The 230,686-nt window shown below is 63.7% G+C and carries 211 protein-coding genes, 3 tRNA genes and 1 pseudogene (2 of these 215 only partly in view); 87 read left to right on the plus strand and 128 right to left on the minus strand.

Annotated elements, in window-relative coordinates; translation table 11 throughout:
- Positions 1–452, plus strand: partial view of a transporter gene (locus IE071_RS07420; RefSeq protein ID WP_229792787.1) — the 3' portion only. The gene continues 298 nt to the left of window position 1, outside the view; 452 of the gene's 750 nt are visible here — the last part of the coding sequence; its start codon lies beyond the left edge, outside the window; the stop codon is at positions 450–452.
- A gap of 60 nt (positions 453–512) precedes the next feature.
- Here IE071_RS07420 and IE071_RS07425 read toward each other — a convergent pair whose 3' ends face one another.
- Both IE071_RS07425 and IE071_RS07430 read right to left on the minus strand, forming a co-directional pair.
- A complete protein-coding gene (locus IE071_RS07425) occupies positions 513–839 on the minus strand; it encodes a hypothetical protein (protein WP_189440453.1) in 327 nt (108 codons plus the stop codon).
- 40 nt (positions 840–879) lie between these two features.
- The gene (locus IE071_RS07430) at positions 880–1,314 is read right to left on the minus strand and encodes a DUF4399 domain-containing protein (protein ID WP_189440454.1); all 435 of its coding nucleotides are present in this window, start codon (positions 1,312–1,314) and stop codon (positions 880–882) included.
- 145 nt (positions 1,315–1,459) lie between these two features.
- On the opposite strand from IE071_RS07430, the gene IE071_RS07435 reads away from it, so the two are divergent.
- Together IE071_RS07435 and IE071_RS07440 are read left to right on the plus strand one after the other, a co-directional pair.
- Positions 1,460–2,620 (plus strand): glycosyltransferase family 4 protein, encoded by a 1,161-nt coding sequence (locus IE071_RS07435; protein ID WP_189440456.1) that lies wholly within the window; start codon positions 1,460–1,462, stop codon positions 2,618–2,620.
- Positions 2,589–3,164, plus strand: a complete 576-nt coding sequence (locus tag IE071_RS07440; RefSeq protein ID WP_189440458.1) for a phosphatase PAP2 family protein — start codon at positions 2,589–2,591, stop codon at positions 3,162–3,164. The genes IE071_RS07435 and IE071_RS07440 overlap by 32 nt, the downstream gene beginning before the upstream one ends.
- Before the next feature lie 479 nt (positions 3,165–3,643).
- Here the strand turns inward: IE071_RS07440 and accD are convergent, their stop codons facing one another.
- The 12 genes from accD to prmB form a co-directional block, all read right to left on the minus strand.
- Positions 3,644–4,513: an acetyl-CoA carboxylase, carboxyltransferase subunit beta gene (accD, locus tag IE071_RS07445; protein ID WP_189440461.1), complete on the minus strand. Its 870-nt coding sequence runs from the start codon at positions 4,511–4,513 to the stop codon at positions 3,644–3,646.
- A gap of 66 nt (positions 4,514–4,579) precedes the next feature.
- Positions 4,580–5,380 carry a tryptophan synthase subunit alpha gene (trpA, locus tag IE071_RS07450; protein ID WP_189440463.1) on the minus strand — a complete coding sequence of 267 codons (801 nt, stop codon included), beginning with the start codon at positions 5,378–5,380 and terminating at the stop codon, positions 4,580–4,582.
- Positions 5,377–6,588 (minus strand): tryptophan synthase subunit beta, encoded by a 1,212-nt coding sequence (gene trpB, locus IE071_RS07455; RefSeq protein ID WP_189440464.1) that lies wholly within the window; start codon positions 6,586–6,588, stop codon positions 5,377–5,379. The genes trpA and trpB overlap by 4 nt, the downstream gene beginning before the upstream one ends.
- A 121-nt stretch (positions 6,589–6,709) precedes the next feature.
- Positions 6,710–7,333, minus strand: a complete 624-nt coding sequence (locus IE071_RS07460) for a phosphoribosylanthranilate isomerase (RefSeq protein ID WP_189440466.1) — start codon at positions 7,331–7,333, stop codon at positions 6,710–6,712.
- Positions 7,330–8,097: a tRNA pseudouridine(38-40) synthase TruA gene (gene truA, locus IE071_RS07465; protein WP_189440468.1), complete on the minus strand. Its 768-nt coding sequence runs from the start codon at positions 8,095–8,097 to the stop codon at positions 7,330–7,332. Before truA ends, IE071_RS07460 begins: the two co-directional genes overlap by 4 nt.
- A 106-nt stretch (positions 8,098–8,203) precedes the next feature.
- Entirely contained in the window at positions 8,204–10,612 is a 2,409-nt protein-coding gene (locus tag IE071_RS07470) for a motility hub landmark protein FimV (protein ID WP_189440470.1), read from the minus strand.
- A 149-nt stretch (positions 10,613–10,761) separates the two neighbouring features.
- Positions 10,762–11,076, minus strand: coding sequence for a hypothetical protein (locus tag IE071_RS07475; protein WP_189440474.1), 315 nt, complete (start codon positions 11,074–11,076; stop codon positions 10,762–10,764).
- 1 nt (position 11,077) lies between these two features.
- Positions 11,078–12,109: an aspartate-semialdehyde dehydrogenase gene (locus IE071_RS07480; RefSeq protein WP_189440476.1), complete on the minus strand. Its 1,032-nt coding sequence runs from the start codon at positions 12,107–12,109 to the stop codon at positions 11,078–11,080.
- 41 nt (positions 12,110–12,150) lie between these two features.
- Positions 12,151–13,143, minus strand: a complete 993-nt coding sequence (locus IE071_RS07485; protein WP_189440477.1) for a 2-hydroxyacid dehydrogenase — start codon at positions 13,141–13,143, stop codon at positions 12,151–12,153.
- A gap of 27 nt (positions 13,144–13,170) precedes the next feature.
- A complete protein-coding gene (gene aroC / locus IE071_RS07490) occupies positions 13,171–14,259 on the minus strand; it encodes a chorismate synthase (protein WP_189440478.1) in 1,089 nt (362 codons plus the stop codon).
- Positions 14,260–14,317: 58 nt separating this feature from the next.
- On the minus strand, positions 14,318–14,869 hold the full coding sequence (locus IE071_RS07495; protein WP_189440479.1) for a GNAT family N-acetyltransferase: 552 nt from the start codon (positions 14,867–14,869) through the stop codon (positions 14,318–14,320).
- Between the two features lie 14 nt (positions 14,870–14,883).
- Positions 14,884–15,843: a 50S ribosomal protein L3 N(5)-glutamine methyltransferase gene (gene prmB / locus IE071_RS07500; RefSeq protein WP_189440480.1), complete on the minus strand. Its 960-nt coding sequence runs from the start codon at positions 15,841–15,843 to the stop codon at positions 14,884–14,886.
- Positions 15,844–15,882: 39 nt separating this feature from the next.
- Here prmB and asd point away from each other — a divergent pair, with 39 nt between their 5' ends.
- Both asd and IE071_RS07510 read left to right on the plus strand, forming a co-directional pair.
- Positions 15,883–16,722: an archaetidylserine decarboxylase gene (gene asd, locus IE071_RS07505; RefSeq protein WP_189440481.1), complete on the plus strand. Its 840-nt coding sequence runs from the start codon at positions 15,883–15,885 to the stop codon at positions 16,720–16,722.
- Positions 16,723–16,869: 147 nt separating this feature from the next.
- A complete protein-coding gene (locus IE071_RS07510) occupies positions 16,870–17,307 on the plus strand; it encodes a hypothetical protein (RefSeq protein WP_229792789.1) in 438 nt (145 codons plus the stop codon).
- Positions 17,308–17,330: 23 nt separating this feature from the next.
- Here IE071_RS07510 and IE071_RS07515 read toward each other — a convergent pair whose 3' ends face one another.
- Positions 17,331–18,815: a lytic transglycosylase domain-containing protein gene (locus tag IE071_RS07515; RefSeq protein ID WP_189440482.1), complete on the minus strand. Its 1,485-nt coding sequence runs from the start codon at positions 18,813–18,815 to the stop codon at positions 17,331–17,333.
- Positions 18,816–18,943: 128 nt separating this feature from the next.
- On the opposite strand from IE071_RS07515, the gene IE071_RS07520 reads away from it, so the two are divergent.
- The 3 genes from IE071_RS07520 to greB are packed head-to-tail and all read left to right on the plus strand — an operon-like array spanning position 18,944 to position 22,218.
- Positions 18,944–20,458: a helicase HerA-like domain-containing protein gene (locus IE071_RS07520; RefSeq protein WP_189440483.1), complete on the plus strand. Its 1,515-nt coding sequence runs from the start codon at positions 18,944–18,946 to the stop codon at positions 20,456–20,458.
- A 12-nt stretch (positions 20,459–20,470) separates the two neighbouring features.
- Complete coding sequence (locus IE071_RS07525; protein ID WP_189440484.1) at positions 20,471–21,721, plus strand: tetratricopeptide repeat protein; 1,251 nt, start codon at positions 20,471–20,473, stop codon at positions 21,719–21,721.
- A complete protein-coding gene (gene greB, locus IE071_RS07530) occupies positions 21,718–22,218 on the plus strand; it encodes a transcription elongation factor GreB (RefSeq protein ID WP_189440485.1) in 501 nt (166 codons plus the stop codon). The genes IE071_RS07525 and greB overlap by 4 nt, the downstream gene beginning before the upstream one ends.
- 53 nt (positions 22,219–22,271) lie before the next feature.
- On the opposite strand, the gene phnD is transcribed toward greB, so the two are convergent.
- The 3 genes from phnD to rimO form a co-directional block, all read right to left on the minus strand.
- Entirely contained in the window at positions 22,272–23,249 is a 978-nt protein-coding gene (gene phnD / locus IE071_RS07535; protein WP_189440486.1) for a phosphate/phosphite/phosphonate ABC transporter substrate-binding protein, read from the minus strand.
- A gap of 153 nt (positions 23,250–23,402) precedes the next feature.
- The gene (locus tag IE071_RS07540) at positions 23,403–24,218 is read right to left on the minus strand and encodes a DUF3025 domain-containing protein (protein WP_189440487.1); all 816 of its coding nucleotides are present in this window, start codon (positions 24,216–24,218) and stop codon (positions 23,403–23,405) included.
- Between the two features lie 4 nt (positions 24,219–24,222).
- Positions 24,223–25,542 carry a 30S ribosomal protein S12 methylthiotransferase RimO gene (rimO, locus tag IE071_RS07545; RefSeq protein ID WP_189440488.1) on the minus strand — a complete coding sequence of 440 codons (1,320 nt, stop codon included), beginning with the start codon at positions 25,540–25,542 and terminating at the stop codon, positions 24,223–24,225.
- A 108-nt stretch (positions 25,543–25,650) separates the two neighbouring features.
- Between rimO and IE071_RS07550 the strand changes: the two genes are divergently transcribed.
- Positions 25,651–26,319 carry a dienelactone hydrolase family protein gene (locus IE071_RS07550; RefSeq protein ID WP_189440489.1) on the plus strand — a complete coding sequence of 223 codons (669 nt, stop codon included), beginning with the start codon at positions 25,651–25,653 and terminating at the stop codon, positions 26,317–26,319.
- On the plus strand, positions 26,316–26,747 hold the full coding sequence (locus IE071_RS07555) for an HIT domain-containing protein (protein ID WP_189440490.1): 432 nt from the start codon (positions 26,316–26,318) through the stop codon (positions 26,745–26,747). Before IE071_RS07550 ends, IE071_RS07555 begins: the two co-directional genes overlap by 4 nt.
- Before the next feature lie 122 nt (positions 26,748–26,869).
- Here IE071_RS07555 and IE071_RS07560 read toward each other — a convergent pair whose 3' ends face one another.
- The 4 genes from IE071_RS07560 to apbC form a co-directional block, all read right to left on the minus strand.
- Positions 26,870–27,379, minus strand: coding sequence for a hypothetical protein (locus IE071_RS07560; protein WP_189440491.1), 510 nt, complete (start codon positions 27,377–27,379; stop codon positions 26,870–26,872).
- Positions 27,380–27,476: 97 nt separating this feature from the next.
- Positions 27,477–28,043, minus strand: a complete 567-nt coding sequence (gene dcd / locus IE071_RS07565; RefSeq protein ID WP_189440492.1) for a dCTP deaminase — start codon at positions 28,041–28,043, stop codon at positions 27,477–27,479.
- A gap of 93 nt (positions 28,044–28,136) precedes the next feature.
- Positions 28,137–28,679, minus strand: a complete 543-nt coding sequence (locus IE071_RS07570; RefSeq protein ID WP_189440493.1) for an NADPH-dependent FMN reductase — start codon at positions 28,677–28,679, stop codon at positions 28,137–28,139.
- Entirely contained in the window at positions 28,676–29,770 is a 1,095-nt protein-coding gene (gene apbC / locus IE071_RS07575) for an iron-sulfur cluster carrier protein ApbC (RefSeq protein ID WP_189440494.1), read from the minus strand. The genes IE071_RS07570 and apbC overlap by 4 nt, the downstream gene beginning before the upstream one ends.
- A gap of 195 nt (positions 29,771–29,965) precedes the next feature.
- On the opposite strand from apbC, the gene IE071_RS07580 reads away from it, so the two are divergent.
- A complete protein-coding gene (locus IE071_RS07580) occupies positions 29,966–30,430 on the plus strand; it encodes a DUF2147 domain-containing protein (RefSeq protein WP_189440495.1) in 465 nt (154 codons plus the stop codon).
- 96 nt (positions 30,431–30,526) lie between these two features.
- Here IE071_RS07580 and IE071_RS07585 read toward each other — a convergent pair whose 3' ends face one another.
- The 3 genes from IE071_RS07585 to IE071_RS07595 are packed head-to-tail and all read right to left on the minus strand — an operon-like array spanning position 30,527 to position 33,157.
- On the minus strand, positions 30,527–31,321 hold the full coding sequence (locus IE071_RS07585) for a DeoR/GlpR family DNA-binding transcription regulator (RefSeq protein WP_189440496.1): 795 nt from the start codon (positions 31,319–31,321) through the stop codon (positions 30,527–30,529).
- Entirely contained in the window at positions 31,314–31,976 is a 663-nt protein-coding gene (locus IE071_RS07590) for an HAD family hydrolase (RefSeq protein WP_229792790.1), read from the minus strand. Before IE071_RS07590 ends, IE071_RS07585 begins: the two co-directional genes overlap by 8 nt.
- A gap of 26 nt (positions 31,977–32,002) precedes the next feature.
- A complete protein-coding gene (locus IE071_RS07595) occupies positions 32,003–33,157 on the minus strand; it encodes an MFS transporter (protein ID WP_189440944.1) in 1,155 nt (384 codons plus the stop codon).
- 182 nt (positions 33,158–33,339) lie between these two features.
- Here IE071_RS07595 and IE071_RS07600 point away from each other — a divergent pair, with 182 nt between their 5' ends.
- The 5 genes from IE071_RS07600 (at position 33,340) to IE071_RS07620 (ending at position 38,876) form a co-directional block, all read left to right on the plus strand.
- On the plus strand, positions 33,340–33,873 hold the full coding sequence (locus IE071_RS07600; RefSeq protein ID WP_189440945.1) for a metal-dependent hydrolase: 534 nt from the start codon (positions 33,340–33,342) through the stop codon (positions 33,871–33,873).
- Positions 33,874–33,920: 47 nt separating this feature from the next.
- A complete protein-coding gene (metG, locus tag IE071_RS07605; protein ID WP_189440497.1) occupies positions 33,921–36,032 on the plus strand; it encodes a methionine--tRNA ligase in 2,112 nt (703 codons plus the stop codon).
- Between the two features lie 7 nt (positions 36,033–36,039).
- Entirely contained in the window at positions 36,040–36,645 is a 606-nt protein-coding gene (locus IE071_RS07610; RefSeq protein ID WP_189440498.1) for an RnfABCDGE type electron transport complex subunit B, read from the plus strand.
- The gene (gene nth / locus IE071_RS07615; RefSeq protein ID WP_189440499.1) at positions 36,642–37,280 is read left to right on the plus strand and encodes an endonuclease III; all 639 of its coding nucleotides are present in this window, start codon (positions 36,642–36,644) and stop codon (positions 37,278–37,280) included. Before IE071_RS07610 ends, nth begins: the two co-directional genes overlap by 4 nt.
- A 267-nt stretch (positions 37,281–37,547) precedes the next feature.
- Positions 37,548–38,876 (plus strand): carbohydrate porin, encoded by a 1,329-nt coding sequence (locus tag IE071_RS07620; RefSeq protein WP_189440500.1) that lies wholly within the window; start codon positions 37,548–37,550, stop codon positions 38,874–38,876.
- Positions 38,877–38,885: 9 nt separating this feature from the next.
- On the opposite strand, the gene IE071_RS07625 is transcribed toward IE071_RS07620, so the two are convergent.
- On the minus strand, positions 38,886–39,497 hold the full coding sequence (locus IE071_RS07625; protein WP_189440501.1) for a class I SAM-dependent DNA methyltransferase: 612 nt from the start codon (positions 39,495–39,497) through the stop codon (positions 38,886–38,888).
- A 163-nt stretch (positions 39,498–39,660) separates the two neighbouring features.
- Between IE071_RS07625 and IE071_RS07630 the strand changes: the two genes are divergently transcribed.
- Both IE071_RS07630 and IE071_RS07635 read left to right on the plus strand, forming a co-directional pair.
- A complete protein-coding gene (locus tag IE071_RS07630; RefSeq protein WP_189440502.1) occupies positions 39,661–41,268 on the plus strand; it encodes a DUF1800 domain-containing protein in 1,608 nt (535 codons plus the stop codon).
- A 52-nt stretch (positions 41,269–41,320) separates the two neighbouring features.
- Entirely contained in the window at positions 41,321–42,517 is a 1,197-nt protein-coding gene (locus IE071_RS07635; protein WP_189440503.1) for a DUF1501 domain-containing protein, read from the plus strand.
- Between the two features lie 6 nt (positions 42,518–42,523).
- On the opposite strand, the gene IE071_RS07640 is transcribed toward IE071_RS07635, so the two are convergent.
- The 4 genes from IE071_RS07640 to IE071_RS07655 all read right to left on the minus strand — a co-directional run bounded on the left by IE071_RS07640 (position 42,524) and on the right by IE071_RS07655 (position 46,671).
- Entirely contained in the window at positions 42,524–43,447 is a 924-nt protein-coding gene (locus IE071_RS07640; protein WP_189440504.1) for a sensor domain-containing protein, read from the minus strand.
- On the minus strand, positions 43,447–43,809 hold the full coding sequence (locus tag IE071_RS07645) for a PadR family transcriptional regulator (protein ID WP_189440505.1): 363 nt from the start codon (positions 43,807–43,809) through the stop codon (positions 43,447–43,449). The genes IE071_RS07640 and IE071_RS07645 overlap by 1 nt, the downstream gene beginning before the upstream one ends.
- A gap of 269 nt (positions 43,810–44,078) precedes the next feature.
- Positions 44,079–45,332, minus strand: coding sequence for an ABC transporter permease (locus IE071_RS07650; RefSeq protein ID WP_229792792.1), 1,254 nt, complete (start codon positions 45,330–45,332; stop codon positions 44,079–44,081).
- A gap of 10 nt (positions 45,333–45,342) precedes the next feature.
- A complete protein-coding gene (locus IE071_RS07655; protein WP_189440506.1) occupies positions 45,343–46,671 on the minus strand; it encodes an ABC transporter permease in 1,329 nt (442 codons plus the stop codon).
- Between the two features lie 135 nt (positions 46,672–46,806).
- Here IE071_RS07655 and IE071_RS07660 point away from each other — a divergent pair, with 135 nt between their 5' ends.
- The 4 genes from IE071_RS07660 to IE071_RS07675 all read left to right on the plus strand — a co-directional run bounded on the left by IE071_RS07660 (position 46,807) and on the right by IE071_RS07675 (position 51,821).
- Positions 46,807–47,757, plus strand: a complete 951-nt coding sequence (locus IE071_RS07660; protein ID WP_189440507.1) for a peptidylprolyl isomerase — start codon at positions 46,807–46,809, stop codon at positions 47,755–47,757.
- A gap of 82 nt (positions 47,758–47,839) precedes the next feature.
- Entirely contained in the window at positions 47,840–48,433 is a 594-nt protein-coding gene (locus tag IE071_RS07665) for a class I SAM-dependent methyltransferase (protein ID WP_189440508.1), read from the plus strand.
- A gap of 187 nt (positions 48,434–48,620) precedes the next feature.
- Complete coding sequence (locus tag IE071_RS07670; RefSeq protein WP_189440509.1) at positions 48,621–50,804, plus strand: AsmA family protein; 2,184 nt, start codon at positions 48,621–48,623, stop codon at positions 50,802–50,804.
- Between the two features lie 87 nt (positions 50,805–50,891).
- Positions 50,892–51,821, plus strand: coding sequence for a DMT family transporter (locus tag IE071_RS07675; RefSeq protein ID WP_189440510.1), 930 nt, complete (start codon positions 50,892–50,894; stop codon positions 51,819–51,821).
- Between the two features lie 8 nt (positions 51,822–51,829).
- Here the strand turns inward: IE071_RS07675 and IE071_RS07680 are convergent, their stop codons facing one another.
- Positions 51,830–52,726, minus strand: coding sequence for a LysR family transcriptional regulator (locus IE071_RS07680; protein WP_189440511.1), 897 nt, complete (start codon positions 52,724–52,726; stop codon positions 51,830–51,832).
- 134 nt (positions 52,727–52,860) lie between these two features.
- Between IE071_RS07680 and IE071_RS07685 the strand changes: the two genes are divergently transcribed.
- The gene (locus IE071_RS07685; protein ID WP_189440512.1) at positions 52,861–53,502 is read left to right on the plus strand and encodes an NAD(P)-dependent oxidoreductase; all 642 of its coding nucleotides are present in this window, start codon (positions 52,861–52,863) and stop codon (positions 53,500–53,502) included.
- Positions 53,503–53,597: 95 nt separating this feature from the next.
- On the opposite strand, the gene IE071_RS07690 is transcribed toward IE071_RS07685, so the two are convergent.
- The 7 genes and pseudogenes from IE071_RS07690 to IE071_RS07720 form a co-directional block, all read right to left on the minus strand.
- Complete coding sequence (locus tag IE071_RS07690; RefSeq protein WP_189440513.1) at positions 53,598–53,816, minus strand: GDCCVxC domain-containing (seleno)protein; 219 nt, start codon at positions 53,814–53,816, stop codon at positions 53,598–53,600.
- 49 nt (positions 53,817–53,865) lie between these two features.
- Positions 53,866–55,173, minus strand: coding sequence for a hypothetical protein (locus IE071_RS07695; protein WP_229792793.1), 1,308 nt, complete (start codon positions 55,171–55,173; stop codon positions 53,866–53,868).
- Between the two features lie 153 nt (positions 55,174–55,326).
- On the minus strand, positions 55,327–58,236 hold the full coding sequence (locus IE071_RS07700) for a ligand-binding sensor domain-containing diguanylate cyclase (protein ID WP_189440948.1): 2,910 nt from the start codon (positions 58,234–58,236) through the stop codon (positions 55,327–55,329).
- Positions 58,237–58,511: 275 nt separating this feature from the next.
- Positions 58,512–59,042, minus strand: a pseudogene (locus IE071_RS07705) (c-type cytochrome); the annotation flags it as partial.
- A 12-nt stretch (positions 59,043–59,054) separates the two neighbouring features.
- On the minus strand, positions 59,055–60,221 hold the full coding sequence (locus tag IE071_RS07710) for a copper resistance protein B (protein ID WP_189440515.1): 1,167 nt from the start codon (positions 60,219–60,221) through the stop codon (positions 59,055–59,057).
- Positions 60,218–61,945 carry a copper resistance system multicopper oxidase gene (locus IE071_RS07715; RefSeq protein WP_189440516.1) on the minus strand — a complete coding sequence of 576 codons (1,728 nt, stop codon included), beginning with the start codon at positions 61,943–61,945 and terminating at the stop codon, positions 60,218–60,220. The genes IE071_RS07710 and IE071_RS07715 overlap by 4 nt, the downstream gene beginning before the upstream one ends.
- 110 nt (positions 61,946–62,055) lie before the next feature.
- Complete coding sequence (locus IE071_RS07720) at positions 62,056–62,457, minus strand: hypothetical protein (RefSeq protein ID WP_189440517.1); 402 nt, start codon at positions 62,455–62,457, stop codon at positions 62,056–62,058.
- A 140-nt stretch (positions 62,458–62,597) separates the two neighbouring features.
- Between IE071_RS07720 and IE071_RS07725 the strand changes: the two genes are divergently transcribed.
- From IE071_RS07725 to IE071_RS07735, 3 genes are all read left to right on the plus strand, one after another.
- On the plus strand, positions 62,598–63,521 hold the full coding sequence (locus IE071_RS07725) for a 23S rRNA (adenine(2030)-N(6))-methyltransferase RlmJ (RefSeq protein ID WP_189440518.1): 924 nt from the start codon (positions 62,598–62,600) through the stop codon (positions 63,519–63,521).
- A gap of 87 nt (positions 63,522–63,608) precedes the next feature.
- The gene (locus tag IE071_RS07730) at positions 63,609–64,121 is read left to right on the plus strand and encodes a Slp family lipoprotein (RefSeq protein ID WP_189440519.1); all 513 of its coding nucleotides are present in this window, start codon (positions 63,609–63,611) and stop codon (positions 64,119–64,121) included.
- 65 nt (positions 64,122–64,186) lie between these two features.
- Positions 64,187–65,098, plus strand: coding sequence for a cation diffusion facilitator family transporter (locus IE071_RS07735; RefSeq protein ID WP_189440520.1), 912 nt, complete (start codon positions 64,187–64,189; stop codon positions 65,096–65,098).
- 54 nt (positions 65,099–65,152) lie between these two features.
- Here IE071_RS07735 and IE071_RS07740 read toward each other — a convergent pair whose 3' ends face one another.
- The 4 genes from IE071_RS07740 to IE071_RS07755 all read right to left on the minus strand — a co-directional run bounded on the left by IE071_RS07740 (position 65,153) and on the right by IE071_RS07755 (position 67,519).
- Positions 65,153–65,833: an aquaporin gene (locus tag IE071_RS07740; protein ID WP_189440521.1), complete on the minus strand. Its 681-nt coding sequence runs from the start codon at positions 65,831–65,833 to the stop codon at positions 65,153–65,155.
- Positions 65,833–66,216, minus strand: a complete 384-nt coding sequence (locus IE071_RS07745; RefSeq protein ID WP_189440522.1) for an arsenate reductase ArsC — start codon at positions 66,214–66,216, stop codon at positions 65,833–65,835. The genes IE071_RS07740 and IE071_RS07745 overlap by 1 nt, the downstream gene beginning before the upstream one ends.
- Positions 66,213–66,557 carry an ArsR/SmtB family transcription factor gene (locus IE071_RS07750; protein ID WP_189440523.1) on the minus strand — a complete coding sequence of 115 codons (345 nt, stop codon included), beginning with the start codon at positions 66,555–66,557 and terminating at the stop codon, positions 66,213–66,215. The genes IE071_RS07745 and IE071_RS07750 overlap by 4 nt, the downstream gene beginning before the upstream one ends.
- Positions 66,558–66,742: 185 nt before the next feature.
- Positions 66,743–67,519: a hypothetical protein gene (locus tag IE071_RS07755; protein WP_189440524.1), complete on the minus strand. Its 777-nt coding sequence runs from the start codon at positions 67,517–67,519 to the stop codon at positions 66,743–66,745.
- A 220-nt stretch (positions 67,520–67,739) separates the two neighbouring features.
- Here IE071_RS07755 and IE071_RS07760 point away from each other — a divergent pair, with 220 nt between their 5' ends.
- Positions 67,740–68,279 carry a DUF2058 domain-containing protein gene (locus IE071_RS07760; RefSeq protein WP_189440525.1) on the plus strand — a complete coding sequence of 180 codons (540 nt, stop codon included), beginning with the start codon at positions 67,740–67,742 and terminating at the stop codon, positions 68,277–68,279.
- A 4-nt stretch (positions 68,280–68,283) separates the two neighbouring features.
- On the opposite strand, the gene IE071_RS07765 is transcribed toward IE071_RS07760, so the two are convergent.
- Positions 68,284–68,676, minus strand: coding sequence for a VOC family protein (locus IE071_RS07765; protein ID WP_189440526.1), 393 nt, complete (start codon positions 68,674–68,676; stop codon positions 68,284–68,286).
- On the minus strand, positions 68,673–69,074 hold the full coding sequence (locus IE071_RS07770; protein WP_189440527.1) for an MmcQ/YjbR family DNA-binding protein: 402 nt from the start codon (positions 69,072–69,074) through the stop codon (positions 68,673–68,675). The genes IE071_RS07765 and IE071_RS07770 overlap by 4 nt, the downstream gene beginning before the upstream one ends.
- Before the next feature lie 186 nt (positions 69,075–69,260).
- Between IE071_RS07770 and IE071_RS07775 the strand changes: the two genes are divergently transcribed.
- From IE071_RS07775 to IE071_RS07795, 5 genes are all read left to right on the plus strand, one after another.
- Entirely contained in the window at positions 69,261–69,866 is a 606-nt protein-coding gene (locus IE071_RS07775; RefSeq protein WP_189440528.1) for a GNAT family N-acetyltransferase, read from the plus strand.
- A 108-nt stretch (positions 69,867–69,974) separates the two neighbouring features.
- Positions 69,975–73,433: a transcription-repair coupling factor gene (gene mfd, locus IE071_RS07780; RefSeq protein WP_189440529.1), complete on the plus strand. Its 3,459-nt coding sequence runs from the start codon at positions 69,975–69,977 to the stop codon at positions 73,431–73,433.
- 156 nt (positions 73,434–73,589) lie between these two features.
- On the plus strand, positions 73,590–74,042 hold the full coding sequence (locus IE071_RS07785) for a GFA family protein (RefSeq protein WP_229792794.1): 453 nt from the start codon (positions 73,590–73,592) through the stop codon (positions 74,040–74,042).
- Positions 74,043–74,108: 66 nt separating this feature from the next.
- Complete coding sequence (locus IE071_RS07790; RefSeq protein ID WP_189440530.1) at positions 74,109–74,300, plus strand: hypothetical protein; 192 nt, start codon at positions 74,109–74,111, stop codon at positions 74,298–74,300.
- Positions 74,301–74,695: 395 nt separating this feature from the next.
- Positions 74,696–76,450 (plus strand): sensor domain-containing diguanylate cyclase, encoded by a 1,755-nt coding sequence (locus tag IE071_RS07795; RefSeq protein WP_189440531.1) that lies wholly within the window; start codon positions 74,696–74,698, stop codon positions 76,448–76,450.
- A gap of 9 nt (positions 76,451–76,459) precedes the next feature.
- On the opposite strand, the gene IE071_RS07800 is transcribed toward IE071_RS07795, so the two are convergent.
- From IE071_RS07800 to IE071_RS07815, 4 genes are read right to left on the minus strand one after another with little or no spacing between them, the layout of a single operon-like run.
- The gene (locus IE071_RS07800) at positions 76,460–78,730 is read right to left on the minus strand and encodes a thiamine pyrophosphate-dependent enzyme (protein WP_189440532.1); all 2,271 of its coding nucleotides are present in this window, start codon (positions 78,728–78,730) and stop codon (positions 76,460–76,462) included.
- Between the two features lie 43 nt (positions 78,731–78,773).
- A complete protein-coding gene (locus tag IE071_RS07805; protein ID WP_189440533.1) occupies positions 78,774–79,376 on the minus strand; it encodes a glutathione S-transferase family protein in 603 nt (200 codons plus the stop codon).
- 9 nt (positions 79,377–79,385) lie between these two features.
- Positions 79,386–79,928, minus strand: coding sequence for a GNAT family N-acetyltransferase (locus IE071_RS07810; RefSeq protein ID WP_189440534.1), 543 nt, complete (start codon positions 79,926–79,928; stop codon positions 79,386–79,388).
- 17 nt (positions 79,929–79,945) lie between these two features.
- Positions 79,946–81,115 (minus strand): acyl-CoA dehydrogenase family protein, encoded by a 1,170-nt coding sequence (locus IE071_RS07815; RefSeq protein ID WP_189440535.1) that lies wholly within the window; start codon positions 81,113–81,115, stop codon positions 79,946–79,948.
- A 116-nt stretch (positions 81,116–81,231) separates the two neighbouring features.
- On the opposite strand from IE071_RS07815, the gene IE071_RS07820 reads away from it, so the two are divergent.
- Positions 81,232–82,110, plus strand: a complete 879-nt coding sequence (locus IE071_RS07820; protein ID WP_189440536.1) for a DMT family transporter — start codon at positions 81,232–81,234, stop codon at positions 82,108–82,110.
- A 55-nt stretch (positions 82,111–82,165) separates the two neighbouring features.
- Here the strand turns inward: IE071_RS07820 and IE071_RS07825 are convergent, their stop codons facing one another.
- From IE071_RS07825 to IE071_RS07840, 4 genes are all read right to left on the minus strand, one after another.
- Positions 82,166–82,540, minus strand: a complete 375-nt coding sequence (locus IE071_RS07825) for a VOC family protein (protein ID WP_229792795.1) — start codon at positions 82,538–82,540, stop codon at positions 82,166–82,168.
- Between the two features lie 61 nt (positions 82,541–82,601).
- A complete protein-coding gene (locus IE071_RS07830; protein ID WP_229792796.1) occupies positions 82,602–83,537 on the minus strand; it encodes a 5'-nucleotidase in 936 nt (311 codons plus the stop codon).
- A gap of 62 nt (positions 83,538–83,599) precedes the next feature.
- A complete protein-coding gene (locus tag IE071_RS07835) occupies positions 83,600–84,361 on the minus strand; it encodes an NAD kinase (protein ID WP_189440537.1) in 762 nt (253 codons plus the stop codon).
- Positions 84,362–84,466: 105 nt separating this feature from the next.
- Positions 84,467–89,395 carry an NAD-glutamate dehydrogenase gene (locus IE071_RS07840; RefSeq protein ID WP_189440538.1) on the minus strand — a complete coding sequence of 1,643 codons (4,929 nt, stop codon included), beginning with the start codon at positions 89,393–89,395 and terminating at the stop codon, positions 84,467–84,469.
- A 561-nt stretch (positions 89,396–89,956) separates the two neighbouring features.
- Here IE071_RS07840 and IE071_RS07845 point away from each other — a divergent pair.
- Both IE071_RS07845 and IE071_RS07850 read left to right on the plus strand, forming a co-directional pair.
- Entirely contained in the window at positions 89,957–91,141 is a 1,185-nt protein-coding gene (locus tag IE071_RS07845; protein WP_189440539.1) for an efflux RND transporter periplasmic adaptor subunit, read from the plus strand.
- A 13-nt stretch (positions 91,142–91,154) separates the two neighbouring features.
- Positions 91,155–94,331 carry a multidrug efflux RND transporter permease subunit gene (locus tag IE071_RS07850; protein WP_189440540.1) on the plus strand — a complete coding sequence of 1,059 codons (3,177 nt, stop codon included), beginning with the start codon at positions 91,155–91,157 and terminating at the stop codon, positions 94,329–94,331.
- 113 nt (positions 94,332–94,444) lie between these two features.
- Here the strand turns inward: IE071_RS07850 and IE071_RS07855 are convergent, their stop codons facing one another.
- Positions 94,445–95,605, minus strand: coding sequence for an acyl-CoA dehydrogenase family protein (locus IE071_RS07855; RefSeq protein ID WP_189440541.1), 1,161 nt, complete (start codon positions 95,603–95,605; stop codon positions 94,445–94,447).
- A gap of 300 nt (positions 95,606–95,905) precedes the next feature.
- Between IE071_RS07855 and IE071_RS07860 the strand changes: the two genes are divergently transcribed.
- The 3 genes from IE071_RS07860 to metH all read left to right on the plus strand — a co-directional run bounded on the left by IE071_RS07860 (position 95,906) and on the right by metH (position 100,805).
- A complete protein-coding gene (locus tag IE071_RS07860; RefSeq protein WP_189440542.1) occupies positions 95,906–96,835 on the plus strand; it encodes an ArsR/SmtB family transcription factor in 930 nt (309 codons plus the stop codon).
- A gap of 33 nt (positions 96,836–96,868) precedes the next feature.
- Positions 96,869–97,960, plus strand: a complete 1,092-nt coding sequence (locus tag IE071_RS07865; RefSeq protein WP_189440543.1) for a homocysteine S-methyltransferase family protein — start codon at positions 96,869–96,871, stop codon at positions 97,958–97,960.
- A 151-nt stretch (positions 97,961–98,111) separates the two neighbouring features.
- A complete protein-coding gene (metH, locus tag IE071_RS07870) occupies positions 98,112–100,805 on the plus strand; it encodes a methionine synthase (RefSeq protein ID WP_189440544.1) in 2,694 nt (897 codons plus the stop codon).
- Between the two features lie 43 nt (positions 100,806–100,848).
- On the opposite strand, the gene IE071_RS07875 is transcribed toward metH, so the two are convergent.
- Positions 100,849–101,190: a lipid-A-disaccharide synthase N-terminal domain-containing protein gene (locus IE071_RS07875; protein WP_189440545.1), complete on the minus strand. Its 342-nt coding sequence runs from the start codon at positions 101,188–101,190 to the stop codon at positions 100,849–100,851.
- A 161-nt stretch (positions 101,191–101,351) separates the two neighbouring features.
- On the opposite strand from IE071_RS07875, the gene IE071_RS07880 reads away from it, so the two are divergent.
- Positions 101,352–101,426 (plus strand) — tRNA-Val (locus IE071_RS07880).
- A 138-nt stretch (positions 101,427–101,564) separates the two neighbouring features.
- Here the strand turns inward: IE071_RS07880 and IE071_RS07885 are convergent.
- Positions 101,565–103,334, minus strand: coding sequence for a diguanylate cyclase (locus IE071_RS07885; protein ID WP_189440546.1), 1,770 nt, complete (start codon positions 103,332–103,334; stop codon positions 101,565–101,567).
- A gap of 201 nt (positions 103,335–103,535) precedes the next feature.
- Between IE071_RS07885 and IE071_RS07890 the strand changes: the two genes are divergently transcribed.
- Positions 103,536–103,617 (plus strand) — tRNA-Val (locus IE071_RS07890).
- Position 103,618: 1 nt separating this feature from the next.
- Here IE071_RS07890 and IE071_RS07895 read toward each other — a convergent pair.
- From IE071_RS07895 to IE071_RS07905, 3 genes are all read right to left on the minus strand, one after another.
- A complete protein-coding gene (locus IE071_RS07895) occupies positions 103,619–105,373 on the minus strand; it encodes an ABC transporter ATP-binding protein (protein WP_189440547.1) in 1,755 nt (584 codons plus the stop codon).
- 210 nt (positions 105,374–105,583) lie between these two features.
- Positions 105,584–106,195, minus strand: a complete 612-nt coding sequence (locus tag IE071_RS07900) for a peroxiredoxin (protein WP_189440548.1) — start codon at positions 106,193–106,195, stop codon at positions 105,584–105,586.
- 58 nt (positions 106,196–106,253) lie between these two features.
- A complete protein-coding gene (locus IE071_RS07905; protein WP_229792797.1) occupies positions 106,254–107,402 on the minus strand; it encodes a phosphoenolpyruvate carboxykinase (ATP) in 1,149 nt (382 codons plus the stop codon).
- Positions 107,403–107,541: 139 nt separating this feature from the next.
- Here IE071_RS07905 and IE071_RS07910 point away from each other — a divergent pair, with 139 nt between their 5' ends.
- The 6 genes from IE071_RS07910 to IE071_RS07935 all read left to right on the plus strand — a co-directional run bounded on the left by IE071_RS07910 (position 107,542) and on the right by IE071_RS07935 (position 113,865).
- Positions 107,542–109,053, plus strand: coding sequence for a B12-binding domain-containing radical SAM protein (locus tag IE071_RS07910; protein ID WP_189440549.1), 1,512 nt, complete (start codon positions 107,542–107,544; stop codon positions 109,051–109,053).
- On the plus strand, positions 109,028–110,245 hold the full coding sequence (locus IE071_RS07915) for a nucleotidyltransferase family protein (protein WP_189440550.1): 1,218 nt from the start codon (positions 109,028–109,030) through the stop codon (positions 110,243–110,245). Before IE071_RS07910 ends, IE071_RS07915 begins: the two co-directional genes overlap by 26 nt.
- A gap of 44 nt (positions 110,246–110,289) precedes the next feature.
- A complete protein-coding gene (locus IE071_RS07920) occupies positions 110,290–111,240 on the plus strand; it encodes a class I SAM-dependent methyltransferase (protein WP_189440551.1) in 951 nt (316 codons plus the stop codon).
- 73 nt (positions 111,241–111,313) lie between these two features.
- Positions 111,314–111,913, plus strand: a complete 600-nt coding sequence (locus tag IE071_RS07925) for a class I SAM-dependent methyltransferase (RefSeq protein WP_229792798.1) — start codon at positions 111,314–111,316, stop codon at positions 111,911–111,913.
- A gap of 1 nt (position 111,914) precedes the next feature.
- Positions 111,915–112,838 carry a flavin reductase gene (locus IE071_RS07930; protein WP_189440553.1) on the plus strand — a complete coding sequence of 308 codons (924 nt, stop codon included), beginning with the start codon at positions 111,915–111,917 and terminating at the stop codon, positions 112,836–112,838.
- An 85-nt stretch (positions 112,839–112,923) separates the two neighbouring features.
- Positions 112,924–113,865 (plus strand): glycosyltransferase family 2 protein, encoded by a 942-nt coding sequence (locus IE071_RS07935; protein WP_189440554.1) that lies wholly within the window; start codon positions 112,924–112,926, stop codon positions 113,863–113,865.
- 93 nt (positions 113,866–113,958) lie between these two features.
- Here the strand turns inward: IE071_RS07935 and IE071_RS07940 are convergent, their stop codons facing one another.
- The 15 genes from IE071_RS07940 to IE071_RS08010 all read right to left on the minus strand — a co-directional run bounded on the left by IE071_RS07940 (position 113,959) and on the right by IE071_RS08010 (position 129,051).
- Positions 113,959–115,068 (minus strand): glycosyltransferase family 4 protein, encoded by a 1,110-nt coding sequence (locus IE071_RS07940; RefSeq protein ID WP_189440555.1) that lies wholly within the window; start codon positions 115,066–115,068, stop codon positions 113,959–113,961.
- The gene (locus tag IE071_RS07945) at positions 115,065–116,201 is read right to left on the minus strand and encodes a glycosyltransferase family 4 protein (protein ID WP_189440556.1); all 1,137 of its coding nucleotides are present in this window, start codon (positions 116,199–116,201) and stop codon (positions 115,065–115,067) included. The genes IE071_RS07940 and IE071_RS07945 overlap by 4 nt, the downstream gene beginning before the upstream one ends.
- 2 nt (positions 116,202–116,203) lie before the next feature.
- Positions 116,204–117,715 (minus strand): B12-binding domain-containing radical SAM protein, encoded by a 1,512-nt coding sequence (locus tag IE071_RS07950; RefSeq protein ID WP_189440557.1) that lies wholly within the window; start codon positions 117,713–117,715, stop codon positions 116,204–116,206.
- Positions 117,716–117,731: 16 nt separating this feature from the next.
- Entirely contained in the window at positions 117,732–118,436 is a 705-nt protein-coding gene (locus tag IE071_RS07955; protein ID WP_189440558.1) for a class I SAM-dependent methyltransferase, read from the minus strand.
- On the minus strand, positions 118,436–119,668 hold the full coding sequence (locus IE071_RS07960; protein ID WP_189440559.1) for an amidohydrolase family protein: 1,233 nt from the start codon (positions 119,666–119,668) through the stop codon (positions 118,436–118,438). Before IE071_RS07960 ends, IE071_RS07955 begins: the two co-directional genes overlap by 1 nt.
- Positions 119,669–119,672: 4 nt before the next feature.
- Positions 119,673–120,557, minus strand: a complete 885-nt coding sequence (locus tag IE071_RS07965) for a class I SAM-dependent methyltransferase (protein WP_189440560.1) — start codon at positions 120,555–120,557, stop codon at positions 119,673–119,675.
- A gap of 159 nt (positions 120,558–120,716) precedes the next feature.
- Entirely contained in the window at positions 120,717–121,562 is an 846-nt protein-coding gene (locus IE071_RS07970) for a Wzz/FepE/Etk N-terminal domain-containing protein (protein WP_189440561.1), read from the minus strand.
- Positions 121,563–121,572: 10 nt separating this feature from the next.
- Positions 121,573–122,763 carry a hypothetical protein gene (locus IE071_RS07975; RefSeq protein WP_229792799.1) on the minus strand — a complete coding sequence of 397 codons (1,191 nt, stop codon included), beginning with the start codon at positions 122,761–122,763 and terminating at the stop codon, positions 121,573–121,575.
- Positions 122,760–123,707: a glycosyltransferase gene (locus IE071_RS07980; protein WP_189440953.1), complete on the minus strand. Its 948-nt coding sequence runs from the start codon at positions 123,705–123,707 to the stop codon at positions 122,760–122,762. Before IE071_RS07980 ends, IE071_RS07975 begins: the two co-directional genes overlap by 4 nt.
- Positions 123,708–123,709: 2 nt before the next feature.
- The gene (locus IE071_RS07985) at positions 123,710–124,960 is read right to left on the minus strand and encodes an O-antigen translocase (protein WP_189440562.1); all 1,251 of its coding nucleotides are present in this window, start codon (positions 124,958–124,960) and stop codon (positions 123,710–123,712) included.
- Positions 124,957–126,069, minus strand: a complete 1,113-nt coding sequence (locus IE071_RS07990) for a DegT/DnrJ/EryC1/StrS family aminotransferase (protein ID WP_189440954.1) — start codon at positions 126,067–126,069, stop codon at positions 124,957–124,959. The genes IE071_RS07985 and IE071_RS07990 overlap by 4 nt, the downstream gene beginning before the upstream one ends.
- A gap of 14 nt (positions 126,070–126,083) precedes the next feature.
- Positions 126,084–127,016 carry a GNAT family N-acetyltransferase gene (locus IE071_RS07995; protein ID WP_189440955.1) on the minus strand — a complete coding sequence of 311 codons (933 nt, stop codon included), beginning with the start codon at positions 127,014–127,016 and terminating at the stop codon, positions 126,084–126,086.
- Positions 127,003–127,956: a glycoside hydrolase family protein gene (locus tag IE071_RS08000; protein ID WP_189440563.1), complete on the minus strand. Its 954-nt coding sequence runs from the start codon at positions 127,954–127,956 to the stop codon at positions 127,003–127,005. Before IE071_RS08000 ends, IE071_RS07995 begins: the two co-directional genes overlap by 14 nt.
- A gap of 7 nt (positions 127,957–127,963) precedes the next feature.
- Entirely contained in the window at positions 127,964–128,629 is a 666-nt protein-coding gene (locus tag IE071_RS08005; protein ID WP_189440564.1) for an acetyltransferase, read from the minus strand.
- On the minus strand, positions 128,614–129,051 hold the full coding sequence (locus tag IE071_RS08010; RefSeq protein WP_189440565.1) for a sugar 3,4-ketoisomerase: 438 nt from the start codon (positions 129,049–129,051) through the stop codon (positions 128,614–128,616). Before IE071_RS08010 ends, IE071_RS08005 begins: the two co-directional genes overlap by 16 nt.
- A gap of 325 nt (positions 129,052–129,376) precedes the next feature.
- Between IE071_RS08010 and IE071_RS08015 the strand changes: the two genes are divergently transcribed.
- From IE071_RS08015 to IE071_RS08045, 7 genes are all read left to right on the plus strand, one after another.
- On the plus strand, positions 129,377–130,507 hold the full coding sequence (locus tag IE071_RS08015) for a DmsE family decaheme c-type cytochrome (protein ID WP_229792800.1): 1,131 nt from the start codon (positions 129,377–129,379) through the stop codon (positions 130,505–130,507).
- 25 nt (positions 130,508–130,532) lie between these two features.
- On the plus strand, positions 130,533–133,163 hold the full coding sequence (locus IE071_RS08020) for an MtrB/PioB family outer membrane beta-barrel protein (RefSeq protein WP_189440566.1): 2,631 nt from the start codon (positions 130,533–130,535) through the stop codon (positions 133,161–133,163).
- A 13-nt stretch (positions 133,164–133,176) separates the two neighbouring features.
- On the plus strand, positions 133,177–133,884 hold the full coding sequence (locus IE071_RS08025) for a c-type cytochrome (protein WP_189440567.1): 708 nt from the start codon (positions 133,177–133,179) through the stop codon (positions 133,882–133,884).
- Positions 133,885–134,242: 358 nt separating this feature from the next.
- Positions 134,243–135,043 carry a TorF family putative porin gene (locus IE071_RS08030; RefSeq protein WP_229792801.1) on the plus strand — a complete coding sequence of 267 codons (801 nt, stop codon included), beginning with the start codon at positions 134,243–134,245 and terminating at the stop codon, positions 135,041–135,043.
- 76 nt (positions 135,044–135,119) lie between these two features.
- Positions 135,120–135,704 carry an RNA polymerase sigma factor gene (locus IE071_RS08035; RefSeq protein ID WP_189440568.1) on the plus strand — a complete coding sequence of 195 codons (585 nt, stop codon included), beginning with the start codon at positions 135,120–135,122 and terminating at the stop codon, positions 135,702–135,704.
- Positions 135,701–136,333 carry an anti-sigma factor gene (locus tag IE071_RS08040; RefSeq protein ID WP_189440569.1) on the plus strand — a complete coding sequence of 211 codons (633 nt, stop codon included), beginning with the start codon at positions 135,701–135,703 and terminating at the stop codon, positions 136,331–136,333. Before IE071_RS08035 ends, IE071_RS08040 begins: the two co-directional genes overlap by 4 nt.
- Entirely contained in the window at positions 136,330–137,631 is a 1,302-nt protein-coding gene (locus tag IE071_RS08045) for a S8 family serine peptidase (protein WP_189440570.1), read from the plus strand. The genes IE071_RS08040 and IE071_RS08045 overlap by 4 nt, the downstream gene beginning before the upstream one ends.
- Positions 137,632–137,660: 29 nt before the next feature.
- Here the strand turns inward: IE071_RS08045 and IE071_RS08050 are convergent, their stop codons facing one another.
- The 4 genes from IE071_RS08050 to IE071_RS08065 form a co-directional block, all read right to left on the minus strand.
- Entirely contained in the window at positions 137,661–138,947 is a 1,287-nt protein-coding gene (locus IE071_RS08050) for an RNA polymerase sigma factor (RefSeq protein WP_189440571.1), read from the minus strand.
- Positions 138,948–138,992: 45 nt separating this feature from the next.
- Positions 138,993–139,520, minus strand: coding sequence for an SRPBCC family protein (locus IE071_RS08055; RefSeq protein ID WP_189440572.1), 528 nt, complete (start codon positions 139,518–139,520; stop codon positions 138,993–138,995).
- 73 nt (positions 139,521–139,593) lie between these two features.
- On the minus strand, positions 139,594–140,007 hold the full coding sequence (locus IE071_RS08060; protein WP_189440573.1) for a VOC family protein: 414 nt from the start codon (positions 140,005–140,007) through the stop codon (positions 139,594–139,596).
- 46 nt (positions 140,008–140,053) lie between these two features.
- Positions 140,054–140,473, minus strand: coding sequence for a YciI family protein (locus IE071_RS08065; protein WP_189440574.1), 420 nt, complete (start codon positions 140,471–140,473; stop codon positions 140,054–140,056).
- Between the two features lie 199 nt (positions 140,474–140,672).
- Here IE071_RS08065 and recC point away from each other — a divergent pair, with 199 nt between their 5' ends.
- Genes recC through recD form a run of 3 tightly spaced genes read left to right on the plus strand, consistent with a single transcriptional unit; the run spans position 140,673 to position 149,568 of the window.
- Positions 140,673–144,125: an exodeoxyribonuclease V subunit gamma gene (gene recC / locus IE071_RS08070; protein ID WP_189440575.1), complete on the plus strand. Its 3,453-nt coding sequence runs from the start codon at positions 140,673–140,675 to the stop codon at positions 144,123–144,125.
- Positions 144,122–147,727 (plus strand): exodeoxyribonuclease V subunit beta, encoded by a 3,606-nt coding sequence (recB, locus tag IE071_RS08075; protein WP_189440576.1) that lies wholly within the window; start codon positions 144,122–144,124, stop codon positions 147,725–147,727. The genes recC and recB overlap by 4 nt, the downstream gene beginning before the upstream one ends.
- Entirely contained in the window at positions 147,724–149,568 is a 1,845-nt protein-coding gene (recD, locus tag IE071_RS08080) for an exodeoxyribonuclease V subunit alpha (RefSeq protein ID WP_189440577.1), read from the plus strand. Before recB ends, recD begins: the two co-directional genes overlap by 4 nt.
- A 28-nt stretch (positions 149,569–149,596) precedes the next feature.
- On the opposite strand, the gene IE071_RS08085 is transcribed toward recD, so the two are convergent.
- The 12 genes from IE071_RS08085 to murJ form a co-directional block, all read right to left on the minus strand.
- Positions 149,597–150,139, minus strand: a complete 543-nt coding sequence (locus IE071_RS08085) for a type IV pilin protein (RefSeq protein WP_189440578.1) — start codon at positions 150,137–150,139, stop codon at positions 149,597–149,599.
- Positions 150,140–150,150: 11 nt separating this feature from the next.
- On the minus strand, positions 150,151–153,963 hold the full coding sequence (locus IE071_RS08090) for a pilus assembly protein (RefSeq protein ID WP_189440579.1): 3,813 nt from the start codon (positions 153,961–153,963) through the stop codon (positions 150,151–150,153).
- Positions 153,964–154,058: 95 nt separating this feature from the next.
- Positions 154,059–154,718: a pilus assembly PilX family protein gene (locus IE071_RS08095; protein ID WP_189440580.1), complete on the minus strand. Its 660-nt coding sequence runs from the start codon at positions 154,716–154,718 to the stop codon at positions 154,059–154,061.
- A 2-nt stretch (positions 154,719–154,720) separates the two neighbouring features.
- Positions 154,721–155,770: a PilW family protein gene (locus IE071_RS08100; RefSeq protein WP_189440581.1), complete on the minus strand. Its 1,050-nt coding sequence runs from the start codon at positions 155,768–155,770 to the stop codon at positions 154,721–154,723.
- On the minus strand, positions 155,767–156,234 hold the full coding sequence (gene pilV / locus IE071_RS08105) for a type IV pilus modification protein PilV (protein ID WP_189440582.1): 468 nt from the start codon (positions 156,232–156,234) through the stop codon (positions 155,767–155,769). Before pilV ends, IE071_RS08100 begins: the two co-directional genes overlap by 4 nt.
- Positions 156,231–156,917 carry a GspH/FimT family pseudopilin gene (locus IE071_RS08110; protein ID WP_189440583.1) on the minus strand — a complete coding sequence of 229 codons (687 nt, stop codon included), beginning with the start codon at positions 156,915–156,917 and terminating at the stop codon, positions 156,231–156,233. Before IE071_RS08110 ends, pilV begins: the two co-directional genes overlap by 4 nt.
- A gap of 264 nt (positions 156,918–157,181) precedes the next feature.
- Positions 157,182–157,257, minus strand: a tRNA-Thr gene (locus tag IE071_RS08115).
- Positions 157,258–157,311: 54 nt separating this feature from the next.
- Positions 157,312–158,274 (minus strand): 4-hydroxy-3-methylbut-2-enyl diphosphate reductase, encoded by a 963-nt coding sequence (ispH, locus tag IE071_RS08120; protein ID WP_189440584.1) that lies wholly within the window; start codon positions 158,272–158,274, stop codon positions 157,312–157,314.
- Between the two features lie 60 nt (positions 158,275–158,334).
- Complete coding sequence (gene lspA, locus IE071_RS08125; RefSeq protein ID WP_189440585.1) at positions 158,335–158,835, minus strand: signal peptidase II; 501 nt, start codon at positions 158,833–158,835, stop codon at positions 158,335–158,337.
- 155 nt (positions 158,836–158,990) lie between these two features.
- Positions 158,991–161,852, minus strand: coding sequence for an isoleucine--tRNA ligase (ileS, locus tag IE071_RS08130; protein ID WP_189440586.1), 2,862 nt, complete (start codon positions 161,850–161,852; stop codon positions 158,991–158,993).
- Positions 161,853–161,944: 92 nt separating this feature from the next.
- The gene (locus tag IE071_RS08135) at positions 161,945–162,898 is read right to left on the minus strand and encodes a bifunctional riboflavin kinase/FAD synthetase (RefSeq protein WP_189440587.1); all 954 of its coding nucleotides are present in this window, start codon (positions 162,896–162,898) and stop codon (positions 161,945–161,947) included.
- Between the two features lie 61 nt (positions 162,899–162,959).
- Complete coding sequence (gene murJ / locus IE071_RS08140; RefSeq protein ID WP_189440588.1) at positions 162,960–164,567, minus strand: murein biosynthesis integral membrane protein MurJ; 1,608 nt, start codon at positions 164,565–164,567, stop codon at positions 162,960–162,962.
- A 251-nt stretch (positions 164,568–164,818) separates the two neighbouring features.
- Between murJ and rpsT the strand changes: the two genes are divergently transcribed.
- The gene (gene rpsT / locus IE071_RS08145; RefSeq protein WP_140650179.1) at positions 164,819–165,082 is read left to right on the plus strand and encodes a 30S ribosomal protein S20; all 264 of its coding nucleotides are present in this window, start codon (positions 164,819–164,821) and stop codon (positions 165,080–165,082) included.
- A 182-nt stretch (positions 165,083–165,264) separates the two neighbouring features.
- On the opposite strand, the gene IE071_RS08150 is transcribed toward rpsT, so the two are convergent.
- The 3 genes from IE071_RS08150 to IE071_RS08160 are packed head-to-tail and all read right to left on the minus strand — an operon-like array spanning position 165,265 to position 167,641.
- Positions 165,265–165,564: a DUF6587 family protein gene (locus IE071_RS08150; protein ID WP_189440589.1), complete on the minus strand. Its 300-nt coding sequence runs from the start codon at positions 165,562–165,564 to the stop codon at positions 165,265–165,267.
- Positions 165,561–167,399 carry a ferrous iron transporter B gene (gene feoB / locus IE071_RS08155; RefSeq protein ID WP_189440590.1) on the minus strand — a complete coding sequence of 613 codons (1,839 nt, stop codon included), beginning with the start codon at positions 167,397–167,399 and terminating at the stop codon, positions 165,561–165,563. Before feoB ends, IE071_RS08150 begins: the two co-directional genes overlap by 4 nt.
- On the minus strand, positions 167,396–167,641 hold the full coding sequence (locus IE071_RS08160; RefSeq protein WP_077517665.1) for a FeoA family protein: 246 nt from the start codon (positions 167,639–167,641) through the stop codon (positions 167,396–167,398). Before IE071_RS08160 ends, feoB begins: the two co-directional genes overlap by 4 nt.
- 116 nt (positions 167,642–167,757) lie before the next feature.
- On the opposite strand from IE071_RS08160, the gene IE071_RS08165 reads away from it, so the two are divergent.
- The 8 genes from IE071_RS08165 (at position 167,758) to IE071_RS08200 (ending at position 175,263) form a co-directional block, all read left to right on the plus strand.
- Positions 167,758–168,558, plus strand: coding sequence for an enoyl-CoA hydratase/isomerase family protein (locus IE071_RS08165; protein ID WP_189440591.1), 801 nt, complete (start codon positions 167,758–167,760; stop codon positions 168,556–168,558).
- Complete coding sequence (locus IE071_RS08170) at positions 168,555–169,073, plus strand: cupin domain-containing protein (RefSeq protein WP_189440592.1); 519 nt, start codon at positions 168,555–168,557, stop codon at positions 169,071–169,073. Before IE071_RS08165 ends, IE071_RS08170 begins: the two co-directional genes overlap by 4 nt.
- A 101-nt stretch (positions 169,074–169,174) precedes the next feature.
- Positions 169,175–171,166: an acetyl/propionyl/methylcrotonyl-CoA carboxylase subunit alpha gene (locus IE071_RS08175; RefSeq protein WP_189440593.1), complete on the plus strand. Its 1,992-nt coding sequence runs from the start codon at positions 169,175–169,177 to the stop codon at positions 171,164–171,166.
- A 137-nt stretch (positions 171,167–171,303) separates the two neighbouring features.
- Positions 171,304–172,206, plus strand: coding sequence for a hydroxymethylglutaryl-CoA lyase (locus IE071_RS08180; RefSeq protein WP_189440594.1), 903 nt, complete (start codon positions 171,304–171,306; stop codon positions 172,204–172,206).
- Positions 172,207–172,267: 61 nt separating this feature from the next.
- A complete protein-coding gene (locus IE071_RS08185) occupies positions 172,268–173,587 on the plus strand; it encodes a metal-dependent hydrolase family protein (protein WP_189440595.1) in 1,320 nt (439 codons plus the stop codon).
- Entirely contained in the window at positions 173,584–174,072 is a 489-nt protein-coding gene (locus tag IE071_RS08190) for a GNAT family N-acetyltransferase (protein ID WP_189440596.1), read from the plus strand. Before IE071_RS08185 ends, IE071_RS08190 begins: the two co-directional genes overlap by 4 nt.
- A gap of 7 nt (positions 174,073–174,079) precedes the next feature.
- Positions 174,080–174,682 (plus strand): YdeI/OmpD-associated family protein, encoded by a 603-nt coding sequence (locus IE071_RS08195; protein WP_189440597.1) that lies wholly within the window; start codon positions 174,080–174,082, stop codon positions 174,680–174,682.
- Positions 174,683–174,687: 5 nt separating this feature from the next.
- Complete coding sequence (locus IE071_RS08200; RefSeq protein WP_189440598.1) at positions 174,688–175,263, plus strand: GNAT family N-acetyltransferase; 576 nt, start codon at positions 174,688–174,690, stop codon at positions 175,261–175,263.
- Positions 175,264–175,341: 78 nt separating this feature from the next.
- On the opposite strand, the gene IE071_RS08205 is transcribed toward IE071_RS08200, so the two are convergent.
- Together IE071_RS08205 and IE071_RS08210 are read right to left on the minus strand one after the other, a co-directional pair.
- Positions 175,342–175,788 (minus strand): RcnB family protein, encoded by a 447-nt coding sequence (locus IE071_RS08205; RefSeq protein ID WP_189440599.1) that lies wholly within the window; start codon positions 175,786–175,788, stop codon positions 175,342–175,344.
- Positions 175,789–175,965: 177 nt separating this feature from the next.
- On the minus strand, positions 175,966–176,457 hold the full coding sequence (locus IE071_RS08210) for an RcnB family protein (RefSeq protein WP_189440600.1): 492 nt from the start codon (positions 176,455–176,457) through the stop codon (positions 175,966–175,968).
- 220 nt (positions 176,458–176,677) lie between these two features.
- Between IE071_RS08210 and IE071_RS08215 the strand changes: the two genes are divergently transcribed.
- From IE071_RS08215 to kynU, 6 genes are all read left to right on the plus strand, one after another.
- Positions 176,678–177,445: an SDR family NAD(P)-dependent oxidoreductase gene (locus IE071_RS08215; RefSeq protein WP_189440601.1), complete on the plus strand. Its 768-nt coding sequence runs from the start codon at positions 176,678–176,680 to the stop codon at positions 177,443–177,445.
- 39 nt (positions 177,446–177,484) lie between these two features.
- Positions 177,485–178,048, plus strand: coding sequence for an elongation factor P-like protein EfpL (efpL, locus tag IE071_RS08220; RefSeq protein WP_189440602.1), 564 nt, complete (start codon positions 177,485–177,487; stop codon positions 178,046–178,048).
- Between the two features lie 186 nt (positions 178,049–178,234).
- Entirely contained in the window at positions 178,235–180,334 is a 2,100-nt protein-coding gene (locus IE071_RS08225) for an FUSC family protein (protein ID WP_189440603.1), read from the plus strand.
- A 63-nt stretch (positions 180,335–180,397) separates the two neighbouring features.
- Positions 180,398–181,432 carry an amidohydrolase family protein gene (locus IE071_RS08230; protein ID WP_189440604.1) on the plus strand — a complete coding sequence of 345 codons (1,035 nt, stop codon included), beginning with the start codon at positions 180,398–180,400 and terminating at the stop codon, positions 181,430–181,432.
- A complete protein-coding gene (locus tag IE071_RS08235) occupies positions 181,429–181,953 on the plus strand; it encodes a hypothetical protein (RefSeq protein WP_189440605.1) in 525 nt (174 codons plus the stop codon). Before IE071_RS08230 ends, IE071_RS08235 begins: the two co-directional genes overlap by 4 nt.
- A 145-nt stretch (positions 181,954–182,098) precedes the next feature.
- Positions 182,099–183,394, plus strand: coding sequence for a kynureninase (gene kynU, locus IE071_RS08240; RefSeq protein WP_189440606.1), 1,296 nt, complete (start codon positions 182,099–182,101; stop codon positions 183,392–183,394).
- Positions 183,395–183,451: 57 nt separating this feature from the next.
- Here kynU and IE071_RS08245 read toward each other — a convergent pair whose 3' ends face one another.
- The 12 genes from IE071_RS08245 to IE071_RS08300 all read right to left on the minus strand — a co-directional run bounded on the left by IE071_RS08245 (position 183,452) and on the right by IE071_RS08300 (position 195,115).
- The gene (locus tag IE071_RS08245) at positions 183,452–183,661 is read right to left on the minus strand and encodes a hypothetical protein (protein WP_189440607.1); all 210 of its coding nucleotides are present in this window, start codon (positions 183,659–183,661) and stop codon (positions 183,452–183,454) included.
- Positions 183,662–183,798: 137 nt separating this feature from the next.
- Positions 183,799–185,061 (minus strand): glutamate-5-semialdehyde dehydrogenase, encoded by a 1,263-nt coding sequence (locus IE071_RS08250; protein ID WP_189440608.1) that lies wholly within the window; start codon positions 185,059–185,061, stop codon positions 183,799–183,801.
- Positions 185,058–186,212 (minus strand): glutamate 5-kinase, encoded by a 1,155-nt coding sequence (proB, locus tag IE071_RS08255; RefSeq protein WP_189440609.1) that lies wholly within the window; start codon positions 186,210–186,212, stop codon positions 185,058–185,060. Before proB ends, IE071_RS08250 begins: the two co-directional genes overlap by 4 nt.
- 11 nt (positions 186,213–186,223) lie before the next feature.
- On the minus strand, positions 186,224–187,519 hold the full coding sequence (argH, locus tag IE071_RS08260) for an argininosuccinate lyase (protein WP_189440610.1): 1,296 nt from the start codon (positions 187,517–187,519) through the stop codon (positions 186,224–186,226).
- Entirely contained in the window at positions 187,516–188,490 is a 975-nt protein-coding gene (argC, locus tag IE071_RS08265; RefSeq protein WP_189440611.1) for an N-acetyl-gamma-glutamyl-phosphate reductase, read from the minus strand. Before argC ends, argH begins: the two co-directional genes overlap by 4 nt.
- Before the next feature lie 3 nt (positions 188,491–188,493).
- The gene (locus tag IE071_RS08270) at positions 188,494–189,774 is read right to left on the minus strand and encodes an acetylglutamate kinase (protein WP_229792840.1); all 1,281 of its coding nucleotides are present in this window, start codon (positions 189,772–189,774) and stop codon (positions 188,494–188,496) included.
- Between the two features lie 37 nt (positions 189,775–189,811).
- On the minus strand, positions 189,812–190,912 hold the full coding sequence (locus IE071_RS08275; RefSeq protein ID WP_189440613.1) for an acetylornithine deacetylase: 1,101 nt from the start codon (positions 190,910–190,912) through the stop codon (positions 189,812–189,814).
- A complete protein-coding gene (locus tag IE071_RS08280) occupies positions 190,909–192,102 on the minus strand; it encodes an argininosuccinate synthase (protein ID WP_189440614.1) in 1,194 nt (397 codons plus the stop codon). The genes IE071_RS08275 and IE071_RS08280 overlap by 4 nt, the downstream gene beginning before the upstream one ends.
- Before the next feature lie 29 nt (positions 192,103–192,131).
- Positions 192,132–192,611, minus strand: a complete 480-nt coding sequence (locus IE071_RS08285; protein ID WP_189440615.1) for an OsmC family protein — start codon at positions 192,609–192,611, stop codon at positions 192,132–192,134.
- Positions 192,608–193,234, minus strand: coding sequence for an FMN-binding negative transcriptional regulator (locus IE071_RS08290; protein WP_189440616.1), 627 nt, complete (start codon positions 193,232–193,234; stop codon positions 192,608–192,610). Before IE071_RS08290 ends, IE071_RS08285 begins: the two co-directional genes overlap by 4 nt.
- Positions 193,235–193,254: 20 nt before the next feature.
- Positions 193,255–194,262 (minus strand): N-acetylornithine carbamoyltransferase, encoded by a 1,008-nt coding sequence (locus IE071_RS08295; RefSeq protein WP_189440617.1) that lies wholly within the window; start codon positions 194,260–194,262, stop codon positions 193,255–193,257.
- A 304-nt stretch (positions 194,263–194,566) separates the two neighbouring features.
- Complete coding sequence (locus IE071_RS08300; protein WP_189440618.1) at positions 194,567–195,115, minus strand: glycine zipper 2TM domain-containing protein; 549 nt, start codon at positions 195,113–195,115, stop codon at positions 194,567–194,569.
- A gap of 178 nt (positions 195,116–195,293) precedes the next feature.
- Here IE071_RS08300 and cysS point away from each other — a divergent pair, with 178 nt between their 5' ends.
- Together cysS and IE071_RS08310 are read left to right on the plus strand one after the other, a co-directional pair.
- Entirely contained in the window at positions 195,294–196,667 is a 1,374-nt protein-coding gene (gene cysS / locus IE071_RS08305; RefSeq protein ID WP_189440619.1) for a cysteine--tRNA ligase, read from the plus strand.
- Positions 196,668–196,719: 52 nt separating this feature from the next.
- Complete coding sequence (locus IE071_RS08310) at positions 196,720–197,151, plus strand: SufE family protein (protein WP_189440620.1); 432 nt, start codon at positions 196,720–196,722, stop codon at positions 197,149–197,151.
- A 119-nt stretch (positions 197,152–197,270) separates the two neighbouring features.
- Here IE071_RS08310 and dksA read toward each other — a convergent pair whose 3' ends face one another.
- Positions 197,271–197,633, minus strand: a complete 363-nt coding sequence (gene dksA, locus IE071_RS08315; RefSeq protein WP_229792802.1) for an RNA polymerase-binding protein DksA — start codon at positions 197,631–197,633, stop codon at positions 197,271–197,273.
- Positions 197,634–198,585: 952 nt separating this feature from the next.
- On the opposite strand from dksA, the gene yidD reads away from it, so the two are divergent.
- The gene (gene yidD, locus IE071_RS16020; protein ID WP_425503441.1) at positions 198,586–198,837 is read left to right on the plus strand and encodes a membrane protein insertion efficiency factor YidD; all 252 of its coding nucleotides are present in this window, start codon (positions 198,586–198,588) and stop codon (positions 198,835–198,837) included.
- Positions 198,838–198,981: 144 nt separating this feature from the next.
- On the opposite strand, the gene folE2 is transcribed toward yidD, so the two are convergent.
- The 7 genes from folE2 to efp all read right to left on the minus strand — a co-directional run bounded on the left by folE2 (position 198,982) and on the right by efp (position 204,582).
- Complete coding sequence (gene folE2 / locus IE071_RS08325) at positions 198,982–199,929, minus strand: GTP cyclohydrolase FolE2 (RefSeq protein WP_189440622.1); 948 nt, start codon at positions 199,927–199,929, stop codon at positions 198,982–198,984.
- Between the two features lie 108 nt (positions 199,930–200,037).
- Entirely contained in the window at positions 200,038–200,892 is an 855-nt protein-coding gene (locus tag IE071_RS08330; protein WP_189440623.1) for an isoprenoid biosynthesis enzyme family protein, read from the minus strand.
- Positions 200,889–201,569, minus strand: coding sequence for a phosphoglycolate phosphatase (gene gph, locus IE071_RS08335; protein WP_189440624.1), 681 nt, complete (start codon positions 201,567–201,569; stop codon positions 200,889–200,891). The genes IE071_RS08330 and gph overlap by 4 nt, the downstream gene beginning before the upstream one ends.
- Positions 201,566–202,273: a bifunctional 2-polyprenyl-6-hydroxyphenol methylase/3-demethylubiquinol 3-O-methyltransferase UbiG gene (ubiG, locus tag IE071_RS08340; protein ID WP_189440625.1), complete on the minus strand. Its 708-nt coding sequence runs from the start codon at positions 202,271–202,273 to the stop codon at positions 201,566–201,568. The genes gph and ubiG overlap by 4 nt, the downstream gene beginning before the upstream one ends.
- A 28-nt stretch (positions 202,274–202,301) precedes the next feature.
- Positions 202,302–202,556, minus strand: a complete 255-nt coding sequence (locus IE071_RS08345; RefSeq protein ID WP_189440626.1) for a YciI family protein — start codon at positions 202,554–202,556, stop codon at positions 202,302–202,304.
- A 14-nt stretch (positions 202,557–202,570) separates the two neighbouring features.
- Complete coding sequence (locus IE071_RS08350; protein ID WP_189440959.1) at positions 202,571–203,902, minus strand: TRZ/ATZ family hydrolase; 1,332 nt, start codon at positions 203,900–203,902, stop codon at positions 202,571–202,573.
- Positions 203,903–204,003: 101 nt separating this feature from the next.
- A complete protein-coding gene (gene efp, locus IE071_RS08355) occupies positions 204,004–204,582 on the minus strand; it encodes an elongation factor P (protein WP_189440627.1) in 579 nt (192 codons plus the stop codon).
- Positions 204,583–204,672: 90 nt separating this feature from the next.
- On the opposite strand from efp, the gene epmB reads away from it, so the two are divergent.
- Positions 204,673–205,683, plus strand: a complete 1,011-nt coding sequence (gene epmB, locus IE071_RS08360) for an EF-P beta-lysylation protein EpmB (protein ID WP_189440628.1) — start codon at positions 204,673–204,675, stop codon at positions 205,681–205,683.
- Between the two features lie 133 nt (positions 205,684–205,816).
- Complete coding sequence (locus IE071_RS08365; protein WP_189440629.1) at positions 205,817–207,859, plus strand: EAL domain-containing protein; 2,043 nt, start codon at positions 205,817–205,819, stop codon at positions 207,857–207,859.
- Positions 207,860–207,959: 100 nt separating this feature from the next.
- On the opposite strand, the gene rplS is transcribed toward IE071_RS08365, so the two are convergent.
- The 5 genes from rplS to ffh form a co-directional block, all read right to left on the minus strand.
- Positions 207,960–208,370 carry a 50S ribosomal protein L19 gene (gene rplS, locus IE071_RS08370; protein ID WP_189440630.1) on the minus strand — a complete coding sequence of 137 codons (411 nt, stop codon included), beginning with the start codon at positions 208,368–208,370 and terminating at the stop codon, positions 207,960–207,962.
- A 44-nt stretch (positions 208,371–208,414) separates the two neighbouring features.
- Positions 208,415–209,188: a tRNA (guanosine(37)-N1)-methyltransferase TrmD gene (gene trmD / locus IE071_RS08375; protein WP_189440631.1), complete on the minus strand. Its 774-nt coding sequence runs from the start codon at positions 209,186–209,188 to the stop codon at positions 208,415–208,417.
- 35 nt (positions 209,189–209,223) lie between these two features.
- Positions 209,224–209,739, minus strand: coding sequence for a ribosome maturation factor RimM (gene rimM / locus IE071_RS08380; RefSeq protein WP_189440632.1), 516 nt, complete (start codon positions 209,737–209,739; stop codon positions 209,224–209,226).
- A 2-nt stretch (positions 209,740–209,741) separates the two neighbouring features.
- Positions 209,742–209,996 carry a 30S ribosomal protein S16 gene (gene rpsP / locus IE071_RS08385; RefSeq protein ID WP_189440633.1) on the minus strand — a complete coding sequence of 85 codons (255 nt, stop codon included), beginning with the start codon at positions 209,994–209,996 and terminating at the stop codon, positions 209,742–209,744.
- Between the two features lie 199 nt (positions 209,997–210,195).
- Positions 210,196–211,575, minus strand: a complete 1,380-nt coding sequence (gene ffh / locus IE071_RS08390; protein WP_189440634.1) for a signal recognition particle protein — start codon at positions 211,573–211,575, stop codon at positions 210,196–210,198.
- Positions 211,576–211,671: 96 nt separating this feature from the next.
- On the opposite strand from ffh, the gene IE071_RS08395 reads away from it, so the two are divergent.
- Positions 211,672–212,472 carry a cytochrome C assembly family protein gene (locus IE071_RS08395; RefSeq protein ID WP_189440635.1) on the plus strand — a complete coding sequence of 267 codons (801 nt, stop codon included), beginning with the start codon at positions 211,672–211,674 and terminating at the stop codon, positions 212,470–212,472.
- A 14-nt stretch (positions 212,473–212,486) separates the two neighbouring features.
- Here IE071_RS08395 and radA read toward each other — a convergent pair whose 3' ends face one another.
- The 7 genes from radA to IE071_RS08430 all read right to left on the minus strand — a co-directional run bounded on the left by radA (position 212,487) and on the right by IE071_RS08430 (position 218,574).
- Positions 212,487–213,872, minus strand: a complete 1,386-nt coding sequence (radA, locus tag IE071_RS08400; protein WP_189440636.1) for a DNA repair protein RadA — start codon at positions 213,870–213,872, stop codon at positions 212,487–212,489.
- 85 nt (positions 213,873–213,957) lie between these two features.
- A complete protein-coding gene (gene alr / locus IE071_RS08405) occupies positions 213,958–215,046 on the minus strand; it encodes an alanine racemase (RefSeq protein WP_189440637.1) in 1,089 nt (362 codons plus the stop codon).
- A gap of 19 nt (positions 215,047–215,065) precedes the next feature.
- Complete coding sequence (locus IE071_RS08410) at positions 215,066–216,460, minus strand: replicative DNA helicase (RefSeq protein WP_189440638.1); 1,395 nt, start codon at positions 216,458–216,460, stop codon at positions 215,066–215,068.
- A 266-nt stretch (positions 216,461–216,726) separates the two neighbouring features.
- A complete protein-coding gene (gene rplI / locus IE071_RS08415) occupies positions 216,727–217,176 on the minus strand; it encodes a 50S ribosomal protein L9 (RefSeq protein WP_189440639.1) in 450 nt (149 codons plus the stop codon).
- Between the two features lie 220 nt (positions 217,177–217,396).
- Complete coding sequence (gene rpsR / locus IE071_RS08420) at positions 217,397–217,627, minus strand: 30S ribosomal protein S18 (protein ID WP_007081973.1); 231 nt, start codon at positions 217,625–217,627, stop codon at positions 217,397–217,399.
- Positions 217,628–217,641: 14 nt separating this feature from the next.
- Entirely contained in the window at positions 217,642–218,073 is a 432-nt protein-coding gene (gene rpsF, locus IE071_RS08425) for a 30S ribosomal protein S6 (protein ID WP_189440640.1), read from the minus strand.
- 174 nt (positions 218,074–218,247) lie between these two features.
- A complete protein-coding gene (locus IE071_RS08430) occupies positions 218,248–218,574 on the minus strand; it encodes a HesB/IscA family protein (RefSeq protein WP_189440641.1) in 327 nt (108 codons plus the stop codon).
- Between the two features lie 160 nt (positions 218,575–218,734).
- Here IE071_RS08430 and asnS point away from each other — a divergent pair, with 160 nt between their 5' ends.
- The 7 genes from asnS to IE071_RS08465 all read left to right on the plus strand — a co-directional run bounded on the left by asnS (position 218,735) and on the right by IE071_RS08465 (position 224,813).
- Complete coding sequence (gene asnS / locus IE071_RS08435) at positions 218,735–220,135, plus strand: asparagine--tRNA ligase (RefSeq protein WP_189440642.1); 1,401 nt, start codon at positions 218,735–218,737, stop codon at positions 220,133–220,135.
- A gap of 14 nt (positions 220,136–220,149) precedes the next feature.
- Positions 220,150–221,007, plus strand: a complete 858-nt coding sequence (locus tag IE071_RS08440; protein WP_189440643.1) for a MalM family protein — start codon at positions 220,150–220,152, stop codon at positions 221,005–221,007.
- The gene (locus IE071_RS08445; protein WP_189440644.1) at positions 221,004–221,318 is read left to right on the plus strand and encodes a hypothetical protein; all 315 of its coding nucleotides are present in this window, start codon (positions 221,004–221,006) and stop codon (positions 221,316–221,318) included. Before IE071_RS08440 ends, IE071_RS08445 begins: the two co-directional genes overlap by 4 nt.
- A 22-nt stretch (positions 221,319–221,340) precedes the next feature.
- Complete coding sequence (locus IE071_RS08450) at positions 221,341–222,132, plus strand: SDR family oxidoreductase (RefSeq protein WP_189440645.1); 792 nt, start codon at positions 221,341–221,343, stop codon at positions 222,130–222,132.
- A 67-nt stretch (positions 222,133–222,199) separates the two neighbouring features.
- Entirely contained in the window at positions 222,200–223,666 is a 1,467-nt protein-coding gene (locus tag IE071_RS08455) for an aldehyde dehydrogenase (protein ID WP_189440646.1), read from the plus strand.
- 47 nt (positions 223,667–223,713) lie between these two features.
- Positions 223,714–224,388 carry a carbonate dehydratase gene (gene can, locus IE071_RS08460; protein WP_425503442.1) on the plus strand — a complete coding sequence of 225 codons (675 nt, stop codon included), beginning with the start codon at positions 223,714–223,716 and terminating at the stop codon, positions 224,386–224,388.
- Positions 224,385–224,813 carry a RidA family protein gene (locus IE071_RS08465; protein ID WP_189440648.1) on the plus strand — a complete coding sequence of 143 codons (429 nt, stop codon included), beginning with the start codon at positions 224,385–224,387 and terminating at the stop codon, positions 224,811–224,813. Before can ends, IE071_RS08465 begins: the two co-directional genes overlap by 4 nt.
- Before the next feature lie 536 nt (positions 224,814–225,349).
- On the opposite strand, the gene hutG is transcribed toward IE071_RS08465, so the two are convergent.
- Both hutG and gorA read right to left on the minus strand, forming a co-directional pair.
- Complete coding sequence (gene hutG / locus IE071_RS08470) at positions 225,350–226,129, minus strand: N-formylglutamate deformylase (RefSeq protein WP_189440649.1); 780 nt, start codon at positions 226,127–226,129, stop codon at positions 225,350–225,352.
- Between the two features lie 14 nt (positions 226,130–226,143).
- Entirely contained in the window at positions 226,144–227,490 is a 1,347-nt protein-coding gene (gene gorA, locus IE071_RS08475) for a glutathione-disulfide reductase (protein WP_189440650.1), read from the minus strand.
- A 183-nt stretch (positions 227,491–227,673) separates the two neighbouring features.
- On the opposite strand from gorA, the gene IE071_RS08480 reads away from it, so the two are divergent.
- The 3 genes from IE071_RS08480 to IE071_RS08490 all read left to right on the plus strand — a co-directional run.
- Positions 227,674–229,020 (plus strand): hypothetical protein, encoded by a 1,347-nt coding sequence (locus tag IE071_RS08480; protein WP_189440651.1) that lies wholly within the window; start codon positions 227,674–227,676, stop codon positions 229,018–229,020.
- Between the two features lie 113 nt (positions 229,021–229,133).
- Positions 229,134–229,520, plus strand: coding sequence for a BlaI/MecI/CopY family transcriptional regulator (locus tag IE071_RS08485; protein ID WP_189440652.1), 387 nt, complete (start codon positions 229,134–229,136; stop codon positions 229,518–229,520).
- Positions 229,521–229,522: 2 nt separating this feature from the next.
- On the plus strand, positions 229,523–230,686 hold the 5' portion of the coding sequence (locus IE071_RS08490; RefSeq protein WP_189440653.1) for a TonB family protein. 75 nt of this gene lie beyond the right edge of the window; the window shows 1,164 of its 1,239 coding nt (coding positions 1–1,164); its start codon is at positions 229,523–229,525; the stop codon falls past the right edge of the window.

Genomic DNA, 230,686 nt, shown 5'->3' on the forward strand with positions numbered 1-230,686 from the left:
GGCATGGCGACACGATACTCGGCCTGAAACTGGCGCTACCCTCCTCCAACCAGGCCTTCAGCTGGGGCCTGCTGGGCAGCGTGGAATTCACCGATGGTGCGAAGGCATTTCGCAGCGCCCATCGCCAATACCTGCTCGGCGCCCAATTCAACCTGCAGGCCAATGAGCGCAACTCGCTGGGCCTGTATCTCCAGGATGTGCGCAGCGGCGGCGCGGACAGCACCACCGTGGCGGTCAGCGACAACTACGCGCTAAGCAAGACGCTGACGCTGTATGCCGAAACCGCGTGGCTGCATGCGCCGGATCAGGGCAGCGGCACGCTGGCTGGTGGCGGACTGGCGTGGATGATCACGCCGCGTGTGCAGCTCGATGCCGGCTTTGACCGTCGACTGAGCGGAGCCACTCCCCAGTGGCAGGCCAACTTGGGCGCATCGATTTATTTCGGGCGCTGAAGTTTTCAAACATGACAAACACTTCTGTGCTCCGTGTGACGCTCGGGGCGACATCTCGGCTCATAAGGCATCCTTGCATGCCCAGCCACTGCATATGTACACATTGGGATTTACGTAGCCCGGGTTCAGAGACACGGTGTGCGCGCCCGGCAGCCACATAGGTCTGATGACAGAGCGATTTTCGCCTAACTCGATGCTTGGATTCTCATCCTGCTCTGTTGGTGCTCTTCGCAGCACATATTTCACTTCGAGCAGCGGGTGATGGCGCACTTCAGCACTCTGCGCGCCACCGGCTGGCGCCTGCTGCTGGGCTTCCGGCGTAAAAGCTACGGAAGCGAGTGAGGCACACGGCGTACCCAACGCGAGCAGACACAGAAGGTATTTCATGACGCCACTCCCGAGTGAACCGTTTCCGCTACAAACAGGCTTACTTGACGTGGATAGTAATCCTCTTTGACACCAGCGGCGGATCGAACGGCACATGGTTCGCATCGCCAAGTTCCAGTTGCAGCGTATGCGTGCCCGGTTTCAGCTTCAGCGTGGCCTCGGTCTGGCCAGCGCCGAAGTGGAGATGGTTATCGTCCTTCGGAATCGGCTGACCGGTGGGCGGCAGCTCCTTTACGTCGACCAGCAGATGATGGTGGCCGGTGCCCTCCTTGGCGACGCCAGCCGGCGCTACGCCCATGCCCTTGAGGCCGAAGCGCACGGTGAACTCCTGACCGACAGTGGCGCCATCGCTGGGCGAGATGATGTAGACCGCAGCGTCGGCGGGAGCCTTGGTGGCCGTCAGGGCCGGCGCATCGGCAGCCATCGCGGTGCCGAATAGTCCAGCCAGGGCAAGCGCAAGCAGGATCTGTTTCATCGGGCTCTCCAGATGGGCAGGAAGGCCCAGTGTAGACGCGCCAGCATGGACAGGGCATCCCAGCGCGTCACCGCGGCGTCATGCACCCGCCACACCGCCGCAACGCCAGCTGACGAGGATATGCCAAGCCAGCACGGGTATCGTCATGCGCATCGGCATCGTCAGTGAAACCTATCCACCGGAAATCAACGGCGTCGCACTGACCGTGCACAGTCTCGCCGCCGGCCTGGTCGCCCGTGGCCATCAGGTGGATCTGATCCGACCACGCCAGCCACAGCCTCACCGCGACGAACCCGGCATCGACGTACTCAGCGTGCCTGGCGGCGCGCTGCCGCGTTATCCCGGTTTGCGCTTCGGCCTGCCCGCCGGCCGTACGCTGCGCCAGCACTGGCGGCAGCAGCGCCCCGATGCGATCTATGTCGCCACCGAGGGCCCGCTCGGCTGGTCGGCGGTGCGCGCGGCCGCGCGACTGGGCATCCCGGTCAGCAGCGGTTTCCACACCCGCTTCGACAGCTACGCCAATCATTACGGCCTGGGCCTGCTCACGCCGCTGGTGCGCAGCTATCTGCGCCGCTTTCACCGCCGCAGTGCCGCCACCCTGGTACCGACCGACGCTCTCGCACAGGAGTTGCACGCCATGGGTATCTGCAACGCTCGCCTGCTGCGTCGCGCGGTGGACACGCAACTGTTCCACCCGAACCAGCGCGATGACAAGTTGCGCGACAGCTGGGGCGTCGATGCCGCCACCCCAGTGGTGTTGTACGTGGGGCGTATTGCACCGGAAAAGAATCTCGAGCTGGCGGTACAGGCGTTTCGCGCGATCCAGCAACGGATACCGCAGGCGCGCTACGTCTGGGTCGGCGATGGCCCGGCGCGCGCCGCACTGGAAGCCGCGCATCCGGATTTCATCTTTGCCGGTGTGCAGCGCGATGAGGCGCTGGCGCGGCACTACGCCAGCGCGGATGTGTTTCCGTTCCCCAGTCTCAGCGAAACCTTCGGCAACGTGATTCTCGAGGCGCTAGCCGCCGGCCTGCCGGTGGTGGCGTATGCCGAAGGTGCGGCACGCGAACATCTGGTCGACGGCGTCAACGGGTATTGCATCGAGTCGGGCAATGCAGCGGCGTTCGTCGACGCTTCCGCCCGGCTGGCCAGCAACCCGGGTCTGATCCGGCATATGGGTCGTGCCGCACACGTCGGCGTGGCCGGGCTTTCGCCGGATGCTGTGATCCGCGATTTCGAAACCCTGCTGCGCGAAATGGCCGAGGAGAATCACCATGAGCACTTTGCCGCCGCTGCACACGCCTGAGCTGTCGATCGGGCCAACACGTTTCGCACTGGATCGCCGCGTCTGCGTGGCGGCGAACCGCTGGGGTGCACGACGCGCCGTGGGAATGTTCTTTGGCGCGATCAGCCGACTTGGCGATGGCATGTTCTGGTATGCGCTGATGGCGGTGCTGGCCGTGGTCGGCGGTCAACACGGACTCGCCGCCGCCGCGCACATGGCCGTTACCGGACTTGTCGCCCTGCTGCTGTATCGCCTGCTCAAGCGCTGGACCCATCGTCCGCGCCCCTACCGTGTCTGTCCCGGCGTGATCGCCCACGTCCCGGCGCTGGACGAATTCAGCTTTCCGTCGGGGCACACATTGCAGGCGGTGAGCTTCACCATCGTCGCGCTGGCCTGGTATCCGCAACTTGCGCCGCTGCTGCTCAGTTTCACCGTGCTGGTGGCTGCCTCGCGAGTGATCCTCGGGCTGCACTATCCCAGCGATGTACTCGCCGCGATCGTCATCGGCAGCGGGCTGGGTGCGTCGTCGTTGTGGCTGCTCTCGCTGGCAACGAAACTCGCGTGAGCCGACGCACGGCTGAGCAGTCTTTGCGCACGCCGTCACAAGCGCCTTTGCGGTCAGTCAGATAGCGCACTTGTCCACAGGCTTTACCGACTACGCTCCACAATCGCTGTGGATTACTCCACATCGAACCGGCACGCGCTGCGCAAAATGTCAGCACGCCGTGCCAAGTGCCTGTTGGCAAAAGGGCCAAGCAAGGTTGTCCACAGGCTTTCATGGAAGGCGTGCACAGAAGCTGTGGAAAACTGTATCAGCGGATACGACGAGGCTGATCCAGCATGCGTCTTCACCGCATGTCATGCCTGCACAATTCCTGATCAACGCGTAGCAAGTGCCTGATCGACAAGCCGCAGAGTCGGCTTGTCCACAGGCTTTACCGGCAGGCGTCCACATCGATTGTGGAAAACCCGTGCGTCGAATACCCATACGCAGAAACGACGATGCCGCCTGACGGCGGCATCGCTACGCACAACGGTGCACCATCAGGCGGCGCGCGGCGCCTTCACCAGAAGACCGAGCAGATCGGCCAGCTTGTCGCGCATCTCGCGGCGGTCGACGATCAGATCGATCGCACCATGCTCGAGCAGAAACTCCGAACGCTGGAAGCCTTCCGGCAGCGTCTCGCGCACGGTCTGCTCGATCACGCGCGGACCGGCGAAACCGATCAGCGCCTTCGGCTCGCCGATATTGATGTCGCCAAGCATCGCCAGACTGGCGGACACACCGCCGGTGGTCGGGTTGGTCAGCACGCTGATGTACGGCACGCCGGCATCGCGCAGACGCGCCAGCGCCGCCGAGGTCTTGGCCATCTGCATCAGCGAGAACAGCGCCTCCTGCATGCGCGCGCCGCCGGTGGCAGAGAAGCACACCAGCGCGCTCTTGTCGGCCAGCGCGCGTTCGGCGGCACGTGCAAATTTCTCGCCGACCACCGAGCCCATCGAACCGCCCATGTAGGCGAATTCGAACGCCACCGCCATCAGCGGACGGCCCTTGAGCTTGCCGCTCATGGCGACCATCGCATCCTTCTCGCCGAGCTTCTTCTGGGTGCTGACGATGCGGTCGCGATACTTCTTGGTGTCGCGGAATTTCAGCGGATCGGTGGGCTCCAGGCTGGCCCACAGCTCCTGCATGGAACCTTCATCCAGCAAGGTATCCAGCCGCATGCGCGCACTGATGTAGTGATGATGGCTGCACTTCGGGCACACCATCAGGTTGCGCTCGAGCTCCGGCCGGTACAACACGGTGCCGCAACCGCCGCATTTTTCCCACACGCCCTCGGGTACCGAACCCTTGCCGCCGTTCGTACTCTGCGGGCGGGTGCGCGGGTTCATGATTTTCTGCAGCCAATTCATCGCATCACCCTGACTATTCGTGAGCGCGCCCTTCGCTGGCAGCGCCTGCTCTCAATTTCAATGCGCTCAATGTGCATCGAGCGCAGCGCGGATCGGCGCGAGAAACGCCTGGACCCGCACGGTTATTTCTTCGGCGTCCGTCGCCCCGGCCAGTCGTTCGACCAGCGCGCTGCCAATCACCACCGCATCGGCAAAACCAGCGATTGCCTTCGCACTCGCCGCATCGCGAATGCCGAAGCCCACCGCCACCGGCGCCTTCGCACGGCTGCGGATGTCCGCCACGCGCGCAGCAATATCACCGGTACTCAAGTGTGCCGCACCAGTGATGCCGGCAAACGAGACATAGTACAGGAAACCCTCTGCGGAACCGCACAGCTGCGCCATACGCGCGGGTGCGGTGGTCGGCGCGGCGAGCAGGATCTGCTGCAATCCGGCGTCGCGCAGCGGCCGCAGGACCGCCGATTCTTCCAGCGGACAATCGACCAGCAGCACACCATCGACGCCGGCCTGCACGGCTTCCTGCGCGAAGCGCGCATAGCCGTGAATCTCGACCGGATTCAGATAGCCCATCAGCACGATCGGCGTTTCGGCATCACGCTGGCGGAACGCGGCGACCCAGCCCAGCACTTCGTTCAGACCCACGCCCTTTGCGATCGCCCGCTCGCTGGCGTGCTGGATCACCGGGCCATCGGCCATCGGATCGGAAAACGGCACGCCCAGCTCGATCAGGTCGGCCCCGGCATCGACCAGCGCATGCATCAACGCCACCATGTGCTGCGGTGACGGATCGCCGGCGGTGACGAACGGAATCAGGCCGGTGCGATGAGTGGCTTTCAACGCAGCGAAGCGGACGTCGATGCGGCTCATACCTCGACTCCTTCGCGCGCAGCGATCGTGTGCACGTCCTTGTCGCCGCGACCGGAGAGATTGCACAGCACGATGCCGTCCTTCGGCATCTCGCGCGCCAGCTTGATCGCCTGCGCCACCGCATGACTGGATTCCAGCGCCGCCAGAATGCCTTCGGTCCGCGCCAGCAGGTGAAACGCCTCCATCGCCTCATCGTCGGTCACCCCGACGTAGTCGGCGCGACCGACATCCTTGAGGAAGGCATGCTCGGGACCGACGCCCGGATAATCGAGCCCCGCCGAGATCGAATGCGTTTCGTTGATCTGGCCGTTGTCGTCGCACAGCACATAGGTGCGATTGCCGTGCAGCACGCCAGGCCTGCCCGCAGCCAGCGAGGCCGCGTGATGCCCCGTCGCAATGCCCTCGCCCGCGGCCTCGGCACCGACGATGCGCACATCGGCGTCGTTGAGGAAGGCGTGGAACAGACCGATCGCGTTGGAACCGCCACCGACACAGGCAGTCAGCACATCCGGCAGGCGACCGTACTGCTCCAGCATCTGCGCGCGCGCCTCGCGGCCGACGATCGCGTTGAAGTCGCGCACCATCAACGGATACGGATGCGGGCCGGCCACCGTGCCGATGATGTAGAAGGTGTCGGCGACGTTGGTGACCCAATCGCGCATCGCCTCGTTCAGCGCATCCTTCAGCGTCTTCGAACCTGACGTCACCGGCACGACTTCGGCACCGAGCAGCTTCATGCGGTAGACGTTGATCTTCTGCCGCTCGATATCGACCGCACCCATGTAGACCACGCATTTCAGGCCGAGCCGCGCAGCCACCGTGGCACTGGCCACGCCGTGCTGGCCGGCGCCAGTCTCGGCGATGATGCGCGGCTTGCCCATGCGCTTGGCGACCAGCGCCTGGCCCACGGTATTGTTGATCTTGTGCGCGCCGGTGTGGTTCAAGTCCTCGCGCTTGAACAGGATGCGCGCGCCGCCCACATGCTGCGACAGCCGCTCAGCGTGATAGATCGGGCTGGGCCGGCCGACGTAATGCTTCAGGTCGCGGTCGAGCTCGGCGATGAATTCCGGATCGTCGCGCAGGCGCAGATAGGCTTCGGTCAGTTCGGCCAGCGGCGCCATCAGCGTCTCGGCAACATAGCTGCCGCCGTAGTTGCCAAAGCGGCCATACGCGTCGGGGAAAGCGTTGAAATCCACGATCTTGCTCATCTTGTCATTCGATCCGGAAGGCAGGAACAGCGGGTGTGCGCTCCTGCGAAGACGTATGCCGCACTGCGGCAAGCGATCATCTTAGCGGCATCCTCGGTGCCGGGCGAGTCGACCGGGACCCTCAGCCCGCCTCCACGGCGCGCACTGCATGGATGAAGGCCGCCAACTTGTCCGGATCCTTGACGCCCGGCGACGACTCGACGCCACTGGCCACATCCACCGCCCACGGTCGCAGCAGGCGCACGGCATCGGCCACATTGCCGGCGTGCAGACCGCCAGCCAGGATCATCGGTTGCATCAGCTCACCCGGCAGCAGCGACCAGTCGAACGCCTTGCCGCTGCCACCTGCTTCACCGAAGCCGTGGCCATCCAGCAGCAGGCCGGCGGCATGCGGGTAATCGCGCAACCGCGGCAACGCAGCGGCGCCGTCGCCCATCGCGATGGCTTTCAGGAAGGGAAGGTCGAATTGCATGCACCATTCATCGGTTTCGCTGCCATGGAATTGCAGCAACGTGGGTCGAACTTCCTCGATCACCTGACGCACCAGCCGCGCATCGTCATCCATGAACAACGCGACGGTGGCGACGAACGGCGGCAGCGCCGCGACGATCTCCCGTGCCCGAGCCAGCGTCACCTGCCGTTTGCTGCGCGCGGTAAACACCAGCCCGATCGCATCGGCACCGAGGCGCGCGGCCAGCAGCGCATCCTCGACCCGAGTCATGCCGCAGCATTTGATGCGAGTCATTGGCTCACCTCCATCGGAAGCCCCCAGTGCCGCTCATAACGTGGCCCGATGAAGGTCAGACCCGAGGCTGGCGCAGTCGGCCCGGCCACCTGACGATCGCAGCCAGCCAGCAGTTCGGCCATCCATGTGATGGGTTGCTCGCCACGGCCGATCATCAGCAGGGAGCCGACGATATTGCGCACCATGTGATGCAGAAACGCATTCGCCTCGATGTCGACGAAGACCTGCTCGCCCTGGCGTCGCACGCTCACCGCCAACGCCGTGCGCCGCGGATGCACCGCCTGACAGGACAGCGCGCGGAACGCGCTGAAGTCATGCTCACCCAGCAGCGCCTGCGCGGCGGCGTGCATCCGCTCCGCATCCAGCGGCAGGCGTTCCCAGGTGACATAACGCGCGTCCAACGCCGCACGCACCGGCCGATTGAGGATGTGATAACGGTAGCGGCGACTGCGCGCGGCATAGCGCGCGTGGAAACTTTCCAGCACCGGCTGCGCCCACAGCACCGCCACGCTGGCAGGCAGATTGGAACAGGTGCCAAGCATCCAGCCACGCATGTCGCGCTGTGCCTCGGTGTCGAAATGCACCACCTGGCAACGGCCGTGCACGCCGGCATCGGTGCGTCCCGCACAGCTGACTTCGACCGGGTGCGCGGCGACCTTCGACAGCGCTTGTTCGAGTGCGCCCTGCACGCTGGCATCCGTCTTCAGCCGCTGCCAGCCGCAGAAATCGGTGCCGTCGTATTCAATGCCAAGGGCGATACGCATGGAGTCGTGCAAGGGTTCACTGGAAGACACGGAAGATTAGCAGGCCACAATGCAATCGGGCCGGCAAGGCCGGCCCGATTGCATTGTGCGAACCGCGGCGACTGGCTCAGTGCAGGTTATCGAGCAGACGCTTGGCGACATCCCGCTGCATCTGGCTGCCTTCCTTCATTACCTCGCCCAGCATGGCGCGGGCGCCATCGGCGTCACCCATGTCCAGATAGGCACGAGCAAGATCGAGCTTGGTATCGATCGGGTCGTCATTGAACTCGCCCAGATCATGGCCCGGATCGCTGGCCTGATGCGTGCTGTCCGCCTCGTCGAAATGCCAGCTCGAAGCCGACTCGGCCGTTGTGGCGGCATGCGTGTCGGACGCATGCGTGTCCGCCTTCAGCGGCGCCACCACGGTGGCGTCGTCCGAAGCCAGCGTGTGCGTGCCCGATTCGGCAGCAGGTGGTTTGGTCAGATCGAAATTGAAGTTGTATTCACTGACCTTCTTCGGTGCGCCCGACGGCAACGGCGGCATCGACGATACGACCGTGGGCGCGTCGCTTTCGGCCGCATAGTCGTCGATGTCGAATTCGCGATGGGCCTCGGCATCCTCATGCACCGGCAATTCGGGATGGTGGTCGAACAGCGGGTGGCCCGGCACCAGATCCTCGCCCATGTGCACCACGTCCTGCCATTCGTCCTGCTGCGGATCGGTGATATGCGCGTGCATGGCTTCAGCCGCTGCCTCGAAGTGCTCAACGTCGCGCCGCGAGTAGTACAGCGTGACCAGCTCCAGATGCAGATAGATGTCGTCCGGATGCTCGGCCAGCTGATCGAGCAGTTCTTCCTGATCGACATCGTCGCTGCCGACGAGGTCCTGTCCAGCCGATGGCGTCGAACTGAAACGATCGGCCAGCGACGATGCGGATGGCGCCGACGCGGCAGCGGCCGGTTTGCGACGACCGAGCATGGCCAGCAGGATCAACAGCACGATGGCAGCGCCACCGGCGCCCCATGCCCAAGTCTGCATGTACCACGGCTGCTCGACCACCGACGTAGCTGAGCTTGGCTTGACCACAGGTTTGGCCACCGGCTTGACCGGTGCCGGTGTGACGGCTGCCGTAGCCGACGCGGAGCTGCTCGCCGCTGGCGGACTGGCGGGCGCAGCCGGAGTGGCGGCGGTCACCGCGGTCGAACTCGCCGCAACAGGGGCCGAACCCGCACTCGCCGCGGTGCTGGCCGTGGCGGTTTCCAGGTGTTCAGGCAGCGCCGCCGTCCCGGCAGCCTTTGCCACGCTGGCGGCCGGGGTCGGCTCGGTCGTTGTCACCGCTGCCGCCGCCGGCAGACCAGCGGACTTGCGCGCTGCCGCCAGTTTGGCCTGCAGTTCGGCAATCTCGTTGTCCTTCAGTGACAGCAGATGCTCATTCTTGCTGTTGATGTCCGCCAGATCCTTCAGGCGGGTTTTCAGATCGGTGCTCTGCTGCTGCAGGCTGGCCAGGCTTTCCTGGCTGCGCAGGAGATCCTGACGAATGCTGGCGACGGCTGCCTTGTCGCCCTTGCTGGCGGCACCGCTGCCCTGGGCTCCGCTACCGTTGCCGTCCTTCGCCGGCATCAGCGCCAAGCGGTCACCCGCGTCGCTGGATGCGTTGCTGGGAGCACTTGAAGCGGACGCGCGGGTTGCCGTATCGGCCACGAGCGCAGGCTTGCCCGGCGTGCCGGCACGCCAGTCACTGTTCTGACGACGTACTTCAGCCACGGCCGCAGCGATGGTCATCGCCTGCGCCTCGGCGGAGGTCGGCACACGCAGTACCGCACCACTCTTCAGCGCATTGATGTTGTCGCGGTAGAACGCCTCGGGATTGGCCTGCTTCAACGCCAGCAGCATCTGCTGCACATCGACTCCCGCCGGTGCGGTGCTGCGGGCGATCGACGACAAGGTCTGGCCACGCTGGACCAGGCCGTACTGGCCATTGCTAACGGCAGCCGGTGCCGCCTTGGGAGCTGCGGCAACAGGCGCCTGCGTCGATGCCGTCTTGGCATGCACGGGCTGGCTTGGTGCCGTTGCTTGCGTCAGCGACGCCTTCGCTTGCGTGGGTACCGGTGCAGCTGCGACAGCGGCGGGGGCCGCCGTCGCTGCATTGGCCGGATCAAGCAGGATGGCGAATTCGCGCACGCTCTTGCCTGCGCTGCTGTTCACTTCCAGCAACAGGTCGAGGTAGGGATCGTCGACTGCCTGGCTGCTGGTAATCCGGATGACCTTGCCACCCGCGGCGTTGGCCACACTGAAATGCAGCGGGATCGTGGTGCGACCACCGACGATGCCGGCACGGGCAAATTCCTCACTGGAAGCCAACTGGACGCTGAGATTCTGCAATTCCGCCGGACTGGCAGGATGCAGCGGAATTTCCGCCAGCAAGGGCTGCCCCAACGCCGATTTGACCTGGATCTGACCAAGGTCCAGTGCCATGGCCTGGCTGGTGCCCAAGGCCAGTGCCACCAGCATCGACAATTTCAACGAACGATTCATGCGTGTTCCCCCGAACGATCTTTGGCGCAACTCTTGTGGTGTCGCCGCGGTGGCGGCTACTGCGGCAAACGAGGTGCCACTTTAGTTATATGCAGAGCAATCAACAATAGCTGCGGCGAATACTTGCAGAGCATTGCTGCGGTGTGTTCTCACCGCAGCGGAACGCTCTGATGCTGCGCAGGTGCCGGGGTGGCCCGCAGTTCCTGCAATTGTTTCTGCAGCTCGGCGATCGCCTGATCCTGCTGTTGCAGGCGCTCACTGGCGCGCTTGCTGTCCGATTCCTGCTTGGCGAGATCCTGTTCCAGCCGCTTCACCTCGGCCTGGCTCCGGGTCACGCGTTGCTTGACCTTGGGCAGCGATGCCGTGGCCTGTGCAGCCGGCTGTGACTTGGATTGGTCGCTGCCGGCCCATGCCGCCGACGCCAGCACTAGGCCAATGACACCCACGAATTGCAAATAACGCATCTTAGAGATAGTCCTCGATCAGCAGTTCGGCGATCTGCACGGCGTTCAGCGCCGCGCCCTTGCGGATATTGTCCGAGACGACCCACATATCCAGCCCGCGCTCGTGCGAGATGTCCTCGCGGATGCGCCCGACATACACCGCATCGGTGCCGGCCGCCTCGCCCACCGGAGTCGGGTAGCCGCCCGGCTTGCGCTCGTCCACCAGCACCACGCCCGGCGCCTGCCGCAGCAGTTCGCGGGCCTGTTCGGCGGTGATCTTGTCGCTGGTTTCGATATGCACTGCCTCGGAGTGGCCATAGAACACCGGCACGCGCACCGCGGTCGGGTTCACCTGGATCGACTCGTCTTCCAGGATCTTGCGGGTTTCCCACACCAGCTTCATTTCTTCCTTGGTGTAGCCGTTCGGCTGGAAGTCGTCGATCTGCGGAATCACATTGAACGCGATCTGCGCGGGGAATTTCTTGCCCGGCTCCACGCTTTGGAAGTTCAGCAGGGCCGCAGTCTGCTTGCCCAGTTCTTCCATGCCGGTGCGACCGGCGCCGGAGACCGACTGGTAGGTGGCCACATTGATCCGCTCGATCTGCACCGCGCGGTGGATCGGCGCCAGCGCCACCAGCATCTGCATGGTCGAGCAGTTCGGGTTCGCGATGATGCCGCGTTGGGTGTACTGCGCGATTGCGTGCGGGTTGACCTCGCTGATCACCAGCGGGATATCGTCCTGGTAACGGAACTCCGAGGTGTTGTCGATCACCACCGCACCGGCCGCCGCCGCGCGCGGCGCATGCTCGCGGCTGACCGAGCCGCCGGCCGAGAAGAACGCGATGTCGACGCCCGCAAAATCGTAGGTATCGAGCAGCTGCACGGTGATGTCCTGACCACCGAAGCTGACCTTGCCGCCGGCCGAACGCTCACTGGCCAACGGCACCAGCTCGCTGACCGGAAAATCGCGCTCAGCGAGGATCGCCAGCAGGGTCTCGCCGACGGCGCCGGTGGCGCCGACCATCGCGACTTTGTAACTGCTCTTCTTGCTCATGGGTCTCGATTCTTTGCTCAGGACGGGGATGTGGCGCCAGCTCAGGCCAGCACGTTCGGGTTGAGGATCGTCGGTGGCCGCCCGGCATGCGGGCCATGGCCAAACAACGCCAGCACATTGTCGACTGCCAAGGCGGTCATTGCGCGGCGTGTTTCCTGACTGGCACTGGCGATATGCGGGCTGAGCAGCACATTGTCCAGCTCAAGCAGGGCTGGATGCACGGCCGGTTCGCCCTCGAACACGTCCAGCGCGGCGCCGGCCAGTCGCCGTTCGCGCAGTACCACAGCCAGCGCGGCATCGTCGACGATGCCGCCGCGGGCCACGTTGATCAGCATCGCCGTCGGCTTCATTTGCGCCAGCTCGGGCGCGCCGATCGCGTGCCGGGTCTGCGTCGTCAACGGCAGCACCAGCATCAGGAAATCGGACTCGCGCAGCAATTGCTGCTTGTCGACGTAGCGCGCGTTGCAGGCACGCTCATCCGCCTCCGGCAGCGGCGAACGGTTGTGATAGAGCACCGGCATGCCGAAACCGCTGGCACGGTGCGCAATGGCCTGGCCGATGCGGCCCATGCCGAGAATGCCCAGCGTGCGCCCGCGCACGTCCATGCCCAGCCACGCCTTGAATTCGGTGGCGTGCCAGTGGCCCGCGCGCAGCCAGCGCTCGGCAGCATTCATCCGCCGCGCGACGCCGAGCATCATGGCCCAGGCATAGTCGGCCACGCTCTCGTTGAGCACGTCGGCGGTATTCGAGGCGGCGATGCCGGCTGCGCTCAGCGCGTCCAGATCGAGATTGTCGTAGCCGACGCCGAGGTTGGCGACGATGCGCAACCGCGTCGCAGCGGCGATTTCCGCTGCACCGATGCGATCCTTCAGACCCACGATCACCGCATCCTGTCCGGCCAGCTTGGCGGCCAGCTCGGTCCGGCTGAACTTCACCTCTTCCGGCTCGGCGGTCACCTCGAAATGCGGCTCGAGCCGGGCAATGATGCCCGGAAAGGTGGGCCGGGAAATCCAGACTCGCGGCTTGTCACTCATCGGTATGGCTCCGGTTGCAGTGCCGCGTCATGGAATACGTGGTGCCACTGCACCCACATCGCCACATTGCGCACGATGACGCAAAGCGTGGTCGATCAGGACCAGCGCCATCATCGCCTCGGCGATCGGCGTGGCACGGATGCCGACGCACGGATCGTGACGACCCTTGGTCACCACCTCGGTCGGCTCGCCAGCGAGGTTCACGCTGTGGCCGGGAATCAGGATGCTGGAAGTAGGCTTGAGCACCATCGAGGCTGTCACCGGCTGGCCGCTGCTGATGCCACCGAGAATGCCGCCGGCATGATTGGAGGCAAAGCCGTCCATGCTCATCTCGTCACGATGTTCGCTGCCGTGCTGGATGACTGCGGCGAAACCATCGCCGATCTCCACACCCTTGACCGCGTTGATCGACATCAGCGCGCTGGCCAGATCGCCATCGAGCTTGCCGTAGATCGGCTCGCCCCAGCCCGGTGGCACGCCGTCGGCGACCACGTTCACGCGCGCGCCGACCGAATCGCCAGATTTGCGCAGCGCGTTGATATAGGTTTCCAACGCAGGCACCTGCGCCGCCGCCGGCCAGAAGAACGGGTTCTGCTCCACCGCCGCCCAGTCGAACGCATCCGGCGTGATCTCGCCGATCTGCGCCAGGTAACCACGCACGCGCACGCCGTAACGCTCGGCCAGCCACTTCTTCGCAATGACGGCAGCGGCCACGCGCATGGTGGTCTCGCGCGCCGAGGAACGTCCGCCGCCGCGCGGATCGCGGATGCCGTACTTCTGCCAATAGGTGTAGTCGGCATGACCGGGACGAAACGTCTGCACGATATCGCCGTAATCCTTGCTGCGCTGATCCGTATTGCGGATCAGCAGCGCGATCGGCGTGCCGGTGGTCTTGCCTTCGTAGACGCCGGAGAGAATTTCAACGTCGTCCGCTTCGTGCCGTTGCGAGGTGTAACGGCTCCGGCCGGTGGCGCGGCGTTCGAGATCGGTCTTGAACTCTTCCGGACTGATCGGCAACCCCGGCGGGCACCCGTCGATCACGCAGCCGATCGCCGGTCCGTGGCTTTCGCCGAAGGTGGTGACAGTGAAGAGTTTGCCGAAGGAGTTGCTGGACACGGGGTCTGGACGTCTGAAGGAAACCCTCACAGCTTAACGCGACAGCGCCCGGATCGGGTCAGTGCGCCAATTGCGCGGCACGCCACTCGCTGGCCAGCAGCGCGAATACCACGTCGTCGACCCATTCACCGTGCAGCCACAGGCTTTCGCGGTGATGGGCCTCCTGCCGCATGCCGAGCGCGCGCAGCATCGCCATGCTGGCGAGGTTGCGCGGATCGACCGAGGCGTGAATGCGATGCCGGCCAAGTTGACCGAATACCAGCTCGAAAAGGGCACGCACCGCCTCGCTGGCATAGCCCCTGCCCTGATGGACCGGCGCGATGCTGATTCCGAACTCGACCGAACCCTCGGCATCCGCTGGCAGGTGAATGCCCAGGTCGCCGATCAATGCTTCACCATCACGTAGACGGATCGCGCGCTGAAACCAGCTATCCGGCATATCCAGCGACGCACCGGCCTGACGCTCGATGAAATCTGCCGCCTCGGCCACGCTGGCCGGACGCCAGCCCTGAAAACGGGATACGTCCGGATCGGCACGATAGCCGAACAACGCCGCGGCGTCCGCCGCACGCAAGGCATCGAGCCGGAGGCGCGGTGTGTTCAGTTCCATGCGGCGAAGTTCTTTCAGGCGACGCGGCGCGCAGCAGCCGCCGCACGGATCACCGCGGCGTGCTCGACCAGATCGCGCCGCTCCAGCGCGAAGATGCCCATCTGGCCGACCTTGAACTCGATCCAGATGAACGGAACTTCCGGCAGCAACGCGGCCAGCGCATGTTCGCTCTCGCCCACCTCGACGATCAGCAGGCCGTCATCGGTGAGATGGTCAGCCGCCTCGTCCAGCATGCGCAGGCATAGATCCAGACCATCGACACCGGAGGTGAGGCCCAGCTTCGGCTCATGCGCGTATTCGCCCGGCAGCGCGGTGTACTCGTCCTCGGTGACGTACGGCGGATTGGAGACGATCAGGTCGTAACGACGCCCCTTCACGCCGGCGAACAGATCGGACTGGATCGCCTCGACCCGACCCTCGACGTGCTGGAACACGATGTTCTCGCGCGCCAGCGACAACGCCTCGTCGCTGATATCGACGATGTCGACCTGCCACTCCGGGTTGTACTCGGCCATCGCGATGCCGATGCAGCCCGAACCGGTGCACAGGTCCAGCGCGCGCTCGATGTGGCGCTCGTCCAGCCACGGTGCAAAGCCCGACTCGATCAGTTCAGCGATCGGCGAACGCGGCACCAGCGCGCGGCGATCGCTCTTGAACTTCAGCCCGGCGAACCAGGTCTCGCCGACCAGGTAGGCCACCGGCAGACGCTCGGTCACGCGGCGCTCGATCAGCGCCAGCACGTTCGCGCGCTCGGCCGCCGTGAGCTTGCCCGCGCCGTAGGCCGGCGGGATGTCCGGTGGCAGGTGCAGGCTGGCCAGCACCAGATGCGTGGCCTCATCAATCGGGTTGTCGTGGCTGTGCCCGAAGGTGAGTCCGGCGGCCGAAAAGCGACTGGCGCCATAACGGATGAAGTCGATGATGGAGGCGAGTTCGGCAGTCACGGCGATCCAGAGTGCAACAGAATGGCCGACCATTATAAGGCCTGAAGCGGCTCCACCCCGTATACTGGGCGGATGACTTTCAACGTATTCCTGCAGTACATCCTGCCGCACCGCTTCCTGTCGCGCATCGTCTATTGGGCCACGCGCTGGACCTTCGCGCCGTGGAAGAACTGGCTGATCGGCACCATCGTGCGCAATTACAACGTGAACATGGCCGAGGCGGCGCAGCCTGATCCGCTGGCCTACCAGCACTTCAATGCGTTCTTCACGCGCAAGCTGCGCCCTGACGCGCGCCGCGCGGATGCCGATCCGGCTGCCCTGCTCTCGCCTGCCGATGGCCGCATCAGCCAGTCCGGCGCGATCGTCGACGGGCGCATCTTCCAGGCCAAGGGTCAGGAGTACACCACCGCCGAGCTGCTCGGTGGCGACGAGGCTGCCGCCGTGCCGTATCGCAATGGGCGCTTCGTCACCGTGTATCTGTCACCGCGCGACTATCACCGCGTGCACATGCCACTGAAAGGCACGCTGAAGGAAACCGTGCACGTGCCGGGTCGTATCTTCAGCGTGGCACCTTTCGCGGTGGCAGCGATCCCGCGCCTGTTTGCACGCAACGAGCGGCTGGTCTGCCACTTCGAGGGCGAACGCGGCCCGTTCGTGGTGGTGATGGTCGGCGCGATCCTGGTGTCGTCGGTGGCCACGGTGTGGGATGGCCTGGTGATTCCACCGTATGCCTCGTCGATCCGGCGCAAGTCATTCGTCGGTCAGAACATCACGCTGGAGCGCTTTGCCGAGATGGCGCGCTTCAACATGGGTTCTACCGTAATCCTGCTGCTGCCCGAGGGCACCGCCACGCTGGATGGCTTGCAGCCACAACAGGCGGTACTGGTGGGACAACGGCTAGGTCACAGCTGAAGCCAGACCAGGCTTCCACGCAAGCCGGATAACTGACGTCACACGTCATTTTGTGACGCTCTAGGCGCAATTGCAGGAATCGCTTCGCTACGCTCGCCACTTCGCCGCACTTCCCAGTGCGGCCGACACCAGCGTCGAGGGGATCCCATGCAGATACTCACTCCACTTTTCGTGATGATGCGCGCGCGCCAGCTTGGCCGCCAATTTCGCGATATCGAGCGCAGCATCCGGGCGTTGCCCAAGCGCAACCGGGAACGCTTGAGCGCGCTTGCCTTGCGCGAGATCGGCCAGGCTTCGCGCAGCGACTTCCCGCATCTGTATGGCACCGCGCCGGAAGCACGTTACCTGCCCTGGGGCCAAGGCACCGACGCCGGTTACGAGCGCGCCTGTTCGACCAACACCGAAGTGGCGTTGCGCGGCATCGCGCTATGGTTGGCGGTGGCCTATCACGAGACCAAGAACTCGCCGCACAGCAGCCTGCAGCCGCAGCATCGGCAGCTGATGCAGCTGTTGCGTGAACTGAAGGAAGTCCACAGCAGCGGCAACACCGCCGACAACTGGACACAGGAAAGCGCGGTCGCCTGACATCAGGCAACCGCCTGTTCGGCTCAGCGACAGACCGGCAACTTCAGCGTTTTCCCGATAGCAAGATGATGGTGCTTGAGCCCATTCATCTCGGTCACTTCCTGCACGCTTGAGCAATGCAGGTCACGCACGATGCTGATCAGCGTATCGCCCCGGCGCACCTTGTATTGGCTGGTTCCGCGCACCACGGGCGCACTCACCACTGGGACATCCTGCACGACGACAGGTACCACGGCACGATGCAGATCGCCGGCGAGAATCGGCCAGGGGCCATCGACACAGCGTGCTGCGTACGCCTGCTCCAGTGGCTTGGGCAACTGCAACGAGGTACCCACCGGCTGAGTCACCTGCGGATCCAGCCTTGGATTGAGATTGCGCAAGGTGCGGAACCAGCCGTCGTTCATGCCACCAGCCGAACCCAGGCACACCGTCAATTCCGACAGCGACGCCGGTCGCTTCAAGGTGATCGTGCCGGGAATACCGTCGATCTTCGGGAAGCGCAGGTTGTAGCTGTCCGGATGCAGGAACAGCCATGCCGCCGCAAGCACGGACGGCACATAGTCACGGGTTTCCTGCGACAGCTGGTTGTAGATGCGCGGGTCGTAGAAGCTCACCGAGGTGTCGTCGCCGACTGCGCGCCGCATGCGCCCTTCGCCGCCGTTGTAGGCACCGATGGTGAGCTCAAGGTTGTTGTTGAAGATTCGCAGCTGCTCGTTGATGTATTCGGCATTCGCCCGCGCCGACGCCGCGGGATCGAAGCGCATGTCGAAACCGCTGTCGTTGCTCAGACCAAAGCGCATGCCGGTGGCGTACATGAACTGCAGTGGGCCGGCCGCGCCCGAACGCGAGACGGCATGCACCTTGCCGCCGGACTCCTTCGCCATGATGCCGAACAGCAAGGCTTCGGGCAGGTCCGCCTTTTCGTATTGCGGCCACATCTGGTAGCGCAGGTATTGATAGTTGACCCAGGCATCCATCAACTGCGGACGCATCTGGGTCAACCACATTTCCAGCGCCGCCTTGACCGGTCCGTTCATCGCGATCAGTTCGGACAGCTTCTGTCCGTGCAGCAAGGTCACGCTGCGCTGCGCCTGCGGCAGGCTGGACACGCCTCCCTTGCTGGCCGCCAAGGCTGCCTGCGATGGGGCGACGTCACTGTCCAGATCCTGATCGCCGCTGAAATCGCCGTCCTTCAGTCGCAACAGGCGATCGAACACCGAGAAGAACCGCTGCGGATCGCAGCCCGACGTATTGCCGCAGCGCGCTGATGCTTCCTTCAGCCGGTCGAGCGACTGGGTCAACGTCAACTGCGAAGCTTCCAGATTGCCTTCGCGGGACTGCTGCAAAGCGGTCTCGTAGCCCTTGCTGGCCAGGTCGAGCTGACTGTAAAGCGCATTGACCGGGCCCGAGGGTCTGCCAGCGCCCGTACTGGCGCAGGCGCCGAGCAGGCTGAGCGTCACGGCAACCGCTGCCAGACGCATGGAACGAAGCACGAAACACGACGACATCAGAAACTTCACCCGCGGAAAACGCCCACCATAGCTGGCGCAGCGCTTCGACTCAACGCAGCCGCACCACCACGCGACAACATCACCGCGTTGGCTACAATCGTCCGATCACCAACGGATGGAACCCCATGACCGACATTCTGATCGGCCGCAACGACAGCGCCAGCGTCAGCCTCGACCCGCATTACGGCAATCGTCACGGCATGATCGCCGGTGCCACCGGCACCGGAAAATCCGTCTCGTTGATGGTGCTGGCCGAAGGCTTTTCCCGGCTTGGCGTGCCGTGCTTCCTGGCCGATGCGAAGGGCGATCTGGCTGGCCTGTCGATGGCCGCCGCTGAGGCTGGCGATAAACTCAAGGTGCGACTGGACAAGATCAAGCTCACCGACTGGAAACCGCAGGCCAACCCAGTGGTGTTCTGGGACATCTACGGCAAGCTCGGCCATCCGGTGCGCGCCACCATCAGCGAGATGGGCCCGACCTTGCTTGGTCGCGTGCTGGAATTGAACGACACCCAGGAAGGCGTGCTCGAGGTGATTTTCAAGGCCGCCGACGACCAGGGCTGGCTGCTGCTGGACCTGGCCGACCTGCGCGCCTTGCTCACCTATGCAGCCGACAATGCCAAGGACATCTCGACTCATTACGGCCTGATCAGCACCATCAGCATCGCGGCGATCCAGCGCGCGATCCTGAAACTCGAAGGTGACGGCGCCGACCAGTTCTTCGGCGAACCGGCGCTGGAACTGGCCGACCTGATGCGCCAGGACATGAGTGGCCGCGGCATCATCAACGTGCTCGCCGCCGATCAGCTGATCCTGAAGCCACGGCTGTATTCCACTTTCCTGCTGTGGCTGTTGTCCGAACTGTTCGAGCAGCTGCCGGAAGTGGGCGACCTCGATCAGCCGAAAATGGTGTTCTTCTTCGACGAGGCGCATCTGTTGTTCGACGATGCCTCGCCAGCGTTGCAGCAGCGGGTCGAGCAAGTCGTGCGGCTGATCCGCTCCAAGGGTGTCGGCGTGTATTTCTGTTCGCAGAATCCGGACGACGTACCGGGCGTGATCCTGGGCCAGCTCGGCAATCGCATCCAGCACGCGCTGCGCGCGTTCACCCCGCGCGACCAGAAGGCGGTCAAGGCCGCCGCGGAAACCTTTGTCGCCAACCCGAAACTCAACGTCACCGAAGCGATCACCAGACTTGCCGTCGGTGAGGCATTGGCCTCGACGCTCGCCAACGGTGGCGTGCCCACACCGGTGGAACAGGTGTTGGTGACTACGCCATGCTGCCGCATCGGCGCGATCACCGACGCCGAACGCGCCATCATTCGGCAACGCTCGCCGGTCGGCACGAAATACGACATCACCATCAATCGCGAATCCGCTGCCGAGATGCTGGCCAAGCGTGCCAGCGACAAGGCCGTCGATCCCGACAGCGTAGCCACCGGCACGCCCGGCAAGCCTGCCGGCGACGAGCCCGCAGCAGGCTCGTCATGGGGTGGCGCCGTGCACGATGCGCTGTTCGGCACCAAACGCCGCCAGGGCATGATCGAAACCATGGGCAAGCAGATGGTGCGCACTGCCGGCAGCCAGCTCGGGCGGCAGATTCTGCGCGGCGTACTCGGTGGCATCTTCGGCGGCAAGCGTTGAACGGAGGCGAGCATGCCACGCATTGAAGTCGCGGCGGCCGACACGCCATTCGGGGAACGTTTGCGCACCGGCTTCGGTTATCCGCTGCGTGGTGCCGGCCTGGCCACCTGCGTGGTGCTGGCGCTGATCCACTACGTCGGATTGCTGCCCTCCTGGATCGGTGCCCTCGCCAGTGCCTTCGTCTGGGCCGCGACCTGGCGCTACGCCGCCGACTGCATGCTGCACACGGCCAACGGCTATGCCGACCCGCCGAACGTCGGTAGCGACGGTAACAGCGCGAGTGGCTGGGGGCTCACCGCGATCCACTTGCTGATCGTCGCGCTGTGCGTGCTCGCCATCGTTTTTTTCCCGAGCCTGCTGTGGCCCGTGCTGATTCTCTCGGCGCTGGCGCTGCCGGCGATCGACATGTCGCTGGCATTCGACGGCAACCTGGCGTTGGCGCTCAACCCGTTGAACTGGGGTCGCGTCATCGCGGCATTCGGCGCGGCCTATCTGGTACCCGTGGCGATCAACCTGCTGCTCGGCATACTGATCGTGCTGGCCTCGCTCACCAGCGCGCTATTGCCACGACTGCTGGCACTGCCACTTTTCGCTTTCGCCTACACCTACCTGATCGTGCTCGCGTTCCACCTGATGGGCGTAATGATCCACCAGCGCCATGAGCGTTTCGGACTGGAGCCGGAGGCACCGAAGCTGGCCAAAGCTGGCGGACAAGACGCCGACGAGATCCTGCTGGCCGAGGTCGATGCACTCACGCAGGCCGATCCAGCTGCCGCCACCGCGCTGCTGGTCGCCCGGATGCAGGATCGTGTGGCGCCGGCGTCGTTGCACCTGGCCTATCGTCGTTTGCTGCAGCAGCAGAACCTGCGTGACGGCCTTCTGGTACACGGCCAGATCTGGATCGCCGCGCTGATCGCCCAAGGCGAATCGCGCCGCGCGCTGGGACTGCTGCAGGAATGCTGCGGCATCGATGCCAGTTTCGTTCCGGACGATCCGCGAACCTGTGGCGAACTGGCCGATCTGGCGGCGCGGCTGGGCATGAGCCGGATCGCACTGCATCTGTGCAACGGCTTTCTCGCGCACTGGCCGCGCGATGCTCAGGCACCGCACTACGGCCTGCTGGCCGTACGTCAGCTCGCCGAACACGCCGACCAGCATGCCGAAGCGACGGCACTGTTGGACCGGCTCGCGGCAGCATGGCCCGAGCATCCACTGCGCGCCGAGATCGATGCGCAACGACGCCAGCTGGTCGGTCACGCATGAGTCGCTGGCGCCCACCCGCACCCGGCTCGACCGCGATCATCACCCGTGAGGGTTTCGAGCGACTCAAGGCCGAACTCGACCATCTGTGGCACGTGCTGCGCCCGGAAGTGGTGAAAGCACTCGCAGCTGCAGCGGCCGAAGGCGACCGTTCGGAGAACGCCGAATACATCTACCGCAAGAAGCAGCTTGGCGAGATCGATCGCCGCGCGCGCTATCTGACCAAACGAATTCCCTCACTCAAGGTGGCCGAAGGCGCGCCAAGCGATCGCGGGCAGGTGTTCTTCGGCGCCCGCATCGAACTCGAGAACGTCGATACCGGCGAAATCCTGCGCTACCGCATCGTCGGCCCCGACGAGACCGACGCCAAACTCGGCTGGATCAGCATCGACTCGCCGCTGGCCCGCGCCGTATTGAAGAGGCGCGTCGACGACGAGTTTCTGGCCGAACTGCCGGGCGGCCCGGCAGAGTTTGCGCTGCTGGCGGTGGATTACGACTAGCGCACTGCGGAGCGGACACATCGCACCGGAATCAATCGTCTGGACGTCTGCGCCTAATGCGACAACAACGGCTGCGAAGCGTGCCGATAGTCCTTCTCGATCTGCGCCAACCTTGCCTGTCGTGCCTGCGGACTGACCCACTGGCCGTGTTCGGCCTGCTGCCGCAACAGCGTGTACTGCATGTCGACGAAGGGCTGCAGCACATGATTGTTCTCGGACGCGAAGCCACCGAGATCGGGGATGCGCGCCAAACTGGCGCGCTCGCGCACCCCGGCTTCACCGCTGCCTTTGCCATAGGCGAGAAGAAAGTCAGCCAGCTGCCGACGCAGCGATTCGGGCATCCCTTCACGCAGCACCAACACGCCGGACGGAATCAGCGACGAACGCCAGATCACCTTGAGCTGGGCGGCTTCCTGTGGAAAGTTGCGCCGGAACAGATCCATGTCCGGATTGTTGCTGCTGGCCACATCCACTTCGCGATTGACCACGGCCAGCAAGTTGCTCTGGTGGTCACCGACGCGCACGCTGCCGAAAAACGTGTCGGAGTTGAGGCCGTGCGGCGCGAACACGTAGGCTTCCGGCGCCGTGTAGCCGGTCACCGACAAGTGCTCGCTGCGGGCGTAACGCCAGTGCCCCTGCGCGGCCAGCAGATCATCAAGACTGTGGATGGAGCTGTCGCTGCGCACCACCAGCATGGCGACGTTGCCCTTGGCGCCATCGTTGCGCACGAACTGGGCAAACACCTGCATGTGCTGATGCGAAACTGCCTCGACCGCCAGCTTGCCGGAGAGAAACGCGACGTCCACCCGCTGCGCACCGATCGCGTCGGAAAGACCGGCATAGCTGCTCGCCGATACGGTTGTCACCCGGCGACCCAGCCGCTTCTGCAGATCGTCCAGCAGCGGTCGCCACTGCTCCAGTGATTCGGCGGCGCTGCCGATCGGCAGAATGCCGAAACGGATCGGCGGCACAGAGGCCGCACTCCTGTCGGCTGCCGCTGCACTGCCTGCGCACAGCAGCAAACCCAGCATCAGCAACCCCGGAGCGATCCGCACCAAAATCCATGGGTCGGATCCGAAGCGCCACCAAGATCTTGCGATGTTCAATGCGCCAGCCCCTGACTCGCCCCTGTTCCATGTATATAGTCGCGAACGCGGATCGGAGCAAGCTGCCACCAACGACGTTTAGCCAGGCGCCGGGAAAGCAGGCGGATATTCGCGACCGGCACGGCGCGGCTGGTAGCAAACCGTGCTGCGATGAAATGCCTCGTCCGCATTGTCGACATGCCAGCCCGGAATCCCCGATAGCGGCAACGGCCGCAGTTCCAGCGGATCGTGCAGTAACCGGCCTGACACAATTGCCTCGACGCAACGGGCAGACACGCATCCGGCATCGACGTCGCCGGTCGACTCGAAGACCAGCGCCTTGCCCACCAGCAACTTGTCCGGATTCAGCGCAAGCTCCAGCAGCGCATGCCCGAACAGTTCCAGCCGGATCGAACCGTCCAGCCACGCCTGCCGGTGACGCCAGAACAGGCCGTGCCAGTCGTGCGCATCCCACAGCGCCAGCAGCGCCGGATCACGCACTTCGACGATGACGCCGCCCTCATCGAAGTGCGTCATCGCGTATTGCGCGCGCGAGCGCTGCTTTGGCCCCATGCGGGCTATCTCGACCATCTGGCGCTGGTTCAGCACTTGCTTCAGCGCCGGGTAGCGCAGCCATACCAAGGCATTGAGCAGGTCATGCCAGTTGCCATCGCGGGTGGCGATTTCGCCACGCTCGGCAATACGCTGTTCGTAGTGCAGGCCATCGGCCAGCAGGTCTGATGTTTGCGCCACGAAGTGATGCGCCATGCCTGCAGGCAGGTGATGGTTGAGTGCCTCGATGGATGGCCATTCGGCACCTTCGAGCAGCGTGGCATATTCGCGCCACGCCGTCAGTGGCGACCGACCGAACACCGCCGGATCGACCGCCTCGCGCGACGGCGCGTGGTAGCGCATGCGATCAGCCAGCGAGGCGCGCGTGCAGGTCGTGCTCGCTGGCGGCTTCGATCACGACGTCGACGAATTGACCGGGTTTCAGTTTCTGGCCATCGGCGATCAACACCGTGCCGTCGATCTCCGGCGCATCCGCCGCGGAACGCGCAACTGCACCCTCGGCACCGGCCTCGTCGACCAGCACCTTGATGGTGCGACCGATCTTGCGCTGCAGCTTGGCCGCGGAAATTTCCGCCTGCACCGCCATGAACTGTTCGAGGCGATCTTCCTTCAGTTCCTCGGAAACCGGATCCGGCAATTCGTTCGCCTTGGCGCCGTCCACCGGCGAATAGGCAAACGCACCGACGCGATCGAGCTCGGCCTCGCGCAGGAAATCCAGCAGCTCCTCGAACTCGGCATCGGTCTCGCCGGGAAAGCCGACGATGAAGGTGCTGCGGATGGTCAGATCCGGCACGAGCTTGCGCCAGTTCTGGATGCGTTCCAGCGTCTTTTCGATATTGCCCGGGCGCTTCATCAATTTGAGGATGCGCGGGCTGGCGTGCTGGAACGGGATGTCCAAGTACGGCAGGATTTTCCCTTCCGCCATCAGCGGCATCACCTCGTCCACGTGCGGATACGGATAGACGTAATGCAAGCGCGTCCACACGCCCAGCTCGGACAGACCTTCGCACAGTTCGGTCATGCGCGTGCGGTACGACTTGCCGCGCCACTCGCGTTCGGCGTATTTCAGGTCGACGCCGTAGGCGCTGGTGTCCTGCGAGATCACCAGCAGTTCCTTGACGCCACCCTTGACTAGGCGTTCGGCTTCCAGCAACACCTCGTCGACCGGGCGCGAAACCAGATTGCCGCGCATCGACGGGATGATGCAAAAGCTGCAGCGGTGATTGCAGCCCTCGGAAATCTTCAGGTAGGCGTAATGCTTGGGGGTCAGCTTGACCCCGGTGTCCGGCACGATATCGAGGAAGCGATTACGCTGCGGCGGCAACGCGGTATGCACCGCGTTCATCACGCTGACGTAGTCCTGCGGGCCGCTGATCGACAACACGTCCGGATACGCCTCGCGGATCAGCCCCTCGCGCTTGCCGAGGCAGCCGGTGACGATGACCTTGCCGTTCTCGTTCAGCGCGGTGCCGATCGAATCCAGCGACTCCTGCACCGCCGCATCGATGAAGCCGCAGGTGTTCACCACCACCGCATCCGCCTCGCCATAGCTGGGCACGATTTCGTAACCCTCGACCTTGAGCTGGGTAAGGATGCGCTCGGAGTCGACCAGCGCCTTGGGGCAGCCGAGACTGACGAAACCGATCTTGTGTGCGGCCTGTGACATGGGCTTGGATTACCGTGAAAACGTGCGGGGAAACAGGCGATTATACGTCAGTGCCGGCGAACGCACCGGAGCGCTAAGCTCGCGCCCTTCAACCAAGCGGAAACCCCCATGGGCCAGCAGATCAACCTACCCACCACCCGCACCCAGTGCATCGGCGCGTATCTGGCGCAGCCCGAGGGCACGCCGAAAGGCGGCATCGTGGTGATCCAGGAGATCTTCGGCGTCAACGCGCACATACGCAGCGTCGCCGATCGCTTCGCGGAGCACGGCTACACCACGATCGCACCAGCGTTCTTCGATCACCTCGAAACCGGGGTGGAGCTGGGCTACGACGAAGCTGGCTACGCCAGGGGCAAGCAACTGGTCACCGAACTGGGGCTGGATCGGGCACTGGAAGATGTCGCCAGCGCGGCCGAGGCGATCGCCTCAGCGGGAAAGATCGGCACCGTTGGCTATTGCTGGGGCGGCACGGTCGCGCTGCTTTCCGCGTTACGGCTGGGTCTACCGTCAGTGAGCTATTACGGCGCACGCAATCTACCCTTCCTGCATGAAGTACCGAAGGCGCCGGTAATGTTCCACTTCGGCGAGAAGGATCAGCACATCATGCCGGAAATGGTGGCCAAGCATCGCGAGGCGCTGCCACAGATGGAGACGTTCACCTACCCCGCCAATCACGGCTTCAACCGTGATATCGGTACGCAATACGATGAAGCCAGTGCCCGTTTGGCCATGCAGCGCACGCTGGCGTTCTTCGAACAGCATCTGGCCTGCGCATGAGCGACGCCGGTTTCGTGCTCGATCCCCGGCTGGAAGCGGATACCCACCCGGTTACCTCGCTGCCGCTGTGCGACCTGCTGCTAATGAACGACGCACGCTATCCGTGGCTGATTCTGGTGCCACGCCGTGCCGACCTGGTCGAGATCACCGACCTGGACGCCGGCGAACAGGCCACGCTATGGCAGGAAGTGAACCGCACGACCGCAGCACTGCGCGCTGTGGCGCCCTGCGACAAGCTCAACCTCGGTGCGCTCGGCAATATCGTCCGGCAGCTGCATGTACATCTGGTGGCTCGCCACGTCGGCGACGCAGCGTGGCCTGGCCCAGTATGGGGTCACGGCCACACGCAACATTACAATGACGCTGAGTGGAAACGACTGATCGAAAGCCTGCGTGCGGCCATCGGCCCGAGGGTGCCGCCCCCATAAGCAAAACGCCTGCATGTATCATGCAGGCGTTTGCAAACCCCTTGCTAGCCCCAAGCGGCACTCGCATCAGCGAACAAAGCCGAGCAGCCTATTCTCAACGTCAACGCTAGCGCCGTGTCAGCTCAGTGTTGCTGTTGCTGTTGCGCGGCCTGATCCACGCTGTCACAACCAGCTGCGGTCTTGCACTTCTGACCATCATCAATCACTGCCGGCGCGTGGTAGTCCTCGAGCCGACGTGCTTTGGTTTCCTGCGGGTTGATCTTCGTCAGCGTGCCACCGTCTTCGTAATAAACGATAAAGCCATAGTCGAGCTGCATGCGAGCCATGTACTGCAGATGCTGCTTGCGGACCTTCGAGTCATCACTTGGCGCAAGCAGCACGGTCTTCGGCAGCTTGCCCTGATCCTTCAAGTAGGCGAAATGGCTGCCGGTATCCAGCGCCGAGAGTACGGCACCGTCAACGAGGAACTGACCGCCCTTGTAAGCCTGAATGGTGGTGTCGAACTGCCCTTGCGCCGAGGCCGTGCTGATTTCACCCTTGGTGCTGCCGCGGTGGCAACCGGCGAGTACGAGCAGGCTGCCCAGGATGAGCACGGCCGTGGCGCGCGTCAGCAGTGTGGAAAAACGGATCATGCGGGTCTCCTGGCAATCGTTCAGTTGAATCAGATGGAGTGTAACGCCGCACCGCGACAATCGCCGCGGCGCGAAAGTGTGCCGTTCAGCCGCGCGCTCAGGTACGCGGCAACGTCACGCCCTGCTGGCCCTGGTACTTGCCGCCGCGATCCTTGTAGCTGGTCTCGCACTCCTCGTCGGATTCGAGGAACAGCATCTGTGCCACGCCTTCGTTGGCGTAGATTTTTGCGGGCAGTGGCGTGGTGTTGGAGAACTCCAGCGTCACGTGACCTTCCCACTCCGGTTCCAGCGGCGTCACGTTGACGATGATGCCGCAGCGCGCGTAGGTGCTCTTGCCGAGACAGATCGTCAGCACCTTGCGTGGGATGCGAAAGTACTCGACGGTGCGTGCCAGCGCGAATGAGTTCGGCGGAATGATGCAGACGTCCGCCTCGACATCGACGAAGCTGGACGGGTCGAATGCCTTCGGATCGACGATGGTCGAGTTGATGTTGGTGAAGATCTTGAACTCGCGCGCGCAGCGCACGTCGTAGCCGTAGCTGGAGGTGCCGTAGGAAATCAGTTTGTTGCTGTCGCGCAGCTTGACCTGGCCTGGTTCGAACGGCTCGATCATGCCGTGGGCTTCGGCCATGCGGCGAATCCATTTGTCGGGTTTGATGCTCACGCGAACTCCGGTAAGTAGCAATACGGCCCGGTCAGACCGAGCGCAAAGCGGCAAAAATACATGGTCAGGCCGCCATCACGCCAGCCGGCAGGTTCATGCGACAGGCAACGCCTCGACGAGAATGGCCAGTGCTGCACGCAATTCGGCGCAGCGCTCCGCGCTGGCCAGTACTTGCGCCGTCGTGCAGCCAGCACCCGGCAGCGACACGGTAGATGGTTGCGTCGTCAGCAATTGCGCGGACATCGTGCGCAGGATCTCGTCCAGTGCTTCCTGCGCGTGGTACGAGCCACGCGCGGCCGTATTCAACAGCAGCACCGGCTTGCCCGGAAACTCCAGGCTGCCGACCAGCCAGTCCAGCAGATTCTTGAACGCCCCGGGCACGCCGTGCGCGTATTCGGGGCAGGCGACCAGCAGCGCATCGGCGCGACCGACGGCATCGCGCAAGGCCAGCACCGATACCGGCAACGGCTCGACATCGTTATCCGGGTTGAACAGCGGCAGCTCACCGAGCCCGGCGTAACCCACCAGCTCCAGCGCTGCCGGCGCAAGCCGTTGCGCAGCTTCCAGCGCAGCGGTATTCGACGACACACGTCGCAGGCTGCCGGACAGGCACAGCACGCGGCGCGGCGCCGTCATGTGGCAGGCGCGCCCTGCACGACGATTTTGCCCAGCCCCAGCGACTTGTTGCGCGGTTGCCGTGACAATCGCCCAGCCGCATTGCGTGCAATCTCGCGGTAACGGGCCGCGAGATCGGAATCGGGCATCGCCACCACGGTGGGCGTGCCGCCATCGGCCTGCTCGCGGATACGGATATCCAGCGGCAGCGAACCCAAGTACGGCACACCGTATTGCGTCGACATCCGCTCGCCGCCGCCTTCGCCGAAGATGTGCTCCTCGTGGCCGCAGTTGGAGCAGACATGCGTGGCCATGTTTTCCACCACGCCGAGCACCGGCACCTCGACCTTCTCGAACATCTTCAGCGCCTTGCGCGCATCCAGCAGGGCGATGTCCTGCGGCGTGGTGACGATCACCGCGCCGGCCACCGGTACCTTCTGCGACAGCGTGAGCTGGATGTCGCCGGTGCCTGGCGGCAGGTCGATGATCAGGTAATCCAACTGCTCCCAGCGCGTGTCGGTGAGCAGCTGCATCATCGCCTGCGTCACCATCGGGCCACGCCAGATCATCGGCGTGTCCGTTTCCACCAGGAAGCCGATCGACATCACAGGCATGCCATGCGCCTGCATCGGGATGATGCTCTTGCCGTCCGGCGACTCCGGCTTGCCACTGACACCCAGCATGGTCGGCTGGCTGGGACCGTAGATGTCGGCATCCAGCACGCCGACCTTCGCGCCCTCGGCCTGCAATGCCAGCGCCAGGTTCGCCGACACCGTGGACTTGCCCACACCGCCCTTGCCGGAGGCCACCACGATGATGTTCTTCACGTTCGCTAACGGTCCCAGCGTGCCCTGCACCTTGTGCACGTGCACGCGACTGGTGATCGACACGGCCGCCGCTTCGATCGCCGGATCGGCCTCCAGCGCCTGCCGCACGCGGGCAGTCATGCTGTCGATCGCACCGGCGGCCGGATAGCCCAGTTGCAGATCCACCGACACCTTGGCGCCGTCCACGCCGACCGCGCGCACGGACTCGGCCAGCGCCGCGCCGGTATGAGTATCGATCAGGTCGCCAAGGATGCGGCGGACCAGGGCTTCGTTCGCCTGTGTCATGTCGGCTCGGGTAGTTTGCGGGAGACGCCCATTATGCCAGTCCACCGGCGCCGGCCGGCTGACACAGATCAGCGTGTGGCTATGTAGCGGACTCGCACGAATCGACTATTCTAGGCATTTGCGCAATGCAGCTTGACGCCCCTGCGCATCCTCGCCAGTCTCGCATCCATACGCTTTCGTACGGGAGGAATACTCATGAAGCATGCTTTTCGCATCACCTTCGCTGCCGGTCTGTTGCTGGCAGCTGGCACGGCACTCGCTGCCAACGACACACCGGCCGGCACCTGGAAAACCATCGACGACACCACTCATCAGCCGAAGTCGATCGTGCAGATCACCGAGCACAACGGCGAGTTCAAGGCCACGATCGTGAAGCTGCTGAACCGCTCGCCGGAAGACGTGGCCCGCGACGGCGAGCATCCGAAATGCACCAAGTGCGACGGTGAGCGCAAGGACAAGCCAATCGAGGGCATGACGATCATGTGGGGCGTCAGCAAAGACGACGACGTGTGGGACGGCGGCAAGATCCTCGATCCCAAGAGTGGCAAGATCTACAAGGTGAAACTCGCGCTCACCGACGGCGGCCAGAAACTCGACGTGCACGGTTACATCGGCTTTGCCCTGCTTGGTCGCAGCCAGACGTGGGAGCGCCAGGAATAAGCGCCACGCCAACTCGCTTTGTCCGTGTCGTACTCAACCCCATGCCGGTACTCCCTGCATGGGGTTTTTCATTGGCTGCAGGTAAGTCCAGCCGGCTCAGGCTGCGGCGGCGTCGGCCCGATGCACAGCCAGGCCCTGCGCGCCGAAGCTTGCACGCAGCGCACGACCAACATCGTGTTCGACGACCAGATGCTGCACTTCGTCGATACCCGCCACCCGATGCGTCGCCACGGTGCCGAGCTTGTCGCTGGTGGCGACGACAACGACCTCACCGCTGGCCTCGACCATCGCCCGTTTCAGCAGCACTTCCTCGCTGTCGAAACCCCATAGACCGCCGATCGCGTCGACCGCGCAGGCACCGGGAAAGCACAGATCGGCACGTATCCGCTGAATCTCCTGCATCGCCTGTGCGCCAACGGCGGCGCCAATCCGTACATCGACCCGGCCACCGATCAGCAAAATTTCGAAGCCTTCGCGCTCCAGCAGGATCTGTGCGATATCCGGTGCATTGGTCACCACAGTCAGCCCTAAATCCTGCGGCAGCATGGTGGCGATCGCCGCATTGGTCGAACCGGCATCGATCAGCAGCACCTGCCCCCGCCGCACCAGAGTCACCGCCTTGCGCGCCAAGGCCAGCTTGCGACCGGCATGTTCCTGGCGCCGCTGCTTGAGCGGCGCAACGGCGGCGGACAAGGGCAACGCGCCGCCGTAGACGCGCTTGCACAGGCCTTGTGCGGCCAGCTCGCGCAGATCGCGCCGGACCGAATCCTCGGACACCGCGAATTCGGCCGCCAACTCCAGCGCCACCACGCGACCACGCTGGCGCAGTCGATCGAGGATCCATTGCTGGCGTTCCTGCGGCAGCATCTCGCCAGGATTCACCTTAGCCATGCTCGCGCACCTCCGACGGTGCGGCGACGAGCAAGCCCAGCGTCACCAGTTCCGCGCGCAATGTCGCGGCATCGCGGAACTGCAGCGCGTGCATGCCGAGCTTTGCCGCCGCGACTACATTGCGTGGAGCATCGTCGATAAAAACGGCGCGTTCCGGTTGAACACCGTAACGCTTCAGCAGTACATGGAAGATTGCCGGATCGGGCTTGATCATCCGCTCTGCCCCGGACACCACGATGCCCTCGAATACCTGCAGGAACGCATAGCGCTCAAAGGCCAGCGGAAAAGTCTCCTGCGACCAGTTCGTCAACGCGTACAGGCGCAAGCCCTGCGCGCGCAGCTCATGGACAATCGCCAGGCTGTCATGCAGTGGGCCGCGCAGCATCTCGTCCCAGCGTGTGCGGTAGGCGGCGATCAGCGCGGTGTGTTCGGGAAACTCCGTGCTGAGCAACCGGATGGCCTCGTCCCACGAACGCCCGGCATCTTGTTGCTCGTTCCACGGCGAATTGCACACGTCAGCCAGGAACCGCTCCATCGCCTGCTCATCATCGAATAGCTGGCGATACAGATAACGCGGGTTCCAGTCGATCAGGACACCACCGAGATCGAAGATCACCGTGTCCACGGCCGCTTGCCCCATTCCACGTTCGCTCATTTCGTCATCCTCGTTATGCACATCATTCAACGCCGCACGATCCGCGCCGAGGCTGCCACCAGCACCAGCATGCCGGCGACCACGGCCAGCGCCACCGGCAGATTGCTGGCATGGGCCAGGAAACCGATCAGCGCCGGGCCACTGAGCAGACCGGCATAGCCCAGCGTGGTCACCGTGGCGATGGAAATAGCCGGTGGATTGCCTGGCAGGCGCCCTGCCGCGCTAAACATCACCGGCACGATGTTCGATGCGCCCAAGCCAATCAATACGAAGCCGAACAACGAAACCGGTGGCCACGGTGTCATCGCTGCAAGCAGGAACCCGACCGCTGCGATACTGGCACCGACGCGTACCGTCCACACCGACCCCAGTCGACCGACCACCCGGTCGCCGGCAAGCCGGCCAGCCGCCATCGCCACCGAGAAACACGCATAGCCGATGCCGGCGGAAGCAGCGGAGAAACCGCGGAAGTCGCGCAGCAACACCGCACTCCAGTCGAGCACCGATCCCTCGGCCAGGAAACTGACGAAGCATAGCGCGCCGAGCAGTAACACCAGCCCCCGCGGCAGACGGAACACCGCCGCCCGGTCGGCCGCATCGTCCACGCAGGAAAGCAGGCTGCTGCGCTGACTGAGCACGATCAGCGCCAGCGCCAACGAGATCGCCAAGGCCCCAGCCCACAATGGCAGACCCAACGCCAGCAATGCACTCATGATCGCGGCGCCGGCGAGGCCGCCGATGCTGAAAAGCCCATGAAACTCCGACATCAATGCGCGACCGTCGCGCCGCTCCACTTCGACCGCGTGCGCGTTCATTGCCACATCCACCGCACCCAGCATCGCGCCGAAGTACAGCAGCGTCACCGTCAGTGTCAGCACGTTCGGCACGATCGCCAGCAGCGGAATCGCCACGCACAACAGCAGCCCGGCCACGCTGATCACGTTGCGGTTGCCGTAACGATGGGTCAGCAAGCCGACCAGTGGCATCGACAACATCGAACCGCCACCGAAGGCCAGCAGCACCAGGCCGAGGCCCGCATCATCCAGCCCCAACCGTGCCTTGGCATACGGCACCATCGGCGCCCAGCTGGCCATGCCTATGCCTGACACCAGGAAGATTAGCCGGGTGGCGCGGGTTGCTGAGCCGAGCCTTTCCTGCTCTGTCGAGAGTGCCTCATTCAGCACGTTCAATGTTCCAATCCATGCACATAAATCATGCACAAATGTACATAAACAAGTTTAATCGTTCAACATGCATGGTCCGCATTCCACCCCTAATCCGCCACGACAATCACTCCATCCCGATCCATGCTCACAACTTACGCTCAACAGTCACGAAACCGAGCGAACAGACCGACCGCCCCATGCCAACCATCATCAGCCACGCCGTCGTGCCCCTCTTGCTCGGTGGCGCCGCCGGACGCCGTCGCATCAGCGCTCCCTTGCTTGCCGCTGGGGCGATTGCTGCGATGCTGCCGGATGCCGACGTGCTGACCTTCAAACTGGGCATTGCCTATGCCGATGCTTTCGGTCATCGCGGTGCCCGCCATTCCATCGCCTTCGCCTTGTTGCCTGCCCTACTCGCTGCGGCGCTATACAAGCCGCTGCGGACATCGGCTTGGCAAGCTGCGGCGTTCGTCGGTCTGTCCGCCGTATCGCACCCGCTGCTGGATGCGCTTACGAATGGTGGTCTCGGCGTGGCGCTGGGATGGCCGCTGGACAACCATCGGTTCTTTTTCCCTTGGCGACCGATCGAGGTATCGCCGATCGGCGTGCGATTCTTCAGCATGCACGGCTGGCAGGTGATCGAATCTGAGCTGCTATGGGTGTGGCTGCCTACCGGCGCGCTCGCGCTCCTGCTGTGGCAGTTGCGACGGCGCCATGAACGCCGGGCCTAGGTGGTACGCATGGCATAATAAAAGGCTACTCAACCAATGCAGCCGCCATGAGCCGTCGCCTCCTCGTCACCAATGCCCTGCCCTATGCCAATGGCCCGCTGCACATGGGTCATCTGCTGGGCTATATCCAGGCCGACATCTGGGTGCGCGCGCAGCGAATGGCCGGCAACAAGGCGATCTACGTCTGCGCCGACGATGCGCACGGCACGCCGATCATGCTGGCCGCGGAAAAGGCGGGCATGACACCTGAGGCTTTCATCGCCGGTATCCGTGAGGGTCACGAGGCGGACTTCGCCGCGTTCGGCGTGGCGTTCGACCACTATCACACCACTCATTCGGACGAGAATCGCGAACTGGCGACGTTGATCTATACGCGCCTGCGTGATGCCGGCTACATCGCCAAACGCAGCATCCAACAGCTGTTCGATCCCGAAAAGGAAATGTTCCTGCCGGACCGCTACATCAAGGGCGTCTGTCCGAACTGCGGTACGCCGGATCAGTACGGCGACAACTGCGAGCACTGCGGCGCCACCTATGCGCCGACCGACCTGATCAATCCGGTTTCGGTGATGTCAGGCGCTACGCCGGTGCTGCGCGACTCCGAACATTACTTCTTCGAACTGGGCAAGTTCGAAGGACTGCTGCGCGACTGGTTCGCCGGCAAGTTCACCCATGGCACGCCGGTGGCCAACAGCGGCGTGGTGGCCAAGCTGAAGGAATGGCTGGACGGCGGCCTGAAGGACTGGGACATCTCGCGCGACGCGCCCTACTTCGGCTTTCCGATCCCCGACGCGCCGGGCAAGTTCTTCTATGTGTGGCTGGACGCGCCGGTCGGTTACCTGGCCAGCTTCAAGGCATTGTGCGACAGGACGCATCTGAAGTTTGACGACTTCCTTGCCGAAGGCAGCACCGCCGAGATGCACCACTTCATCGGCAAGGACATCATCAATTTCCACGGCCTGTTCTGGCCGGCGATGCTGCATGGCGCCGGTTTCCGCACGCCGACCGCGCTGCACGTCAATGGCTACCTGACCGTGAACGGCGCCAAGATGTCCAAGTCGCGCGGCACCTTCATCCAGGCGCGCACCTACCTGGATGCCGACATCCATCCGGAATTCCTGCGCTACTACTTCGCCACCATGCTCAGCGATACGCCGGTCGATGTGGATCTCGACCTCAAGGCGTTCGAGGAGCGCGTCAACTCACACCTGGTCGGCAAGTGGGTGAACATCGCCAGCCGTACCGCCGGCTTCGTGCACAAGTTCTTCGACGGACGTCTGGCCTCGCAATTCGGCCCGCAGGAAACCGTGCTGTGGCACGGCTTGCTGGAACACTACGATGGCATCGCTGCACTGTACGACAGCGGTGACTTCGCCGAGGTCACCCGCCGCTTCGTGCAGATGGCGGACATCGTCAACGGCCACATCGCCGCCAAGGCGCCGTGGGCCATGGCCAAGGACGAGAGCCTGCGCGACGAGCTGCACCAGGTCTGCTCGTTCGCGTTGACCGCGTTCCGTCTGCTGGCCGGCATGCTCAAGCCGATACTGCCGGCCACCGTGGCCGCGGCCGAACAGTTCCTGGCCGCGCCGATCGCCGACTTCGACGACGCCCGCGCCGCGCTGCGCAACCATGCCATCCATGCCTTCGAGCCGCTGCTCGGCCGCATCGATCCCAAGCGCATCGAGGCGATGGTCGAAGCATCGAAGGATTCGCTCGGCGGCGCCACCGAGCCCGCTGCCGCACCGATCAAGCACAAGAAAGCAAAGGAACCAGGCAAGCCCATGAGCGAGAACGTCCCCGCCAGCCACGAAACCGCCGCAGTATCAGCGACGATCGCGATCGACGACTTCGCCCGGCTCGACCTGCGCATCGGCAAAGTCACCGCCTGCGAATTCGTCGACGGCTCCGACAAGCTGCTGCGCTTCGAACTGGACGCCGGTCCGCTGGGCACGCGACAGATCTTCTCCGGCATCCGCACCGCCTACGGCGAGCCGGAAAAGCTGGTCGGCCGCAACGTGGTGTTCATCGCCAACCTCGCTCCGCGCAAGATGCGCTTCGGCTTGTCCGAAGGCATGATCCTGTCGGCCGGCGACGGCGGCAGCGACCTGTTCCTGCTCGACGCCGATCAGGGTGCGAAGCCGGGTGCTACGGTCCGCTGATATCGCCATGACCCTGGCCGACCGTATCGACGCGCTGTTGCCGCAGACGCAATGCGAGCAGTGCGGCTATCACGGCTGTCGGCCGTATGCCGAGGCGATCGCGCGTGGCGAAGCTGCCATCAACCAGTGCCCGCCCGGGGGTACGGCGGGAATCGAGAAGCTCGCTGCACTGTTGCAGCAGCCGGTGCTGCCACTGAATCACGAGCACGGCATCGAGAAGCCGCGCACGCTGGCGCGCATCGTGGAGGCCGATTGCATCGGCTGCACCAAATGCATCCAGGTCTGCCCGGTCGATGCGATCGTGGGCGCGGCGAAGCTGATGCACACGGTGATTGCCGACGACTGCACCGGCTGCGAGCTGTGCGTGCCGGCCTGTCCGGTCGACTGCATCGTGTTGCTGCCGATGCCGGAAGCACAGATCGACATCGCTCATGCCGATGCAGCGCGCGCGAATTTCCAGCGACGGGAGACGCGGCTGGAACGTCAGCGCATGCAACACGAAGCCGACCTGGCCGCACGCAAAGTGGCGACAAATGCCGCCACCAGTCCGATCAATCCCGTGTTGGCGGCGCTGGCCCGTGCCAAGGCAAAGCAGCAGGAGCCGAAGCCGTGAAGCGCGCCGACGTGATCGACATGTTTTCGCGCCTGCGCGAACTCAATCCGCACCCGACCACCGAGCTCGTCTACACCACGCCATTCGAGTTGCTGGTCGCGGTGGTGCTGTCGGCGCAGGCCACCGATGTCGGCGTCAACAAGGCGACGAAGAAACTCTATCCGGTGGCGAACACGCCTCAGGCGATCCTCGAACTCGGTGAGGAAGGCCTGAAACGCTACATCAGCACGATCGGCCTGTTCAACGCGAAGGCAAAGAACGTGATCGCGTTGAGCCGGCTGCTGCTCGAGCAGCACGACGGCGAGGTGCCGCACAGTCGCGAAGCGCTGGAGGCCCTGCCCGGCGTCGGCCGCAAGACCGCCAACGTGGTGCTCAACACCGCGTTCGGTGAGCCGACCATCGCGGTGGACACGCATATCTTCCGTGTCGCCAACCGCACTGGCCTCGCACCAGGCAAGGACGTGCGCACGGTCGAGGACAAGCTGGAGAAAGTGATCCCGGCCGAGTTCAAGCAGGACGCGCATCACTGGCTGATCCTGCACGGCCGCTACGTGTGCAAGGCACGCAAACCGGATTGTCCGCACTGCGCGATCCGCGACCTGTGCCGCTACAAGGACAAGACCGTCATCAGCTGAGCTGCACCCCGGTGCAGCTGATACGGTTCTTCCAGTCATCATTCTTGCGTTGACAAGGGCCTCTTCAGCGGTCAGCATGCGCGCGCCTTTACCTGCATCAGAAACCCACGAGACCTGATCCAACATGGACAGCGACCCAGCCAGTTGCAGCCGGATTACCCCTTCGGGGCTTTCGGCGCACATCGACATCTACTCTCGCAGCCCGGCTGCGAGTGGATCGCTGCCTGGCTGATCCGCTCGCTCCGTGCGGCGTACACGGAGACGAGCATGAAAAAGATCCACCTGTTCGCCGCAGCCATCTGGCTCGCACTGGTATCCCCCCTCGCGCTGGCTGACGACACACCTCTGTTTGTGCCGCAATGGCTGGGCGCGCAGTACACCTTCATCGACCAGCACCAATCGTCCCTGCACTCGCCGTACAGCGGTCCGCTGAGCCTGCACGCAGGTGGCGATACCGAGCGCTCGCACACGTTCGGCGCCTATTTCGGTGTCGCCTTGCCGGCGCATTTCCAGTTCTACTTCGACGTGGAAATGTTCAAGGGCGAGGCAGTCAGCGGCGCCACCGGCCTGGGCGGAGTTGCCAATGGCGACGTGGTGCATTCCGGCGGCGGCAGCCTGAGTAAGACCGCGTATGTCGCGCGCCGCTATCTGCGCTGGACGCTGCCGCTGGGCGACGGGCGTGAACCGGCTGCACGTGGCCAGGATCAACTGCCGGACGAAGAAGTCACACAACGCATCGAAATCAAGCTTGGCAAGATGGCGGTGAGCGACGACTTCGACAAGAACCGTTACGCCGATGCGGCACGCACGCAATTCCTGAACTGGTCATTGCTCAACAACACGGCGTGGGATTTCGCCGCTGACACCCGCGGCTACACGGATGGGCTGATGCTGGGCTGGATCAACCCGAGGTGGAGCCTGCGCTACGGCATCTACCTGATGCCCACCCAGGCGAACGGAACGAAGCTGGAAAATTCACCGCAGCGCGCCCGCGGCGAGCAGCTCGAACTGACCCTACAACCGTACGCGGACGGCGCGGTCCTGCGGCTGCTCGCATTCCGCAACATCGCGAACATGGGTGTGTACCGCGACGCCATCGCGTATGCGTTGGCTCATGGAACCCTACCCGACATCCATGCAGACGACCGTCCCGGCCGACGCAAGTACGGCTTCGCCATCAACGGCGAACTTCCGCTGGCCGACGATGGCGAGACCGGTTTGTTTGCCCGCGCGGGCTGGAATGATGGCCGCAACGAATCGTTTGCGTACGCCGAAGTGGATCGCACGTTGAGCGTCGGCCTGCAGCTCTCCGGCGTGCACTGGGGGCGGTCGCAGGATCATCTGGGCGTAGCGTTTGCCGTCGACGCGCTGTCACCAGCGCATCGCGACTATCTGGCTTTGGGCGGCCAGGGATTCACGCTGGGCGATGGCGCGCTCGCCTATGGCCGCGAGCACATCGTCGAGGCCTACTACAACATCGCGGTGGTCGATCACCTCACGCTCGCTCCCGACATCCAGCTGATCCACAACCCGGGCTACAACCGTGATCGCGGGCCGGCGCGCTTTGTCGGCATGCGCGCCCATGTGGAGTTCTGATCCGGCGAATCACCAGCTTGGCAGCTGTGCCCGTTCCAGTGCCGCGATGTGACGTTCCAATCGCGGCCCGAGGTAACAGTGCGCGCCGCAGGGCAGCAGCCCGACCTCACCGAACTCGCGCAGGTACCACGCCGGCGCACGCGACACGAAACCGTGGTGATCGCCGGCCACGTCATCGCGGCTGGTGAATACTTCGAGAAATGCGACGCCTTCCAGCATCTCGCCGATGCCTTGCAGGCCTGCGCGGATCTCGGCCGGCTTCAGGTAATGCAGCACGTCGGTGCACACGATCAGGTCGAAGCGGATGTCGAAGCGCAGCTGTTCGAGCTGGCCAAAACGCGCCAGGCCGATATTGCGACTGCGACCGTAGCGCGCCACCACATACTCGCTGGCATCCAGCCCGCGATAAGCGATGTCCGGACGCAACGCGCGCAGCGGTGCGCGCCAGGTTGCCTCGCCGCAACCGACGTCGAGCACGTTGCGGATCGGCCGACCGAGGTAATACTCGGCCTGTGCCACCACCATCGCCACCTTGCGCTTGAGCTCGGCCGGCGAGGCCACCGAGTGCCGCGGGTCGCGGTACCACTTGTCGAAATAGTCGCGGTCGTAGGTCTTCGGCATGGCGGGCTCCAGCGGGTGCCGCATAGTAACTGTCGTGACACGCAACGGCGACAAGCTGAATCGCGCCCTTCACTGCGTCTGTCGTCATCTTGCCGGAGTCATCCAAACCGGCATCGCCGCGTTCAGACACTACTGACCTCTTCCACTGCCGGAGTACGGACGCATGCCTGCTGCCACCACGCTTCGCTGCCGCACGCTGGTTCTCGGCCTGCTGTGGACGCTCGCTCCGGCACTGGCCTGTGCCGGCGACGGAAACCCTCCGAATCGGCTGCCGACCAGCACAGTGACAGCGAAAGTCGACGGCTTGCGACTGGGCGATATTGCCTGGCTGCGCCGCGACAGCTTCGGCCTCGACAGTGCCACGCTCGCACGCTACCGCGAACTGGGCCGCACGCGCTTCCTTGACCTGCAACTCGCCGGTGCCGACGACAGCCTGCCGCCACAGGTGGCTGCCCAGATCAACCATCTGGCCGTGATCAGCACGCCACTGGCGCAGCAGCTGGCCGACTACCAGGAGCGTGCGCAGCAGTTCAAGCAAGTGCCGGCCGGTCCAGCCAAGGACGACGCAAAGAAGGTATTTCAACTGTACCGCCGCGACATCTACCAGCAGGCCGCGCAGGCCGAGATGCTGCACGCGATCTACGGCGGCGATCAGCTGAAGGAGCAGCTGGTGTGGTTCTGGCTCAACCACTTCAGCATCTATGCGGACAAGGGACCGGTGCGCCTGTTCATCGCCGACTACGAGGAAAACGTGATACGCCCGCATGCGTTGGGCAAGTTCAAGGATCTGGTGCTGGCCACGCTGCAGAGCCCGGCCATGCTGGTATTCCTCGACAACGCGCACAACGTCAAGGGCAAGACAAACGAGAACTACGCGCGTGAGTTGATGGAGCTGCACACGCTGGGTGTGAATTCCGGCTACTCCCAACAGGACGTGCAGCAGCTGATGCGCATCCTCACCGGCGCCGGCCTGATGCCGGCGAAACCGGCCGCGCGTCGCAAGCTGTTCGCCCAGTCGCGTCCCGGTCTCGTGCGCGATGGCCTGTTCGTGTTCAATCCGAACCAGCACGATTTCGGCGACAAGACCCTGCTCGGCCAGACCATCAAGGGCAGCGGTTACGACGAGATCGCCCAGGCCGTGGACCTGATCGTGCGCCAGCCTGCCTGCGCGCACTTCATCTCGCAGCAGCTTGCCGAATACTTCATCGCCGATCAGCCGCCGACAGCCTTGGTCGATGCGATGGCGCACACGTTCCAGCGCACCGACGGCGACATCGCGGCCGTAATGCGCACGATGCTGCTGTCGCCCGAGGCCGCCGCCATCGACCAGCACAAGTTCAAGGATCCGATGCGTTTCCTGGTCTCGTCGATGCGGCTCACCTACGACGGCCAGCCGATCCCGAACGCTGAGCCGCTGGTGAACTGGCTGCGACAGATGGACGAGCCGCTGTACGGCCGCATCACTCCCGACGGCTGGCCGCTGGATTCGGCCAGTTGGACCGGCTCGGGCCAGATGAGCAAGCGCTTCGACTTCGCCGGCGTGATTGGCAGCGGCCGCAATCGGTTGTTCGTCGACAACAGCGATCCTGCGGTGCCGGGCACGCCTTCGAATCTGCCGCGGGAAGCGCCCGCGTTGCGCGACTCGGCGCTGTACCGCGATGCGATTGCGCAAGGACTGTCGATCGCCACCGGCAATGCGCTGAACCAGGCCAAGTCGCCGGCGGAATGGAATACGTTCCTGCTGTCGTCGCCCGACTTCAACTATCGCTGATGTCCTCTTCCGTCCGCATGGACACGTCTGCCGACCACCATCGAGGTGTTCCATGAACCGTCGCGAATTCCTGCTCGCCGCTGGCGCCGTTGCCGCCGCCTCCACGCTGCCGTTTTCCGGCCGGCTGTTTGCCGCACCGGCGAATACGCCGCGCTTCCTGCTGGTCTTCCTGCGCGGCGGCTACGACTGCAACAACCTGCTGGTGCCCTGCGGCAGCGATTTCTACTACGCATCGCGCCCCACGCTCGCCATCGCCAGACCCGATGCCGGCAACCCCAACAGCGCCATCGCGCTGGATGCGGACTGGGGCCTCAATCCGGTAGTGCGCGATGCGCTGTATCCGCTATGGCAGAAAAAGCAGCTGGCCTTCATCCCGTTCGCCGGCACCAGTGATCTCAGCCGCAGCCACTTCGAAACGCAGGATCACATCGAGCGCGGCGAAGCCGAGTCCATGGGCAACTATCGTTCCGGCTTCCTCGCACGGCTATCCGGCCTGCTCAGCGGAACCTCGGCGATCGCATTCACCAACAACCTGCCACTGAGCTTCCAGGGCTCGCCGCGCGACATCCCCAACATCTCGCTGAAGGCCGATCCCAAGGCGCATTTCGACGAACGACAAGCGGCGATTCTGTCCGGCATGTACAAGGGCACGCCGCTGGCCGCGGCCAGCGCCGATGGCCTTGCCCTGCCCAAGACCGTGTCGGCGGATCTGCGCAACGAGATGGTGCAAGCCAGCCGTGGGGCGCCCAGCGCCAACAACTTCGCCGCCGAGACACGACGCATCGCCACCCTGATGCGCGAGCAGTACCGACTCGGCTTTGTCGACGTGGGCGGCTGGGACACTCATGTCAACCAGGGCAGCATCACTGGCGGCCTCGCGAACAACCTGCGCAATCTCGGCGAAGGCCTGGCTGCCTATGCCGAGACGCTGGGCGACGCCTGGAACGACACCACCGTGGTGGTGCTCTCCGAGTTCGGCCGCACCTTCCGCGAGAACGGCGACAAGGGCACCGACCACGGCCACGGCACTGTGCACTGGGTGCTCGGCGGCAAGGTCAACGGCGGGCGTCTCGCCGGCGAGCAGATCGCAGTCAACCAGCAGAATCTGCTGCAGAACCGCGACTATCAGGTGCTCAACGACTATCGCGACGTGCTGGGTGGCTTGTTCGGGCGTATCTGGGGGTTGTCGAACAGCCAGCTGCAGTCCGTCTTTCCGGCTTCAAAACCGAAGGATCTGCAGCTGGTGTGACGATGCTCAGCTCCCGCGCACCAGCAACTGCTTCGCGATCTGTCCGTGCAACCGGCCCATGCCGCGCACCAGATGCAACGTGGCAAACAACATCACGACGCCGAGGATGCACAAGGTGACGGAACCACTCCAGCTGTTCAGCCACTCGACGCCGGCACAGATCCCGTCGGGTGCGCTGGTGCAGGTGCCGATCTGCCAGTGAAACTGATCCGATGCCCACCTCAGGATCGGTGCCGCGACGAAGCTGAGTGACACGCTGAGCAAGGTCACCGTGACCGTGAAGTAGACGATGCCCAGCGGCAGCATCAGCAGCATGTAGAACAGCGTGCCCCAGGTACGGCCGTCGGTGAATATCGCACCGATCCGTTTCATCAGCGGCAGTCCCTGCTGCGACGGATACGGCGGCCGGCGCGGCATGCGCACGCCGAGCATGGTTTCCACGATGCGCCCTTCCAGCAGCGACAGTCCGCGCACGCTGCCCAGGAACAGCACCATGAACGGAATGCCGATGATCAGCACGGCCAGACCCGCCGACAGCGACAAGCCGGTCACTGCCCAAGTGAAATAGAAGATCCCGGTGGCCAGTGCGAGCACCATGTAGAACAGCGCGCCGTAGGTATGCGGATCGGCGGCCACACCGAAGAATCGACCCACCAGCGAGCGGCGTTGCGGCGGCGGCGGCGGACGGATCGCACGCTGGATCTTTATTTCCTGATCGCGATAGATTTCTGCCACTTCGTCCGGTGCACCGTAGCTGCCGACGACATGTTCCAGCATCGTCGCTTCATCACGGCCAGGCTGTTCGGCCAGCTCGGCGCGCAGATGTTCTTCGGCGTCGTACAACGCATCTTGCACCAGGGCCGGGTCGGCGCCGCGCAGGGCACTGCGCAACTGATCGAGGTATTCATTGATGCTGCGTGGCGCGTTCATTACACCCCTCCTTGCAAGACGTTATCGACGGAGTCGCGGGTGGCGGTCCAGGCTGCCACCCACTCGCGCAAGACCTCGCGCCCCGGTTTGGTAATGCGGTAATAACGGCGCGGTGGCCCGCTGACCGATGGCTCGACTTCGCTGCCCAGCAAGCCGGCCGCTTCCAAATTGCGCAATACGGGATACAGCGCGCTCTGCTTGCCGGCGAGCACGCCCTCACCCACTTCCTCCAGCCGCTTGGCGATCTGGTAGCCGTACATCGGCTGGCGCGACTGGGCCAACACGGCCAGCAACACCAGCGACACGGTGCCGCTGGAAAGCTCCTTCTGGAACTTCTTCAACTGACTGGCGCTGTCTTCCACGTCGCTCACCTGCACTGTCGCTTAGGCTTTAGTAAACCATAGTGTGAACTTGACACTAGTGCATGGGCCTGAAGTCATGTATTCGGCAAATCCGTTGCACCGGTTGACGTTTGCATCGCGTGTGCCGAGATAGCCATGCAGGCCTGATGGTCGTTTGCCTGCGGCGATCAGCTGACCTTGCGCGCAAGTAGCCCAACTGGAATGACTGCAGTCGACCCGCGCTACCTTTCAGCGGAACGATGAATCGGCGACACGACGCGGGCGATTCGTCACTCTGTGCGAATCGCGACCACCGGCGGCACCTTGGCGGCATAGCGTGCCGGTCCCCATACGGCCAGTTGACCGAGCAGCCACAGCAGCAGCGCTCCAAGGAGTGGCACGTAAAGCGGCATGTGTGGCAGCGGATAGAAGACCTTCATCAGGCCGAGATTCGCCAGCACCGCAAGCATGATCCCGAGCACGATGCCGCCGCCGACGATCAGAAAATTCTCGGCATGGAAGTAACGCAGGATGTCGCCCGTCGTGGCGCCAAGCGAACGGCGGATGCCGATCTGCTTGCGTCGCTGGCTGACCCAGAAACTGCTCAAGCCCACGATGCCACCTGCCGTCGCCAGCAGCAGCAATCCGCTGACGATGCTCATCAGCATGGCCAGGCTCTGATCGGTGGCATAGGCACGTTCACGTGCCTGGGCCATGGTAACGACGCCGTGTTTGGGATCGAGGACGCGCACGCCACCACGCGCCTGCAGCGCCTTCAGTGCGGCGGCAATCACCGGCTTCATGTCGGCAGCGTCGGCACGCAGCAGATACCACACACCATCGGGGTCGACGTAATGCGCGGGGACCAGCACGCTATCGCCATCGGAGGACCGGGTTATGCTGATGGACCCCTGCAGGCTGGCGAGAATACCCACGATGCGGGTAGGCCCACCTGGGAAGTAAACCGTCTTGCCCAAGGCTGATTCATCGGGAAACAGCTTGTCGGCCAGGCTGCGCGTGATGATGATGCCAGGCGGGGAAATCTTGTCGTTGGGGCCGAAGGTGGTGATTTCATCCGGTCGAAAATTGCGTCCTGCCACCAGCGATATGCCCAGCGTATTGATCGTGTGCTCGTCGGCCGCATAGATCATGGCGAAAGGCCCGCGCGCCTTCTGGTCCGGCTTGAGCTTCGGCCTTACGGATATGTAGCTGCCATCGCCTGCCAGTGGATACCCGTAACTGGAAAATGCATCGCGCACGCCCGGCACGCGCCGCAGGGTATCGAGGTCAGTACGGATGTTCGCGTCGATCTGGGTGGCATTCTGACCGATCGTCCAGCCGTTGTGGATAACGAAGAGATGGGCTTCGTCCGTCCCGGTAGGGCGGGACAGATGGACGATACGCGTGGCCACGATAAACAGAGCGTTGGATGTCACCGCCAGCGTCAACGCCACCTGCAGCACGATGAGCGCCGTGGCCACCTTGTGTCGCCCCAGTGCCTTGACGATGGGGCGCAGCTGCATGAATGCCTTGATGAATGCCATGGCGGAAACCTCAGCTGTTGATCTTGATTTGCCAGGCAGGCTGGGTTTGCGCCGCCCGCCATGTGGGGTACAGGGCGGAAACCACCGTGGCGGCCACTGCCAGCAGCACGGTCAATGCAATCAGGGAGGCGTCTGCGTGCACCAGGCGTGCAATCTTTGGCTCGAAAAGCCCCCCGGCGCCCCACACACCAAACAGTGTCAGTGCCACACCGACCAAGCCGCCGACGAAGCCCATGGTGGCCCCTTCGATCAGGAACTGCCGGTAGATGGCTGCTCGCGATGCGCCAAGTGCACGACGAATGCCGATCTCCGGTGCCCGCCGCATGAAGCGGGCGAGCATGAGTCCGATGACGTTGACCAGCACAATCAGCAGAAAGCTGCCAGAGACCAGCATGGACAAGCTTGATGCCCGGGGAGTGACATCCTGAAACGCCATCCAGTCCATTAGATTGCGCAGGCGAATGTTGGGCGCCCATGAGAAACGTCCGAGGCGCTGCTGCTGACCAGCATAGTTGTGCAGGAACTCGCGGTAGCGATCCACCTCGGCTGGCGTTGCAAGCTCTACCCAGGCATCGATCCAGGCACATTCACTGGTCAGGCGGGCATCCCACCGAGACGTATCGTAAACCCCTGACTCTGTAGGGCAACCGTTATAGGTCGTGCTGTCTTTCTTCATGGCGATTCCGCGGGTGAGCGGGATATAGATATCCCCCGCGTCATCGAACTCGGTGTGGCCATTAGTGCCGAGGTCGAAGAAACGCGGCTTGGGGTTCCAGTCCTCCAGCACACCGGTGATCCTGAATATATGGCCGTCCAGCCGGATTGCTTGCCCCACACTGTCTTGTCCGCCAAACAGCTTGTCGTTCAAGCGCCGACTGATGACCACCACGGTGGCGCGCAGCTCATCGTCACTCGCCGCCCATCCACTGCCAAAGCGAAAAGGCACATCGAACATCGCGAAGAAATCGGCGGTTACCGCGTCGCCGCCAAGCGACATGGCGGGAGTCGATCCATCATCCGATTCCACCTGCCATGCTGCGGGATAGAGCAACGTTTGCCGGCTGGCTTTGTGCGACTGCCACAGCGCCATCGCATCGGTGTAACTCAACGTGGGGGGTGGTTCGCCCTGCCAAGTGTAGGACGGACCAAAATTATCGATCTGCGGCACGTAAAGCCGGGAAGACTTGGCGGGGAGCGGGTCGCTCGTGGTCGCACGGAACACGGCATAGCTCACCATGCAGGCCGACACTCCGAACGCCAGCAGCACGATCACCAGCGCGGTCAAAGCCTTGCTTCGTGCGCTGCTTCGCAACGCCAGCGCAACGTAATAGCCCCACATAACGCCCCCTGTGACGTCTTTCGATAATCGGCAGTGCCTGACTCGCCGATCCAAAGAATTGCACACTTTGGTGCCATGCCCACGCGGCACCTGCTAAGTTGCGTCCTTGCCATTCCGTTGCCGCAGGGGAACCTCATGCTTCGCCGCCATCTCATCGCCGCACTCGCGCTGACCAGCACCCTGCTGGCGCTCCCCACCATCGCCGCCGAGCAGAGCAAGCCCACGCCGACCGCGAAGGAATTGCTGGCCAAGTCCACATCGGCCGAGTGGCGCACACCCGATCCGCAGAACCTGATCTTCATGCAGCTGCCGACCGGCCGCGTGGTGATCGAGCTGGCGCCGGACTTCACTCCGCTGCACGCGGCGAACATCCGCACCCTGGTGCGCCAGCACTACTTCGACGGGCTGGCGATCATCCGGGTGCAGGACAACTTCGTCACCCAGTGGGGCGACCCGAACGACGATGACAACGGCGACAAGAGCAAGATTCGTCCGCTGGGCAAGGCCAGCAAGACGCTGCCGCCGGAGTTCACCCGCCCGATCGATCCGAAACTGGCGTGGACCGCGCTGCCGGATGGCGACGTGTACGCACCCGAAGTCGGTTTCTCCGAAGGCTTCCCGGCCGCACGCGATCCGGCCAGCGGGCAGGAGTGGCTGACTCACTGCTATGGCGCCGTCGGCGTGGCGCGCGACGTTGCTCCAGAGACTGGCAACGGCAGTTCGCTGTACGCGGTAATCGGCCAGGCGCCGCGCCGGCTGGATCGCAATCTCGCGATCGCCGGCCGCGTGCTGGAAGGCATGCCGCTGCTGTCCGGCCTGCCGCGCGGTGCCGAGCCGATGGGCTTCTACACCAAACCGGCGCAGCGCATCACCATTGGGTCGGTCCGGCTTGCCGCCGATATCCCGGCCAAGGATCGTCCGGCGCTGGAAGTGCTGCGCACCGACAGTCCCACCTTTGCGGCGCTGATCGAGGCCAAACGCAATGGCCACAACGCGTTCTATGCCTTGCCGGCCGGCAAGGTCGACCTGTGCAGCATCGACGTGCCGGTACGCGAGCCGACACCGGCGGCCAAGGCCGCGCACTGATGTCCGCAGGTAGCCGGCAAACATTCTGTTCAGCCGCGTCGGTTACCTTGCCAATCATGTGGTCCACTGCGGAAATCGTGGCATGGCGTTGAACGACACCCTGAGCTTTCTGCGTGCGTGGCTGCGCGATCCGCGAGGGATCGGCGCGGTCACGCCATCCGGGGCTGCGCTGGCCCGGCTGATGACCGCCCACGTCAGCCAGCTGGATGGCCCGGTGATCGAACTGGGACCCGGCACCGGTGCGCTGACCCGTGCGCTGCTGGCACGCGGCGTGCCACCGCACCGGCTCGCACTGATCGAAGCCGATCCGCATTTCGCCGACGCACTGGCCAAGCGCTATCCGAACGCCACCATCTTGCGCATGGATGCTGCGCAGCTTGGAGAGACCGAGTCATTGTTCGGCGAAGAGCGTGCCTGCGCCGTGGTCAGCGGCCTGCCGCTGCTGTCGATGCCAGCCAGTCAGGTCGAAGCAATCGTGCAAGGCGTGTTCGAGCGCCAGCTGCGCAGCGACGGCATGTTCTACCAGTTCACCTACGGCCCGCGCTGCCCGTTGCCGGCCGCCCTGCTCAAGCGCCTGAACCTGCAGGCGCAACGTGTCGGCAGCGCCCTGCTGAACCTGCCACCCGCCGCGGTTTACCGGATCAGCCGACGCGCGGGCGTCCAGGTCGCTGCCTGACGCAGATCTGCGTCAGCGCACCATGCCGTTGGCCAGCGAATCTGCTCGCATGTGTCTCCGCAGCGTGAATCACGGCTGAGCGCACACCCCGTTGCATACATAACTTTCCCACGCGCTCCGCTATCTCTTGAGCCCTGTCTCCCGGAATGCGTCAAGTTTCGGGCCACTCGTCGAACCAGGAGCAAGGATGAAGCGCAGCCGAAAAATCGCGAGCTGGATCGCAGGCGTGCTGCTGACGCTGATTGTGGTGCTGCTGATCGTGATCGCCACGTTCGACTGGAACCGCATGAAGCCGTTCATCAGCGACAAGGTGAGCCAGGCTATCGGCCGCCCGTTTGCGATCAACGGCGACCTCAGCGTGGACTGGCAGCGTGACCGGACCAGCAGCTGGCTCGGCTCGCTGCTGCCATGGCCGGAATTCACTGCGAAACAGATCACCATCGGCAACCCCGACTGGGCCGCGCAGCCGCAGTTCGCCCAGCTCGATGCGCTGCAATTCCGCCTTTCGCCGCTGGCGCTGCTGGCCCATCGCATCGAAGTGCCTACGCTGCAGCTCGTGCACCCGACCATCGACCTGGAGCGCGACAAGCAGTCGCGCGCCACCTGGGACTTCGTGCTGCCGCAAAGTACCGAGCCTTCCGCATGGTCGTTGGCGCTGGGCCGGATCGGCTTCGATCGTGGCCAGATCACGCTGGATGATGCGGCCAGCGCAGTGAAGCTGCAGGTGACGGTGGAGCCGCTGCAAGGCGCCATTCCTTACGACCAGATCGTGGCACAGCAGTCGAGCGATGCGCGCGAGCAGGCCGGCAAGTCGGCTGGCGCCGGCGCCAAGAAAGCACTCGACCGTGCCGCCGCCAGCGACAAGACCGCTGCCACGACCACGGTTGGCAACGCCAAATCCTCGACTGTCTACCTGTTCGGTTGGGAGGCTGCAGGCAGCTACAAGGGCACGCCGATCAAGGGCCATGGAAAAACCGGCGGCGTACTCGCCCTGCAGAACACCAGCGATCCGTTTCCGGTGCAGGCCGACATGCAGATCGGCGACAGCCATATTGCCCTGGTCGGCACGCTCACCGATCCGGCGCATCTGGGTGCACTCGATGTGCGCTTGTGGTTCTCCGGCTCCAGCATGGCCAAGCTGTATCCGATCACCGGCATCACCCTTCCCGACACGCCGCCGTATGCCACCGAAGGCCATCTGCAGGCCGAACTGCATCGCCATGGCAGTCGCTTCAGCTACCAGGATTTCCGCGGCCGCGTCGGCAGCAGCGACCTCGCCGGCAACCTGCTGTTCGTCACTGGCGGAAAGCGCCCGAAATTGAGCGGCGACCTGCACTCCCAGCTGCTGCAGTTCGCCGATCTGGCGCCGTTGATCGGTGCCGATTCGAATGCCGAAAAACAGCAGCGTGGCGACGGCACCTTGCAACCTTCCGACAAGGTGCTGCCGGTGGAGCCGTTCCGCACCGAGCGCTGGAGTGCGATGGATGCGGACGTGAACTTCACTGGCGCGCGCATCCTGCACGGCGAGGCGCTGCCGATCGATTCGCTCAGCACGCATCTTGTGATGAACAATGGCGCGCTCTACCTCGATCCCTTGCGCTTCGGACTGGCGGGCGGCTCGGTGCGCAGCAATATCACGCTCGATGGGAGCCAGACGCCGATGCGCGGTCTGCTGAAACTCGATGCCCGACATCTCAAACTCAAGCAGCTGTTCCCAACCTTCGGACCGATGGAGACAAGCTTTGGCGAGATCAACGGCGACGTGACGCTCGACGCCCGCGGCAATTCGGTCGCCGCCCTGCTCGGCGGTGCCAATGGCGAGCTGAAGCTGCTGATGAACGACGGCGCGATCAGCAGAAACCTGCTGGAGACCGCCGGCCTCAACGTGGGCAACATCGTCATCGGCAAACTCTTCGGCGACAAGACAGTGAAGATCAACTGCGCCGCCAGCGACATGACCGCCAAGGATGGCCTGTTCGACATGCGCCTGTTCGTGTTCGACACCGACGACGCCGTGATCAATGTGGACGGCACGGTGAACTTCGCCAACGAGAAACTCGATCTCGACGTGAAACCGCATACCAAGGGTTTCCGCGTGTTCTCGCTGCGCTCGCCGCTATATGTGCACGGCACGCTGAAAAACCCCGACGTGGGCGTGCACGCCGGCCCACTGCTGGCACGTGGCGCCGGCATGGTCGCGCTCGGCGTGGTCGCCGCTCCCGCCGCCGCGCTGCTGGCGCTGGTGTCGCCGAGCCATGGCGACAACGGCGACAACACTTGCCGCACCGTCCTGCAGCAGCTGCGCAGCACCGACAAGATGATGCCGTCTGCGGGAAAGACCTCGGCATCCAAAAAGCAGGGCAAGAAATAGATCAGCCGAACGCGTGTCGATGAAAGTGATGGGCGGAGCGGGCAGGCCGCGCCTAGAATGCGGCTCCCCTCTTTCTGTGAAAGCTCCATGCAACCCGTCAATCAGGCCCGCCTGCAGATCCACTTCTGCGTGCTGCTATGGGGCTTCACCGCGATCCTCGGCAAGCTGATCACGCTGCCGGCGTTGCCGCTGGTGTGGTGGCGCATGTTGCTGGTGGTGGTCGCGTTGCTGCTGATGCTGAAAGTCTGGCGCGGCTTGCGCGCGATGCCGGCCCGACTGATCTGGGCGTATGCCGGCATCGGCGTGCTGGTGTCGTTGCACTGGCTCACTTTCTACTCGGCGATCAAGTTGTCCAACGCCTCGGTCGGTGCCACCTGCATTGCGCTGGGACCGGTGTTCCTGGCGTTCATCGAGCCGTGGATCGCCAAGCGCAAGTTCGATCCGCGTGAGCTGATGATCGGCGTGGCCGTGGTACCGGGTGTGATGATGGTGGTCGGCGGCGTGCCGCATGACATGCGCCTGGGCATTGCGGTGGGTGTGCTGTCGGCGCTGTTCGTGGCGCTGTTCGGCTCGCTCAACAAGCGGCTGGTCGAGCACGGTGATCCGCTCACGGTGACCGGCATCGAACTGGGCACCGGCACGATCTTTCTCACCGCGCTGGCACCACTGCTGCCGCACACCGGCCCGGCCTTCATGCTGCCGAATCTGCACGATGCGCTGCTGCTGCTGGCGCTGTCGTTCGGTTGCACGTTGCTGCCGTTCACGCTGGCGCTGGTCGCGCTGCGCCACATGAGCGCGTTCGGCACGCAGATGGTGACGAACCTGGAGCCGGTCTATGCGATCGTGCTGGCGATCCTGCTGCTGGGCGAACAGCATCAGCTGGATCGCTGGTTCTACGTCGGCGTGGTGGTGATCCTCGCCGCCGTGTTCGTGCACCCGCTGCTCAATCGTCGGCAGCGCAGCACGAAGCAACCCGAACTGCTGGGCACCAGCGAAAGTCACAGCATGGTCGACTGACGGATCTGTCAGTTGCGAGCGAGTTGCTCGCGCAAATGGTCGATGAAGCTGCGCACTTTCGCTGGCGGCTGTTTGCCGGGATAGACCGCATGGATGCCGCCTTCGGGCAATCGATACTGCGCCAGCAACGCCACCAGCCGCCCGCTGCGAATGTCTTCCTCGGCCAGATAATCTGGCAGTACGCCCACACCAGCACCAGCCAGCACCATCGCGCGCACCGCGGCCGCATTGTTCGCCTGTGCCACTTGTCGCATGCGCACGCTGCGCCGCTTGCCGCCACTACTGACGAAGGTCCAGCGCAAGGGCGTGGCCAGCACCGACATCGCGATCCAGCCATGCGCGGCCAGATCCTCCGGTCGACGCGGCGTGCCGTGTTCTGACAGATACGCCGGCGCGGCTACCACCAGCTGACGGAAACTGCCCAGTCGAGCGGCGTGCATGCTGGAGTCGCGCAGCCAGCCGAGGCGTATGGCCAGATCGAAGCGCTCGGCGATCAGGTCGTTGATCCGGTCGCCAATCACCAGATCGACCTGCACTTGCGGGTGCAACTGACAGAAACTCGCCAGCGCCGGCGCCACCACCGCCATGCCGTAATCGGTCGAAGTGGTGATGCGCAATGTGCCGCTGGGCGTGTCGCGATTGCCACCGACCCGGTCGATCGCCGCCTCGGCATCGGCGAGCAGGCGCATGCAATCGATGTGGAAGCTGATGCCGGCCTCGGTCAGCGACATCCGACGCGTACTGCGCAGCAGCAGTGTCACGCCCAGCTCACGCTCCAGCTTCGCCAGATGCTGGCTGACCATCGCCTTGGTCAGCCCCAGCTGTTCGGCCGCCGCAGTGAACGAACCGGCACGCACCAAGGCAACGAATACCGCCAGTCGGTTGAGATTGACTTCGCTTGCCATGATTCCCACTGTCAATTATGGATTTACAGTGAATTATGCATTGAGCGATTTATCAAACCAATGACCAGGCGCATGCTTCCCCCCGTCAGCCGCCAACCCTCCGTTGCGCGGCACACCTCGACCCGGAGCCATCCATGAAAATCGCACTGTTCGGCGCCACCGGCCATCTCGGCCAGGGCATTCTCGAAGAAGCGCTGTCGCGCGGTTACGACGTGACCGCGATCGTGCGCGATCCGGCGCGGCTCACCCAGCGCAACGACAAGCTGAAGGTCATCACCGGCGACGTCGCACAACCGGCGAGCTGGCTCGATACCGTGCGCGGCGCCGATGCCGTGGTGGCCAGTCTGTCCGCCCGCCGCGACGGCAATCCCGACAGCGTGCCTGCCAATGCCAGCGTGTTGCTGGACAACCTGCCGAAGGCTGGCGTGAAGCGCCTGCTGTGGGTAGGTGGAGCCGGCTCGCTGGAAGTGGCGCCGGGCGTCAAGGTGATCGACGACCCGCATTTCCCCGACGCCTGGAAGCCGGAAGCGAATGCACAGGGCAAGGCACTGGATGTGTTCCGCGCCAGCAAGGCCGACGTGGACTGGACCTATATCAGTCCGGCTGCCTTGATCGAGGACGGCGAACGCAGCGGCAAGTACCGCGTCGGCGGCGACCAGTTGCTGGTCGATGGCAACGGCGTCAGCCGCATCACCGTTCCCGACTACGCGGTCGCCCTGCTCGATCGTATCGAGAAGCACGACGCGCTGCGCCAGCGCATCACGGTCGCCTACTGAGCGAAGCTGCAGGTCACTCAGGCAGCTGCGCGGGATCGGCAGCACGGGTTCAAGCTCGGCGTGGCGGTGTCCTAGCGGCACCGCACGCTGCCGGATCAATGACCGCAGCAAGACGCCTGCAACTGCACCGGCGGACACGGCACGCTGCCGTACGAACAGAACACGCAGCAGTCGCCGGGTTTGGGCCGCAGCAGTTCGCCACACTCCGCACAGTCGTAAAAGAACTGGCAGGCGTTGGTCGGCATTGTCTCGGTGACCTGATGGCCGCAATGCGGACAGGTCAGCGTGCTCTGCAGGATCATGTCAGTGGCCATATGCTGGATTGACGGCTGCGCTACCGAATCAGTGGCGGGCTCGACCTGTTCAACCGTCCTTGTCCGTCAACACTGGAGCGAATCCGCCACCCGGAGTCCGGAAATTGGTGGTCTGGCCTTGATAGATGCGTGCGGCGTAGAGCAACACTTCCCCTCGATAGGCATAGCAGCGGATGTCAACCTTGAAGGGAGCCGCCTTTGCTCCGGCAAGACGTTCGCTGGGCGTCACGATTTCCTGCGCCACGTAGTTGGCGCTGGCGATGTCGTCCCATACCCGGCGCGTGAGCTTGTCGCCACGGTAGGAGGCCTTGCTGCCGAAGCCCGCTGCTGGCTTGAAGAAATGACGGCGCCGTTCGGCCCACATGCTGTCGCGGTTCTGCGCTGTCAGCAGGCGAGTCTCAGGAACGGCCGCGCTCAAAGTCGCTGTCGAGGTCGCACTTGTGCCAGCCGATTCCAGAAAATCGCGATGGCCGAGCAAGCTCAGATTGCGTTTGTCCGCGTACAGCGCGTGCGCGCGTGGATGCGGGCTGACGGCTACTGCGCCAGCCAGATAAGCCGTGCGCATGACGGCATGCGCAGGCTGCTGCAACGCAAAGTCAGTCAGCCGGTTGTAGATCAGATCGACCCGGTTGTCGCCCAGCCACAGGTGGTCGTGCCTGAGCAGCAGTTCCTCGGGCGCGCAAATCTCGGCGCGGTATCCATGCTGGCGAAAGAGTTCGCGAAACAGTACGAATTCCGCATAAAGGTATTGCTGTTTCGGCGATTCATCGACGATAGCCACGAAGCCCATCGGCGCGGAGCCACGTTGCTGCTGCCACTCGGCCAGCATGCATTGCCATACCGCATCGTCCACCCGCGCTGCGTCGGTAGGTGGCCTGGTCGTCCTGGGCATGCACGCACGCTGCGCCTGCCCGAGTAGCGCATTGAGCAAGACGCCGCCCGGATTGGTGTTGATCTCGATGAGCTGCGGACCATTCATGCCCAGATGGAAATCCAGCCCGAGCAGTCCGCCCGGCGAGCCTGGATCGAAGCGGGCGATTTCCGGCGCCCATGCCAGCACGGCCGACTGGTAGGCCGGCAACGCGGTCACCTCCTCGACCGCGGCGACCACGCTCGCCATTTGCTCGATCTGCCGGCGTGAAACGTAGACAGGTAGAGCCGAGAACAAATGAGGATGCGAGTCGGCCAGTGCAGCGGGCAGCCCATGATTGGCAAGCACGGCGTCCAAGGATGCATGCAGTGCCTGCGGGTCGACGGCTACGCAGAAGCACTCGCTATTGAGCGCCTCGATCGACGCACCGGATGCACAGTCGGCGACGCACGATTCCGCAGCCATCGGAAATGGCGGCTGGTTCACGGCGCGACGCTCGACAGGGTCACTCGGCTTGATCCCGAAACGATGGAAAACCCCATCATACGACCAGGTTTGCATGGTCGTTAAGGCGCCGCACGCACACGATGATGACTGCCATCAGGATGATGGCTGGTGGCGCCAAACCTGAGCGGCAAATCAACCCGCCATGAGTTCGGTCACGACACCATCGCGACCGCGACTCTTGGCCTGATACAGCGCGGCATCTGCACGCCGGATGAGATCTTCGACCGACGCCGGTTCCTGTCCGACCCAGACCATGCCGATGCTGAGGGTCACCGCGAACTGTTGCCCGTTCCACTCATGCAGCATGTCGCTCACGGCGACCTGGATGGCGCGCATGCGCTGCTCGGCATCGGCGCGACCGATACCCGGAAGCAGCATCAGGATCTCTTCGCCACCGTAGCGGCCCAGTCGGTCGCCATCGCGCACGTGCGACTGCAGATGCCGGGCAATCGCCAGCAGCGCTGCATCACCCGCCTGATGACCCAGCGTGTCGTTGATGCGCTTGAAATGATCCGCGTCGATCAGTCCGACGGCCAGTCCAGGCTCCATCCGAACGTGCGGCTCCAGCTGGGCTTCCAGCTCATCGAGGATCGCCCTGCGGTTGTAGAGCCCGGTGAGACTGTCGTGAGTGGCCTGGTAGTAGAGCTCGGCGCGAGCCAGTTCCAGTTCATGCTTTTCTTCAGTGAGCTCGATGGTGCGCCCAGCCACCATCGTTTCCAGCCGCCGGTTCTGACGCAGCAGTCGGCGCGAATGCCTGCGCCAGCTGAGCGCCACGATCAGCGCCAGCAGCAACAGCCCAAGCAGGCAGGCCCACCAAGTCAGCCACCACGGCGGGGGAATCCTGAAATCGAAATACGCCGAGGGTGAAACCGTCCGATGGTCGTCGTCGATGGCCTGGATTTCGAGGCGATAGTCGTCCGATGGCAGACCGGTCAGATTGATGATGTTCGATGCGGTCTCGATCCAGTCGGAGCCCTGCAAACGGTAACGAAAACGTGGCAGGCCACCGGAGTATCGGCCCAGCAGGGCGAAGCGCACGGTCAATGCGGCGTGGTTGCCATCGATGCGTACGCTGTCACCCTCGCTCACCGGCTGCGCGCCATGCATCGCCGAGGTGATCATCACCTTGCGCGGACTGCGCACCATCATCGCTTCCGGATGCATGACATGGCTCACGCCGATGGCCGAGCCGATCCAGACCGAACCGTCATGGTCCTCGAAGAAGGCGTTCTGGCTGGTTTCATCCCATAGCAGGCCATCGTCCTGCGACAGATGCGTCCAGTGCTGGCCGTCGAAGATGTCCACGCCACCACCGCCGCCGACCCAGATCCATCCGCGATGATCACGCCGCACGAAATACACCAGCGTGTTGTCCAGCCACGTGTCCGCTACCTGGGTGGGGACAAGCTGATCGCCATGGACCACAGCGTGGAAAAGTCCCGGCTCGTTGACACCCAGCCAGAGGCTGCCATCCGTATCCACCGCGACGGCGCTGAACCCGGAAGCCATGGTTTTCCGACCCATCGACATGCGGGCCCAACGCCCATTGGCATAGCGCAGTACGCCTTCGTTGCAGGCAAACCACAGCGTGCCGTCGTCGCCTTCGGCGATATCCGAGCATTGCTGGTCGGTAGTCTGTGCCGCGGGGATGCGCTGGGCCGGCGCACCGGCGTTGTCGATGCGGTAGATGCCATTGACCGTAGCGATCCACAGGCGCCCTTGCCGATCGAAATGCAGCAGCTTGACGAAGGCGGGCAACTGCGCCGCCAGTGTGGTGCGATGACTGACCGGGTCATAACGCAGCACGCGGTGGTCGTAGAGCCCGGCCCAGATCGCGCCATCCGGGGCCTTGGCCAGCGTCAGTATCTGGCGCGGCGCCGGCGTGAACTGCAACGGCCAGGGCCGCAGGCGCGTCTCGCCTTCCGTCAACACGCTGCCGCCCAGCTCGTTGCCGAACCACATGTGCTGCTGATCGAAGCGCAGGATCGACCAGTTCGGCACGCTCTCGAAACCTTGCCCGCGACCCCAGCCATGGATCAGCCCGTAACCGTTCCAGCGCGCGATTCCGCGCCCGTAGGTGCCCAGCCAGAGCGTGCCCTGCGTGTCGAACAGCAACGTGGTGATTTCGATGTCGGGCAGTCCGTTGGTGCTGTCGATCATCTTCCAGCCCGCACCTTCCCAGCGGGCCAGACCGCGATTCGTCGGTGTGAGGATGCGCCCCTGCGGATCCTCGAGCAGGCTGCCGTTGTCACTGACCACGCCCATGTCGGTTTCGGGCACATCACGCGCCGTGAAGCGCGTCGTCCCCGCCAGCAGGGCGCGCACATGGTGCACACCGCGCAGCCACAATGTGCCGTGCCGGTCCAGCAGCACCCCGGACCAGCTGTCTGCCGGCACGCCCTGCGCAGAGCCATACAGCACGACTTTCCCGGCTGCATCGACATCGCATAGCGAGGTATCGCAGCCCAGCCACAGATGACCCTGCGAGACGTACACCGCGGTGATCTTTCGCAGTTGCGGAACACTGGCCAGCTGCGCAGTGTCGAACATCGGCCGCAATTGCCAAGGCTGTGTACCGCTCCCTCCGGAAAGCACCCACAACTGATCGCCGCGAACCAGCAGCAACCTTCCATCGTCCAATGCTGCCATCTGGCGTCCAACATCGACGACCAGCGGCTTGCCCTGCGGCTCGACCTTGCTGAAGTGCAGACCATCGCCGACGCGCAATCCTGACTGGGTAGCCACCCACAGACGATCGATCTGTGCGTTCTGCGCGAGAGTGGTGATGTATTCGCCTTGCTCGAATCCCTGCGCAGCACCCATTCGCCCGAAGCTGCTGCCGTCGAACCGGTACAGGCCCATCTCCGTGCCGGCCCAGACAAAGCCGCGCTGATCCTGCAGCAGCGCGCTGACGGACTGGCTCTCGAGCCCCGCCTTGCGGTCATATGTCTGCAGAGAGTACTGCTGCGACCACGCCGGCAGACTCGCCAGCGCCAGCAACACGGCCATCAGCACGAGCCGGTAGCGCTCCTTGCTCCACATCAACAACGTCCCTCTCCATCGTGCAGCCCAAGGCTTGCGTATCCTTTACGCAAGCACGCACTGTGCCATGTTGGCGTGCCACCTGCAGTTATAGCCCAATGAGCCCACAAAGGCTGGCATCCGATGTCACGGAGCCTCCGACAAGCTGGGCACCTGGAGACAACGCATGGCCTATCCGGTCACCGCGAGGTAGCGGAAGACGCTCCGATTGCCGGGCTGGCGACACTTGCAGCAGTAACCGGCATCGCCATGCCCTGCGTTTTCGTGCCCGTATCCATTGGCATGTCTTCATCCGGCGGCGCCCTGGCCACGATGTCCTTGTATTGCGCCGGTGTCATGTCTGGCAATTTTTGCAGGAACGCCACCATGCTCCAGATCGTGGCGTCGTCGTGACTGAAACCCCACGCCGGCATCGCGCTCATCTTGATGCCGTGCTTGATCACCCAGAACGCATCCTTCGGATCGATCCGCATTTGCGACAGATTCGGCGGCTGCGGATACAGGCCGGGGCGGATTTCGGAGTCTTCCCTGCCGGGGGCGAGGTGGCACTCGGTACACATCGCTGCATACTGCCCGGCACCTTTCAGTATCAGTTGCGGATCGTTGAGGTCGGGTACGGCGAGGTCTTTCGAACGCGAATGGATGGAATGTTCGCGCAGGGTTTGCATGATCGCGGAGACCGGCCTGGTGTGGTGGTCGTCGGCGCCGATGTTGTAGAGGCCAGAGCAGACGAAGGCCACCGCGCCGATGACCAGCAGGCCCAGCGTGATCGCCACGGTGATGAGATATTTCGCGGGCTGCTGCATGGTCGTTCCCCTTCAGAACCAGAGGCGCACGCCGGCAACGATCTGCCGGTCGAGCACAGGTTGATGATCCTGCCGCGCATAGTCGGCGGTGGTGCCGATGCGGCGCACCCAGTTCATTCCGACATACGGTGCGAACTGCCGCCGGATCTCGTAGCGCAGACGCAGGCCGAACCGGACGTCGGACACGCCACTGCCGATCCGGCGCTGCGGATCGTTCTTGCCGTACAGATTGATCTCCGCCTCCGGCTGCAGGATCAGACGCTGGGTGAACAGCATGTCGTAGTCGGCACGCAAGCGGGCCGCCGTGCGACCGGAAGCTCCCACGTAGCCCGTCGCCTCCACGTCGAACCAGTACGGCGCCAGGCCTTGCACGCCAAACGCCGCCCACGTGCGCTTGGGCCCTTCACCCAGTTCCTGGCGGCCACCGAGTTGAGTGCTCCAGAACGTGGCGACGTTGTGGTTCCAGAACGCTTCGAGGTCGCCGTCTTCCAGCATGCCACGGCTGCGCTCACCTTCGCTGCGTACCCACAGCTTGTTCTCGTCGTTGCCGTACCAGCCTTCGGCTTCCCAGCCCTGACCGTTCGCATCGCGACCATGAAAGGCTTCCAGCTGATCGACCAGCAACATGCCGGACGGCGTGCTGCCGTGCATGTGCAACATGTGTACGGGGCTGCCCGCGACGCCGTCCGAATAGTCGCCGCTGCGTGCATCCGCTGGCGCGTTGCCGCCCTGCATCGGTCCCATCATGCCCTGCGTCGAGCCCACGGCTTGGGTAGCAGCGTGCTTCATACCGGGCATCGAACCATGATCCATGTCTGATATGGCGGCGGGCGTGGCGGGCATCGTGCCGTGATCCATTCCCGGCGTGGCACCGTGATCCATGTCGGTCATCTCATGGGACGAAGAGGCCGGCGCGGCAGGCGCGTGTTTTTTCTTCGCCTTCTTGCCGGGCGTTTTCGCTGCAGGCTTGGTGGTGCCGCCAGCTGTCGTCGGCATCGCCATGCCGGGCATGCTGGCGTGATCCATCCCCGGCATGGCGCTCATGTCCATCGGCGCCGTACTGCTCGACGCGGCAGGAACACTCTGCGCCGATATCGCCAGCGGCAATGCCAGCAGCAGTGCGGCCAACAACGCGGAGCGAAGTGGAACAAATGAGGTGTTGCGGCGATTCATTTTCATGACACCACCACCTCGCGGAACATGCCCGCCTCCATGTGATACATCAGATGGCAGTGGTAGGCCCAGTGGCCGGGATTGTCGGCCGATACCGCGTAGCTGATGCGCTGCGCCGGTTGCACGTTGATGGTGTGCTTGCGCACCTGGAACTGGCCTGCAGGATTCTCCAGCTCGCTCCACATGCCATGCAGATGAATCGGATGATTCATCATGGTGTCGTTGACCAGCACGATGCGCAGCCGCTCACCGCTATTGAAATGCACCGGCTTGGCATCGGCGTACTTGATGCCGTCGAACGACCAGATGAAACGCTCCATGTTGCCGGTCAGGTGCAACTCGATCTCGCGACCAGGTTCGCGCACATCGATCGGGCCGCCAAGGGTGTGCAGGTCGGCGTAGGTCAATACACGACGGCCATTGTCGCGCAGACCGATGCCCGGATCGTCGAGGTTGGTGCGCGGCATGTCGACATGCATGTCGACGCCGGGATTGCGGTATTCGGTACGAGCGTGATGCACCACCGGCGCGCCACCCATGTCCATCCCGGCCATGCCGCCATGCGCGGAGCCGCCCATGCTCATCGCACCCATCATGTCCTGCATGGCCAGCCACTGGATCGGATCAGGCTTGGGCACCTCCGCTTCCATGCCGGCGCGCGGCGCGAGCGTGCCGCGGGCGTAACCGCTGCGATCGATCGACTGTGCGAACAGCGTATAGGCACGCTCGTCTTGCGGCTCGACGATGACGTCGTAAGTCTCGGCGACGGAGATGCGGAACTCGTCGACTGCTACCGGCTCGACGTCCTGGCCATCGGCCGAGATCACCGTCATCTTCAGGCCCGGAATGCGCACATCGAAGATCGTCTGCGCCGAGCCGTTGATGAAGCGCAGGCGGATCCTTTCGCCGGGCTTGAAAATGCCGGTCCAGTTGCCAGCCGGCACCGCACCATTCATCAGGTAGGTATAGGTGTAACCCGAGACGTCGCCGAAATCGGTCGGGTTCATGCGCATCTCGTTCCACATCTTGCGCATCGCCAGCGCCTGACGCAGGCCTTTCGCGCTGACGTCGCGGAAGAAATCCGGAACCGTGGGCTGCGCGAAGTTGTAGTAGTCGCTCTGCTTCTTCAGCTTGGCGTAGATGCGCTCGGGGTTCTCATCGGTCCAGTCGTTGAGCATCACCACGTAGTCGCGATCGGTCGGATAACGCTCGGGGCCCGCCGGCTCGATCACCAGCGGACCGTAGAGGCCGGTCTGCTCCTGGTAACCCGAGTGCGAGTGGTACCAGTACGTGCCTGACTGGCGCACCTGGAACTGGTAGACGAAGGTTTCGCCGGGCGCAATGCCATCGAAGCTGAGGCCCGGCACGCCATCCATGCCGGTCGGCAGGATGATGCCGTGCCAGTGGATCGAGGTCGGCATGTGCTGCAGCCGATTGGTGACGCGCAGGGTGACCGTGGTGCCTTCCTTCCAACGCAGGATCGGCCCGGGAATGCTGCCGTTGATGGTGGTCGCCAGCCGCGTCTTGCCGGTGTAGTTGACCGGCACCTCGACGATGTCCAGCGCAAAATCGGTACCGCTCAAGACCGTGGGGTGGCCCGGGCTGGTCAGCGCCCACACGTTCGAAGGCCGCAGCAGACCCAGATCGGCCGCCGCACCACCCAAGGCCACGCCCTGGACAAAACGCCGCCGCGACAGATCAGTCGCCGGCGACGGGGAAAATGATTTCATGGAATCTCTCCATCGGGGAAAGCACCGGCAACCGATGCCGGTCACACGCGCCTGCGGTGCTCGCCGCGGTACGGGTGAGCATGGCCGAGGCCCATCGCAATCAGCGGAAGTCAGCCGGCCGGAGGTCGCAACAGCGGCGCGTGGACGCCGCCGGGTGGTGCCGCGAATCGCGCAGCGAGTTGCACGCCGGCCAAGGCCATCGGAGCGAGTTCGACCATGGCCACGACTGGCAATGCGCTGCCGCACACAGCCGTGCAGTGGCAAGCATTTGCCGATCCTTGCCGACCATGACTCTGGTCGCCGCAACAATCGGCATCGACCGACATGGCGTGCTGGCCGTGCTCGACGACATGCGCCGCAGACCGCGCCGGACCCACCTGATGTGCATCACTACGCATGACCATGACGCCCGGTGCTGCATGCACTGGCGCCACGACAAGAATCAGCCATGCCAACCATGCCAGCGCGCGAAAGCGTGGCGAGCAGGCGAGATGACGAAGCGTGCGGCTCATCGTTGCAGCTTAGGTGCTGCATCGCCTGACCTCAACTCTGGACATGCCTCCATCCGGCTTCGTGCGTGGCGATGTGAACCACGCAACGGGAACCAGCACCTACCCGTCTATACTTGAAGTCCCCGCCCGCCGTGACCGCCATGAATTATCGCCACGCCTATCACGCCGGCAATTTCGCCGATGTTCTGAAACACACCGTACTGCTCGCGCTGATCGAGGCGATGCAAGCCAAGCCGACGCCGTTCTGCTACATCGACACCCACGCCGGCAGTGGCAGCTATCCGCTGGACGGTTTCGAGGCGAAAAAGACCGGCGAGCACAAGGACGGCATCACCCGGCTGCATCCGGCCGAAAAGGTACCGCCGCTGTTGCAGCGCTGGCGCGCCAGCATCCTCGGCGGCGAAGGCAACGAGCAGGGCCTGAAGCATTACCCCGGCTCGCCGCTGCAAGTCGCTCGCCTGCTGCGTCCAGACGACAGCGCGCAGTTGTGCGAGCTGCATACGGAAGAAGCTTCCAAGCTGCGCGATCTGTTTCGCGGCAACCCGCAGGTGCATGTGCATCAGCGCGACGGCTACGAAGCGCTGAAGGCGCTCCTGCCACCGAAAGAGAAGCGCGGCCTGGTGCTGATCGATCCGCCGTACGAAGCACAGGAAGCCGAGTACAAGGTGATCGATAAGGCACTGAAGGAAGCGTTGCTGCGCTGGCCCACCGGCGTCTACGCCGTGTGGTACCCGATCAAGCTGCGCAGCCAGGTACAACCGTTCCTGCGCGGCCTGCAGCGCAGCGATGCGAAACGTGTGCTGCGTGTCGAGCTGCTGGTGCATCCGGACGATTCACCGCTGCGCCTCAATGGCTCGGGCATGGTGATTCTCAACGCGCCATGGAATCTCGACGACGTGTTGCGCGAACCGCTGCGCGCGCTGGCCAGCCTGCTGTCGCAGGAGCGTCCGGCCGAATGGAAACTGGACTGGCTGCTGCAGGAGGGCGCCGAACCCGCCGCACCGAGTCCGCTGCCACCGTCGCGATTGCTGCGACCGGGTACTCCGCCGCCGCGCAGGCGCTGATGTCGCCGGCACGCGCTGTGCAGACGCGGCTTGTTGTAGCGTAACGACCACGGATCACACTTCATCGCACCGCTTCAGGAGTCTGCCATGCGTACCGTCGCCCGCTCCCTGCTCTGCCTGCCCTTCTTGCTGGCGCTGTTGAGCCTGACTGCCTGCGCTCCCGCGCCCATCTACAAGGCGACTGCGCAGGCAACGGTAGCCACGCCTGCCCAGGTCGCGCAATCGCCCGAACGCTATGCCGGCGGCGACGTGATCTGGGGTGGCCGCATCGTGCAGGTGAACAACCTCAGCGATCACAGCGAAGTCGAAATGCTGGCCTACCCGCTGGATGCTTCACAGCGGCCGAAAGCGAGCGACAGCGGCAACGGCCGCTTCATCGTCGTGCTGCCCGGTTACGCGGAGCCACTCGACTACCCCGCCGGCGCGTTGATGACAATCAGCGGCAAGCTCAACGGCAGCCGTGCCGGCAAGGTCGGCGAGGCCAATTACGTGTTTCCGCTGGTCGCGGCGGCGCAGTCGCACGTGTGGACCGCCGACGAGATGAACAAGGGTCGCAACAACATCCACTTCGGTTTGGGTGTGGGCGTCGGCATTCATTGAGTATCTGCGCAGAAACCTGCGCCACCGGTAGACTGGGCGGCCTCATTCTTCAGGATTGAAGTCGCATGTCGTCCGGTCACGCCAACCCCATCAAGGCGATCCTGCTCGCGCTGGGCGCGAACTTCGCCATCTTCGTGACCAAGCTGTTCGCGGCCGTCATCACCGGCTCCGGCGCGATGATGGCCGAGGCCGTGCACTCGCTTGCCGACTGCGGCAATCAGGGTCTGCTGCTGCTCGGCATCCGCCAGGCCAAGCGGCCGCCGTCCGACGAATTCCCGCTGGGCTGGGGCCGCGCGCTGTACTTCTGGTCGTTCCTCGTAGCCATCCTGCTGTTCAGCGTGGGCGGCATGTTTTCGATCTACGAAGGCATCCACAAGCTCACGAATCCGGAACCACTGAAGTGGCCGTGGCTGGCATTGGGCGTGCTGGTGTTCGGCATCGTGGCCGAAAGCTTCTCGATGCGCGGCTGCATGCAGGAAGTGAACAAGGCGCGCGGCTCGCAGAGCCTGTGGACATGGTTCCGCGAAACCCGTTCCAGCGAACTGCTGGTGATCTTCGGCGAAGATCTGGCCGCCCTGATCGGCCTGTGCCTGGCCACGCTGGCGATCGGCCTGACCATGCTCACCGGCAACCTGATGTTCGACGCCGCCGGCACCATCGCGATCGGCGTCCTGCTGATCGTCGTGGCTGTGCTGGTGGCGATCGAGGTCAAGGCGTTGCTGATCGGCCAGGGTATGGAGCCGCAACGCCGCGACGAACTGATGGCGTTTCTCAAAAGCCGCCCCGAAGTCGCCGAAGTGCTGAACCTGATCACCCTGCAGATGGGCCCCGACGTGATGGTGGCAGTGAAGGCGCGCATGCAGCCGGTCGCCAGCGACCGCGCCCTGATCGACGCGATCAACCTTGTCGAGGCGGCGATGAAGGCGGAATTCAGTGACGTGCGCTGGAGTTTCTTCGAGCCGGATATTGCGGACTGATTGGCAAGTCCGCTTCGACCAAACCAAAGATCAGGTTGCGACAACCTTGATGGCTTAGGTTGTCGCCGGGGACGGACTTGGCGCAAATACGCGCAGTGCAACAGCCACTGCGTACCCCAGCACAGCGCCGGAAATCTGCGCGATCACAAAGCCTGTGACATCTTGAGGCCGTATACCCGCAAACGTCTGCGTCAACGCGCGTGCAAGTGTTACGGCCGGATTCGCGAAGGATGTGCTCGCGGTGAACCAGTAGGCAGCGAAGATGTAGCTCGCCACCAGGGCTGGCACAGCCGCTGGCCGGTGACGGCGACCGAGCAGGATGGTCAGCATCAGCCCGAAGGTAGCCACACCTTCGCTGATCCACTGCGGCAACCCCGCGCGAACGTGTATGCCGAGCTGAATCAGTGGCAGGCTGAACATCAGGTGGGCAAGCATCACTCCCGCCACCGCGGCGACCAGTTGCACCACGACATAGGCCAGTGCATCGCGATTGCCGATCTCGCCATGCATGCGCATGACCAGCGTAACCACCGGGTTGAAATGCGCACCCGAGATCGGCCCGAACAACTCGATAAGCACGTAAAGGACGCAGGCTGTCGCGGCAGCGTTCGCCAGCAGAGCGATCGCGTTGTTCCCGTTCGCAAGCGCGACACCCATGATGCCTGAGCCAACCACCGAGGCCAGCAGCAACGAGGTACCGATGAACTCGGCCAGCAATTTGCACCAGAGGTTCATCAGAGCGTTGCCAGAAGTGTTCGGACGCGGGACGCAATGTCGTCGCGAACCGCACGATAGCCGTCATCATCCATGTGCTTCGGATCAGGCAGGCCCCAGTCCTCCCGACGCATAGTCGGCACCCAGGGGCATTCGTCACCGCAACCCATCGTGATCACCGCGTCGAACTCACCCTCAATTTCGCTGAGCGACTTGGAGGCGTGTGCCGTCAGGTCGTAGTCCAGTTCTGCCATGAAACGGACGGCCTTTGGATTGATCAATCCGGAGGGGCGCGATCCCGCACTCAAGGCTTCCACCTGGTCCCCGCCATAGATGTGCGCGAACGCTTCCGCCATCTGGCTGCGATTGGAATTTTCGATGCAGACGAACAGAACGCGTTTCATATCTTCCGCCGTGTGGGTTTGCATACGGTCACGGGATCGCAGCACCCTGCATCCGCCGAATCCGCGCAGCAGTTCTCCGTGAGAAAACCCAGCAGCGCATTCATCTGCTGGTAGTTCGCACGGCACTGGATCACGCGGCCTTGTCGCTCGTCACTGACCATTCCGGCACGACGCAGGATGTGCAGATGATTGGTCAGCGTAGCCCCCGCCAGACCTGTCGCCCCGGCGAGCTCGCCCACGGCCATGCCCGTCTCGCCAGCCTGGACAAGCAGACGAAAAATGTTCAAGCGATGCTCCTGGGCCAGAGCGTTGAGGCACGCAAGTGCGATCTTGGATTTCATATTTCCATAATTATAGAAATATGAAATCAAATCAAGCCCAGGAAATCAGTAGCGAACTGGTCGACGCTGGCTGAAATAGGTCGTCTTGACCAGCCTCGTTGGCCGGCGTCAGCAACCGTTGCATTCACTACTCTCGTAGGAAAAAGATGGCCCTCCATAGAGGGCCATCTGGGGATTACCAAGAATTACTTGCTAGCCGGCTGATAAGTCAGATCGGCGCTGTAGCTATCCACATGCGACGACACCTCCTGGATGGCGTCATTGAGTGACTTGCGCATCGCGGCGGCATCTCCCTTGCCATAAACATTTTCAACCATCTTCCATAATGACGGATTGGCATCCTCGCCGAAGTCTGCCCAGCTCTTGGAGAAACTCACCACAATGAAATCCGGCGAGCCTTGACCGCCGTCCTTGACCTTCGCAATCATGAAATGCTCGGACCACTTGGATTTCTCGGCAGCCGCGGCGATTTTCCTGGCCACATCCGTGAATGCCTCGGACGCATCGTGACCAGGCTTGAGCTTGAAGTAGGTAACTTCCGTGAACGCCGACTTCATGGGCATGCCATCAGGCATATAGGTGAGTTCAGGCGTGCGCACAAGAAATGCGCTCATCTCGCTTTTCAGATGCGGATTCACCGCAGTCCGCCACGTTTGATCGCACGCTTTGCCGGCCGTGTGCATCGCATCGAAACTTTCCCATGTCGATGGCTCCGAAACATACGAGTACTGGTACGTGTCGCCAGTTTCATGCAACAACGCAGTCCACGTGAATTTGAAGCCATGCTGACTCAGGCACTGGTTGTAGCTTTTGACACCGGCCTCGTAGGCTTGCTGATCCGCGGGTGCCACGGTATCGGTGTAATCACGGATGACATTCGCCTTGCCCATTTCTGCTGCGTGGACGCCGGTAATGCACAACAGTGTCACCATCGACGCCATCCAGGGTTTCATGCTTTTCATAAAAGCCTCCCTCAGAGCTTGCGCTCTGCAGTTCATGGATTGTGTTGCTGTCTCCCCTCTTCGCAGGAATGCGAAGACCGACGAGTATGCGCGCATACAAAACCGCATATCGAAATATTTGCAGTTTATTGATTCAAATAAACATTACTGTGGGCAGCGCCGTGGACGCCCGCGCTACAATCACCACCCGCAATTCCGCCCGTTCCTGACCCACCTTCGTATGCGCAATCCTCTGCAAGAACAATTGCTCAAGGCCGGCCTGGTCAACAAGACCAAGGCGGCGCAGGTGGTGCGCGAACAGGCGAAGAACCACAAGGGCAAAACGCCGGCACCACCTAGTGCCGAGCAGGTCGAGGCGAAGCGGCTGCAAGCCGAGAAGGCCGAGCGCGATCGGGCGCTGGCGGCGGAGCGCAATGCACAGGTGCGTGCCAATGAAGCGCACGCGCAGGTTCGGCAGATCGTCGAGGCGCACAAGGTGAAGCGTGAGGGCGAGATTGCCTATCGCTTCACCGATGGCGACGCGATCAAGGACGTGCTGGTCAACGAAGCGCTGCGCGCACAGCTGGCCAGCGGCACGTTGGTGATCGTGCGCCACGATCAGGGTTACGAGCTGTTGCCGCGCATCGCGGCCGACAAGGTGTATGCCCGCGATGCGGCGCTGATCGTGCTCGATCACGGTCGCGGCGAGGCCAGTAGTGGCAACAGCGATGACGACGAGTACTACAAGCAGTTCCAGGTGCCGGACGATCTGATTTGGTAGCGCGTCAGCGCTTCAGTTCCAGCAAATCCCAGCCATTGCCGTACAGGTCCTCGAACACCGCCACCGTGCCGTAGGCCTCGTAACGCGGCTCCTCGCGAAAATGCACGCCTGCGGCGCGCATCCGCTGCCAGTCGCGCTGGAAATCGTCGGTGTTGAGCAGCAGAAACACGCGGCCACCGGTCTGGTTGCCGATGCGCGAAGCCTGTTCGTCGCCTTTCGCCTTGGCCAGCAACAGGCGGGTTTCGCTGGAGCCGGGTGGCGCCAGCAGCACCCAGCGCTTGTCACCGCCCATGTTGGTGTCCTCGATCAGCTCGAAGCCGAGTGCGTGGGTGTACCAGGCAATCGCCTCGTCGTAGTCAGCGACGAGAAGCGCCAGTGCGCCGAGATGCTGTTTCATTTCTTGTCTACCTTGAGCGTCGGCAGTGGACCGAGCTCCGCCTGCAATTTCTTGGTCAATTTCGCGCGTATCAGTACGTACGCATCGAGGACGAATGCCGTCAGTTCAGCCGTGGCGAAACGCTGTGGCTCGGTGATCGAGATCCAGTGTGCCCGCGCCAGATACGGCGCTGGAATGATGCCGGGCTGGTCGGTGAGTTCGAGGAAACGCTCATCCGCCACCTTGAACGAGAGCCGGCCGCCCTCGCTGCCGTCCGACGGCATCACCGCGAACATCTTGCCACCCACACTGAGCACCATGTCGACGCCCCATTTGGTATCGCGCGTGACGCCGGGCCAGCGACGGCACAGCGCATCCAGCTGGGCAGCGGTGAGGCCGTTGGCCTGCTTGCGGGTCATGCTGTACTCCCTGGAAATCCAGCGCGCATTGTGCGGCGTGCCCCCACCGCTGTCTGCCGATTTGGCGATCTCCCGTACTGCAACACGACTCACCCCGGCGCGAGCCCCTTGCTGCAGCTGGCCAGCAGCAGCGTCATTGCAAATTCATGTTGCGTTGCACACAATACGCAAAAGTATGGAGCTGCCATGATCCCTGCCATCGACTTTGCTGCCCCCGACCGTTATGCGCCGCTGCCACCACGCAGCAGCGAGCGCTTTGCCCGGCCGCGCGTGGCGCCATCGAGTACCGGCGAATCTGTGCGTACCCGCGACGGTCGCGAGTTGGTCCTGCGCGCGATCGAGCCAGGCGACGTGGCGGCGATGCAGCGTTGTTTCACCCGGCTGTCGCCAGAGGACATCCGCCGCCGCTTCCTGCATGCGATGTCCGAATTGCCGGCGCCGATGGCGCAGCGGCTGTGTCGCATCGACCCGGCATTCGAGACGGGCTATGTGCTGATGGACGAAACGGTGGCGCCGGCCGAGATGCGCGGCGTGGGCCGGATCTACGTCGACGAGGCCACCGACACGGCCGAATTCTCGGTGCTGGTGGAGCAGGATTGGGGCCGCATCGGCCTTGGTGCGCTGCTGATGCAGCGACTGGTTGATGACTCCCGCCGCCGCAAGCTCGCCGAACTCTGGGGCTACGTGCTGCAGGAAAACCGGCCGATGCTGGAGCTGTGCAAGGAGCTGGGCTTCAGCCAACGCCTGATCCCGGATGAACCGGGTACGGCGCTGATCACGCTGAAGCTCTGATCGACCACCCTCACACACAAACAGCCCCGGCCAGCCGGGGCTGTCGCGTTACACTTGCCCGCTTTCCCCGGCGCGGCTCGATGGCGGCGCCTTGAACCTGCGTCCTCTATGCCCAGCCTGATCAAGCATCCGCCACTTCCCAGCACTCCCAAACAACGCCGTTACTGGACGCCGCCCCATGGCTCCGCACGGGCACTGCTGATTGCCGAAGCGGCGCGCACGCATGACGGCCTGCTGGTGGCGGTAACCCGTGACACCCAGCGCGCGCAGGCACTGGAAGCGGAACTGAAGATCTTTGCCGGCGGCCTGCCGGTGCTGCATTTCCCGGACTGGGAAACCCTGCCCTACGACGTCTTCAGCCCGCATCCGGAGATCGTCTCGCAGCGCATCGCCACGCTGTACCAGCTGCCGAACGTGAAGCGCGGCGTGCTGGTGGTGCCGGTGGCGACGCTGATGCAGCGCATCGCGCCGCGCGCACACATCACCGGCTCCGGACTGGTGCTGGCCAAACGCCAGAAGCTTGATCTGGTCACTGAACAACGCCGCCTCGAAGCCTCCGGCTATCGCAACGTGCCCCAGGTGGCCGAGCCGGGGGACTTCGCCGTGCGTGGCGCCCTGCTCGACATCTTCCCAATGGGCACCGCCGAGCCGTACCGCATCGAGCTGTTCGACGACGAGGTGGAGTCGATCCGCAGCTTCGATCCGGAAACCCAGCGCTCGCAGCAGCAGGTGGAGAAGATCGAGCTGCTGCCCGCACGCGAGTTCCCGCTCACCGAGGAGGCGGCGAAGGAGTTCCGCGGCAACCTGCGCGAGCGCTTCCCGATCGACGTTCGCCGCTGTCCGCTGTATCAGGACATGAAGGAAGGCGTGACGCCCGGTGGCATCGAGTACTACCTGCCATTGTTCTTCCAGCAAACCGCCACGTTGTTCGACCACCTAGCCGACGACGCGCTGTTCGTGCTCGGCGAAGGCGCGGGCGACGCCGCCGACCAGTTCTGGACGCAGACCGCCGAGCGCTACGACCAGCGCGCGCACGACATCGAACGCCCGGTGCTGCCGCCGGCCGAGCTGTACCTGCCGCCGGAACAACTGCGCGAGCAGCTCAACAAGCGGCTGCGCGTGGAAGTGGTCGACAGTGGTCACGAACACGCCGTCGCCAGTGGTACCCAGCCCGCGCCGGAGCTGCCGCTCAACCGCAAGGGTGAGGAGCCGGGCACGTCGCTGCGACATTTCCTCGCCAGTTATCCAGGCCGCGTGCTGATCGCCGCCGATTCGGCGGGACGGCGCGAGGCACTGAATGAGACGCTGGCCGGCGCCGGACTGAAAGCAGCCAGCATGGAAGGCTGGTCGGCATTCCTCGCTGAGAGTGCACCGCGCTTCGCCATCACCATCGCCAGCCTGGAACAGGGCTTCGCGCTCACCAAACCCGCGATCACTGTGCTTACCGAGCGCGAGCTGTACGGCGAGCGTGTGCGCAGCGAGCGCGACCGCAAGCGCCGCCGCGGCACCGCGCGCGACCCGGAAGCGATCATCCGCGACCTCACCGAGCTCACCCTCGGCGCCCCAATCGTGCATGTCGATCACGGCGTCGGTCGCTACCAAGGTCTGCTCTCGATGGATGTCGGCGGCATGGATGGCGAGTTCCTCACCATCGAATACGCCAAGGGCGACAAGTTGTACGTGCCGGTGGCGCAGCTCGGCCTGGTCAGCCGCTACTCGGGCACCGCGCCGGAACTCGCGCCACTGCATTCGCTCGGCGGCGACGCGTGGGAACGCGCACGCAAGAAAGCCGCAGAGAAGGTGCGCGACGTCGCCGCCGAACTACTGGCGATCTACGCACAACGGCAGGCACGCGGCGGCGAATCGATGCCGATCGACCGCCAGCTGGTGGAGGAATTCGGCAGCACCTTCCCGTTCGAGGAAACCCCCGACCAGGAAACCGCGATCGAAGCGGTACTCGCTGACCTGGCAGCACCGCGCGCAATGGACCGGGTGATCTGCGGCGACGTCGGCTTCGGCAAGACCGAAGTCGCGCTGCGCGCTGCATTCGCCACTGCCACCGCCGGCAAGCAGGTCGCCGTGCTGGTGCCGACCACCCTGCTCGCCCAGCAGCATTACCGTAATTTCGCTGACCGTTTCGCCGACTGGCCGGTGCGCGTCGACGTGCTGTCGCGCTTCAAGTCGACCAAGGAAGTGAACGAGGCACTGAAACGACTCGCCGACGGCCAGATCGACGTGATCGTGGGCACGCACAAACTGCTGCAGCCGGACATCAAGTTCAAGAATCTCGGTCTGGTCATCGTTGATGAGGAACAACGCTTCGGCGTGCGGCAGAAGGAGCAGTTGAAGAAGCTGCGCGCCGAAGTTGACCTGCTGACCATGACCGCCACACCGATCCCGCGCACGTTGAACATGGCGATGGCTGGCCTGCGCGATCTGTCGCTGATCGCCACGCCGCCGGCGCATCGTTCGGCCGTACGCACCTTCATTTCGGCGTGGGACCCGGCGACGATCCGCGAAGCGCTGCAGCGCGAGCTGTCGCGCGGCGGCCAGGTGTATTTCCTGCACAACGAGGTGCAGAGCATCGAGCGCACTGTGCGCGAGCTGGAGGAACTGGTACCCGAGGCGCGCATCCGCATCGCCCACGGCCAGATGCCCGAGCGCGAACTGGAAGGCGTGATGGCGGATTTCCACCGCCAGCGCTTCAACGTGCTGGTGTGCACCACGATCATCGAAACCGGCATCGACATCCCCAGCGCCAACACCATCATCATCAACCGCGCCGACCGTTTCGGCCTGGCCCAGCTGCACCAGTTGCGCGGCCGCGTCGGCCGCTCGCATCACCGCGCTTACGCGTATCTCGTGGTGCCCGATCGCAAGTCGATCACCGCCGATGCACAGAAGCGGCTGGAAGCACTCGCCTCGCTGGAAGAACTCGGCGCCGGCTTCACCCTGGCCACGCACGATCTGGAAATCCGCGGCGCCGGCGAGCTGCTCGGCGACGAGCAGTCCGGCCAGATCCAGGAGATCGGCTTCGGCCTCTACACCGAACTGCTGGACCGCGCGGTGCGCGCGCTGAAGTCCGGCAAGATCCCCGACTTCGACCTCAGCAGCGAACACGAAACCGAAGTCGAACTGCACTTGCCCGCGCTGATCCCCGACGATTACCTCGGCGACGTGCATGCACGCCTCACCTTGTACAAGCGCATCGCCAGCGCACGCAGCGAAGACGACCTGCGCGACCTGCAGGTGGAGATGATCGACCGGTTTGGCCTGCTGCCGGAGAGCGCCAAGCAACTGTTCGCCGTCGCCAGCCTGAAACTGATGGCCACACCGCTCGGCATCCGCAAACTCGACTTCGGCGCCAACGGTGGCCGCATCGTGTTCCGCGAGAAGCCCGAGGTCGATCCAATGCTGATCATCAAGCTGATCCAGCAGTTGCCACGTGTCTACAAGCTGGATGGCCAAGACAAACTGAAGATCACCCTCGACCTGCCCGGCGCCACCGAACGCATCCGCAGCGCGCAGGAAGTGCTGATCCTGCTGGGCGCACGCCGGCCCGGTTGATCGCGCATCCAATTGTTTTCATCCGCAAGATCCATCCTGCGAGCCGCCGCTCACACGTGCGTCCGGGTGCGAAGCTCACCTCACCTACCGGCCACCACAGGCACTGGCGCGCAGCTACCGCGTGGTTTATGTCTTCGTCTACAGATGAGCAAGGTCATGCCTGCGCAACATGCATGGCATCGCAAATTTCCGGCCGAGGTTTCCATGACGAGCAAAACGGCTTCATGTTGCTGCGGACAGCTTCGCATCGAAGTTCAAGGTGATTCGCTGGGTACTGGCGTTTGCCACTGCCTCGCGTGCCAGCAGCGCACCGGCAGCGTTTTCGCGACGCTTGCCGCCTACCCCACTCCCTTTGCCGTTGCCGGCACCGCCACGGAGTACGTCCGGACAGGCGACCATGGAACGAGGTTCCGCTTCAGGTTTTGCCCTGTTTGTGGGAGCACGATTTTTCATACGGAGGAAGGGAACGACGAGTACGTGATGGTGGCAGTAGGTGCATTTGCCGACCCGGATTTTCCCGCGCCGCAAGACTCCATCTACGAGTGCCGCAAGCACTCATGGGTTCAATTGCCCGACAAGATCACCCGCTACGCAAAAGATACGGACTGACGTCGCACACACGCCGTATTCCGCTGTTCGATCACAGCGAAATAACAGGCCCATCTGTGCACGGGTATGCCGTGCCGCTTTCGGGAGCTATTCGCGGCTTTTATTGATGGCCACGCCGCTGGCATCCGCACACTGGATTTCAGTGCTGTCGGCGCCCGCATCGTGTTCCGCGGGGGGCAAAAAGCGGACACGACGGCGATCATCAAGCTGATCCAGCAACTGCCACGTGTCTACAAGCTGGACGGCCAGGACAAGTGAAGATCACACTCGACCTGCCCGGTGCCACCGAACGCATCCGCAGCGCGCAGGAGGCGCTGGTGCTGCTCGGTGCACGCCGAACCGGCTGGTGACCCTCCACGTCCGGATTGAACCATCCCTGCCAGACCAGACGACAGGCCAGCAAGCAGAGCGCCGACCCCGCAAGCGAGTAGCAGCCAGCTTCGGATCGCGCGCATTGGCACTGGCACGTCCCGTGCTTGACACATTCGCAAGGGATGGCGCAGGTTCGGACGTAGTTGTCCGATCCGACACCGGTTCCGAACCGGAGGACAGGCAGGCACGAAGCCGTCAGTTCGTGGGTGTTGTTGATCCGGCCAAAGTACGCATCGTTCATTCGCCATCCCGAACGGGATTGGCAGAGCGGGGAGATGCCGATGAAGAGGCTGATTGCATTACCGGGACCCGATCGCCGCAGGCGGTCATGGCTCGGTATTGCGCTCGGCCTGTTGTGGCTGGGTATGGGCGTGGCCCATGCAGCCGCCCCGTTGAATGGCGCCTGGCGCGAAGTCCGCACCAATGACACCGCGCAAATCGTGCTGAGCGAATACCGCGCCGGCCTGCTCAAGAGTTTCGATCCCTCCCTGCTCCAGCGGTTTCCGCGCAGCGACACCGGCAGCTGGGTGGTCATCGCAGCGCAACCACCCTGGGACAACAGCGAGCGGGTATTGACGATCTATCCGCCGCCATTGAGCACGGTCACCGTCTTCGCCCAGGGTGAAACGCAGTCGCTGGCACTGGACGATTTCAGCGCGCCGGCCCATGGCCACGGCCAGCTGGCCTTTCGGGTGCCCCTCACGATGCCCGCATCCACGCCGATCCTGCTCAGGTTCGAGCCATCGCAGACGCTGAGTGCACCGGTGCGATTCCAGCTGCAGACCTGGAGCGAATATCTGCAGCAGGACGCGCAGTGGCTTGTGTTCGCCAGCGCCTGTTTCGCGGTGATGCTGGCGATGGTGCTGATGGCGTTGTGTTTTGCGTTGATGCTGCGCGACGTCACCTATGCCTGGTACGCCGGCTACATCCTCTGCTACACGTTGATCCAGGGCATCCAGACCGGCTTCTTGTTTCACCCGCTGGAATGGAGCTGGTTGTCCGGCACGGCATTGATGGTCGGCCCGGCCGCCGTCGCGTTGTCGGTGGCGTTCGCTTCGCTGTTCATGATGCGGTTCTGCGAGCTGCAACGTTACGCGCCGCTGCTGCGGGTGCCGATCATGGCGCTGGCGATCGGCATGATCCAGCTGGTGCTGATGCGCTGCAGCCAGATCGCGCTGCTGGTCGAGGTGGCGCAGGTTCTGCTCAATCCGCTGCTGATGATCGGCGCCACGCTGCTGCTGGTCGCCGCAAGCGTCGCCGCCGCACGCGGTTCGCGTCAGGCGTGGTTTTTTCTGGCCGGTTGGACGCCGCTGCTGCTGCTCACCGCGTTGACCAGCGCCCAGGTCAGCGGCGCGCTGCCACAGCTGGACTGGCTCAACGATGCCAGCGTGGCCGGCGGCGCGTTCGAGGCGATCGTGCTGTCGCTGGGTCTTGCCGATCGTGCACTCAGGCTGCGTCATGATCGCGACAACGTGCAGGTGCTGGCCGATCACGACGCGCTCACCAACGTGCTCAACCGCCGCGCATGGACCGAGCGCGCCAGTGCCTTGCTGACTAACGGACCGCCACGACCCATCGCGCTGCTGTTTCTCGACCTGGATCATTTCAAGCTGTTGAATGATCACCAGGGCCACAACACCGGCGACCGCGCGCTGGTTGCGGTGGCCCAGGCGCTGGCCGCCGAATTGCGACCGGCCGATCTGCTCGGCCGTTACGGTGGCGAGGAGTTCGTTGCCCTGCTCGATGGCACGATGCCGCAACAAGCGATGCATGTGGCGACCCGTTTGTGCCGCCGCGTGCATCGACTGGAGATTCCGGTCAGTGACGAATCGATGCTGCTGAGCATCAGCATCGGCGTCGCCATCCGCCAGGACGGTGACGACGTGGAGACCCTCGTCGAACGCGCCGACCAGGCCATGTACGACGCCAAGCTCAATGGCCGCAATCGAGTCTGCATGCACGCCGACACCGTGTCATCGGACGCCTCGCGCAACCAGCGACTGTATGTGGTGGAAAAGCGCGAACACGACAGCTGAGCCGCTGTATCAGCGCTTCGCCAGCTTCCGCGCTGCAGCCACCACCTCGGCTTCACCCGGCAACACCAGCAAGGCCGCGCCGGCCAGCGGCGTGAACGTGTCGGCGCCGACCACGCGCTGCATCGGCGTGGCGCCGCAGCCACCCTCGACAATGGCGGTGATCACACCCTCGCCCACACCGGCACTCTTGCGCCCTTCGTCGAGCACCAGGATGCGTTTGGCGCTCTTCGCCTGCGCGGCGATGAAGGCATCATTGAGCGGCGCCAGCCAGCGCAGGTCGACCACGCGTACCTGCCAGCCGTGCTCCTGCTCGATCGTGCGTGCGGCACGCAGCGCCATCGGCACGCCGTTGCCGAACGTGAACACCACCAGGTCGTTCGCCGTCTCGTTGTAGATGCGCCCCTCGCCCAGGGTCATCGCCTGATCCAGCGCCGGATAGTCGAACTGCCACTGGCCATCGCCGGCTTCGTACAGATCCTTGGTCATGTACAGCGCGATCGGTTCGAGGAACGCGCACACGCGGCCATCGACTTTCGCCAGCGCCATCATCGTGCGCAACATCGTCGCCGCATCGTCGCCGCGGCTGGCACAACCGACCACCAGACCGGGAATGTCGCGCAGCGCGGTGATCGAGTTGTCGTTATGGAAGTGGCCGCCGAAGCCTTTCTGGTAACCGAGCGAAGCTACTCGCATCACCATCGGATTGCGGTATTGATCGTTCGAGAAGAACTGCAGCGACGCCGCTTCGCCGCGGATCTGATCGCAGGCGTTGTGGAAATACGCCAGGTACTGGATCTCCGGCATGGGCAGCATGCCCATGTTGGCGTAGCCCTGGGCCAGGCCGAGGATCATCGTCTCATCGAGCAGCGTGTTGAACACGCGGCTGCCCTTGAAGGTCTTGTTGAGACCCTTGGTGACGGTGTACACGCCACCTTTCTGCGCCACGTCCTCACCGAACAGCAATGCCTGCGGGTACTTCGCCAGCAAGTCATGCAGCGCTTGGCCGATCTGGATCGCCAGGTGCCGCGGCGACAGGTTTTCCGGCAACTTCGCTTCGCCACCGAATACAGCGAGGCGCTTCTCGGCGTAGTCCGCACGCGTGGCCTCAGCCTTGACGGCAGCCGGCGTGTACGGCGCCAGCGGCTTCATCACATCCTCGAGCGAAGTCAGACGATGGCGCGAATCCGCATCCTCGGCGGCAGCGAAGCAACGTTTGCGAGTGGCCTCGTACAGATTCAGTAGCTCGTCCTTCGAGTACAGGCCGGACTCCAGCGCGATGCCGGCCGAACGCAGCAACGGATCGCTCGCCTCCACCGCGAACAGTTCCTCGATGCTGCGCCACTCGATCTCGAAATCGGTGCCGGCATGACCCATCACGCGGGTGGTCTTGAGGTGCAAAAAGGTCGGTCGGCGCGTCGTGCGGCAATGCTCCACCGCGCGCTGCACCTGCGCGTAGCCCTCGGCCAGATCGAGGCCGTCGGCGAAGAAATAATCGAGGTTGGAACGATGCTGGAAATTGCTGGCGACCCAGCCGCTCGGCGTTTTCACCGAGATGCCGATGCCGTTGTCCTCGCACACGAACAACACCGGCGCAGGCAGCTTCTGGTACGCCGTCCACGCGGCGGTGTTGAACGCGGTCTGCGCGGTGGCATGGTTGCTGGAGGCGTCGCCGAACGAGCAGATCGTGATCGAGTCATCAGGAATCGGCAGCTGATGACCGATCCGCCGTGCCTGCTCGATAGCCACAGCGGTACCGAGTGCCTTGGGCAGGTGCGAGGCGATCGTCGAGGTCTGCGGCAATACCCACAACGGCTTGCTGCCCCACACCTTGTGACGACCGCCGGAAGCCGGATCGTCCTTGCTGGCGGCAAAGCTCAGCGCCGAATCCATCACCGCATCCATGCCCGGCAACTTGCGGAAACGCTCGGCCATGAAACCGCCGCTGCGGTAATGCAGGAACGCCGGATCGGTATGCCGCGTGAGCCGCGCCACCATCGCGTTGCCTTCGTGACCGGACGAACCGATCGTGTAGAACACCTTGTTCTGCACGCGCAGCACGCGCGCCATCAGGTCGAGGTGACGCGAGATCAGCTGCGATTCCAACAGCTCACGAAAACCGCGTGCATCCAGTGCACTGCCCGGCAACACGGCTTCGTTGTCGCGCGGTGCGGTGTGCACTTCGCCCTGCCACAACTGCACGAACTCGACGAAGTTCTGATCGACGATCTCGGCGCGGTTGAAGCCCTTGTGGCGGGCGCTGATGGCAAACGGAATGGACATGGGCTCGGTATCGAAAAGTGGGAGATGGGGTTGTTGAACGATTTCAGCGCTGCATCGGGGTATGACCAGGCTGCGCCTGCACGCGAGCGAGCCAGGTACGGATATTCGGAAAATCGGCCAGTTCGAAGCCGCCGTCGCCGGCACAATGGGTATAGGCGTACAGCGCGATGTCAGCGATGCCGTAGTGCTCGCCGACGAACCACTCGCGCCCGGCCAGATGCTGCTCCATCACCGCCAGCACCTGCGCGCCTTTCTGCAACAACGCCGGCACTTCGGCCTGACGCGGATGCTCCGCCGGCAGCCAGCCGCGGATGAAGCGCGCCACCGCGATGCAAGGCTCATGACTGTACTGCTCGAAAAACAGCCACTGCAGCGTCTGTGCGCGCAACCAGCTGTCGCTCGGCAGAAACGAGGTGCCTTCGGCGAGATAACACAGGATCGCATCGGACTCGGCCAGCCGGCGGCCATCGTCCAGTTCCAGCAAGGGCACCTTGCCGTTCGGGTTCTTCGCGAGATAGTCGGGCGTGCGTGTCTCACCATGCGCACTGTCCACATCGACCCAGTGGTACTCCCGACCGAGCTGATCGAGCAGCAACTGCAGCTTGTAGCAGTTACCGGAAGCGCGCATGCCATAGATAGTCAGCATCGTCATCACTCAGCGTGGCCGCGCACGCCATTGCTCGCGCGTCTGCACCCAGATCTCGGTGGGCGAATCCTCGTACGGAGCGGGCAGCTTGCCCGGGCCGCGGCAGGTCGAGCCGAGCCGTTTCGCCAGCACCTGCGAAGCGTGGTTGTCGGGATGGATCGAGTGGATCATCTCGCTCCATCCCAGCTGGTCGAAGGTCCAGTTGATCGCCGCGATGCAGCCTTCCAGCGCGTAGCCATTGCCCCACGCCGCACGTGCCAGACCCCAGCCCACTTCGGTGCCGGGCCAGTCGACCGGATGCCATGGTCCGAGGCGGCCGATCCATTGACCACTGCTTTTCTCGATCACCGAGAACATCGCGAAACCCTGCATCGACCAGGCGCCGGCCATGCTCAGAAACCCGCGCCAAGCGGCGGCGCGACTCTGTTGGCCGCCGATGAAGTGCGCAGCCTCAGCATCCGCCATGTTGGCCGCGTAGGCGTCGAAATCCTCCACTCGGGTGGGACGGAGGATCAGGCGATCGGTCTCGATGCGCAGCGAATCGGAATCCATGTGCGCGACGCTCCGCTTCAGAATGCGTTGATGCCGGTCAGCTCGCGGCCGACCACCAACTCGTGCACGGTCTCGGTGCCTTCATAGGTGATCACCGATTCCAGGTTCAGCGCATGGCGGATCGCGCCATGTTCGGTGGTGATGCCGGCGGCGCCGAGGATGTCGCGGCACTGGCGCGCGATATCGATCGCCATGCGGCAGTTGTTCCACTTCGCCAGCGAGACCTGGGTCGGCTGCATCTTGCCGGCATCCTTCAGGCGACCGAGCTGCAGCGATATCAGTTGCGCGCCAGTGATGCGACGGGCCATGTCAGCCATCTTCAGCTGCACCGCCTGGTTGGACGCGAGCGGACGACCGAACAGGATGCGCTCCTTGGTGTAATCGAGCACTTCCTTCAGGCAGGCCTGGGCAGCGCCGATCGGGCCCCAGGTGATGCCATAACGCGCCTGGGTGAGGCAGCCCAGCGGCCCCTTCAGGCCCTTCACGTTCGGCAGCCGCGCGCTGTCCGGCACGCGCACGTTGTCGAAGAACAGCGCGCTGGTGACCGAGGCGCGCAAGCTCATCTTCTTGTGGATTTCCTGTGCCTTGAAGCCGGCGCTGTCGGTCGGCACCACGAAGCCCTGGATGCCGTCCTCGGTCTGCGCCCACACGATCGCGATGTGCGCGAGGTTGCCGTTGGTAATCCACATCTTGGCGCCGTTGATGATCCAGTCGCCGCCGTCCTTCTTGGCATTGGTCTTCATGTTGGCCGGATCGGAGCCGCCGTGCGGTTCAGTCAGGCCGAAGCAGCCGATCACTTCGCCGGCCGACATCTGCGGCAGGTAGTGCTTCTTCTGCTCTTCGCTGCCGTAGGCGTAGATCGGATACATGCACAGCGAGCTCTGCACCGAGGCGAAGCTGCGCAGGCCCGAATCGCCGCGCTCCAGTTCCTGGCAGATCAGGCCGTAGCTGACCCCGTTCATGCCGGCGCCGCCGTACTCCTCGGGAATCGTCGCGCCGAGCAGGCCGAGACCGGCGATCTCCGGAATCAGCTCCGTCGGGAAACGCCCCTGGTCGAAGCAGTCGCCGATGATCGGAAGTACGCGTTCGTCGACGAAACGGCCAACCGAGTCCTGCACCATGCGCTCCTCGTCGGAGAGCAGCGAGCGGACATCGTACAGATCGAGCGGATTCAGACTGACAGCCATGGAAGCTCCGGAGACGGGCGCGTAAAAACCGTTATTGTAGCGCGGGACCCGAGGACGCACAGGACCAAGTGTGGCGATTCCGGCATCCCCCGCCCATCCCCAAGTACCGGAAATTCATGTTCAAAGGTGTACTTCTCGGCTTCATGGCATTCGCGGCCTATGCCCTCAGCGACGCCTTCGTGAAGTCGCTGAAAGGCTCGCTGCCGGCTTACGAGGCCGTGTTCTTTGGCGCCACGCTGGGGTTGTTCGCGCTGCCGTTCATCAAGACCCGCGGCGACCGCTGGCGCGAAGTGCTGGTCGCCCAGCGCCCCGGCCTGTACCTGGTGCGCGCCGTGGCCGGTGCCGTGGGCAGCATCGCCGCCGTGATCGCCTTCACTGCGCTGCCGATGGCCGAGGCATTTGCGCTGATCTTCCTGTTGCCGATCTTCGTGACCATCCTGTCCGTGGTGCTGCTGAAGGAACACGTCGGCTGGCGTCGCTGGTCGGCGGTGGTGGCCGGTTTCATCGGAGTGCTGGTGGTGCTGCGTCCGGGTTTCCGCGCGCTCGGCATCGGTCACCTGGCCGCCGCCATCTGCGCGCTCGCCGGCGCCGTCTCGATGATCGCCCTGCGCGTGGCCGGCCCGCATGAGAAGCGCATCACCTTGTACAGCGCCGGCGTGATCGGCCCGATGCTGCTCACCGGCGTGCTGATGCTTGCCGATTTCCACTGGCCAGACATGCATGAGTGGCTGCTCCTGCTCGGCTACGGCCTGCTAGCGGCGCTCGCCGCTGTGCTGTTGATGCTGGCCACGCAGAAAGCCCCAGCCAACCACGTCGCGCCGACCCAGTACAGCCAGATGCTGTGGGCCGTGTTCCTGGGTTACGTGCTGTTCCACGACCAGCTCGACTGGCCGATGGCCGTCGGCATCGCGATCATTCTTGGCGCCGGGCTGTTTACCCTGGTGCGCGAAGAACAGGTCACCCTGTGGTGGAAGCGGGCCCGGATGATCCTGTAACAAATCCATCGAAGTCGTCGACTCGCGGCTCGATGCGATGACCTGGCCTGGCGAATCAGTCCTTCGGCGAAATCATCTGCCCGATCATCAGACGGTGGCCATCCGTTGTCCTGATCCCGAACTCGCGCATGCCCCATGGCTTGTCTTCGATCCCGCCCAGACACTCGGCATCACGCGCCTTGCACTGCGCATACCAGGCATCCGCATCGTCGACCCGCAGGTAGGCGAAATAACTGTGGCAACCGAGCTCGGCCGGTGGCAGGTCGTCGGGGCATTCGCCCAGCATGATCATGCAGTTGTCCCGGCACACAAAGATCCAGCCCGGTGGCTCGGCGACGATGCGAAAATCCAGCACGTCGACATAAAACGCTGCCGAAACGCGTACGTCGTGAACCGCCAGCACGTAATGGTTCTGCAGGATCGTGGTCATGTGGTGACCTCGGATCAATGCCGCGAACAGTTCAGCGCGTAGCTCGGACTCATCCGTGCGCTCACCGATTGCTCACTCCATGCGGCACATGCCCCGTCGCCACATGCTTGCGCGCCGACTCCACGTTCGCCGGTGAGTCGTCGAAGAAGATATCGGCGCCGAACGCATCGAGAAACGGCCCCTTGTCGCGGCCACCGAGGAACAACGCCTCGTCGATGCGCACGCCCCACTTGCGCAGGGTGAGGATCACCCGCTTGTGCGCGGGCGCGGAACGCGCGGTGACCAGCGCGGTACGGATCGGTGAGTTCTCGGCCGGGAATGCCGCCTGCAGCCGATGCAAGGCGGTGAGAAAGCCACGGAACGGGCCGACCGACAGTGGTTCGGCGGCGTGTTCGGTTTCGCTGCGATGGAATGCTTCGAGTCCTTCCTCGCGCGACACGCGCTCGCCCTCGTCACCGAAGATCACCGCATCGCCGTCGAACGCGATGCGCAGTTGCTCGCTGGCGCGTGGCGGCGCTGTGCTGGGCAGGATCGTCGCGGCCGCCACACCGGCGGCGAGCGCGCGGCCGACGTCCTCTGCATTGGCGGAAAGGAAGAGGTCGGCCTTGAACGGCGCGATGTAGTCGGAGGTCGGTGCGCCGCTGGTGAACGCGGCGCGGCTGATCTCCAGTCCGTAGTGCTGGATCGCGTTGAAGATCCGCAGGCCGGTGTCGCCGGAGTTGCGCGACAGCAGGATCACCTCGACCGGTGGCACGTCGCCGGCCAGCTTGTTGAGTCCCAGCAGCTTCTGCACCAGCGGGAACGCCACGCCGGGTTTCAGGATTTCGTTCTCGTGATCGATCTGGAACGAGCGATAGGCGTCGAGGCCATCGCGCTCGAACAGCGCATGGCTGTCGCCGAGGTCGAACAACGCACGCGAGGAGATCGCAACCACCAACCGCTGATCGCCAGCAGCGGCTGGATCTTGAGCGTCGGCAGATGAGTTCAGCTTGTTCACAGGTAGTGTCACATGCGGATCGTTGATGGATCGTTGCCGATCAATCTAGCACGCAGCCAATTTCATTCCGCCGCGAACTGCTCATCAAGAATGCGCTGCTCGAGGTTGTGCTCAGGATCGAACAGCAGGCGCACGCCCTGCCCACCGGACTGTCTGATCGATACCGTTTGCACGTCACGCACTTCGTGAAAGTCGGCGGTCGCACTGACCGGGCGCTTGGCCGGATCGAGCACGCGCAGGATCACTTCGGTGCGATGCGGCAAGATCGCGCCGCGCCAGCGGCGCGGGCGAAACGGGCTGATCGGGGTGAGCGCCAGCACGTTCGCGTCCAGCGGCAGGATCGGCCCGTGCGCGGACAGGTTGTACGCGGTGGAGCCGGCCGGCGTGGACACGAGGATGCCATCGCAGACCAGGGTCGCCAGTTTCACGGTGTCGTTGAGCTGCACTTCGAGATGGGCCGCTTGGTTGCTCTGGCGCAGTAACGACACCTCGTTGAAGGCCAGTGCCGTGTGCTCGTTGCCGGCCGCATCGGTGACCTGCATCTGCAGTGGGAACAACGACGCCGTATGCGCGCGTGCGACTCGCTCCGGCAAGCCGTCGAGCTTGTGCTTGTTCATCAAAAAACCGACCCGGCCCAGCTTCATGCCGTAAACCGGCACTTCCAGGGCCCGGTACGCATGCAGGGTGCGCAGCATGAAACCGTCGCCGCCCAGCGCCACGATCAACTCGGCCTGCTCCGGTGGCACATCACCGTAGCGGTCCACCAGTTTGCGCCGCGCCTGCTGGGCGACGCTGGTATCGCTGGCGACGAAGGCAAAGCGCATGCGCGAGGATCCGTGGCGAAGGTCAGCCGAGATTACACAGCATGAAGGCGCAAGACCATGTCTGATCCTGCGCCTTCATGGTTCACACCCTCAACCCGCGTTGGCTCAGTTCACCGGCACCTGCGCCAGCTGGGCCAACCGGCGTACCGCGACCGAGGCGATCGGGTAGTCGGCGTTCTGGGTGAGGATTTCCGCCAGCATGCTGCGGGTGTACTGCAGCGTGGCATCGTCGCGCTGCAGCCACGCCTGCACCGGCGAGATGTCCTTGCGTTCGCCGGTCAGGCTCAGCACCTGCAGGGCCAACGCGCGGTGCTGGTGGTTGAGTTCATCCAGCAGCGAGCCGCGGGCCTGTGCGTGCCAATGACCTTCGACCGGCAGCACCTCGATCTGGCTGCGCAGCCATTCCAGATCAAGCGCTTCGCCCAGTTCGAAGAACACCGAAGCCACCTTCTCCATCGGCTGACCGCTCTGCTGCGCCACTTCAGCCATGTCCAGCGCGGCGCGCAGCTCCGGCAAGCGGGCCAGCCGCAGCGCCAGGTCGGCGGGCAGGTCGAGACCTTCCCACTTCTCCTGGGTGCATGAGAAATCACCCTTGCCGGTCGGCGTCAACACGTCCGGCAACGCCTTGCGCAGGGCCGACACGCCCGCCTGATAGCGCTCGACGTTGGCGGCGATGTCCAGCGAACCACCCGGACGATTCAGCAGCCAGCGGGTCAGATGACGCAGCAGCGACCAGACCTGCTTGATCGCGTCGAGCTGGGTGTCCTCGGCGACCTTGCTGTCGAGCGCTTCGATCTGCGTCCACAGCTCGCGCGCCTCGATGATCTCGCGCGCCGCGGTATACGCCTTGGCGATCGCCGCCGGACCCTGGCCGGTATCTTCCTGCATGCGCATCATGAAGGTGGCGCCCATGCGGTTGATCGTCGAGTTGGTCACCGCAGTGGCGATGATCTCGCGCTTGAGGCGATGGCGCTGCATGTGCTCGGCGTACTTCACGTGCAACGGCTCCGGGAAGTAACGCACCAGCTCCTTGGACAGGTACGGGTCTTCCGGCACGTCGGAATCCAGCAGCTGCTGGAACAGGCGCATCTTGTCGTACGACAGCAGCACCGCCAGCTCCGGCCGGGTCAGGCCCAGACCGCGCGTCTTGCGCTCGGTCAGCTCGGCTTCGGACGGCAGGTTCTCGACCTGGCGATCCAGCGTGCCTTCGGCTTCCAGCGTGCGGATGAAATGCGCCATCGAACCGAGGCGGCTCACCGACTGGTGCTCCATCAGGGTGATCGCCTGGTTCTGCCGGTAGTTGTCCCACAGCACCAGTTGGCCGACCTCGTCGGTCATCGCAGCGAGCTGGGTGTTGCGCGCATCGAAGCTCAGCTCACCACGCTGCACCGCATCGTTCAGCAGGATCTTGATGTTCACCTCGTGATCGGAGGTATCCACGCCGGCAGAGTTGTCGATGAAGTCGGTGTTGAGCAGCACACCGTGCTGTGCTGCCTCGATGCGGCCCTTCTGGGTCATGCCCAGGTTGCCGCCCTCACCGACGATCTTGCAGCGCAGCTCGCCGCCGTTGACGCGCAGTGCGTTGTTGGCGCGATCGCCTACATCGGCATGCGTCTCGGCAGTCGACTTCACGTAGGTACCGATACCGCCGTTCCACAGCAGGTCGACCGGCGCCTTGAGGATCGCGCTGAGCAGGTCGGTCGGCGCCAGCTGCGTCACCTCGGGCTTGAGGCCCAGCACCGCGCGCACTTCCGGCGAGATCGGGATCGACTTGGCGCTGCGCGGGTAGATGCCACCGCCGGCGGAGATCAGCGACTTGTCGTAATCGTCCCAGCTCGAACGCGGCAGCTTGAACATGCGCGCGCGCTCGGCGAACGAACGTGCGGTATCCGGATTCGGATCGAGGAACACATGACGATGATCGAACGCGGCCAGCAGTCGGGTGTGCTCGGACAGCAGCATGCCGTTGCCGAACACGTCGCCGGACATGTCGCCGATACCGACGCAGGTGAAGTCCTGCGTCTGGCAATCGCGGTTGAGCGAACGGAAGTGGCGCTTGACCGACTCCCACGCGCCGCGCGCGGTGATGCCCATGCCCTTGTGGTCGTAGCCGTGCGAGCCGCCGGAAGCGAACGCATCGCCGAGCCAGTAGTTGTGCTCGATCGAGATCGCGTTGGCAATGTCGGAGAATGTGGCGGTGCCCTTGTCGGCAGCGACGACCAGGTAGGGATCGTCCGCATCGTGGCGCACCACGTCGAGCGGGTTCACCACCTTGCCTTCGACCAGATTGTCGGTGATGTCGAGCAGGCCGCTGATGAACAGGCGGTAGCAGGCAATGCCCTCGGCCAGCTGCGCATCGCGATCACCCCCGACCGGCGCCTTCTTGACGAAGAAGCCACCCTTGGAGCCAACCGGCACGATCACCGTGTTCTTGACCATCTGCGCCTTGACCAGGCCCAGCACCTCGGTACGGAAATCCTCGCGACGATCGGACCAGCGCAGACCGCCACGCGCCACCGCACCGAAGCGCAGGTGGATGCCTTCGACGCGCGGTGCGCAGACCCAGATCTCGCGGTACGGCACCGGCTTGGGCAGCTCGGGCACCATGTGCGAGTCAAGCTTGTAGCTGATGTAGTCGCGATACGCGCCGTCCCACTTCTGGAAGAAGCTGGTGCGCAGGGTGCCGCGAATCAGCCCCACGAAGCTGCGCAGGATGCGGTCCTCGTCGAGGCTGGCGACGTTCTCCAGCAGCACGCCGATCGCGCTCTCGACGATCTGGATCTGCTCGTCGCGCGGCTTGGACAACGCCGCGCTCAGACCATCGATCAGCGCCGGCTGCGCAGCCTGCACATTGGCCGGGATCAGCGCCTGCATCTCGGCCGCAAGGGTGGCGCCCGCCGCCTTCAATTCGTCCGCGGACAACGCCTCGCGGCGCGGATCGAACTTGGCCAGGAACAGCTCCACCAGCAGTCCGGCGACCGCCGGATAACGGTTGAGGGTTTCTTCCATGTAGGTCTGCGAGAACGTGGCACCGGTCTGCAGCAGGTACTTGCAGTAACCGCGCAGCATCGCCACCTGACGCCAGTTGAGCTTGGCGCCGAGAATCAGCCGGTTGAAACCGTCGTTCTCGGCATTGCCGCGCCAGATCTGCTCGAACGCATCCTCGAACAACGCACCGACCTGCTCGACGCTGAAGGTGAGCTTGCCGACCGGCTGCACTTCGAAATCCTGGATCGAGCGCGGCGCGTCGCCGGGAATGTCGTAGACATGCTCGGTGAGCACGCGCAGGCCGAGGTTCTCCAGCTGCGGCAACACCTCGGACAGTGCGATGTCGCCACCCGAGCGGTAGACCTTGAAGCGCAAGCTCTCCGGCGCTTTCGGCGGGTGATAGAACGACATCCGCAACGCATTGTCGCCATCCAGCAGCGACAGCTGATGCACGTCCTCGGCCGCCACCGCCGGACTCACCTCTTCGACGTAACCGGCCGGCAGCGACTTCGCAAAACGATTGGCCAGCACCACGCCTTCATGATCGCCGCGCTGCTGTACCAGGGCATCGCGCACCTCGTCGTGCCAGTTGCGCACGATGCTGGCGACACCCTGCTCCAGCTCCGCCAGGTCGTACGTGGGCTGGTCGCCGATCTTCGGGCGCACCACGATGGTCAGTCGCGCCAGCGCAGCCTCGCCCATCTGCACCGACGAATCGCTCTGCTCGGCATGCAGGGCCGTGCCCAGCAGGTTCTCGATGCGCTCGCGCACCGAGGTGTTGAAGCGGTCGCGCGGCACGAACACCATGCAGCTGAAGAAACGACCGTAGCGGTCACGCCGCATGAACAGCCGCGTGTGCGCACGCTGGCGCAGTTCGAGGATGCCCATCGCGGTGGCGAACAACTCGTCCTCGTTGCTCTGCTGCAGTTCCTCGCGCGGCAGCGTCTCCAGGATATGGCGCAGCGACTTGCCGGAATACGAGTCGCGCTTGAGGCCCGAACGTGCCAGCACCGCCTCGACCTTGTGCCGCACCAGCGGCACGTCCTGCGGACGCGCCATGTAGGCATTGGAGGAAAACAGGCCGAGGAAGCGCTGCTCGGCCACCGCGCGGCCGTTCGCACCGAACTGAAGCACGCCGATGTAATCCATGTAGCCGGCGCGGTGCACGTGCGAACGCGCGTTGGTCTTGGTCAGGATGATCGCGTCGGTCGAACCGGACTGCGGCAACTCGCTGGCAGCCAGGGTGCGCAACGAGCGCGGCGCCATCGAACTCTCGCTGTTGCGCAGAATGCCCAGGCCTGAGTTATCGACCGCGCGCAGCACGCGATCACCATCGGCATCGGCGACTTCGTATTCGCGATAGCCGAGGAAAGTGAAGTTGTCGTCGGCGAGCCAGCGCATGAACTCGCTGGCTTCCTGCACCGATGCGGCATCCAGCGGCAGCTGGCGCTGCGGTAGTTCGTTGGCGATCGCCAGCGCCTTGTTGCGGATCGCGGCCCAGTCGTCCACCGCCAACCGCACGTCTTCCAGCGCGGTCTCGACCTGCGCCTTCAGCTGCGCCTGTTCGGCGGCGTCGGCGACCCGGTCGATCTCGAAATGCATGATGGATTCGGATGCGCCCGCTTCGTCGCCGAGACCCTGCAGCTGGCCAGATGCATCGCGCGCCACCTTCAACACCGGATGGATCACTGCATGGATCTGCAGCTTCGCCGACACGATCATGCTGACCGTGTCGATCAGGAACGGCATGTCGTCGGTGACGATCTGCAGCAGGCTGCGGCCGGCATTGACGTCCGCCGGGCTGAGCACGCGCACCGTGGCGCGCGCAGGCTCGCGCTGTTGCATGAACTCCAGCAGGCTGCCGACCAGTGCCGCCCATTGCATCGTCGTATGCAGGGTCGCATCGCTGCTGCTGACGCGCGCGAAGAATGCCTGGCTGAAAACCTGTGCCTCGCTCAGACGCTGGGGCGACAAACCGCCCTTTTTCAGCTCTGCAAGTACTACAGACGGAAGGGAGGAATCGTTCGCCGCATGGGTCGCATTCATGGCATCTACTGGTCAGTGGAGACAAGGTTTGAGAATGGAGCTAAAAAGCCTTGAAAGGATACGCTGCGAGGCAAGGCGAATCCACCCGCGCAGCCCGATCTGCACCATGCCCACGCGCATGGATCGGATGAATCGCGATGCCTTTCGCGGATCACGCAACAACTTCTCGACGAGGCCATGCCGATACGCTGCGCGATGCCTCCGACGCGTCATGACCATCGCGATGGCACCGACACATTTCGGACCTTGCGCATCGGCGACAGCTCCGACGCAACATCGGAAAAATGCCTTCGACTGGTGTGCCCACAGCTTCGGCATGCGTGTCAATGGCTGGATTCCTGTCGCCGATAAAATGTAAACTGGTCGGTATAGTCTGATGACCGGGCGCCTGGCCGCATGCTTTTCGTGGCCGCACCGGCATTGAATTTCGCGGACTTTCGATGGTCCGGCCAACCTATGACACAAGACACCAAGGTCGCGATGCGGTATCTGGTTTCCTGAATTGCCGTAGCGCTTCCCGCCTCACCCCCATTCCCCGATCAAGCAAGTCCTGGAGCTCCCATGAAGTCCTCATCACTGCGCACACCCTTGTTGTGCCTGAGCCTGCTGGTGCTGGCTGCCTGCAGCAAGGAACAAGGACCGCCGCAGATGCCGCCGCCGGAAGTGGGCGTGTTCACGGCACAGCCGCAAAATTCGCCACTGACCCGCGACTTGGTCGGCCGCTTGTCGTCGTATCGCAGCGCCGACGTGCGTGCCCGCGTGCCGGGCGTGCTGCTCAAGCGCAATTACGACGAAGGCACCGACGTAAAGAAAGGCCAGCTGCTGTTCCAGATCGATCCGGCGCCGCTGAAAGCCGCATTGAATGCCAGCATGGCAGCGCAGGCGCAGGCGCAGGCGACCTATACCAACAACAAGATCACCGCGCAGCGCGTACGCGAGCTGGCGCCGAAGGGCTACGTTTCCAAGTCGGATCTGGATAACGCGCTGGCCGCCGAACGCACCTCCGCCGCCGCGGTGCAGGCGGCACAAGCCAATGTGCAGAGCGCCCGCATCAACCTGGGCTATGCCGACGTGACTGCGCCGATTGATGGTCGCGCCGGCCAGCAGCAGGTCACCGAGGGCGCACTGGTCGGCAACGGTGAAGCAACCCTGCTCACCACCATCGACCAGATCGACCCGCTGTACGTGAATTTCACCATGAGCGTGGCCTCGATGGAGCAGATGCGCCATGCGCAGAGCAGTGGCAACGTCACTCTCGCCGAACCGGACCAGGCCAGCGTGCAGGTCACCCTGCCCGACGGCAGCGCGTACGGCGAGCCGGGCGTGTTGAATTTCTCCGATACCACGGTCAACCCGGCCACCGGCTCGGTCAACCTGCGCGCGACCATTCCGAACCCGAAACACAGCCTGTTGCCCGGCATGTATGTGACGCTGAAAGCGAACCTCGGCCAGCAGAACAAGGTGTTCCTGATTCCGCAGCTGGCGTTGCAGCGCGACACCGTGGGCGCCTATGTGATGACTGTCGGCAACGACGGCAAGGTGGCGCGCAAGAATGTCACCACGACCGACATGAGCGGTGGCAACTGGGTGGTCACCGACGGTCTCAGCGCTGGCGATCAGGTGGTGGTGTCGGGCATCCAGAACGTGAAGGATGGCGCGCCGGCCAAGGCCAGCCCGTGGCATGCCGCGCCTGCCAGCGGCACTTCCTCCGCCACTGCTCCGGGCTCCGCCCCGAGCAGCAAGTAACGGAGCGCAGACCATGCCGAGTTTCTTCATCGACCGCCCGATCTTCGCCTGGGTGGTCGCCATCCTGATCTCGTTGGGCGGCGTACTCGCCATCCTCAATCTGGGCGTGGAGTCGTACCCCAACATCGCCCCCCCGTCGGTGACGGTGAGTGCGACCTACCCCGGCGCCAGCGCCGACACCACCGAGAAAACCGTCACCCAGGTGATCGAGCAGCAGCTCACCGGCATCGATCACCTGCTGTATTTCAATTCGTCGTCCAGCGCCAACGGCCGCTCCAGCATCACGCTGACCTTCGAAACCGGTACCAACCCGGACATCGCCCAGGTGCAGGTGCAGAACAAGGTCGCCCTGGCCACGCCGCGCCTGCCATCCGATGTGACCCAGCAAGGCGTGGTGGTGGCCAAGGCCAATGCCGGCTTCCTGATGGTGGTGGCACTGAAATCGGACAATCCAAGCATCAACCGCGACCGCCTCAACGACATCGTCGGCGCGCAGGTGCTCGATCAGATCTCACGCGTGCCCGGCGTCGGCAGCACCCAGCAGTTCGGTGCCGAATACGCGATGCGAATCTGGCTGAACCCAGACAAATTGCAGGGTTACGGCTTGTCCGCCACCCAGGTGCTCGCTGCGATCCAGGCGCAAAACGTGCAGTTCGCCGCCGGTTCGCTCGGTGCCGACCCAGCCCCGGCCGGGCAGGGTTTCACCGCTACGGTCTCGACCGAGGGCCGCTTCACAACGCCTGACCAGTTCGCCGGCATCATCCTGCGCGCCAATGCGGATGGCACCACGGTCAAGCTTGGCGACGTGGCGAAAATCGACTTCGGTCCTGGCAACTACGGCTTCGACACCCAGTGGGACGGCAAGCCGATCGGCGCGTTCGCGATCCAGTTGCTGCCCGGCGCCAACGCACTAGACGTGGCCACCGCCGTGCGTTCCAAGATGGACGAGCTCGCCCCCAGCTTCCCGCAAGGTGTGAGCTGGTTCAGTCCGTACGACAGCACCAGCTTCGTCAAGATCTCGATCGACGAGGTGGTGCACACCCTAGTCGAGGCGATCGTCCTGGTGTTCCTGGTGATGCTGCTGTTCCTGCAGAACATCCGCGCCACGATCATCCCGACCCTGGTGATACCGGTCGCCCTGCTCGGTACCTTCCTCGGCATGCTGGTGCTCGGCTTCACCATCAACCAGCTGACCCTGTTCGGCATGGTGCTGGCGATCGGCATCGTGGTGGATGACGCGATCGTGGTGATCGAGAACGTCGAACGCATCATGACCGAGGAACACCTGTCGCCGAAGGAAGCCACGCGCAAGGCGATGGGCCAGATTACCGGCGCCATCGTGGCGATCACCGTGGTGCTGGCAGCGGTGTTCGTGCCGTCGTCGCTGCAGCCAGGCGCCTCGGGTGTGATCTACAAGCAGTTCGCGCTGACCATCGCCGTGTCGATGGGTTTCTCCGCGCTCCTCGCGCTGTCGTTCACGCCGGCGCTGTGCGCCAGCTTCCTGCAGCCGGAACATCACAAGAAAAAGAACATCGTCTATCGCAAGTTCAACGAGTTCTTCAGCTGGGTCACGCACACCTATACCGGCCACGTCGGCGGCGCGGTGCGGCATGCTCCGCGCTGGATGCTGGCCTTCGTGCTGGTCGCGGTGCTCGGCGGCTTCCTGTTCACCCGCCTGCCCGGCAGCTTCCTGCCGGAAGAAGATCAGGGTTATGCGCTGTCGGTGATCCAGCTGCCACCGGGTGCCACCAAGCAGCGCACCAGCGAAGTGATGAAACAGATGCGTGACATCCTCAACAAGGACAGCGCGGTGGAAGGCGTGCTGCAGGTCACGGGTTTCAGCTTCATCGGCTCGGGCGAGAACGCCGGCATGGCCTTCATCAAGCTCAAGGATTGGGCCAAGCGCGACGTGACTGCCGCGCAGTTCATCCAGCGCGCGAACGGCGAGATGCAGCAGGTACACGATGCCCGCATCTTCGTGGCCAACATCCCCACGGTGCAGGGTCTGGGCCAGTTCGGCGGCTTCGACATGTACCTGCAGGACCGTAGCGGCGCAGGTCGCGACGTGCTCACCCAGGCGCGCAACACGCTGCTCAGCAAGGCCAGCCAAAACAAGGTGTTGACCGGCGTACGTCCCAACTCGCTGGAAGACTCGCCGCAGCTGCACCTCGACGTGGATCGCGTGCAGGCGCAGGCGATGGGCCTGCAAGTCGGCGATATTTACAACGCGATCGGCCTGATGCTGGCACCAATCTACGTCAACGACTTCACCTACGGCGGCCGCGTCAAGCGCGTCATCATGCAGGCCGATGCCTCCTACCGCATGGGCCCGGAAGCGTTGGAGCACATTTTCACGCCAGGCCCGACAGCCACCGGCAGCAGCACGCCGCAAATGATCCCGCTGTCGAATGTGGTACACACACGCTGGGATGTCGCTTCACCTTCGCTGACCCGCTACAACGGTTATTCGGCGGTCGAGATCGTCGGCTCGCCGGCACCGGGACACGCCTCCGGTGAAGCGATGAACGAGATGCAGAAGATCGTCAGCGACGACCTGCCCAAGGGCTTCGGCTCCGACTGGACCGGCCAGTCCTACCAGGAAATCCTGTCCGGCAATGCGGCCACACTGTTGATGGTGCTGTCGATCGTGATCGTGTTCCTGGCGCTGGCCGCCCTGTACGAAAGCTGGTCGATTCCGGTCGCGGTCTTGCTGGTGGTGCCGCTGGGCCTGCTCGGCACGGTGGTGTTCACCCTGCTGCGCGGGCTGCCCGACGACATCTATTTCAAGATCGGCCTGATCACGGTGATCGGACTCGCCGCGAAGAACGCGATCCTGATCGTCGAGTTCGCGGTGGAGCAGCAACAGGGCGGCAAGAGCCTGCGCGACGCCGTGGTCACCGCAGCTCGACTGCGGCTGCGTCCGATCCTGATGACCTCGCTGGCCTTCATCCTCGGCGTGTTCCCGCTGTTCATCTCCAGCGGCGCCGGCGCCAACGCACGCCACGCCATCGGTACCGGCGTGATCGGCGGCATGCTGTTCGCCACCTTCCTTGGCGTGCTGCTGATCCCGGTGTTCTACGTGGTGGTGCGGCGCCTGCTCGGTGACAAGCTGGACGGCAATGCACCGCCTGCCACGCAAAGTAATAACGGCATGCAGTCGTTCAATTCGGATCCGCATCGCGAGCATTGAGTCATGACGCCCTCTCCCTGCCTGGGAGAGGGTTGAGCTCGTAAACGGATAGAGACAAACAAAAAGCCCGGACGGGTTTCCCCGTCCGGGCTTTTTGTTGAGCCGATGGCGGCTTAGCGCAGACCGGTTTCGGCGCGCGCGATCACCATGCGCTGGATCTCGCTGGTGCCTTCGTAGATCTCGGTGATCTTGGCGTCGCGGAAGTAGCGTTCCAGCGGCATCTCCTTCGAGTAGCCCATGCCGCCATGGATCTGTACCGCCTGGTGACTGATCCACATCGCCGCTTCCGACGCAGTGAGCTTGGCCACCGCCGCCTCGGTACCGAAACGGCCACCGTGCTTTTCGGTCTCGCCCTTGGTCCACGCTGCACGCAAGGTCAGCAGGGTTGCCGCATCCAGCTTGCACTTCATGTCGGCGATCTTCGACTGGGTCATCTGGAACGTGCCGATCGGCACGCCGAATGCCTTGCGGTCACGCGACCACTGCAGTGTCGCTTCGTACGCGGCACGGGCGATGCCGACCGCCTGCGAAGCGATGCCGATGCGGCCGGCGTCGAGCACGCCCATCGCGATCGAGAAGCCCTTGCCTTCGTCGCCCAGCAGGTTTTCCTTGGGCAGGACGTAATCGGTGAACTCGATCTCGCAGGTGGCCGAGGCGCGAATGCCGAGTTTCGGCTCGCTCTTGCCGGCGTGGAAGCCCGGCAGCTGCGTATCGACGATGAAAGCCGACACGCCCTTCGCGCCGATACCCGGCGTGGAGATCGCGAACAGCACGATGTAGCGCGCCACCGGACCGGAGGTGATCCAGCTCTTCTTGCCGTTGATCACCCAGTCGCCATTCGCATTCTTGGTGGCGCGGGTATGCATCGCCGAAGCGTCGGAGCCGGACTGCGGCTCGGTCAGCGCATACGCGCCAATCGCCTCGCCGGTGGCGATGGCGCGCACGTACTTCTGCTTCTGCTCCTCGTTGCCATGCTTGAGGATGCCGTTGCAAAACAGCGAATTGTTCACCGACATGATCGTCGCGGTAGCCGCATCGGCCGCAGCGATCTCGATCATCGCCAGCACATAGGCGACCGGATCCATGCCCGCGCCGCCGTACTCATGCGGCACCTCGATGCCCATCAGGCCGAGCTGGCCCATCTCGCGGATGTTCTCCAGCGGAAACTCGCCCTTGGCGTCCAGCTCGGCCGCCACCGGCACGATGCGCTTCTGCGCAAAGTCGCGGGCGATCGACTGGATCGACAACTGGTCTTCGGTAAATCGGAAATCCATGTATTACTCCCAAGCGCCGCGAACAGGCGACTATCAAGACAGAAACGGGTGGCCCCACCGGGCCAGCCGGCTATTCTAGCGACCCGCGCAGCCGGCGTCGTGCCTGCCCGCGATACCGCAGGAGCGCAGCCAGTGCGCGATGCTCTTGATCGGGTTCCTCCAACCCATCGCGCACGTCCACAGGAAGTCCCTTGTGGACAAGCTGCGCCTCTTCAAAAAATCAAAAGCCTGCGCACCCTTGACGGCCCGGCAAACCAAGGCCAGACTTGTTATCTCTTTATCGCGATACAAGGATGCCCGATGGACTTGGCGACCGCCTCCAGCGTGCTCCGGCTGCTGGCCGACCCCACCCGCGTGCGCCTGCTGGCGCTGCTTGAACATGAGGAACTCACCGTGGCTGAACTGGCTGCGGTGTTGCATCTCGCCCAGCCACGCGTCTCCACGCACCTGGCCAAACTGAAGGAAGCCGGCCTGGTGCGCGACCGCCGCGCCGGCGTATCCGCCTATTACCGCGCCAACAACGAAGGCGACGAGGCCCAGCACAGCCTGCTCGTCTCGCTGCGCGAAAGCATCGACGACGCCTTGTTGCGCGAGGACAGCGCACGCCTGCCCGGCGTGCTGGCGAACCGTGCGCGTGAGGAAGGTTGGGCGGATACCGTCGCCGGCGACATGGAGCGCCACTACTCGCCCGGCCGCACGTGGGAAACGCTGGCGCGTTCGCTGTTGCAATTGCTGGGTACCGGCGACGTGCTCGACATCGCCTCCGGCGATGGCATCACGGCCGAATTGCTGGCACCACACGCCCACTCCATCGTCTGCATCGACTCAAGCGAGCGCGTGGTCGAAGCTGCGGCAAAGCGACTCAAATCATTCGCCAACGTCGAGGTACGCCAAGGCGACATGCATGCGCTGGAATTGGGCGAGCAGCGTTTCGATCTGGTGTTGATGCTGCATGCGCTGACCTATGCCGAGCATCCGGTGCAGGCCGTGGCCGAAGCCGCGCGACTGCTGCGTCCTGGCGGTCGCCTGCTCGCCGTGACACTGGGCCAGCACGACCATCGCGCCGCGGTCGAGCCGTTCGACCATCGCAACCTCGGCTTCAGCGGCGAACAGCTCGATGGCTACGCGCGCGCCGCCGGCCTCGACGTCATCAGCTGCAACCGGCTCAGCCGCGAGCGCAAGGCGCCGCATTTCGAAGTGATCAGCCTGCTCGCGCGCAAGCCGGCCTGAACACCGCTGCACCGCATAACCAAAGGAAGTTTGATGAGTACGTTGCCCTGGCTCCACCCCGATCGCGTCGCCCTGCTGGAACAGGCGCTGCGTCGGCGCATCCTGATCCTCGACGGCGGCATGGGCACCATGCTGCAGGCGCATGAACTGGACGAAGGTGGTTTTCGCGGCGAGCGTTTCGAGCATGGTCACGACGGTCACGCGCAGGTGCACGACAACCATGCCCATCCGGGTGGTTGCGACCTCAAGGGCAATAACGACCTGCTCACCCTGACCAAGCCGGAGATCATCCGCGGCGTGCACGATGCTTACCTGGAAGCCGGCGCCGACCTGATCGAGACCAACACCTTCAACTCGACCCGGATCAGCCAGGCCGATTACAAGCTGCAGCATCTGGCGCACGAGTTGAACCTGGAAGGTGCACGTCTGGCCCGCGCCGCCTGCGACGCGATGACCGCAAAAACGCCACACCAGCCACGCTTTGTGATCGGCGTGCTCGGCCCGACCAGCCGCACCGCCTCGCTGTCACCGGACGTCAACGATCCGGGTTTCCGCAACGTCACGTTCGAGGAGCTGGCGGAGAATTACACCGAATCCGCCAATGGCCTGATCGACGGCGGCGCCGACGTGATCATGGTCGAGACGATCTTCGATACCTTGAATGCCAAGGCCGCGCTGTTCGCGCTGAGCGAGCTGTTCCACCAGCGTGGTGCACGCATGCCGGTGATGATCTCCGGCACCATCACCGATCGCTCCGGCCGCACCCTGTCGGGGCAGACTGCCGAAGCGTTCTATTACTCGGTGCGCCACGCGCGGCCGTTGTCGGTAGGCTTCAACTGCGCGCTCGGTGCGGATGACCTGCGCCCGCACATCCAGACGCTGGCAAACCTCGCCGAGAGTTATGTCAGCACGCATCCGAACGCCGGTCTGCCGAACGCGTTCGGCGAATACGACGAGACGCCCGAACACATGGCCGACGTGATCGGCGGCTTCGCCCGCGACGGCCTGCTGAACCTGGTCGGCGGTTGTTGCGGCACCACCCCAGCCCACATCAAGGCGATCTCCGAGGCCGTGCGCAACCATCCGCCGCGCGCATTGCCTTCACTCGACGCGGAGGCCGCATGACCGCGCTTTTACTCCTCCCCCTGCATGCAGGGGGAGGCTGGGAGGGGGTAAAGCTCTTGCCGAACATCTCGAAAACCAGATCAAAAGCGTTACCCCTCCCCAGCCCTCCCCTGCATGCAGGGGAGGGAGCAACTGCATGGTGTCGCCGCTCATGAGTACCCGTCATACCCGCCTTTCGGGCCTCGAACCGCTGGTCATCACGCCCGATCTGCTGTTCATCAACGTAGGCGAACGTACCAATGTCACCGGCTCGGCGCAGTTCAAGAAACTGATCAAGGAAGATCGCTACGACGAGGCGGTCGAGGTCGCCCGCCAGCAGGTCGAAAACGGCGCGCAGGTCATCGACATCAACATGGACGAGGGCCTGATCGATTCCGAGGCGGCAATGACCCGCTTCGTCAATCTGATCTCGTCCGAGCCGGACATCGCCCGCGTGCCGTTCATGATCGACTCGTCGAAGTGGACGGTGATCGAGGCCGGCCTGCGCTGCCTGCAGGGCAAGGGCATCGTCAACTCGATCTCGATGAAGGAAGGCGAAGCGCAGTTCCTCGATCACGCGCGCAAGGTGCAGCAATACGGTGCCGCCGCGGTGGTGATGGCGTTCGACGAACAAGGCCAGGCCGATACCTGTGCACGCAAAGTGGAAATCTGCTCGCGCGCCTATGAGCTGCTGACGAAGGAACTCGACTTCCTGCCCGAAGACATCATCTTCGACCCCAACATTTTCGCGATCGCCACCGGCATCGAGGAACACAACAACTACGCGGTGGACTTCATCGAAGCCACCCGCGAATTGAAAAAACGTTTCCCGGATTGCCACATCTCCGGCGGCGTCTCCAACGTCTCGTTCTCGTTCCGCGGCAACAATATCGTGCGCGAGGCGATCCACTCGGTATTCCTGTACCACGCCATCAAAGCCGGCATGGACATGGGCATCGTCAACGCCGGCGCGCTGACGATCATGGACGACATCGACCCGCCGCTGCGCGAACGCGTCGAGGACGTGGTGCTGAACCGCCGCGACGACGCCACCGAACGCCTGCTGGAGATCGCCGACAACTACAAGGGCAAGCGTGGCGAAGCTGTCGTCGAAACACTCGCCTGGCGCGAGAAGCCGGTGCGCGAACGACTCAGCCATGCGCTGGTGCACGGCATCGACCAGTACGTGGTCGAGGACACCGAGGAAGCCCGCCAGTTGTCGACGCGTCCGCTCGACGTGATCGAAGGCCCGTTGATGGACGGCATGAACGTGGTCGGCGACCTGTTCGGCGCCGGCAAGATGTTCCTGCCGCAGGTGGTGAAATCCGCCCGCGTGATGAAAAAAGCCGTGGCCTACCTGCTGCCGTTCATCGAGGCGGAAAAACTGCGTACCGGCGACACGGGCAAGAACAACGGCAAGATCATCATGGCCACGGTCAAGGGCGACGTGCACGACATCGGCAAGAACATCGTCGGCGTGGTGCTCCGCTGTAACAACTTCGAGGTCATCGACCTCGGCGTGATGGTGCCGGCACAGAAAATCCTGGAGGCCGCAATCGCCGAGAAGGCCGACATGATCGGCCTGTCCGGCCTGATCACGCCGTCGCTGGAAGAAATGAGCCAGGTCGCGCGCGAAATGCAGCGGCAGAATTTCCACATCCCGCTGTTGATCGGCGGCGCCACCACCTCTCGCGCGCACACCGCGTTGAAGATCGAGCCGCATTACAAAGCCGGCACGGTCTGGGTAAAGGATGCTTCACGTGCCGTCGGCGTAGCGCAGTCGCTGGTGACCAAGGAGCTGGTCGAAGACTTCCTCGCCAAGGTGCGTGCCGACTATGCCGACGTGCGCGAACGCCACCGCAACCGCGGACCCGGCAAGCAGCTGGTGCCGCTGGCCAAGGCACGCGCACAGCGCTTCCGTTGCGACTGGGCTGCCTATCAGCCGCCACAGCCGAACCAGCCCGGCGTCACCGTCTTCGACGATTACGACCTCGCCACGATCCGCCCGTACATCGACTGGACACCGTTCTTCCAGGCATGGGAACTGGCCGGCCATTACCCGGCCATCCTCACCGACGCCGTGGTCGGCACCCAGGCCAGTGAACTGTTCCGCGACGCGCAGGCGATGCTGGACAAGATCATCGCCGAGAAGTGGCTGACTGCCCGTGCCGTGATCGGACTGTGGCCGGCGGCCAACGTCGGCGACGACGTGGAGGTTTACACCGATACCACCCGCACGAAGCGGCTGGCCACTCTGCTCAGCCTGCGCCAGCAGGCCGACAAACCGATCGAGCGGCCGAATCTCTGCCTCGCCGATTTCATCGCACCGAAGGAATTTGACAAGCCCGACTGGCTCGGCGGTTTCGCAGTCACCGCCGGCATCGGCATCGAGGAGCATCTGGCCCGCTTCCAAGCCGACTACGACGACTATTCCTCGATCATTCTCAAGGCGCTGGCCGACCGCCTCGCCGAGGCATTCGCCGAGCATATGCACGAGCGTGTGCGCCGCGAGTTCTGGGGTTTCGTGCCGGACGAAGTGCTCGACAACGACGCCCTGATCGCCGAAAAATACCGCGGCATCCGCCCGGCACCCGGCTACCCGGCCTGCCCCGATCACACCGAAAAAACTGCCCTGTTCGCTTTGCTCGACGTCACCCGCAACACCGGCATCGAACTGACCGAAGGCTTCTCGATGTACCCCGCCGCCGCCGTCTCCGGCTGGTACTACTCACACCCGGACAGCCAGTACTTCGTGGTCGGTCGGCTGGGCAAGGAACAGGTCGAGGACTACGCCAGACGCAAGGGCTGGACCCTGGTCGAAGCCGAACGCTGGCTCGCCTCCAACCTCGACTACGATCCCGAATAACTATCGTTATCCCGAGCGAGCTTGCAGGCTCGCTCGATCTGAGTCACTCAATCGTGTCGCCGGTAATGCTGTTCTTGTGATGGCGCATATGCACGATCAGGTTGTAGACCGAGACGAAGGCCGGAAAGAAATTCGAGATGATGCCCACCGAATCGTTCTTGCCGACCGTGAAATAAGCCAGCAACAACGCACTGCCCACCACCGACAGCCACCAGAACGACAGCGGCATCACCACCCGCTTGTGCTTGCGCGTGTAGTACAGCTGCACGAACCAGCGACTGGTGAACATCACCGAGCCGAGCAGGCCGACGATCTTCCACGGCGTCAGCTGGAAATTCTGCAGCGCTTGCAGAATGTGGGCAAATTGAGTGCTCAGAAAGTCCATGGTCAGGTGCTTTGGCTTTGGAAGAGCGGCGAGTTTACAACCCCCACGTGCACCGCCGCCCAGCCAGCCCGCAACCCGCTACAACGCCCTGTCCCGGGACTCAAATCAGCGACAACCATTGACCTGCCCCGCCACTCCCCCTAGAATTCCGCGTTCTCGGCGGGCGATTAGCTCAGCGGTAGAGCACTGCCTTCACACGGCAGGTGTCGCAAGTTCGATCCTTGCATCGCCCACCAACAGATTCAGCAAAAAGCCACCTTCGCGGGTGGCTTTTTGCTGGGCTCGGCCGGCAGTACGGAAAAAGCATCCGGTTACCGGCAGAATCATGTCAGCCGGGATCGGTCACGAACACGCCAGCGAGCGCCGTGATCTTTCTACGGCTCCGATTCCACCCGGTTGTTGCCACCGTGTTTGGCCCGATAAAGGGCCACATCGGCGCGCCTGATCATCGCGTCTGCACTCGTTTCGCCGGGCCGTATACGCGAGATGCCCACACTGACGGATACCCGCAATTGCGGACAGATGTCATCCATGTTCAGTGCCTCGACATTGCCGCGCAACCGCTCCGCCACCAGCACACTGCCATCTGCCCCGGTATTCGGCAGCACGACATAGAACTCATCGCCACCCCAGCGCCCCAGCTGGTCGAACTGTCGCAAGGCATCCTTGCAGGCAGCGACAATCCGCAACAATGCCCAGTCGCCCAGCTGGTGGCCATGACTGTCGTTGATTTCCTTGAAATCATCGACATCGAGATGCAGCAGACTCAGTTCATGCCCAGCTCCATGGGCACGCTTGACCTCCTCGGCCAGTACCTTCTCGATACCGCGGCGATTGGCCACCCCGGTGAGGACATCGGTCATCGCCATTCGCTTGTAGCGACGCAGATGCTGGATCTGCCGCATCACCAGCCACGCCAGCAGCAGCGTCAGCACGCCACCGAGCAACAGTGCAAGGCGCTGCCAGCGGCGCACCTGTTCCAGCGAGTCGATCTGCGTCCTGCTTAATGCGGCGTCGGCAGCGAGGCGACGATTCTCCAGATCACGTCGCGTGGTATCGAACTGATAGCTCATCAGGATCGTTTCCTGTCGGCGTGCCATCAGATCGAGCTCGGCATTCGCATTGATCGTGCGCTGAAGGTCTTCGATGGTGGCCTGCAGCAGACCCAGCGCATAGTCACTCCTGGCGCGGGCAGCGTAGAGCTGCGCCAGATAACGGATGTTTCTGTCCGCGGTGATGCCTGTCTCGGCCGTGGCGTAATCGGTCAACGCCACTTTGTGCTGGCCCACGCCGGCGTGCGCAATACCGTATTGCAGGTGCATCATGGCCATCGATGACTGATCGGATACTGATGCAAATGCCGTTCCGGCCTGCCCCAGTGCATCCAGGGCCGGCTGGTACTCGTGCTGGCCGTTGTACACCTCGGCCAGACCCAGCTGAGCCGTAGCTTCGCTTTGCCGATCCGACATCTGTTTGGCCAGTGCCAAGGCCTGCTTCAGCTCCTGGATCGCCTCGCCGGAATTGCCACTATCGTCATCCAGGTAGCCCAGCTCCATGTGCACCTGGAGCTGACTGCCGTTGTCGTGCCGCTGTTCGGCCCAGGCCCTGGACTGTTCGAGATAAGCCCGTGCCTTGTCGTACTCACCGAGGCGCCGATACGCACCAGCAATATCGAGCAGGTTGCCTTCCGCGAGAATATGCTTTCCAGCACTGGTATAGCTGCGATTGGCTTCCAGCAAGTCCACCAGTGCCAGCGCCTGCTCGCCCTGCAGCGACTCCACCGAGCCACGCAAGCTGAGCCCGTCGCCGATGCGTTCCGCATCGTTGACCTGCCGTGCCAGCAACAGGCCGGCGTTGTAATCGACAAGAGCATCCGCGCTGGTCGTGGTCAGCGCCTGATACTGACCTCGACAGTAATGGAAGTCGATCTGTGCATGGACATCGGCAGCATGCATGGCATCGGCAAGCGCCGACGAGGCATAGGCGAGTCCGGTACGCGCGTTGTTGGTGAATGACATCTCGCAATAGAGTGCGCGATAGACACGCTCACGTCGCGCGTCACCCGGTGGCAGCAATGCATGGAGCTGTGCCAGTACCCGATTCGTTTCGGCAGTATCGACCGGAACCAGTTCGTTGCTGTCCAACTGATCTGCCAGACGATCAAATGCGGATGCCGAAGGCGTTGACGCGGCGCAAACGCCGACGCTGGCCAGCACCAGGCTGGCTCCAAAAAGCAACGATATGGCCCGCCCCCCAAACATGCTCAGATCCCTCCCCCAAGGTCACCAGCAACCTGCAGCATACAGGGACGCATGGCGCTACGGGCTTTCCATCCATGAGCGTTGAGGGATAGCTTTCTGGTTCTGTCCTCGGAGCACTGCCTTCACACGGCAGGCATCACAAGTTCGACTCTTGCATCGCCTACCAGCTAAGACTTGAAGCGATCCGATGAACCAAACAAAGGCGTTGCGCGCGGAAGATCCGCTTTCCCGGCCACCGTCGTGACGAGATTGTTGCCGATATTCAGGCATTGGTCCGCGATCGTCGCCACGCCGGTCCGGTGCGACACGACGATCAGGATCGTCTGCGGCAAGCGGCGCTTTAGTGCTGCAAGAACCACGATCTCGGAAGCGGCATCGAGCGCACTCGTCGCCTCATCCAGCAAGGCCAGGAAAGGCTGCCGCAGGATGACCTGGGCCAGCAGCAGTCGCTGCAACTCGCCTCCGGAAAGCCGACTCGAAGAATTGTGCAGTGCCGTATCGAGTCCGTGCGGCGAACTCGCCAGTCGCTTGTCGAGCCCCACGTCCGTCAACACACTGCGCAACATCTCATCGGCGGCTTCGGGCGCCGCCCACAACAGGCACTCGCGTACAGAATGCTGCCAGGGCCGGACACTCTGGCTGACATAGGCGCCATGCCGCACCAGCTCGCGGTACTCGTCAAAATCGATAGTCCGTTCGCCGGCACGTGCGACAAAAGTCTCGGGCGTCATCATCCCTGCGAGGACATCGATCAGGCTGCTCTTGCCGATACCGGAATCGCCCGAAATCAGGGTCAGCTCGCCGGGCACCAGAACCAGATCGCCGACATCGAGACCGGTCGCTGGCGGTATCAACCGCATCCGCTCGATATGCAACACGTCACTGGAAGTCGTCTTGCGCGACGACGCAACTGACGAACGATCAGGTTCGAGGTGCATGTACCGCTGCCACAGTTCGAATGCCGGAGCGGCCGAACGCAACTGCTGAAAACTCTGCCGGGTTGTGACCAGATAGGGCAACAAGCGCCCGAGCAACAGACACACCGCGATCAGCGACGCCTGGTCGATGCCGCGCCAGCGATGGGCGAGCACGAACAGCGCCGCGATCCCCGCCGCCGCCAGCAGCTCCATCAGCAGCCGCCCGGAAGCCACCAGCTCCAGTTGACGCCGGTAGCCGTGGCACAGCCGGGCGGAAACGGCGCCGTAGCTTTCCTTCTCCACCTCCTCCTTGCCGAACGAACGGATGTGGCGCAGGCGCCGCGGAAAATCCTCGCTGTGCCAGAACAGTCGCGTCATGTCTTCGACGTACTGGCGACTGACCAGCGATTGCTCGCGCCCATAGGCACGTGACGCCAGCAGTCCAAGACCTGCGAGCAACGGCGCCGCCAGCATCAAGGGTGGCGACACCCAGAACGCGAAACCGAGACTGACGGCAGCAGTGACGCCGGCGATCAGCAATTGCTGCAGGGCGCTGAAACCCTGCACGATGAGCTCGACGCTACGGATGAGGACATTGGCGATCTCTGCGGACGTCGAATTCGCCAGCGACTTCAATGGAGCGTCGACCAGGCGTGCATGCACCCGGCGACGCAGGCTCATGCCGTAACGACCTAACAGGCGCGCTCCCAAGCGCGCTGTCTGCCAACGCAACAGGGCGAAGGCAACCATCGCGGCGGCGAAGACGGCCGCCTGCATTTCGACGCTGCGTCCTGCGCCGAACAGCACATTGCCAAACGGCAGCGTGTGCCCCGGCTGGACCAGCGGCACCAGCAACACCGCCGCGAGACTCCCGGCAAAAGCCACCCCCAGCGACAGCAGCACATACGCCGCTGTTTCCACCAGTTCGGCGTGCGTAAGCGTACGCACAAGCGAACGCAGCAGGCCGTGGACTCGATCAGGTGCTGGCGACGGCTCGCCTGACATCTTTACGAGCCCGCGCCGCAGGCCAGCAGCATGGACCGTGGCTTCGATGACACTTCATGGCGATTCAGAACGCGTTACTCCCGGGCCGGATTTCCCATGTCGGTAAGTGCGGCCGACACAGGAAAAGGTTGCGCGACATCGCCGCACTGCTTCATCTATTGCTTGAAGCGCAGACGGCCCGAAAACACTTGGCTACGGCGTCTTGCCTGACTACGGCGTCTTGTCTGCCTGCAGGCCTTGCACGATGGCCAGCGACCGTTTCACATGTTCGTCCGGCCGAAGGTGATCGCTCTCAGAGGAAAGCGTAGCGACGATCTTGCCGTTGCCGGCGATGACGAAAGTTGTGCGAGAGATAAAGGCATGATCGATCGCCACGCCGCGCACATCGTTCATGCCTGGCTGTGCCGCCTCGGCTTTCAGATCATAGGAGAGCGCGATCTTGACGTCGGCATCGGAGGCAACCGGAAACTTTCCGGCGCAGTACTTCGGGTCCGCCGAGAAGGCGTTGAGGCGTCCGATGCTGTCGGCCGATACGCCGATGATGGTCGCGCCGGCCGCGTCGAACTTGTCCCGGTTGGCTGCAAAGGTATGTGCTTCCAGATCGCAGCCTCCCGTGTAGGCCGACGGGTAGAAGTACACCACCACCGGCCCTTTCTTGAGGGCATCGGCAAGCGAGAAGGTGAATTCCTTGCCTGCCTGGCTGGCCTGCGCCGTGAATGTGGGTGCCGTGGCACCCGGCGCGAGTGCAGCAAAGGCCGGCATCGCCGCAGCCAGCGCCACCAGCGCACCTAGTGCCATCGATCCTGCAAGACGTTTTTTCATTTTCGCGACCCTCATGAAGTAACCCTTTCCAAGTGTGACACGGACGCGATCGACGGCATCAGTCGAGCAGTTGGCGCAGTGCATTGGCAGAATCCCGCGGATGGCGCCCGCGGCGTAGCAGGTGGACGCCCTGCTGCATCATTCGCTGTTCGAAGCGGTGCCAGCCCGGCTGTCCTGACGCATACGCCTGATCAGCGGACAGCCGGGCGGCAATTTCATCCGGAGGGATAACGCTCAACAGGACATCGGGATCATCGGCCGATTGAGCGGAAACGAACACCGCGCCGACCAGCTCCAGCGGAGCCGCCGCGAGCCGGCCGTGGCCTAGCCGTAAATCGGCTTCGAACTTCTCTACACCGCTACGCCGACGGATGATGGGCGCCTGATTGATCCAGCGCCGGGTTGCATCGTCATCGATGAGACACAACGCATCGGCCTGCACATGCAGGTAATTGGCGACGCCGGTGGCGAGCATGCTCTCCGGCTGCACGAAGACCGCATCTTCGGCGAGAAAGTCCAGCCCCTGCAGCAAGCTGTGCAAGGCCAAGGTCGATTTGCCCGAGCCGCTGGCTCCCAGCAGCAGGATGCCGCGTCCTTCCCGGCCGACGCAGGCGCCATGCAGGGGGACCAGGCCCAGTCCGCGCGTCGCCAGGGTGAATACGGCAAATTCGATGAGCTCGTAGCGCAGATGGTAGCGATGACTGAGCATGTCCTCCGACGCCACTACCAAGGCGCGACGCTGCTCGGGAGCCAGCACCACATAGTTCGACGCATCCATCACGCCGCAGAGCAGGCCCGCACCGGATTGCACGCGCATCGGTGGTGGCTCCGCAGCGCTCGGGGAAAGCTGGCGCGGCAGCAGGCGCAGTTCGATGCGGAACTCCGGCGTGCCCATCATCAATTGGTGTGGTGGCAGACCGGCGTAAGCGGCCTCGACAAGATCCAGCAGCGCCTCGCTGGTGCTTTCGAAGCGGAAGCATCCGCCCAGGATCTGCCGACACACCGAGAAGCGGCGATCGGAGCGCCGCTCGCAAAAAGGGTCTGCACCGGCGTCTTGAACGCCAGCGCAGAAGCCAAGGCCATCATCGTCGATCAAAAGTGTCAGCCGTCTGATTGCCGCGCACCGCACGGTGCGGATACGAAAAGAATGCCCAGTAAGTACCGCCGCGCTGGAAAAAGGTTGCGTCCGCCCCTCGATGCACGACATCCGACTATTTTGCCGCGCGAGGCAACCGAAGCCCGCCGCTCAGGCACTCACGTCCAGTCAACGTCAATCGCTGGAGCCGGGCCGGCCCGGCACCGATGCGCTGCTGCAGTTTGCCCCACGGCTTACGAGACCCTTTGCGATGCTGAATATCCAGGTTGGCCACTCCTACTTTCTGAGTTACGACCGGAAGCAGTGGGAACGCGGCAAGCCCTATCCCCCGCTCGCCACGATCCAGGTCGCCGCGCTGCTGAGGGAGATGGGGCACGTCACCAGCCTGTTCGACGCGATGCTGGCCTATGGCGTCGAGGACTATCAGGCATCGCTGCAGGTCGCACGACCGGACGTGGTCGTCATCTACGAGGACAACTTCAACTACCTGACCAAGATGTGCCTCGGCCGCATGCGCGAAGCGGCCTGCCAGATGATCGCCGAGGCGCGCGCGCACGGCGCACGAGTGATCGTTGCGGGCTCCGACGCGTCCGACCATCCGGATGCGTTTCTCGCGGCGGGCGCAGACGCCGTGCTGATCGGCGAAGGCATCGCGGCGCTGGTCGAATTGATCGAGCGGCTGGATCACGATCCACAGATCGCCACTTTGCAGTGGACATCTGGCATCGCCGGCGCCGCGACGCTGGTGGACGGACAGACGCAGCTGCTGCGCCTGGGCGCACAGCCGCCGGATCCGCGACTGGCCGGGCGGCCTGCGTGGGATCTGGTCGATATCGAACGCTATCGCACGATGTGGAACGAGCGGCACGGCTACTTCAGCCTCAACATGGCCGCGTCGCGCGGCTGCCCGTTCCGCTGCAACTGGTGCGCCAAGCCGATCTGGGGCAACCACTACAAGCAGCGCGGTCCGCAGGACATCGCTGCGGAGATGACCTACCTGAAGCAGACGTTCCGTCCCGATCACATCTGGCTGGCCGACGACATCTTCGGCTTCCACGTCGACTGGGTCACGGAGTTCGCCGAGCACCTACGTGTAGCCGATGGGTCGGTACCGTTCACCATCCAGACCCGCGCCGACCTGATCAGCGAACGCATGGCCAGCGCGCTCGAGCAAGCCGGATGCATGGAAGCGTGGATCGGTGCGGAAAGCGGCAGCCAGCGCGTGCTGGATGCGATGACCAAGGGCACCAAGGTCGCCGACTTGATCACAGCCCGCATGCGCTTGGGCGAACACGGCATCCGCGTGGGCTTCTTCATCCAGCTCGGCTATCTGGGCGAGCAACTGGCCGATCTTCTGGCCACCCGTGAACTGGTCGCACAGGCCGCGCCGGACGACATCGGTGTCAGCGTTTCCTATCCGTTGCCCGGCACGAAATTCTACGAGAAGGTCAAGGCTCAGCTTGGCGCGAAGACGAACTGGCAGGACAGCGGCGATCTGGCCATGATGTTTCGCGGTGCCTACGACTCGGACTTCTATCGCCGCGTGCGCGACCTGCTGCATGAGCAAGTCACCCTGCAGCAAGCGAAGGCCGCCATGGAGCCGGAGCGCTATCGCCAGGACGGTGCCGCGCTCGATGCGCGATGGGATGCGTTGATCGCCTGCGAGCAGGCGCACCGCAACGAAGACGCCACATCGCTGCTCACGGCAGCGCAAGACAACCCCGAGACGCTGCGCCATGCTGCCACCGCTCAAAACCGTTAGAGACGGCTTGCGCCGCACCACCGAAGCGCTGGCCATGGAACTGGTGCGGCCGGGCAGCGCGACGCCAGAGTGGAGCGATCTCGAGTGGCGCTTGGCGGCGGCGGCCGCCGCCGCACATGGCGTGTCGCCGCTGCTTTCCAAATCTGCCCGCTGGCAAAACCCGGCATGGAGACAGTTTCTCGCGAGCCAGCGCGAACACGTCGAGCTTCGCCATCGACGCATCGCGTCATTGCTGGAATGCATCGACGCCGGTGCACGCGCCGCCGGGGTGACCATCGTTGCGCTGAAGGGTTCCGCATTGCACGCGTTGGGCATCTACGTGCCGGGCGAGCGTCCGATGGCCGATATCGATTTGCTGGTCCGCGAGAACGATGCCGCGCCCGTGATCAAGTTGCTGCAAGAACTCGGCTACGTGGAGTCGTTCGTTGCGTGGAAGCATCGGGTCTTCAAGCCGGCGACGGGCCAGCCCTCCGCAGGGCTGGGCGAACACCGCGACACCCCGGTCAATATCGAGCTGCATACGCGCATCCAGGAACGGCTGCCTGTCTCGGCAATCGATATCACCGAGCGTATCTATCCGCGCAACCCAACGCCCGGCCTGAATCCGTATCCATCGAACGGCGCCTTGATGAGCCACCTGCTGCTGCATGCGGCAGGCAACATCTGTGGCCGCAGCCTGCGCTTGCTGCACCTGAACGACATCGCCCTGCTGGCCAAGCGCATGAGCGCAGACGACTGGAGCGTCTTGTGGGATGAACATGCCGCCGACTCTCCCTGGTGGGCGTTGCCGCCGCTGCGTCTGCTCGCACGCTACTACCCGGGTGCGATACCCGACGCCGTGCTCGCCAGGCTCGAACGCGACTGCCCTCCCCTGTTGCGGACGATTTCGCGTCATCAGACGCTGACCCAGGTCTCGTGCTCGGAACTATGGTTGCACGCGCTAGCCGGCATCGAATGGTCGCGCTCCTTCCGTGAAGTGGGGCACTACGTCAGGAATCGTGTCAGGCCTCCGCAAGAAGCCGTCAAGGAGCGCGCCGATATGGTGCGGACACAGTTGTGGCTGCAGGGACAAAGCTGGGTCAGGCAGAAACAGGGTCGGCGCATCCTCACCATGCTCACCCGACACGTGCCACGGATGGACACGCTCTACGTGGTGCGCGCGGCACTGGACGTGCCGGCATCCGCAACCTGACCGGCCCGTCAATGACTCGACACGCAACGGGAGAGCGACGGGCGATGGGCGCGCAGCACGCTTGCCCTGGCGCCGATGATTCAGCGCTGTCAGACATCCGGTTGCGTTGCCCCCGCTGCGGAACTGACATCGACAGACTGGATTGCCCCGCATGCTGGTTCTCCATCGTGATCGACGACGGCATCGCGCATGCACTACCGCCGGAGTCGATCGCGCAACATGCCCGCTTCATGGCGGATTACGAGCGGATACGGCAGTCGGAAGGTCGCGGCAGCGAAAGCGCAGACTTCTACCTCGGCCTTCCCTACCGGGATACGTCGGGTAGAAACCGCGAACAGTGGCAAATGAGGGCGCGCAGCTACGATTACCTTGTCCGGCATCTGCTGGATGGCACCGATCGTGACGGCAGGATTCTGGATCTTGGCGCGGGCAACGGCTGGATGAGTTATCGCCTGGCACTGGCAGGGTATCGACCTTGTGCTGTCGACCTGCTCACCAACGATCAGGATGGACTGGGCGCCGCCCGACATTACCGGACACGCCTGCCGAAACTCTTCCCGCGCTTCCAGGCCGAGATCCGCCGGCTTCCGTTTGCGGACGAACAATTCGACGCTGCTGTGTTCAATGCCTCGTTCCACTACGCCGAAAACTACGAGGCCAGCCTGCGCGAGACGCTGCGCTGCGTGAAAGTGGGTGGCGTGGTGATCATCAGCGATACGCCGTGGTACGCCCGCGAGGAAAGCGGCAGACAGATGCTCGCCGAACGTCGCGCGGCTTTCCTGCAGAGTCATGGCATAGCTGCCGACTCCATTGCCACGCTTGGATACCTTACCGACGAACGGCTGCACCGAATGGAAGACGCGCTGTCGATCCACTGGGACGTGCGTCGTCCATGGTACGGCCTGACATGGGCTGTGCGCCCTCTTGTGGCCACGCTTCGCGGCAAGAGAGAGCCTTCAAAGTTTCGGCTTTACGTGGCGCGCAAAGGCGCATGACCGTGGCGAAGACAACGAGTGGATCAGCGAGGTAGTCGACGACGTGCATACCGGAGAGCAGTACCACCAATTCATGCTTGCATCGCAGCGAGACCGACTGGTGCGCGACAGGTTTCAGAAGCTGGCGTTGGACCTGCTGCCCTCGGGAGCTGACGTGCTCGATTTTGGTGCTGGCACCGGTATCGATGCCAAGGTCTATGCCGCCAACGGACACCTGACTTTCGTGCATGAACCTTCGGCAGCGATGTGCGAGTACATGACGCAGTACTGCCGCGATGAAATCGCCTGCAAAACGATCATCACGGCGGCGTCGCCGCTCACCTGCAAGGTGCAGGCCGTCACGGCCAACTTCGCCGTGCTCAACCATTTCGCGGATCACACCGCGCTTTTCGAAGAATTGTCGCTCGTGGTCCAGCAGGACGGCTTTGTCCTGGCCAACATGCTCAATCCTTATTACCTCGGTGATGCGCGTTACGGCTGGTGGCGGGCGAACATCATGAATCTTGTACGCCGGGGTCATTACGCCATCGCCAGTGAAAGCCACATCCACCGCTTTTCGCCACACGTCGTGACGCGGGCAGCAGCACCGTATTTCCGGCTGGAACGCCTCATTCCGCGTGGTTTCGGATGGGCTACCGATCTCTACATGTTCTTGCTGTTTCGGCGGACCTGACATGTGGAAGGACTGGATAAGACCGTTCGTACGCCCACTGCCGCAATGGTCCACGGTGGCCGTGGCTCCTCCGCAGCAAGTGGTCAACGCCACCTTGCACTGGGATGGTCAGTCGGCAGATGTCACGACGGATCACACGGTGGCTTCGCTGGTGCCACTGGTCATCGCGACCAGCCTCGATGCCGGCCAACATCCGGTACTCGAGTACCGGGACAGCGCTACCGGAAAGCTGCTCGGCGTTTTGCGCCTGACGCAGACAGCATCAGTCGCTGCCGCAGAGACATCCATCACTCTCTACCGCGTCGCAACGGGCGAACAGCGTTGTCTCGGCTGGCCGCTGCGCCCGTGGAACGCGTGGTTGCAGAATCGCCTCATGCTGAAAAATCGCTCGCCGCAGCACTTCGCTCCGGAGCCTGCCGCGGTACAGCAACTCATGATTGCCTATCTGTGTCCGCGGCCGGTCATCCTTGTCTCGATCGACACGCCAGGCCACCGGAATATCTTCCCGATGGATTTGATCGGGCCGCTGCAGCGGAGCGGACTTTTTTCGCTGGCGCTACGCAGCAACAACGTTTCCGTGCCCATCATGCGCGAAGTGCGCCAGGTTGCCCTGTCCAGCATCCCTGCGACGATGAAGGCGGTCGTTTACAAGCTCGCCGAGTATCACAAGCACCCGCTCCAGGACTGGAACGCGCTGCCGTTCCCTGCTCGGCCGTCGCGGCAGTTCGGCATCCCCGCCGCTGCTGCGGCGCTACGCATTCAGGAGTTGGCCATCGTGCATAGCGAGGAGGTGGGCTCGCACACGTTGTTCCTTGGCCGTATCGTTTCTGACGAAAATCTGACGGAAGGCACCCAGCTGCATCACACGGCAGGCTTTCATCAGGCCTATCGCCGCAGGCGAGGAACGCCGTTTGCGGAAATGTAATGCTCCGGTTCATCACTAACTTCACTGCTGAACAGGCTTGGCTGGCAAGGGGTAGTATGCGCGAGCGGAATCACGCGGATCGTCGATGACAGAAGCCATGAACGAGCGCTCGGTTGGCAGAACGCCGGTGGTTTCGGTCGTCCTGCCCACCTACAACCGCTTGCCGCTGCTGCGCAAAGCTATTGCATCGATAGTCGGACAAACATTCGGCGACTGGGAGCTCATCGTCGCCGACGACGGCTCCACCGACGACACGCGTGGTTATCTCGAAGCGATCGATGATCCAAGAGTCCGGCCACTCTGGATGGAGCACCGCGGCGATCTCACTTCAGCACGCAGCGCCGGCCTCAAGCACGCGCGCAGCAAGTGGGTGGCATTTCTTGATTCGGACGACTTGTGGCTGCCCGGAAAACTGGAATTGCAACTGCGCCGGCTCGCCGCGCAGCCTGAATGCAGGTGGAGCTACACGGGATACTCGCTGATTGACACGGAGGGAACATCGCTGCCGGAGCGGTCGGACCTTCTGCCTCGGCCGGTTTCCGGGTACATCCTCGAACCATTGCTTCGGTTCAAGCTCTCGACACCGGTCCCGACCATGCTCGTGCAGCGATCGCTGATCGAGGAGATCGGCGGGTTCGACGAAACAATCCCCATCCATTCCGACTACGACTTCGCGCTGCGACTCGCTGCACGTAGCGAGGTCCTCGCGTTACCCGATATCTTGACTCTGGTTCGCGAACACCCGGACAGGACCACCGCGCGCTTGCGCCTCGCGGAACTTTACGCCGATCAGGAGCGCGTATTCCGCAAAACCGCGGCGGCCACGACGGACCGAAAAATACGGGCGCTGTGCCTGCACCAGTGCGTAATGCAACTGGCCGGACAGGCGGCGGCATTGTCGCGGGAAAGGTCGCACAGGGCCGCGTTCGCGGCACTGGTCCGCGCCGCCCACATCGCACCTTTCAAAGGAGTGGTCTGGAGAACCGCCGCAGGATGCGCAGTGCGGGCGTTGGGAGTGTTCACATAAAGACGTGCATCACGATCAAGCTGGACGCCGCATCGCCGCCTGCTGCAGCGCACCGGCTGGCGTATGGACCATGCGGGGGGCGACACGCTCGCTTCACCGTGCCGCAAGAGGGGTGTGCTGAAGATACAAAGCATGGAACGCCTGAACGGTGCAATCGGCATCCTCCAGCATCGCGCGACGCTGCGCTGCCCTAGCCAGTCGGAGCCGCAGTTCCTCATCGGCAAGCATTCGTTGGATGGCGTTCGCCAATGCATCCCAGTCCTTGACCGGCACGGCCAGGGCCGCCGAGGGCGACCACTCCGCGAAATGCCCGACCGCGGTACCGACCGCAGGCACGCCTGCCACCGCGGCTTCCAGCAGGATCAGCGGGCCAGCCTCGTGCAACGAAGACATCACCAGCAGATCGGCGGACTCCATCATCGGGCGCAATTCGCGCTGCGTCTTGAATCCATGAAAGCGCACGTGCTGTTCCAGCCCAAGGTGGCAAGCCAGCCGTTGCATCTCGCCCTGTAGCGTGTCCACGCCAATGATGTCCATCTCGAAATCCGGCCCTGTCTCGGCCAAGGCTGCCAGCGCCCGCAGCAGCGTCGGCTGATCCTTGACGCGATTGAGGCTGGCGACGTGGATCAGCCGTGCCGGCTTCGCGCTGCGCTCGCGCGGCGCGAGCGGCGGCCATGCCTGCAGGTCGACGCCGAACGACACGCGCTGCGCCTTCAGACCGAGTGCCTGCAGCGATTCGATGATCGGCGCGCTGGCTGCCGTGATGACATTGGCGCCGCGCAGCACTACCGCTTCGCGCAGCCGCCCTTTCCACAGCCGTCGTCCGCCGTAGTCGATCTCGTGCAAGGCGACCAGTTCGCCACCGGCGATATGCACCAGGCTCGGCAGCCGCAGCAGCTTGGCCGCGGCGACGGCGACCAGGCTGCAGGAACCGGAGAAGATTGCGTGGGTCAGATCGAACGGTGCACGGCGATGTTCGGCCAGGATCGCGGCGATCGAGCGCAGCCGCGTCCAGCGGTTGCCGATGTTGTGGATGGTAGCGCCGGCGAGCTCCCAACGACCCGCGACCGCTTCCTGCTGCAGCGCGAAAACATGAACCTCATGCGTCCGTGCCAGTCGCTCGATCAAGGCCAGCAGCACCGGGATCACACGGAACTCGCCGGTGCGATCCACACCACCCGGCACCACCAGCGCGAGCTTCACCCTGCCCTCCGTCGCCGGTCTTCGTGGACCTGTGCATAAGCGGCGGCCCACTGACGTCCCACAGCGGCGAACGACAACGTGGCGTCGAAGTGCGCGCGCACCTGTTCCGGCGACGGCCGGTTGGTCGCGGCATCGATCAACGCATCGGCCATCTGCGCCGCGTCACCGCAAGGCCACAGCTTGCCGATACGGCCATCGCCGATCAGCGCGCGAAAGGAGGGAATATCCGTGACCACCGGCGTCACGCCGCAGGCCAGCGCTTCCAGCACGACATATCCGCAACTCTCGGCATGACTGCCCGAGACGAACAGGTCCGCGGCGCGCATCAATGTCTCGACGCGCGTGTGCTCTACCTTGCCCAGCAGATGCACGCGCCCCTTGAGTTGCGGATCGTGCTCGATGCGGCGCTGCACTTCGCCGAGCAGCGGCGCGCTGCCGAACGCGCACCACAGCTGCAGATCTGGCAACTGCTTCACGGCGCGCGCCACGCCGTCGAGCACGGTCAGCGGGTCTTTGCCGGCATTCAGATGCCCCACCCACAGCACGCAAGGATCGCCATGCAATCCGGTTTCAGCGCGCGCCTGATCGCGATGGCCAGGCGTGAAGCGGCAGCTGGATTCCGGTATGGCGAACACATGCGCCAACGGATCGAACAGGCGCGCGCGGGTGAACGGTTGCGCCTGTTCGGGTGCAGTGAAGGCAATACCGGAGATGGCTGCATACCAGCGCCGCCACTGCGGCCGTCGCCACCAGCGTGGCGGCCGGTCGGCGTGGTCCTGCATGAGAATCGGCAGCTGCGGCAAGCATTGCGACACGGCAAACGCCTCTTCGACAAAACCCAAGCCGTGCCCATGCAGCACGTCTACCTTGAGGTCGTCGAGCAGACTGGCGAAGCGACGACCGCGATTTCTCGCCACTTCCAGTCCACGGACATCGATGAAGTGGTAGTCGATGCCGTTGCGCGTGATCAGGTCCTCGCGTGCCGCCGCCTGGATCACCGAAACCCGGGTTCCTGAACTGCCGACCGCTTCGGCGATATCCCCCAGCGAATGCCATTGCTCAAGCACCTGGATCGGCGTGAGATCTTCGGGCGCCGGCAGGAAGTTGATCTGCGCGACGTGCAAGGACGCCATCGTTACGCGCCCGTGATTTGCGGCTTGCGCAGCTGCACGAAGCGATTGGCGATATTGAGTTCCCACGGATGGTTGTAGCGCCGATGGCGATAACGCCACGACGCCATGGCGCTCATGCCACGCTTGGCCCAATGCGGCGCACGCTGATCCTGCACGGTGGGAAAGCGGCAGCGCAGCACGGTAACGAAATCGTAGATGCGCCGACGCAGCTTGTCCGTGAGCCAGGGCGCATCGGCGTGGCAGGCATAGTCCACCCAACGACGCTCGGTCCATTCGTCCGGCGTCGAGGGAAATACCACCGGCTCGCCATTCACGTCGAGCAACGGCATCGATTCACGCTTGCCGCGATCCTTCTCGTGCTTGCTGCCCTCCGGCAACGGCGTGTAGATGTAGGTAATGATTTCCGAGGCTGGATTGATGCGTTTCAGTTCGCGGATGAACTCGAACGTCAGCTCGGTTTCCGCTTCGGTATTGACCGGTGGCGCCAGCATGAAGGAGAACTCGGGGATGACCCCATGCCGCTGACACAGCGCGGCCACAGCCAGCGTCTGATCCGGGCGCGTGCCCTTGCGAATTTCCTTGAGCATCGCGCCACTTGGTGACTCGGCGCCGATATACGCCATGCGCAGTTTGCTCTTGCGCACCAGCTCCCAGGTGCTTTCGGAAAGATTGAGCAGGGCATCGGCACGCGCAAAGCACCACCAGGGCATTTCGAGCCTGGCCATGATCTTGAGCATCGGGATCATGTCCTGCTCGCGGTCGAAGAAGTTGTGGTCGTAGAACAGGATGGAATCGGCGCCCAGCTCGTACTTGAGGTAGCTCAGCTCGCGCTCCAGCCGTTCGACCGGCGGCAGCGACGTGGCGCCGCCAAACATCGCCGCCACACCGCAGAACGTGCAGCGGAAGCGACATCCGATCGACGCCTGGTGCACCGCCGTACGCCGCCCGAGAAAGGTGCTCGCAAGATACTTGTCCGGGTCGCCCACCTTTTCATAAGGCAGTACCAGCGCAGAATCGCCGCGCTCGAAATGGCGGTTGGGGTTATGCACGATCTCGCCATCGCGACGCCAGGACAGACCGCCGATCCGGGCCAGCGCCTCATTACCGCCACCGCGACCCAAGGCCGAAACCAGCTCGACCAGACTTTCCTCGCCCTGCCCGCGCACCGCGTAGTCCACATACGGCGCCGCCAGCGTGGTATCGGTATACAGCGTGGGGAAGTAACCGCCCCAGATGATCGGCATCGACGGATAACGCTCGCGTATCGCCTTGGACACGGCAATCGCCGGCGCCACCTGCGGGCCGCCCATGATGCCGATGCCGAGGGCGTCGTAGTGTTGCTTTTCAGCGGCGGCCAGGGTCGCGCTCACCAGATCCCGATCGATGTTGCCGTCCACGATATGGCTGTCGCCGAAGCGGTCCAGTGCCGCCGCCAGATTCAGCAACGCCAGCGGAAAGCGTGGATTCGTGGTGACGGTCGGGTTGACCAGCAGCGTGTTGGGACGATGAGTCATCGGACGTCTCTGAAATTCAGGCCTGGCGCCGCAGCTGGAACACCAGCGCCACCGGCACTTCCAGCGCCATGCGGTCGAAACGCGCGCCGGCGGGGATGTCGACTGGATCAAGCATCGGCTCCAGCACCTGTTCGATCTGCAGCCCGAGCGCCGCGCAGGCGGCATGCCAATCGCTGTAGAGGTGCTGCGTATGCCGCACGGCGTAGCGCTGGTTGCCGGACTTGAAGTCGCGCAGCCAGCCGAGCGCATGCCCGATCGGATGCACGTCGCTGCACAACAGTATGCCGCCGGGCCGGGTCACCCGACGCAGTTCGGCCAGCGCCTGTTGCAGATTCTCGAGGTGCCCGACGACCAGACCACAGACGGTCAAATCCGCCAGCGCATCCGGTATCGGCAAAGCCGCCAGGCTGCCCTGCACCAGCTCGACTTCGGCAGCCGCATCGGATTGCAACACGCCAAGCTCCGCGACAGCGCATTGCAACATCTCCGGCGAAAGATCCACGCCGGTCAAGCGCGCCGCGCCACGCCGCAACGCATGCAGCATGTAGCGCCCGCTGCCGCAACCGGCGTCGAGCACAGCCTGTCCTTGCAGCGTGGCCGGCATCAGCCCGAGCATGGCGCGCTCTTCGGCCTGCATGACCGGATTGTGCGCATGCGCCGGATAACTGTGCGCCCACAACGCGTAAGCCTCCGCCGGATTGAGAATCGAGGGGCGAGACATCAGTAGCACCGCGCTTCAATGCCGGGATCACGCTCGCACTCGTTCCGGCCAGCGATCAGTTCGAGCCCGGGTTCGAGCGCAACCAGTGCCGGCTCGGCCAGCGGCCTGGCCAGCAACTTCGGCTTGCCATCCAGCGTCACCGGCACGGCTTCCATGCCGGCGACGGCAAACCATTCGGCGAAATCGGTATCGGCAATGCAAGGGACGCCGTTGCGCACCACGGCGCGGACCTGGCTGCGTTCAATACCGGCCAGACTGTGCCCCTCATCGCCACCGCGATCCTCGACGATCACCAAGTCCGCCGGTACGCCCGGCGCAAGGCTGCCGCGCGAAGGCAGACGCAGGATGCGCGCGGCCTGAGTCGTGACCAGTCCCAATAGCTCTCTGGGACTGAGCTCGCCGCGTGCTGCGATACCACGCATTTCCTCGAGCAGGTCGCGGGCTCCGCTGAGCCGCGAGTCGCTGCCCAGCGCAAGCCGGCCCGCAGCGCACAGGCGCTGCGGATCGAGTGAGCGTCCGAGCAGGGTATGGTTGCTGGTCGGACACCAGACCACCGCGGCGCCACGGTCGATCACCCGATCGATGTCCGGCTCGCGCAGACCCACGCCATGGATCAGCACGCTGTTCGCCGCCAGACATCCCAGTTGATCCAGTTGCGCCAGTTCTGCCTGCGCCGTCGCATCGGTGCCCTCGGCCAGGTGGATCAACCAGGGTCGGTCGGCGGGCGTGGTGGTAAAACTCTGCTGGACCGGCGGACCGTAACCAGGCCAGCCCAGCGCGTAGCTCCAGCCGTAATCACGCAGCAAGGCGACTGGAAAATTCGTCGCATCGAGCGCCGGATGCCAGGGGTCGTGATGCGCCACGCAGGTGGTCCCGGCGAGCAGGTTCTTCAGTGCACCGTGCCGCAGCCGCAATTCTTTCGGCACCTGCAGCGCGGCGACCACAGCGGGTTCCTTGAAATGCGCCTGAAACGCCGCAATCCACGCGTAGCTGTTGGGAAAGGGCGCATCGGTTTTCAGCGACGGCACGGCATTGACGTGCAGATGCTCGTGCGCGTTGATCAGGCCGGGGAAGATCAGATGGTCGCGCAGATCGACCCGATACGCCCGCGCGGCCAGCGATGAGCCGATCCGCCCTGCCCTGATCGGCAGCGGTACGCGCGAACTGGCTTCCGTCGTGACCGACACCGCACGACACAAGCTGACGTCCATCGCTGCCTGAAGTATGTCCATGGACTCAGCGCCGCCGCATCACGATCAGGAAGTGGTCGCCCATGTCGCGCAGCAGCGGCAGGCCGCCCAGACGGTCATCGAGCCGACCCAGCCGTTCGCACCAGTCGCGTCGACGCCGGTAGAAATCCACCAGATAAGGCGGTGGCAGGAACAGGCTCAGCGCGCGATAGCTCTGCAGTGAAAAGTGTTCGGCGAAGGCACGGTAGAACTCGCGCGGCAGGTAGTAATGAGTCCAGATCGTGTGGCGGTTCATCCCTACCGCCGTCGCGCCTCGCGCGGCGCGCACGCCGGCCCGCTTGAAGCGGCCGCGCAGTACGTAGTGGCCCAGCTCCCACGGGCAGATCCGGCCCATCACCGAAAAAACCAGGCTGCCGCCGGGGCGAAGCAGACGCGCACATTCGGCGGCGACAGCACCGAGGTCTGGGGCGCAATTCAACGGACCGAAGTTCGAATAGATGGCGTCGAACTCGCCGTCGAGTTCTTCCAGCTGCTGGACGCCCAGATGCGTGGCGGTGACACGGGATTGCAGACCCGCCGCGGCGACGCGCGCCTGCGTGCGTTCGACCATCTGTGGCGACCAATCGGAGGCGACCACATGGAAGCCGCGTCGCGCGAACTCGAGTGCATCGAGGCCGGTGCCACAGCCCAGATCAAGCAGCCGGGCGCCTGCCGGGACCTCGCTATGCACGGTATCCCACAAGGTCAGCCGCATGCGCTGGATCAGCTCGTTATTGCCGCGCGGGCCGTCATAGTCGGCGGCAACACTGTCGAAGGCGCGTTGCGTATCGAGCAGTTGCGCCTCGTCCAGTGGCGCACTCCGCGGGCGCTGGCGAGCGCTCACGTCGGGTGCCGCCTGGCGCACGATTTCAAACTTGTGTTGCCCACTCATATCGATCTCCGTTCGACCGGAAGGCAGTCCATGATTCGCCATGACATCCAGGACGAAACTCCGGCCGATCCGTGGTGTCGGCCACGGCCCTTTCATTCATCTGTTTCGTGAGTGCCGCTCTCGCCCGCTTTGGTTGAATGCAGCTGGTCGGCAACGGCACTACGCGCGTACCCGGCGGCGCCGCAAGGCGTCTCTCGCCAGCGCCGTCAATCCCGCCAGGAAAGCCCCGAACAGGATGCCGGCGCCCCATATCAACACCAGGTTTGGGGATACCTTCTTGTCGGGGGCATAGATGGATCCCAGCAGCGACGTCTCATACGTATACGTGGCGCTGAGGCGATCGACGAGATCGCTTTTGGACAATTCCAGGCCGCGAATCTCCGCGTCCTTGCTGGTCAGCAACACACTGGCGAGCAACGGATCCTGGATACCCTTGCCTCCCGCGCCGTCCTTGCCTGCGGGCGTGACGGCCTGCTGCAGGCGATCCCTTTCAACCTGCGCATCGCGCAGATCCGCCTGGATCTGATCAAGACGTGCACGAGCCAACTTCAGCGGCGTTGCCTCAAGCTGTTCATGAATGGCATGCAGCTGGTTGACCGTCGCCAGAGCGAATTGACGGGCCTGCTGCGCTGAATAGCCTCGCAGACTCATCCGGATCAGCGGACCGGCGTAAGGCAGCGGATCCAGTTTCATGCTCTTGCGGTAAAGCGCAGCTTCGGGTGAATCGGGCAAAAAGCCGAGGCTGTTCATCACCTCGTTTTCGAACGGCACCATCTGCAGGCGCTCGATAACCCTGGCCAGCGACTCGGTCTTTGGATCCTGACCCGATGGCACCTGCCCGACCTGCCCGATCTGGATCCAGGCGGTCGCCTCCCATTGGTTCCTTGCCCGATGCGCGAAGACATAGGTGCAGGCCAGGATCACGACCAGCACGGCCGCAAACCATTTCCACTCGCGCGAGAAGATCCGCCAGAGATCGATCAGGTAGATTTCGTCTTGTTCCATGGTTCTGTACTCACTGGAAAGAGGGTGGAGACATGGCTTGCACGGTCGTCGCGGAGGCATTTCCCTGCCCGTCGCCTATCGGCTCCCGCAACCTCCTGTTCGGCAGCCATGCCACGAGAACCTGCATGACAAGACAAAGGCCGATGAAGCCGACATTCGTCCATATGAAAGCCTGTGGCGCGAACGGCGACATCACGCACACATAGGAAACACGCAGGAAAATAAGCAAGGAAAACAGCGGCACGGTCGGGCGCAGGCGCCGCACGCTCCAGCGCAGCAAGCCGTACAACACGAAGATCGCCGCCACCGCGCCAACCGGACCCAGCGCCATGAGAAACGGGAAAAACTCCGTACCCACGTTGATCGTCGGTGCGTCCAGCGGAATATCCGTCCCGGCGGTCACGACGGACCCCTTCATGGGAACCACCTGGTTGATGAGAAAGCTGGCGTTGGAGTAATGCTTGGCCAGGATCGCGCTGAAGTTGTAGGGGCCGGCGCTGCCGTAAAGCAGCAGCCACTTGAAGCCCAATGGCAACGCCCGGTACATGGCACTGAAAGGCAGCGTGATGTTCTCCAGCGGCCCGGATCGCAAGATGCCGAGAATCGAGAAAACGCTGCTGCCGGCGAGCGCCAGAAAGCCAACGCTTTTCCACGGCAGCGGCCTCGCCTCGTCGCGTCGCAGCATGATGACGAGTGCAAACGAGAACACGCTGGCGAATAGACGATTCCGGTCGATCACCAGCACCGGGAACAGAAAGCCGATGACGATGAGCATGTTGCGCAACCACTTGCTCCTGGCGCAGAGCAGCCCGATCGGAGGAAGCACCCAGCACATGTCGGAAACATGCCGGACGTGTTCGCGGCCACCTTCCATCAAGGCATAGGACGACGGCTTGTCGAGCAGTGGAATCGGGAACAGCGTGAGATCGATCAGGCAGAAGAAAGCGACCATGCCCGCAAAGGCCAGCGCGACAAACCCATCGCGGGTACCGACGTAATGACGCGCGCGGAATCGCGTGGGCTCGGGAATCCTGACGTTCGTATGCACATCGAACCACACGATGACCGTTGCGCTCGCTGCCAGCAGAAGCAGGCCCTTCAGGTAATCCGCCGGAAGATCGTAGGTGAGCAAGGTAAGCCCACATGCCAGCAGGATCGGCAGTCCGAGATAGCTTGAGGGGAGACACAGCAACCGCTTCATGTCGCCTCCGCGCGTGGGTTTGTGGATGGAACCCGGAGCTTTGACAGAACCACCAGCGACAGATACGCCAGCAGGTGGAATACCAACGGCGAGGGCTGTCTCTGCAGGAACGCGATCTTGGCGCCGATGTAATGCGACTGCGCCCTGAGCAAGGTCCGGTACGGCTCATCGAACAGACAGGCCCGACGTAGCGCAACCTGCCTCGACTCGGCAAGATTGATGACACGGGTTGGCGTGTGCCGCGTCTTGCTCAGGTTGGCGCCGTGGATGCGGTATGCACAGACACTGACGTCAATGAAGCCCAGCGCATCACGCGCCGCCAACCGAAGAAACAGATCCCAGTCCTCGATCCGCAGGCCTTCGCTCCAGCGGTCGACCGTGTCGAGTGCGCTCCTTCTCATCAAGGCGACCGGGCCACCGATCGCCCACTGGCTGATGATGGCGCGCCGTATGCCGTCATCGGATCGATAGAGATGCTTGTTGGCACGGTGAAGATCACGCATGCCGCTCTCGTGAATTTTTTTGTCGTCCTGATCGACGACGACCGAATCACCGATCACCGCCCCTTTGCCCGGATGCGTCAGCAGGTAACGGACCTGCGCATCGAGACCTCCAGGCAACAGATAGTCATCGCTGGCGCCGGGCCGGAGGAACTCTCCGCTGGCACGCGCCACCAGTTCGTTCAAGGTCGCCGCGATGCCCCGGTTCTCCCGACGCACGTACTCGATCGGAAGATCCATGCAATGCGTCGCCACCCAATCGGCGATCCTGTCCGCGGTTTTGTCGGTCGAGCCGTCATCGATGATGATGAGCTCCTTGGCCGGGTACGGATCTTCCAGCACGCTGTCAAGGCAGCGCTGCACGAAACGCTCGTGGTTGAACGCGGGTATGAGCACGGAGACCAGTGGCAGCGTCTCCGTATTATTCGATACGTCGAAGGCCATCATCACAGCCCTCCCAGGTAACGTCGCACGACGAGCACATTGAACGCGAGGTAGATGAGATAGTTGATCGCGAAAGCATACATCGCGCCGACCAGGCCGAAGTTCGCGGTAAGCACATAGACCAACGCCAGATAGCTGACCGCAAACACGCACTCGGAGATCACGAACAGCCGCGTCATGGCCTTGGCCAGCATGACGTAGGACAGAATGAAGGAAGCGATCTTGACGACATCGCCCAGCAGCTGCGGTCCGTACAAGGCATTGGCGGACGCGAAGTCCGCACTGAACAGCAGACGTGTCACCCAGCTCCTCGAAACATAGACCACGGCCGCCAGAGCAGTGACCACGGGCATCAGGTAGCGGTAGGCATGGCGCAGTTCGAGCACGAGCGACGCACGCTCGTGCGTCGACGCCAGCTTGGGCAGGTAATAGATGTTGATCGCCGTGGTGAGGAACAACAGATAGGCGTCCGACACCTTGCTCACGGCCTGCCAGTAACCGACCTGCTCCCAGCCGAACTGGACCGCGAGGTGATCGCGAACCGCGATATTGATCAAGGGCGGCAACAAGGCCGAGCTGAGCGTCATCACCGAAAAGGCCGCGAGCCGCAAAGTCATTTCGCGGTCGAAATGCATCCGCAGCATGCTGCGCTGGAAATAGGGGCTTCGCCACCAGGCTGGCAAGCCGACGGCGAGGCACAGCAGCTGCCCCAGCACGAGCGCCAGCAGCGCGCCGTACAGATGCAGCCAGCGCGACAGCCCGAGCACCAACACGATGCTGCAAGCCGACCCCAGCACCTGGATGAAGGCGAGCCGGCGCACATCCATGAAGCCGTTGATCACGGCAAGGATGTAGTTGACCAGTGCAATGCCGAGCTGGGCCACGGCGAGTACGCGGATCAGGTTTGCATAGCCTGGGTCGCCCAGCAGCCAGAGCGCAATCTGCCCACTGAACAACAGCGCGACGCCTCCCATCAGGCAGGACGCGCAGAGTGCATACCAGAGCGCGGCGGCAAGCAGGCGCGACAATTTTTGCGCGTCGTGGCGATATTCGGCGACGTACTTCACGATGCCGGCACTGATGCCGCCACCAGCCAGCACGGCCAGCAGTGACATCAGACTCATGAACTGGCCCAGCTTGCCCACCCCGGCGGGTCCGGCAAACCACGCCACCAGCTTGATCACGACCAGCGCCGCCAGCAAGCGTGCGGCGGTGGCAATCGTGGTGTAGAAGCCGGTGCGCACGATGTTCATGGCGGACACTCGAACGCCTGACAGGCTGCGATCACCCGATCCACCGCATCGTCGCTCAGCGTGGGTCCGATCGGAAGGCTCAGCACTTCATCGTGCAATCGTTCCGTCAGCGGCAGATGGGCGTCCTGCAAGCCGGCATAGGCGGGTTGCTTGTGCGGCGGCACCGGATAGTGCACCTGGCTCTGGATGCCATGCGCCTGCAGATGCTGTTGCAAGGCATCCCGGCGAGAGCAGCGAACCACGAACAGATGCCAGGCGTGCTGTTCCTCGCGCGCCACCGCCGGCAACTGGATGTGCGGATGACGGATACCGTCGCGATAACGTTGTGCCACTTGGCGACGCCGTGCAATGTCCTCGTCGAGATACTTCAGCTTCACCCGCAGCATGGCGGCCTGGATTTCGTCGAGCCGCGAATTGAGGCCCTGGAACAAGTGGTGATACTTCACTGCGGAACCGTAGTTGCGCAGGGCCGCGATTCGCTCCGCCAGCACGTCGTTGCGGGTCACCACCGCGCCGCCATCACCCAGCGCACCAAGGTTCTTGGTGGGAAAAAAGCTGAAGGCTGCCGCTTCCCCGAACGCACCGGCCTTGTTTCCGGCGCTGGCCGCTCCATGCGCCTGCGCCGCATCTTCGATCAGCAACAGGTTGTGTCGCCGTGCCAGCGCAGCCAATGCAGGCATGTCGGCCAGCTGGCCATACAGATGCACTGCCATGATCGCGCGCGTACGTGGCCCGATGGCCGCCTCCACGCCAGCGGGATCCATGTTGAAAGTAGCAGGATCGGGTTCCACCGGAACCGGCACAAGCCGGTTTTCGGTGATCGCAAGAAAGCTGGCAATGAAGGTATTGCCCGGCACGATGACCTCGTCGCCCTCTTCGATGGCGCCGAGTTCCTTGTAGCCACGCAGGATCAGCGACAGCGCATCCAGTCCATTGCCCACGCCCACGGCATGACGCACGCCGCAATAGTTCGCGAACTCGCGTTCGAAAGCCGCAAGCTCCTCGCCAAGCACATACCAACCCGAATCGATCACCCGCGCGGCGGCCGCCTTCAGCTCTTCGGCATACCGCGCATTGACATCCTTGAGACTGAGGAACGGGACATCCATCAGGGCGATCTCCATCAGAGCGTCCATTCATAGAAATCGTGCACGATGGCGCGCGCGCCGAAATATTCCTTTTGCGTGATCAGGCCGGCGTTAAGCGCCTGCCCTTCCCGTTCGGTGGAAATGCCGAAGGAAAAATAGAGCCTGTTCGCATAGGTGTTGGTGATGAGCTCTGCCAAGAGCAGACTGAGCGCGCCCAAGTGCTGCCCTTCGTCTGATGCGGCCAGATATTGGGTATGCACGGTCGTGCCGAAATCGTAGACAAGGACGCCCGCCAGAAGAATGTCGTCGCGGCGAGCCTCATGCAGCACGATATGTTGCGGAAACCGGGTTTGCAGCAGGCGCAATTCCGGCAAGCTGTGGACTGGCACGACGCCATGTTTCTGCAACACCTGCGAAAGCAACGCATGGAAGTCTGCGGGATTGGTACCGGCCTGCAACGCGATACCCGCCTTGCTTGCCTTGTTGACGGCACGCCTGCGTCCGTCCGTGAAGTGAAACGGTTCCTGCAACGCAATCACCGAGGACATGTCGCGACGGGTCAGTCGCGCTCCCAATCGATGCAGGGCATACAGGTCTTCTTCCGCGGGATGCGCATGGAACACGTGCGGAACTGCCTTGTAGATGACGCGTTCCACACCCAGCGAGCGATAGTGGTTGCCCAAGCTCTCAAATACCGCAAGCGTCGACTCGGCGCGCAACGCGTGGGTCGAAACAAGCCCGGCATAAGTAAGGCCACCATGGCTCATCACCAGGCTGTCCTTGATGTTCGCGGGAAAAACCGCCACGGCCTCGTTATCCCGCTCAACCATCAACGAACAGTCGACGAAGCGATCCGCGTGGTAATCCATGTAGCCGCGTCGGTGCAGCAGGTTGCCGTTCCTGGAATGCTCCACCACGGCGTCCCAGGCTCCCGCATCGGCTGAAACGTAGGGTCTAACCGTGAGCATGTTCGTCACCGACAACACAGGCGCCACGGGCTTCGGCAACCCCGAATCCATCCACCCCCATGTCGTTGCCGTTGTAGAACATCAGCAGCTTGTCGCGTTGCCGGATCAGCGCGGGATAACAGATGACCCGCGAATCCCAGCCGCTGGCGGACAGCGTCAGTCCCAGTGCCTCGTCGTGACGCTCCCAGCGGATGCCGTCATCGCTGTATGCGATGCCGGGAAAGTATTCGCCGCCGACATTGCCGCGCGTGAAGTACATAATGTATCTGCCACCGAGCCGATACACGCGCGGACGGCCGATGCGATATTCGCTGCCGCGGGGTAGCAGGCAGACATGGTCTTCGCGCGGTATGGCATCAAGATCGTCCGTCTCGACATAGCGGATGTGATAGCGCGGAAAAGGTTGGCCGCCGATGGTTTCCCAATCGTCACCAGCCGCATACCAGATGCGCCAGCGGCCGTTTTCGTGGATGACCGAGTGCACCGCGCCGATGGTGCTGCGACCGGGTGCGCGATCGAGGATCGGCGTTTCCTGCACACGCCGAAAATGATCGCCGCCATCGGTTGAAACAGCCAGGCCGGTAAACGCCAGGAACTTGGCCTTGGCCACACGCTGGAAGCCGACATAGAACATGTGCAGGCCACCCGGCGCATCGACGACATCGCCCAGGATCATGCCATTGTCGTCGAAGCAGCCGTTCCGCCCGATATCGAGCACCGGCTCGACACTGACCCGCACGATGGACGCAGGGTCGTCCGCCCGCACGTCGACGTAGCCGATCCGACTGACGCCATCGGCATCGCGAAACCCCGCGTAAACGCGGATGAGCTCATCGTCGATGCGATACGGCGTCGGCGTAAGCGCCGAGTGACGCATCCAGCCGCCCACGCCATGCCGCGCGGTTTCGAACACCAGCCCTTGCTTGCTCCACTCGAACATGCGTTCTTCAAAGCCTCACGTCGAGGCTGGACTTGCCGGGCACCGGCTTGGCCGGCGAGCCGACATAGATCCGTCCCGGCTCGGTATCGCGGGTGACCAGTGCGCCGGCGCCGATCACATTGTCGGGCGCCACTTTCACATGATCGTTGAAGGTGGCGTTCACCCCGATGAAGCTGTTCTCGCCGATCTCGCAATAACCTGAAATGACCGCATGCGAGGTGACGAACACGTTGTCGTGCACGACCGTGCGATGCCCTACGTGATTGCCGCTCCACAGGATGCAGTTGTTGCCGATGCGTACGAACGGCTGGATGACATTGCTTTCGAAGATGAAGCTGTTCTCGCCCACGCCGGCATTGCGCCATACGAATGCGCGCGTGCTGACGTACGTGGCAAACCGGTAACCTCTGCGTTTGGCATCCAGGTAAAAGCGCGTGCGCAGGCGATTGAGCTGGCTGGCCGGGATGGCGACAAACACATCGACGTCAGCCGGTGGGTAGTGCGCTTCCAGTGTCTCGTAGGCCACCACCGGACGACCTGCCAGCGTCGACTGCGCGAGATAGTCGCGCTCGACGCTGAAAGCCACCACGTCATAGTCGCTGTCGTGTTCGAAGTATTCGCAGGCGATCTGCGCGAACTCGCCGGCTCCGATCAGGACTAGCGGCCTTGACATGCTGCCATGTCCTCCAGGTACATGGCGCCACTGACTTCGCGCATGAACTCGGCGTAGTCGGTGATGTAATCGCTCTGGTCGTACAACTGGTCGGCCAGCACCATCAACACGCAATCTTCGCTGAAGTCGTACAACTCGCGCCATACCATGCGGCCGAGCATCAGCCCCTGCGAGGGATCGTCGAGCACGACCTCGACTGGCCCGCTGCCATCGTCCAGCAGAAAGGTGACCGAGCCGCGCACCGCTACTGCCAGTTGATGCAGGTGGCGGTGTGCGTGCTTGCCCCGATGCACATCGTTCTGCGTGGCGTAGATGTAATACACGCGCCGGATCACGAAGGGTACGTTTCGATCCTCCTCCAATGCGATGAGCATGCCGCCGTTGTCGCCATGCTTCTGCAACTGGATTCGTTCGATTTCCATGTTCTGGACCCGGCTGTAGATTCTTGGAAGATGCCCCTCTTGCTTGAGTGCCGCGCCGGTGTGGAAAGGTTGCGTCGTGATCGGGACTGCTCAAAGCACCAGCTTCGCTCTGGATGGCAGGCCGACCTGCTCCTGCCGGAGTTGGGCATGAACGCAACCTTTCATGGCGCAACCGGCACCCAGTTACACCAGGCTCTCTACAGCATCACGCGCACGAGCCTCGCTTAGGCATGAAGCAAGCCATGGGGGATGCATGGGGATCGGCTGGATGACGGCAACGCGCAAAAGCAGCTTGGGTAGCCAGAGGACTCGTCGAACGACGGGTGTGATCGCACTGTCGCTGACGGTGTTGCTGGCCGTGATGACCGGGCTTGGTGGCGTGTTGCTATGGTCGTCCGGTGCGCAGGCGCAGCAAACTGACAATGCGAGTGCCGGCCAGGCCCCCGCCCATCAGCCGTCCAGTCGCCTGAGCGAGAGCGATATCGCACGCATGCTGCCCTCCACCGACATGGGTGCTGGCGCATCGATGCATGGCGACATGCACGCGCGCGCATTCGACGGCAGCCAAGCCACACCGTTCGATGCCGCGCCGATCCCGCAGAACCCGTTGGCGCCGGGCGCGGATGCGATCGGCGCGAAGAGCTGCGCCGTCTGCCATGCGCTGGAAACCATCCAGGCCTCGCACAGCCTGCATGTGGCCTCGTTCCGTGCAGGCAGCGCCAACACTGGGCCACAGGCTTCCTGCGAAGCCTGTCATGGCCCCGGCTCGGCGCACGCGAAGAACCCCGCGGCCGCGGGCCTGATCATCGCCTTTACCCACGACGCCAAGACCCCGATCGAGACCCAGACGCGCACCTGTCTGAGCTGCCACGTCGGCGGCGCGCGCCAGCACTGGATCGGCTCGGCGCACCAGGAGCGCGGGCTCTCGTGCACCGACTGCCACAACCCGATGACTCGGTCGTCGGCCGAAGGCGTGCTGGCGAAGGATTCCATCAACCAGGTATGCGCGACCTGTCACCAGGATGTTCGCGCCCAGTTCAACCGCCGTTCGCACATGCCGCTGCCGGAGGGCCAGATCTCCTGCGTCGATTGCCACAACCCACACGGCAGCATTACCCAGCCGCTGCTGAAGACCGACACCGTCAACGAGACCTGCACCACTTGCCATGCCGAGAAGCGCGGACCGTTCCTGTTCGAGCATGCGCCGGTGGGCGAGAACTGCCTCAACTGCCACAGTGCGCACGGCTCGAACCAGGAAAACCTGCTGGTACTGCCGGTGCCGATGCTGTGCCAGCAGTGCCACACGAATAGCCAGCACCCAAACGATCTGCTGACGCGTCAGAACCTGCGCAACGGATTGGTGCCGGACGAACGCGTGATGGAGCGCAGTTGCCTGAACTGCCACAGCAACATCCACGGCTCCAACAACCCCAATGGCGCCAAGTTCCACCAGTGAATGGCCATCGGCGAGAGGCGGCGAGATGCTGAAGCGTAAACCTCTGACTGCGCTGCTGGGCCTGACACTTGGTCTGGCCAGCCCGTTGCCGCTGCTGGCGCAGACCGATGCCAGCGACAGCCAACGCGTGGGCAACATCCAGTTCGGCAACAGCCTCGATCCCACTGGTTGGGGCGCATATGCCGTGCCGGATCCGGTGGGCATGTCCTACCTGCATGCCGGCCAGCTGCGCACGCCGACCGGCGTGCTCTACCCCTGGCCCCACCAGATACCCGACGAGGCCCCGCTCGGCACGGGCGACTGGACGTATACGTGGCTGGCTCAATTCGGCTACATCCACACCAGCGGCGATCGCAATGACGAACTCCTCCGCATGTATTCGGGCTGGAAGGATGGCGCCGCGCTGGGCATGTTCGCGTTCTCCGCCCTGAACCACAAGACCGGCCAATACATCGACTTCCGCGGCAGCCGGATCAGCAGCCAGGATCAGTACTACCGCATGCGCGCGGGCCGCTACGGCGACTATCACATCGAGGTGTTTTATCGGGATATCCCGCATACCCTGAGCACCACAGCCTTTCCGCTATGGAATGGCGTGGGCTCCACCAACCTGACTCTACCCAACGGTCTGGCCACCGGCAGCACGCCGGCCCAGGTGCAGGCCGTGGAGGCAAACCGGCCACGCCAGACTTTGTCGGTAACGCGCCAGAGCGAGGGCGTCAGCTGGGAAAGCGCGCTTTCCCGGAACTGGATCGGCTACGCCGGCGTGACCCATGAGAAACGCACGGGTGACCGCGACTGGGGCGGCCCGATGTACCTGACCTACTTCTTCGGAGCTCCGGGGCCCGGTGGTCCCGGCACGCCGAACATTCCGGGCACCTACGGCGGCCAGTACGACACGGTGCGACCGGTCGACTTCACCACCACCGACGTCAACCTTGGCCTGCGCAACAAGGGCGGCGCCTCGGGCTGGCTGTTCAACTTCACCATGACCGGCTCGTTCTTCCGCGACAACAAAAGCACCTTGAACTATGCGGTCCCGTTTGCCGTGGCGCCGGGCTCCACCTCGGTGGCCACCGGCGGCACCTGGTCGCTGGAGCCGGACAACAACTACTACAACGTGCGGCTGGAAGCGTCGCATCCGCTGAAGCTCTGGCACGGCGAGTTTTCCATCTCGGCGGCCTACAGCAGCATGCGGCAGAACGATGCGCTGCAGGCGCCACTCAGTCCGATGTATTGCCCGAGCGGACAGTTCCTCGGCACGACCGGCATTGCCTGCGCGGACTGGAACACCACGGCTGCGCTGTCGCGGCAGGACGGCGATGCGCGCATCGACAGCGGCCTGCTCAACCTGCGCCTGGATTTCCGTCCCAGCGCGAAATTCAGCTGGCACCTCAATCTGCGCCAGCGCGACGAAGACAACATGACGCGCTACACCATGTACAACCCGTTGACCGGACAGTACGGCTATGTCCCCGAGAACGGCGCGGAGCCGGTCGTTACCGGGCAGACCGAACTGTTCCAGCCCGGCAGCCCGCTTTACCAGTCGAACTTCGCGCAGATCGCCAGCATTCCCTTCAGCTACAACGACCGCAAGACGGAGCTGGGCGGCAGCTACCGGGTCAACCAGAACAACACGCTGAGCGCGAGCTACCTGCTCGACCATCAGACGCCGCACCCGCGCGAACGTACTTACATCAACGACCAGCACCTCAAGCTGAGTTGGGATACCCGATCGCTCGGCAGCGCCACTCTGCGCCTCAGCTACGAATACCAGAAGCGCAGCGGCGGCCCCTACAACCCCGACCCGTATCTCGCCGCGTATTCGCCCTCCATGCCCGGGTACGTGCCGCTTGCCGTCGGCGATACCGCGTTCACCGTCGCCCAGATGTACAAGTACGACATGAGCAACCTCGAGGCGAGCAAGCTCAAGGCGATCCTGACCGAGCCGCTGGGCACCACGGCCACCTTCACCGCCACGCTGTATGGCAACCGCCTTCGCTACGGCGCGGATATCGGGCGGCAGTCTTACGACACGACCGGCGCCGACTTGTCCTGGGACTGGGAGCCGACGGCATCGACCTCGATGAGCGTTTATGCCGGCATCGAATCGAGCCGGCTCAAGCAGGGCAATGTCAATGACAACGAGGCATTGGCCTTTTCCTCGCCGGAACAGGCCGACACGCAATTCGGTGGCCCGTTTTTCCCGTACGCCAATTTCTGGACGGCGACGGACAACGAGCGCGACGTCGATGCCGGCGCGCATTTCAACCACGTCTTTTCACCGCGTGTCAGGCTCGATCTCAACTACGACTACACCTATTCGCGCGGGCTCAACAGCTACAACTACGCCAGCCTGGCGGCGATCTCGTCGGTTTACCTGCCGTTCCTGACCGCGGCAGATATCGGCAACAGTTTCCCGCCCAACGTCTATCGCATGCAGACGCTCACGGCCAATCTGAATCTCGGGCTGACCCGCAGAGTAGGCGTGCGTCTGTATGGCAAATACGAGTTCGGCAATTACGCCGACTGGCACTACGCCGGTTTCGGCATGCCTGCCGATCTCATCGTCGGCAACCGCGTCTTCACCGAGTTGGGTCCGCAGCCGCACTGGCATGCCATGGTCGTGGGCGTATTCATGACCGTGAAGCTCTGAGGAGAACGCCGCCATGTCTTCTACGCATCGTGTTCTTCATCTGGTGGCGGCCGTCATCCTGTGGCTTCCCGCGTTTTCCATCGCCGCGGCCGAGGGCCCTCCAGCACACACGCCGGCGACATGGACCGACCTGCGCCAGCAGCAGCCCATCACCGGCGACGTCCAAGCCGGCCAAGCGAAGTCGGCCGTATGCGCCGCCTGCCACGGGCCGCAGGGCCTGGCCATCGTGCCGATCTTTCCGAACCTAGCCGGGCAGTCGGCGACCTATCTCTACGTGCAATTGATGACGTTCAAGAACGGCCAGCGCAACGACCTGGTCATGAGCGGCCAGGCCGCCGCGCTAAGCGACGCCGACATGCGCAACCTCGCCGCCTATTACGCCTCGCTCCCGGCCAAGCCGGCTGGCCAGGCCGATGCCGCCTCCCGCGGCGGACGGCTGTTCCTCGACGGCGACCCGGCCCAGGGCGTACCACCCTGCCAGGGTTGCCATGGCCCGACCGGGCAAGGACCGCGGGTGTACCCCAGCAATACGCCACAACCGCCTTGGTCGACTTTCCCGCGATTGCACGGCCAATCGGCGATCTACGTGACCAAGGCGCTGGGCGATTTCAGCAACGGCACGCGCAGTGGCACGAGCAACGCGCAGATCATGCACAACGTGGCGCAGACGCTCGGCGATGCCGACATACAGGCGCTGTCGACCTACATCGCGACGCAGTGAGCGAACAAGGCTTCCTGACCCAGCTGCGCACCCGGAATGGCGAACCCTCTGGCTGCGCCGGTGCAATCCGCCCCGGGTACACTCCACCTTGAATCACGAAATGACGTCGAGCCCGTGTCGGTTCGAAACGCGTTGCCGGATCCATCAAGCGTGGGCAGCCATCTCATGACCAGGGTCAACGATATGAAATCTGGACCAAGTCACCTCGTCATGACTCTGCCCGCTCCCGCGACGCGATTTCGTGCGTCATAAACAGGTAGGCGCCATGGCGGAGCATCACACTCTGCAGATCAAAGCCGGCCTGCACCGATACCGCGCCTGGCGGCATCACCCTGATTGCCTAATCAGCGGAACTTCCGTGACCCGCACCCTCCTTGGCTACATCTCATTGGCCTTTGTGGCATGCCTTTCCATGCCGCTGCATGCCCAATCAAGCACCTTCAACGGTACCGCAGCGCTCAGTTCGCAATTGGTTGACCGGGGCCAGGCGATTACCGGCGATACACCCATCTTGCAGGGAGCCGCCTCCTGGACGTTTCCGACCGAGGGCACTGCATCCCAGTCCCTTCCATCAGGTTGGTCGCTGGGCCTGTCGGGGAGTGCGGAGGTGCGCTCCCTGGACCGTCTGGTGGAAGCCATGGCTCAGGCATCCCGCTATTGGTCCCTTTCAAGTGACTGGCAGATGCAGGTGAGCCTGCTCTACTACCGATATCCCGGCAGTACCGGCGGGTCAAAAGCCTTTGATCGAGCCGAAACGGGGATCAACTGGAGCTACCGGGACGTGCTGACCGCTGGCCTGTCGGCGATCCACGTCATCGGCGCCAAGAACCAGCGGCTGCGCGGTGCTGCCGACATCAACCTCCATTGGCCATTGACGCGGCACTTCTCCCTTTCCGCCGGCGCGGGCATCACCCAATCCCTCACGGCTCCCTATCGCCCCTACCGTCGCGTTTATGCCAGCTCCTACAGCCACGCCTACGCCAACTATTCCGACTCCACCCGCGCAAACCATTACAGCTATGGCCACGTGGGGTTATTGTGGAGCAACGGACCTTGGCGGATAGAACTCGACCGCATCGTGACGGCCCCGGAAACACAGCAGCAATGGGCCAATCTGGACGCCTCACGCTGGGTCGCAACAATTTCGTGGTCCTTTTGATGCAGAGGCAACCTTTTTGCGTTGGTTGGGTACTTACGTAGCGAACCCGCCGTAGTCCGATTACCCCCACCGAGCCATGAACGACGACGATATCGACGCTGACGTCACCGACCGCATGCTGCTTCAACGCATGTCGACGGGTGATCGCGCCGCGCTGAGCGTGCTGTATCGCAGTTATCACGGCAGGTTGTGTCGTTTCCTGTCCCGCCTGACGCGGCGCCCCGATGTCATCGAGGAAGTCATCAACGACTGCTTCTGGGTGGCCTGGCAAAAAGCCGGCAGCTTCCACGGCGACTCACGTGTTTCCACATGGCTGATGGGCATTGCCTATCGCTGTGGGCTGAAGGCGCTGCGGCAACACGGTGACGAACCGGTCGAAGACGACCCTCAGTCGGAACAGCGCACCGCTGACAATGACCTGGATGAAGATCGCGAATTGCGCGACTGGCTGAGCAAGGGGCTCGATCATCTGTCCGTGGATCAACGCGTGGTGATCGAACTGGTCTATGGCGTGGGTCATACCCTGGACGATGTTGCCGTCATCATGCAGTGCCCCGTAGGCACGGTGAAGGCGCGCCTGTTCCACGCGCGAGTCAAGCTGCGCAATGTGCTTCCGGCGCTGGCAGGCGACTCGCCCAAGCACAAGGAGGGCGCGCCATGACGTTCCCGAAGCATTCCGGCCGCGACTGCGTCCGTGCCTGGGATGCGATGCCCTGGGTACTGCAGAACAGCGCCACGCCAGAGCAAGGCGCGTGGCTGGAAGGTCATCTGGCGCAGTGCGAGTCGTGCCGTACGGAATTCGCCCAACAAAGTCGCTTGCGGCAAGCCATGTCGCTACCCACGGATATTTCGATCGATGCGAATGTCGGATTGCGGCGCTTGCTGGGTCGCCTTGATGCGCCCGATGCCGTGGAAGCGCCCTATCGTTCGCGTTCGCGAAACTGGCTGAGCCGGGCGCTGGTCGCCGTGGTGCTGATCCAGGCGCTCAGTATCGGTGCGCTGGGCGTGAAGTTGTGGTCGACCGGCGGCAGCCCTGCGTATCGCACACTCAGTCAGGAGTCTGCGCCCGCAGCCCCAGGCACGATTCGTGTCGTGCCCGATGCGGCCATGACCCTGGCCGATTGGAACGCGCTGCTGCATACCCTCCGGTTGCAGGTCGTTGGCGGCCCCAACGATGTGGGTGCCTATACGGTCGCCCCCATGAGCTCCACGTCAACAACTCAAGCATTGCAACAGCTGCGCACCACTCGTGGCATCCGCCTGGCGGAGCCCGTTGCCGTCACGCCATGAAATACGGCTTTCTCACCCTTGTCGCAATCGCGGCTTTGAGCGCGTGCGCATCATCGCGCCTCATGGCGGCAACGGAAAACCACGCCAACCTAGACCACGCATCGACCACCAGCGCGTCCTCCATGGACAGCCAGCGCGACATCGTACTGGCTGTCGCCAACCCGCTTGAGTCACCCTCCACAAACGCTGGCTCCAGTCTGCTGGGTTATGCCGCACCACGGTATTACGGCGCCGGTCAGCGCGCGGTTTCCGTCCTGGCCGCATTGAAGAAAAGTTACGGACTGCGCGAGGTCACCGGTTGGCCGATCAAGGCCCTCGGCGTGTACTGCGTCGTGTTCGAGCCACCTTCAGGCGTGACCCAGGATGCCTTGCTCAAGGCGCTCGCCAAGGACGATCGAGTGCAACTTGCGCAGCCACTGCACGAGTATTCCGTCTACTCGGAAAGATCGCAGGACGCACACCAATACAACGATCCTTACGTCAATCTGCAACGCGGCTTCGTGGAAACCGATGCCGCCCTTGCGCAGAACATCAGCCAGGGCAATGGGGTGCATGTCGCGATCGTCGACACAGGCGCCGACACGACGCATCTCGATCTGCAGGGGCGCATTCGTGATACGCACAACCTGGTTGATGACGATGCATCAGCGTTCAATCACGATAGCCATGGCACGGAAGTCGCGGGTGTCATCGCCGCAAATGCCGACAATCATCAGGGGATTGTGGGGATCGCACCCAAGGCCATGCTCAGTGTTTACAAGGCATGCTGGTATCAGCCGGCTCCAAACGCCGGCGCGCGCTGCAACTCGTTCACCCTCGCCAAAGCGCTGGCAGCGGTTCTTGATACGGATGCCCGTATCGTCAATCTGAGTCTGGGCGGTCCGCCAGATCCGCTGCTCAATTTGCTGCTCGCCAAATTGCTGAGCCAGGATCGCATCGTGATCGCGGCCATGCCACCGGATGGGACTGTCGGCGGGTTTCCCAACAATGTGCCAGGGGTCATTGTTGTTCGCGTAAGTGATCCATCGGCAGCACCGCCTGGCGTTTTGAGCGCACCCGGTAACGACATCCTGACAACCCAGCCCGGTGGGGGGTATGACTTCACTTCCGGATCATCCATGGCTGCCGCGCATGTGAGCGGCATTGCCGCTTTATTGTTGTCTCTCACCCCAGGCCTGGATGCGCGCGCCATCCATGATTTTTTGCTACGAAGCAGCAAAGTCTCCAACGGGACACTCCAGGTAAACGCAGCATCGGCGGTGGAGACATTACGCAGCGCGCAAAAAACCATCCCATGAGTCGGATGAGATGAAGCGCGCCGCTTGCCTCATCGCCCGGATGAAGGTGTCGTCCCATCCGCGCATGCGCGTGCACGCTCCAGCAGCAGTTCGCGCTCGCGCATGTTTTGCGTGAGCCCGGCCGCTCGCTCGAATTCGACGAGGGCCTCGTAAGGGCGACCCAGCTTGATCAGCAGATCGCCGCGCACGGTCGGCAGCAGGTGATAGTTCGCCAGCGCCGGCTCCGCGACCAGCGTATCGACCCGTGCGAGGCCGGCAGCAGGGCCGAATGCCATGGCAACGGCTACCGCACGATTCAACTCAACGACGGGAGAGGGAGCGACTTGCGCAAGCACCGCATACAGCGCCGCGATACGGCTCCAGTCCGTGTCTTCCGCCACCAGGGCGCGTGCATGACAAGCGGCAATCGCCGCCTGCAGCGCGTACGGGCCACGCGCACCGCCCAGTTTTTCGGCATAATCGAGCGCCGTCAGGCCACGGCGGATCAGCAATCGATCCCACTGCGCACGGTTCTGCTCCAGCAGCAGGATCGGCTCGCCGTGGCCATTGACGCGGGCACGCGAACGCGAGGCCTGAATTTCCATCAACGCGACCAGGCCGTGTACCTCCGGCTCGCGCGGTGCAAGCCCGACCAGCACGCGGCCGAGACGCAGCGCCTCCTCGCATAGCGCCGGCCGCATCCAGTCGCCGCCAGCCGTCGCGGAATAGCCTTCATTGAACACGAGGTAGATCACCTCGAGCACCGACGACAGACGCGCCGCCAGTTCCTCGGCGCGCGGCACCTCGAACGGCACCTCGGCCTTGGCCAGACTGCGCTTGGCGCGCACGATGCGCTGCGCGATCGTCGGCTCCGGCACCAGGAACGCGCGGGCGATCTCCTCGGTGGTCAGGCCACCGAGCAGGCGCAACGTGAGCGCCACGCGCGCCTCGACCGACAACACCGGATGACAGGCAGTGAACATCAGGCGCAGCAGATCGTCGCCGATCGGATCGTCCAGAGCTGCCTCCACCTGTGACACGGCGTGTTCCTGCTCGCTCTCGAGCTCGTACATCAACTCCACGTGCTTGCGCACAAGCAGCTTGCTGCGGCGCAGGCGATCGATAGCGCGGCGCTTGGCGGTGGTCATCAGCCACGCGCCGGGATTGTCCGGCACGCCCGATTGCGGCCACTGCTCCAGTGCAACGACCAGCGCATCCTGCGCCAGCTCCTCGGCCAGCCCGACGTCGCGCACCATCCGTGCGAGACCGGCGATGAGCCTGGCCGATTCGATTCGCCAGACGGCGTCGATGGCGCGGTGGGTATCGGTCGCTGTCATAGCAACCGATCACACCATCTGCCTCCCGTCGACGCAAGGGGCGGATCAGTTTCCCTCGGCCGCTGCCTTCAGGTTGGCCAGCCCACGCTCGAAGTCGCCGCCGACCAGCTTGTCCATGTTGAAAAACATATGCATGAGCTTCGCCATGTAAGGTTTCGGACCATGCATCGCCCAGGTGAGCACGGTCGAGTCGCCCTGCGGCAGCAGCGTGAAATCGGCGATATTGTGGGCTTCGAACGGCTTGATAAAATCCAGCTTGATCGTCGTCGCAGAGGGTGACGACGCCAGGATCTCCATGCGACCCTGGCCCACCTTGTTGTTGCCCTGCCACGCGTAGACAGCGCCCGGACCACTTGCCGCACCGCTGTAGCTACGTTCGAGCGCCGGATCGAGCTTTTCCCACGGCGACCAGACGGCCCATCGCCTGAAGTCGTTGATCAGCGCGAGGATTTTTTCGGGCGGGGCCTTGATCGCCGCCGCACGCTCCACCTTGAACGTGCCGGGCTGAGTTGCCGCAAAAACAAGCACCGCGACGATCAGGACGACAACGATGATGAGGATAATCTTGAACATGGATCGCTCCGGTCAGGGCGTTGAAGTGCGGCGGTGCCAACGACCGCCGGGGGTGGAAGCCTGAAGCGGCCAGCTACAGGCCCTTCTCGCAATTGATCATCCACGGCACACCGAACTGGTCGACCAGCATGCCGAAGCGCTCGGCCCAGAAAGTCTTCTCGTATGGCATCTGCACCGTGCCGCCGTCCTTCAGTGCATTGAAGATGCGCTCCCCTTCCGCCTGGTCGTGAATCTGGATCGACACCGAGCAGCCCTTGATGCCGTCGTACGGACGGTCGGGCGGACAGTCGGAGGCCATCAACACCTGGTCGCCGATTTCCAGCCGCACGTGGATCAGCATGTCACGAGTTTCCGCCGGCATGTTCTCGCAGCCAGGCGCTTCGCCGAAGCGCATCATCGTGGTGATCTTGCCGCGCAGGCACTGCTCGTAGAACTTGAATGCCGCTTCGGCCTTGCCGTCGAAGATGAGGTAGCTGGTCAGTTGCATGGGAATGCTCCGTCGGTTTTGCGTCGAGGCCGGATCGAGACCCGGCTCATGATTTGGCAGCGACCTGCGCGCGCAAACGCTCTTCCCGCTCGCGCAGCTCGGGCGTGAGCTCGGCGCCGAAATCCTCCGCCTCGAACACCTGGCGCAATTCGATCTCGGTGCCGCCATCGAACGGGGCGCGTTTGAGCCACTCGATCGCCTCGTCCTTCGACTTCACCTGCCACAGCCAGAAGCCGGCGATCAACTCCTTGCTTTCGGTGAACGGCCCGTCGATCACCGTGCGCTGATGGCCGGAGAATTTCACCCGCACGCCCTTCGAGCTCGGCTGCAGGCCCTCGCCCGCCAGCATGATGCCGGCCTTCACCAGCTCCTCGTTGTAGTTGCCCATCTCGGTCAGCAGCTGCTCGCTCGGCATCACGCCGGCTTCCGTGTCCTTGTCCGCTTTCACTATCACCATGAATCGCATCGTCGTGTCTCCTCTGCATCGTGGGTTGGAAGTCTCGGCCGACGGATAGACATGGCCCGCCGAAACCCCTGGTTCTGTCCAGACGACGAACGAATCATCGTCGAATCGACATCTCCGGCATCAATATCTGGAAATATTCTCAGGTTACGGGACAGCGCGTCGCTATGCTGTGCGCATGGCGTCATCAGGACAGCAAGGCATGAAGGAAAACCCAGGCGGACTGATCGTCCATCGCGGCAGCCGCACCGAGCGGCTGGCCGACGAACTGGCGCAGCAGCTTGAGGCGCAACGACCCGCCAATCCGCTGGCCAAGCAGACGGTCGTGGTAGCGCATCCAGGCCTGCAGCGCTGGCTGCTCGGCCGTTTCGCACAGCGCCATGGTGCGCATGGCGGCCATGGCATTGCCGCCAATTACGACATGATCCTGCCGTGGCAGTGGTTCGAGCGTACCGCCCGCTGCGTGCTGGGCGACGAGGCCTTGGTCGGCGGTGCGTATCGGCATGAAGTGCTGCGCTGGCGTCTGCTGATGGCGCTGCCGTCACTGAAGGCCGCGGAAGTCACCACTTACCTGGCAGGCGACGATGCCGCGCGGCGAAGCTTTCAACTGGCCGAACATCTGGCCGGGCTGTACACGCAGTACCTGATCTATCGGCCGGACTGGATTCTCGACTGGGAGCAGCATCCCGGCCAGCACGGCCGCGACTGGCAGGCGACGCTGTGGCGGTCACTGCAGACATCCATCAACCGCCCACACCGCGCCCAGCGTAGTGCGGTACTGCTCGATGCGCTGCGTGCGGGTCGCGATCTGGCCAACGACGCGCCGCTGCACGTGTTCGGCGTCAGCCACTTGCCACCGGATGTGCTGCAGGCCCTGCAGGCCACCGCGCTGCATACACCCGTGCATCTGTATTTCCCCGATCCCTGCCGCGAGCACTGGGTCTACCTGCGCAAGCAGCGCTTCCTGCTGACCCACGCCGACGACCCGGAAGCGCTGTATTACGAGGTCGGCCATCCGCTGCTGGTGGCGCTGGGTCGCATCGCGCAGGATTTCTGCCTGACCCTAGACGAATGCGACGCGATCGACGAACGCGATCCGCTCGACGACGCCGAGCCGCTGCCCGGCGAAACCTCGCTGCTGGCACAACTGCAGTCCAGCATCCGCTGCCTGCAGCCGGAACTGGTCGGCGCAACGCTGCGCGAACAGGTCGCCGATGGCGCCAAGGTGGAAGCACTCCTGCCCGCCTTGCGCAACGATCCCAGCCTGCGCGTGCACGCCTGCCACACCCGCCTGCGTGAGCTGGAGGTGTTGAAGAACAGCTTGCTGCGCTGCCTCGCGGACGATCCGAGCCTGCATCATCGCGACATCGTGGTGATGGCGCCGGACATCAGCGCGTACGCGCCGTATCTGGCCGCCGTGTTCGGCGAGCCGGCGCAGTACCGCAGCGATCCGTCGCACATTCCCTGGCATCTGGCCGACGTCGGGCTGGCGCGCGCGCACCCGTTGATGAGCGCGTTTGCGCAGGTGCTGGACCTGGCCGAGAGCCGCTTCACGGTCAGTGAGGTACTGGACTTCCTCGACGTGCCCGCCGTGGCACGACGCTTCGCGATCGACCCCAGCGGACGCGATGCACTGGAGCGCTGGCTGCGCCGCGCCCGTGTGGCATGGGGACTGGATGCCGCGATGAAAGCCGAGGTCGGCGCCGCCGCGACCGACGCAAACTCGTGGCAGTTCGGCTTCGACCGCATATACGCGGGGCTGATCGTGGGACAGGACGCCGACAACGAACTGCTCGATGGAATCCTGCCGCTGGATGGCGTCTCCGGTAGCGCGGTCGAGGCCTTGGGTCAGTTCGATCGCCTGCTGGGCGAACTGCGTCAGGCACGCAACGAGTTCGCCAGCGCGCGCCCGCTCGCCGCGTGGAGCCAGTGGCTGCTGGAACTGATCGACGCGCTGTTTCTCGCCGACCTGCGCGACACCACCGAAAACAACGCGCTCGATGCGCTGCGCCGACTCGCCGCCAGCCTCGGCAGCCAGGCCGCGGAAACCGGTATCCAGGCACCCCTGCCATGGAGCGTGGTGCGCGAAGCCGTACGCGGTGCACTCGACGCGGTGCCGGAACGCCAGTCCTTCCTGCTCGGTGGGGTGACGTTCTGCGGGCTGGTGCCGCAACGCTCGATCCCGTTCCGGGTGGTCTGCCTGCTCGGCATGAACGAGGACGAGTTCCCGCGCCCCGGCAACGACGCTGGCCTCAACAAGATACTCAGTCAGCCACGCCGTGGCGACCGCGACACCCGCAGCGAGGATCGCTATCTGTTCCTCGAAGCGATGATGTCGGCGCGCGATGTGCTGCACATCAGCTATGTCGGCGAAGGCGTGCGCGACGGCAAGCCACGCAATCCGGCCGCACCGCTGGCCGAGCTGCTGCAATTCCTCGACGAACAACACGCGATCGCCGACAACGAAGACGCCGACCGACCCTGGTGCATCCGCCATCCGCTGCAACCGTTCGACGCGCGCTATTACGAGCGCGACGCCGATGGCCAGCCGCGGCACGACCCGCGACTGTTCTCGTACGACCCCGCATATCTCGCTGCGCCGTCCAACGCTGACGCGCCACGTTTTCTTGGTGACATGGTCAGCACACCGCAACCCACCGCCACTGCCAGCAACGAGGTCACGCTTGGCGCCCTCAAGCGGTACTGGCGCGATCCCGTCAAGGATGCGCTGCTGCGCGGCCACGGCATCAGCCTACAAGCACTCGATAGCGTCGGCTGGCCCGATCGCGAGCCACTGGAAACCGGGCTCGACCGGATCGAACGGGTCGATCACCGGCTGCTGTTTGAAACCCTCGCCGCCGGCCGCAGCGAACTGCCCGCCGAACCGCCGGCATGGCTCGCACGCTCCGGCATGCTGGCCGGCGGTGCCATTGGCGCCGAGACCTACACGCAACTGCGCGACTCGCTGCAAGGCCTGCTCGACAGCGCGCAGCCATTGTTCGCTGATGGCGCCGCGCAACCACTGGCACAAGCGATCGACCTGGATCTCGGCGATGACCTGCGCCTGACCGGCGTGGTCGATCGCGTCTTTCATGGCGCCGACGGCCGCCTGCTGCTGTTCGATGCACAGCCGAGCCGAGCCGCCGGCCTGAGAGAAATGCTGGCCTTCTATATCGACTGGGCCGCGCTGCGACTGACCCATGCCAACGCCATGCACGGCGATTATCTGGAGCCGACGTCCAACAACAAGAAGGCACGCAGCTCAGGCCTGCTCGATCCCATCCGCGCTCAGGACACCACCCAGCTTCGACATGGACTGCGCCACCTGATCGAGGCATATCGGTCCGCCGGGCAACAGCCGCTGTTGTTCTTCCCGCGCACCGCGCAGGCCTATGCCGCCAGCGAGCCGGAGGCGCGTCTCGGCAAAGCTGCAGCCACATGGGCAGGCGACGACTTCAATGGCGGCGAACGCGACTACGCACCCGGCTATGCCGCCCTGCTGAGTCGCGGACTGGAGTTGTTCGACGCGGACAGTTCGGCACATCACGCCTTCGTTGCCGCTACCGAACTGGTCTGCGCAGTGCTCGATCCACAGCACACGATGCTGTTGAAAACGCCAGCATCCGAACCTGCCGGCACCGGGGAACAGGCATGAGCGCCATCGACACCACCCCAAGCGCTGCCCTGCCCGCGCTCGACTGGCGCGCGATGCCGCTGCACGGCCGTATCCTGATCGAAGCCAGCGCCGGTACCGGCAAGACCTGGAACATCGGTCTGATCTATCTGCGCCTGCTGCTGGAACGCGATTTTCGGGTGGAACAGATCCTGGTGACCACGTTCACCGATGCCGCCGCGCAGGAGCTTCGCGAGCGTCTGCGACGACGACTGGTCGAGGCCGAGCGCCTGCTGGAATCTGCTGCATCCATGCCGGCCATCGACGACAACTCGCTGGAAAACTATCTGTCGTTGCTCTGCCCGGACGCGGACAGCCGTTGCCACGCGTTGCGCAAGATCCAGTTGGCCCACACCGATCTGGATCGCGCACCGGTCTCGACCATCCACGCGCTGTGCCAGCGCATCCAGCGCGACTACCCGCTGGAAAGCGGCGCCGCGTTCGCCAACGACAAGCTGTTCGACGAACAGCAGCTGCAGCGCGAATGCGTGGAGGATTTCTGGCGCCGCCGCTACCTCGCCGGCGCGGTCGATCCGCGCGAGGCCGCGCTGCTGCTGAAGGACGGCCCGGAAGGCCTGCTGCGCGATCTCGGCGGGCTGTCGAACAGCACCGATGCGCGGATCGAGGCCGGCGGACTGGCCGAACTTGAACGACAGATCGCCGCTTTGCGCACGGAAGCGGCCATCGTCGAATTGCAGCGGCTGGCCAGCGACAGGTCACTGTACGGTTCACGCAAAACCGCGCTGTCAAACCGACTCAACAAGATCGTCGCCGCACTCAAGGACGGCGACGAAGAACAACTGACCGGCGCACTCGACAAGACGTTTGAGCCGGACAGCATCCTCGAACAGGAACCTCCCGAAAGCGCCGGCACACTGAACGAGCACCCGTTGATCCGGGCGTTGCAGACCCTGCGTCCGCTACTGCAATTGCGCACCATCTTCACCCGCGGCGCCGTGCTGGCCGAGGCCGCGCAAACCTGCCGCGAAGAGATGCCGCGACGTGCGCGCCAGCGTCACGTGCTGACGTTCTCGATGCTGATCGATGCGGTCTACGAGCGGTTGTGCAGCGAGCAGACCGACGACGTGCTGGCCAACCGCTTGTTCGAGGCGTTCCCGGCCGCCCTGATCGACGAGTTCCAGGACACCGACCAGCGCCAGTTTGCGATCTTCGACCGGATCTATCGCGGGCGCGGCACGCTGGTGATGATCGGCGATCCCAAGCAGGCCATCTACAGCTTCCGCGGCGGCGACGTCGCCGCCTACCTGCGCGCCAGCGAACAGGCGAACCAGCGTTTTTCGCTGGGCACCAATCACCGTTCCAGCCGTGCGCTGGTCGAGGCATTGAACGCCTGGTACGGCCACACCGAAGGCGGCTTCGGTCACCCGCAGATCCGTTACCAACAAGTCGTTGCGGCCGGCAAAACCGACGACAAGCCGTACACCATCAACGGCGAACCGGCGGCGCAACCGCTGGTCATCCACCCGTTCCGCGGCGATGCGCAAGACAAACGCGGTAGTCCGCTGAAGGCGCTCGGCGAGCTGGAGGCGCTGGCCCTGGACGACTGTGCCAACCGCATCGCCGAACTGCTCAACGACCCGCAACAGCAGATCGGCAGCCAGCGCGTGACGCCCGGCGACATCGCCGTGCTGCTGTCGACCAACAACCAGATCGTGGCATTGCGTACGCGGTTGATCGCCCGCGGCGTGCCCTGCGTCGGCAGCGGCCGCGGCAACATCTTCGCCGGTGACGTGGCGCGCGAACTGGAACTGATCCTGTTCGCCGTGCTGCATCCCGACGACGATCAGGCCGTGCGCGGCGCACTGGCCACTCGTCTGCTCGGCGCGACGCTGGAGCAATTCAACGCATGGCAGGCCCAGCCGGCGGCGTTCGAGCGCGAACTGGAACGCTTCGAGACCTGGCGCATCTTGACGCGCAGCCGCGGCGTGCTGGCACTGATCGACGCACTGCTGGCCGCGCGTGCCACCGCCTTGCTGGCGTTGCCCGAAGGCGAACGCGTGCTCACCGACCTGCGTCATCTGGGCGAGCTGCTGGCGGCGGAAGAAGGCGCACGACAGGGACTGGATGGTCTGTACGCATGGCTGCTGGAGATGCGCCAGGAAGGCAGCGACGGCGATGCCGAGGCGGCCGACGAACGCCAGCTGCGCATCGAAAGCGATGCGCGCCGGGTACAGCTGCTCACCATCCACGCCAGCAAGGGGCTGGAGTTTCCGATCGTGTTTCTGCCGCTGGTGTGGCGTATCGGCGACCGCACCGGCGTGCGCGCGCCGAAGCTGCTGCGCTATCACGATGCCGGCGGCCGGCGCTGCGTCGACCTGGGCTCGGTGGATTTCATCGAACACCGTAGCCAGCATTTCCGCGAAGAACTTGAGGAGCGCCTGCGCCTGCTCTACGTCGCACTGACCCGCGCCGTGCACGCGGTGCACGTGTACTGGGTGGATCGCGGCCCCCTGCCCAGCAACGATGCGCAGGCGTGGGAATGGGCGGCGATCGACCTGCTGGTCCAGCAGGCGCAAAGGCAGTTGGACCTGGCCGAGAGCGAAGCCTCGCTTGATGCCATGGCCATGACACTCGGTGGCATCCAGCTGTCCGCGCCATTTGCCGATAGCTACACCCGTTATCGGCCGCCGGTCGAAACGCCCTCGCCGCGCGCCACGCAGTCACCGCTGCCGCGCTCACGACCGTTCCAGTGGCTGCACAGTTTCAGCGGCCTGACCCGGTATGCGGCGGCTGCCGTAGTGGTCGATGACAATGGCACTGCTGATGAAACTGGCCTGGAAGAGCCGGCGGGTACTGCTGATGAAACTATCGAGGACCATCGCCTGTTGAGCCTGTACCCGTTGCGCGGCCCGCGCTTCGGCGATGCCGTGCACCAGGTACTGGAGCTGGCCGGACCGACCCCAATCTGGCCCGGTCAGCGCCAGCTGGTGCACACCCAGCTCACCGCCCAGGCAGTCAAGTCCAGCAGCGTGCTGCCAGACGAAGCACTGGAGCGCGTCGGACGGATGATCGACCGCGCACGCCAGACTGACCTCGGCAATGGCCTGCGACTGATCGACATTGCCACCGATCAGCGCATCGTCGAGTTCGAATTTCAGTTTCCGGTACAACAGGTGCCGCTGGCACGGCTGCGCCAGCTTTGCATCGCCCATGGCCAGCCTGATGTGGTGCCACCCAGTCTCGACGCGACGACACTCAACGGCATGCTGACCGGCTTCGCCGACCTGATCATCGAATGGGACGGCCGCTTCCACGTGCTCGACTACAAGACCAACTGGCTTGGTGCACGACTGCACGATTACCAAGGCAACTCGCTCGACGCTGCGATGGCGGAACACCATTACCCACTACAGGCGCTGCTCTACACCGTGGCGCTGCACCGCTACCTGCGCCAGCGGATGGACGGCTATACGGCTGAACATAAACTCGGCGACAACTGGTACCTGTTTGTCCGCGCGCTGGGGCTGGCACCTGGTCTCGGCGTGTGGCGTCATCGCTGGCCGGTGGCACTGATCGAGGCGCTGGATGATGCGTTCGCCGGCGCACTGGAGGCCGTCGCATGAATCGCCCCTTGCCCGCAGCCGCGCCTGCCGACGAGCGTGCGATCGACCAGACCTTGGCGCAGTGGGTGTTCAAACGCACCGACTCGGCCCTGCTCGCCAGCGCTGTACGTGCGGCCAGCAGCGCCGAAGGCCACGGCCATTCCTGCGCGTGGTTGACTGACCCGCAGACCGATGCTGGCTTCGATGCCGACGCGCTGGACGTACTGCGCCAGCACGCATGGGTTGGCGACGGATCGCGATTCACGCCGTTCGTGCTTGATGCACAGAACCGTTTCTACCTGAGGCGCAACTGGCAGCACGAGACGAAGCTCGCCGCGGCGATCCTGCAGCGTTGCCAACAACGTACGCTGCCGATTCCCGCCGATACACTGACCGACGATTTGGACGCACTGTTCGCGGGCATGCCGGCAGGGAATACCGACTGGCAACGCGCCGCGGTAGCAGCGGTGCCTGGTGCACGCTTCTTCGTGCTCACCGGCGGCCCCGGCACCGGCAAGACCACGACTGTCGTGCGTATGCTGCTGATGCTGTTGCGCCATGCCCGCGCCTGCGGGCTGCCGGCACTACCGTCGATCGCGCTCGCCGCACCCACCGGCAAGGCCGCTCAGCGACTGGTGCAGGCCATCGCCAAAGGCAAGGCCGAACTGCAGACGACATTGCCGAAGGAAGATTTCCGCGACCTGCTGCCACTCATTCCGCACGCAGACGCGCGCACCCTGCATCGCCTGCTCGGCTATCGGCCGATGGAGAACACCTTCAGCCATAGCGCACGCAACCCGCTGGCCGAGGACATCGTGGTGGTCGACGAAGCGTCGATGGTGGATCTGGCGATGATGTGTCAGTTGCTGGAGGCGCTGCGTCCCGACGCCGTGCTGATCCTGCTCGGTGATCCGGGACAACTCGCTTCTGTCGATGCCGGCTCGGTACTCGCCGACATCGTCGCCAGCGCGCCGTCGAACCAGTTGCCGCCGGGCATGGCCGCCCTGCTCGCGCCCATGCTGCAAAATGCGCCAGGCACGACGACGAATGATGCGGCACTGGCCGGACAAGTGCTGACGCTCACTCACAGCTGGCGCGCCGGCAGCGGCTTGCAACGCGGCATCGAGGCACTGCGCGACACGCCCGACCCAGCGTGGCTGGACACCCTGCTGAGCGCGCGCGCGGACGGCGACCTGCACCTGCGCCACTGCCCCAACCCGCATGCCCTGCGCGCCTGCGTCGACAGCTGGATCGAGCGGCATGTCGACCTGCTGCAGGCGTTGCTGACCTCGTCGTCCATCGACGCCGGCGCTGCGCTGCAAAACCTGCATCAACTGCAGATCCTGTCTGCACTGCGCGACGGCCCATTCGGCGCGCAAGGTCTCAACGAACTGATCAGCCGCCAGCTCGCCGCCCGTTTCGGTATCGATAGCAACCACGCCTGGTACCACGGCCGTCCGGTGATCATCACCCGCAACGACTATGCCCGCGGCCTGTTCAACGGCGACGTCGGCATCGCATTGCAAGGTGCGGACGGACTGCGTGTGTGGTTTGAACTCAGCGATCGCGACGGCAACGCCGGCCTGCGCAGCTTCTCGCCACGCGCCCTGCCCGCGCACGAAAGCGCCTGGGCGATCACCATCCATCGCAGCCAGGGTTCGGAATATCGCGATGTGGCCGTAGTGCTGCCACCGGACGAAGACAACCGCATACTCACCCGCGAACTGGTCTACACCGCCATCTCGCGCGCCAGAAACCACGCCGAGATGTGGGTTACCGATACCTCGCTGCGTGCAGCATTGAGTCGCCCAATCCAGCGCCAGGGTGGCTTGCGCGAACGACTGGTTCCCGGAAAAGCGTGAAGGGTGATAACGAACCCCGACTACATCCTTACCAGCATTGCGCCACGGTGCCGGTGCCACCGCTGATGTTGCGCGCGCCGGCCTGGTTGATCGTCAGCGTGCCGCACAGGGTATCCCTGGCCAACTGTGTACCTTGGGGTACGGCCTGGATGGTGTAGCTCGAAACACTCGCCGCACCGCTCGGGAAGCTATAGCCGTAGTCGGTACCGGTTCGCTGGGGTGTCGCGCAATCCAGGTTGGCTGATGCCAATGTATTTGAATTGCTGGCCGCATCCTGATCGTAACGCAGGTTGGTCGTGTAATAGCGCTCCATGTAATTGGCGTACTCCGACAGGCATCCTTTCGCCGCCGTCCTGCGGGTTTTGGTGATGTAGTTGGTGTACGTGGGCAACGCGATCGCAGCCAGGACCGCAATGATCCCCACCACGATCAACAACTCGATCAGGGTGAAGCCGGCGTTGCGCAGAACATGGCCCCGTTCGCGATCCGCATGAGAACGGCGGGCAAATGGCATCCCGTATCCGGTGTCCACGGACGCTGATCTGGTTTCATTCGACGAGAGCGATTTCATCATTCATTCCTTTACTGGGCGATCAGCTCTCGCCAGGAAACACGCTGCAAGGTGCCGGAGGTGCCGGAGGTCTTGATGCTGGTGGCGTTGCCGTTGTCGAAGCTCACCAGCATGCTGCCACCCATGAAGATCGGATTATTCGGCAACGAACTGAAGCCCATGCCGCTGGTCGCTACCGGCTTGCCGCCCACCATGATGTAGTCGGCCGGCTGGTTGATCTGTCCGTCACCATTGAGATCGAAGAAACTCGACGTCGGGTTGGTACCGGTAAATGGATCGACCGCCATGATCCAGCCACGACCGGAGGGATTGCAGAGATCCGTTACCTGCGGAATCCGTGTCGTCGCCAACAACTGATTGCCTTGGAACTGGTTCGGCGTGACAACCCGCTCACCCTGGGCAATCTCATGGGCAGCGTCGTAGGCGTAGGTGACTGTGCCATCACTGGCGGTGGTACTGGTCGGTGACAACAGATCCATGTACCAGCCGGATTTACCCGTCATATCGGATGTGGTCGGCTTCGGCGTCACTGCCCGTGCTGGCGCGATAGCCGCCGTCTTGACCGTGCCATCCGTGTTCAACACCGCTGCCGTTCCCGGCGTTTCCGCGACGATAAAGCGTTGCTTCAGATTGCTGCGTCCCACGGTATTGGTGCCATCGGCCGCCAGCCCGTTAGTGGTGGACTGCACGATCAAGCCGTACCAGGACTGGGTCGTCGTCGTGGTAAGGTCTGCGCTGCTCAGGTATTGACCCGTGCCGAAGAACACCCACAGGTCCTGCGTGGTCGGGTTCTTACCTATCAGCATACCGCCGGTAATCGGCTGCGCATTGCCACCGGTAGCTGCATCCATGGCCGTGAACAACTTGGTGCCGGTGCTGGTGGGAGTGGCCGCGTACGTAGTGACATTCACTCCGTTTACCTTGGTTACGGTGGCCTGGTTGAGGACAAACGACCATACCCGACCTTGCGCATCGCCCGCATAGGCCATTGTGCTGATGCCGACCGACAGGTCATTCATCCACACGGCCGGAGCCGCCAGACCGTTTCCGGCTGTGGAGTCGGTCGTATGTACGTTGAGGGTGCCGTCGCTGATCTTGAATTGCAGCAGGGCTGCCGTTCCGTTCTTGCTGTTGTAGCCATTGCCGATCAACACCGACCAGTTACCGTTGCCGGTTGTATCGGCAGAACCGGCATCGTTGGTCTGGGCGATGACCGGCTTACCGGTCATCTGCCCGATATAGTCGGCGTTGGTGCCGCCGTCACCAGCGGAACGCTCCCACAACAGCGTGATATTGGCCGGATTAGTGACATCCAGTGCGTAGATCGCCTTGGCCAGGCCTCGACCGGTCGTGCCCACGGCCACGCTGTGCCAAGCCGTTCCGAAATAGACATCAGCTACCGTCAGTTCGCCGTCATTGAAGTACTGGTGCGGTACCGCGGTCGTGGTGCCGTAATTGGGATCGGACAGGGTTGCAAGGCCGCCAGCGAGGCCGCCGGTGGTGATGACGGCAGCAGGCAGATAGGCATAGACCTCGGCGCCCGTATCGGCGTTGAACGCGTGCAGCATGCCGTCATTCGCTGCCACAAAGATCAGCCCCTGACGCGTGGTCGCGGTATAGGTAAGGTAGGTGTCTGATCCGGTGAACGCCTGACCGACGAACTGATTAGGGTCGGGCTGCCCCACATATACCGGCTGGGAATCGACGATATCGCCGAGCGCCGTATCGCGGGTGCGGTAGATGCCACCCGGCTTCGGTTTTTCCATCGAAGCATCGCCGCGCAGATAGTTGATCATGTTCTGCTGGTCGGTAGCGGTGCTGCCCAACGCGGACTGTTCGGTGCTGGAAAGTTTGGTCGGGTCCGAGAACGCCACCGCCGCCACCGTACTAACACTCGGGTTGTAGGTGTAGATATTCCGCTGGGCAGCCGCGGGCAACGCAGTGACCGCCGACCAGTTGTTCTTGTTCTTCGTGTCCAGCGTGCCGAGATTGGGGTCCACTGCAATCGCCTTCAGGTCACCCTTCCACTTGGCGGTGTAGTAATTGGCTTGATAGGCGAAAGCACCGGTTTTCAACTGGGTAGAGTTCGCAGCCAGACTGGCACCGGTGCCTACGCGCTCGGCTGCACGCTTCAATGCATTCTTCAGTCCGTCGGAAAACGCCTGAGGGCTGGTGGCAGAGTAGAAGCCACCATGGCCGTTGACCGCCGCGTGCGCCAGGTCAGCGATATTGTTGATCGAGTCGGCTGCCGGTGTCGGCCAGCTGAAATTGCTGATCGCCGAGCCGCCATTGGCCCAAGTGAAAATCTGGTCAATCGTCGTACCGGTCGGCGCAATGCCCTGCGGTGTAAAGCCAAGACCCAAGGTAAACGTCGTCATGTGCTGCCAGAAGGCCGGGTCTTCGATGCTGGTCGGCACTTCATTGATGGCGCTGGTGCGCAAGTCCGTCATCCAGTACTTCATGGCCACATCGGCAAGCGTGTCGCTGTTGCTGTCACTGTATGGAAGCGCTGCCGTATATTGGTAACTGCTGTTGTTGATGCCAGTTATTGGCGCCGTGGCACTGGTGCCATCGATATTGCCGTTACCAGGATTGCTGTCATTCCAGAAGCCATCGGTGGTCAAGATGGTATACGACTGGCGGCACGCGAGTTCTTCGGTGTTACCGGTCGTCGCGTTTTTCGATTGCCACGGCTGATCGGTTTTGTAGTACTCGCCCACCGCGCCCAGTGCTTGGCGCAATGGCGTTCCGTTACTTGCACTCTCACCGGCAACCCAATTCCAGAAATTGGCTTTTTGGGTCCCTGCCGTGCCATCACCAAATGACTGGACCGTGGCAAGCTCATTGTTGCTTTTGTATTGGTCGCTGAAAGCATAGGTCGAGGAGGACGAGGCTGGTAGCCCTGTCGTGTTGTTTCCATTGATCGAGCCAAAACCCACTCGGTATGTGGAATCAACGCCTGAAAATGCATTCATCAGGCCACTTTTGGCCATCAAAATGCGGGTGTGATAGTAGGAAAACCAGTTGGCGATGTTTTGCCCAGCCACCACACCGCTTGGCGCTGCGGTGCCCGACGTATCGGATGCCACGACACAGTTGCTTTGTGTGCCGCAGCTCGTTGCAGCAACATAACTAACAGTATATGGACCTGCCGCAGCACCAGTCGAATACTGAAAATAACCACTATATACCCTGGCGTAATACGTGCACGTACCATTGGTGAATCTATTACCTGTAAAATTCTGCCCGGAAGCACCATTCGCGCTGTAATAGGCATTGCACTGGTTTCTGCTGACGTTGGTATATGTCGTCAACGTACTCGCTGCAGTATACGGAGAATATACAATATTCCCGGAATCATAAATAGTCTCGTTATAAGCAGTCAAATCCACAACAGCGGTTGTCGATGTTTTGAATCCATCGACCAAGGCACTGGTCAAACCAGTAGCATTTGCATACGACGTTCCATCCGCCTTGACCGGCGGCTTGTAAGTAATCGTCGGATTGTAATAAACGCCATTATTGGCAGCATCGATTAGAGCATCATTATTCGAGGAAGTTGTGTTGCCATTTGTATCGCAAACAACCCCATTGAGATAACAGAAATCCGGCATGTAATCCCACGCCATCGACCCGGAATCATCCAGCATCAAGGTGATATTCGGCGGTGGCGGCTTCTGGATGATCAGCGGAGCCTGATCGACCGCCACAGCGGCCAGGGCGGGCGAGAAGGCGACGCCCAGCAGCCAGACGGATACGCCAGTAGTCAACAGTCTGCCGAGAAAACTGCCGAGCTTGCTGTGCATACGGGAAGTGATGTTCATGACGGTTCCGCTCTGTGCGATGGTGCGGCATGGGAAGGCCCATGTACCCTTGTATGGTCCATGTACCCTTGTATGGTCAACGTACGGCTGGAAGCTCAACCCTGCTTGATCATGGCCTGCAGCACGACCACGGCGCGATCTCCCTTGGCGGGATCGCCGCTGCGGGCGGTGACGCGGTAATAGATGTTGGTGATGGAGCCGCCGTTGACACCGTAGTTGTGCGAATTGGCGCTCTGGTTGAAGCCGGTATTGGCACCCGGGTCCTGAAAATTGCCCATGTTCTCGATCACGTATTGCGGCTGACCTGTCGCCAGCGTTCCTGCAGTGTATTGACTGGTGGCTAGGGTCTTGATGCTGCCCGCAGGTAAGTTAGGGTCGTCGAACGGATTGGTCAGGCAGACCACGCTGGCGGACTGGCAATTGCGGGCCACGGAACCAGGGCTAGTGGGTATGCTTGCCGCTGCTGCGCGCATCGCCGCCTCGGCGTTCTGGAAGGCGATCTGCCGGTCGTACATGTTGGCAGCCATCTTCTGCTGCATGATGGTGCCACGCACGGCAGCAAGGCCGACCAAGGTGATCACCACCAGCAGGATCAGTGCCACCACTAACGCGACACCACGCTGACCTGCACGTGCCGGCAAACTGCGCTGACATGGCGCGCGGCCCAGGCAAGTGTGGACAGCGTCGAGATCGGATATCGCGTCCACAGCAACACCTTTGGCTACGGAAAGGTTTGAAGCGGAGAAGTGGTTCATTGTCATGGCACCCGGTTGCGTACAGCGGTGGTAGCCGTAAAGTTGCGAGAGATGGCTTTGACGTCGGTGCCGGCACGCTTGTCGACACTTTCCAGCGTGAGCTTGACCTGCACGGCATCGACGGTGGCCCAGTTGGCGCCCACCGACGCTGCTGTGGCTAAACTGGCAACGCCCGCCTGATGGTAGGAAATGTTCATGCCGGTAACATCGCGCACCATTTCCTGCGCTGACGCCGTGGGTGTGCCTCCCGAAGTAGCCACACTCACGCGATACAGCGATCTGCCATTCACCGGGTTGACGCCGATGTACCAGTCCACCGCACCCAACTTGAAAATCTGTGAGTTGGGTCCAAACGAATAACCGTTGCCATTGGTGGTACACACGGTGGGGTAGCCCATGCCCTTGGAGCAGTTGCCTGGCGATGTGCTGCCACCGGTGTTGTGTACGACCGTAACGTTGCTGTTGTTGTAGCTGGTGATCTGGACGATGGTGGCATGATCGGGGTCGCACACGATGATCACGTCACCCGTCTGCAGATCCGAAGTCGTGTCGTTGAGCTTGAAATTCGCGGCGGTCGAACTGGGCGTGGCCGCTACGCTCAAACCCGTATCGGCAGCACCGATCAATTGCAGTGAATCCGTGCCACTCACCTGGTTTCCTGCCGCCGTCCCGACGGTCAATGCAGGGTCGGCCGTGGTGCCGCTGCCATAACCGCGCACGGCATTGCTCCAATCGTTCCACCACGCGGCACCACTGGGATTCACCACGTTGGCGACGCGTCCGTTGTTATTGCAACCGGTAAGCCCCGCATCACGGATGTCGCGCGCCATCATCTCGAACGCGATGCGTGAGCCATCTTGCACATCGCTCAGTGCCTGATTGGTGCGATAAGAGCGCTGGTTGGCCAGGAACACGCTGACCACGCCGCCGATGACGATCAGGCCGAGCAGCATCGCGACCATCAATTCGATCAGAGTGAAACCAGCCGATGGCAACGATCGCTGAAACGGATGTCGAGCCATACCGCAGCGAGTGATAGTGCGCTTGCTCATAGGATGGCCTTGGTGATGATTTGCTGACTGCTGGAGCTAGCCGCCCCCGCCCCCGCCCGACTGTCGTCGAAGGTGATTGTGACGGTACATTCACCGGAGCCGGAGCAACTGATGACACCCGTCGTGCTGGCCGTCGCACCAAGATCATGACCGAGCTGGGCGCACCACTGGGTAAGCTGGGCATTTGCCAACGTGCCGGTTCCCGTGGGGCAGGCGTTGGCTGTGACGGTGCCGTTGTAACTGGCGCTCTTGGCGCTGACGAGATCCGCACGCATCGCATCCAGGATCGAATAGCTGTCGATCGTGGCCATGCTGCGCGCCATCGCACTGTTGTTCGTTGACATCGACATCGCCTGCAACGCGGCGATGCCAAGGAAAGCGATGGAAAGCACCAGCACGGCGACCAATACCTCAATAAGGCCGACGCCAGACTGGGTAGATGCAGGAATTGCTCGGTTCATCATGGGCAAGCTCCCGAGCTTTGGGCGGTTGCAAGGATCGAACCGGCTGTCATCATGATCTTGCGATGATTGTTGGTGCTCATCTGGCTGGTGCAGATGTCCGCAACCGCGCCCAGACTGCTGCTGTCGTAAGGAGTTGTGCTGCCGACCGCATACGCCAACCCCTGCCCGTTGAAGCGCAGCGCCTGCACATTACCCTTCAGCTGAATCGGTGTGGCAATACCCGGCGTGCCGGCAAGCACCGTCGCCGCCGACGCTGGGGAGCCACCCAGGAGCACATAGACCGCTCCGGTCTGCGTGCCGCACCGTGTGCCAAGCGTATCGCTGGTATTGACACTGGCCGAGTTACTGCACAGCTGAGTACTGGCATTGCGCTTGACAGCTTCCATCCGCGCGGAGTTGATCGCAAGGACGAGATCGTTGGACGTGGTGGTGAGCTTGTTGGAAAGCATGATCGTCTTGAAGCTCGGCACGGCAATCATGATCAGCACCACAGCGATGGTGACGGTGATCATTAGCTCAACTAGGGTGAAGCCACGGACATGCCGCCGCACCATCGTCTGCGTCATCTGTTCATGCCGTGATTGGTCGACCGCAAACGGCGTGCGCGCAAACGGGCGCCTGCCGACGCTTGCCTGCTGTTCTTCAACCAGCGAGACAGCTCGCTGACGCGACGAGACCTGCATGGAATTCTCCCTGATACCCCTACATGCACTGTACTCAACCGACCTGCCTCGATCAGCCCCCAACCGACGGGCGGTAGAAATTGCCCGACAAGCGGCTAGCTTCGACGAAAAAGGGTGATTGAGGTCACGCGTGGACGCATAGACCAGACTTACGCCGGCCCCGAACGAGGAACCGTATCTTGTTGGCAAAGGTTCGCGGTGGCGCGCAGGCCGTCCAGGGAATCCCGAAAAAACAAAGGCCCGCGTTGGCGGGCCTTTGAAGTCTGGTGCCGGAAATAGGAATCGAACCTACGACCTACGCATTACGAATGCGCCGCTCTACCAACTGAGCTATTCCGGCAAAGAGCCGCAGATTTTACGGTGCGGGGCCTGATGGCGCAAGCACACAACCGCCTCAGAAGCTGGCCGAAGTGCCGCCACCGACGACACGCAGCTCTTTCGGCAACGCGAAGGTGATGTTTTCCGGCTCACCATCGAGCTCGCGCACGTCACCGGCGCCCCACGACTGCAGGCGGGCGATCACGTCGCGCACCAGCTTTTCGGGAGCCGAGGCACCGGCGGTGAGGCCGATGCGTTTGACTCCACCGAGCCAGCTGCGCTCGATGTGCTCGGCGCCGTCGATCAGGAACGAGCGCACGCCCTGCTTCTCGGCCAACTCGCGCAGGCGGTTGGAATTGGAGCTGTTAACCGAGCCGACGACCAGCATCAGATCAACGGCATCGGCGAGCCGGCGTACGGCGTCCTGACGATTCTGCGTGGCGTAGCAGATGTCGTCCTTGCGCGGGCCTTCGATGTCGGAAAACTTGTTGCGCAAGGCTTCGATGATTGCCTTGGTGTCGTCCACCGACAGCGTGGTCTGGGTGACGTAGGACAGCAGGTGCGGAAACTTTGGCGTGAGCTTTTCCACGCACTCCAGCGATTCGACCAGCAGGATCTCGCCGGCGTTGTCCGGATTCCACTGCCCCATGGTGCCTTCGACTTCCGGATGACCGGCATGGCCGATCAACACCACACTGCGCCCGATGCGGCCAAGCCGCGCCACTTCCATATGCACCTTGGTGACCAGCGGGCAAGTGGCATCGAATACTTTCAGGTGCCGTTGCTCGGCTTCCTCACGCACAGCCTGCGACACGCCGTGCGCGCTGAAGATCACCGTGGCGCCATCCGGCACTTCATGCAACTCCTCGACGAAGACCGCGCCATCGGCGCGCAACTTGTCGACCACATAACGGTTATGCACCACCTCGTGCCGCACGTAGATCGGTGCGCCGTATGATTCCAGCGCGCGCTCGACGATCGCGATGGCGCGATCGACGCCAGCGCAGAAACCACGGGGATTGGCGAGCAGGATGTCCATGATGTCTCGGGTGCGTCGAACCCTGTGGAAGCGGTTACATGGGCTTGAATGACCCGCGAATTATCGCACGCTGTCCGCCGGCTTGCCGGCAAACAGGCCGAAGGCGATCAGCAGCACGGCCCCGACCGTGATGCCGCAATCGGCGAGGTTGAACACCGGGTAGCTCCACTGGCGGAAGTACACGTGGATGAAATCGGTGACCTGCGCCGCATGCAGGCGGTCGATCAGGTTGCCGATGGCGCCGCCGACGATCAACCCCAACGGCAACGCGGTACGCCAGTCACGCCGCGGTGTACGTGCCAGCCACCCCACCAGCACCGCGCTGATCACCAGCGCCAGCAGCACGAAGAACCAGCGTTGCCAGCCAGCGCCATCGGCCAGAAAGCTGAAAGCGGCACCACTGTTGAACGCCAGCGTCCAGTTCAGAAAACCGGGAATCACCGGATGCGGCACGCCGATCGGCTGCAATGCCTGCACTGCCCACCATTTGCTGAGCTGGTCGAGCGCGATGACGACGGCGGACAGCCACAGCCAGGGGAGTGCGTTGGGTTTGGTGGTCATGGGCCGTGGGGACTCAGTGATAGAGGATTCTTCGACTCCTCCCCCTGCGAGCAGGGGAGGCTGGGAGAGGTTCGCTCTTGACCTTGGGAGATCAGATCAAGAGTCTACCCCTCCCCAACCCTCCCCTGCTTTGCAGGAGAGGGAGCGCATCAAGGTCAGAACCAGCGACGATCCTCGCCCGTGCCTTCGATATTGCTGATGCAGCGGCCGCACAGCTCGGGATGTTCGACATGTCGGCCGACATCGTCGCGACGATGCCAGCAGCGCACGCATTTCGCGGCCTCGCTGACACTGGCGGACACCCACACTTCAGCACCATCCAGCTCCACTTTCACCGCACTGTCCGGACGCGGCGTCAACGACACAAGGTCGAGATCGGAAGTGATGAAGAAAAAGCGCAGTTCCTCCGCAGCCACGGTGTAACGCGACTGCGTGGCAGCGGAGGCATGGATCACCAGCTTCGCTTCCAGTGCCGCACCGATCTGCTCGGCCTTGCGCATGCCTTCGAGCACGCGCGAAGCGCTGTCGCGGATCGCCAGCAGGTCGGCCCAGTAGCGCCGCTGTTCCGGCGAGCCTTGTACAGCAGCCAGTCCGTCGTACCAGGTCTCAAACAGCACGCTGTCGTCACGCTGACCCGGCAGCTGCTGCCAGATCTCCTCGGCGGTGAAACTCAGCACGGGCGCCAGCCAGCGCACCAGCGCCTCAACGATGCGGTACATCGCGCTCTGCGCGCTGCGGCGGCCGCGGCTGTCGGTCGGCATGGTGTACAGCCGATCCTTGGTGATATCCAGATACAGCGCGCCCAGCTCGTTGGTGCAGAAATTCTGGATGCGCGCCACCACTTCCGGAAAGTCATAACGCTCGTACGCGGCCAGCACGGCCTGCTGCACGTCGTACGCCTGCTGGATCGCCCACTGGTCCAGCAGCAGGCTTTCTTCGACCGGCACCAGGTGCTTGGCCGGGTCGAAGCCGTCCAGATTGCCGAGCAGGAATTTCGCGGTATTGCGAATGCGCCGGTAGGTGTCGGAGACCCGCTTGAGGATCTCGTCGGAAACCGTCATCTCGTTGCGGTAGTCCGCCGAGGCCACCCACATGCGCAGCACGTCGGCGCCCAGCGTATCCATCACCTTCTGCGGCGCGACCACGTTGCCCAGCGACTTGGACATCTTGCGGCCGTTCGCATCGACCGCGAAACCGTGCGTGAGCACCTCGTCGTAAGGCGCACGGCCGTGGATTGCCGACGAGGTCAGCAAGGACGACTGGAACCAGCCGCGATGCTGGTCGGAACCTTCCAGGTACATCACCTTGTAATGCGACGCGGGCCCTTGCTGCAGTTCCTGGCGCTGGCCGATCACCGCGAAATGGGTGACGCCGGAATCGAACCAGACGTCCAACACATCGGTGACTTTCTCGTAATCGTTCGCCTGGTCGCCGAGCAACTCGGCCGGATCCAGCGTGAACCACGCATCGACGCCGCCCTGCTCCACTTTCTTCGCGACCTGCTCCAGCAGCGCCACGGAATCCGGATGCCGCTCCTGCGTGGCCTTGTGCACGAACAGCGCGATCGGTACGCCCCAAGTGCGCTGACGCGAGATGCACCAGTCCGGGCGTCCGGCGATCATGCCGGCGATGCGCTCCTCGCCCCAGCTTGGCACCCAGCGCACGCTCTTGATCGAGGTGAGTGCGGTCTCGCGCAGCGACGCCTGCTCCATCGAGATGAACCACTGCGGCGTGGTGCGGTAGATCACCGGCGTCTTGTGGCGCCAGCAATTCGGGTAGCTGTGTTCGATCTTCGCGAACGCGAGCAGCACGCCGCGCTGGCGCAACAGGTCGACGATCGCGTCGTTGGCCTTCCAGATATGCATGCCACCCAGCTCGAGCGGGTCGGCAGCCGGTGTGTCAGCACGATAGGTGCCACGCGGTTCGATGTAGTTGAGCAGGCCGATGCCGTACTCGCGCGCCACCACGAAATCCTCGACGCCGTGGTCGGGCGAGGTGTGCACGGCGCCAGTACCGTCCTCGGCACTGACGTGCTCGCCAAGGATCACCGGCACTTCGCGTGGGTAGAACGGGTGGTGCAGCTTCAGGCCTTCCATCGCCTTGCCCGACGCATGACCAAGCACGCTCGCCTGCTCCATGCCATAACGTTGCGTCGCCTTGTCGGCCAGAGCGCCGGCAATCACCAGCAGCACGCGCTTGCCGTCGCGTTGCGGGCCCTCGATCAGTGCGTATTCCAGCTCGGCGCCCAGCGATACCGCTTGGCTTTCCGGCAGTGTCCACGGCGTGGTGGTCCAGATCGGAATGGCGACGATCGCATCGCCGGCGTCCACACCGAATTTCGCCGCCAGCGCCTTCGCGTCGACTGCGTCGTAGGCCACATCGACCGCGGGCGAGACCTTGTCGCCGTACTCGATCTCCGCTTCGGCCAGCGCCGAAGCACAGTCGAAGCACCAGTACACCGGCTTGGCGCCGCGCACCACATGACCGTTCGACACGATGCGTGCCAGCGCACGCAGCATGTCGGCCTCGTAGCTGAAATCCATCGTGCGGTACGGCTTTTGCCAGTCGCCGAGCACGCCGAGCCGCTTGAAGTCGGTGCGCTGGGTATCGACCTGCTCGGCCGCGTACTCGCGGCACTTCTGCCGGAACGCGGCGGCATCGAGCTTGTCGCCCGGCTTGCCGAACTTCTTTTCCACCGCGATCTCGATCGGCAGGCCGTGGCAGTCCCAGCCCGGCACATACGGTGCGCGATGGCCGGCCAGCAGCTTGGACTTGACCACCATGTCCTTGAGGATCTTGTTGACCGCATGGCCGATATGGATCGAGCCATTCGCGTACGGCGGGCCGTCATGTAGCACGAACACGCTGTCGCGATGAGCGGTCTTCTGCTGGATCTGCGCATAGCGATCGACCCGCTCCCACTCGGCCAGCCAGCCCGGCTCGCGCTTCGGCAAATCGCCGCGCATCGGAAAGTCCGTCTGCGGCAGGTTGATCGTGCTCTTGTAATCGTGGGTCATTGCGTGGATGCCATCACTGAAGTGTTGCCGTCCGCCAGCGAGCGAACAAAGAGTTCAAAGTTAAACGATACGTGCGTCTGCCGGAAGCCGGCTCACGCTTCGACCAGTCGCGGATTCATCCCCAGCAGCTCGCGCGCCATGCGCGAGTCCAGCGCCATCTGCGCCTTGAGCGGCTCCAGCCCGTCGAACTTCTGCTCGTCGCGCAGCTTGGCGACGAACTCCACTGCCATGCGCTGGCCGTACAGGTCGCCGTCGAAATCGAACAGGTGTACTTCCAGCAACGGCTCGCTGACCTGATTCACGGTCGGACGCACGCCGAGGCTGGCCACACCAGGCCAACTGCATTCGCCCTCGCCCAGCCCCACGCGCACTGCGAAGATGCCGTGCACCGGGCTGACCCGCTGCTGCAGGTGGATGTTGGCGGTGGGATAACCGAGCGTGCGGCCGAGCTGGTTGCCGTATTCGACCTTGCCGTCGATCACGAAGGGCCGCCCCAGCAGCGGTTCGGCGTCGGAAAATTCACCGGCGGCCAGCAATGCACGTACGCGGCTGGCCGAGACACGTGCCCCATCTAGCTGCACCGGCGGCATCGTGCAGGCGGCAAAACCGAGCTGCGCGCCCATTTGCTCCAGCAGCGCCACATCGCCAGCGCGCTTGTGGCCGAAACGGAAATCACCGCCTACCCATACTTCGCGTGCGGCCAGCCGTTCGACCAGCACGCGCCGCACGAAATCCTCGGCCGACATCGCCGTCAGCGCCTGATTGAAGCGCAGCAGCAAGGTGTGTTCCATGCCCGCGGCGGCGAAGCCGCGCAGCTTTTCGCGCACGCTGGACAGACGCGGCACCGGTTCGGTGGAAAAGAAGGAGCGCGGCAGCGGCTCGAAGCTCACCACCACCGGGCGACAGCCCAGCGCCTGCGCGCGCTCATGCACCTGCGCCAGCAGCGCCTGATGCCCGCGATGCAGGCCATCGAACGCACCGACCGCAATCACACTGCCGCGCGGCGCCAGACAAGGGCCCGCAACATCCCTGGAAAGTCTCATCATGAGGTGAGTATAACGGGCGCCGCTGCGGCACCAAGCGCGTACGGGCGACACATCGACAGCATCAGCCTGCCCGCAGATCGCGCAGGCGAAACCCACCGGCATACAACGCGCCCACGTAGGCCAGCGCGCCAGCGGCCACCAGCGCCGACAAGTGCCAGACCCGGGTGAACACCGACACTCCGACCCAGTCCGGCCACAGCCAACGGCCGAACAACAGCACCGCCACCATCACCGCGCAAGCCAGCGCCAGCCGCAACCAATGCCTGGTCCAGCCTGGTTCGCGCTGGTACACCCCGGCGCGCTTCAACCAGCGCCAGAGCAGCACGAAATTGAGATAACTCGACAACGTGCTGGCGATCGCCAGTCCCACATGCAGGCCCGGTACTTGAGCAATGCCGTCAAGCAGGCTGCCCTGTTTCAATGCCGGCGACGCCCACAGTTCGAACAGCAGCACGATAAAGATGCCGTTGAACACCATGTTGGCCACCAGCGCCGCCACACCCGCCCGCACCGGCGTGCGGGTGTCCTGGCGTGAATAGAACGCCGGCAGCACTACCTTGACCAGCGCAAATGCCGGCAACCCACAGCTGAGCGCGATGATCGACAACGTCGACATGTGCGCGTCGAACGCCGTGTAGTGCCCGTTCTGGAACAAGGTATCCACCAGCGGGCCGGCCAGCAGCAGCAGCGCAAACATCGCCGGCGCCGCAATCAGCAGGGTCAGGCGCAAGCCCCAGTCCAGTGCCTTGGAGAATCCGGCCCGATCCGTTCCGACATGGTGCCGCGACAGTGCCGGCAGGATCACCGTGCCCAGCGCCACCCCGAACACACCCAGTGGGAGTTCGAGAAAGCGGGTCGACTGCCACAACCAGGTCTGCGAGCCGGTCACCAGCAGCGAGATCACCACCGTGTCCAGCAGCAGATTGAGCTGCGCCACCGAGGAGCCAAACAGGGTCGGCACCATCAGCCGCATGATCTTGCGCACCTGCGGATGGCTCCAGCCCCAGCGCGGCATGTCGAGCAGATTCAGTTTGCGCAGCGCCGGCAGCAGGAACAGCAGCTGCAGTACGCCGGCCACCAATACCGCCCAACCCATCGCCATGATCGGCGTATGCAGCCGCGGTGCCAGCCACAACGCCCCGATCACCATGCATATATTGAGGATCACCGGCGCCAGCGCCGGCAGTGCGAAACGGTGGAAACTGTTCAACGCACCACCGGCCAGCGCGGTCAGCGAGACAAACAGGATGAACGGGAAAGTCAGCCGCACCAGGTCGGTAGTGAGGTCGAACTTGTGCGGCTGATCCAGCGCACCCGGCGCAAACGTCCCGGCCACCTGCGGCGCAAAGATCAGGCCCAGCGCGGTAACCACCAGCAGCACGCCACCTAGCGTGCCGGAGACGCGCGCCAGCAATTGCTTCAGATCCTCGTGCGTGCCGGTTTGCTTCACTTCGGTGAACACCGGCACGAACGCAGTCGAAAACGAACCTTCGGCGAACAGCCGGCGCATGAAATTGGGAATGCGGAACGCGATGACAAACGCGTCGGTGGCGGCATTGGCCCCGAACACGTGGCTCATCGATATATCCCGCAACAGCCCGAGTACGCGCGAAACCATCGTCATGCTGCTGAACGAGAGCAGCCCACGGAACATGCTGGGGGACTTCATGCGTCTGCGAAACCTTGGATATGGGAGGGCGTCACACTCCGCATAAAGCGGATGCAAGCGCATAGTCTGACAGCCGCCACAGACAAGATGACAGCCCATATGTGGCAAAATGCAGGCGCCACAGCCGGCGCCGCCATGGCAACGAAGCCGCCGAATCATTATCGGCCTCGCTAAATGATTGACGCAACGGCAAATCGACCGCATAATTGGCGTCTTTTTCCAACCTCAACCCTGCATTCCGGAGTTCTACCTTGGCCAACATCAAGTCCGCGAAGAAGCGCGCGCGCCAGTCCGAACAGCGCCGCCTGCGCAACATCAGCGCACGTTCCATGGTCCGTACCGCCCTGAAGAAGGTCGTCAAGGCCATCGAGGCCAAGGACAAGGCCGGCGCCATCGCCGCGTTCACCATCGCCCAGCCGGTGATGGATCGTTACGCTGCCCGTGGCCTGATCCACAAGAACAAGGCTGCCCGTCACAAGAGCCGCCTCAACGCGAAGATCCGCGAACTGGCGTAAGCCGAGCGCGATTCGAGTTGAAAGAAAAAGCCGGCGCAAGCCGGCTTTTTTATGCCTGTGTTTTGCTCCCTCCCCTGCTTGCAGGGGAGGGCTGGGGTGGGGTCGCTCTTCACCGCAGGCCAAAAGCATCCCCTCCCCAGCCCCCCCTGCAAGCAGGAGGAGGAGTCCAGATCGCGGCACCGTCACTGCCTCGGACGAAACTCCAGCGGCACGGCATCCGTCCGCGCTGCCGCTGGCGGCTTCGGTCCGCAGGCACCGCAGGTACTGCAACCATCGCTGCAATTGCCGGTCGCCTGCTTTGGCTGCAGGCGTTGTCCGAAAGCACGCACCCATGCGGCATGGCCGGAACGGCTGAAATGGATCGACGCCGCCGCCAGCCAGCGGTTCGTAAGCGTGGGCGCCAGCTTGCGGAACACGATCAGCGCACTGGCCAGCACGACCAGGCCGATCACCGCGTACTGCACCAGCAGACTCGTGCTCATGTCAGCATCCTCGCGATCTGGTAGACGATGAACGACGCGGCGTAAGCCATGCCGAACATGTAACCGAACGAGATCGCCACATTACGCCAGGAGTTGGTCTCGCGACGGATCACTGCCAGCGTGGACATGCACTGCGGTGCATACGCGAACCACACCAGCAGCGACAGCGCGCTGGCCAGCGAGATCTGGCCGGCCAACGCATGACCCAAGCCACCGCTCGCCTCACCACCGACCAGATAGACGGTCGCCAGCGCGGCCACCGCAGTCTCGCGCGCAGCAAATGCCGGGATCAGCGCCAGGCTGATCTGCCAGTTGAAGCCGATCGGCGCAAAAATGTATTGCAGGCCGCGCCCGATATAGCCCGCGAAGCTGTAGTTGATCGCCGGCCCGGTCGCACCCGCAGGTGGCGACGGGAAGGTGGAGATGAACCACATCAGCACAGTCAGCCCCAGGATCACGCCGGTCAGGCGCTTCAGGAAGATCGCGCCGCGCTCGTACAGGCCGATCGCCACGTCGCGCAGCTTCGGCATCCGGTACGACGGCAGCTCCATCAGCAAGGCATGTTCGCTCTTGTCCCGACGGATGCGCTTCATCACCCAGCCGACCGCCATCGCGCCGAGAATGCCCACCAGGTACAGCGAAAACAGCACGATGCCCTGCAGGTTGAACACGCCAAACACGTAACGGATCGGAATGAAGGCACCAATCAGCAGCGCATACACCGGCAGGCGCGCCGAGCAGGTCATCAGTGGGGCGATCAAGATCGTCGCCAGACGGTCGCGCGGATCCTGGATGCTGCGTGTACCCATGATGCCGGGGATCGCGCAGGCGAAACTCGACAGCAACGGGATGAACGAGCGCCCGGTCAGCCCTACGGACAGCATCAGCCGATCGAGCAGGAACGCCGCGCGCGGCAGGTAGCCGGACTCCTCCAGCGTGAGGATGAACAGGAACAGCACCAGGATGACCGGCAGAAAGCCGAGCACGGTACCAATACCGCCGAACAGGCCGTTGGTGACCAGGCTCTGCAGCGGGCCGGCCGGCATCAGCGCGGCGACGTGTTCGCCCAGCCAGCCGAAGCCGCCGCCGATCAGGTCGCTCATCGGCTTGCCTGCGGCATACACCGCCTGGAACACCAGGAACATCACCACGGCGAGAATCAACAGCCCGAACACCGGATGCAGCGCCCAGCGATCGAGTGCGTCGTCGAGCGCCGCCGTGGCGCGCGGCATCGTCACCGTCGCAGTCAGGATTTCACGCACTTGCGCATGCAAGCCGGCACGGCTGGCTGCATCGTCCGGCTGCGCCGGCGCGGCGGTCGGCACTTCACCGTCAACCCGTTCGATCAGCGCCTTCGCGCCACCACGCCTTACCGCGATGGTTTCCACCACCGGCAGACCAAGGCGGCGCTGCAGCTCCGCCACGTCGATGACAATGCCGCGCTGGCGCGCCGTGTCCATCATGTTCAATGCCAGCACCACCGGCCGGCCGAGGCGCTTCACCTCCAGCACGAAGCGCAGGTGCAGGCGCAGGTTGGTGGCGTCGGCCACGCAGATGATCAGGTCCGGCGCCGCCTCGCCCGGGTAGTTGCCGGCGCAGACGTCGCGGGTGATCTGTTCATCCGGGCTGTTCGCCTCGAAGCTGTAGGTGCCCGGCAGATCGAGAATCTGCAGCACGCGACCGGAGGGTGCAGTGAAACGCCCTTCCTTGCGCTCGACGGTGACGCCGGCGTAGTTCGCCACCTTCTGCCGACCGCCGGTGAGCAGGTTGAACAGCGCGGTCTTGCCGCAGTTCGGGTTGCCGACCAGCGCGATCCGCAGGGTCGAGGCGCTCATGCCGCCACCTCGCTGCGCACGCTGACCCGGGCCGCCTCGGCGCGGCGCAGGGCAAAACGGGTGTAGCCGATCTGGATCAGCACCGGGTCGCCGCCCATCGGCCCGATCGCCACCACCCGCACCGGTTCGCCATCGACGAAACCCAGGTCACGTAAGCGCTGCGCAATCGGATCCGCCGCATGCGCATCGTGCACGCGGTCGACCACGGCGGGAGCACCTTTGGGCAATTCGGACAGACGCACGGCCGGTTTCTCAAATAAGAATTGTTCGCATTGTAGCCCTTTGCCCGCTCCGCTGCATCAGGCCAAGTGCCGACGATGGGCAGCGTTTATCATGGCGCTATTTGCGGGGACGACCGATGACCGATTTCATCCTGAGCGAACGCCGCGGCGCGGTGGCCTGGCTCACCCTGAACCGCCCGCAGATCCACAACGCGTTCGACGACACTCTGATCGCCGAGCTCACCGATGCGCTGGCCACAGTCGATGCCGACCCCGTCGTGCGCGCGGTAGTGCTGAGCGGCAACGGCAGCTGTTTCTCCGCCGGCGCCGACCTCAACTGGATGCGCGGCATGGCCGCCGCCACCGAGCAGGAAAACCGCAAGGATTCACTGCGCCTGGCGCGGCTGATGCGTAATCTGCAGTTCCTGTCCAAGCCCACCATCGCGCGGGTCAACGGCGCCGCCTACGGCGGCGGCGTGGGCTTGGTCGCCTGCTGCGATATCGCGATCGGCGTCGACAGCGCCAAGTTCGCGCTGTCGGAAGTGAAGCTGGGGCTGGTGCCGGCGGTGATCTCGCCGTACGTGATTGCCGCGATCGGGCTGCGCGAAGCGCGCCGGCTGTTCCTCACCGGCGAGGTGTTCGACGCCGCCGTCGCCGCACGCATCGGCCTGCTGCACGCTGTGGTGTCGGGCACCGAACTGGACGAAGCGATCGAACGCCAGTTGTACCTGTTGGCCAAGGCCGGCCCGCTGGCGCAGCGCGAGGCGAAACAGCTGGCCTTGCGCATCGGCGGCGCCGATCTGGCGCAGGCTGAGCGTATCGACACGGCCAATGCCGAACTGATCGCCCGGTTGCGCGTTTCCGAAGAAGGCCAGCATGGCCTCGGTGCATTTCTCGACAAGCGCGCACCGGCGTGGGTCGGCGGGAGCGCCGCATGAACGAACACATCATCAATCTCGACCAGCTCGAACTGCAGTCGGTCGAACCCGCCATGACGCCCACCGGCAAGAACGCCGCGGACTACGACATCCGTTGGTACGAGATCGCCAGTCGGATCGGCGCCCGCAAGCTCGGCTACAACCTCACCGTGGTGGCGCCGGGCAAGCGCAACTGCCCGTTCCACAACCATCGCGTGGAAGAAGAGATGTTCTTCATCCTCGAAGGCAGCGGCGAATTGCGCTACGGCGATAAGCGTCATCCACTGCGCGCCGGCGACATCATCGCCTGCCCGCCCGGCGGCCCGGAAACCGCGCACCAGATCATCAACACCGGCAGCGTCGAACTGCGCTATCTCGCCGTCGGCACCAACGAAGCCCCTGACATCTGCGAATACCCGGACTCCGGCAAGTACCTCGTTTTCGACGACAACCTGCGTGATGCCGATGGCAAGCCACGGAGATTCCGGGTACTGGGGCGGCAGGCCGAATCGCTCGATTACTGGGACGGCGAATAGCCCCGACGCGCGTTGCCATGCTGCGCCGCGCATCGGCGGAAACACCGCAATCTGTTAGTTTTACTGGCTTTGCATCGACACGAACGGTTCCAGGAATCTGCATGTTCGAACGCGTACTGATAGCCAACCGCGGCGAGATCGCCTGCCGTGTGATCCGCACCTGCCGTCGACTCGGCATCCACACTATCGCGGTGTACTCCGAAGCCGATCGCGATGCGCAGCACGTGCGACTGGCTGATGAAGCGTGGCCGATCGGTGGTCCGCGCCCGGCCGATTCATACCTGCGTGGCGATGTCATTCTCGAGGTGGCGAAGAAAGCCGGCGCACAGGCGATTCACCCGGGCTACGGCTTCCTGTCGGAAAACACCGGCTTTGCACGCGCCTGCAGGCAGGCCGGCATCGCGTTCATCGGTCCGAAGCCGGAGAGCATCGACGCGATGGGTTCCAAGGCCGCCGCCAAGGCGTTGATGGAACAGCACACCGTGCCGCTGGTGCCGGGCTATCACGGCGAGAACCAGGATGCCGCCTTCCTTGCCGAACAGGCAGCGAAGACCGGCTTCCCGCTGATGATCAAGGCCGCCTCCGGTGGTGGCGGCAAGGGCATGCGCATCGTGCGCAACGCTGGCGAGTTCGCCGACGCGCTCGCTTCGGCACAACGCGAAGCCACCAGTTCCTTCGGCGATGCCCGGGTAATTCTCGAACGCTACGTCGAGCATCCACGGCATATCGAATTCCAGGTGTTCGGCGATACCCACGGCAACGTGATCCATCTCAACGAGCGCGAATGCTCGGCGCAGCGCCGCTACCAGAAGGTGCTGGAGGAAACGCCCTCACCGTTCCTCGATGAGTCGCGCCGCAAGGCGATGGGCGAAGCGGCCGTCGCCGCGGCGAAAGCGGTCGACTACGTCGGCGCCGGCACGGTGGAATTCATCGTCGCGCAGAGTGGCGAGTTCTTCTTCATGGAGATGAACACGCGCCTGCAGGTCGAGCATCCAGTGACCGAGCTGACGCTGGGACTCGATCTGGTCGAATGGCAGCTGCGTGTTGCCGCCGGCCAGCCGCTGCCGTTGCGCCAGGATCAGGTCCACGCGCATGGCCACGCGATCGAGGTGCGCCTGTATGCGGAAGACCCGGACCAGAACTTCCTGCCCGGTTCCGGCAAGCTGCTCACGTTGCGCCTGCCTGCGCCGTCGCCGCACGTGCGCCTCGACGGCGGCGTGATCGAAGGCGACACGGTGACGATTTTCTACGACCCGATGATCGCCAAGCTGATCGTGTTCGATGCCACCCGCGAGCAGGCCTTGCAGCGGCTGCGTGAGGCGTTGGCGGCATGCGAAATTATCGGGCCGAAATCGAATATCGGTTTTCTCGAACGACTCACCCGTCATCCGGCCGTGGTCGAAGGCCGCATCGACACCGGCTATCTGGATCGCCACCTGGAAGAATTCCTGGTCGGCGAGGTGGTACCGACGGATCAAGCCCTGTTCGCCGCAGCCACCGCTGCCCTGCTCCATGACGAGCTGAGCATCAACACCAGCGCGGCCGACCCGCATTCGCCGTGGGCGCGAGCCGACGCCTGGCGCATCGGCCATGCTGGTAAGCGCATCATTGCGCTGACCTTGCGCGAACAGCGTTACGACATCGAGGCACACGGCCATGACGGCAGCTATCAGTTGCGTCACGGCGAGGCGGTTTGCGAGGTACGCGGCGCACGCCTGCTCGACGACAACCTGAGCGCACGCTTCGACAGTGAATCGCTGCGCGTACCGCTGCGCACCGATGCAGCTCACGTGCTGCTGCACGACGCTCATGGCCAGCGCTACAGTTTCGCCCGCGCCGCCGCGTTCGCCTGGGAATCGAAGGATGCCGCCGGCGGCAACCAGATCATCGCGCCGATGCCCGGCCGCATCGTGCTGGTCAAGACCAAGGCGGGCGACGTCGTGGAGCAAGGCCAGGAACTGCTGGTGATGGAAGCGATGAAGATGGAGCTGGCCTTGAAGGCACCTCGTGCCGGCACCATCGAAAGCATCAACGCCACGCAGGGCGAATTCGTCGAGGCCGACGCCGTGCTGGTGCGTTTCGCCGACGCTTGATTTTAACCGCCGTCATTCCGGCGAAAGCCTGAATCCAGTGACTCCGCAAGGCCACACAGGCGCTGGATGACCAGCTTCGCTGTTGTAAAACGCTTCCGGCTTTCGCCGGGATGACGACACTTCTCCCGGAGTCATGCATGAACGCTTCTAATCACGTCCGCATCGTCGAAGTCGGCGCCCGCGACGGCCTGCAGAACGAGAAGACGCTGCTGCCGGCTGATGTGAAGATCGCGCTGATCGATCGGTTGTCTTCGACGGGACTCAAGACGATCGAGGCGACCAGCTTCGTCAGCCCGAAGTGGGTGCCGCAACTGGCCGATGCCGCCGAAGTCTTCGCGGGCATCCGCAAGGTGCCCGGCGTGAGTTACCCGGTGCTGGTGCCGAACCTGCAGGGCTATCAGCGAGCACGCGAAGTCGGCGCCACCGAGATCGCGGTGTTCACCGCTGCCTCGGAGGCCTTCAGCCGCAAGAACACGAATGCCTCGATCGACGAATCGATCGAGCGCTTCATCCCTGTGATCGAACAGGCGCAGGCCGACGAGGTCAAGGTGCGCGGCTATGTCTCCACCGTGCTCGGGTGCCCGTATCAGGGCGAGGTGCCGGTCAGCGACGTGGTGCACGTCGCCAAGCGCCTGTACGAACTGGGCTGCTACGAAATTTCGCTGGGCGACACCATCGGCGTCGGCACGCCGGCGAAGGCGCGCGCGATGCTGCATGCGGTCGCGCAGGAAGTGCCGATCGGCGCGCTGGCGGTGCATTTCCACGACACCTACGGCCAGGCGCTGGCGAACATCCTCGCCTGCCTGGAAGAAGGCGCGCGCGTGGTCGACAGCTCGGTCTCCGGCACCGGCGGCTGCCCGTACGCGAAAGGTGCCACCGGCAACGTCGCCAGCGAGGACGTGGTCTACATGCTGCACGGCATGGGCATGAACACCGGCATCGACCTCGACCTGCTGGTCGCCACCGGTGCGTGGCTCGCCGGACAGCTGCACAAGGACACCGCCAGCCGGGTCACCCGCGCACGCACCGCAGCGGCCTGAGCATCTCGCCGAAACCCGCACGCGATCGCTATCATCGGGTTTCGACTGACGGGGTGAAGCGATGCGTGCAAACCTGACGACGTGGTGGCGACATGCGGCGGCACTACTCCTCTTGTTGTGCGCGCTGCCTACGCTGGCCGCCACGCCGAAAGGCGACTGGCTGCTGCTGCCCGAACGCGTGTGGACCGGCGATGGCGATGCCGCACATCGTGGCTGGGCGGTATTGGTGCACGACGGCGTGATCGCCGCCGCAGGCCCCGTCGCCTCGGTGCATGCACCGGCCGGCACGCAGCGCGTCGAACTGCCCGGTGCCACGCTCACGCCAGGCCTGATCGACCTGCACTCGCACCTGTTCCTGCATCCATACAACGAGACGTTGTGGAACGACCAGGTGCTGACCGAGCCGCAGGACTACCGCACGCTGGAAGCCGCCGCGCACGCGAAGTCCACCCTGCTGGCCGGCTTCACCACCTTGCGCGACTTGGGCACCGAAGGCGCCGGCTACGCCGACGTATCGGTGAAGCGCGCGATCGCGGAAGGACTGATTCCCGGCCCGCGCCTGTTCGTGGCGACCCGTGCGATCGTCGCCACCGCCAGTTATGGTCCCGGCCCGCGCGGCTTCCGCCCGGATCTCGACCTGCCCGGTGGCGCACAGGAAGTCAGCGGCGTCGATGCCGCGATGGCGGCCGTGCGCGAGCAGGCTGCTCGCGGTGCCGACTGGATCAAGATCTATGGCGACTATCGCGTCGGGCCCGACGGCAGCACCGCACCCACCTTCACGCCGGCGGAGCTGAAGGCGCTGGTCGACACCGCGCACCAGATCGGTCGTCCGGTCGCCGTGCATGCGGCCAGCGACGCCGGTGTACGTATGGCGGTCGAAGCTGGTGTGGACAGTGTGGAGCACGGTTACGGCGCCAGCGAGGCCACCTTCAAGCTGCTCAAGCAACACGGCACCGCCTACGAGCCGACGCTTACCGCGGTCGAGTCCACCGCCGAATATTTCGAGCATTACGTACCGGGCAAGAGTGAGCCGACGGCACGCATGCGCGAGGCTGAACGCGCGTTCCGCACCGCGTTGAAACTGGGCGTGACGATCGGCAATGGCAGCGACGTCGGCGTGTTCGCGCATGGCGAGAACTGGCGCGAATCCGCCGCGATGGTCGCCGATGGCATGACGCCGGCGCAGGCACTCCATGCAGCCACCGACGTGGCGGCGAAGATCCTGCGCCAGTCGGAGCATTTCGGCCGCATCGCACCGGGCCTGGCTGCCGACCTCGCGGCGTTCAGCGGCGACCCCAGCACGCAGATCGACGACCTCGCCCATCCGGTCTTCGTGATGAAGAACGGCATCTCTTACCGCAGCCCCGCAGCCACCCCATGAACGAGACGTTTCATATCCGCCCGATCGAGCCGCGCGACAACACGGCGATGGCCGCGATCATCCGCAGCGTGATGCCCGAATTCGGCGCCGACGGTCCCGGCTTCGCGATCCACGATGCCGAGGTGGACACCATGTACGAGGCCTACGCGCAGCCACGATCCAGCTACTTCGTGGTCGAGCGCGAGGGCGTGGTGATTGGTGGCGGCGGTATCGCGCCGCTGGAGAACGCCGAGCCCGACGTATGCGAACTGCGCAAGATGTACTTCCTGCCGCAGGCACGCGGCATCGGTGCCGGCAGCGCGATGATGCAGCGCTGCCTCGACGCGGCGCGCACGCACGGTTTTCGTCGCTGCTATCTGGAAACGCTGACCGGCATGGACGCGGCGCAGGCGTTGTACGCACGCAGCGGCTTCACTCCGTTGTGTGCGCCGATGGGTGGCACCGGCCATTTCAGCTGCGACCGTTTCTTCATCCGCGATCTGTGAGTACGCCATGAGCAATCACGACCCGCGCATCGACGCCTATATCGCCAAATCGGCCGAGTTCGCCAAGCCGATCCTCGAACACCTCCGCGCGGTGGTGCATGCCGCCTGCCCCAAGGTCGAGGAAAGCCAGAAATGGAGCATGCCGTTCTTCAGCTACAACGGCGCGCCGATGTGCATGATGGCGGCGTTCAAGCAGCACTGCGGCTTTGGCTTCTGGCTGTCCAGGCAAGTCGTGGGCGACGCGGCCGAAGACGGCATGGGCCAGTTCGGCAAGCTCGCTACGCTGAAGGATCTGCCGTCCAAAAAGGAACTTACCGCCCATATCAAGAAAGCGATGGCATTGAACGAAGCCGGCGTGAAACTGGCACGCCAGAAAGCCGCCGCGAAGCCCATGCCGACCTTGCCGGACGATCTCGCCGCCCTACTCGCACAGAAGAAACATGCAGCCGCGCGCAAGACCTATGCAGGCTTCAGCCCCAGTGCGCAGCGCGAATACGTCGACTGGATCGGCGAGGCGAAGACCGACGCCACCCGCCAGAAGCGCATCGCCACCACACTGGAATGGCTGGCCGAAGGCAAGCCACGCAACTGGAAATATCTGGCGTGCTGAAACCCATGATCCGTATCGCCCACAACGAAGACGCTGCTGCCATTCACGCGATCTACGCACCCTCGATCACCGACGGCGTGGCCACCTTCGAAACGGAACTGCCCGGCGTGGCAGCGATGCGCGAGCGCATCCATGCCCGGCTGCAGTATTACCCGTGGCTGGTATGGGAAGAAGATGGTGCCGTGCTGGCCTATGCCTATGCCGGCCGCTTCCGCGAACGCGCCGCCTACGACTGGATTGCCGAAACCTCGATCTACGTACGTGCCGATGCTCACCGTCGTGGCATCGCGCGCCGGCTCTACGGTGTACTACTGGACACGATGCGATTGCAGGGCATCAACCAGGCCGTCGGTGTGATCACTCTTCCCGGTACGGTCAGCGTGGCGATGCACGAAGCGATGGGGTTCAGCGCCGCGGGCGTGTGGCGCCAATGCGGCTACAAACTCGGGCAATGGTGGGACGTCGGCGTATGGCAGAAGGAACTGCAACCTGCAGCATCTCCGCCGCAACCGGTAATACCTTTCCCGGCAATGGTCGAGTCAACTGATCTGCAGCGCTTGCTGGCCGCTCCGCCGGGTTGATCCCTGAAAAGGACAGGCCCGCCGTTGGCGGGCCTGTCGTCAACACTCACCGTACGGGCGAGATCGCACGTTCACGCATCAATGATTCGCAAGGATGCTCGCGATGATGCCGGTGGTGATGGCGACCAGCAGGAAGTCGCCGTTGTCGCTGCGCACATAACGATAGCCGCGCGGCGGCTGGCGCAAGTTCTGGCCGCGCCAGTCGGTCACCACATAGGAACCGCCACGGTACTCGGTTGGCACATAGCCGCCCCGCCTGTACCAGCCTTCGTGACGACCGCGGTCGTACATGCCGCTATAGTTCCCACCATGGCCGTGATTACCCCGATTTCGGCCGTGATTACGCTGATCCTGGTACTGGCCGTGATTGCCCTGGTCCTGATGCTGGTCGTGATTACCCCGATCCTGCCCCTGATCCTGACGCTGCTGATCGCGATAGTCCTGATCCAACGGTTGCGCCACCGCGGCCGCGGAAAACATCAACAATGCGCCACAGACCACCCACATATTCCGCTGCTTGCTCATGACTCTTCACCTCTTGGAATGACGAGAACCGGAGAGCGGTTCTTGCCGCGACGCGTTCGGAGAATTCCGAGGGTTGGCGATCCCGAAGGATCGCCAACCCTGCCAGCACTATCAGCGCTGAGAACCCCTGCCCGCGTGAATGTTTCCGTGAAGTGATTTCACATCCGGGTTTCGGTATCAGTGCGAAAGCAGGATGTCGGCGATGACGCCGCTGGCGATTGCCACCAGCAGGAACTGGCCGTCGTCACCACGCACATAGCGATAGCCATACGGCGGCTGGCGCAGGTGATAGGTCTGCCAGTCATCGACCACGTAGCGACGGTCACGGTATTCGACCGGAACGTACCCGCCACGCTTGTACCAGCCCTCGTGCCGGCCGCGGTCGTGACTCACGTAATAGCCGCGGCGATCGTCACGGTCGTAGCGAACCTGGCGATCCCGATCATGGCCACGGTCGCCGTGATCGTTCCACTCGCGGTCATGCCCACGGTCGCCGTGATCATGTTTATCCCTGTCGTCGTGCTTGCCATGGTTGCCGTTGTCGTGATCACCATGCCAGCTCTGGTCATCCTGCTGGCCGCGATCGTCATGCTGCGGCGCCGGGCTGGCCGCCGCCGCGGTCGCAGCACACAGCAGGCCGCCAGCAAGCAGAATCAGGTACCTTTTCATGACGTGTCTCCTTGGAACTTGTGGCACAAGTGGAGGAACCCGGGCCGAGCTGCCCATCAGCACGGCTCCGTAGCTAAAGCCTAGCAAGACTTCCTGAACGGCGCCGGTCAAACGATCCGCCAGGCTGAACGCCACCCTAGCCCTTGCGGATCGGCGACCCGGATCACAGTGGATAGGCGGCTCCGCTACTATGTGCGTTTTTCGGCATCCGGATACTTCCATGCAGCTCAATCAGGTCAAGGCGATCATCACCGGCGGCGCCTCCGGTCTCGGCCACGCGGTGGCGCAGCACCTCGTCGCGAACGGCGGCAAGGTCGCGCTGTTCGACGTCAACGAGGAGAAGGGTCAGGCCGCCGCGAAGGAACTGGGCGATGCCGCACGCTTCTTCCGCACCGACGTCACCTCCGAGGACGGCGTGGTCGCGAATGTGGCCGCCGCACACGCGGCGATGGGTGGCCTCAACGTGGTGATGAATTGCGCCGGCATCCTCGGCGCCGGTCGCGTGCTGGGCAAGGACGGCGCGATGCCGTTGAACACTTTCGCCACCACCGTGATGGTGAACCTGGTCGGCAGCTTCAACGTGGCCAAGGCCGGTGCCGCGCTGATGCAGGGCAACGAGGCCGGAGAGGACGGCGAGCGCGGCGTGATCATCAACACCGCCAGCGTCGCTGCCTACGAAGGTCAGATCGGCCAGGCCGCCTATTCCGCATCCAAAGGCGGCGTGGTTGGCATGACCCTGCCGATGGCGCGCGAGCTTTCGCGCTTCGGCATCCGTGTGGCGACGATCGCGCCGGGCATCTTCTGGACTCCGATGGTCGACGGCATGTCGGAAGCCGTGCAGCAGTCGCTGTCCGCCTCGATTCCGTTCCCGGCACGTCTGGGCAAGCCGGACGAATTCGCTTCGACCGTTGCCTTCATCCTCGGCAATCGCTACATCAACGGCGAGACGATCCGCCTCGATGGCGCGGTACGGCTGCAGCCGAAGTAATCCTCCCGCCTCCCATTCCACTCCATACGAATCCATCGCATGAAAGCTTCCGACGTCAAGAAAGGCAACGTGGTCGAACACGACGGCACCGTGTATCAGGTGCGCGACATCGAACGCAGCTCGCCGAGCGCGCGTGGCGGCAACGTCACCTTCCGCTTCACCCTGTATTCGATCCCGGGCGGACGCAAGTTCGACCTCAGCCTGCGCGCCGACGATGAGTTGCGCGAGATGGACCTGGTGCGCCGCGCGGCGAACTTCTCGTACATGGACGACGGCGCCTTCGTGTTCATGGATGCCGAGGATTACACCCAGTACCTGCTCTCGCCCGAGCTGGTCGGCGACAACGCTGGCTATATCGTCGAAGGCATCGAGGGTTACTACGTGCAGGTGATCGACGAGGCGCCGGTCGGCCTGCAGGTGCCGAGCAGCGTGATCCTGACCGTGGTCGACACCGCGCCGGAAATGAAAGGCTCCAGCGCCACCAAGCGCAACAAGCCGGCCAAGCTCAACACCGGCATCGAAGTGCAGGTGCCCGAGTACATCAGCAACGACGAGAAGGTGTGGGTTAACACGCTCACTGGCGAGTTTGCCGGCAGAGCCTGAGGGCAGGCATTAAGTGGAGAGAAGTGAGAAACGGGTAAAGGCTTGCCGCATTCCACCGCCGCTTCTCTCTCACTTCTCACTCCTCTGAACTCAGTCCCGCTCCATGGACGAGTGGAGAGGAGTGAGATGAGAAACGAGTGGTTTTGTCATACTCGACTCTCACTCCCCTCGATCCACGTCTCGCCTATGCCATCCAGCGACTATTCGCTACGTGCCCATGCGATCGAAAGCCTGACCGCGATCAAGCGGCCGGACGTGCCGTTGCGGGTGGTGCTGCGCAATACCGCAGCGGTGATACTCCCGCTCGGCATCGGTCTGGCCATGGGCTATCCGCAGATCGGACTGGGCGTGGCGGCTGGCGCGCTGGACACGATGTTCTCCGATCAACCCGGCCCGTATCGGCAGCGCCTGCGCCAACTGCTGCTGGCATCGTTGGCTGCCGGCCTCGCCGCGCTGGTGGGCTTCCTGATCGGCGGCCACTTGCTGCCGATCCTGATCGCCACTGCCGCCTGCGGTTTCTTCGGCGGCCTGCTGGTGGTGTTCGGCGTCGATACCGCACGGGTCGGCATGACCAGCATGATCCTGCTGGTGATCACCGCGTCGACGCCGACTTCGTTGCACGGGGCCCTCGGCGGCGCCGCGCTGATCTTCAGCGGCGGCCTGCTGCTCACCGTGTTCTCGCTGGCCGCATGGCCACTGCAACGCTACTGGCCCGAACGACAGGCGCTGGCGAACGTGTACACCGGCCTCGCCGCGCTGGCCAGACAACAGGCGCATGACGACACCGATGTGCCGGCGCTGACCGAGGCGATGACCACGTTGCAGCAGACCCTGCTGGGTCGTCACCGCGCCCACGGTCGCGCGATGGAAGCGTTCGGCGTGCTGCTGGAGCTGGCCGAACGGATCCGGCTGGAGCTCACCGCGATGTCCGAGCTGCACGCCGATCCGACCACCCATGCGATGTTCCGCGACGACGCCGCGCGCGTGCTGGCGGCGATTGCCCATGCGCTGGAGCAAGGCGAGTCGCCGGAACAGGCCAACCGCGCGCTGCAGACCCTGCGCGCCAGCGAACAGGCGCTGTTCGACAGCAACAGCCCAGCCGGCGGCCTGGCCGCGCACATCCATGCCCTCGCCGGCCAGTTGGCCGCGGCGGTGCGCAACGCCGACTGGGCTGGCAGCCGCGGCGAACTGCGCGCCAGCGCGGCGGAAACCCGTCTGCCCAAAGCGCTGCGCAGCGCTTCCACTTGGGCCACCTTGCGCGCCAACCTCACGCCACGCTCGGTGGCCTTCCGCCACGCCGTGCGCATGGCGGTCTGCCTCAGTGCCGCCTTGTGGATCTCGCGTCTGCTGCAGCTGCCGCATGGCTACTGGCTGCCGATGACGGCGGCGATCGTGCTGCGGCCGGACTTCGCCGCCACTTTCAATTTCGGCCTGCTGCGCGTGCTCGGCACCGTGCTCGGACTGGTACTCACCACCGTGCTGCTGCACATCACGCCGAACGAGCCGTGGGCGCATCTGGCGCTGATGGCGCTGCTTTGCATGGCGTTCCGCTACCTGGCCACCGCGCACTATGGCATCGCGGTAGCGGCGCTGACCGGCACCGTGGTGATCCTGCTTTCGTTCGAGGGCGTCAATTCCGGCGCAGCGGTGTCGGATCGGGTGATCAACACGGCACTCGGCTGTGGCATGGCCCTGCTCGCCTACGTGGCATGGCCGACCTGGGAACGCGGCCGCGCGCGCGCGGCGCTGGCGGTGATGCTCGATGCCTATGCCAGCTATCTGCACGCCATGGCGCAACCCGGGCAAGCCGGCGCCCAGCGCGACACCCGCACTGCAGCCCGCACCGCGCGCACCAACGCGCAGGCCTCGATCGATCGGATGCGCACCGAACCGGCCACTCCCACCGAGTTGTTGACGCTCGCCCGTGCCCTGTTCGCCAACGGCAACCGGCTGGCGCGCACCGCGATGACACTGGAGGCCTTGCTCGACGACCTCGCCACGCTACCAGCGCAGGCCGAGATCAACCGATTCATCGAGTACACCGCGGAAGCCCTGCGGACCATCGCCACAGCCCTGCGCGAACAGTGCGCCATCGGCCCACTGCCCGACCTGCGCAACATGCAGCGCACCCTGGTCGGCATGACGCAGAGTGCCGAAGACCATGCCACCGCCGAGCTGCTGACGCGGATCAGCGATCGGCTGGTCGACAACATCAACACGTTGGCCCACGTGACGAACCGCAGTCGACAGGAGCTTGTGGGTGCCATGGATCAGCCCGCGGGGTAACTCGACCCGGGCCATGTGCAAGCGCAACGCGACGTCACTGCACAGAGGTTTTACACTGCGTGGATGCTCAAGATCGATACCCACGCGCACATCCTGCCCCGTGACTGGCCGAATCTGGCAGCCAAGTACGGCGACGACCGCTTTCCAGTGATGACGCATACCGACGGGCGTCATCGAATCTACAAGGACAGCAAGTTCTTCCGCGAAGTGTGGGACTCGGCGTTCGATCCGCAGACGCGCATCGACGACTACGCCCGCTTCGGCGTCGACGTGCAGGTGATTTCCACCGTGCCGGTGCTGTTCTCGTACTGGGCGCCCGGCCATCAGGCACTCGAGCTGCATCGCCACTTGAACGATCACATGGCCGGCATGTGCCGTGACTATCCGCGTCACTACGCCGGCATCGGCACCGTGCCGCTGCAGGCACCGAAGCTGGCGATCCGCGAACTGGAACGCTGCATCGACGAGCTCGGCCTGCAGGGCGTGCAGATCGGCTCGCATTGCGGCGAGTGGAACCTGGATGCGCCGGAACTGTTCCCGTTCTTCGAGGCGGCCGCCGATCTCGGCGCAGCGGTGCTGGTGCATCCGTGGGACATGATGGGCACGGACAGCATGCCGAAGTACTGGATGCCGTGGCTGGTCGGCATGCCGGCCGAGCAGACCCGCGCCGCGTGCTGCCTCGCCTTTGGCGGCGTGCTGGAGCGGCTGCCGAAACTGCGCGTGATGCTGGCGCATGGCGGCGGCAGCTTCCCATCGACAATCGGTCGCATCGAGCACGGCTTCAAGATGCGCCCCGACCTGGTCGCCACCGACAACCCGCGCAACCCGCGCGAGTACCTCAAGCGCTTCTATTTCGACTCCTGCGTGCACGACGATCTGGCGTTGCGCTATCTGCTGGATGTGACGGGCGTCGAGCAGGTGATGCTTGGCACCGACTATCCTTTCCCGCTGGGCGAACAGGAACCCGGCAGCGGCATCGAGGCACTGGGCCTGAACGACATCGAGCGTGCCCGGCTGTTCCACGGCACCGCGCTGGAATGGCTGGGCCTGCCCCGTCACCGCTTCGCCCCCGACGTCATCTCCAAGGAGTCAGCATGAGTTTTCTGCGCAGCACCGCAACGATCGCGATCACCCTTACCGCCACCCTGCTGCTGGCCAGCCACGTCCAGGCCACCGAGGTCACCATGGCCGACGGCAGCGTCCACTTCAACGCACCGGACAACTGGCTCGGCATCATGGAAACCCAGGGCGACCCCGAAGCGAAAGTATTCCAGGTGCCTGACCCCTCACCCACCGGCAAAAACAGTCTCGCCCGCGTCACCGTGACGGTGAAACTCGCAGACGACGTCAACAGCTTCAATCAATACCGGAGCGAGGCCACCGCGAAGGCGATGGCGCTGCCCGGTTACAAGGCGGGCGCCGTGCCGCCGGCGCCGAACAGCAACGTCTATACCGCGCAGGAAAACGCCACCGAGTTCAGTTACATCGAACACTACTGGTTCAAGAACGGCCATGCGATCCAGCTGCGCTGCGTGCGCCCCAGCCAGAGCCAGGCCGGCGCCGCGTGGAAGGCCGAATTCGACAAGGGTTGCGAGGCGATCGCGGCGCAGCTGAAGTAGACCGTCATTGCTCCCTCCCCTGCTCGCAGGGGAGGGCTGGGGAGGGGTTGCTCTTGCGTCTAGGAGTTTCAGATCAAGAGCTTTACCCTCTCCCAACCTCCCCCTGCAAGCAGGGGGAGGAGTCAACATCTCAAAGAGATCGCCGATGTCCCCACGCTTTGAAGCCAACCTCGACTGGGCTCATGCCCAGGACGCTGCCGATCCGCTGCGCGCGTTCCGCGACGAGTTCCTGATCCCGCCGCACGAAGGTCACGACAGCCAGCCGTCAGACAGTGTGTACTTCTGCGGCAACTCGCTGGGCCTGCAGCCGCGCGCCGTGCGCGAGGCAGTCAACGCGGAACTCGACTATTGGGGCGAGCTTGGCGTGGAAGGCCATTTCAAGGGCCGCCTCCCGTGGATGGACTACCACGAATTCGTGCGCGACGACCTCGCCGCCGTGGTCGGCGCGCTGCCCAGCGAAGTGGTGACGATGAATACGCTGGGCGTGAACCTGCACCTTATGATGGTGAGCTTCTACTGCCCCACGCCCGATCGCCACGCGATCCTGATCGAGGCCGGCGCGTTCCCCACCGACCGTTACGCGGTCGAATCGCAGATCCGCTTCCACGGTTTCAGCCCCACACTTTCGCTGATCGAACTGCAGAGCGACGAGCCCAACGGCACGATTTCGATGGCGGCGGTCGAACGCGCACTGGCCGAACACGGTTCGCGCATCGCGCTGGTGATACTGCCCGGCGTGCAGTACCGCACCGGCCAGGCACTCGATCTCAAGGCGATCACCGAACTCGCGCATAAACATGGCTGCACGGTGGGCTTCGACCTCGCCCACGCCGTCGGCAACCTGCCGCTGCAACTGCACGACAGCGGCACGGATTTCGCGATCTGGTGCAGCTACAAATACCTCAACAGCGGCCCCGGAGCAGTCGGCGGCGCCTTCGTGCACGAACGTCACGCGCGTGCCCATTTGCCGCGCTTCGCTGGTTGGTGGGGCCACGACAAGAGCACCCGCTTCCAGATGGGGCCCGAGTTCGTGCCAACTGCCGGTGCGGATGGCTGGCAGCTGTCCAACCCGCCGATCCTGGCGCTGGCGCCGCTGCGCGTATCGCTGCAGATCTTCCAACGTGCCGGCATGCCGGCGCTGCGCGAAAAGTCGCTCAAGCTCACCGGCTATCTGGAATGGCTGGTGCAAACCCAGCTAGCCGATGTGCTGCAGGTGGTGACGCCGGCCGAACCGGAGCGGCGCGGCGCCCAGCTGTCGATCCGCGTGATCGGCGGCCGCGCGCGCGGCCGCGCGCTGTTCGAGTATTTGATGGAACACGGCATCATCGGCGACTGGCGCGAACCCGACGTGATCCGCATCTCGCCCGTGCCGCTATACAACCGCTTTGCGGATTGCCTGGCGTTTGCCGAGGTAGCACGCCATTGGCATGATGGCCGATAAAAGCCTATCCAAAGAACCTTCGAAGCGCATTCGGGCCGCACGGCCCTGCAGCCTGACTCATATCTGCTCGGCGAGCGGGTAGAGCTCCCGATTTTCACGCTGTATCCGCTGGTGCAGCGCCTTGAAGATCGCGTTGGCGTCGTCCCTGAAGCCCTGCGGATCAGCCGCAATCTTCGCCGAGAGATTCCATCGCGTGGCAAACGCGGCATAGGTCGCCGCCAGGCCACCCATTTCGTTCTGGAACTGCTTGCCGATCCGTTCGATCAACGGATCGGATGCACACCACCCTGAAGGCTGGCCGCGGCAGCTCGTGATCGACTGCCGGGTGGTTCAACGCGCCAGAGCACCCGAACGCACCGGCTCGGCATGAAACGACAACGTGAGGACCTTGCTATCCGCAAGCCTTATCGCGGGTTCTGCGGATGCCGCACCTGTCCTTCCCCGCGCACTACGAATCGCTCCACCGTCAGCGCTTCGGCGCCCATCGGGCCGTAGGCATGCAAGCGCGTGGTCGAGATACCGATCTCGGCGCCTAGACCCAGCTCACCACCATCACTGAAGCGTGAGGAGGCGTTGACCATCACTACAGCCGAACGAATCGCCTGCACGAAGCGTTGCGCGGCAGCTTCGTCAGCGGTGGCGATGACTTCGGTGTGGTCGGAACCGTAGCGGCGGATGTGCGCGATGGCCTCGTCGAGATCGTCGACTACGCGCACGGCGAGGATCAGGTCCAGGAATTCGGCGGCGTAGTCGTCGTCAGTGGCGGCGTGCATATCGGGTACCAGAGCACGGCTGCGCTCGTCGCCGCGCAGCTCGACACCGCGCTCGCGCAAGGCCTGCGCCGCCTGCGGCAGGAATGCGTCGGTGATATCCCGATGCACCAGCAGTGTTTCCAGTGCATTGCACACACCGGGGCGCGAGGTCTTGCCGTCGATCAACAAATTCAGGGCGAGCGCGGGGTCGGCGGCGCGATCCACATAGAGGTGGCAGACGCCTTTGTAGTGCTTGATCACCGGCACGCGCGCGTGTTCGGCAACGAAGCGGATCAGACCTTCGCCACCACGCGGAATGGCGAGATCGACGATGTCGCTCAGCTGCAGCAGCTCGACCATCGTCTCGCGGCGCAGATCCTCGACCAGGGTCAACGCGGCGGCCGGCACACCGTGCACTTCCAGTGCCGACTTCAGCGCCGCGGCAATCGCCATGTTGGAGTGGATCGCCTCGGAGCCACCGCGCAGGATCACACCGTTGCCGGCCATGAGGCACAACGCCGCGGCATCCGCTGTGACGTTGGGGCGCGCCTCGTAGATCATCGCGATGACACCGAGCGGGATGCGCACGCGCTCGACCGACAAGCCGTTCGGCCGTGTCTCGCGGCGCGTCACCACGCCAACCGGATCGGGCAGTCCAGCCACTTCGCGCAACGCATTGGCGATGCCGCTCACGCGCACCTCGTCGAGCCGCAGGCGATCGAGCATCGCACCCTGCACGCCTTTCGCCGCAGCCTGCTGCATGTCGCGCGCATTCGCAGCCAGTACCGCGTCGCACTGCGCTTCCAGTGCGACGGCCATGTCACGCAGCAGCGCACGCTTGGTTTCGCTGCCGAGCGCGGCGACGAACTGTGCAGCATCGCGGCAGGCCAGCGCCTGCTGACGGATCTCGCTCATGTCGTTGCCTCCATCTCGCTCACGGTAGCAAGGTCGTCGCGATGCACCACTTCGGCGCCATAGCTGTAGCCGAGTACGCTCTCGATCTCGCGGCTGTGCCGTCCTGCCAGTCGGCGCACCTCGGCCGCACCGTACTGGCACAGGCCGCGGCCGACCGGTCGCCCGGTCGCATCGACGATCTCCACCAGATCGCCGCGATGGAACTCGCCCTCGGCACCCAGCACGCCGCCCGGCAGCAGCGAGACACGACCGCTGGCCAGCGCCAGCGTCGCGCCGGCGTCGATACGGATACGCCCCGCTGCGGCCGGTGCATGCCGCAACCAATACTTGCGCGCCTGCATGCGGCTGGATGCGGCGGCGAATAGCGTGCCGTACAGGCGATCATGTTGAAGCCCTTGGACAGTCGCCGCGTCGCGACCATCGAACAGCGCCGTGGGAATGCCCGCGGCAGCGGCCTTCGCCGCCGCCTCCAGCTTGGTGCGCATGCCGCCCGTGCCTGCCACGCTGCCACTGCCACCGGCCATCGCCAGGATCGATGGCGTTAACACAGGCACATGACTGATCGGCGTCGCCGCCGGATCGTGACGCGGATCAGCGCTGTACAACGCATCGACATCCGAGGCGATCAGCAACAGGTCGGCATCGACCAGTGCGGCGACGATCGCGGCGAGATTGTCGTTGTCGCCGAGTTTCAGCTCGTCCACCGCCACGGTATCGTTCTCGTTCACCACCGGCAGCACGTTCAGCGCCAGCAGTTCGCGCAGTGTGGCGCGCGCGTTGAGGTAGCGCCGACGATTGCGCAAGTCGTCATGAGTCAGCAGCACTTGGGCCACCGGACGCGCGGACAGCGACTGCCACAACGCAATCATCGGAGCCTGGCCCAAGGCCGCCAGCGCCTGACGCGCGGCAAGACCGCCGCCATCCACCGCATGCTGGCGCAGCAGCGCACGACCCGCGGCTACCGCGCCGGAGGACACCAAAACGACCTGACGGCCATCGGCATGACTGGCGGTGATGAACGCGGCCAGCGCTTCGGCATAACGTGGCGTGAGACCGCCACCATCGGCGGCGAGCAGGTTGCTGCCCACTTTCAGCACGGCACGACGCCAGCGTGGCAACACCTGTTCGGGCAATTCCACGCGCACGCTCATGCCGCCACCCCTCAACCAGTCAGTTGATCCAGTCGTCCCCGCAGTTCATCCAGCCGCAGGTCGTTGCCGGCACCGGGCGACACGCGCGCGGCGAGGCTGCTCTCCGGTGTGCGGCCCTGGTCGGCTGTGGCGGCCGTTTCCGCCGCCGCACGGTAGGCGTCGCGGAACGGCACGCCGGCCGCGGCCTGTTCGATCGCCACGTCGGTGGCATACATCGCCGGCTCGATCGCGGCGCGCATGGCCACTTCATTCCACTGCAGCCGCGCCAGCAGATCAGGCACCAGTTCCAGCGCGCCCAGACCGTGTCGGCAGCCATGGAACAGCGAACCCTTGGAGAACTGCAGGTCACGCTGGTAGCCGGACGGCAGCGACAGCAGCTGTTCGATCTCGGTACGCGCGGCGGCGACGCTGGCGTAGCTGGCGCGCAACAGTTCCACCACGTCGGGATTGCGCTTGTTCGGCATGATCGAGCTGCCGGTGGTGTATTCGGCTGGCAGCTTCACGAAATTGAATTCGGCAGTGGTGAACAGCGACAGATCCCATGCCAGCCGGCGCAGATCGAGCAACGCGCTGCCGATCGCTTCCAGCACCGCCATCTCGAATTTTCCGCGCGAGAGCTGCGCGTAGATCGGCGAGACTTGCATGCGCGCGAAGCCGAGCGCCTGCGTGGTGTGCTCGCGGTCCAGCTTGAGGTTGACGCCGTAGCCAGCCGCCGTACCGAGCGGGTTCGCATCGATCCATGTAGCCGTCTGTTGTGCCCGCAACGCGTTGTCGATGAAACCCTCGGCGAAACCGGCAAACCACATCGCGGTGGACGAGACCACCGCACGCTGCAGGTGGGTATAGCCGGGCAACGGCAATGCGGGCTGCGCCGCACGCTCGAGACAGACCTGCGCGATCGCGCGGCAATGCACCTGCAGCACAGTCAACTGATCCTTCAGCCACAGCCGGGTGGCAACCAGGATCTGGTCGTTGCGGCTGCGTCCGGTGTGTACGCGACGGCCGGCATCGCCGAGTCGTTCGGTGAGCCTTGCCTCGATCGCCGAATGGCCGTCCTCGTAGCGCTCGTCCAGCACGAAGCCGCCGGCACTGAAATCGGTTGCCAGCACATCCAGCTCGCGCTTCAAGGCCGCCGCTTCGTCGGCACTGACCACGCCGATATTCGCCAGCCCTTCCACATGCGCCTTGCTGGCGGTGATGTCATGCAGGAAGAACTCGCGATCGAGCAGCACGTCGTCGCCGGCGAGGAACTTCATGATCTTCGCATCGATCTGCACGCCGGATTTTTGCCAGAGCGGCTGGGTCATGGTGTGTCCTCGACTTGGCCAAGCGGAATGGCGGTGTATTCGTCCACGCCGATCGCGCGGTTGATGTTCTGCATGGCCTGGGTGGCCGCACCCTTCAGCAGGTTGTCCAGTGTCGCCACCACGACTATGCGTTTGCCATCCGCCGATAGGGCGAAACCGCCGATCTCGGCATGATGGCGATGGGCGATGCGACTGACCCACGGCGCCTCGTCGGTCACCTTCACCAGCTTCTGGCGATCGTAGGCCGCGTGAAAACGGGCAAGCACATCCTCGCGCTTCAGCGGACGGGTGAGATACAGATTGGTGGTGACGGTGAGGCCACGAAAATGCGGCGCCACGTGCGGCATGAACTCCACCGGCACGCCGAGCCGGAACGACGCTTCCTTCTCGTGCATGTGGCCGGTGAGCGCATACGGCATCAGGTTGTCGCGCAGCTTGTCCGGGTCGTTCTTGTCCGACGGCGTGGTGCCGGCACCGGAATAACCGGACACGCCGAAGCACACCGGTGGTGCGGCGAGTAGATCCTTCAGCGGCGCGATCGACAACTGCATCGCGGTGGCGTAGCAGCCGGGATTGCTGATGCGCTTTTCGCCGCGCCACTTGTCGCGCGTCAACTCGGGCAGCCCGTAATACCAGTGGGCGTCGAAACGGTAATCGGCAGAAAGATCCACGATCAGCGGATCAGCACCCGCTGCATCGAACGCCGCGACACAGATCTCGGCCTTGCCATTGGGCAATGCCAGGACCACCACGTCGGCGCCCAGCTTCGGCAGATCTTCGTGCGCCGGTGCGCTGTAGCGCAGCTCGCCACGGTACTCGGAAACATGCGCGTCGACGCGCTGGCCGTCCAGCTCGCGCGAGGAGACGAAGGCCAGTTCCAGCGCCGGATGCGCCGCGATCAAGCGGATCAGCTCCGCGCCGGTATGCCCGCGTGCGCCGACGATGCCGATGCGTTTCCTGTTCGTGCTCATGCTTCAGTCCGTCAAGGTCGGTTGCCGCTGTGCGCAATGCGTCACGCAGCGGGCGATGGTGTCGAAATCGTGGATGCCGTACCAGAACACCTTCCAGTGCGGCTGCTTGAGGCAGCCATCGGACTCGGCGTAATAGAAAGGATTGACCGGATTGCCGTGGCGCGAGCGCCAGAACAGCCGCGGGTTTTCCTCGCGCATCACCTGCCATACCGCACGCCCCAAACCCTCGCCCTGCGCGTCATCGAGCACGGCGAACTTGTCCAGATACGGCAAACCCTGCTCGTTGTCGACATGTTCTTCGGTGAGGATCATCGCGGTGCGATAGTTCTCGCTTACGTAGATGCGCAGTGGCTTAGTACGTTCGAAATAGTCCGGCACCAACGTGCGCCCGAAACTCGATTCGATCAGCGTGCGCATCCGCGCCAGGTCGATACCTTTCCACGAGTCGAATGTCAGCACCTTCTCGCCGCGCCGTACCAGGGTGCCCGAACCCTTGTGGGTGAACAGCTCCTTGGCCAGTTCCGCGGGCCGGGTGATCGACACCGACGAGGTCAGCGGCAGGTCGGCCAGCAGGTCGGCGATCTGCTCCAGTTTCAGGCGCATGCCGCCGTTGATCCACGGCTGCGCCATCAGGTGCTCGTACTCGGTGGACAAGTTGATCGAGTCGATCAGCTTGCCCTGCTCGTCGAGCAAACCGCCGGTACCGGTGAGGAACACGATCTTGTAAGGCTGCAGCACGCGCACCAGTTCGTTGGCGGCGAAGTCGGCGTTGATGTTGAGAATCTGCCCTTCGTCGGTCTCGGCGAGGCTGGCGATCACCGGAATCGAGTTGGCACGCAGGCTCGCCTCGATCGGCGCCAGGTTGATGCTGTCGACCTTGCCGACCATGCCATAGGTGTCGCGATCCAGATAGCTGGCCATGAATACGCCGGTCGCCACCGAGGTGGCGCGCGTGTCCATCGACTGCAGTGCCTCGACCAGCTTCAGGTTCTGCTGCTGGAACACGCGCCGCACGATGCCGAGCGCCTTCGGCGAAGTGACGCGCAGGCCGCCCACGGTGTGTTTCTCGATGCCAGCCGCAGACAGTTCCTCGTCCAGCTGCGGGCCGGCGCCGTGCAGCACGATTGGGGTCAATCCAACCTGCTGCAGAAAAGTCAGCGACGAGGCGAGATCGGCCAGCTCATCGCGCAGCACGGCGCCGCCCACCTTCACCACCGCGAAGCGCTTGGCGTCGACTTCGGAGAAGCGCTTGAGGTACTGCTGGATTTCCTTCGCGCTGCCCATGCTCGAGAGCAGACGCACGATGGTCTTGCGAGTGTGCTTATGCGTTTCCACTGTCGACGATCCGGTAGATGGTTTCTGCGTACTGCTGCAATTGGTCGAGTGCGACCCACTCGTCGGCGCTGTGCGCCTGCGCGATGTCGCCGGGGCCGTAGACGAAGGCGGTGTAGCCGGCGGCAGAGAACAGCGCGGCCTCGGTCCAGAAGTCCACCGCATTGCCGATCGGCAGCTCCAGTTCGTCGGCGATGTCGCGGGCGGCCAGACGGCGCTCCTCGGCCCGTGCGGTATCGCCGGCCGGCAGCGAGGCGCCACGGAAGGTCTCGGTGAACTCGACCGGCGCAGGCTCCACCAAGGTAGAGAACCGCTGCAGCAACTGGTCTGGATCCATCGTCGGCAGCGGGCGGAAGCCGAAACGCACCTCCGCCGTCGGCGCGATCATGTTCGCCTTGATGCCGCCTTCGATGCGGCCGATGTTGAAACGCAGTCCGGTGAGTCCGCCGAAGCGTTCGTGCGACTGTGCGGTGACGAAATCCAGCGCCGCGTCGCCCCAGCGCACTGTCTGGTGCAAGGCGCTGTCGCTGGGCTTCTGCTCACCCGAGGCGTGGCCGGCGTGACCGGCGAAACGCATCAGCACCGACTGGATGCCGCGATGCGCGAGCACCGCTTCGGCCTTGGTCGGCTCGGCCACGATCACCGCCTGGTAGTCGTGCGACTCGCCGAGGAAACCGGCGATGCAACGTGGATCGTTCGCCTCCTCGTCGGTGGACAGCAGCAGCGCCAGCGGGCCGTCGGTGGCATTCGCCACCGCCAGCAACGCTGCCGCTGCACCCTTGATGTCGCAGGCACCGAGGCCGATCGCACGATCCGCGGTGACCCGCAGTTCGTGCGGGCTCGCACTCCAGTGCGGCGAATCGGGCACTGTGTCCATATGCACGTTGAACAGGTATTTCGGCTGGCCGCGCACCGCATGCAAGGTCACGGCGCCGGCGCCGTAGTCGGTCACCTTGACGTCGAAGCCAGGTAACTGCGCGCGCAGATAATCGAAGATGCCATCGGTGCCGATCGCACGCGGCGGATTGCGCGTGTCGAAACCGACCAGCGCCTTCAGATGCTCCAGCGTGGCATCGAGCAAGCTGCTCATCCGCGGTTGACCTCGGCCCACAGCGTGCTGCTCATGCCGAACAGCTTGATGAAGCCTTCGGCCTCCTCCACACCCCAGTCGGCCGACTGCGCGTAGGTGGCGCCCTTGGCGTTGAGGATGTGCTTCGACTCGACCGCGACGGCGTTGACGATGCCGCCGCTGGTTTCCAGCGTCACCTCGCCGTTGACGGTGGACTGGCTGGAGGCAAGGAAGGCTTCCAGGTCGGTCTTAAGCGGGTCGTGGAAGAAGCCCTCGTACACGATTTCCACCCATTTGCGTGCTACCTCGGGCTTGAAACGGTTCTGCTGCTTGGACAGCACCGCCTCTTCCAGCGCACGATGCGCGGCCAGCAGCGCGGTCAGGCCGGGCGCCTCGAAAATGATGCGGCCCTTCAGGCCGATCGTGGTGTCGCCGGTGTAGATGCCGCGGCCGACGCCGTACTGGGCAAACAAACCGTTCAATTTGGCCAGCATGATGTGGCCGGCGATCTTCTCGCCATCCAGCGTCACTGCCTCGCCCTTCACGAAGCCGATCTTCACGCGCAGCGGTTTGGACGGCCATTCAGCGCGTGGCTTGCACCAGCCTGCCGCACCCTCGCCCGGCGCCTGCCAGCGATCGATCTCGCCGCCGGACATGGTCAGGCCGAGCAGGTTTTCGTTGATCGTGTAGGCCTGCTGTTTGGCACGCACGCCGAAGCCACGCTCCTCGAGATATTTCTGCTCATAGGCGCGCGTCTGGGTGTGCTCCTTCTGGATCTCGCGGATCGGCGCCACGATCTCGAAGTCGCCCAGCGCCTTCACCGTGAGATCAAAGCGCACCTGGTCGTTGCCCATGCCGGTGCAGCCATGCGCAATGGCACGGGTGCCCAGCTCGGCGGCGCGCTTGATCGCCGCATCGACGATCAGGTAACGATCGGAGACCAGCAACGGGTACTGGCCCTGGTAACCCTCGCCTGCCTGCACGAAGGGTTTCACGAAGCCCTCCCAGATCGCCGGACCGCCATCGACGGTGACGTGCGAGGCGACGCGCAGCTCAGCCGCGCGCTGCTCGATGAAGGCGCGTTCCTCTGCATCGACACCGCCGGTGTCGGCAAACACGGTATGCACGGCCCAGCCGCGCTCCTGCAGGTAAGGCACGCAGAAGCTGGTGTCGAGGCCACCGGAAAACGCGAGAACGATGTCTTTGCTCATGGCTTGCAGATCCTGGAAATAAGAAACGATCAGACAGATTCGACGATGATGCGCGGCTCGCAGCGCACCGGGAAATTCACGGAATTGGCAATGAAGCAGGCGTGGTGCGCATCGTCGTGCGCGGCGGCAGCCTTGGCCAGGTCGCTGGCGGCACTGATGGTCACCGTCGGATGCAGCACCACCTCGACGAAGCGGCCACCATTGCCTTCGGTCGTCATCGCGCCTTCGGCGGCATCGCTATACGCCGTCACCACCACGCCCGCCACCGTGGCCATATGCAGGTACGACAGCATGTGGCAAGTGGACAGCGCGGTTATCAGCATATCTTCGGGATTGTGCTTCGCCGCGTCGCCGCGGAACGTGGGGTCGGACGAACCGGCCAGCGTCGGTTTGCCGGCGATACGGATCGCGTGGTCACGGCTGTAGTTGCGATAACCATCCGTGCCGCTGCCAAGATTGCCGGTCCACTCCACGTCGACACGATAGTGGTGCTGATGTCCGCTGCTCATGAGATGGAGTCCTCTTGCTCGGCCATGAGATCGGCCAGTTCCGCGTCGCCATCGCCATTGCGTTGCCGCAGACCGCCGATCACGCCCAGGCGATTGGCTTCGTGATGGTTCTGACTCAGCTTGAACTTGCCTTCGATGCGCTCGATCGTGATCTCCAGACCAACGATGCCGCGCAACGATTTCTCGATGTGATCCTCCGGTGCATCCGATATCTTCCACGGCACAAGCAAGCCCGCTTCATGCCGATCGGTCAACGTCTCCAGCAGCTTGCGCAGCCAGACCGCATCCTCGACCACGCGCAGCCGGCCATGCACATGCACCACCGCGTAGTTCCAGGTCGGCACCTCGCGACCGGTCTCGTGCTTGCTCGGATACCAGTTCGGGCTGATATAGCCGTCTGGTCCGCGGAAGATCAGCAGCACTTCGGCACCATCGGCCTGCCGCAGTTCGTTGCCGCGTGCGACATGTCCGTGCAGCAGGTTATCGCCGATTAGCTCGAACGGCAGATGGTTGGCCACCAACCCAGCTTCCGTGTGGGTCACCACGGTGGCGAACGGAAAATCATGGATCAGCCCGTGCAGGGCTTCGATTCGCGCTTCATTGAAGTAGCTGGGTGTGTACATGGATCTTTCCCTGAAGAGTCTCAGCGACCAGCCATCAACGACGCCATCACCGCTTTCTGCACGTGCAGGCGGTTCTCGGCTTCATCGATCGCGATGCAGGCAGGCGAATCCATCACCGCGTCGGTGGCCTTGATGTTCCGGCGCAACGGCAGGCAGTGGCTGAACAGACCGTGGTTGGTCAGCGCCATCTTCGCCTCGTCGACGATGAAGTGCTTGTGCGCGTCGCGGATCGGCTTCTCCTGCTCCCAGCGACCGAAGAACGGCAGCGCACCCCAGCTCTTGGCGTAGACCACATCGGCACCGGTGTAGGCTTCCTCAATGTTGTGGCTGACCTTTAGTGAACCACCGTTCTGTTCTGCGTTCAGACGCCCGAACTCCATGTAGCGCTCGTCCAGCACATAGTCCGGCGTCGGGCATAGCAGGGTCACGTCCATGCCCATCTTCGTCGCGATCAGCAGCGCCGAGTTCGCCACCGCGGTGTTCAGCGGCTTCGGATGGTAGGTCCAGGTCAGCACGTACTTCTTGTTCTGCAAGCTGCCCAGGTGCTCCTTCATCGCCAGCGCGTGGGCCAGCTCCTGGCAGGGATGGGTGATCGTCTCCATGTTGATCACCGGCACCGTGGCGTACTGCGCGAACGCCTTGATCACCTTGTCCTCGCGATCCACCGCCCAGTCCTGGAACTTCGGGAACGCACGCACCGCGATCAGGTCGACGTAACGCGACAGCACCCGCGCCACTTCGGCGATGTGCTCCTCGGTATCACCGTCCATCACGCTGCCCACCTCGAACTCGATCGGCCACGCATCCTTGCCCGGCGCCAGCACGATGGCATGGCCGCCCAGGTGGAACGCCCCCAGCTCGAAGCTGGTGCGGGTGCGCATCGACGGGTTGAAGAACATCAACGCGACGGACTTGCCGGCCAGCTGCTGGCCGCGCGGCGAGCGCTTGAACGCAGCGGCCTGCTCCAGCAACGCGTCAATCTCGCTGCGGCTGTAGTCCTGGGTGGTGAGGAAGTGGCGAATGGTCATTACGGCTCCAGAATCAAAATCCCAAAACAAAAAACCCGGCACATGGCCGGGTTTTATCGTCGATACACATGAAAAGCGCGCGACAGCCTACCCGGCCGAATGTCGATACAGCGGTCGGCGCGCACGCGACGTCATGCCAGCGGCCGCGCGGGCGCTGGTGAGTACAGTGGCGGTATAGACGGCTGCGGACATGCAGGGTTCCAGATAGTTGACGGACATGATGGCGAGAATTTCGCTGCCATGCAACAAAAAAATCGGTCCCCAAACCAAATCGCCGCCCGAAGGCGGCGATTTGACTGGCAGATCAATCGGCCGGATCGACCTGCACGCGCACGCGCAGACGTTCGCCCGGATCGTAGTTCAGCCGCGAGGTGTAGACCTCGCCGCGATAACGGTATTCCACGTCATAGCCGACGATCCGTCGCTGCTCGCTGACCGTGTTGACCTGACGGCAGGTAGTCTGGGTGCTCTGATAATCACCGCCCTGATCCGACACACGATTGCCTACGGCACCGCCCACCACGGCACCGCCCACGGTCGCCGCCGTGCGACCGTCACCTTTGCCGATCGTGTGCCCCAGCACGCCACCGATCACGGCACCGAGTACCGTGCCTGCCGCGCTGTTGCCAGGATTGCGCTGCACGACCTGCTGGTCATAGCACTGCTGCTGCGGGGTATTCGTGCGCGTGACGCCTTGCACCGGATCTGCGCGCAGCACGTCGGCCCACCCATAGTGGGCGTTGTCGTCGCTGCTGCCCGGAGGCGGACCAGACGGCGAGTAACGTGCATCCTGCGCATACGCACTGGAAGCCAGCAAGGCGAGTACCAGCGCGGAAAGCCATAAGCGGGTCATTGCGACCTCCTAACGAGAAACATCAAGCGCCTGCGCGCGTACTGGCACGTATTGCAACAAAATCACGCTGAATACACGCTTAGAATCAGCTTAGCGCCACCGCACCACTTACACCTTGTTAAGATGCCGGGCTGGCCGCGCCCTGCCTCTGCGCGGCCCCACGCTGCGGATTTCACCGATGCCGATCTCGCTCTACAACAGTCTGACCCGTCGCACCGAGCCGTTCGCCCCGCTCGATCCCGAGCGCGTGACGATGTATCTGTGCGGCCCCACCGTTTACAACTACGTGCATATCGGCAATGCGCGCGGCCCGGTGGTGTTCGACGTACTGGCGCGGTTGCTGCGCCGGCATTACCCGCAACTGGTGTACGCCCGCAACATCACCGACGTCGACGACAAGATCAACACCGCCGCCCAGCAGCAGGGCGTGCCGATCGGCACGATCACCGAACGCTTCGCGCAGGCGTATCGCGATGACATGGCCGGGCTCGGCGTGGCGCCGCCGGACATCGAGCCGCATGCCACCACCCACATCGGCCCGATCATCACGATGATCGAGAACCTGCTCGACAGCGGCCATGCTTACGCCGCCGAGGGGCATGTGCTGTTCGATGTGGGTTCGTTTCCCGCCTATGGCGAGCTGTCCGGTCGCGATACCGACGAGTTGATCGCCGGCTCACGCGTCGAAGTGGCACCGTACAAGCGCAGCCCCGGCGATTTCGTGCTGTGGAAGCCCTCTACGCCGGATTTGCCCGGATGGAACAGTCCATGGGGTATCGGTCGCCCGGGCTGGCACATCGAATGCTCGGCGATGAGCGCAGCGCACCTTGGCGACACCATCGACATCCATGCCGGCGGCATCGACCTGCTGTTTCCGCACCACGAGAACGAGATCGCCCAATCCACCTGCGCGCACGATGGCAAAGTGTTCGCGCGCTGGTGGATGCACAACGGCATGCTGACCTTCGACGGCCGCAAGATGTCCAAGTCGCTGGGCAATGTGCTGCTGCTGCACGAATTGCTGAAGCTGCACCCGGCCGAGGCGTTGCGGTTGCGCCTGCTGAGCGGCCATTACCGGCAACCACTGGACTGGTCCGACGGCGCCATCGCGCAAGCCGTGAGCACGCTTGACGGCTGGTATCGCGTGCTGCGCGATCTGACCGATGTCGAACTGCCCGTCGGCGACTTGCCGGTACCCGAGCGGATCGAGGCGGCCTTGTGCGACGACCTCAACACGCCACAGGCGCTGGCCGAGCTGTCCGTGCTGGCCGACGCCGCACGCCAGTCCGGCAGCGCCGCAGCGAAAGCCGCGCTGCTCGGTGGTGGCGCCCTGCTCGGCCTGCTGCAGCAGGATGCGGAAGCATGGTTCAAGCGCGACAGCGGACAAGCCATCGATGCCGCGCATGTCGATGCGCTGCTGGAAGAACGCCGTGCCGCCCGCGCCGCACGCGACTTCAAGCGCGCCGATGCGATCCGCGACGAACTGGCTGCGATGAACATCGCGATCGAGGATGGCGCACAGGGCACGCGCTGGAGTGTGCAGAAGAGCTGAGTGTGGGCCGCCCGTGTTCGTGAATTCAGCTCGTCCGCGCGATAATGCGCACATGAACAGCATCGCCACCACCAGTGCCACGCAGGCGCAGCAGGATATCGCCGAGGAATTCGCGTTCTTCGGTGACTGGACCGAGCGCTACCAGTACCTGATCGATCTCGGCAAGCAGCTGCCGCCGTTTCCCGAGGCAGACAAGACCGAGCAATATCGCGTTCACGGCTGCCAGTCGATGGTATGGCTGGTACCCAGCGGCGATGCCTCGAAGATGCACTTCGAGGCGATCAGCGATTCGGCAATCGTCTCCGGGCTGATTGCGCTGGTGCTGCGGGTGTATTCGGACCGCTCCGCGCAGGAGATCGTCGCCACCGAACCGCAGTTCATCGCCACGATCGGGTTGGCCAAGCATCTCTCGCCCACGCGTTCCAACGGGCTGGCCGCGATGCTGACAAAACTGAAAGGCTACGCGGCACAGGCGCTGGCCTGAGCGCTCCGCCACCGATGCACCAAAAAGACAAAGCCCCGCTCAGAGCGGGGCTTTGATTGAAAGTCCGGCATGGATGCCGGTTTGATCTTTGCGCTCATGGAGGAACGCAAAAAACTGACTCAGTCACCCATCTGCTTCTGCAGGTGCTCGCGGCGTTCCTGCGCATCCAGCGACAGCGTGGCGATCGGACGCGCATCGAGACGATCGATGCCGATTTCCTCGTCAGTCTCCTCGCAGAAACCGTAGCTGCCTTCCTCGATCCGGCGCAGCGCCTTGTCGATCTTGGAAATCAGCTTGCGGTAACGGTCGCGGGTACGCAGTTCCAGCGAGTTCTCGGTTTCGCGGGTAGCGCGCTCGGCTTCGTCACCGACGTCACGCACTTCCTCGCGCAGGTTGTCCATGGTCTGGCGTGACTCTTCCACCAACTGGTCACGCCAGTCGCGCAGCTTGTTGCGGAAGTAGGCCAAGTGCTGCGGGTTCATGTACTCCTCGTTGTTCGAAGGGTGATAACCCTTAGGCAACGTGATCGTACTGGTGGCAGGCAGCGCGTATCGCCCGTCTTCACGGGTGATGCCGTTTTCGAGTTTTTTTGTAGCAAGTTTATTCATTGAGGACGACGAGTTTTTCTGATTTTTGTGAGAGGAGGCATGACGCGCGGTAGCCGGAGCTGCTCGCGGTGTCACCATGGCGGTTGCACTCGCTACCTTGCCCTTGAAGAGCGTGCTGGCGGGTGACGGGGATACGCTTTTGACGACCGGAGCGGGGGCTGGAGCGGCCTTGGCTGCCGGCTTGGTAACTGGTTTGGTTGCAACGTGAACTGGCTTGACCGGTTTTCCGGCCGGTTTCGCCACGTGCTTCACCGGCGACTTGGCCGGCGCAGCGGCTTTCTTGGCTACCGGCTTGGTCGCAGGCTTCGTAGCCAACTTCTTGACGATGCTGCTCTTCACCTTGGTGTTCTTGACGGCAGCCTTCTTCGGTGCCGGCTTCTTGACGACCACCTTCTTGACGGCAACTTTCTTTGCCACGGCTTTCTTGGCGACGACTTTCTTGGCCGGGCTGGCCTTCTTCGCTGGTGCCTTGGCGACGACCTTTTTGGCCACCGGCTTGGCGGCTGGTTTCTTGGCGACGACCGGTTTGGCCACGACTTTCTTCACCGTTGCCTTGCCGACTGCCTTGCTCACGGTTTTCTTTGCAGGTGTTTTGGCGCTCTTCACGGTCCGCCCCTTTGTAGCAGCTGCTTTCGGCTTGCCGGCCTTGGTAGCCGGGGTCTTCCCTTTCTGCGCCTTGGCGGCGGTCGAATTACGTGTCGTTTTCGCCATATCCCTTCACCGTTTTTGGCCGTGGCGGCCGGGTGTTATAGCCCATGTGTTCTACACCAGCAAGCTTGCATCTGGAATACTTGTACCACTACACGCCGCAAGTCGTTCCGGTAACGTGAACATCCCATCCCGCTTGATACTGTGGTTGCTGCGTTTGTACAAGCGCTGGCTGAGCCCATTGCTTGGCCCGCGCTGCCGCTTCCACCCCAGTTGCTCCGATTATGCACGGATTGCGGTCACGCGCTTCGGCCCGTGGCGCGGCAGCCTGCTGACCGGTTGGCGGCTGCTGCGCTGCCAGCCATTGTGCACCGGAGGCGAGGACCCGGTACCCGAGCACTTCCATTTCCCCGGCTGTCGCCACCAGTAACTCGGTCGCCAAAGGCGAACGAAAGCTCTTCAGCAAACAACAAACCGAAGCATCACGACTGAAGTTGTTCCGCAGGAGTGCCGGTTTCCCGCGAGCGCCCGCCCCTCATTCACCCCTTCTCCCGAAGGAAGAAGGGGTGGCGAATCACGGTGTCGAGCCGTAGCCGCCTTCCACACCCTTGCTGGCGTATGCCACCGCGTCATGCGGATGCAGGCTTTCCTGGTGTTCGACGCGGATGTGGAAGTCGCTGAGCGCGACGTCCGCATCGAGTGCCTTCTGGATCCGCCGGGCGGCGTCCTCGCAGAACATCAGGTTGCCGCCGTTGGCCAGCGCGAAGGCCTGTTCATCCTCGCGTTTCACCGCGGTCTGCACCGGCGTGCCGAGCGCGTGCTCGACGCGGTCGACCAGATCGATCAGGTGGAGGCCGGCTCCAGCGACAGGACGAATGCGCAGGCGCGCCACGCTACGCTGGGCATGCGGGGTAGCAACGATGCCGTGTTCGCTGCCGAGCCAGGCCAGCACGGCCGCGTGATCGACCGGCTTGGCCGCATCGAAGTCGCTGGCGAACTGGTCCTGGATCAGCTGGCGCGACAGCGCGGCCGAGGCCGGACAGGTGGAGGAATAAACCACCTCGGTGCCGAACTCGAGCAGGAACTCGTCGCCGGTCAGGCTGGCTTCGATGCAGACTGGATAAGCACGCCAGCCGCTGTTGGCGCTGCGCAGGGCCGGGCGACGCACCAGCTGTTCAAAGTGGATGCTGAGGCAGGCGCGATCGGACAGGTCCTTGTGCGAATCGAGGAAGCCACGCAGCAGCGCATGCAGTGAATCGGCAGTGAGCGTCTGTGTGCTCAACGCCTGCTCGACCTGCAGATACAGTCGCGACATGTGGATGCCGCGCTTGTCCGGCCGGTTCAGATTGACGAAAGCGCCGACCCGCGCGCTGGCCCGCTGCACCTCGCCGTCACCCGCATCGAACAACACCGGCACCTGGATATCGGCCATACCGACCCAGTCCAGTGCACCGGCAAGATGCGGCTGCGCGTGTACCGCGACATCGGGGAGCAGGCGGGCGGTATTTTCCTGATTCGGCATCGTTGGATCCTGACATCGGCGAGCTTGTCGCCGCGAAGCAGACAATCTTGGGGCAGCCAAGCCACCGCGCAATAGTGGCGTGGCGGAAACGCTGCGTCTTGAGACGATTTACACCACTTGCCGACGCCATGCACGGGCAGCCTGCCACGCCTGCAACGTGGTCGCCAACCCCGTGCGCGGCTGTCCCGTCTGCAACACGGCCAGTGCATCGTCAGTGAGTGCCGCGCGCCGCGCCAATTGGTTGCCATGACGCGATTCCAGCGCGCGAAACACGCTGAGCGGCCCAGCCAGCGTAGCCGACTCGCGCCAGCTGGCCAGCAGATCGTCCAACTGCGCCTTGATCGCCTGCTGCCGCGCTTCACCCGGCGCACGCAGTTGCATGCGACTCAAGCCATGCCGCGCCAATCGGGCCATCGGCAACGGTAGACAATCGCGCTCGGCGTCCTGCTCCAGTCGCAGCAGCGCGTATAGAAGATGATTGAGCGTGGCGACCCGTGCCGCCCGCGCAGGCGATGCCTCGTTGCCGTACCACCAGGCGGTTTCCAGCGCAGCCAGCGCACCATGCAGCGGCAACGCGGCAGCGAGCTGGGCGGGGAAATCCGCGGCGGTGCCCTGCTCCAGCTGAGCCATCGCAGCCAGCGCCGGGGCCAGCCAGAGATCGCCGGCGATGGCATGCGCACGCTCATCGTCGAACAACACCTGGGTCAGCGGATGACGCCCGCCGCTGGCAGCAGCTCCAGCCAATTCCTCAGCCCACCAGTTGAGCTTGGCCGCCGCCACCTGCGGCTCGCGGATGCCGTAAGCAGCACCGAGCAGCTCCTGCTCCAGCGCCGCCAACGCGACGTGACCGGGATAACGTCGGCCGTCGACGAACACCAGCGCGATGCGCTGCTGCGGCTGCACCGCCAGCCACTTGTCGATGAAGCCCTGCAGTACGGCATTTTGTTCGACCAGCTCGATCATGCGACGACCGGCTGCAACTGCAGCAACGCGGCCAGTTCGGCCGGATGAGCCAGCACCTTGTCGGCACCCCATGTGTGCGGATCACCACCGTCGAGATAACCCCAGCTCACCGCCACCGTATACAGGCCAGCAGCAGCGCCTGCCTGGATGTCGCGCCGGTCGTCGCCTACGAACAGGCAATGCGCCGGCGCCACGCCGGCACGTGCGCAGGCCAGCAGTACCGGAGCCGGATCGGGTTTCTTCACCGGCAGCGTATCGCCGGATACCACGGCGCTGGCGCGACTGGCCCAGCCAATCCGGCTGACCAGCTCGTCAGTGAGGAACGCCGCCTTGTTGGTGACGATGCCCCAGCGCAAGCCGTGTGCCTCGATTCGCACCAGCAAGTCATCGACGCCATCGAATGCCTGCGTCTGCTGAGCCATCACGTCTTGATACAGCTGCAGATAACGTGGTGTCAGCGCCTCCAGCGCAGGCTCGCCGCGCTCGCCAAACGCACAGCGCAGCACGGCGCGCGCACCGCGCGAAACCACCTCACGCACCGGCGCGTACGGCGGGGGCGCAACGCCCTCTTCCACACACTGTGCGACCAGTGCCGCGTACAGATCGGGGGCGCTGTCGAGCAAGGTGCCGTCCAGATCGAACAGCACACCCTGGATGTTTTCCGGTAGCAATTTCATGCCGGCTTATGTGCGCTGAGAAGATAGTTGACCGCGGTGAAGCGGCTGAGCCACGCCTTGCGCTGTAACGGGTTGTAGCCCAGACCCGAGACGTCATCCAGTTCCAGTCCCGCCTGCCGCAGCAGCCGGGCGAGTTCGGACGGTTTCAGGAATTGCGCGTAGTGATGGGTGCCGCGCGGCAACATCCGCATGACGTATTCGGCACCGAGGATGGCCGCGCCGAATGCGGCCGGCGTGCGATTCAAGGTGGACATGAACAGCCGGCCGCCGGGCTTCAACATCGTCGCCAGGTCATGCACCAGCGCCGCCGGATCAGGCACATGCTCGATCAGCTCCATGCAGCACACCGCGTCGAAACTGGCCGGTTCGGCGGCGGCCAGATCGACTGAGGATTGCACGCGGTAATCGACATCGAGGCTCGACTCGTGCAGATGCAAGCGGGCGACGTCGATCACCTTCTGCCCCAGGTCGATGCCAGTGACCTTTGCGCCGGCGCGCGCCAGCGCCTCGCTCAACAGGCCGCCGCCGCAACCGACGTCGGCCACACGGGCGCCACGCAGATCGACGCGGGCGGCGATATAGGCCGCGCGCACCGGGTTGAGGTCATGCAGCGGACGCGATTCACCGTCCGGATCCCACCAGCGTGCAGCCAGCTGGTCGAAACGGGCTATTTCCTCGGGACTGACATTGGCGGTCTGTGACATGGTCGTGTGCTCAAGAAGTACCGGCAGCCTAGCTGGCCTGCCATGCATGGACGGTGATCTCCCAACCGCCGCTGATATGTGCCGGATCGCGCTGCACGATGGCCATGGCCTCGTCCAGATCGTTCGCGCGCAGCAGATAGGCGCCGCCGGACCCATCGCCGAACGGGCCGTTCATTTCATTGCGACCCTGGGCGCGCAGATCGTCGAGAAAGTCACGGTGCATCGATACCACGGCAGGGTCGACATGCGGCTTGCGCATCAGGATGACGAGATAACGGTTCACGGGCGTCCTCGGGTTCAACCAGCGACGATGCGTTCGCGCCAGGCGCGTGTCTTGTCCAGGATCGCGGCGGTGTCGACACCGATCAGTTCACGTGCAGCCAGCTTGCGCTTGCCGGCAATCCACACGTCGCTGACCTGATGGCGGCCGGTCGCGTAGACCAGCTGCGAGATGACATGGAACATCGGCTGGGTTTCCAGATCGCTCAGACGAATAGCCGCAAAGTCGGCCTGCTTGCCGACTTCGATCGAGCCGATCTTCGCTTCCAGCCCGATCGCCTTTGCGCCGTTGAGCGTGGCGGCGCGCAGCGCGAACGCCGCATCGAACGCCGCCGCATCACCGGCCACGGCTTTGGCCAGCAGCGCGGCGGTACGCATCTCGCCGAACATGTCCAGATCGTTGTTGGAGGCGCAGCCGTCGGTGCCGAGCGCCACGTTGACGCCGGCCACGCGCAGCTTCTCCGCCGGGCAGAAGCCCGAGGCCAGCTTCAGATTGGATTCCGGGCAATGCACCACCGACACGCCAGCCGCAGCGCAGGCGGCGATCTCGCCATCGGTCAACTGGGTCATATGCACTGCAATCAGGCGGTCGTTGACCAGACCGAGTTTCTGCAGTCGCTGGAACGGGCGCAGACCGCTCTTGGCCTTTTCGTCCTCGACCTCGTGCGCGGTCTCGTGCGTGTGCAGATGCACCGGGATGTCGAGCTGATCGGACAGCACGCGGATGCGCTCGAAGCTCTCGTCCGACACCGTGTACGGCGCGTGCGGCGCGAACGCGGTGCTGACCAGATTGTCGCCGCGAAAGCTGTCGTGCACTTCGCCGGCGCGCTCGAAGTATTCGTCCTGGCTCTTCGCCCACGCAGTCGGGAACTCGATCACCGGCAAGCCAACCACCGCGCGGAAACCCATGCGCCGGTACGTCGCGCCGATCACGTCGGGGAAGAAGTAGTTCTCGTTGGCGCAAGTGGTGCCGCCGCGCAGCATCTCGGCCACCGCCAGCTCCACCCCATCGCGCACGAATTCCGGCCCGATCACCTTCGCCTCGGCCGGCCAGATGTGCTGCTGCAGCCACACCATCAGCGGCAGATCATCGGCGAGGCCGCGCAGCAGGGTCATCGGGTTGTGCGTGTGGCTGTTGATCAGGCCGGGGATCAGTGCGTGCTCGGCCAGCTCGACGCGTTCGCGTGGCGCGTAGGCAGCACGGGCGTCGGCAATCGGCAGCAACGCGACGATACGGTCGCCATCCACGGCCACCGCATGGTTCTCGAACACCACGCCGTGCGGCTCCACCGGCACGATCCAACGCGCTTCAATCAACAGGTCGATGGGCTGTGGTGTGATCTGACTCATCATGACTCGCTTCGAAAGTGGATACGACAAAGGGCGGCACCTTGCGGCAACCGCCCCTCCTGATCATCTTGTTGCTGGAAGCGGAATGGCGCGCCAGCCCGTCACTTCACGCGGCTGTCGTACTCGCCGGTGCGGGTGTCGACCTTGATGATTTCGTCCTGATTGACGAACAGCGGCACGCGCACCACGGCACCGGTCTCCAGCGTGGCCGGCTTGCCACCGCCGCCGGAGGTATCTCCACGTACGCCGGGATCGGTCTCGGTGATCTTCAGCTCGACGAACTTCGGCGCCTGCACGGCGACGATGCCGCCGTTGAACAGCGTGACCACGCATTCTTCCTCACCCTTGAGCCACTTCCAGGCATCGCCCATCGCGGCCAGCGAAGCCGGCACCATCTCGAAGGTCTCCATGTTCATGAAGTGCCACACCCGCTCCTTGCCGATGCCGTCGATAAACGAAAGCTGCATGTCGGTATCGGTGGCATCCGCCTCTTCGAAGGAGTCGCTGGACTTCAGCGTCTGCTCGGTGGTGCGGCCGTCCTTCAGGTTGCGGATGCGGATGCGGGTGAATGCCTGGCCCTTGCCCGGCTTGACGAAGTCCGCTTCGGTGATGATCCAGGGATCACCGTTATGAAGGATCTTCTTGCCCGTTTTGACGTCATTGAGGCCAAGGGTCGCCATGCGCTGTCTGCTCCGGAGTCACTACGCCTTATGGGCGGTAGAATTAGAATGAATATGTCACGGGCTACAGCGCCCGCACCAAGGCCCGACATGATAACCGCAAGCCCCCATTCCCGCCTATCGTCGCCTGCTCCCGGCTGGCGCGAGCTGTGGCGGGATGCCATCACCGACGCTGGCGAACTGCTGCAGGCGGTGGGCCTGGGCGACCGCACTGATCTGCTGCCGGTCGACGATGCCGGCTTCGCCTTGCGGGTTCCGCGTGGCTTTGTCGCGCGGATGCGCCGCAACGACCCGACCGACCCGCTGCTGCTGCAGGTGCTTCCGCAACAGGCTGAGCACGACCTGGTCGAGGGTTTCACGATGGATGCCGTGGGCGACATGGCGTCCAAGGCTGGACACGGCCTCCTGCACAAGTACGACGGACGTGCGCTGCTGATCGCCAGTGGCAGCTGTGCGGTGAACTGCCGTTATTGCTTCCGCCGGCACTTCCCCTATGGCGAGGAGATCGCCGCTGCGTCGCAGTGGCGCGATGCCCTCGCCCACGTGAAGGCCGACCCGTCGATCCGCGAGCTGATCCTGTCCGGCGGCGATCCACTGGCACTGGCCACGCACAAACTCGAGGAACTGACCCTCGGCCTGGCCGAGCTGCCCCATGTGATCCGCCTGCGCATCCATACCCGCCTGCCGGTCGTGCTGCCCGAACGGATCGACGATGCCTTCGTCGCCTGGCTGGCCGCGCTGCCACTGCAGAAGGTGGTCGTGCTGCATGCCAATCACGCCAACGAGTTTGACGCCAGCGTCGATGCCGCCTGCGCCCGCCTGCGTGATGCCGGCGCCACGCTGTTGAACCAGTCGGTACTGCTGCGTGGCATCAATGACGATGCCGAGGCACTGGCTGACTTGTCCGAGCGACTGTTCGCTGCCGGCGTACTGCCGTACTACCTGCATCAGCTCGATCGCGTGCAGGGCGCCGCGCACTTCGAGGTCAACGACATCCGTGCGCTGGCGTTGATGGAAGCACTTCGCGCGCGACTGCCAGGCTATCTGGTACCCCGGCTGGTGCGCGAAGTGGGCGGCGACGCCTCCAAGCGGCCAGTGTAAATCCGGGACCCGATCACCGATGTGCGGTTTTTCGCTGGCGGCCACTGGCGGAATCCGTTACAAACATCAATGGTGAACGACCCCCGGGTCGTTTCGCCCAGCCCGCGGTGATCAACGGACAGCTCAACGCCCCATGAAAAAAGATTACGTCATCAAGATCCTCTTCATCGAGAGCTCGCTCGAGGAGGCCGAACAGATCATCAGCCTGCTGCGCAACACCGGCATCGCCGTGCGGCCAGCCCGCGCCACCAACGTCGAACAGCTGCAGACGGCGGTGAATGAGCTGGAGCCGGATGTGGTGATGTTCGACCCGGCGGTCACCACCATCACCCTGGCTGAAGCGGTGAAAGTGCTCGACGCCTACGGTCGCGATTATTCGCTGCTGGGCCTGGTCAACACTTTCGAAAACCAGGTCATTGCCGACATGTTCGTGCATGGTGCCCGTGGCGTCGCCTCACGTAGCCAGCCGAAGCAGCTGATCGCGGTGCTCAATCGCGAATTCGATGCGTTGCAGACGCGCCGCCAGGTGCGCCGACTGGAAACCTCGCTGCGTGAATCGGAGCGTCGCTGCGATGCGCTGCTCGACTCCTCCACCGATGCGATCGCCTACGTGCATGAGGGCATGCACGTGCGTGCCAACCACGCTTATCTGGAAACCTTTGGCTACGACAGTTTCGACGACCTGCTCGGGCTGCCCGTGATGGACATGATCGATGCAGCCAATGCGGACGAGTTCAAGTCGCTGCTGCGCGGCCACGCGCGCCAGGAAAAGATGCCGTCCCAGCTCACCCTGCGTGCACGGCGCGCCGACGGCAGCCACTTCGACGCCACGGTGGAATTCGCGCCGGCCACATTCGAGGGCGAACCCTGCCTGCAGATCGTGTTTCGCCGGCAACTTGTCGATCTGGCCATGCTGGCACAACTGCAGCGCGACCCGGTCACCGGGCTGTTCAACCGCGCGCACATGCTGAGCTGCGTCGACGACGCCGTCACCGCCGCCACCAAGGGCAAGAAGGGCCAGTCATTGCTGCTGATCGAACCCGACAACTGGGCTTCACTGGTGGGCGGCATTGGCCTGGGCAAAGCCGATGAATTGCTGGCCCGCTTCGCCGATCGCATCCGCATGCTGTTGGGTGCCGACGACATCGCCGGCATGCTCGCCGAACACACGCTCGGTGTAATACTCGACACGCGCGAGGACGAGGCGATCAGGGAATGGATCGCCAAACTCCAGCACAGTGTCAGCAACGAGATCTTCGATGCTGGCGCCCGCTCGATCACGGTCACCGCCAGCATCGGCGGCAGCCTGCTGGGCGAAAAGAACGCCAACACGGATCTGCTGCTCAACCAGGCCAGTCAGGCCTTGCGCACGGCGCAGAGCCTCGGCGGCAGCAAGGTGGAACTGCATGACCCGGCTGCACGTGAAAAAGCCGACGAGGAGCGCGACCGCTACTGGCTGGAACTGTTGCAGCAGGCGCTGGCGAAAAATGGGTTGGTGCTCTATCACCAGCAGACCATCAGCCTGCAGGATGTCGAAGGCGATTACTCGGAAATCCTGCTGCGCATGAACGGCCCGCAAGGTGAAGTGCTGCCAGGCTTCTTCATGCCGATCGCCGAGAAACACAACCTCACCGGTGCAATCGACCGCTGGGTGCTCGATAAAGCCATCACCGCGCTGCAGTCGCGCGAGGGACAGGGGCAACAGACCACCTTCTTCATCAAGCTCACGGCGGCCTCGCTGCAGGACGACACGTTGCTCCCGTGGTTGCGTGAACGACTTGGACAGGCCGCGCTCAAACGCGGCCATCTGGTGCTGGAAATGACCGAGAGCAAGGTCATGACGCTGTTGCGTCCGGCACAGGAGTTCGTCAACGGCTGGAAGAAACTGGGTGGCCGTTTCGCGCTGGAACAGTTCGGCTCGGGCCTGAACTCGTTCCAGTTGCTCAATCATGTCGACGCGGATTACCTGAAGATCGACCGCAGCTACATGGCCGAACTGCCGCAACACCCGGAAAGCCAGAAGAAGATCGCCGAGATCTGCCAGCAAGCGCGCGAACTGAAGCGTCAGACCATCGCCGAATGGGTCGAGGATGCCACCAGCACGTCGCTGCTCTTCGCCTGCGGTGTGGACTTCGTGCAGGGTAATTTCCTGCAGCTGCCGATGCGGCTGGAGTAATCAGCGGGAACTTGCCTGACCCCGGCGCCGACGCACTGACAGCAAAAAACCCGCGGATCGCTCCGCGGGTTTTTTCATGCAGCGACAACCGCGGGGTGGATTACTCGGCGGCGGATGCTGCGGCAGCTGCTGCCGCCTTGGCGCTGATCTTGGCAGCGGAGACTGCGGCGATGTCTTCCTTGATGCGGGCAGCCTTGCCTTCCAGACCACGCAGGTAATACAGCTTGGCGCCGCGCACCTTGCCCTTGCGCTTCACGGTCAACGAGTCGATGGCCGGGCTGTGCGCCTGGAACACACGCTCCACGCCGGTGCCGTGCGAAATCTTGCGCACGGTGAAGGCCGAATGCAGGCCGCGGCTGCGCTTGGCGATGACGATACCTTCGAACGCCTGCACGCGCTCGCGGTTGCCTTCCTTCACCTTGACGTTGACCACCACGGTGTCGCCGGGGCTGAATTCCGGCAGCTGGCGGGTGATCTGCTCGGATTCGAACTGTTCAATGATCTTGTTCATGGCGCACCTGTCGGTTCACTTTAGCGATATCAATGCTGCGGTCGTCATTCGGCCGCATCGTCTTGCCGCAACCGCTCAGCTTGAGCATGTTCACGGCGGAATTCATCCAGCAAGGCTTGGGATTTCGCATCCAGCCCACGCTGTGACAACAAGTCCGGGCGGCGCAACCAGGTTCGTCCCAGCGATTGCTTCAGGCGCCAGCGGGCGATCGCCGCATGGTCACCGGACAGCAACACCTCCGGTACATCACCCAGCGCATCGTGCACCGGTTTTCCATAATGCGGACAATCCAGCAGGCCATCCGAAAATGAATCCTGCTCGGCTGACTGCGCGTCATTCAACGCACCGTCCTGCAAGCGTCCCACCGCGTCGATGATCACCGCCGCGGCAAGCTCACCGCCGGACAGCACATAATCGCCGATGGAAAGCTCCTCGTCGACCTCGTGCGCCAGCAGACGATCGTCCACACCTTCGTAACGTCCACAAAGCAGCGCGATGCGCGGCAGTTTCGCCAGCGCCTCCACCCTGCCCTGCGTCAGCCGCGCTCCCTGCGGACTGAGATAAATCAGATGCACCGGTTCCGGTACGGCGTCACGCATGGCCGCCAGGGTCGTGCGCAACGGTTCAATCATCATCACCATACCGGGACCGCCGCCATACGAGCTGCTGTCCACACTGCGGTGTTTGTCGGTGGCGTAGTCGCGCGGGTTCCAGGCTTCCACCTGCAGCAACTCGCGTTGCTGCGCGCGTCCCACTACACCAACGGCGGCACACTGACGCACGAAGTCGGGAAACAGGCTGACGACATCGATGCGCATGATCCTTGGTCCTTATGTCCCGCAACCCGGCGACGTCAGAATTCAGGATCCCAGTCCACCACCATGCGCCCGGCGGACAAGTCCACTGAACGCACATACGAACCCTGGATGAAAGGAATCAGCCGCTCGCGCTCGCCATCCCTCACTACCACGACGTCGTTGGCACCGGTGGCGAACAGGTGACTGACCCGCCCCAGCTTCACGTCTTCCGTGGTGACGACCTCAAGTCCTTCGAGATCGACCCAGTAATACTCATCTTTCGCGGGTGGCGGCAACTGCTCACGGGTGACATAGATGTCATGACCGATAAGCGCTGCTGCCTGTTCGCGGTCGTCCACTCCAGGCAATTGGGCCACCATGCCCTTGCCCTGCGTACGACCCTTCACTCCCGTGATCTGCGTCTCCACACCCGGCGCTGCAGTAAGCAGCCAAGGCTGGTAGTCGAAGATCCGCATGCGCGGCTCAGCCCAGGATTCGATCTTGAGCCAGCCCTGCACACCGTACAGCCCGACGATGCGTCCGATCAGGACGCGCCGACTGGCTACAGTCATACTCAGGCAGCCTGCTGCTTGCCGGCTTCCTTCACCAGAGCGGCGACCTTGTCGGTCAGCTGGGCGCCCTTGCCCACCCACTCCTTGACGCGCTCGACGTTCAGCTCAAGGCGCTTGTCCTTGCCCGACGCGACCGGGTTGTAATAACCGACGTTCTCGATGTTGCGGCCGTCGCGCTTGCTGCGCTGATCGGTCACGACGACGTGGTAGAACGGACGGCCCTTGGCGCCACCGCGCGAAAGACGAATCTTGACCATGGTAAAACTCCAGAATTGCCGAATGAGCGGCAGGCACACGAGAGACGTGCGCGGTAAACGGGGCATTTTAGCGGTTTTTCGGGAAAAGGGAAGGGCTGACGGCGAGGAGTGAGCGAGTGAAGAGGCGTGAGAAACGGGAGTGAGGCGTCAGACCCGGCTTTCTCTCATTTCTTACTCCGCTCCACTCGTTCCCCAGCTTTCAGCGTGGCGGCGGCAAACCGCCCATGCCGCCCATCCCCTTCATGGCACCGCGCATCTGCCGCATCAGACCCTTGCTGCCGCCCTTGGACAGCTTGGACATCATCTTTTCCATCTGCATGTACTGTTTCAGCAGGCGGTTGACATCAGCAGGCTGGGTACCGGAACCGCGCGCCACACGGGCGCGGCGCGAACCGTTCAGCAGATCGGGGTGACGACGCTCCTTCTTGGTCATCGAATTGATGATCGCGACCATCCGGTTCATCTCGCCGTCGTTGACCTTGGACTTGACGCTGTCCGGCAGGCTGGCCACGCCTGGCAGCTTGTCCATCAGGCCAGCGAGGCCACCCATGTTGCCCATCTGTTCCAGCTGATCCTTCATGTCATTCAGGTCGAAGCGCTTGCCCTTCATCACCTTCTGGGCCAGCTTCTGCGCCTTCTCCTGGTCGACCTTGCGCTCGACTTCCTCGACCAGCGACAGCACGTCGCCCATGCCGAGGATGCGTTGCGCCAGACGATCGGGATGGAACGGCTCCAGCGCGTCGGTCTTCTCGCCGGCGCCGAGGAACTTGATCGGCTTTCCCGTGACATAACGCACCGACAATGCGGCACCACCACGGGCATCGCCGTCGGTCTTGGTCAGGATCACGCCGGTCAACGGCAACGCTTCGCTGAAAGCCTTGGCGGTGTTGGCGGCGTCCTGGCCGGTCATCGAATCGACCACGAACAGGGTTTCGACCGGCGTGATCGCGGCATGCAAGGCCTTGATCTCGGCCATCATCGCCTCGTCCACGTGCAGACGACCGGCGGTATCGACGATCAGTACATCGACCACTTCACGACGCGCCGCAGCGACTGCAGCCTTCGCGATCGCCACCGGATCCTGCCCCGCCTCGGACGGGAAGAACTTCACGCCGACCTGTTCGGCCAGCGTACGCAGCTGTTCGATCGCCGCCGGACGATAGACGTCGCAGCTGACCACCATCACCTTTTTCTTCTTGCGCTCGGTCAACAGCCGCGCCAGCTTGGCCACCGTGGTGGTCTTGCCGGCGCCCTGCAAGCCGGCCATCAGCACCACGGCGGGCGGTGTCTGGGCCAGATTCAGTTCGGTGTTGGCGGTACCCATCACCACCGTCAGCTCGTCGCTGACCACCTTGACCAGCGCCTGACCCGGCGACAGGCTCTTCAGCACATCCTGGCCAACCGCACGCACCTTGATGCGCTGGATCAGCGCCTGCACCACCGGCAACGCGACGTCCGCCTCCAGCAACGCGATGCGCACTTCGCGCAACGATTCGCGGATGTTCTCCTCGGTCAGCCGGCCGCGGCCGCGCAGGCGATTGACGGTGGTGGAAAGACGTTGGCTGAGCGACTCGAACATGACGGGACCGGCGTACAGGAAAGTGTTCGATTATAGCGGACCGAGCGGCCTGCTCCGCATGCACGCCCGGCGGAGCCTGTGCGACACTCCGCGGCTATGGTCATCCACGTCTTCGCCCTGCTCGCCATCGTGCTGTACCTCGCTGCCGCGGGCGGCCTGGCGCGCCCCCTGCTGAGCGGTGGCCAGCCGCTGAACCGGCTGGCACTGAGCCTCGCCGGCTGTGCAGTACTGATCCACGCCGGCATCCTACTCGGCATGCATCGCGGCGCACTGGACTTGCACTTCTTCGCTGCGCTGTCACTGGTCGCCTTCGTGGTGTCGACACTGACCCTGCTGGTAAATCTCTCGCGCCCGGTCGCCGCCCTCGGCGTGATCGTGTTTCCGCTCACCGCGCTGCTGGTTGCGGTAGACAGCTTCCTGGCACCGCCAACATTGCCGCTGACGATGGATTGGCAGATCAAGCTGCATGTCACGGTGGCGCTGATCGCGTTCAGCGTGCTGTCGATCGCGACCGTGCTGGCCATCCTGTTGGCAGTGCAGGAACGCGCCTTGCGCCATCGCCAGTTCGGTCCATGGCTGCGCGCGCTGCCGCCGCTGACGCTGACCGAAACCCTGCTGTTCCGACTGATCGCTGCGGGCTTCGTGTTGTTGACGCTGACCTTGCTCACCGGTGCGCTGTTCGTCGACAACCTGTTCAGCCAGCACCTGGCGCACAAGACGATCCTGTCGATCGTGGCCTGGCTGGTGTTCGGCGTGCTGCTGTACGGCCGCTGGCGCCATGGCTGGCGCGGCCAGCGTGCAGTCAACCTCACCCTGATCGGTATGGTCGCCCTGGTGCTGGCCTTCTTCGGCTCGAAATTCGTGCTGGAACTGATCCTGCATCGCCCAGTGGGCTGAGTACCCTCGAAAATTCAGCGGCAGGCGTCGATCGCTTCCGCCAATCGCTCCACACCGATCACCTCCATCTCGCCGACCTTGCCCTTCTTCGGCGCATTCGCCTTCGGCACGATCGCGCGACGGAAGCCATGATGCGCGGCTTCCTTCAGACGCTCTTCGCCATTCGGCACCGGGCGGATCTCGCCGGACAGGCCGACCTCGCCGAACGCGACGGTGTGCTCCGGCAACGGCCGATCGCGCAACGACGACAACACCGCCAGCAGCACCGGCAGATCGACTGCCGTCTCCTGCACACGGATGCCGCCGACCACGTTGACGAATACGTCCTGGTCATACGCCGCCACGCCGCCATGCCGATGCAGCACGGCCAGCAGCATCGCCAGCCGGTTCTGTTCCAGCCCCAGGGTGACGCGGCGCGGATTGCCCAGCGAGGACTGATCGACCAGTGCCTGCACTTCGACCAGCAGCGGGCGGGTGCCTTCGCGTGTCACCATCACCGCGCTACCCGAGGTCGGCCCGCTATGAGAGGACAGGAAGATCGCCGACGGATTCGGCACTTCACGCAGGCCCTTGTCGGACATCGCGAACACGCCCAGTTCGTTCACCGCACCGAAGCGGTTCTTGAACGCACGCAGGATGCGGAAGCGGCTGCCCGATTCGCCCTCGAAATACAGCACCGCATCGACCATGTGCTCGAGCACACGCGGGCCAGCGATGCCGCCTTCCTTGGTGACATGACCGACCAGGAACACCGAAGTGCCGGTTTCCTTGGCGAAACGAGTGAGCTTGGCGGCGGACTCACGCACCTGCGACACCGAGCCCGGCGCTGCCGCCAGCAACTCGGTCCAGATCGTCTGGATCGAATCGATCACCAGCACGCGCGGCCGCGAGGCCATCGCCTGCTCGAGGATGCGTTCGATGCAGGTTTCGGCAAGCGCCTGCAGCGGCTCCAGTCGCAGGCCCAGCCGCTGCGCGCGCGACGCCACCTGCGACAGCGATTCCTCACCGGTGACATACACGCTGGGCAGATGCGCGCCCAGCGTGCCAAGCATCTGCAGCAACAGGGTCGACTTGCCGATGCCGGGATCGCCACCGATCAGCACCACGGAGCCTTGCACCAGCCCACCGCCAAGCACCCGATCCAGCTCGCCGATGCCGGTGAGCGTGCGCGCCTCGGTGGTCAACGCCACTTCGGTCAGCGGCGTGATGCGCGCCACACCGGCGGCGTTGCCCGCGTAGCTGGAACGCTGCGCGCCAACGGACGACACGGCTACCGACGCCGGCGTCAGCACGATCGCGCTGAGCGTGTTCCACACCCCGCACTCGACACATTGCCCCTGCCACTTGTTGTGCTCGGCGCCACACTCGGTGCAGACGTAGGCGGTCTTGGCTTTGGCCATGAGGGGTTCCGGCTGGATACTTGTGATGCGAACAGCTTAGCTTGCGCTCATCGCAAACTACGAGACGCCGCGGCGCCAGAGGCTGTCAGCTTTCGTCTTCGACGAACAGCACGCGACGGGTCATGCCGCAGGTGAGGTCATAGGAGATAGTGCCGGATTGCGCGGCGATCAGTTCGACCGGCAATTCCGGCCCCCACAGCAGCACGCGATCACCGATTTTCGCGGCCGGTGCATCGCGCAGATCAAGCGTGATCAGATCCATCGAGACGCGGCCGATCAGCGGCACGCGCTGTTCGCCGACCAGCACCGGCGTGCCGGCCATGGCACTGCGCGGATAACCGTCGCCGTAACCGACAGCGGCCACGCCGACCGGCATATCTTCGGGACACGTCCAAGTGCCGTTGTAGCCGATGCGTTCACCACGTTTGATCTGGTTGATCGCGATCAGCCGCGTGCTCAGCGTCATCGCCGGACGAAAACCGAAGTCGGCACCTGTCTTGCCGTCGACCACCGACAAGCCGTACAGCAGACCGCCGGTGCGTACCCAGTCACCACGCGCGTCGGGCCAGCCAAGCACCGCGGCGGAATTGGACAGCGAACGCGGGCCATCGAACATCCGTGTCGCCTCGGCGAAACGGGCGATCTGCGCTGGCGTCTGTTCGCCGTCAAACACTTCGGAATCGGAGAAATGGGTAAGCAGGCCGATCTCAGGATCGATGCCTGGCATCGCGGCGAGTCGCGCATGCACATCGGCCACGTGCTCCGGCGCGAAGCCGAGCCGATGCATGCCGCTGTCGATCTTCAACCACACGCGCAAACGTCCACGCACCGGCTCGGCCTGCGTCAGCCATTGCAACTGCGCCTCGTGATGGATCGCCGCGTCCAGCTGCAGCCGCTGCATTTCGGCGATGTCGCGGACGTTGTCGGGACCGGACAGCACCACGATGCGTTGCTGATGTCCCGCCGCGCGCAGCCGCAGGCCATCGCCGAGCGCAGCCACCGCGAACGCCTCGGCCTCGCCGTTCAACGCACGAGCCACCCGCTCCAAGCCGTGGCCATAGGCGTCGGCCTTGACCACCGCCATCACTTTCGCTGGCGCAGCGAGCGCTTTCAGCCGCGCCAGGTTGTGGCGCAGCGCACCGAGGTGGATGGTGGCGACGGTGGTGCGGCTCATGGCAAACGGAAGTCCGGGATCAGTCGAACGACCCGACGAACGAATCCGGCGCGTAGTTCACAAACTTGGTGTAGTGACCGAGGAAGGTCAGCTTGCAGGTATCGGTGGGACCGTTGCGCTGCTTGCCGATGATGATTTCGGCGATGCCCTTGTCCGCCGATTCCTTGTTGTAGTACTCGTCGCGGTAGATGAACATGATCACGTCGGCGTCCTGCTCGATCGCGCCGGACTCGCGCAGGTCGGACATCATCGGGCGCTTGTCGGCGCGCTGTTCCAGCGAGCGATTCAACTGCGACAGGGCGATCACCGGTACGTTCAGCTCCTTGGCGAGGCCTTTGAGTGAACGCGAAATTTCTGAAATTTCGGTGGCGCGATTCTCCTTGTTGCCGGGCACCTGCATCAGCTGCAGGTAATCGATCACGATCAGGCCCAGCCCACCGTGCTCGCGATGCAGCCGGCGCGCACGCGAACGCATTTCCACCGGCGACAGGCTGGGTGTGTCATCGATGAAGATCTTGGCGTCGGACAGCAGCGCGATCGCGTTGGAGACTCGCGGCCAGTCCTCCTCTTCCAGCGTGCCGTTGCGCAGGTGCTGCTGGTGGATGCGACCGACCGAGGAGATCAGGCGGAACGCCAGCTGCGAGGAAGACATTTCCATCGAGAACACCACCACCGCCTTCTTGCCGCCCAAGGCAGCGGTCTCGGCGATGTTCAGCGCAAACGCGGTCTTGCCCATCGACGGGCGCGCCGCCACGATGATCAGATCCGACGGCTGCAGGCCGGAGGTGAGACTGTCCAGATCATTGAAGCCAGTACTGACGCCGGTGAGCTGACCGCGATTCTCGTAACGCTCGGTGAGCAGGCGGAACGCATCCTTCACCGCCTCGCGCATCGAGACGGAATCCTTCTTGCCGCGCGCGCCGGACTCGGCAATGTGGAACACGCGCTGCTCGGCGCTTTCCAGCACTTCCTGCACGCTCTTGCCTTCGGGCCGATAACCGTCCTCGGTGATCGAAGTGCCGGCATCGATCAGCTGGCGCATCACCGACTTCTCGCGCACGATCTCGGCATACGCCGCAATGTTGGCGGCGCTGGGCGTGCTGTTGGCCAGCTCGATCAGGTAGCCGGCGCCACCGACCATCTCGGCCAGACCGTTGGTTTCGAACCAGTCGCCCAGGGTCACCGCGTCGCACGGCATGCCCTTGTTCGCCAGTTCGTTGATCGCGCGCCAGATCAACCGGTGATCCTTGCGGTAGAAGTCCTGCTCGGCCAACCGGTCGGCCACCTTGTCCAACGCATCCGGTGCCAGCATCAAGCCGCCGAGCACCGCCTGCTCGGCATCGATGGAATGCGGCGGTATGCGCAACGCCTCGATGGCAGGAGATGAGGGTTTGCGTTCGGGCACGAAGGACATCGGGATTCTCTCAAGCAATAGCCAGCACGATGCTGCACGTGTCCGTGCCAGCATACGCGGCCCCACGGTCAGGCACGAGACAACAACTCTGTGGATAACCTGTGAGTTGGCGTGGATAAAACATGCACCGATCCGCGCTCATCCTTTGCGACAGATGCAGACTCACGGGGCGGAGCTGGCGAAATTCCTGATTATTGGGCCGTCAAAAACAGAAGGGCGCCCCAAGGGCGCCCTTCTGTTTCCATCAGGAAGATGGCGGTATCAGCTTACTTGTCGCCGACCACGATCACCTTGACGGTGGTGTGGACATCGGCGTGCAGGTGGACCGCGACGTCATATTCGCCGGTGTTGCGAAGCGGGCCTTCGCCCAGGATCACTTCACCCTTGTTGACGGCGTGACCGGCAGCGGCCAGTGCCTCGGCGATATCGCGCGGGCCGACCGAACCGAACAGCTTGCCTTCCGCGCTGGCATGCGCAGAGATCGTCACCGACGCGTCGGCCAGCTTGACCTTGCGGGCTTCGGCGTCGGTCAACATAGTGTTGGCTTTCGCTTCGTACTCGGCGCGACGCTGCTCGAACGCAGCCAGGTTGGCGGCATTGACGCGTACGGCCTTGCCCTGCGGCAGGAGAAAATTGCGGCCGTAGCCCGGCTTCACGTTGACCTTGTCGCCAAGCGTGCCGAGGTTGCGGACTTTCTGCAGAAGAATGAGTTCCATGATGCTTCCTTTTCGTTAGCACCGGTGTGGCCCGGCGCAGCCAGAGGACGGTTGTCCGAAGGTCTTGCACCCTCTCCCCTTCGGGGAGAGGGTTGGGGTGAGGGGCTGGGCTTGCGCAATCGGTTGTTCGAAGCACGCTTCGACGAACCTGATCGCGAGCACCCGCCCCTCATCTGCTCTGCGGGCACCTTCTCCCCCGGAGGGGAGAAGGGATCACAGGTCAGACGTCGTGGTTGTCGGTGTACGGCAGCAGCGAGAGGAAGCGTGCGCGCTTGATCGCGGTGGCCAGCTGACGCTGATAACGCGCCTTGGTACCGGTGATGCGGCTCGGCACGATCTTGCCGTTCTCGGTGACGTACTGACGCAGGGTGTTGAGATCCTTGTAGTCGATCTCCTTCACGTCTTCGGCAGTGAAGCGGCAGAATTTGCGGCGGCGGAAAAACTTGGACATGGTCTGGGTTCCTATCAGTCGTCGCTGTCGCGATCGTTGTCGCGGTCATCGCGGTCACGGCCGCGGCCTTCGCCATCACCCTCGTCGTCGCGGCGACGGGTGGACTTGGCGTCATCCTTTTCCTTCGACTTCAGGATGAAGGACGGCTCGGTATCGGCCTCGTCACGACGCACGACCAGATGGCGCAACACGGCGTCGTTGAAGCGGAAACCCGACTCCAGCTCGGTCAGCGCGTTCTGGCTCACTTCGATGTTGAGCAGCACGTAATGTGCCTTGGCCAGGTTCACGATCGGATAGGCCAGCTGACGACGGCCCCAATCTTCCAGACGGTGAATCTTGCCGCCGTCGGTCTCGATCAGCGCCTTGTAGCGCTCGAGCATCGCCGGAACCTGCTCGCTCTGGTCAGGGTGGACCATAAACACAACTTCGTAATGACGCAGGGTCATTGTGGGTTGACTCCTTGTGGATGCGGCCTTGCGGCCTCGCAGCCTCCCGCTGGTGCGGTGAGGCAAGTGTCCTGCCGGCACCCAAGCGGGCGCGGACAGAAGCGGAATTGTACGGTGTCGGCGAATGATCGCGCAAGTCATTGAAAATCATGACCTGAACGACACGAACTTTGGTCAGCTGACGGTAAAGCTCTCGCCACAGCCGCATTCGCCGGTGGCATTCGGGTTGTGGAACACGAAGCTGGCGTTGAGACCCTGCCGCTGAAAGTCGATCACAGTACCCTCGACCATCGCCAGGCTCTTGTCGTTGACGATCAACGACAGCCCGTCCACATCGACCACCTGATCGCCCTCACCAATGGACTCGGCCAGATCCACCACGTAGGCAAACCCGGAGCAACCCGTGCGCTTGACGCCGAAACGCACACCGGCCGCCGCTGGCGTGTTGGCCAGAAAGTGGCGCATGCGTTCGTTGGCGGCGGGTGTGATGGTGATCGTCATGGAGCGAATCGAACCTCGATAAAACTGCACTGCGGGAGCCCGGAAAGTCGCAGCGCGGGCAACGGCTACATTATCATGCCGGTTTGGCCTTGCGTGCCGCGGCGCGCGCGCCGTTCATCCATACGCGCCGATATGCGGTGCATCAGCAGGAGTTTCAACGATGGCCGTGGTCAGTGTGAAGCAGGCTCTCTCCGGCAAGCTCGAAGCCGGCAGCAAGGTGACCGTGCGCGGCTGGGTGCGCACGCGCCGCGACTCCAAGGCTGGCCTGTCCTTCGTCAACGTGACCGATGGCTCCTGCTTCGACCCGATCCAGGCTGTGGTGCCGGCCACGCTAGGCAACTACCACAGTGAAGTACTGCATCTCACCGCCGGCGCCGGCGTGATCGTTTCCGGCATCCTGGTGCCCTCACAGGGCAAGGGCCAGAGTTTCGAGCTGCAGGCGGATGAAGTGATCGTCACCGGCCTGGTCGACGACCCGGAAACCTACCCGATCCAGCCCAAGCAGCATTCGATGGAATTCCTGCGCGAGGTCGCCCACTTGCGCCCGCGCACCAACCTGTTCGGCGCGGTGACGCGGGTGCGCCACACCATGATGACGGCGATCCACCGCCACCTCACCGAGCAGGGTTTCTTCTGGATCAACACGCCGATCATCACCACTTCGGATGCCGAAGGCGCCGGCGACATGTTCCGCCTGTCCACGCTGGACCTGGCCAACCTGCCACGCCTGCCCGACGGCAAGATCGACTTCCGCAAGGATTTCTTCGGCCGCGAGGCGTTCCTCACCGTGTCCGGCCAGCTCAACGTCGAGGCGTACTGCCTGGCGATGAGCAAGGTCTACACCTTCGGCCCGACCTTCCGCGCCGAGAACTCCAACACGCCGCGCCATCTGGCCGAGTTCTGGATGGTCGAGCCGGAGATCGCATTTGCCGACCTTACCGCCGATGCCGATTGCGCCGAAGGCTTCCTCAAGGCGATCTTCAAGGCCGTGCTGGACGAACGCGCCGACGACATGGCTTTCTTCGCCGAGCGCGTGCAGCCGGATGCGATCAGCCGGATGGAGGCGTTCATTGCGCAGCCGTTCGAGCGCATCGACTACACCGACGCGATCGAGATCCTGAAGAAGTCGGGCCAGAAGTTCGACTACCCGGTCGCCTGGGGCATCGACCTGCAGACCGAGCACGAACGTTATCTGGCCGAGAAACATATTGGCCGTCCCGTGGTCGTAATGAACTACCCCGAGGCGATCAAGGCGTTCTACATGCGCTTGAACGATGATGAGAAGACCGTTGCCGCGATGGACGTGCTGGCCCCAGGCATCGGCGAGATCATCGGTGGCAGCCAGCGTGAAGAACGCTTGGACTACCTCGATCGCCGCATGATCCAGTTCGGTCTCGATCCCGCCAGCTATGGCTGGTACCGTGACCTGCGCCGGTACGGCACGGTCCCGCATGCCGGTTTTGGCCTCGGCTTCGAGCGGCTGCTGGTTTACGTCTGCGGCCTGTCCAACATCCGCGACGCCATCCCCTACCCTCGCGCGGCCGGTACGGCCGAATTCTGAGTACCCCATCTGTTATGTCGCATCGCTTCCCTGCCACCATCGCTGCACTGGCTCTCGCCGTTCTGCTGGCTGGCTGTCACACCGCCAAGGTGCTGATTCCGCCCAATCTGCGGCCACCTTCGGAAAACACCGGTGATGCGCTGAAGCTGGCCCAACAGCAGTTGCTCCAGGCCTCACCATGCTGCAGCAGCTTCGCCGACTTTTCCTATAGCAGCACGCTGCCGTGGCAACCGCAGAAGTTCACGCTGGGCAGCGGCAGCATGGTCGCCAACCTCAATGGCACCCACAGCTACTTCCTGGCCTTCCGTTTGCCGGCCGACGTGAAGCTGCCGTACCGGGTAGCCATGAAATCCGAATTGAATGGCCGCTGGCTGCACGCCAGCTACCTGTTCGCGCCGACCATCGTGCTGCTGGATGAGGCCTTCCAGCCGATCCGCTCCGAAGACATCGGGCTGTGCGAACACATGGGTTGGAGCGACGAAACCACCGGCGCCTTCGGCAGCGTCAAGGTCAACGAGCCGCAAGCGCGCTATCTGCTGGTCTACAGCTCCGCCGAACAGCAGTCAGGCAAGACCTATTGGGAGCAGTCGCCCGCGTCGATCTCGACCACCACCACGGCGACCCTGAAGATGAACTCCACCGGCAGCTTCAGCATTCCGCATGGCCCGGATGGTTCGCTGTGGGTCGGCCTGATGAACAAGACCTACGAAAAGGCCATCGACAACGCGATCTGCAAGAAGGCGGAAAAAGGCGACGGCGTCCTCAACACCCTGCGCACCGCACTGCCGCTGCCATGGATCAACAGCAACACCAGCAACGGCAGCAGTGGCAGCAGCAACGACAGCAAGACCAACCACCGCAGCTCGCCATGATCATCCTTTACCTGGGCCTGCTGATCGGCGGCGTGGGCTTGCTCCTGTTGTCGTATGTGGCCCAGTTCCGGCTTGCCGCGTTGCTGCGCAAACGCTACCCGCAACACTGGCAGGTCATTGCCGAGCCGGAGCACGGCAAGACTTCGACGTTCCGCACCTGGATCCGCATGCAGCACGTGCTGCGCTCCCCGGCACTGCCTGCGCTGGGCGATGTGACCATCAACCGCTGGCTCCAGGTCTGGCGTTACAGTCCGTGGCTAGGTTGGCTGTGCTGGTTCGCGGCACTGGCGATGCGCTTGTTGCTGCACTGATCAAACCGAACGGAGAACCTGCATGCAACTGGACCTGAGTGGACGGCATGCGCTGGTCTGCGGCGCCTCGCAAGGCATCGGTCGTGCCAGCGCGATCGAACTGGCCGAACTGGGCGCCAGCGTCACCTTGCTGGCGCGTTCGGCAGATGCCCTCAAGATCGTCGCCGAGAACCTGCCACGGAAGCATGCCGCACAGCGCCACGACTGGCGCAGCGTCGACATGCTGGACACTGCCAGTCTGCAGGCGATCGCCAGCGGGATCGCCGCCAGCGAACCGGTGCATATCCTGATCAACAACAGCGGCGGACCACCGGGCGGTCCGGCACATGCCGCCACCCCAGCCGCGTTTGAAACCGCATTCCGGCAGCACCTGTTGGCCGGTCAGACCTTGTTGCAGGCACTCTTGCCCGGCATGCGCGCCAGCGGCTACGGCCGCATCGTCAATGTGATCTCCACTTCGGTGAAAGAACCGATCGTGGGGCTCGGCGTATCCAACACCGTGCGCGCCGCCGTCGCCGGCTGGGCCAAGACGCTCTCCGGCGAACTGGCTGCCGACGGCATCACCGTCAACAACGTGTTGCCCGGCTACACCCGCACCGGCCGCCTCGATGGCTTGCTGGCCGCGAAAGCCGCCGCAAGCAGTCAGACCGAAGACGCGATCGCACAGGACCTGATCGCCACGATCCCGGCCCGTCGCTTCGGTGAAGCCAGCGAAGTGGCAGCGGTGATCGCATTCCTGTGCACACCTGCCGCCGCCTACGTCAACGGCGTCAGCATCGCGGTCGATGGCGGCCGCACCCGCGCCTTGAGTTGAGCCAGATCGCGCACGCATACGCCAGCGTCCGGTGCATTTGCAGCACGCTGGTTTTAAGCTTGTGCAGATGCCTACCCTGCGCCTAGCCAATCTGATCGACGGTCGCCTGCAGCCGCCGCAGCATGATGCATGGCTGGAGGTGCACGAACCGGCCACCGCCATGGTGTTTGCACAGTGCCCGGATTCCAGCCCGGACGACGTCGCTGCCGCCGTCGCTGCCGCCAGCCGCGCCGCCGCCGGCTGGGCTAACACCCCGATTGAACAGCGCGCGCACCTGCTGCAGCGATTGGCTGACCTGATCGAAGCACGGCTTGAAGAATTCGCAGCGCTGGAATCGCGCGACAGCGGCAAGCCGTTGATCCTCGCACGCCGGCTCGATATCCCGCGAGCGATCAGCAACCTGCGCTATTTCGCGGCGGCGATCATGAGTTGGGGCAGCGAGTCGCACGCGATGGAAACCGGTGCCGTCGGTACCGGCGCGATCAACTACACCCTGCGTCAACCGCTCGGCGTGGTCGGCTGCATCAGCCCATGGAACCTGCCGTTGTACCTGTTCACCTGGAAGATCGCGCCGGCGCTGGCCGCTGGCAACACGGTGGTGGCCAAGCCGTCGGAAGTGACTCCATGCACCGCGGCGCTGCTTGGCGAACTGAGCATCGAGGCCGGGTTTCCAGCCGGCGTGCTGAACATCGTGCAGGGGCGCGGACCCAGCGTCGGTCAGGCGATCGTGGAGCATCCGTCGGTGCAGGCGATTTCCTTCACTGGCAGCACCGCCACCGGCGCACAGATCGCCCGTGTCGCCGCGCCACAGTTCAAGAAAGTGTCGCTGGAAATGGGCGGCAAGAATCCGGCGATCGTGTTTGCCGATGCCGATCTTTCCGAGGCGAACCTGGACACCATCGTGCGCTCGGGCTTCGCCAATCAGGGCGAGATCTGCCTGTGCGGTTCACGCCTGCTGGTGCAGCGCTCGATCTATGACGCCTTCCGCGAGCGCTACCTTGCGCGCGTTCAGGCGCTGCGCATCGGTGATCCGACAGATGCCGACAGCGATCTCGGCGCGATGGTTTCGCGAGCGCATTACGACAAGGTGCTCGGTTGCATCGAACAGGCCCGCGTCGAAGGCGGCCACGTGCTGTGCGGCGGTCAATCGATCCGATTGTCCGGTCGCTGTGCCGATGGCTGGTTCATCACGCCGACCGTGATCGAAGGCCTGCCGTCTGCGGCGCAGACCAACCAGCAGGAAATCTTCGGCCCGGTGGTCAGCCTGATTCCATTCGAGGACGAGGCCGAGGCGCTGGCGATCGCCAACGACAGCCGCTATGGACTCGCCGCTTCACTGTGGACACAGGATCTCTCCCGTGCCCACCGGCTCGCCGGCCGGCTTGAGTTCGGCATCGTATGGATCAATTGCTGGCTGCTGCGCGATCTGCGCACGCCGTTCGGCGGCGCCAAGCAGTCCGGACTCGGTCGCGAAGGTGGCCTCGACGCATTGCACTTCTTTACCGAGTCGAAAAACATCTGCATCCGCTATTGATCTGGTTCCTTTGATCCACCCGCGGCGCAAGCCGCACCAATGAGTACCTGACAGTGACCCGTCCCCTGCAAGAACTGCTCGATGGCAACCGCCGCTGGTCCGCCGCCAGACACGCGGAAGACCCGCATTTCTTCGAGTATCTGGCGAAGCAGCAGTCACCGAAATACCTGTGGATCGGCTGTTCCGATTCGCGCGTGCCGGCCACCCAGATCGTCGACCTGCCGCCGGGCGAGATCTTCGTGCAGCGCAACGTCGCCAACGTGGTCTCGCACAGCGACCTCAACTGCCTCAGTGCGATCCAGTTCGCGGTGGACATCCTCAAGGTCGAGCACATCATCGTCGTCGGCCATTACGGCTGCGGTGGCATCCAGGCCGTACTGGACGAACGCCGACTCGGCCTCGTCGACAACTGGTTGCGGCATGTCGGCGACGTGGCGGAGAAGCATTCCTCGTTGCTCGCCTCCATGGACTTGATGTCGCTGCGCAATACCCGCCTGTGTGAACTCAATGCGATCGAACAGGTGACCAATACCTGCCGTACCACGGTCGTGATGGACGCCTGGGAACGCGGCCAGAAACTCGCTGTGCACGCATGGTGCTACAGCCTCGACAATGGCCATATGAACGATCTGGATATGCATGTCGATTCACGCATGGCACTGGAACCCGCCTACGAAAACGCCCTGCGGCGATTGACGCGGCTGCCGGCAACGCACCCATGAGCGGAGTCATCCACACCGATGCCGCGCCTGCGCCGGTCGGCGCCTATCCGCATGCGCGGCGCGTCGGCGACCTGCTGTTCCTGTCCGGCGTCGGTCCGCGCCAGCCCGGCAGCAACGCGATTCCCGGCAATGTGCACGATGCAGACGGCCAGCTGGTCGACTACGACATCGAGGCGCAATGCCGGCAGGTGTTTGCCAACGTGCGCGCCGTGCTGGAAGCCAGCGGTGCCACCTGGGCTGATCTGGTCGATGTCACCGTGTTTCTGACCGACATGCAGCGCGACTTTGCCACCTACAACCGGCTGTACGCGGAATACTTCGCGGGCGTGGATGCGTGCCGTACCACGCTGGGCATCAGCGCCCTGCCGACACCGATCGCGATTGAGCTGAAATGCATCGCGGCAATGCCACCATCCGCGCGTTGAGCGCTCTGCCGCGCTGCGCATGAAAAACCCCGCCGGTCTGCACCGGCGGGGTTTCGATTCACACCATCATCCAGCCGACGATCAGCCTGCCGTGCTGGCAGCCGCCGGGGCTGCCGCTGCGGCAGCCTTGTGGTGCTTGTGATGTTTCTTGCTGTGGGCCTTGGGAGCGGCAGCCGCAGCCGGGGCGGCATCAGCTGCCGGGGCAGCCATCGGCGCCGCAGCCGGAGCAGTCGCGGGAGCGGCCTGTTCCGCTGCAGCGGCAGCCTTCGGCGCAGCCGCCTGGGCCAACACAGAACCGGAAAGCGCAACGCCCGCCACGAGCAGGGAAGCGATCAGAAGTTTACGCATCATATGTTGAGCCTCGGAAATGGGGTATCGCGAGCCCGGCCGGAACCCGGCAACACGGGTGGCGCGACGAGTCCACAATGCGGCGGAAATGGGATACCAAAGCTGAATGGGGTGCGCGACTTTCTACGTGTCTGGCGCGCAGGATCTTGACTTTTATTCAACGCACTGAAGCACGCAATAATTTGCGCTCATTTCAGACAGGCCTGCAGCATCCGACCGATGAGTTCCTGCACCGCTGGCGCCTTCCCATCGTCGTATTCGAAGCTCGCCTCGTCCATGTAGTTGAGCTGCGCCAGCTCCAACTGCACCGCCTGCACTCCGGCATCGGGATCACCGTAATGACGGGTGATGTAGCCGCCCTTGAAGCGTCCATTGACGGCAAAACTGTAGCGTGACTGCGATTCAAGACAGGTCTGCAACTGCGCCTGCAGCGCCGAACCGCAACTCGCCCCAGTAGCCGTGCCGAGATTGAAATCCGGCAGACGCCCCTCGAACAGCAGCGGTACCTGGCTGCGAATGGAATGACCTTCCCACAGCACAGCCCGGCCGTGTTCGGCACACAGTCTCGCAAGTTCATGCGCCAGTGCCTGGTGGTAGGGCTGCCAGAATTCGTTTATCCGTTGTTGAACTTCCACGCTGTCCGGTTCGCAGCCATCCAGATACAGCGGTTCGCCGTCGAAACCGATCGTCGAAACCAGACCGGTTTCGCGCTGCCCCGGATATAACGCATGCCCATCGGCAGGCCGGTTGAGGTCGATCACATAACGCGACGCCAACGGCTTGAGCACGCTGGCGCCTAGCGCCTGCGCCAGCGGCTCGTACAGCCGCCCCACATGCCAGTCGGTATCCGGCGAACGGCGTGCAGTTGGATGCATTCGCACGATGATGTCGTCGGGAATGAAGCTGCCGTCGTGCGGCAGACTGATCAACAGCGGCACATGGCCGCGCTGCAAGGTGAAGTTGCTCATGCGCAGCATTGTACTCAGCCCATCAGCACGAGTTCTTCGGCGGAACTGGGATGGATCGCCACGGTCGCATCCAGGTCGCATTTGCGCAGGCCGAGCTTCAGCGCTACCGCAAAGCCCTGCAACATTTCTTCGGCACCCGGACCCAGCGCATGGATGCCGAGTACGCGTTCGTCGCGACCCACGCAGACCAGCTTCATCAGACTCTGCCCCTGCATGCCGGCCAACGCCCACTGCATCGGTGTGAATCGGCTGCGGTAGACGGTGACCGCATCTCCATATTGTTCACGAGCCGCTTCCTCGGTCAGCCCGACCATGCCCAGCGGCGGCTCGGAAAACACCACACTGGGAATATTCTCGTAAACCAGCTGTGCATCCGGCTGACCGCCAAACAACCGGTCCGCCAGGCGCCGGCCAGCCGCAACGGCCACCGGCGTCAACGCCTTGCGCTCGGTAACGTCGCCGACCGCGTGGACACCTTTCACGTTGGTATCCTGCCGCGCGTCGGTCAGCACGTGGCCACGCTCGTCGGTTTCCACGCCGATCGAACCGAGCTCCAACGCCTCGCTGTTCGGCACACGGCCTACCGCCCACAGCAGCGCGTCGTAGGGGCCGCGCGAACCGGTCGGCGCATCGTCGAGCAGGATGCCTGCGTCCCCACGATGTGCCGCCTGTATTGCACTGTGCAGGTTGACCCGGATGCCTTGCGCTTCCATCAGTTCCCGCAATGCCAGCACCAGTTCTGTATCGAAGCCTTCCAGCAGGTGCTCGTGTGCCAGCACTTCCACCTTGCTGCCGAGTGCCTGCAGCAAACCGGCAAACTCCACCGCGACATAACCCCCGCCCACGATCGCCACCCGTCGCGGCAATGACTGCAGCGCAAAGACATCATCGGAAACCATCCCCAGCCCAAAACCCGGCAATGCCAGCGTGCGCGGACGTGCGCCGGTGGCAATCACGATCTGCGCTGCCTGCAACTGGCTGCCATCGGTCAGCTCGATCGTATCGGCTGCGACAAAACGGCCAGCTTGACGGATCAACTGCACGCTCGCGCTCTGCAGGCGCCGGGCATAGCTTTGATCGATCGCATCGATATAGCGAAGTCGCACCTGACGAAAGCGCTCCCAGTCCAGCGGACCCGGTTCCGACGCAAAACCCACGTAGACCGCAAACTGCTGGGCCTGCGCCCACTGCGCGGCAAACCACAGCGCCTTCTTCGGTACGCAGCCGCGATGCACGCAGGTACCACCCAGTTCGCCCGGGTCGAGCAAGGCAACCCGCGCGCCATGCTGCGCGGCGCGGAAGGCAGTGGCCAGGCCGCCGGAACCGGCGCCGAGCACGATCAGGTCATGGCTTGCCGTCATCGAAGCGCCCTCGGGGATTTGCTCGAATCTAGCTTATGACGCCTGATCTCGGTATCAAACCAGTACCGACGAGACAGGCGCAATCGCACCCGCGCATAGGCCAAAGTTGTCGCATCGACAATTGCTTGCTTAGCAGGTAGTTCACGTGCACGCTTGGCTCGAATCACCCAGATGGGTTTGAGCATGCTGATCAGAATCTCGACCAGAGTGGTTTCAATCGGACTATGCCTTGTGGTGCTGTTGGTGCCGGCCGGCCTCGCGCAGACGTTCAGCCCAGCTGCGGTCAAGATGTTCCATGAGCTGGATCAGCAGCCTAACGATCTGGCCCGCTACATCTACCTGGTCAAGACGATACCGGAACTTCCCGTATCCGACCGCCAGCTCGCCATGCAGATGTTTGCCTCGACCGAGGACGAACTGGGCCTCTACAACGAAGCCATTCGCGACTTCCCTCTCAAGAGTCACGCATCGGCGGATACGACGCTTCCCACAGCGGCTGAGTGGATGCCAGCCAGTGCTGCCGACGTCGTCACGAAACTGGCCTCCGACCGGCGCACCGTGCTGGTCAACGAAGCCCATCACGATGCCCATACCAGGCAACTTACCCTTGCCTTGCTGCCCCGCTTGCGTGCGCTTGGCTTCAACTATTTTGCTGCCGAAGCCCTGGTCGACGAAGATGCCGCGCTGATGCAGCGCGGCTATCCGACCATGGCAAGCGGCACCGAATATCTGCGTGAACCCTCGTACGGTGACATTGTGCGCATGGCGCTCAAGTTGGGCTACACGGTCGTGTCTTACGATGTCGACAGGGGCACCACCCAAGATCGTGAAATCGGGCAGGCAAACAACCTGTACAAGAAGGTGTTTGCCAAAGACCCCAACGCTCGCCTGTTCGTCCATGCCGGCTATGCACATATCGACAAGGCAAAAGGGCGTCTTGGCAGCACCATACCGATGGCCATGCAGTTGCAGAAACTGACTGGCATCGAACCGCTATCAGTCGATCAAACCCAGTTCCGTGAGCAGATCCCGAGTGAGCCAGATGACTACCAGCAGCTGATCAAGGAATTTCCGCCCGATGGTCCCACCGTGTTGCTCAACCGCATCACCAGCAAGCCCTGGAGCGCCCACCCGGATCTGTACGACGTCAACGTAATCCTGCCGCCCACTGGTCAGGGTGCACTCGATAGCGGATATGTCCAGCCTTCGACGATCGTGCACGACATGGTGCGTGCCCAACCCATGCTGGCGCATTACGTCAACACGCAACGTCCCGAATGGCTCACCCTGCACAATGAGCGCTTTCCGTACGCGGTCAGCACGGCACTCTGCAAAGTTACCTCGCCCTGCGTCGTCGACGCGCACTATATCGACGAGTCGAACGACGCCATCGCCGCCGATCGTTACGCCTTCATGCAGGGCGAGACCGCGAGCAAGCTGTACCTCCGTCCAGGGCGTTATCGCTTGCGCGCATGGGATATCCGCGGCAAGACCTTGTCCGAGCAGATCATTACAGTGGACCAGCGATAAGCCCTTCGGCACGAATGACTTGATGGGAAGACCTCTCACGGAGCGCTTGCGTTTATAAAATTACATGCGTAATCTTTATTGGACTACGCATGTAATCCAAAACCGGAGCGCCTGTGCCAAACAAGCCGATTGCCATCAGCGATGCCGAAAGCCGGGTGATGGAGGTGCTCTGGCAGCAAGCGCCACAGACGTCCGAAGACATCGTGGCCAGCCTGCTGCAACCCACCGGCTGGCACGAAAAAACCATCAAGACCCTGCTCAACCGCCTGCTCGGCAAGGGTGCGGTGAGCGCGCAGAAGGATGGCCGACGCTATCTGTATTCGCCGCTGCTGCGACGTGAGGAATGGCAGCGGCTGGAGAGCCGCAGCCTGCTTGATCGCGTATTCGGCGGCAAGGTGGCGCCGCTGCTGGCGCACTTCAGCCAGCACGAAAAGCTCTCGACGAAGGAGGTCGCCGAGTTGCGCAAGCTGATCGATGCGATCGAGAAGAAGGCACGCTGACCATGCTCGGCATGCTGCTCTACCTCACCTTTGGGCTCGCACTCGTGCTGGCCCTGCGTAAACCGGCGCGACGTCTGTTCGGTGCCGGGCCGGCATTCACGCTATGGCTGCTACCGCTGATGCTGGCTGTGCTGCCGTGGCTGCCCACCTTGCCGTCGACATGGTCGATCTCGCCGACGCTGCTGGTGCTGCCTGCCACGCAGACTTTCGCCGCGCAGGTTGGACAAACGGCTTCGACGCTGCATTGCCCGCAGCTGTTGTGGCTGATCGGCGCGCTGATCTGCCTGCTGCGCCTGATGATTCATTACGGCCGCCTGCTGAGGCAAAGCTGCCGCCTGCCCGCTCCCCTGCTGCAACTGCTGCAAACCGATCTGGGTGACCTCGATCCACGCCGCCTGCGGCTGCATCCAGCCGGCCCGGCGGTGCTGTGGGCGCCGTGCAGCCTGCTGTTGCTGCCCGGGGACTTTCTCGAACGCTTCAACGCCGACGAGCGGCGACTGGTGCTGCAGCACGAGCGCATGCATCTGTGCCGCGGCGATGCGCTGTGGAGCCTGCTGGCCGAACTTGCCGTTGCATTGCTGTGGTTCCACTCGCTGGCGTGGCTGGCGCTACCGCGGCTGCGACTGGATCAGGAACTGGCCTGCGACGAACGTGTGCTGCGCCAGTTGCCACAGGACGAGATGGCGTACGCACGAACCTTGCTGCACAGCACCGGCATGGATTCCAAGCCGGTACTCATCCCCTGGCTCAGCGAGCCACAACTGAAGGAGCGACTGAACATGATCCAGCGCCATCGTCCCGGTGCCTTGCGCCGTCGTCTCGGATACATCGGCCTGGCCGCCCTGATGCTGGGCAGTGCGTTCACCGCGCAAGCCCTCACGCACGCCAAACCGGACCAATCCGCCTCATCCGACCTCAGCTACAACTCACACATGCAACCGCACTACCCAGCCGATGCGATCAAGAACAAGCAGGAAGGCACCGTCATCCTGATGGTTCTGGTCGGTACCGATGGCCGTCCGCAAACTATCGAAGTGGATCCGGCGACGCATGCCGCACCCAGTCTGGTCAAGGCCGCTAGCGATGCCGCCATGCAATGGCATTTCAATCCCGCCATGAAGGACGGCAAGCCCATCGTGGGTTACGACCGCGTGCCGGTGAAGTTC

It is taken from the genome of Rhodanobacter panaciterrae (assembly GCF_014651895.1).
Taxonomy (GTDB): Bacteria; Pseudomonadota; Gammaproteobacteria; order Xanthomonadales; family Rhodanobacteraceae; genus Rhodanobacter; species Rhodanobacter panaciterrae.

Bases quoted from the DNA above. Each gene is read 5' to 3' on its own strand.
- ffh (WP_189440634.1), bottom strand. From the start codon at position 211,575: ATGTTCGAGTCGCTCAGCCAACGTCTTTCCACCACCGTCAATCGCCTG.
- IE071_RS07740 (WP_189440521.1), bottom strand. From the start codon at position 65,833: ATGAACCTCTGGTGCAAATTGCTGGCCGAGTTCATCGGTACCTCGTTG.
- IE071_RS08200 (WP_189440598.1), top strand. From the start codon at position 174,688: ATGATCCGTATCGCCCACAACGAAGACGCTGCTGCCATTCACGCGATC.
- IE071_RS07950 (WP_189440557.1), bottom strand. From the start codon at position 117,715: ATGACTCATCGTCCCAACACGCTGCTGGTCAACCCGACCGTCACCACG.
- IE071_RS07635 (WP_189440503.1), top strand. From the start codon at position 41,321: ATGAACCGTCGCGAATTCCTGCTCGCCGCTGGCGCCGTTGCCGCCGCC.
- IE071_RS07625 (WP_189440501.1), bottom strand. From the start codon at position 39,497: ATGCCGAAGACCTACGACCGCGACTATTTCGACAAGTGGTACCGCGAC.
- rplI (WP_189440639.1), bottom strand. From the start codon at position 217,176: ATGGAACTCATTCTTCTGCAGAAAGTCCGCAACCTCGGCACGCTTGGC.
- IE071_RS08215 (WP_189440601.1), top strand. From the start codon at position 176,678: ATGCAGCTCAATCAGGTCAAGGCGATCATCACCGGCGGCGCCTCCGGT.
- rpsF (WP_189440640.1), bottom strand. From the start codon at position 218,073: ATGACCCTGCGTCATTACGAAGTTGTGTTTATGGTCCACCCTGACCAG.
- IE071_RS08175 (WP_189440593.1), top strand. From the start codon at position 169,175: ATGTTCGAACGCGTACTGATAGCCAACCGCGGCGAGATCGCCTGCCGT.
- IE071_RS07805 (WP_189440533.1), bottom strand. From the start codon at position 79,376: ATGCTGACTATCTATGGCATGCGCGCTTCCGGTAACTGCTACAAGCTG.
- IE071_RS08090 (WP_189440579.1), bottom strand. From the start codon at position 153,963: ATGAACATCACTTCCCGTATGCACAGCAAGCTCGGCAGTTTTCTCGGC.
- trpB (WP_189440464.1), bottom strand. From the start codon at position 6,588: ATGAGCAAGATCGTGGATTTCAACGCTTTCCCCGACGCGTATGGCCGC.
- IE071_RS07560 (WP_189440491.1), bottom strand. From the start codon at position 27,379: ATGATCCGTTTTTCCACACTGCTGACGCGCGCCACGGCCGTGCTCATC.
- IE071_RS07795 (WP_189440531.1), top strand. From the start codon at position 74,696: ATGAAGAGGCTGATTGCATTACCGGGACCCGATCGCCGCAGGCGGTCA.
- IE071_RS08110 (WP_189440583.1), bottom strand. From the start codon at position 156,917: ATGCAGGTCTCGTCGCGTCAGCGAGCTGTCTCGCTGGTTGAAGAACAG.
- feoB (WP_189440590.1), bottom strand. From the start codon at position 167,399: ATGAGCGCCTCGACCCTGCGGATCGCGCTGGTCGGCAACCCGAACTGC.
- IE071_RS08330 (WP_189440623.1), bottom strand. From the start codon at position 200,892: ATGATCGAGCTGGTCGAACAAAATGCCGTACTGCAGGGCTTCATCGAC.
- IE071_RS07470 (WP_189440470.1), bottom strand. From the start codon at position 10,612: ATGAATCGTTCGTTGAAATTGTCGATGCTGGTGGCACTGGCCTTGGGC.
- IE071_RS08095 (WP_189440580.1), bottom strand. From the start codon at position 154,718: ATGAACCACTTCTCCGCTTCAAACCTTTCCGTAGCCAAAGGTGTTGCT.
- IE071_RS08020 (WP_189440566.1), top strand. From the start codon at position 130,533: ATGCTGAAGCGTAAACCTCTGACTGCGCTGCTGGGCCTGACACTTGGT.
- IE071_RS08040 (WP_189440569.1), top strand. From the start codon at position 135,701: ATGACGTTCCCGAAGCATTCCGGCCGCGACTGCGTCCGTGCCTGGGAT.
- IE071_RS07760 (WP_189440525.1), top strand. From the start codon at position 67,740: ATGCGCAATCCTCTGCAAGAACAATTGCTCAAGGCCGGCCTGGTCAAC.
- kynU (WP_189440606.1), top strand. From the start codon at position 182,099: ATGTCCCCACGCTTTGAAGCCAACCTCGACTGGGCTCATGCCCAGGAC.
- IE071_RS08365 (WP_189440629.1), top strand. From the start codon at position 205,817: ATGAAAAAAGATTACGTCATCAAGATCCTCTTCATCGAGAGCTCGCTC.
- IE071_RS08465 (WP_189440648.1), top strand. From the start codon at position 224,385: ATGAGCGGAGTCATCCACACCGATGCCGCGCCTGCGCCGGTCGGCGCC.
- IE071_RS08025 (WP_189440567.1), top strand. From the start codon at position 133,177: ATGTCTTCTACGCATCGTGTTCTTCATCTGGTGGCGGCCGTCATCCTG.
- IE071_RS07800 (WP_189440532.1), bottom strand. From the start codon at position 78,730: ATGTCCATTCCGTTTGCCATCAGCGCCCGCCACAAGGGCTTCAACCGC.
- IE071_RS07945 (WP_189440556.1), bottom strand. From the start codon at position 116,201: ATGGCGTCCTTGCACGTCGCGCAGATCAACTTCCTGCCGGCGCCCGAA.
- IE071_RS07675 (WP_189440510.1), top strand. From the start codon at position 50,892: ATGCAACCCGTCAATCAGGCCCGCCTGCAGATCCACTTCTGCGTGCTG.
- IE071_RS08450 (WP_189440645.1), top strand. From the start codon at position 221,341: ATGCAACTGGACCTGAGTGGACGGCATGCGCTGGTCTGCGGCGCCTCG.
- argH (WP_189440610.1), bottom strand. From the start codon at position 187,519: ATGACCCAGCCGCTCTGGCAAAAATCCGGCGTGCAGATCGATGCGAAG.
- accD (WP_189440461.1), bottom strand. From the start codon at position 4,513: ATGAATTGGCTGCAGAAAATCATGAACCCGCGCACCCGCCCGCAGAGT.
- ubiG (WP_189440625.1), bottom strand. From the start codon at position 202,273: ATGTCACAGACCGCCAATGTCAGTCCCGAGGAAATAGCCCGTTTCGAC.
- recB (WP_189440576.1), top strand. From the start codon at position 144,122: ATGAGCGCCATCGACACCACCCCAAGCGCTGCCCTGCCCGCGCTCGAC.
- IE071_RS08165 (WP_189440591.1), top strand. From the start codon at position 167,758: ATGACCGATTTCATCCTGAGCGAACGCCGCGGCGCGGTGGCCTGGCTC.
- IE071_RS08445 (WP_189440644.1), top strand. From the start codon at position 221,004: ATGATCATCCTTTACCTGGGCCTGCTGATCGGCGGCGTGGGCTTGCTC.
- IE071_RS07610 (WP_189440498.1), top strand. From the start codon at position 36,040: ATGACCCTGGCCGACCGTATCGACGCGCTGTTGCCGCAGACGCAATGC.
- IE071_RS07860 (WP_189440542.1), top strand. From the start codon at position 95,906: ATGGACTTGGCGACCGCCTCCAGCGTGCTCCGGCTGCTGGCCGACCCC.
- IE071_RS07425 (WP_189440453.1), bottom strand. From the start codon at position 839: ATGAAATACCTTCTGTGTCTGCTCGCGTTGGGTACGCCGTGTGCCTCA.
- IE071_RS07850 (WP_189440540.1), top strand. From the start codon at position 91,155: ATGCCGAGTTTCTTCATCGACCGCCCGATCTTCGCCTGGGTGGTCGCC.
- asnS (WP_189440642.1), top strand. From the start codon at position 218,735: ATGGCCGTGGTCAGTGTGAAGCAGGCTCTCTCCGGCAAGCTCGAAGCC.
- IE071_RS07570 (WP_189440493.1), bottom strand. From the start codon at position 28,679: ATGACGGCGCCGCGCCGCGTGCTGTGCCTGTCCGGCAGCCTGCGACGT.
- IE071_RS07770 (WP_189440527.1), bottom strand. From the start codon at position 69,074: ATGACCCGCAAGCAGGCCAACGGCCTCACCGCTGCCCAGCTGGATGCG.
- asd (WP_189440481.1), top strand. From the start codon at position 15,883: ATGACTTTCAACGTATTCCTGCAGTACATCCTGCCGCACCGCTTCCTG.
- ispH (WP_189440584.1), bottom strand. From the start codon at position 158,274: ATGGACATCCTGCTCGCCAATCCCCGTGGTTTCTGCGCTGGCGTCGAT.
- IE071_RS07665 (WP_189440508.1), top strand. From the start codon at position 47,840: ATGGCGTTGAACGACACCCTGAGCTTTCTGCGTGCGTGGCTGCGCGAT.
- IE071_RS07585 (WP_189440496.1), bottom strand. From the start codon at position 31,321: ATGGCTAAGGTGAATCCTGGCGAGATGCTGCCGCAGGAACGCCAGCAA.
- IE071_RS07865 (WP_189440543.1), top strand. From the start codon at position 96,869: ATGAGTACGTTGCCCTGGCTCCACCCCGATCGCGTCGCCCTGCTGGAA.
- IE071_RS07825 (WP_229792795.1), bottom strand. From the start codon at position 82,540: ATGACCACGATCCTGCAGAACCATTACGTGCTGGCGGTTCACGACGTA.
- IE071_RS07965 (WP_189440560.1), bottom strand. From the start codon at position 120,557: ATGAGTGGGCAACACAAGTTTGAAATCGTGCGCCAGGCGGCACCCGAC.
- IE071_RS07905 (WP_229792797.1), bottom strand. From the start codon at position 107,402: ATGTCGTGCATCGAGGGGCGGACGCAACCTTTTTCCAGCGCGGCGGTA.
- IE071_RS08280 (WP_189440614.1), bottom strand. From the start codon at position 192,102: ATGAGCAAAGACATCGTTCTCGCGTTTTCCGGTGGCCTCGACACCAGC.
- metG (WP_189440497.1), top strand. From the start codon at position 33,921: ATGAGCCGTCGCCTCCTCGTCACCAATGCCCTGCCCTATGCCAATGGC.
- IE071_RS07685 (WP_189440512.1), top strand. From the start codon at position 52,861: ATGAAAATCGCACTGTTCGGCGCCACCGGCCATCTCGGCCAGGGCATT.
- IE071_RS08235 (WP_189440605.1), top strand. From the start codon at position 181,429: ATGAGTTTTCTGCGCAGCACCGCAACGATCGCGATCACCCTTACCGCC.
- hutG (WP_189440649.1), bottom strand. From the start codon at position 226,129: ATGAGCAACTTCACCTTGCAGCGCGGCCATGTGCCGCTGTTGATCAGT.
- IE071_RS07720 (WP_189440517.1), bottom strand. From the start codon at position 62,457: ATGAGCCGCACGCTTCGTCATCTCGCCTGCTCGCCACGCTTTCGCGCG.
- IE071_RS08060 (WP_189440573.1), bottom strand. From the start codon at position 140,007: ATGCAACTGACCAGCTACCTCATCTTCGACGGCAAGGCCGAAGCGGCA.
- mfd (WP_189440529.1), top strand. From the start codon at position 69,975: ATGCCCAGCCTGATCAAGCATCCGCCACTTCCCAGCACTCCCAAACAA.
- IE071_RS07845 (WP_189440539.1), top strand. From the start codon at position 89,957: ATGAAGTCCTCATCACTGCGCACACCCTTGTTGTGCCTGAGCCTGCTG.
- metH (WP_189440544.1), top strand. From the start codon at position 98,112: ATGAGTACCCGTCATACCCGCCTTTCGGGCCTCGAACCGCTGGTCATC.
- IE071_RS07790 (WP_189440530.1), top strand. From the start codon at position 74,109: ATGCCGTGCCGCTTTCGGGAGCTATTCGCGGCTTTTATTGATGGCCAC.
- IE071_RS07495 (WP_189440479.1), bottom strand. From the start codon at position 14,869: ATGGAACTGAACACACCGCGCCTCCGGCTCGATGCCTTGCGTGCGGCG.
- radA (WP_189440636.1), bottom strand. From the start codon at position 213,872: ATGGCCAAAGCCAAGACCGCCTACGTCTGCACCGAGTGTGGCGCCGAG.
- IE071_RS07660 (WP_189440507.1), top strand. From the start codon at position 46,807: ATGCTTCGCCGCCATCTCATCGCCGCACTCGCGCTGACCAGCACCCTG.
- IE071_RS07900 (WP_189440548.1), bottom strand. From the start codon at position 106,195: ATGAAAAAACGTCTTGCAGGATCGATGGCACTAGGTGCGCTGGTGGCG.
- IE071_RS07700 (WP_189440948.1), bottom strand. From the start codon at position 58,236: ATGTGGAGCAAGGAGCGCTACCGGCTCGTGCTGATGGCCGTGTTGCTG.
- IE071_RS08005 (WP_189440564.1), bottom strand. From the start codon at position 128,629: ATGTCAAGGCCGCTAGTCCTGATCGGAGCCGGCGAGTTCGCGCAGATC.
- IE071_RS07715 (WP_189440516.1), bottom strand. From the start codon at position 61,945: ATGAAATCATTTTCCCCGTCGCCGGCGACTGATCTGTCGCGGCGGCGT.
- IE071_RS07840 (WP_189440538.1), bottom strand. From the start codon at position 89,395: ATGAATGCGACCCATGCGGCGAACGATTCCTCCCTTCCGTCTGTAGTA.
- recD (WP_189440577.1), top strand. From the start codon at position 147,724: ATGAATCGCCCCTTGCCCGCAGCCGCGCCTGCCGACGAGCGTGCGATC.
- IE071_RS07430 (WP_189440454.1), bottom strand. From the start codon at position 1,314: ATGAAACAGATCCTGCTTGCGCTTGCCCTGGCTGGACTATTCGGCACC.
- IE071_RS08275 (WP_189440613.1), bottom strand. From the start codon at position 190,912: ATGAGCAGCTTGCTCGATGCCACGCTGGAGCATCTGAAGGCGCTGGTC.
- IE071_RS07680 (WP_189440511.1), bottom strand. From the start codon at position 52,726: ATGGCAAGCGAAGTCAATCTCAACCGACTGGCGGTATTCGTTGCCTTG.
- IE071_RS07810 (WP_189440534.1), bottom strand. From the start codon at position 79,928: ATGGATTCCGATTCGCTGCGCATCGAGACCGATCGCCTGATCCTCCGT.
- IE071_RS08285 (WP_189440615.1), bottom strand. From the start codon at position 192,611: ATGAGCAGCGGACATCAGCACCACTATCGTGTCGACGTGGAGTGGACC.
- IE071_RS07440 (WP_189440458.1), top strand. From the start codon at position 2,589: ATGAGCACTTTGCCGCCGCTGCACACGCCTGAGCTGTCGATCGGGCCA.
- IE071_RS07515 (WP_189440482.1), bottom strand. From the start codon at position 18,815: ATGTCGTCGTGTTTCGTGCTTCGTTCCATGCGTCTGGCAGCGGTTGCC.
- cysS (WP_189440619.1), top strand. From the start codon at position 195,294: ATGCCGATCTCGCTCTACAACAGTCTGACCCGTCGCACCGAGCCGTTC.
- IE071_RS08300 (WP_189440618.1), bottom strand. From the start codon at position 195,115: ATGACCCGCTTATGGCTTTCCGCGCTGGTACTCGCCTTGCTGGCTTCC.
- IE071_RS07655 (WP_189440506.1), bottom strand. From the start codon at position 46,671: ATGTGGGGCTATTACGTTGCGCTGGCGTTGCGAAGCAGCGCACGAAGC.
- argC (WP_189440611.1), bottom strand. From the start codon at position 188,490: ATGAGCACGAACAGGAAACGCATCGGCATCGTCGGCGCACGCGGGCAT.
- IE071_RS08210 (WP_189440600.1), bottom strand. From the start codon at position 176,457: ATGAAAAGGTACCTGATTCTGCTTGCTGGCGGCCTGCTGTGTGCTGCG.
- folE2 (WP_189440622.1), bottom strand. From the start codon at position 199,929: ATGCCGAATCAGGAAAATACCGCCCGCCTGCTCCCCGATGTCGCGGTA.
- efp (WP_189440627.1), bottom strand. From the start codon at position 204,582: ATGGCGACCCTTGGCCTCAATGACGTCAAAACGGGCAAGAAGATCCTT.
- lspA (WP_189440585.1), bottom strand. From the start codon at position 158,835: ATGACCACCAAACCCAACGCACTCCCCTGGCTGTGGCTGTCCGCCGTC.
- IE071_RS07975 (WP_229792799.1), bottom strand. From the start codon at position 122,763: ATGAAGCGGTTGCTGTGTCTCCCCTCAAGCTATCTCGGACTGCCGATC.
- IE071_RS08100 (WP_189440581.1), bottom strand. From the start codon at position 155,770: ATGAGCAAGCGCACTATCACTCGCTGCGGTATGGCTCGACATCCGTTT.
- IE071_RS08065 (WP_189440574.1), bottom strand. From the start codon at position 140,473: ATGCGATTCATGGTGATAGTGAAAGCGGACAAGGACACGGAAGCCGGC.
- rpsP (WP_189440633.1), bottom strand. From the start codon at position 209,996: ATGGTCAAGATTCGTCTTTCGCGCGGTGGCGCCAAGGGCCGTCCGTTC.
- IE071_RS07735 (WP_189440520.1), top strand. From the start codon at position 64,187: ATGTCGTCCGGTCACGCCAACCCCATCAAGGCGATCCTGCTCGCGCTG.
- IE071_RS07485 (WP_189440477.1), bottom strand. From the start codon at position 13,143: ATGAGTGACAAGCCGCGAGTCTGGATTTCCCGGCCCACCTTTCCGGGC.
- IE071_RS08010 (WP_189440565.1), bottom strand. From the start codon at position 129,051: ATGGAAATCGAACGAATCCAGTTGCAGAAGCATGGCGACAACGGCGGC.
- phnD (WP_189440486.1), bottom strand. From the start codon at position 23,249: ATGCTGGGTTTGCTGCTGTGCGCAGGCAGTGCAGCGGCAGCCGACAGG.
- IE071_RS07520 (WP_189440483.1), top strand. From the start codon at position 18,944: ATGACCGACATTCTGATCGGCCGCAACGACAGCGCCAGCGTCAGCCTC.
- IE071_RS07725 (WP_189440518.1), top strand. From the start codon at position 62,598: ATGAATTATCGCCACGCCTATCACGCCGGCAATTTCGCCGATGTTCTG.
- IE071_RS08055 (WP_189440572.1), bottom strand. From the start codon at position 139,520: ATGTTCAAGATTATCCTCATCATCGTTGTCGTCCTGATCGTCGCGGTG.
- IE071_RS08205 (WP_189440599.1), bottom strand. From the start codon at position 175,788: ATGAGCAAGCAGCGGAATATGTGGGTGGTCTGTGGCGCATTGTTGATG.
- IE071_RS08000 (WP_189440563.1), bottom strand. From the start codon at position 127,956: ATGTTCGAGTGGAGCAAGCAAGGGCTGGTGTTCGAAACCGCGCGGCAT.
- greB (WP_189440485.1), top strand. From the start codon at position 21,718: ATGAGTCGCTGGCGCCCACCCGCACCCGGCTCGACCGCGATCATCACC.
- rpsR (WP_007081973.1), bottom strand. From the start codon at position 217,627: ATGTCCAAGTTTTTCCGCCGCCGCAAATTCTGCCGCTTCACTGCCGAA.
- IE071_RS07670 (WP_189440509.1), top strand. From the start codon at position 48,621: ATGAAGCGCAGCCGAAAAATCGCGAGCTGGATCGCAGGCGTGCTGCTG.
- IE071_RS07955 (WP_189440558.1), bottom strand. From the start codon at position 118,436: ATGTCTCGCCCCTCGATTCTCAATCCGGCGGAGGCTTACGCGTTGTGG.
- IE071_RS07910 (WP_189440549.1), top strand. From the start codon at position 107,542: ATGCTGAATATCCAGGTTGGCCACTCCTACTTTCTGAGTTACGACCGG.
- IE071_RS07480 (WP_189440476.1), bottom strand. From the start codon at position 12,109: ATGAGCAAGAAGAGCAGTTACAAAGTCGCGATGGTCGGCGCCACCGGC.
- IE071_RS08395 (WP_189440635.1), top strand. From the start codon at position 211,672: ATGGTCATCCACGTCTTCGCCCTGCTCGCCATCGTGCTGTACCTCGCT.
- IE071_RS07815 (WP_189440535.1), bottom strand. From the start codon at position 81,115: ATGGCTGTCAGTCTGAATCCGCTCGATCTGTACGATGTCCGCTCGCTG.
- IE071_RS07820 (WP_189440536.1), top strand. From the start codon at position 81,232: ATGTTCAAAGGTGTACTTCTCGGCTTCATGGCATTCGCGGCCTATGCC.
- IE071_RS07765 (WP_189440526.1), bottom strand. From the start codon at position 68,676: ATGAAACAGCATCTCGGCGCACTGGCGCTTCTCGTCGCTGACTACGAC.
- IE071_RS07750 (WP_189440523.1), bottom strand. From the start codon at position 66,557: ATGAAATCCAAGATCGCACTTGCGTGCCTCAACGCTCTGGCCCAGGAG.
- IE071_RS08190 (WP_189440596.1), top strand. From the start codon at position 173,584: ATGAACGAGACGTTTCATATCCGCCCGATCGAGCCGCGCGACAACACG.
- alr (WP_189440637.1), bottom strand. From the start codon at position 215,046: ATGAGCCGCACCACCGTCGCCACCATCCACCTCGGTGCGCTGCGCCAC.
- IE071_RS07555 (WP_189440490.1), top strand. From the start codon at position 26,316: ATGAGCGACGCCGGTTTCGTGCTCGATCCCCGGCTGGAAGCGGATACC.
- IE071_RS08135 (WP_189440587.1), bottom strand. From the start codon at position 162,898: ATGATGAGACTTTCCAGGGATGTTGCGGGCCCTTGTCTGGCGCCGCGC.
- IE071_RS08440 (WP_189440643.1), top strand. From the start codon at position 220,150: ATGTCGCATCGCTTCCCTGCCACCATCGCTGCACTGGCTCTCGCCGTT.
- IE071_RS07925 (WP_229792798.1), top strand. From the start codon at position 111,314: ATGCTTGCATCGCAGCGAGACCGACTGGTGCGCGACAGGTTTCAGAAG.
- IE071_RS07460 (WP_189440466.1), bottom strand. From the start codon at position 7,333: ATGACTCGCATCAAATGCTGCGGCATGACTCGGGTCGAGGATGCGCTG.
- IE071_RS08455 (WP_189440646.1), top strand. From the start codon at position 222,200: ATGCCTACCCTGCGCCTAGCCAATCTGATCGACGGTCGCCTGCAGCCG.
- IE071_RS07985 (WP_189440562.1), bottom strand. From the start codon at position 124,960: ATGAACATCGTGCGCACCGGCTTCTACACCACGATTGCCACCGCCGCA.
- dksA (WP_229792802.1), bottom strand. From the start codon at position 197,633: ATGAACCCGCAGCACTTGGCCTACTTCCGCAACAAGCTGCGCGACTGG.
- efpL (WP_189440602.1), top strand. From the start codon at position 177,485: ATGAAAGCTTCCGACGTCAAGAAAGGCAACGTGGTCGAACACGACGGC.
- IE071_RS07755 (WP_189440524.1), bottom strand. From the start codon at position 67,519: ATGAAAAGCATGAAACCCTGGATGGCGTCGATGGTGACACTGTTGTGC.
- IE071_RS07590 (WP_229792790.1), bottom strand. From the start codon at position 31,976: ATGAGCGAACGTGGAATGGGGCAAGCGGCCGTGGACACGGTGATCTTC.
- IE071_RS07690 (WP_189440513.1), bottom strand. From the start codon at position 53,816: ATGGCCACTGACATGATCCTGCAGAGCACGCTGACCTGTCCGCATTGC.
- IE071_RS07935 (WP_189440554.1), top strand. From the start codon at position 112,924: ATGACAGAAGCCATGAACGAGCGCTCGGTTGGCAGAACGCCGGTGGTT.
- IE071_RS07640 (WP_189440504.1), bottom strand. From the start codon at position 43,447: ATGAACGCGCCACGCAGCATCAATGAATACCTCGATCAGTTGCGCAGT.
- truA (WP_189440468.1), bottom strand. From the start codon at position 8,097: ATGCGTATCGCCCTTGGCATTGAATACGACGGCACCGATTTCTGCGGC.
- IE071_RS07650 (WP_229792792.1), bottom strand. From the start codon at position 45,332: ATGGCATTCATCAAGGCATTCATGCAGCTGCGCCCCATCGTCAAGGCA.
- IE071_RS07510 (WP_229792789.1), top strand. From the start codon at position 16,870: ATGCAGATACTCACTCCACTTTTCGTGATGATGCGCGCGCGCCAGCTT.
- IE071_RS07930 (WP_189440553.1), top strand. From the start codon at position 111,915: ATGTGGAAGGACTGGATAAGACCGTTCGTACGCCCACTGCCGCAATGG.
- IE071_RS08050 (WP_189440571.1), bottom strand. From the start codon at position 138,947: ATGACAGCGACCGATACCCACCGCGCCATCGACGCCGTCTGGCGAATC.
- epmB (WP_189440628.1), top strand. From the start codon at position 204,673: ATGATAACCGCAAGCCCCCATTCCCGCCTATCGTCGCCTGCTCCCGGC.
- IE071_RS08085 (WP_189440578.1), bottom strand. From the start codon at position 150,139: ATGAAATCGCTCTCGTCGAATGAAACCAGATCAGCGTCCGTGGACACC.
- IE071_RS07525 (WP_189440484.1), top strand. From the start codon at position 20,471: ATGCCACGCATTGAAGTCGCGGCGGCCGACACGCCATTCGGGGAACGT.
- IE071_RS08430 (WP_189440641.1), bottom strand. From the start codon at position 218,574: ATGACGATCACCATCACACCCGCCGCCAACGAACGCATGCGCCACTTT.
- IE071_RS07995 (WP_189440955.1), bottom strand. From the start codon at position 127,016: ATGCTCACGGTTAGACCCTACGTTTCAGCCGATGCGGGAGCCTGGGAC.
- recC (WP_189440575.1), top strand. From the start codon at position 140,673: ATGAAGGAAAACCCAGGCGGACTGATCGTCCATCGCGGCAGCCGCACC.
- IE071_RS07875 (WP_189440545.1), bottom strand. From the start codon at position 101,190: ATGGACTTTCTGAGCACTCAATTTGCCCACATTCTGCAAGCGCTGCAG.
- murJ (WP_189440588.1), bottom strand. From the start codon at position 164,567: ATGAAGTCCCCCAGCATGTTCCGTGGGCTGCTCTCGTTCAGCAGCATG.
- trmD (WP_189440631.1), bottom strand. From the start codon at position 209,188: ATGCGCATCGATGTCGTCAGCCTGTTTCCCGACTTCGTGCGTCAGTGT.
- IE071_RS08270 (WP_229792840.1), bottom strand. From the start codon at position 189,774: ATGGGCAGCGCGAAGGAAATCCAGCAGTACCTCAAGCGCTTCTCCGAA.
- IE071_RS07785 (WP_229792794.1), top strand. From the start codon at position 73,590: ATGCCTGCGCAACATGCATGGCATCGCAAATTTCCGGCCGAGGTTTCC.
- IE071_RS08045 (WP_189440570.1), top strand. From the start codon at position 136,330: ATGAAATACGGCTTTCTCACCCTTGTCGCAATCGCGGCTTTGAGCGCG.
- IE071_RS07710 (WP_189440515.1), bottom strand. From the start codon at position 60,221: ATGAAAATGAATCGCCGCAACACCTCATTTGTTCCACTTCGCTCCGCG.
- IE071_RS07960 (WP_189440559.1), bottom strand. From the start codon at position 119,668: ATGGACATACTTCAGGCAGCGATGGACGTCAGCTTGTGTCGTGCGGTG.
- IE071_RS07745 (WP_189440522.1), bottom strand. From the start codon at position 66,216: ATGAAACGCGTTCTGTTCGTCTGCATCGAAAATTCCAATCGCAGCCAG.
- IE071_RS07775 (WP_189440528.1), top strand. From the start codon at position 69,261: ATGATCCCTGCCATCGACTTTGCTGCCCCCGACCGTTATGCGCCGCTG.
- IE071_RS08185 (WP_189440595.1), top strand. From the start codon at position 172,268: ATGCGTGCAAACCTGACGACGTGGTGGCGACATGCGGCGGCACTACTC.
- ileS (WP_189440586.1), bottom strand. From the start codon at position 161,852: ATGACCCACGATTACAAGAGCACGATCAACCTGCCGCAGACGGACTTT.
- IE071_RS07970 (WP_189440561.1), bottom strand. From the start codon at position 121,562: ATGGAACAAGACGAAATCTACCTGATCGATCTCTGGCGGATCTTCTCG.
- IE071_RS07435 (WP_189440456.1), top strand. From the start codon at position 1,460: ATGCGCATCGGCATCGTCAGTGAAACCTATCCACCGGAAATCAACGGC.
- IE071_RS07475 (WP_189440474.1), bottom strand. From the start codon at position 11,076: ATGCGTTATTTGCAATTCGTGGGTGTCATTGGCCTAGTGCTGGCGTCG.
- IE071_RS08290 (WP_189440616.1), bottom strand. From the start codon at position 193,234: ATGTACACACCCAGCTACTTCAATGAAGCGCGAATCGAAGCCCTGCAC.
- IE071_RS07580 (WP_189440495.1), top strand. From the start codon at position 29,966: ATGAAGCATGCTTTTCGCATCACCTTCGCTGCCGGTCTGTTGCTGGCA.
- IE071_RS07855 (WP_189440541.1), bottom strand. From the start codon at position 95,605: ATGGATTTCCGATTTACCGAAGACCAGTTGTCGATCCAGTCGATCGCC.
- IE071_RS07620 (WP_189440500.1), top strand. From the start codon at position 37,548: ATGAAAAAGATCCACCTGTTCGCCGCAGCCATCTGGCTCGCACTGGTA.
- trpA (WP_189440463.1), bottom strand. From the start codon at position 5,380: ATGAGCCGCATCGACGTCCGCTTCGCTGCGTTGAAAGCCACTCATCGC.
- IE071_RS07915 (WP_189440550.1), top strand. From the start codon at position 109,028: ATGCTGCCACCGCTCAAAACCGTTAGAGACGGCTTGCGCCGCACCACC.
- IE071_RS07835 (WP_189440537.1), bottom strand. From the start codon at position 84,361: ATGCGCTTTGCCTTCGTCGCCAGCGATACCAGCGTCGCCCAGCAGGCG.
- IE071_RS08150 (WP_189440589.1), bottom strand. From the start codon at position 165,564: ATGAGCACGAGTCTGCTGGTGCAGTACGCGGTGATCGGCCTGGTCGTG.
- IE071_RS07920 (WP_189440551.1), top strand. From the start codon at position 110,290: ATGGGCGCGCAGCACGCTTGCCCTGGCGCCGATGATTCAGCGCTGTCA.
- IE071_RS07980 (WP_189440953.1), bottom strand. From the start codon at position 123,707: ATGGCCTTCGACGTATCGAATAATACGGAGACGCTGCCACTGGTCTCC.
- pilV (WP_189440582.1), bottom strand. From the start codon at position 156,234: ATGATGAACCGAGCAATTCCTGCATCTACCCAGTCTGGCGTCGGCCTT.
- IE071_RS08480 (WP_189440651.1), top strand. From the start codon at position 227,674: ATGCTGATCAGAATCTCGACCAGAGTGGTTTCAATCGGACTATGCCTT.
- IE071_RS08225 (WP_189440603.1), top strand. From the start codon at position 178,235: ATGCCATCCAGCGACTATTCGCTACGTGCCCATGCGATCGAAAGCCTG.
- apbC (WP_189440494.1), bottom strand. From the start codon at position 29,770: ATGACACAGGCGAACGAAGCCCTGGTCCGCCGCATCCTTGGCGACCTG.
- prmB (WP_189440480.1), bottom strand. From the start codon at position 15,843: ATGGTCGGCCATTCTGTTGCACTCTGGATCGCCGTGACTGCCGAACTC.
- rimM (WP_189440632.1), bottom strand. From the start codon at position 209,739: ATGACTGTAGCCAGTCGGCGCGTCCTGATCGGACGCATCGTCGGGCTG.
- IE071_RS08310 (WP_189440620.1), top strand. From the start codon at position 196,720: ATGAACAGCATCGCCACCACCAGTGCCACGCAGGCGCAGCAGGATATC.
- IE071_RS08035 (WP_189440568.1), top strand. From the start codon at position 135,120: ATGAACGACGACGATATCGACGCTGACGTCACCGACCGCATGCTGCTT.
- proB (WP_189440609.1), bottom strand. From the start codon at position 186,212: ATGAGCGTGCGCGTGGAATTGCCCGAACAGGTGTTGCCACGCTGGCGT.
- IE071_RS07550 (WP_189440489.1), top strand. From the start codon at position 25,651: ATGGGCCAGCAGATCAACCTACCCACCACCCGCACCCAGTGCATCGGC.
- IE071_RS08250 (WP_189440608.1), bottom strand. From the start codon at position 185,061: ATGAGCGAGATCCGTCAGCAGGCGCTGGCCTGCCGCGATGCTGCACAG.
- IE071_RS08350 (WP_189440959.1), bottom strand. From the start codon at position 203,902: ATGAGTCAGATCACACCACAGCCCATCGACCTGTTGATTGAAGCGCGT.
- rplS (WP_189440630.1), bottom strand. From the start codon at position 208,370: ATGAACAAGATCATTGAACAGTTCGAATCCGAGCAGATCACCCGCCAG.
- IE071_RS08180 (WP_189440594.1), top strand. From the start codon at position 171,304: ATGAACGCTTCTAATCACGTCCGCATCGTCGAAGTCGGCGCCCGCGAC.
- IE071_RS08170 (WP_189440592.1), top strand. From the start codon at position 168,555: ATGAACGAACACATCATCAATCTCGACCAGCTCGAACTGCAGTCGGTC.
- IE071_RS08230 (WP_189440604.1), top strand. From the start codon at position 180,398: ATGCTCAAGATCGATACCCACGCGCACATCCTGCCCCGTGACTGGCCG.
- IE071_RS07540 (WP_189440487.1), bottom strand. From the start codon at position 24,218: ATGCGCTACCACGCGCCGTCGCGCGAGGCGGTCGATCCGGCGGTGTTC.
- IE071_RS07630 (WP_189440502.1), top strand. From the start codon at position 39,661: ATGCCTGCTGCCACCACGCTTCGCTGCCGCACGCTGGTTCTCGGCCTG.
- IE071_RS08410 (WP_189440638.1), bottom strand. From the start codon at position 216,460: ATGTCCTTCGTGCCCGAACGCAAACCCTCATCTCCTGCCATCGAGGCG.
- IE071_RS07990 (WP_189440954.1), bottom strand. From the start codon at position 126,069: ATGGATGTCCCGTTCCTCAGTCTCAAGGATGTCAATGCGCGGTATGCC.
- IE071_RS07895 (WP_189440547.1), bottom strand. From the start codon at position 105,373: ATGTCAGGCGAGCCGTCGCCAGCACCTGATCGAGTCCACGGCCTGCTG.
- IE071_RS07730 (WP_189440519.1), top strand. From the start codon at position 63,609: ATGCGTACCGTCGCCCGCTCCCTGCTCTGCCTGCCCTTCTTGCTGGCG.
- gph (WP_189440624.1), bottom strand. From the start codon at position 201,569: ATGAAATTGCTACCGGAAAACATCCAGGGTGTGCTGTTCGATCTGGAC.
- IE071_RS08195 (WP_189440597.1), top strand. From the start codon at position 174,080: ATGAGCAATCACGACCCGCGCATCGACGCCTATATCGCCAAATCGGCC.
- gorA (WP_189440650.1), bottom strand. From the start codon at position 227,490: ATGACGGCAAGCCATGACCTGATCGTGCTCGGCGCCGGTTCCGGCGGC.
- IE071_RS07600 (WP_189440945.1), top strand. From the start codon at position 33,340: ATGCCAACCATCATCAGCCACGCCGTCGTGCCCCTCTTGCTCGGTGGC.
- IE071_RS08295 (WP_189440617.1), bottom strand. From the start codon at position 194,262: ATGACCATTCGCCACTTCCTCACCACCCAGGACTACAGCCGCAGCGAG.
- rimO (WP_189440488.1), bottom strand. From the start codon at position 25,542: ATGTCACAGGCCGCACACAAGATCGGTTTCGTCAGTCTCGGCTGCCCC.